Here is a 168,035-nt window from a genome sequence, read left to right on the forward strand (position 1 = left end):
CGGTCAGCGGGATGACCCGCGTGACGCCGCCGACGACGACGAAGCACTGCAGGGCCATCGAGAAGGCCAGGCCGCTGGCCAGCAGCTTGCCGAAGCCGTCCCGCACCCCGAGGGCCGTGCGCAGGCCGCGCTCGACGAGGAGCACGTAGAGGACCAGCAGCGCGAACAGGCCGACCAGCCCGAGCTCCTCGCCGAAGCTCGGGAAGATGAAGTCGGACTCCGCGAAGTAGGTCAGGTCGGGACGCCCGCGACCCAGGCCGGTGCCGAGGAGGCCACCGGCCGCCATACCCATCAGGCCTTTGGCGACCTGGTCGGACTGGTCAGGCGCGAACGGGTCGAGCCACAGGTGCACGCGCGCCTGGACGTGGCCGAAGGCGAGGTAGGCGACGTAGGCGCCGGCGCAGAACAACGTCATGCCGATGGCGATCCACGAGGTGCGCTCGGTGGCGACGTAGAGCATGGAGACGAACAGGCCGAACAGCAGCAGGGAGGAGCCGAGGTCCTTCTCGAAGACCAGCACGAGGAGGCTGAGGACCCAGGCGACGATGATCGGTCCGAGGTCGCGTCCGCGGGGGAAGGTGAAGCCGAGGACCTTGCGGCCGGCCAGGGAGAGCGCGTCACGGGTCTGCACGAGGTAGCCGGCGAAGAAGACCGCGAGGACGATCTTGGCGACCTCGCCGGGCTGGAAGGTGAACGGGCCCAAGCCGATCCAGATGCGCGACCCGTTGACGGTGCGTCCGATGCCGGGCAGCAGCGGGAGGATGAGCAGGCCGAAACCAGCCACGGCTGCGGTGAAGGTGTAGCGCCGCAGCATCCGGTGGTCGCGCAGGAACCACAGGACCCCGGCGGCGATCGCCACGGCGAGTGCGCTCCAGGTCAGCTGGCGCAGGGCCAGGCCTTCGCTGATGTCGCGGCCCTCGGCGATGTCGAGGCGGTGGATCATCACGAGGCCGAGGCCGTTGAGCAGGGTGACGATGGGCAGCAGGAGGGGATCGGCGTAGGCCGCCTTCCAGCGCAGCAGCAGGTGGAAGGCGAGCGAGATGACGAGCAACCCGGCGCCGTGCGTGACGAGTCCCGGGGGGAACGCCCCGGAGACGGACAGCCCGACGTTGACGTAGGCCAGCACCACGATCGCGACGGCGAGCAGCAACAGCACCAGCTCGACGTTGCGGCGGGTGCGAGGGGCGACGCTGGAGACCGTCGTCATTGCGTGGTGGTGGACGACGGAGCCGGCGCCGTCGTGGTGGTGGTCGGGGTGGTGGACGTCGTGGTCGACGGGGTGGTGGAGCTGCCCGTGTCGTCACAGGTGGCGGGACTCGCGGAGCACCGCAACGCCTCGGTGCGCAGCTGGCTCACGAGCGCCTCGGCGTCCTTGCGGGTGTCGGTCGACACCCGGTCCTCGACCTTGGTGCGGTAGAAGTCCGGGAGGTCCGCGACGCGGATGTCCGACTCGGACGCGACGTGGGACAGGCTGATCGGCCCGACGTCCTGCGTCACGCCCTGGTAGATCGCGACGTTGCCGTTGTGCGCGCCGACGAAGTACTGGCGCTGCGACCAGGTGTAGGCGGCATACGAGCCACCACCGAGGACGATCAGGACGACGAGGAGGAGGGCGACGCGGCGCAGCCAGCGGCCGGCGCCCGAGGCCGGACCCTCCTCGGCCAGGGTGACGTCCTCGACATCGTCGTCTGCGTCGCCCGCGGCCTCGCGCGACAGGGCCGCCGCCTTGGCGGCCGGCGTCAGCGGGATCGGTCGGGTGCCCTTGGTGCGGGTGGCCGCGGCGCCGACGATCTGGGGCTGGGTGGGCGGAGCCGCGCCCTTGGTGAGGTCGACCACGTCCCCGATGACGATGGTGACGTTGTCGGGCGCACCGGCCTTGAGGGCGAGCTCGACCAGACGGTCGGCGGTCGTGCCGGGTGGCTGGCCGGCCAGGACGAGCTCGGCGATGGTGTCGCCGGCGACGTAGTCGGTGAGGCCGTCGGAGGCGATCAGGTAGCGGTCGCCGATGCGGGCCTCACGCACCGTGACGTCGGGTTCGTCGTCCTGCTGGCCGGTGAGGACCCGCGTCACCAGGGAGCGCTGGGGGTGGCCGATCGCCTCGTCCTCGGTGATCCGCCCCTCGTCGACGAGGCTCTGGACGAACGAGTGGTCCTTGGTGATCTGGGTCAGCTTGCCGTCCCGGGCGAGGAATGCACGGGAGTCGCCGATGTGGGCGAGGACCAGCTTGTTGTGCGATCGCAGGATGGCGATGAGCGTCGTGCCCATGCCCTGCAGCCGCGGCTCGGCCTTGGCCATGTCGGCGAGCTGGTCGTTGGCGGCCGAGATCCTCTGCAGGAGTGCGCTGCTGGCCTCGCTGCTGCCGAGGGCCTCCCCGTCGAGGTCGACCAGGGCACCGATCACGGTGGAGGACGCGATGTCACCGCCGGCGTGGCCGCCCATGCCGTCGGCCATGGCGAGCAGCCGGGGCCCGGCGTACCCGGAGTCCTGGTTCTCCGAACGGACCATGCCGACGTCGGAGCGTGCGGCGTAGTGGAAGGCGAAGGGCATCGTCGTCGCTGCCTTATCGCCGGAGCTCGATGACGGTCTTGCCGATCCGCAGCGTGCTGCCGGCCTCGACGCGCACCGGGCCGGTGAGGCGCTCGCTGCCGACGAAGGTGCCGTTGGTGGAGCCGAGGTCCTCGACGAACCAGGCGCCGTCGCGGTGGAAGATGCGCGCGTGCCGGCCACTGGCGAAGTCGTCGTCGAGGACCAGGGCGCACTCGGGGTTGCGACCGATGATCGTGCCGGCCTCGCGCAGGGGGAGGCTGGTGCCGGTGAGGGCGCCGCCGGTGACGACCAGCGTGCGGGGAGCGGTCGAGTGGGGTTGCCGCTTGGGGGGTTTGGGGGTCGCGGCGCCACGGCTCGCGGGCTGGCGGGTCGAGGGCGTCGGCTTGCGGGGCGTGCGGCTCACGACACGGGTGCCGTAGAGGTCGCCGCGGAGCACGCCGACGACGCTGAAGACGAAGATCCACAGGAGGACGAGGAGTCCGAGGCGGATGATCGTGAGGGTCAGTTCACTCATGCGTGGGGATCACCGCCGTCCGGCGCGGTAGATGACGGAGGTGCGCCCCACCGTGATCCGGTCCCCGTCGGACAGGCGCTGACTGGTGATGCGTTCGCTGTTGACGAACGTGCCGTTGGTCGACCCCATGTCGCGGATGCTCGCGACCAGGTGGGGGCCGTCGTTGGTCACCCGGATCTCGCTGTGCCGCCTGGAGATGCCCGGGTCGTCGAGGATGATGTCGGCGCTGTCGTCGCGGCCCAGCACCGTCATGGCGCCCATCAGCGGGTAGCGCTCGCCGTCGACGTCCAGCCACGGGCGGTCGGCCGGGTTGACCCTGCGCGGCTGGGCGGGCGGCGCGACCGGGGCCTGGCGCTGGGTCGCCTCGAGGCCGTCGTCGACCGGCTGCGGCCGGGGGGCGACCGGGGGTGCGGGGCTGGGGGCCGGCGCGGCGGCATACCCCTCCTCGCCCCGGGAGGGCGCCGTGCCGGGACGCCGCACGGTGGAGGTGCGCAGGCGGAAGACACCGGTCTCGAGGTCGTTCGCGCTGGCGAAGGTCACCTGCAGGGGGCCGCCCGGCTGGTAGCGCTGCGACTCGGCGTGCTCCTGGGCGGCCGCGATGAGCTCGACCTCGAGCTCCTCGTCGTAGCCGCCGAGGCGTTCGTAGTCGGTGTCGGAGAGCTCCACGGTGAACAGGTTGGGGACGATCGTGCGGCCCTGCCCCAGGACGGCGGCGCGGTCGTCCATGGCGCGGCGGATCGCGGAGGCGATCTCCACCGGCTGCACCTCGGACTTGAAGGCGCGCGCGAAGGCACCGTTGACGGCACGCTCGAGTCGCTGCTCAACGCGGTCGAACAGGCCCATCGGTGCCACCTCCTCACGTGTTGCCCGGTCCTTGTCTGGTCCACGATCGTAACGGGCTGATCTGGGCAGGTTCGTCATGCGCGCCGGGGAGAAGCCCGCAGCCGGAGGCTGGTCAGGCCGATTGCACCCCGGTTTGGTGAATTCGGGGGGTGTCCGCCACAATTGGCCGGTCCCACGCGCGAGTGGCGGAACGGCAGACGCGCTGCGTTCAGGTCGCAGTGTCCGAAAGGGCGTGGGGGTTCAAATCCCCCCTCGCGCACGTGAAATTGAAGGCCCCCGATCACAACGGTCGGGGGCCTTCACTCGTGAGGTGAGGGGGCCTTCAGTTTCACGTCTGGGAAGCACGGTGGGGTTTGGGAGGAGCGAGGTCGCTCGGCGACCGAGTGACGGCGTCCCCCCTCGCGCACGTGACCGGGGACCCTCGACGAGATCGTCGTCGAGGGGTCCTGCTGCTGGTCCGGCACACCTCGCCGATATCGTCGGCGCATGCAGTCCAGCAGCTTCACCCTGGCCACCCCCGACGGCACCCAGCTGCACGTGAACCGGTGGCTGCCCGACGGGCCACCGAAGGCCGTCGTCCAGATCGCCCACGGGATGGCGGAGCACAGCGACCGCTACGCCCGGTTCGCGGAGCGGCTCACCGCCGCTGGGTATGCCGTGTACGCCAGCGACCACCGCGGCCACGGGTCCACTGCCCGCTCGGCGCAGGACGCCGGGTACTTCTCCGACGACCACGGCTTCGACACGGTCGTCGACGACCTGCACCTGGTGGGCGACCACGCGCGGGAGGAGAATCCGGGCCTGCCCTTCTTCCTCTTCGGCCACAGCATGGGGTCGTTCCTCAGCCGGTCGTACGCCACCCGCTTCGGTGCGGACCTCGACGGGCTGGTGCTGTCCGGCACCGCGGGTGACCCGGGCGCGCTCGGCAAGGTCGGGCTCGCGCTGGCCACGGCCCAGGCGCGACTGCGCGGTCGGCGGCACGTCAGCGGCCTGATGGACCAGCTCACGTTCGGTCAGTACAACGCGGCGTTCAAGCCCAACCGCACGAAGTTCGACTGGCTCTCTCGTGACGAGGCCGAGGTCGACAAGTACGTCGCGGACCAGCGCTGCGGCAACGTCTTCACGAGCGGGTTCTTCGCCGACCTGCTCGGCGGGCTGGGCGCGATCAACTCCGACCAGGTCGTGGCGCAGGTGCCCAAGGACCTGCCGATCTTCGTCTTCTCGGGCGACCAGGACCCGGTGGGCGCCCAGGGCAAGGGCCCGACGGCTGTCGCCGACCAGCTCCGCCGCCTGGGTGTCGCTGACGTCACGCTCAAGCTCTGGCCGCAGGGCCGGCACGAGATGCTGAACGAGACCAACCGCGACGAGGTCATGGACTCTGTCGTGGAGTGGCTGGACGCCCACCTCCCCGCGCGGGGCTGAACCACGCGGCATACCCGAGGGTTTTCGGCCCATCGCCCAAAATTCTGGGGCTCGGCGCGGTGGTGGGTCCGGGGAATCGGGCGATGGGCCGAAAGTTGTTGCGCGGCGGATGTCGAGAACCGGCTGACGGCTCCGTCCTCGGGGTGATGGCGGCCAGAATGGCCGTCACGGACCGAGGAGGAACCATGGCGAAGTACCTGTTGCTCAAGCACTACCAGGGTGGACCCGAGCGCACGGCCGAGGGCTGCATCCCGATGGACCAGTGGACGCCCCAGGAGATCAACGACCACATCGCGTTCATGCAGCACGTGGCCGACACCTTCGCCGAGCGCGGGGAGTTCGTCAGTGCCGACGCGCTGTCGCCCGAGGGGACGTTCGTCCGGTTCGACGGCGAGGGCAGGCCGCCGGTGACGGACGGCCCGTTCGCCGAGACCAAGGACCTCATCGCCGGCTGGATGATCATCGACGTCGACTCGCAGGAGCGGGCCCACGAGGCCGCCGCCTTCCTGTCCTCGGCGCCGGGCCCCGGAGGGGTGCCGCTGCACGAGTGGATCGAGGTCCGGCCGTTCATGTCCGAGCTGCCCACCGTCACGGAGTGACCGGGTCCCGGCCGGCCGAGCTCGAGGACCTGCTCAAGCACCTCGGCCCCCAGGTGCTCGGCGTCCTCGTCCGCCGCGGAGACGACTTCGCAGCGGCCGAGGACGCCGTGCAGGAGGCCCTGGTCGAGGCGTTCCGGCGGTGGCCCGACGACGGTCTCCCCGACCAGCCCAAGGGGTGGCTGGTGACGGTCGCCTCGCGCAAGTACCTCGACATCGTGCGCTCCGAGGTCGCGCGCAGGCGCAGGGAGGAGCGCTTCCACGACGAGCCCGGGGCCGGCGCCACCGAGCAGGCCGACGACACCTTGCTCCTGCTCTTCCTCTCCTGCCACCCCGCGCTGTCCCCCTCATCCGCGGTCGCGCTGACGCTGCGGGCGGTGGGCGGCCTCACCACACGGCAGGTCGCGGAGGCGTACCTCGTGCCCGAGGCGACGATGGCCCAGCGGATCAGCCGGGCCAAGCGGGCGCTCTCGGGAGAGCGGCTCACCCAGCCCGGCGACCTGCGCACGGTCCTGCACGTGCTCTACCTGATCTTCAACGAGGGCTACGGCGGCGAGGTCGACCTGGCGGCCGAGGCGATCCGGCTGACCCGACAGCTCGCCGCCGCCAGCGACGAACCAGAGGTGCAGGGCCTGCTGGCATTGATGCTCCTGCACCACGCCCGCCGCGCCTCCCGCCGGACGGCCACCGGGGAGCTGGTGCCGCTGGCCGAGCAGGACCGCTCCTTGTGGGACACCGGGCTCATCGCCGAGGGCGTCGACCTCCTCCAGTTCGCGCTCGCCCGCGACCGGCTCGGCGAGTACCAGGCGCAGGCGGCCATCGCGGCGCTGCACGCCGACGCGCGGTCCGCCGAGGAGACCGACTGGACCCAGGTCCTCGAGTGGTACGACGAGCTCGCCCGCCTCACCGACAGCCCGGTGGTGGCCCTCAACCGTGCTGTCGCCGTCGGTGAGGTGGACGGACCGCTGGCCGGCCTGCGCGCCCTCGCGGCCGTGGACGCGAGCGTGCCCCGGCACACCGCCGTCGCGGCATACCTGCACGAACGTGCCGGCGACCTCGCCGAGGCGAGGGACCTGTATGCCGCGGCCGCCCGGGCGGCGACGAATGCTGCGGAACGCGACCACCTCACCCGGCAAGCCGCCCGCCTCCGCGGAGGAGGAGCAGCGACCGGCTGAGGCGCGGGCTGCCTCTCTGACAGACTCGGAACATGGACCACGGGGCAACACCCTCGACCTTCGCGTCGGCCTACCGACACGGCTTCGCCCGCGTCGCCGCCTGCACCTTCCCGGTCGCGGCCGCCGACCCCGCGCGCAACGCCGAGGCCATCGTCGAGCAGGTGCGGGGCCTGCACGACGACGGCGTGGCGGTCGCGCTGTTCCCCGAGCTGAGCCTGTCTGGCTACGCCATCGACGACCTGCTGCTCCAGGACGTGCTGCTCGACGAGGTCGAGCGCGCGGTCCTCACCCTGGCCGAGGCGACCATCGACCTGCTGCCGGTCGTCGTCGTGGGTGCGCCCCTCTTGAAGCACAACCGGCTCTACAACTGTGCCGTCGTGATCCACCGCGGCGAGGTGCTCGGCGTCGTGCCGAAGTCGAACCTGCCCAACTACCGCGAGTTCTACGAGAAGCGACACTTCGCGGCTGGCGACGACCAGTTCGGCGAGTACCTCGACCGACCGGGCTGGCCGGGCTCCGATGAGGACGGGGAGATTCCGTTCGGCGCCGACCTGATCTTCGACGCGACCGACGTCCCGGGTCTGGCCGTCCACGTCGAGATCTGCGAGGACATGTGGGTGCCGATCCCGCCGAGCGCCGCGGCTGCGCTCGCGGGCGCCACGATGCTGCTCAACCTCTCGGCGTCGCCCATCACCGTCGGTCGGGCCGAGGACCGCCACCTGCTCGCCCGCTCCGCGAGCTCACGGTGCAACGCCGCCTACCTGTATGCCGCCGCGTCGGCCGGGGAGTCGACCACCGACCTGTCGTGGGACGGCATGACCATGGTCTACGAGATGGGTGACCTGCTCGGCGAGAGCGAGCGGTTCCCCGACGGCCCGCGCGCCACCGTCGTGGACGTCGACCTCGACCGGCTGCGCCAGGAACGGATGCGGCAGGGGTCCTTCGACGACAACCGAAAGACCGAGGGCGTCAACGACGGCCAGGTGTTCCGACGCATCGAGCTCACCCTCGAGCCGCCGACCGGCGACCTCGGGCTGCGCCGCAAGGTCGACCGGTTCCCGTTCGTGCCCGACGACGAGGCCCGGCTCGCGCTCGACTGCTACGAGGCCTACAACATCCAGGTCTCCGGGCTCGAGCAGCGGCTGCGCGCGATCGCGACCGACCGCTGGCAGCCGACGATCGTCATCGGCGTGAGCGGCGGCCTCGACTCGACCCACGCGCTGATCGTCGCGGCCAAGGCGATGGACCGGCTCGGCCGTCCCCGCACCGACATCATCGGCTTCACCATGCCGGGGTTCGCCACGACGGAGGGCACCAAGAGCAACGCCGTGCACCTGATGGAGTCGCTCGGGATCACGTGGGAGGAGCTCGACATCCGGCCTGCCGCCACCCAGATGCTCAAGGACCTCGGGCACCCGTTCGGTCGCGGCGAGGAGGTCTACGACGTCACCTTCGAAAACGTCCAGGCCGGGCTGCGCACCGACTACCTCTTCCGCGCCGCCAACCAGCGCGGTGGCATCGTCCTCGGCACCGGCGACCTCTCGGAGCTCGCGCTCGGCTGGTGCACCTACGGCGTGGGCGACCAGATGTCGCACTACGGCGTCAACAGCGGCGTGCCGAAGACGTTGATGCAGCACCTGATCCGCTGGGTCGTCAGCAGTGGCCAGTTCGACGACACCAGCGGCGGCGACGTCAACGAGACCCTCACCGAGATCCTCGACCAGGAGATCAGCCCCGAGCTGGTGCCGGCCAAGGCGGGCGAGAAGCTCCAGTCCACCGAGGACTCCGTCGGCCCCTACGCGCTGCAGGACTTCACGCTCTACCACGTGCTGCGGCGCGGCTACCGACCCAGCAAGATCGCCTTCCTCGCGCACCACGCGTGGTCCGACGTGGAGGCGGGCGACTGGCCGGCGGGCTACCCCGAGAGCCGGCGCGCGGCATACGACCTCGCGACCATCCGGCACTGGATGGAGGTCTTCGTGCAGCGCTTCTTCGGCAACCAGTTCAAGCGCTCCGCGCTGCCCAACGGCCCGAAAGTCGTTGCGGGAGGGTCGCTCTCGCCTCGCGGCGACTGGCGTATGCCGTCTGACGTCACCGGCCGCGCGTGGCTCGAGGAGCTGCGCGCCAACGTTCCCGAGGGCTGACGCGGTCTAGCACTCCTGCATGAATGCGGTGTCGTCGGCTGGTGCGACAGTGGAGGGGTGGCAGTCACGGTCGAGGACGTGCGCCGGATCGCGGCGCCGCTGCCGCGCGCCTACGAGGTGCTGGTCCGCGACCGGGTGAAGTGGCGGGTCGGCAGCATCGTCTGGCTGGCGTTCTCCCGTGACGAGACCGAGATGGGCTTCGCGTTTCCTCGGGAGGAGCGGGCCGCGCTGGTGGAGTCGGAGCCCGACGTGTTCTTCCTGCCGAGCCAGGTCGACCTGCGCTATCAGTGGGTCGAGGCCTGGACCGACGCCCTCGACCTCGACCGACTGCCCGAGCTGGTGCTCGACGCCTGGGCGATGGTGGTGCCGAAGTCGGTCTCGGCGCCCTGGTTCGCCGGACTGACGACGGGAGCGAGGAAGGAACAGGGAGCGAGGAAGGAAATCAGAGCCGACCGCTGACGATCCACTCGCAGGCCTGGTGGAAGGCGTCCCACGGGTCCGTGCCGAGGGTGGTGCTGAAGGAGTCGTGCTGCCGCGACTGGGGATCGTGGAACTGGCCGGACCACATCTCGCCGCGGCCGCTGGCGGTCAGCGAGGCGCGCCGCAGGAGGGTGCAGGACGAGATCTCGACGGCCATGGCCCCGGAGGAGTGCAGGTGGCGCTTCACGGTGAACGCGTGGCCGAGCACGATGTCGGTGCAGCGGGCAGCCTCGGCGGCCCGGGAGCGGGCACGGTCGTAGCCGGCCTGGCTGGAGTTGCCCAGTGACAGCGCGAGCGCCGAGCGGGCCGGGGAGAGGCTGGCGACGGTCCGGGCCCGCTCTGCGTCCTCGCGGGCCGCCTCCCGCTCCATCCAGGCGCGGGTCACGTCGGCGGCGAGCAGGTCGCGGGCGCTCGGCGAGGCGTTCGCGACATACCACGCGTTGTCGTAGAGCCGTTCGATGACCGTCATGGCGGACCCCCTTGCACGAGCCAGATGGTTGGTCCGGGAGGGGGCTGCGGTCGTCCTCTCCCGGTAGTCACCAGCGTGGGGCCAGATGTCCTACGCCACATCAGGCAGTGGAGGGCAGACGTTCTCCACCACGTGCACGAGAAGAGCCTTGCGAATGCCGTGGTTTGGTTGCGGCAACCCTGCTCGACGCCCGTCGGCATGCCCCGATTCCTGGACGGAGGGACTACGCCGAACCATGGCGGGACCGGAGCCCGGGGCGGTAATGGGCACGCGGGCGGGGGTGGCGCCGGCTCGGGACGCGGCGCATAGTGGAAGTCGGGCTGGTGACGCGAGCAGCGCGTGGCCGCGAAGGCCCTTCGGGAGGTGCCATGAGCCGCACGACGACCCTGCCAGAGCTGGTGCCGGTGCTGTCCGCCGGACGGCACCGCAACCCCCGCAAGGGTGCCTGCTTCATGGAGATGGCCTCGTTCCTCGCCGGTGAGCGGTGGAGCGACCATCCCGCGTGCACCCACCCGCTGCTGGCATCACTGGCCAGGCTGGTGAACGACGCGCTGGGTGACGCGGACCGCGGGCGACTCGTCACGTTCATCCCCGATGTCGTGGGGCTGACCGGGTCCGACCTCGACCTCGACCTCGTGATCGCCACCCGGGCGGCCGCAGCGGCGCTGCCCGTGGCTCCGGCCACCCGCCAGAACGTGCTCGCCGTCGGGTTGCTGACGGCGCAGCGGCTGGCGTCGGGGCGCCCCGGCGTGCGCGACCTCGTCGACGACCTGTGTGTGTCCGCCTTCGCCGCAGCGCCGGAGGCCCGTGCCTGGGCCGTGCGGTACGCCCGCGATGCCGTGGTCAGTGAGCGCACCTACCGCCGGCAGACCGCTCCCCACACCGTCGCGTATGCCGTCGAGGGCATCTCGGTGGCCTGCGTCCCCGACGTGGCGGACCGCCTCGTCACCCTCCTCGGCCAGGTCGTGGCCGACGTCTCCGGCCGGGTCGACCGCCCGCAGCACGAGCCCACTCCGGACGTGTTGCCCTCGGGGTCGGTGACGACCGCGCACCACGCACTCTGAGACCGACCCCAAGTCGGCACCAAGTGGTGCCCAAGCGGGTGGCTGCACCGTGTTCCGCACACCAACTGACAGCGGAACAAGGAGTCACCCCGATGACCAGCACGACCAGCCAGACCACCCCCACCAGCCTCCGCGCCGAATCCCTGCGCGGACTCTGCGACGGTGCGGTCCACCTTCCCGGCGACCCCGGGTACGACGCGGCCCGCCTCCCCTGGAACGCCGCCCTCGACCAGCGCCCTGCCGCCGTGGCCCAGCCGCGGACCGTCGCGCAGGTGCAGCAGGTGGTCCGTGCCGCCGCCGCGGCCGACCTCCGCGTCGCGCCACAGAGCACCGGCCACAACGCCGGTCCCCTCGTCGCCCAGGGGCTCGACGACGTCGTCGTGCTCCGCACCTCGGCGATGACCGGGGTCACCATCGACCCGGTGCGCCGGATCGCCCGGGTCGAGGGCGGGGCGCTGTGGATGCACGCGACCGAGCCGGCCGGCGACCACGGCCTGGCCGCACTCCACGGCAGCTCCCCCGACGTCGGCATCGCCGGGTACTCCCTCGGCGGTGGCATCGGCTGGTACGCCCGACGGCTCGGCCTCGCCACCAACAGCCTCACGGCGGTCGAGCTCGTGACCGCAGACGGCGAGCACCTGCGCGCCGACGCCCACCGCAACGCCGAGCTCTTCTGGGCGCTGCGCGGTGGTGGGGGCAGCTTCGGTGTCGTCACGGCGCTCGAGTTCCGCCTCTACCCCATCGAGTCGGCCTACGCAGGCATGCTCATCTGGGACCGCGAGCTGGCCGAGCCGGTGCTGCGCCGCTGGGCGCAGTGGGCTCCCGGCGCACCGGACGACGTCACCACCTCCTTCCGGATCCTCAACCTGCCCCCGGTCCCGGACATCCCCGAGATGCTCCGTGGTCGCTCCGTCGTCGTGATCGACGGCGCGGTGCTGGGCTCGGACGAGGCAGGAGCGGCCGCCATCGCCGACCTGCGTGCCCTCTCGCCGGAGATCGACACGTTCGGGCGGGTGCCGGCGCGGTCGCTGGTGCGGCTGCACATGGACCCCGAAGGCCCCACGCCCGCCGTCTCCGACTCCGCGATGCTCGGAGGGCTGCCCGACGACGCGGTCGACGCGTTCCTGTCCGAGGTCGGCCCGGGCTCCACGTCGTCGTTGCTCCTGGCCGAGCTGCGGCAGCTCGGCGGCGCCCTGGGTCGCGACCACGACGGCGGCGGTGCGCTGAAGAAGCTCGACGCCGAGTTCCTCACCTTCGCCTGTGCGATGGCGCTGACGCCCGAGATGGCGGCCCAGGGTGAGCACGACGCGCACCGCCTCACCAAGGTGCTGGCGCCGTGGGCCAACGGTCGCAGCTACCTCAACTTCGCGGAGAACGCCGTCGACGCCCGCACCGGCTACGACGAGCGGACCTGGTTGCAGCTCAAGGGAATCCGGTCTGCGGTCGACCCGCAAGGCCTGTTCGTGGGCAACCACCGCATCCCGCGCCTGGTCGAGAACGGCCGGGTCACCGACTGACCAGGAGTCCCTCTGACCGGTATGCCGCGTGGTGACCCACGCGGCATACCGGTCTCTCGGGCGTGCTGCGCCCGCGTGGCCGAATCACCTGAAAGCACGAGGGTGAACCGCCTTCTCCCGCGTACTCTCGGGCGGGTGAGAGTGGGTGTCCTCGGTGCCGTGCAGGCGTCCCTGGGCGACGGTCCCGTCGACCTCGGCACGCGCAAGCAGCGTGCGCTGGTGGCTGCCCTCGCGATGAACCACGGGCGACCGGTCTCCGTGGACGCGCTGGTCGACATGCTGTGGCCCGACGGCGCGCCTCCAGGGGTGAACGGCACCCTGCAGGCGTATGTCGCGGGGTTGCGTCGTTCCCTCGAGCCGGGGCGGGCGGCCCGCGCGCCCTCCACCGTGCTGGTGACGGTCGCGCCGGGGTACGCCCTCCGCGTGGCCGACGACGCCCTCGACGCGGCGCGCTTCGACCGCGCGGTCAGCCGGGCGCACCGCCGGATCGGGCAGCTGGCCGGGCTCCACCAGCCGAGCGGTCTCTCCACCGAGGAGCTCTCGGCGGTGGTCGCCGAGCTGGACGAAGCCCTGGCGCTCTGGCGTGGCACCCCGTACCTCGAGCTGGACGACGCCCCATCGGCGGTCGCCGAGCGGGCCCGGCTGGAGGAGCTGCGCGTCGTCGCGCTGGAGGACCGCGCGGTGGCCTCCCTCGAGCTGGGGCAGCACGCGACGGTGGCCGGCGAGCTCGAGTCGCTCACCACGGCATACCCGCTGCGGGAACGGTTGTGGGGCCTGCGGGCCCTCGCCCTCACCCGTGCCGGCCGACAGGCCGAGGCGCTCGACGCGCTGCGTGAGGTGCGCGACGTCCTCGCCGACGAGCTCGGCCTCGAACCGGGCCAGGAGCTGCGCGACCTCCAGTCGGCCGTGCTGCGCCAGGACCCCACGCTCGAATGGCGGCCGGCGAGCGCACCCCCAGCTCCCCCACCCGGCGCTCCCCCGGAGCCGGACGGTGCGGAGCCGTTCCGCGCGACGACCACGGCCCGGATCCAGTCGTTCGTCCCGACCTTGCCGCCGTGGCCGCTCGTCGGCAGGGACGAGCAGCTGGCCGAGCTCGTGGGCGCCCTGGACCAGGCCGAGTCGGGGTCGGTCGCCCTGGCGGCGCTGGTCGGGGAGCCGGGCATCGGGAAGAGCCGGCTGGCCGGCGAGCTGGCCAAGGTGGCCGGTGAACGCGGTGCCACCGTGCTCCTGGGCAGGTGCTCGCAGGACGACGGCGCCCCGCCCCTGTGGCCCTGGCAACAGGTGTTGCGGGCGCTGGGTCGCGACCTGCCGGAGGAGACCGAGGGCGACGAGGACGGCGGTGGCCGGTTCCGGACCTGGGAGGCCATTGCCGGAGCGGTGGCCGAGGCGGCCTCGGAGCGCACCATCGTCGTGCTGCTCGACGACCTGCACTGGGCCGACGTCGCGTCGTTGCGGGTGCTGCGGCTGCTGGGCGAGACCGTCCAGCAGGGGCGGCTGCTCGTGCTCGGCACCTGGCGCAGCCACCCCGAGCCCACCGATGCGCTGCTCGACGCCGTGGAGACCTTTGCCCGCAGGCACGCCGTGCGCCTCGACCTGCAGGGCCTCAGCGCCCCTGACGCGTCGCGGGTCGTGGAGGCAGTCAGCGAGTCGACACCGTCCGACGGTGAGGCCGCGGCGCTGCGGGAGCGCACCGACGGCAACCCGTTCTTCCTCGTCGAGTACGCCCGGCTGGCCCGCGAGGGCGGCGACCTGTCGGGACTGGTCGCCGAGGCGCACCCGCCGGCGGCGGTCCACGACGTCCTCGCGCGGCGCCTCCAGCGCCTGCCCGAGGAGACGGTCTCGACGCTGCGGTGGGCCGCGCTGGTGGGGCGGCAGTTCGACCTCGCGACGCTGGCCGCCGTGTCACGTCTCGACGAGGACGACCTGCTCGACCACCTCGACCCTGCCCTCGAGGCCGGACTGGTGCGTGACGACGGCATCGACCGGTTCCTGTTCGGGCACGCGCTCGTGCGCGACACCATCTACGCGGCGATCCCGACGACCCGCCGGGCCCGGGCGCACGCACGCGTCGCGGAGGCCCTGTCGGGCACCGCGGGGCGCGAGAACGAGGTGGCCAGGCACTGGCTGGCGGCGGGTCCGGCCCACGCGGCGCGGGCGTGGCTGGCCTGTGTGCGGGCGGCCACCGTGGCCCGTCGGCTGCACGCCTACGAGGAGTCTGCCGACCTGCTCCGCTCGGCCCTCGACGCCCTGCCCGGTGACCCTGACGCCACCCTGGGCGAGCGCTACGACGTGCTGATGGACCTCGCGGATGCAMAGCGGTGGTCGGGTGACTGGGAAGGGCTGGTCAGCACCGCCGAGCAGGCCATCGCCGTGGCCGACGACATCGGTGACGTCGTGCTCCTCGGCCGGGCGGCCACCGCCACCTCCGTGGGCGCGCTGTGGCAGTCCGGTCCGCACGGGTCGGTCAACGAGGTGGTGGTCGGTGCCCTGCGCCGCGTCCTCGACGGGCTGCCGACCGAGGACAGCGCGCTGCGGTGCCGGGTGATGCTCGCGCTCGCGCTCGAGATCTACTACGGCTCCACGTTCGAGGAGCGCAGCGCCCTCGTGGAGGAGGGCATCGCGATGGCCCGGCGGATCGGCGACGAGGCGCTCCTGCTCGACGCCTGCCAGCTCGCCTACGTCGCCCTGTGGCGGCAGTCCACCGCGGAGCTGCGGCGTGACCTCGTCACCGAGGGGATGGAGCTGGCCCACCGCCTCGGCGACGAACGCGCCTACGTCGTGACCACGACGCTGCGGGCGGTCGTCGCCGGTGAGCTCGGCCTCGTCGAGGAGATGTGGGAGCACGCCGTCGTGGCGCGCGACTGGGCCCAGCGGTTGCGGCTGCCCTACGGCCTGATCGTCCTCGACAGCCTCGAGCTGCCGTGGCTGGCGATGGCCGGCCGGTTCGAGGACTGCGAGCGGCGGATGGCCGACATCGTGCGGCTCGACCAGGAGATGGCGCTGGGCCAGACGGAGGACGCCACGGCCGGGGCGCTGATGTCGCTGCGGCTGTGGCAGGGGCGATCGACCGAGGTGACGGCGATCCTGGAACAGTTCGCCGAGCAGAGCGTGCTGCCCGTGACGTCGACGATCATCGTGTTCTGGCTGCGGGCGGGCGAGGTCGACAAGGCCAGGGCGTATGCCGCGACGCACCCCGTGCGGGTCGACGACGACGACTGGTTCTCGATGCTCAACTGGTGTGCGGCAGCCGAGGCGGCGCTCGGGCTGGACGACCACGCGCTGGCCTCCGCGGCATACGACCGGCTGGCGCCGTTCGCCGGGCACTCGTGCACGGCGGGGTCCGGCAACGCGATGGGTCCGGCCGACGCGTTCCTCGCCCTGGCGGCGGTGGCGGTCGGCGAACGGGAGCTGGCCGGCACGCACGCCGACCGGGCGCTCGAGCTGTGCGAGCAGTGGCAGATCCCGCTGGCCGCGCAGTGGTTGCGCGACCAGCGGGACCGGTACTCCTTCTGACCCAAAACGGTGGTTGCTCGGCGAAACGGGACCCACAGACCACGTCTTGTCGAGCAACCACCGTTTTGCGGGGAGCGGCGTGACGGCCAGGGCCGGGGCCAGGGCCAGGGCCACGGTCGGGGTCAGCGCCGGTCAGCCTCAGTCGAGGTAGCGGAAGGCCAGCGCCTCCCGGCGCTCGAAGCCGCGCCGGGTGAGCAGCCACAGGATGTGGTTGGGCCGGCCGGTCTTCGCGAACACCTGGCGCCGCAGGGGCCCCGGCACGTCGTGGGCGGCCCACGGCACGAGCGCGAGGACCTTCGCGAAGGTCACGTCCTTGCGGAAGTGCTCCTCCTCGACCTGCTCCCACTCCTGGTTCGTCATCACCCGCTGGATGATGGCGATGGCCTCTGTCTCCTCGTGCCGCAGGTGACGACCGAGGCTCTCCCGGGCGGCGCAGAGCCGCACGGCCAGCGCCGCCCGCGCGTCCTCGTCAGCGTGGTGGGCCAGCCGTTCGAACCCAGCGGCACACGCCACCAGGATCGGGTCGATCTCGGCGTGCTCGGCCTCCATCGCCTCGAGGACGCTGCGCTCCTCCTCGTCGGCCCGGTCGAGGAGCGTGGGCCAGAGCCCGGCGTCCTCGCCCGAGTGGTGGTGGTGCAGCACCTCGGCGAACAGCCCCCAGCGGGCCGCGAGCGCACGCCAGGTGCTCCGGGCCTCGACGGGGGTGGCGCTCGCCGCGGCGGCGAAGGCCGCCAGGTCGCGGCGGAAACCGTGGTGCATCACATACATCATCGTCATGTCGACCGGGCCCGGGTGGGCCGCGGTCTGGCCGGGGAAGGTGAGCTGCTCCGGCCAGGGCGTTGCAGTGGTGGTGGTCATGGTGAGACGCCTTTCAGGTCAGTGGTGTTCGGGTGATGGGAATCAGCGGGTGCCGACGGTCTCGAGCTCGTCCTCCCGCAGCTCCTCGTCCCAGAGCTCGACGTCGTCGTCCTCGACCTCGGCACGGACGTGCGGCAGGAGGCGGTCGAGCCAGCGCGGCACCCACCAGTTCAGGTCGCCGAGCAGCGACATGGTGGCCGGGACGAGGACCATGCGGACCACCGTGGCGTCGAGCAGGATCGCGACGGCCATGCCGACGCCGAGCTGCTTGACGACGACGTCCACCTCGCTGGCGAACCCGAGGAACACCGCGACCATGATCGCCGCCGCACTCGAGATCACCCGGCCGGTGGCCGACAGCCCGCGCACGACGCTGCCGTGCGAGTCGCCGGTGCGCGCCCAGTCCTCGCGGATGCGGGACAGGAGGAACACCTCGTAGTCCATCGACAGGCCGAACAGGATGGCGAACATGAGGATCGGCACCCAGCTCGACACGGCCAGCGGGTGGTCGAGGCCGAGCAGGTCGGTGGCCCACCCCCACTGGAACACCGCAGTCAGCACGCCGTAGGCGGCACCGATGCTCAGCAGGTTCATGACCGCGGCCTTGACCGGGATCACGACCGACCGGAACACCATCGCCAGCAGCAGCACGGAGACCGCGACGACGAAGGCGATGACGACCCACAGCCGTCCGGCCAGCATCTCGGCGATGTCGGCGAAGAAGGCGGTGCCGCCGGTGAGCTCCGCCCCTGCGGGGAGCTGCGCCCGCACGTCGCGGACCAGGCCCGGCGTGCGCTCGTCGGTCGGCCCGAACGCCGGGATGGCGTCGAACACCGTGATCGCCGAGTCCAGCGAGGTGACGGCCGGCGTGACGGCCACGATGTCGGCGCGCGCCTCGAGGCCACGGGCCAGGTCGGCCACGGCCGTCTCGCCCAGCTTGGTGCGGTCGACGACGACCGTGAGGGGACCGTTGGTGCCGGCCCCGAACTCGGCGCTGACGAGGTCGTAGGCGCGACGGGTGGTGAGCTCGGTCGACTGGCTGCTCGGGTCCTGCGGCCAGGTGCGCATGTCGAGCGCCGGCACCGCCAGCGTGAGCATGACGATCGCGGCGGCCATCGCCCACAGCAGCGGGCGCTTGGCGACCTTGGCCGCCCAGCGGGCCGTGAGCGGCATACGGGAGGGTGTGGCGGTGGCGCCGCCCTCGGAGGCGCGATCCGCCCGACGGACGGCGCGGGGCAGCAGGCGCCGACCCGCGAACCGGCACAGCACGGGCACCAGGGTCAGCGAGGYGGCCATCACGCTCAGCACGGCGATGCCGGTCGAGAAGCCGAAGGAGCTGTAGACCGGGAGACCGGCCAGGCGCAGCCCCATGAGGGAGACCAGCACCGTGCTCGCCGCGAACACGACCGACCGGCCGGCGGTGGCGGCGGCGCGGCCGGCCGACTCCGTGACGCTGAACCCCTGGGCGAGGTACTCGGCGTGCCGGGTGACGAGCAGGAGCGCGTAGTCGATGCCCACGCCGAGACCCACCATGGTGGCGACCATCGGAGCGGCCGTGCTGACGTCGGTGGCAGCAGCGAGCAGGGTGATGCCGGCGCTGCCGACCCCGAGCCCGACCAGCGCGGTGCCGATCGGCAGGCCTGCGCTGACCACGGAGCCGAAGGCGAAGACGAGGATGACCAAGGCGGCGACGATGCCGATGATCTCCCCGCGCCCCGCCATGGGTGCGGCCGCGCTCTCGGGCAGCTCGCCGCCCAGCTCGACCTGCAGGCCGGTGGCCCGCAGGGGGGCGACGGCCGCCTCGAGCGGGTCGAGGTTGGCCATCAGGTCGGGGTCGGTGACCGGCGCGTCGTAGCTGACGTTGATGACGGCGGTGTCGCCGTCGGCCGAGCGCTGGGCCGGGAAGACCTGGACCACGTGGGGCATCGCCTGCAGCCGGGTGGTCAGCTCGCCCAGCGCGGAGTCGGCGGGTCGGCCGCCCGTGCGGTCGTGCACGACGACGCGGGCGGCGGTGTTGCCGGCGCCGGGCAGGTGGGCGCGCAGCTGGTCGATGCCGACCTGGGAGCGCGCGCCCGGGACGTTGTAGTCGTCCTGGGGGGTGCCGCCGAAGGTGGCTGCGAGGCCGACGACGACGAGCACGAGGACGACCCAGGCACTGAGGGTGCGCCACGGGTGGGCGGCGGCACCGTGGCCGAGGCGGTAGAGGAGGGGTCGGCGCGGGGTGGGCCGGTGGAGCAGGGCGGGCATGGTGGTCCTTCGAGGTGCGGAGGTGAACTGGTCGGACCAGCGTCGGCTCACCTGCTTGTGCGCCACTTGGGGCTGACTTGGGATGCCTCCCCGACCTCCACCGCAGGACGGTCAGTGGGCGGGGCGGCGCAGGAGGGGTGGGAGGTAGGCCGCGCCGGGCGCGTCGTCGGTGGCCGCCGCCTTGTCGGCCGGGTTGCTGATGCCGCACTGCTTGAGCGACAGGCACCCACACCCGATGCACGAGTCGAGCTTGTCGCGCAGCGCCTCGAGGGCCGCGACCTGCTCGTCGAGGCGGGTGCGCCAGTGGGCCGAGATGCGGTGCCAGTCGGACTTGGTGGGGGTCCGGTTGGCGGGAAGTGACCCCAGCTCGCGACGGATCTCCTCCAGCGTCAGCCCCACGTTGCTCGCTGCGCGGATGAAGGCGAGGCGACGCAGCACGCTGCGCTGGTAGCGCCGCTGGCCCCCGGCAGTCCGCGACGCCTCCACCAGGCCCTCGCGCTCGTAGTAGCGCAGCGCCGAGGGGGCGAAGCCGCTTCGGGCCGCCACCTCCGACACCGTGAGCACGTCGGTGCTGTCCATCCCCGTCCTCCGTCCCGCAGACCTCATGTTGACTTCAGGTTCCACGATGTCCGTGGTGTCTGCGGCCCGCAACCGGTCGGGGCGCGCCGTGCGGCCGAACTGCCTAGGATCCGCACATGACCCTGGGTGAGCTGCTCGTCGACGCCTTCGACCGGATCCGCGACGGCGCGGGAGCCGCGGTCCACGGCCTGACGCCGGAACAGCTCGCCGAGCGCCCCGCCCCCGGGGCCAACTCGATCGGCTGGCTGGTGTGGCACCTCGCCCGCGTGCAGGACGACCACGTCGCGACGCTCGCCGACCGCGAGCAGGTGTGGACGAGCGAGGGTTGGTCCGAGAGGTTCGGGCTGCCGTTCGACCCCGAGGACACCGGCTACGGTCACACCAGCGACCAGGTGGCCCAGGTCAGGGGGCTGGCGGCCGACGACCTGGTCGCCTACCTCGGCGCCGTGCACGCCGCGACCGCCGAGTTCGTCCGACCGCTCACGCCCGACGACCTCGGCCGCGTGGTCGACGAGCGCTGGGACCCCCCGGTGACCCTCGGGGTGCGGCTCGTGAGCATCGTGAACGACGACCAGCAGCACGTCGGGCAGGCCGCCTTCGTGCGCGGGCTGCTGGCCGACCGACCCTGAACGCAACCTGAGCACCCTCTGGGGCGCTCAGGTTGCGGGCTGAGGGTGCTGGCTCAGCGGTAGCGGCGGGCCAGCTCCAGCGCCCGGCGCGGGTAGTCCGCACCGAAGAGCACGGCGTGCACCAACAGCGGGTGCAGCTGGTGCAGCGCGACGCGTTCCGGCCAGTGCGCGTCCAGCCGGTGCTGGCCCAGGTAGCCGCCGACGACGAAGTCCCAGTGCGGGCAGCCGAAGAGAGCCAGCATCGCGAGGTCGGTCTCGCGGTGCCCGCCGTGGGCTGCGGGGTCGATGAGCACCGCGCCGGTCGGGGTCCAGGCGATGTTGCCCGACCACAGGTCGCCGTGGAGGCGGGCCGGCGCTGATCCGTCATCGAACTCCCCGTCGTGCAACCGCCGCGCGACCCGCTCGAAGACGGCCCGGTCGTGGCGATGGAACAGCCCCCGGTCGACCGCGGCGGCCAGCATCGGCAGGAGCCGCTGCTCGGCGTAGAACACGCCCCAGGACCGTTCCGGGGTCAGGCTGAGCGGCAGCAGCTCGGTCGCGGGCCCCAGGAACCCATCGCCCTCCCAGCCCTGCGGAGGGCTGCCGAAGGCCGGTGCGCCGGCGTCGTGGGTCCTGGCCAGGGCCGCCCCGAACGCCTCGGCCATCGCCGGGTCCGGGTTGGCGAACGACAGCCGCTCCAGATCGAGGTGCTGGTCGGCGACCGAGAGCACCTTGACCACGTCCACCCCGCGTGGTGCGTCGGCCAGCCAGGCGAGCCCGGCCGCCTCCCACTCGAAGTAGCCGGCCGGAGCCGAGCGGCTGCCCTTGCGGAAGACGCCCGCGGGCAGCTGCTCGCTCACCAGGAGGCCCTGGTTCGGGACCGCACGCCTGCCATCCCGACATCTAACCGCGTGGGCCCGCCGAGCCGCCTGCGCGGCATACCAGAGGACTCGGAAAAGCATCGAAAACGGGTCATCCGAGACACCTGACGGCACCGTTGGCGAGAACGCTGTCGACCCCCTGACCTGCCGGTATACCGTGGTCCGGTGAGCATCGGGACAACCGACGAGGACGCGCGGGAGGCGGCGGCGTTGTACGAGGACGCCGGGCAGCGCGGACTCGGCGCGGCAGCCCGCCTGATGGACGACCTCGCCGGCAACCTGGAAGGGCTCGACGACCTCACCCCCTACCTCGAACGACTGGTCCAGTCGGTCAACGCCAACATCGACGGGTGCGACTCGGTCGGCGTGACCGTGGTCATGGAGGACCGACCGCGGACCGCCGCCTACACGACGGCCACGACCCTCGAGATCGACGCCGTGCAGTATGCCGTCGGTGACGGACCGTGCCTCGACGCCTTCCGCAACGGCCGCGAGAACCTCGTCGACCTCGCCGGTGGCGAGCAGCGCTGGCCGGCCTTCATCGAGGGGTGCGACCCGGGCGAGGTGCAGACCCTGCTGGCTCTCCCGCTCGAGTCCGGTGGTCGTCGCTTCGGTGCGCTCAACCTCTACGGACATGCACGAAACGCCTTTGACCACACCGATCTCGCGCTCGTGCGGATGGCGGCGCAGCGGGCTGCGGACGCCCTGGCCGCCGCCGTCCACCTCGCCGGCGCGCGCGAGGTGGCCGGGCAGATGGAGCAGGCGATGGCCAGCCGCGCGGTCATCGAACAGGCCAAGGGACTGCTCATGGGGCGGCACCAGATCGACGAGATGGTGGCTTTCGAGCTGCTTCGACGCCAGTCGCAGGAGCAGAACCTCAAGCTGCGCGTCCTGGCTTCCCAGCTGGTTGCCGAGGCGCGATCTTCCCGTTCGGAGGCGATGTGAGCTAGTCTCGCAAGCACCTGAAGCAACCGGGTCGGCCACTTGGCCACTCGGTTGCTTTTTTGTTGCCCAGGAGGATTCGACATGCGAGGTGCCCCCCGTGGCTGTCGTGCCGGTGTGATCGGCTGCGACAGACGGTCCTCTCCGGGCCTCGGCGCCCGGTGCATCCATGAGCCCCGCAAGCTGCGCTCGCCGCGTACCTTCGGCGGCACGGCGGCTGAACCGTTGGCGTCCACCGCCGACCCGTCGACGCTGCTGGTCTACGTCATGGACATCTACGACCCGGCATCGTGGGACTACCTCCCGTCGGTGAGTGCGGTACTCAGCGCGGCCTGTTCGCTCGTCGACGTCGAGGTGGTCCAGTCAGGTCGCTTCGCCGCCGGCTCGCCCGCTGCGTGCCTGATCGCCCTGCTGGCTGCCGCCGACCTCCCGGTGTCGACCGTGCTGGGCGCGGTGCAGCACCAGTACTTCGTCGGCGGTCTCCCCCTCGACGCGCCGGGGGTCCTCGGCACGATCGCGCACGACCTCGGGCTGGACGGTCCGGCCATCGAGATCTTCGCCAACAGCCCGAGGGCCAGGGAGCTCGCCTCGGAGGACTTCGAGCTGGCCCACGACCTCGCGCTGGGTGGTGGCCCCCTGCTGCTGGCGAGTCGTGGGGAGCACATCTTCGAGTTCGACGGCCCAGGGGCGACCGGGGACCGGCTGGTCGACCAGTTCAGGACCGTGCTCACGAGGCCGTAGGGTCTGGGCATGGCCCGACCGCACGCCGCCTCCATCGTCGAGGACGCCTGGCACCGACAGGTCGACTCGCTGTTGCGCAGCCGCGGGTGGCAGACCCGCATCGTGGCCCACACCGGTTACGGCTCGGAGGAGTTCGCCCGGGTCCTCGGGCGCGTGCTGCTCACCCGTCGTGCCGACCGGAGCGAAGGTGGCGAGCGCGCCGACGCCGGTGCCTCGACCGCCGAGCTGAGGTCGGCCGAGGACGAGCGCCGCGGTTGGCGGGCGTTCATCACCGCGCCCGCGATGAACGTCCCGGTGACGATCACAGTCGGCAGCAAGACCGTCCACACCCGCACCGACCGCAGCGGCTACATCGACACCAAGGTGCGCGACCACCGGCTCGCACCGGGGTGGCACGAGGCGACCCTGACGTCGGTCGACGCCGAGGACACCACCGCTGCAGTGCTGATCGTCGGGTCCGACGAGACGTTCGGACTGATCAGCGACATCGACGACACGGTCATCTCGACGTCGCTGCCACGCCCGATGATCGCGGCCTGGAACACCTTCGTGAAGAGCGAGAACGCCCGCCACGTCGTGCCGGGCATGGCGACGATGTACCGCGAGCTCCTGGCCGAGCACCCCAACGCCCCGATGGTCTACCTGTCCACCGGCGCGTGGAACACCGCGCCGACCCTGACCCGCTTCCTGCGGCGCCACGGCTACCCGCTGGGTCCGCTCCTGTTGACCGACTGGGGCCCGACCAACACCGGGTGGTTCCGCTCGGGCCAGGACCACAAGCGCGCCTGCCTGCACCGGCTCGCGAACGAGTTCCCCCAGATCCGGTGGGTCCTCGTCGGTGACGACGGCCAGCACGACCCGAAGATCTACGGCGACTTCGTCGAACAGCGCCCGGGCACCGTCGCCGCCATCGCCATCCGCGAGCTGACGCCGAGCGAGCAGGTGCTGTCGCACGGCATACCGGTGTCGTTGGAGGAGTTCGCGCCGGCCCGCGGCCGCCACGAGAGGGAAGTGCCGGTATGCCGCGCCGGCGACGGCTACGGGCTGGTGCGCCTCCTGCGGGTGGCCCTGGGTCAGGCGACCGCGCCGGACGCCTGACCCGCGTCAGCGGGCCGCGACGTCGAGGTGGGGCGCGTCGGCGCAGGGCGTGCGTTCACGCGAGGGCAGGCCCACGGCGGTGAGGGCCGCACCGCCGACCAGCAGGCCGGCGCACACGATCATGGCGACGCGGTAGGACGGTGCGAGGGCGTCTGCGGAGGCGTAGTCGGCTCCACGGAGGCCGACCAGCGGCGGCAGCGCCGCGACCGCCAGGAGGCCGGCCGTCCGTGCCACGGCGTTGTTGACCCCGCTGGCGGTGCCCGCCAGCTCGTCGGGCGCCGCGGCCAGCACCGTGCCGGTCAGGGGTGCGACCGTCAGCGACAGCCCGAGCCCCACCAGCGAGATGCCCGGCAGCACGTGCAGGACGAACGAAGGGTCGCGCGGGGAGAGCGCGAGGATGGCGAATCCCGTTGCGGCGACGAGGGTTCCGCCGATCATGAATGGTCGCGGGCTCGACCGGGCCGCCATCGTGCCGAACCGGCGGGCGAGCAAGAGCATGAGGAGGCTGAGCGGCAGGGTCGAGGCCCCGGCCTCCAGCGCCGACCAGCCGGCGACGGTCTGCAGGAACAGCACGAGGAAGAGCAGGGCCGCCGACAGCCCGGCGTAGACGAGCAGGGTGACCAGGTTGATCGTCGTGAACACGCGGTTGGCGAAGAGCGAGGGCGGCATCATGGGCGCCCGCGCGCGGACCTCGGCCCATCCGAAGCCGGCCAGTGCGAGCACCCCGATCACGCCCACGACCAGGGCCCGCGCGCTCACACCACCCGAGAGGGACGTGAGCCCGTAGGTGAGCGCGGCCAGGCCGACGACGGCGAGCGCGATGCCGGTGACGTCGATGTGCTTGCTGGCCAACGGATTTCGTGACTCAGGGACGAACTTGAGGGCGAGCGCGACCACCAGCGCCGCGAGCGGCACGTTGAGCCAGAACGCCCATCGCCAGTCGTGCTCGACGAGCCACCCGCCGACCACCGGCCCGGAGGCCGACGCCACGCCGAGCAGGCCGGTCCAGGCGCCGATCGCGGCCATCCGGTCGTCGCGGTGGAACGACGCCTGGAGGATCGCGAGGCTGCCCGGCACGAGGAGGGCGGCACACAGTCCTTGGACGGCGCGAGCGGCGACGAGCACCTCCACCGTCGGGGACAGTGCGCACCAGGCAGAGGCGACCCCGAAACCGGCCACGCCGACGGCATACATCGCCCGCCGCCCGAAGCGGTCACCCAGTGAACCGCCGAGCAGGATGAACGCGGCCAGGGTCAGGGCGTAGGCGTTCACGACCCACTGGAGTCCTGCGAGGTCGGCGTCGAGGTCGCGCCCGATGGTCGGGAGGGCGACGTTGACGATGGTGCCGTCGAGCAGGGCGATCCCGCTGCCGAGCACCGTGGTCGCCAGGGCGAGTCGGCCGCTGTGCGACGTCAGCCGCAGCAGCTCGTGCGGGGCCGCCTGCGTCGTCATGCTGCCCTCGTCGTCATGCGCCCCATCGTCGCACCGTCGCGGACGTCGGACCCCTTGACGGGCGCGTCTGCCAGACTTGGCCGGGTGCCGGAGCTGCCCGAGGTCCAGGCGCTCGTCGACTTCCTCGCCGAGCGCACCGTCGGGTTGGCCGTGACCGGGGTCGAGCTCGGGTCGTTCTCGGTGCTCAAGACCTTCGACCCCCCGCCGCAGGCGCTGACCGGCGCTCCGGTCGATGGCGTCTCCCGCCACGGCAAGTTCATCGACCTCGACTGCGACGGCGTGCACCTGATCTTCCACCTGGCCCGCGCCGGCTGGCTGCGCTGGTCCGACGCCGTGCCCAACACCGTGCTGCGCCCCGGCAAGTCACCCATCGCGCTGCGCACCCGGTTCTCCGACGGCTCGGGCTTCGACCTCACCGAGGCCGGCACCAAGAAACGGCTGGCCGCCTACCTCGTGCGTGACCCGCAGGAGGTGCCCGGCATCGCCTCGCTCGGCCCCGACCCGCTGGCCCCCGAGTTCACCCGCGAGACCTTCGGAGCCCTCCTCGCCGGTCGCCGCTCCCAGATCAAGGGTCTGTTGCGCGACCAGGGGTTCATCGCCGGCGTCGGCAACGCCTACTCCGACGAGATCCTGCACGTCGCGAAGATGTCGCCGTTCGCGATGGCCGCCAGCCTCGACGACGAGGCCACCGACCGCCTGTATGCCGCGTTGCGCGACACGCTCGCGGCCGCCGTCGCGACCGCGTCGGGCAAACCGGCCAAGGAGCTCAAGGACGCCAAGCGCGCAGGGATGCGCGTCCACGGGCGGACCGGCGAGCCCTGCCCGGTCTGTGGTGACATCGTGCGCGAGGTGTCGTTCGCCGACTCGTCGCTGCAGTACTGCGCGACCTGCCAGACCGGTGGCAAGCCGCTGGCCGACCGCCGGATGTCGCGCCTGCTCAAGTGACCTCCCCTCCCGCCGCCCCGCGGTCGAGGTGATATCCGACCGGAATCCGGTCCCCCATCACCTCGATCCGGCTCGTCAGTCCGGGAGCAGCACCGTTGCGGCATCGAGGAAGGACTCTGCCGCCTCGTCGTCCCGGAACCAGCGCAGGTAGAGGCCGGTCGTGACGCGCTCGACAAACGCCCACTGGCGCACCCGCTCGCCATCGGTGCCGGTGAGGTCGGCGGCCCGGTCGCAGAGGGCGTCGTGCCACGCGCGGGCCGTGCTGTGGTCGCGACCCGCGAGGACCTCCCGGCTGAAGTCACGCACCGTCACCCCGACGTCGTACTCGGGCTCGCAGCGGAAACCGTCCGGGTCGACGAGCTTGTAGCGCGGGATCCCGTTGGCCTGCAATGCATTCCCCGGGTGTGGGTCGCCGTGGCACAACACGTCGCGAGCGGGGTCGCGGGTGGCCGACAGGTGTCGCGCGAGCTCGTGCGCGCGGTCGAGTGCAGGCCCCCAGCGGTCGACGTCGTCACCCCGCCGAAACCGGCGCACGATCCCCGCGAGCTGGGCCGCCTTGTCGTCCCCCGGCGCGACAGCGGGCGCCAGGTCCACCGGCAGCTCCCAGGCCAGGCGCACTGCGGCAACCAGGTGGTCGACCTGCGCCGACGGCGCGAGCCGTGACGCCGCGAGGCTGGGGCCGAGCCGCTCCAGGAGGACCGCGCCGCGGGCGACGTCGGAGGCCAGCACCGCGGCATACCCCCGGCCCTGCGCCGCTTCGAGGGTGGCGACCTGCGCCGCGAACGACGGCCCGGCCCGGTCCACCTTGAGGACCGCAGGGGTGCCGTCGGCGTCGACGGCCACCACGGGCACCCCCAGGCCCTCGCCGTAGACCTCGCCGAGGGTGAGCGACCACCGCTGCACCAGGTCGTGGAGCAGGTCGGACAGGCCGTCGAGCACCGGCGCGAGCGCAGGGTGGTCACCCACTGCGGCACGCGCGGTGGCCACCACCCGTGCGATCTGCTCGACCTCACCCGTCATGGCGCCACTGTGCCCTGCGGGGGCTCTCGTTCCCACTGGATTTCCCCTCAGTGGTTACATGGGCACATGAGCATTCCCGAGGTCCCGGTCCAGGACGTCAACGACCACGCCGTCGTGCTCGACGTGCGTGAGCAGGACGAGTGGGACGCCGGGCACGCCCCGGGCGCCGTGCACATCCCGCTGGGTGAGCTCCCGTCCCGCCTCGACGAGCTGCCCGACCCCGACGACGGAGTGCTCGCGGTGGTCTGCCGCGGGGGTGGCCGCTCCTCGCGCGCCGTCGCGTGGCTCTCCCAGCAGGGTTTCGACGTCGCCAACCTGCTCGGCGGCATGAAGGCCTGGGAGGGCGCGGGCAAGCCGCTCGTCGCCGAGTCCGGCTCCGCCACGGTCAAGTAGGGCTGTCGACATGGCGTGGTTCGGTCGGCGCCGTGACGACGACGACGCGATCCCGGAGCCAGAGGCCGAGGAACGCACCCTCCCCGACGCCGGCGACTCCCTCGACCCGAACGCCTCCCTGCGCCCCCTCGTCGACCCGCTCGGCGACGAGGAGCGAGCGCGGATCCGCGCCGCCCTCGAGTCCCTGACCGAGGACGGCGTCGACGTCGACGACCTCGACTCCCTCGGCGCCGGCCTCGACCGGGCGTATGCCGCGTGGGCGGATGCGCCCGAGCACGACCGTCCCGACCACGCCGCCATCGTGGAGCGCTACGCCGTCGGCATCGGCGAGTACCTCGACCGCAAGACCGACCTCGACTGGCAGGTGGTCACCGACGTCTTCGGGACCGACCTGTCGCTGACTGAGGGCTTCAAGGGCTCGTTCGTGGTCGTGCCGCACAACCTGGTGGCGGGGCGGTGGATGCGAGGGGAGACGGGCTGGATCCCTGCGGTGGTCGGCCACATCGTCAAGCGACGCAGCCGCCGCTGAGCCGCTTCTCACGCTCTCTACGACTTTCTCGGAGCTTTCCTAGAAAGCCCCAGACAGCACGATCCACCGGCAGCGACACGGTCGCGGCGTATCGCCGCATCTCAGGGAAACGCTAGAGACGGCCATACGCTGCGATCGTGGACCCGATACGCAACCCGTACGCCCCCGGTGCCGGGCAGCGACCGCCGGAGCTGGCCGGCCGCGACGAGCAGCTGAACGCCTTCGACGTGGTGCTCGAACGCATCGCGCGGGGTCGGCCGGAGCGCTCCATCGTCCTCACCGGCCTCCGTGGCGTGGGGAAGACCGTGCTGCTCAACGCCCTGCGCTCAGCGGCGGTGCGCGCGCACTGGGGCACGGGCAAGCTGGAGGCCCGACCCGACCAGCGCCTGCGTCGTCCCCTGTCGGCCGCCCTCCACGTGGCGGTGCGCGAGCTCGGGCACCCGGCGGGCGACCAGGTCGACCACGTCCTCGGCGTGATCAAGGCGTTCGCGCAGCGTGATGCCGCCCCCGGAGCCAAGCTGCGCGAGAGGTGGAACCCCGGCATCGACGCCCCGGCCGCGGTCGGCCGCGCCGACTCCGGCGACATCGAGATCGACCTCGTGGAGCTGCTCACCGACGTGGGCGGGCTCGCCGCAGACGTCGGTCGCGGCGTCGCCGTCTTCATCGACGAGATGCAGGACCTCACGGCCGACGACATCTCGGCGATCTGCGCCGCCTGTCACGAGATCTCGCAGTCCGGCCTGCCGGTCATCGTCGTGGGCGCGGGCCTGCCCCACCTCCCGGCCGTCCTCTCGGCGTCCAAGTCCTACTCCGAGAGGCTGTTCCGCTACCAGCGCATCGACCGCCTCGACCGTGCCGCCGCTGACCTCGCGCTCGTGGCCCCGGCCAGTGACGAGGACGCCGCCTTCGAGCCCGAGGCGCTCGATGCCCTGTATGCCGCGACGGCCGGCTACCCGTACTTCGTCCAGGCCTACGGCAAGGTCGCGTGGGACGTCGCCCCGCGCTCGCCGATCACCCTCGAGGACATCTCCGTCGCAGCCCCCGAGGCGGAGGCCGAGCTGGCGGTGGGGTTCTTCGGGTCGCGGTTCGAGCGCGCGACGCCGGCCGAGCGTGAGTACCTGCGGGCGATGGCCGACGCCGCCCAGAGCCTCGTCGACGGCGGCGAGGAGGTCGACGAGACCGAGTCGGTGCCCACCTCGGCCGTGGCGCAGGTGCTGGACCGCAAGCCGCAGTCCCTTTCTCCTGCCAGGGATGCGCTGCTCAAGAAGGGGTTGATCTACTCGGGCGAGCGTGGCCGGATCGCGTTCACCGTTCCCCACTTCGGTCGCTACCTGCGCACCCAGGGCTGATCCGTAGGTAGCGTGCCGGGCATGCCCATCAAGCTCGAGAACGTCGGCATCGCCGTCCGCGACCTCGACGCGACCATTGCGTTCTTCACCGACCTCGGCCTGACCGTCCTCGGCCGCGACACCGTCAGTGGGGAGTGGACCGACACAGCGGTGGGCCTCGACGGCAACCACGCGAAGATCGCGATGCTCCAGACGCCGGACGGCGCGGGGCGGCTCGAGCTCTTCGAGTACCTCCATCCCGACGCGATCGAGACCGAGCCCACACTGCCCAACGAGATCGGGATGCACCGGGTGGCCTTCTCGGTCGACGACCTCGACGCGGCTCTGGAGATCGCTGCGCGGCACGGCTGCCACCCGCTGCGCGGCGTCGCGACCTACCAGGACGTCTACAAGCTCACCTACCTGCGCGGCCCCAGCGGCATCCTCGTCATGCTGGCGCAGGAGCTGAGGAAGGGCTGAGGTGGGCTGACTCGCCGCCACGTCTGCGCAGGTCAGACCGATCCGTTGCCGGTCTGCGGGGGCGGGTGTAGCGTCCACAAGTCCGGACAATTCGTCCGCGGAATCGGACGTAACGGTCCTGGCCACCCAGGCGACGCCACCTGGCGTCGCTCCCCCTTCTGGGTCGGAGGACGACGATGTCTCGATCTCACGTGGCCGGTGCCACGGCACTGCTGCTCGGCACGGCCGTCATGGCGGCACAGCTGCCCGCCAACGCCACCGCGGGGGGAGGGGGCCCAGCGGCCGCCGTCGCAGGGACCGGCAACGAGCTGTCGGTGAGCACGCGGCTCGCCGACCGACGGGAGGTCTCGGCCGGGAGCCGGGCCTACTCGATCGGCTTCGAGGACGGCCGCTTCTACGCGAACGGCTGGCACATCACCGGGGAGATGGGTGGCGTCTGGACCCCGCCCATGAAGCTGGTCGACGGCGTGTGGTTCGGTCTGGACGACCAGTGGGTCGGCCCGGCCACGAAGTTCACCAGTGGGTGGGGCTACAGCCGGTACGACCTCCCCGACACCGCGGGCCTCCAGGTGTCCCGTACCGACTTCGTCCCCGACGGCGTCCGGGGGGCGCTCTTCGGCCTGACCGTGACCAACCCCGGCGCAGCCCGGACGGCACAGCTCTCGGTGGATGCGCACTCCGAGCTGATGGGCCAGTACCCGTGGGGGTTCGGCGGGGTGACCCCGAACGCGAGCGACAACCTTCCTGACACCGGCACCTACGACGGCAAGAACCTCGTGTTCACCGACGACGGCGCGCTCCCCGGAGCACCCGTCCACCACTACGCCGCCGTGGTCGGTACCGCCGCGACCCCGGCCACCGGCGAGATCGGGCCCCAGTTCTACGGAGCGCAGCCCGGCCACCGGTGCGACGGCACCGAGCCCGGTGCCCCGGCCGACCCCAAGCCCTCGGCCTGTGACGACGGACCCTTCGGCAAGGGCACGGGCGGCCGGCTGACCTACAGCCTCGACCTGCCCGCGGGCGGCTCGAAGACCATCTGGCTGGCGGTCGCCGGCTCCGACCAGGGGCTGTCCTCGGCCCGTGGCGAGCTCGCCAAGGCGCTGGCCGACCCGGCTGCCGCGCTGGCCGCTAAGAAGGCCTCGCGCCAGGCGCTGGCGCAGATGACCCAGCTCTCGCTGCCCGGTGACCCGTTGGTGCAGGACGCGGTGCAGTGGGGCAAGCAGAACATCGCCGACCTCACCCAGACGGCCACGCACCTCCAGATCCGCTGGACCAACCAGGGCAAGCAGTTCCCCGCCCCGGCCGGCACCGTCGCCAAGGCGACCTGGATCGGGGCCGGCTTCCCGGACTACCCCTGGCTGTTCGGCACCGATGCCGAGTACACCGCGTTCGCGTCGGTCTCGGTCGGCCAGTTCGAGGCCATCGAGGACCACCTCCGGGCCCTGCGTGACGTGTCCGACATCCTCAACAACCGCTCGGGCGTCGTGACCCACGAGGTCATCTCCGACGGCTCGATCTGGTACGGCCAGGACTCCCGGAGCACCAACCCGGACGGCACCACGACGTACAACTTCAACACCGACGAGACGGTGAAGTTCCCGAGCACCGTCGCCCTGCTGTGGCGCTGGACCGGGGACGACCGGTTCCGCGACGAGATGTACGACTTCTCGGTGCGCAACCTGCGCTACGTCACGAGCAGCCTCGATGCCGACCACGACGGCTTCCCCGAGGGGCTCGGCAACGTCGAGCGCGGCGGGATGGGCACGGAGAAGCTCGACAACACCGTCTACTACATCCGCGGGCTCTACGACCTGGCCGCCATGGCGAAGGCCAAGCACGACGGCACCACGTTTGCGTGGGCCAGCAGCCTCGCCCGTCAGGTCCACGACCGCTTCGACGGGGCGTGGTGGTATGCCGCGGCGTCCCAGTACGCCGACTCGCTCGCCGACCCCGGTGACGTGCAGTCGTTCCAGAAGCACTGGATCGGCCAGACCCCGATGGAGGCCGAGCTGCAGGTCAACGGTCGCACCGTGCCCGGGCTCGCGCCCTTCGCCCACGGCAACGCGGCGCTCGCCGGCCGGGAGGACCCGTGCTACAGCGGCACCGCGCCGTTGTCGACCGGCCTCTTCCACACCGGCTGCGGCGGCGGCGCGAACGGCCAGGGTGAGAAGGTCATCTTCGGCCTGACGACGTCCATCCAGTCGATCGGCGAGGGCAACTACGGTCGACTCGGCGCCGGCCAGCAGCAGCGTTACACCCACGCGCTGGCCGACCCGATGTTCGCCGAGCCGGCCACCGGCGGCACGCCGGACGAGCAGCCGGGCGCGATGCCGGAGATCTTCCCCTCCCCCGACCAGGGCGCCAACATCGACCGCTGCTGGACCTGCCGCTCGATGTTCATGCAGGCGTGGGGCAACTACGGCACCGCCTGGGCGGTCGTGCACCAGTGGCTCGGCCTCCAGCCCGACCTCGGCAACGGCCAGCTGATCGTGGTGCCGCAGGTGCCGGCCGGTCAGCCGTCTGCCTCGGGTGAGCACATCCGGCTGGGTGGCGGCTTCGTCGACGTGTCGGCCTCGGTCGCAGGGGCGATCTTCACGACGACCGTCAAGGTCGACTCGGCCGTCGGCGCGGACAAGGTCTGGATCGGGCACACCGTCCCGCGGGGCAGCACCGTGACCCGGGTCGTGCTCGACGGACAGGTGCTGTCCGCCTGGACCAGCCGCACGACGAACCGTGGCCTCGAGGTGACCGTCCCGACCAAGGCGGGCTCGCACACCCTGGTGGTGACCGCCTCCTGACCGAGGCGCGGCCCCGCGGCATACTCTCGGCCCATTGGCCGTTTGTATGGCGCGGGGTCGGGTTTCGGGGCTGAAGTATCGGCCCATTGGCCTCTTTCACGAGACAGCAACGGAAGGGCACCCCATGGGCCGCATCGCAGTGCACGAGTTCATCTCCCTCGACGGCGTCTTCGAGTCGCCGACCTGGACCTTCGAGTTCGGCTTCGACCCCGCGATGGGCGAGACCCTCGCGGGGGTGACCGGTGGCGCCACCGCGATCCTGCTGGGGCGCAGGACGTTCGACATGTTCGCGCCCGCCTGGCGGGACCGCACGGTGGAGCAGGACCCGGGTGCACCGTTCTTCAACGAGACGACCAAGTACGTGGTCGGAGAGCAGGCACCGGCCGAGGAGTGGGGGCCCACTGAGCGCCTCGGCCGGTACGACGCCGACGCCATCCGGCGGCTGAAGGACGAGACCGACGGCACGATCTACATCTCGGGCAGCGGCCAGCTCGTGCGTGGCCTGCTGGCCGACGGGCTCGTCGACGAGCTCCACCTGTTCGTCTACCCGATCGCCCTCGGCGCCGGGGAGCGGCTGTTCACCGACGGCAGCGGCCCCACCACGCTGGCCCTGCTCGCCAGCGACGTGTACTCCAACGGCGTGGTCCACCTGTGCTACGGCCCTGCGGCCCCGGCGACGCCGGCGGAGCAGGCATGAGCACCGGCAGGGAGCGGGTCGACCTCGGGCACGGCCTGGAGGTCAGCCGGCTCGGGTTCGGCGGCATGGCGATCACCCACGTCTACGGCGAGACCGATCCCGCCGAGGGGCTGCGCACCCTCCACCACGCCGTGGATGCCGGGGTCACGTTCATCGACACCGCCGACGTCTACGGCCGGCCCCGCGAGGGCGTCGAGGGTCCGGCGGGTACCAACGAGGAGCTCGTGGCCCAGCTGTTGCGCGAGCGGCGCGACGAGGTGCAGCTCGCCACGAAGTTCGGCATCACCGGCGTCCCCAACGAAGGACCCGGGGCGACCGCGGTCCGGGGCGACGCGGCCTACGTGCGCAGTGCTGCTGAGGCGTCGCTGCGGCGACTCGGCACCGACGTCATCGACCTCTACTACCTGCACCGCCGCGACGTCAGCGTGCCGATCGAGGAGACCGTCGGCGCGATGGCCGAGCTCGTCAGCGCGGGCAAGGTGCGTCACCTCGGGCTCTCCGAGGTGACCGCGGCCGAGCTGCGTGCCGCGGCAGCGGTGCACCCGATCAGCGCCGTGCAGAGCGAGTGGAGCATCTGGTCGCGGGACGTCGAGGCGCAGGTCGTGTCGGCCGCCGTGGAGGTGGGTGCGGGTTTCGTGCCCTACTCGCCACTGGGTCGGGGGTTCCTCACGGGGGCGATGACGAAGGAGGCCGTGGCCGGGTCGATGCTCAAGGGCCACCCGCGGTTCGACGCCGGGTTCGACGCCAACCAGCGCGTCGTCGCGGTGGTGACCGAGGTGGGCACCGAGGTCGGGGCCACGCCCGCCCAGGTGGCGCTCGCGTGGCTCTACGCGCAGGGTGAGCGGCTCGGCCTCCCCGTCGTGCCGATCCCCGGCACCCGCCGCCCCGAACGGATCGACGAGAACCTCGGCGCCCTGGACGTCCGGCTGACCCCCGACCACCTCGCTCGGCTCGACCAGGCAGCGGCGCTCGCCGAGGGCGACCGCAACCTCAGCCCGGACCCCGCCTGGATCTCTTCCGGTCGCGAATAGCGGACTCCGGGCTAGCGTGGCGCCGACAGCGTCGCCCAGCCCGAGGAGCCACCCATGTTCGAGCACGTCGTCGCCGCAGCACCGCAGGGAATGGTCGACGACCTCCTCCACCTGCAGATGCCCGCCGCCGAGAAGGTCATCCGCACCGTCGCGGTCTACCTGGGGATCCTCATGGTCATCAGGGTCGCGGGCAAGCGCCTGATGGGGCAGATGAACAGCCAGGACCTCGTCGTGGTCCTGCTGCTGTCCAACGTCGTCCAGAACGCCATCATCGGCGAGGACAACTCGCTCATCGGCGGGCTGATCGGCGCCGTGGTGCTCGTCCTCGTCAACTCCGGTCTCGACCACCTGACCTTCCGCAGCCCTCGCCTGTCGTGGCTGCTCGACGGTAGGCCCACCGTCGTGGTCACGGACGGGCTGGCGAACCACCGCGCCCTGATGCGCCTCGGCATGACGCCCGAGGAGCTGGACAACGCCATCCAGGCGCAGGGCGCCGACTCGCTGAGCCAGGTCCGCCGGGTGGCGGTCCAGCCCGGGGGCTCGGTCACGGTCGACCTCCAGCCCGACGCGCGCACCGCCACGATCGGCGACCTGCGTCGCGCGGTCGACGCCCTCACCGCGCGCCTCGAGGCGCAGGGCGGCGGCCACCCGGGCTGACGCGCTCCCGGGCTACCGACCCTCGGGTATGCCGTGCAGTCGCCGGTGCAGCTCGCGCACCTCCTGCTCGAGATCCGGGGCGGGACCGTCCACGGCCAGCCCGGGGGCGACGGCCTGCACCGGCAGCGGGTTCACCGGCCCCGGCGGCACGTCCCACCCGCGCAGCCACCCGACGAGCTGCTCGGTCGACACGGCATACACGATGCGGCCCAGGCCGACCCAGGCGTGGGCCGCGGAGCACATCGCGCAGTGCTCGCCGGAGGTGTAGACGGTGCAGGTGCCCCGCTCGGCGGCCGGCAGGTGCTGGGCGGCCCACTTGGCCGCCTCGAACTCCGGGTGGCGGGTCTGGTCGCCGCCCTGCACGCGGTTGCGGTCGGCGAAGCGCACCTGCCCGGCGCCGTCGACGAGCACCGAACCGAACGGTTCGTCGCCGGCGTCAAGCCCTTCGCGAGCGAGCTCGACGCAGTGCCGCAGGTGGGTCAGGTCGACGTCCGAGAGAGCCATGCCCCGATGCTCGCACGACCTAGCGGTGGCTCGCCTCGAGGTCGAGGAGGTAGCGCTTGGCCGCCAGCCCCCCGGCATAGCCGGTGAGCGCGCCACTCGACGCCACGATGCGGTGACAAGGCAGCACGACGCACAACGGGTTCGCGCCGAGCGCCGCCCCCACCGCGCGGGCTGCCTTCGGACGGTCGACCCGCGCCGCGAGCTCCCCGTAGGTCGCGCGGTCGCCGTACCCGACGGTGGCCGCGAGGCGGGGGAGCACCGACCGCTGGAAGTCGGACGCCAGGGCGAGGTCGGTGCGCAACGAGAACCCTCGGGTGCGACCGGCGAGGTACGCCTCGAGCTCGGTGCGGGCCTCGTCGAGCTCGCGGGGCTGTCGCAGGACGCGAGGGGAGACGCGTTCGCTGATCCGGGTCAGCACGTGGTCCTCGTCGTCCGTCGTCGCCACGAAGGAGGTGGCCACCATGGCGCCGGACTCGGTGCGGGCCAACAGCATCCGGCCGATCGCGGTGTCCTCCACGACGTAGGAGACGTCGCTCGGGGCGAGCACCGGAGGGCGCAGGGACGAGGTGTCGCGCCCGAAGGCGGCCAGTCGGGTGGTGGGGTCGGTCATGAGATGTCCTTGCGCAGGGTCGCGAGCGCGTCGCTCACGAGGCGCCGGCTCATCGCGGGCGAGGTGCCCAGGGCGGCGGCGATGGTGGGGTGGTCGAGGTCGGCCACGTACTTGAGGACGACGGCCTCGCGTTGCCGGGGGGGCAGGGCGGCGACCGACGCCCACAAGGGACCGTCGCTGAGCTCCGCGTCGGCGGCGGGTGCCGCCGGTCCCTCGGCGAGCGAGGCGGGGTCGTCGTGGGGCACCGCGCGGCGGGCCCGTCCCCGGTGCACGTCCATGGCGCACCGGTGCGTGATCGTGAGCAGCCAGCCGCGCAGGTTCGTGGCGGAGCGCAGCGACGGGTATGCCGCGAGCGCCTGGGTCCACGCCTGCTGGGCCACGTCGTCCCCGTCGACCGGGCCGGCGAGAGCATGGGCGAGGCGGGCGACGTCGCGCCAGTGGGCGTCGACCAGGGTCTGGAAGGCGGGCAGCTTCACGCTCATGGAACGCCACACCTCCCGGTCGTGTGAGCCCGGGCCGCGTGCCGACGGGCGGGTGCCATCGTGCCGCATCGCGGCAGGGCGCCGGGTGCATCGCCCGCTCGTGTGGAACCATGGTCGTGTGCTCGACGACGGCGTCCACACGCCTGCGGCCGGCCATGCTCGCCCTGACCCCGCGCGGCATGGTCCGCTCGTCATCGCGCACCGCGGGTCCAGCCTCGCCGAACCCGAGCACACGCTGCGCGCCTACATGCGCGCCATCGAGGAGGGGGCCGACGCCCTCGAGTGCGACGTGCGCCTCACCGCCGACTCCCACCTGGTCTGCGTGCACGACCGCCGGGTCAACCGCACCTCCAACGGCCAAGGCATCGTCTCCACCTTGGAGCTGGCCGAGCTCGAAGGTCTCGACTGGGGCTCGTGGAAGCACGACCACCCGCGCGACCTCGAGCTGCCCGACCGCGACCGCAACCGGCTGCTCACGCTGCGCAACCTGCTCACCACGGTGCTGGAGTCGGAACGCCCGGTCGGCCTGGTGATCGAGACCAAGCATCCCACCCGGTACGCCGGGCTGGTCGAGCGCCAGCTGGCCCGGCTGCTGGGGGAGTTCGACCTCACCGGCCCACGGCACCCGGGCCAGCACTGGGTGCGGGTGATGTCCTTCTCCCAGCTCGCGGTCCAGCGGATGCGCCAGCTGTGCCCGGACGTGCCGGCGGTCTACCTCATCGAGGACTCGGTGCCGCTGCGGTTCCGTGACGGGTCGCTGCCCAAGGGGATCCACACGGTCGGCCTCGACATCAAGATCGTCCGCCGGTACCCCCAGACGGTGGCCCGGCAGCACCGGCGCGGGCACGAGGTCTACGTCTGGACGGTCGACGAGCAGGCCGACATCGAGCTCTGCCTGGAGCTCGGAGTGGACGCCATCATCAGCAACCGTCCCCGCGCGGTCCTCGACGCTGTGGAAGTCAGTCGGTAGTCTCCGAGCGAACTCGCACAGATCGGACACGGGCACGCGCATGGCAGCAGCACCGCTGGGGGAACGCTCCCCCCGCTCCGAACCGCCGTCAGGCGGTCGGCTCAGGGACTCCTCGCGCACGGTCCGCGTGCCGTGGCGGGCGACGTCGGTGGCGCTGGTCCGCAAGGCGCTGGTCGACGACCTCGAGGCCCGTGACGTGTCGGCCGCCGTGGTCGACGAGGCCGAGATCGTCGTCTCCGAGCTGGTCAGCAACTCCATCCGCCACGCCCGGCCCCTCGCCGACGGCAACCTCCGCGTGCACTGGAAGGTCAAGGCCGGCGTCGTCGAGGTCGAGGTGACCGACGGCGGCAGCGAGAGCACCCCGCGCCCGGCGCCCCGCACCATCTGGGCGCCCTCGGGCCGTGGCCTGCGCATCGTGCGCAGCCTGGCCCACGAGTGGGGCGTGAGCGAGGACCGCAGCGGCTCGACCGTCTGGGCCTCCCTCGGCGGCCCCTCCCGCCGCCGCAGCCACTGAAGCTCCTCGCTCCGCCGAGGCAATAGGGTTCGTGTCATGGGTAAGGCTTCACGGCGTCGCAAGGGCGCAGACCACGGCTCCGCGACCGCTCGCGTCGAGCCCGCACCGTTCGTCGCGCGTCCCTTCGAGGGGCTGCCGGGCGAGACCGACTGGGTCGCGATGCGCGAGATCCTGCCGTCGGCCACCGCCACGGTGACCTTCGCCGCGGGCCAGGCCCCCGAGGGTGCGCCGAGCGAGGTCACCATCGCGACCGTGCTGCCGCTCGCCTGGCCCGGCCTGCACCGCGCCGACGGCACCGTCCTGATCGGCACGCAGTCCGGGTCGATCTCCGGTGACGCCTCCCGCGACCTGGCCACCTCGCTGCTGGCCGCCGCCGGCGCGGAGCAGGGCACGCCCATCACCGCCACCCCCGCGGCCACCGCTGACACCCCCCGCCTGCAGGACCTGCTCGACACCTCCGCGCCGTTCGACGTCACCGTCCACGAGGGCTTCGACTTCTGGGTCGGCGCGACCGAGCTCGACGACGAGGCCAAGGCCTCGCTCGACCGCGCGAACGAGTCCGTCATCCCGACGGTCAAGCTGGCCGCCACCCCGTCTGCCTACTGGTGCCGCATCGGCGAGCGCACCCACATCCGCCTGGTGCTGCCCGAGGACGAGGACGTCGCCACCGACGCGCTGGCGCGGCTCCACGCGGCGGGCGACAGCGGGCTCGGCGGGCAGACCCGCCTGCTCGGGGCCTTCCGCGCCTGCGGGCTGCTGGTCCCCGTCTGGGACCTCGACCCCGCCAAGGCCGCCGACGACTACGAGGCGCCACTCGGCGAGTTCATGACCCGGTATGCCGCCGCCTCGGCGGCCGAGGCGCCCCTCACCGCGGAGGAGCGCCGGGCCCGGTCCGGGCTGCTCMGCCGCCAGGTGACGTTGCGCTGACCGGACGACCCTGACATGACACCGTCTCCCGCCTCGACCGTTGCCGCGGTGATCCCGGCCAAGGACGAGGCCGACCGGATCGCCGCGACGGTCCGTGCCGTGCGCGGCATACCGGGGGTGGACCTGGTCGTCGTCGTCGACGACGGGAGCTCGGACGGCACCGCCGAGATCGCCCGCGAGGCGGGCGCGGAGGTGGTGCGGCACTCCCGCAACCGCGGCAAGGCGGCCGCGATGACGACCGGCGCGGGCTACGTCGCCCGCCACGAAGGGGTCGAGGGCCGGGTCGGGGGCTCCGACGACCGGCGCCCGCTGCTCTTCGTCGACGGCGACCTCGAGGACACCGCCGCCAACCTGGGCGTCCTGGTGCCGCCGGTCCTCGAGGGTCGGGCCGACATGACGATCGCGACGTTGCCACCCCAGAAGACGGCAGGCGGTGGCCACGGGTTCGTGGTGCGCCTGGCCCGCAAGGGGATCGAGGACCTCACCGGGTTCGTCGCGCACCAGCCGCTGTCGGGGATGCGCTGCATCTCCCGCCCCGCGTTCGACGCCGCCAGCCCCCTCGCCCGGGGGTGGGGGGTGGAGGTCGGCCTCACCATCGACGTGCTGATGTCCGGGCTGCGCGTCGAGGAGGTGCCCTGCGAGCTCCACCACCGGGTCAGCGGTGCCGACTGGCGCGGGCAGCTGCACCGCGCCAAGCAGTACCGCGACGTCGCCTTCGCCCTGGCCCGCCGTCGGGCCCGCCGTGGGCTGCGCTAACCCGCTGACATGACGACGGGGGCCGCGGTGACGTCGCACGGTGCCCGGCTCGTCGCCGCCCGCAACCAGGTGGCGACGCCCCTGCTGGTGCTGTCGTTCGGGGTGCTGCTCCTCGTCGGGGTGGCGGGGGAGAGCGCCGCCAAGCCGGGGCTCGGGCCGCGTGGCTGGGCCCCGGGCGACCTCGGGTGGTCGCCCTCGCCGGCCCTGGTGACGGGGCTGCTGTGGGCCGCCTACGTCCTCGGCGCCCTCGCGGTCTGGCTCCGCCTGAAAGGTGAGCCGTCGGTCGTGTCGGGCGCCGGGATGCTCGGCGCGGTGGCGGCCAGGGCGAGGCGCCGGCTCGCCCCGGGGGGCTGGGCCGGGCCCGTCACCCTCGGCGTGCTGGCCCTCCTCACCGGCCCGTTCGGATCGGCCGACCACACCAACTACGCCGCGTACGGCCGCATCTCCGCGCTCGGTGGCGATCCCTACCTCACGCCCCCGAGCGCCTGGTCGCCCGCCGATCCGGTGGTCTCGGCGGTCGAGCCGCCGTGGACCGACACGGCGAGCGTGTACGGCCCCTTCGCGACGTTGCTGCAGACGCTGACCTCGCACCTCGGGGGGGCGAACGTGCGCGAGACCGTCTGGTGCTGGCAGGTCCTCGTCGTCCTGGCCTGGCTGGGCGTCCGGTTCCTCCTGCTGCGCGCGGGCGCGACCCCGCGACGCGTCGACACCCTGTGGACCCTGAACCCGCTGGTGTTCGGGATCGGGGTGCTGGGCACCCACGTCGACCTTGTGGCCGCGGCCCTGGGCCTGGCCGCCCTCGTGCTGGCGGCCCGCAACCCCCTCGCAGCCGGTCTCGTCGCGGGGCTGGCGGTCTCGTGCAAGATCACCTACGGCGTGGTCGGCGTGGCGGTCCTCGTGGGGTGGTGGGTCCACGAGCGCGCGCGGTTCGGCCGTCGCGCGGCGTGGTTCGGGGCCGCCGCCCTCGTCGTGGTGGTGCCCCTGCACCTCTGGGCGGGCCCCCACGTCTTCGACCAGCTCGACCGCGCGCGCCGGTCGATCTCCCTCGCCACCCCGTGGCGGCTCCTCTACGAGCTCGTCAGCGGACCGCTGACGTCGGGTCACGCGCGGACCGTCGTCACGTGGCTGGCCGTCGTCGTCGTGGTGGTGCTCGTCGTGCTGTTCGCCCGGCTGACCCGCGGCCTCGCGCCGGAGACCTCGACGGGCGCGGCCGCACGGTGGGCGCTGGTCCTCAGCGCCGCCTACTCGCTCGCGGCGCCCTACTCGCTGCCGTGGTACGACCTGCTGGTCTGGGCGGCGCTGCCCCTGATGGCGGGCAGCGTGCTCGACACGATCCTCCTGGTGCGCCTCGCGGCGATGGCGGTGGCCTACGTGCCGGGTCGGGTGGTCGGCATGACGCCGACGGTCGAGCGGGTCTCGCTGTGGGTGCGTCGCACCCCCGTCCCGTATGCCGGGTTGCTGGTCTGGGGGTGGGTCACCCTCGCCGCGACGCGCGGGTCGTCGCGGACGCCCGAGCCTCGTCCTCCAGCACCCTGACGCTGACGGCGATGATCAGCGGCACGGCGATGATGGCGCCGTTGGCCGGGATCGCGACGCCGGAGTCGTTGATGGCAAAGCCGATCGTGAGCGTGACCAGGAGGGCGATGAGCCCCGGGCGCAGGGTCGGGCACGCCTCGTAGGACCGCTGGAGCGACCGCGAGCCCCACGACGTCGGGCGGGCCAGGATGTAGATCACGAACACCAGGGCGATCGGCACGAGCAGCGACAGCCGGTAGTTGCCGAACAGGATGTCGATGTTCTGCTGGAGCTTGCGCGTGATGATGTCGAGCGCGCCGCCGTCGAAGATCGAGCGGAAGAACCGGCCCAGGTGCGACTGGTTCTCCTTGCCGCGCAACGAGTCGAGGAACCCGACCAGCAGGAAGAGCCCCACCGTCGCGCCAGCGAGGATCGCACCGCGCTTCCACGTCATGCGGATCCCGAGGATCGCGAGCACGAGGTAGGCCAGACCCGGCAGCAGGGCGGGCGGGCCGCCGCCGTCGGCGCCCCAGCCGGGGTAGCCGTCCACGACGACCGCCGCCAGCCCGATCGCGAGGGCCGCCGCCGCGGCGACCCTGGGCCGGCCCTTCCTGACGTAGTAGCTCGACACCGCGATGCACAACAGCAGGGCGGCGGTCGCGAACAGGGCGAAGGTGACGTTGCCCATGCCGTAGAACCGACCACCCACGACGGGCTGCAGACCCATCAGCGAGGAGATCTGCAGGTGCGACCCGAGCATGACGTCGCTGCCCAGCACGAGGAGCGTCGTCAGCGCGACGACGGCGAGCGGCCCGGTCAGCCGCCGGCTCCACGGCCCCAGCAGGGCGATGGCCGAGATGATGGCCACGAAGAGCCCGACACTCAGCACGACGGCCACCATCGGGATGGGGAAGCGCCACCACGGGATGAGGTTGGCGAGGAACGTCGATGCCGGCACGGTCGCGGCCACGACGGCGACGCGCCGCGTGATCCGCAGCAGGCGCAGGCGCAGGTCGGTCGACCCGAAGTCGCGCCGCCACACCACGGCCGCCAGCAGGTAGATCGCGATCTGCGTGTAGACGACGCCGTTGAAGAACGGTGGCACCAGCGGGTGGACCTCGTGGCTGGCCTCGTCGAAGTCGAGCAGCTGCCGGAGCCGGTCCTGCGCGGCCGCCTCGGAGTTGCTGCCCTCAGCGCCCCGACGCAGTGCCGTGCCGCCGAGCGAGTCGGGGATCGGCACGCCCGCCGAGCTCAGGGCCGTGACGGTCAGGTCGGCGGACTGGACCAGGCCGTCCTGACGGGTCGACGGGGAGTAGAGGGTGCCCGAGCCGAAGCCCGGACCCTTGGCGGCGACCAGCCGCAGCCGCTCGCTGCTCCCGGCGTCGGACAGGCTGGCCACGACGAGGTCCGACCCGCTCGGCGCGGCGGCCAGCACCTCGCCGATGCGCCGGTCGATCGCCGCGGCCTGTTCCGCGCGGCTGCCCGGGGTGGTGCCCGCCTCGGCGGGCGGCAGGTCGGCCGGATCGCGCAGCGACCCCACGTCGACCAGCGTCACCCGGCACCCCGTGAGCAGGCTGGTGAGCGAGGAGGCGTCGTACGCGGCATACCGGGGAACCGCTCCGGACCGGTAGGCCGCGCCGACCCCGGCTCCCGGCCCCACGGCCTGGACGCACTGGCTGTGGCTGGCGAGCTGCTCGCCCAGCGTGCCGAGGGTCGAGTCGAACTTGAGCGCGTCAGCGGCCTTGACGTAGCCGTCCCAGCCGGGCACGGCCCCGCTGTCGACGACGGGGACGGGCGGGCACGGGTCGGTGGTCGCGCGGGATCCGTTCTTGCCGGGCCCCGGGGCGGCGGCGCGGTTGCCGGCGGAGAGGCTCAGCCAGCCGTCCACGGGACAGGTGTTGGTGAACACCGAGCGCACCGAGACCGCCGCCGTCGACCCGTCACGCAGGAAGGTCCACAACGCCGGGGTGTCCTTGGCGCTGACATCGCTCCAGGTGAGCCCGCCGGTGCCGATCAGGACGATCGGGTTGGGTGCGTCGGCCGTCGGCGCGGCTGCTGCACTGCCACCCGGCAGGACTGCCGCCGCGAGGGTCACGACGAGGATTGCGAACAGGCCGACGAGGGAGTGCTGGGCGCGGCGGGTCACCCGTACAGGCTACGGGTCGCCGCGCACGACAGAATGGAGGCGTGACCTCCGCGCCCCTCGCCACCACCTCACCCCGCGTCAGGTGGGCGCTCGCGGTCGTCATCATCCTCGCCGGTGCCGCCATCCCGGTGCTGCGCTACCTCGTCTTCTGGCCGCTCGACCAGTGGCAGGTCGACGTCGAGGTCTACCGCGAGGCGGGGGTCTCCATCCTCACGGGACGACCGATCTACTCGGCCATGACCGAGGCGCCGCAGCTCCTCCCGTTCACGTACCCGCCGTTCGCGGCCGTCATCGCGGTCCCCTTGGCGTTGTTGCCGTTCGGCGCCGTCGGCTGGCTGTGGACGCTCGCCCAGATCGCGGCCACGGCCGCGATCGTCTGGTATGCCGGGTGGCGGCTCATCCACCGCACCGGCCCGCTCGCGCCGCTCACCCTGGCCCTCCTCACGGTGCCGATGCTGTGGCTGCACCCCGTGTCGGACGGCATCCGGTTCGGTCAGGTGAACGCGTTCATGGTGCTGGCCTGCCTCATGGACCTGCGCCGTCCCCGGCCCGGTGTGCTGCGCCGCATCCCACCCGGTGTGCTGGTCGGGCTGGCGATGTCGATCAAGCTGACCCCGGGTGTCTTCGTCGTCCACTACCTCCTGAACCGTCGGTGGAAGGAGGCCCTGACCGCGGTCGGCACCGCCGTCGCCGTCACGGTGGGGTCGTGGGTGCTGCTCCCGGAGGCGTCGTTCGCGTTCTGGGGCGGCGCCTTGCAGGACCCGACCCGCCTGGGCCCCAACGCCGGCACCTCCAACCAGAGCATCCGCGGGTTCCTCCTTCGGGTCGGACCCGACGGGGTGCTCGGCGACGCGGTGTGGCTGCTGCTGGTCGCGGTGGTCGGCTTCGTCGGGTTCCAGCTCGCGCGACGCGCCTACCTGGCGGGTGACTCGATCAGCGAGGTCGCCGCGGTCGGCCTGATGGCGGTGCTGTTGTCGCCGGTGGCGTGGATCCACCATCTGCACTGGATGGTGGTGGTGATCTTCGCGGTGCTCGGCGCCGACCCGCTGCGCGACCGTCGACGGCTGGTGGCCGCCGGCGTCGTCACGGCCTTCTTCCTCTGCCGCATGCCCTGGTGGGGCATCACCTGGCTCAACCACCCGGAGTGGCCGCGCTGGATCGGGCGCGTGCTGCAGAACGCCGACACCTTCGGTTCGCTGCTTGCCCTCGCCCTGCTCTGGTGGGCGCTCCACGCCACGCCGCCCACGCGGCATACCCCGTTGTCCGACCGGGACGAGGCGGAGGTCACCGCGTGAGGGTCGCGGTGCTCGACGACTACGCCGACGCGTTCCGCGCGCTGCCGTGCGCGAAGCGGCTGGCGGGGCACGAGGTGGTCGCGTTCACCGACACCGTGAGGGGAGACGCGCTCGTGGAGCGCCTGGACGGCTTCGACGCAGTGGTGCTGCTGCAGCAGCGGACGGCACTCCCGCGCGAGGTGGTCGAGCGGCTGACGACGCTGCGGTTGGTCAGCCAGACCGGTCGCAACACGAGCCACCTCGCCCTCGACGCGCTGGCGTCGCGAGGCATCGTGGTGAGCGCCGGCGGAGCAGGTGGGCCGAACGCGACGGCCGAGCTGACCTGGGCGCTCATCCTCGCCGCCCAGCGACACCTCCCGGACGAGGTGGCGGCGCTGCGCGAGGGCCGGTGGCAGTCCACCGTCGGCACCGGGCTGCACGCGAAAACCCTTGGGGTCTATGGCCTCGGACGGATCGGCGGACTCGTCGCCGAGGTCGGGCGGGCGTTCGGGATGCGGGTCGTGGTGTGGGGGCGCGCGGGCTCGCTCAGCCGCGCCACCGAGCTCGGGTATGCCGCCGCGGCCAGTCGCGAGGAGTTCTTCCGTGAGTGCGACGTGCTGAGCGTGCACCTGCCGCTCAACGCCGACACCACGGGAGTCATCACCGCCGAGGACCTCGCCCTGATGAAGCCCGACGCGTTGTTCGTCAACACCTCCCGCGCGGGCATCGTCGCCCCGGGGGCGCTCGTGGCCGCCCTCGAAGCCGGTCGCCCCGGCCGCGCCGCGGTCGACGTGTTCGAGAACGAGCCGGTGCTCGACGCCGCCGACCCGCTGCTGGCGCTGCCGACCGTCACGGCCACCCCGCACCTCGGCTACGTCGAGCGCGACGTCCTCGCGGGGCTCTACGACGCCGCCGTCGACCAGGTCCTGGCCTTCGCGACCGGCGCACCCATCAACGTCGTGCCCGGCTGAGCGCGTGGTCGCCTGCGGCGAGCGCTGGGGAATCCGCGGCCGGCGCGATCCATCCGCGGCTCGCGCGCTGGGCGCGCTCCCCGCTCCCGCCAGACCCAGCCAGCGCCGGCCGCGGACCCCAGCGCCCACCGCTGGCTCGCACCCAGCCGGACCATGGCGCAGGTCCATGGGTCGCGGGTAGCCTCCGAACGTGGCGAAGCCGACCATCCTGGCCGTCGACGACGACCCTGTGGTGTCGAAGGCGATCACCCGAGACCTGCGCGACCGGTTCGGCGCGGACTTCCGGGTCGCCGGTGCCACGTCGGGTCCGGGCGCACTCGAGCTGTTGACCGAGTTCACCCTGCGGGGACGGCCGGTGGCGCTCGTGGTGTCCGACCAGCGGATGCCGGGGATGACCGGGATCGAGCTGCTCGAGCGCGTGCGCAGCGTCAGCCCGGACACCAAGCTGCTGCTGCTGACGGCCTACGCCGACACCGACGTGGCCATCCGGGCGATCAACGACATCGGCCTCGACTACTACATGCTCAAGCCCTGGGACCCCCCGGAGGAGAAGCTCTACCCCGTCGTGGAGGACCTGCTCGGCGACTGGCAGGACGGCCACCGCGACACCGCCGACCAGGTGCGCGTGGTCGGCCACCGCTGGTCAGACCGCAGTCAGGAGGTCAAGACGTTCCTCGCGCGCAACCACGTCCCCTACGCGTGGCTCGACGTCGAACGTGACGACGGCGCCGATGAGCTGGTGGAGCTGGCGGGGGCCCAGCCGGCCGACCTGCCGCTCGTGCTCGTGCCGGAGGGTGAGCCGCTGAGGAGCCCGAGCAACCGTGAGCTGGCTGCTGCCCTCGGTCTGCACACCCTCGCCGATGCCCCCCTCTACGACCTGTGCATCGTGGGCGGGGGTCCGGCCGGCCTCGCGGCTGCCGTCTACGCCTCGTCGGAGGGGCTGCGGACCGTGGTGGTCGAACGCGACGCACCGGGTGGGCAGGCCGGGCAGAGCGCCTCGATCGAGAACTACCTCGGCTTCCCGAAGGGGCTCTCCGGGGCCGACCTCACCCACCGGGCGGTGGCGCAGGTGGCACGGTTCGGCGCGGAGATGGTCGTGGCCCGGGAAGCCGTGGGGCTGCGACTCAAGGGACCGGTGCGCTCGATCGTCATCGACGACGCCGACGAGCTCGAGGCGCGGTCGGTGCTCATCGCCACGGGCGTCTCCTACCGGCGGCTCGACGCGGAGGGGATCGAGGAGCTGGGTGCCCGTGGCGTCCACTACGGGGCTTCGGCGAGTGAGGCGGCCCAGTGCGAGGGCGAGGAGGTCTACCTGGTCGGGGCCGCGAACTCCGCGGGCCAGGCGGCGCTCAACCTGGCGCGGTACGCCAAACGGGTCGTCATGCTCGTCCGGGGTGCCGGGCTCGAGCTCACCATGTCGCAGTACCTCGTCGAGCGGATCACGGCCTGCACGAACATCGAGGTGCGGGTCGGCTGCGAGGTGGTCGCCGCCAGGGGCGAGGAGCACCTCGAGTCGTTGACCCTGCGCGACCGCGGCACCGGCGAGACCGAAGAGGTCGACACCTCGTGGCTGTTCGTCTTCATCGGCGCGATGCCGCGCACCGACTGGCTCGGCGACGACGTGCTGCGTGACGACCACGGCTTCGTCGTGACCGGACCGGAGCTGCTGCAGCGTTCTGGCCGGTCGGCCTGGCCCGAGGAGCGGGCTCCCTACGCGCTGGAGACGAGCGTGCCCGGAGTGTTCGCCGCCGGCGACGTGCGGCTCGACTCGATGAAGCGGGTCGCGTCCGCCGTGGGCGAGGGTGGCATGGCCGTCCACCTCGTGCACCGGTTCCTGGCCACGACATGAGTGCCACCAGGTGAGCGCGGAGGAGCTGGCGCACATCGCGCTGTTCGACGGCCTCACGGCCGAGCAGCGCGACCGGCTCTGGACGGCCGGGACCGAGTGGTCGTTCGACGTCGGCGACGAGGCCTTCCGTGAGGGCACGCCGGCCGACTTCTGGTGGGTGCTGCTCGAGGGGTCGCTCACCCTCGTGCGCCGGGTCGGCCACCAGGAGACCGAGCTCGGGATGATGACCAACCCCGGCCAGTGGGCCGGGGGCTTCCGGGCGTGGGACGCCCATGGTGTCTACATGGCGACGGCCCGCGCCGCGACCCCCGGACGCATGTTGCGGGTGCCGGCGGAGTCCCTCGGCGAGGTGGCCCGGGAGTGGTTCCCGTTCGGGGTCCACCTGATCGGCGGCCTCGTCAACACGGTGCGCAGCATCGAGGCCAAGGCCCGCCAGCGCGAGTCGCTGGTCGCGCTCGGCACGCTGGCCGCGGGTCTGGCCCACGAGATCAACAACCCTGCCTCGGCGGCGACCCGCTCCGTCGACGCCCTCGACCGAGCCACCGCGGCGCTCGCCTCGTCGCTGCGCCGACTGGCCGAGAGCGCGGCCACGCCCCAGCAGTTCGTCGCGCTCGACACCCTGCGCCGTTCGGTCAGGGCGATCGGTGGCGAGCAGGACGCGGTGGCCGCCGCCGACCGCGAGGAGGAGCTGTCGGCCTGGCTGGTGCGCCACGACGTGGACCGCGACTGGGTGATCGCCCCACCCTTCGCGGCAGCCGGCGCCGACGTGGGCGTGCTCGACCAGGTCGCCGAGGCCCTCGAGCCCGCGCAGCTGGCCCCTGCTCTCGAGTGGATGGCCAGCTCCCTGACCGTCGACGCCCTACTCGGCGAGATCCGCGAGGCGACGCACCGCGTCTCCGAGCTGGTCGGGGCCGTGCGGTCGTACTCCCAACTCGACCGCGCCCTGGTGCAGCAGACCGACGTCACCGAAGGTCTCGAGAGCACCCTCGTCATGCTGGGGCACAAGCTGCGCGGGGGCGTGACGGTGGTGCGTGACTACGCGGCGGACCTCCCGCGGGTCGAGGCCATCCCGGGTGAGCTCAACCAGGTGTGGACGAACCTCATCGACAACGCGGTCGACGCGATGGAGGGCGCTGGCACCCTGTGGCTCACCGTCCGGGACGCCGAGCCGGGCGTCGTCGTGGAGGTCGCCGACGACGGACCCGGCGTGCCGGACGACGTGGTGGCCCACGCGTTCGAGCCGTTCTTCACCACCAAGGAGGTGGGCAAGGGCACCGGGCTGGGCCTGGACATCTCGCGACGGATCGTCGTGGAGCGGCACGGCGGCGAGATCTCGCTCGGGGCACGGGCCGGCGGCGGCGCGCTCGTCCGGGTGCGGCTCCCGCTGCGGGCCGCCGAGGGCTGACCGGTCTCGGCGGCCGGAGGGGATTCCGCGACCGGCGCGATCCATCCGCGGCTCGCGCGCTGGGCGCGCTCCCCGCTCCCGCCAGACCCAGCCAGCGCCGGCCGCGGCTCACTGGAACAGGATGGCTCCGGCTGCGGCTGAGGCGAGCATCGACCGGGCGTCGTGGCCGACTCCCGGCACCACGGACAGGGTGTGGGCCGAGGGGCTGAAGCCGAGCTGGGCGGCGAGGTGGTCGTGGAAGTGCTGACCGCGCTCGAGCCGGTTCCAGCCCTGGGCGTCGGCTTCGCAGCCGGTGTCCAGGTCGGGGTCGCGCTCGGTGTCGGAGCCGCCGAGGAGGATGGCGACGCGGTGGGCGGCATACCGCTGGGGGATCGCGCCGTGGGCGCTCATGTAGGTGTTGAGGCCGTCGAGCCCGTACTTCCAGGTGTTGTAGCCGGGGCACCCGGTCACGGTCTGGAGGGTGCCGTCGGCCGCCCAGCGTCGCCCGTCGAGGTAGGCGTAGCTCGACGGGTTCATCGGCACGAACGCCGCGAACGGGGCGTCGCTCCCTTCCGCGTAACGCTGCACGAGCTGGCCGCCCGCGGAGTGGCCGACGACCACGAGCCGCACGCTGGCGCCATACGTCTGGCGGGCCGCCGCGGCGAGCTGGTCCAGGGCGGTGAAGCTCGACACGCGGGGCCCCTCGGCGTTGGTGCTGAGGTTGCCTTCGCGCCACCCCGAGCCCCACGTCAGGTGGGGTTCGCCGCTCGGTGCCGGGTCGGTCCGGAAGGAGGGGGCGACGACGAGGGTCGTGCCGAGGACACCGGCGGCGCTGGCGGCGTCCATCGCGTACCGGGCGTAGTCGCAGTAGTTGCCCGAACTGCCGTGGATGACGAAGACGACGCGTCGCACCGAGCCGACCTTGTGGGTGAGCGAGCCGTTGCCGCAGTAGTCCAGGATCGCCGTGCCGACGGTGAAGGGCCGGCTCGACGGTGCGGCCGTGGTGCTGGCGTCCGCTCGCGACGCGCAGAGGCAGGCTCCGACGACGAGGCAGAGGGCGGCCGTCGCGCGTCCGGTGCGCGCGGTCGCGGTGCCGTGGACTGTGGATTTCTGGGGGATGCTCATGACGACCGCCTGCCTTGACATCGGGGGATGCCGGGAAGACGGTCCGGGAGCCTGGCGCGTTACGCGGTGCGGCGCCGGGCTACCGGGCGAAGACGTCCGCCGCCGCGGCCGCCATGGCGGCGTGGTCGTGGGCAACGCCGGGGACGACCTGGAGGGTCCAGTGGAAGGGGGTGTCGAGGTCGCGAGCCTGTGCGCTGGCCACCTGGTAGAAGCGCTGGCCCCTGTCGATGCGGGTGGGGCCCTGGCGGCTCGCCCCGTCGTCCTGCCGGAGGTTCTCCTCCTCGACGTCGTCACTCCCGAGCAGGACGGTCAGGTCGCGGTTCAGGAGCGTCGGCAGGTCGACCGGACGCGGCGCGTCCGCCAAGCCGTAGGGGAAGGTGACGTCGGGGTCGGGCTCGGTGTACCACCCGGCGTTGGCCGCGACGGCCCGTCGCACCGGTGCGTGCGGGACGAACTCGAGGTAGCGGTGGACGAACTGGGCGCCGGCCGAGTGGCCGAAGAGGTCGAAGGACGCGTCATGGACCCCGCTCCTCGCCCTCGCCTCCTCGACCAGCGGCTCGAGGTAGGAGAAGGTCCAGGCCGAGGGTGACACCGGGTCACCGGAGTCGTCGACCACTCCGCCGAGGTTGTATGCCGCCACTCCCGGGAAGTCCGCACGGTCGAACTCGGGCGCGACCACCACCCACGGGTGGTGCGCGATGAGGGGCACCCACGAGTCGCGGTACTCGGCGGCGTTGCGGTTGGTGCCGTGCATCACCACGACGATGCGGCCACCGGCCACGTCGCCGGAGCCCACGGCATAGAAGACCTTGATGGGGGTGCGCCCGGGTGGTGCGAACTCGAACGATCCCGTGTCGTGCGGCCCCCAGGGCTCGTCGGTCGGGTGGCCACAGGCCGCACTCACGGCGATCGTCACGAGGAGCACCATCCAGGTCAGTCGGGGGCGTCGCATCAGAAGGAGATCGATGCGGTGTTCTGGGTCCACGTCACCGGGGTGCCGAGCACCCGCTGTGCGGCGGCGCGGGTGACGGCGGGGCACGGTCGGGCGACGTAGCCGTCGAGCAGGTTGTCGGTCTGCACGCAGTCGAGCCGCAGCGTCCCGCGTCCGGTCGCGTCCCAGCGGAGGTGGGCCACCGCGCCGACACCGACCTTGCCGTAGCTCGCGAAACGGCCCGGCGCACCGAAGGCGAGGTTGCCCAGGCCGTAGGCGACGGGGGTGCCACGCAGCAGCTCGACCGGCTGGAGGACGTGCGCGCCCGTGCCGATGACCGCGTCGTAGCCGGCGTCGACGAGCACGCCGGCCCAGTACCGCTGTTGGGCGTTGACGTCGGCGTAGTTGTCGCCCCAGTGGACGAACGCGACGATCTTCGTGGCCCCGGCCGCCCGGGCCGTGAGCACTCCGCGCTCGACCCGGTCGAGGCTCAGCGGCACCATGCCCGCAGTGGTCTCGGTGCTGCGGTGCATGGGCCCGAAGTTCTCGCCGAAGGCGACCACCGCGATGGTCTCCTGCGGGGAGCTCAGGACCAGCGGCCGCATGGCCTCGGCGCGGTTGGCCCCGGCGCCGAAGGTCGCCATTCCCGCTGCCTGCGCGAGCTGCTGCGTCTGGGTGAGCCCGGTCGCACCCCGGTCCATCGCGTGGTTGTTGCCCAGGCCCAGGACGTCGACGCCCGCGCGGGCCAGGGCGGCGGCTCCCCGGGGGTCCACGGCATACGAGTACTTCGCTCCGGGGTTCGCCGGGCTGGCGACGGTGGTGATGGGTCCCTCGGCATTGACGATGGTGACGTCACCACCGAGGAGCGGCTTCACCCCGCCGAGCAGGGCGTCGTGGCCGTTGGTGTCGATGAGGTGCTGGGCCCCGTCACCGAGCATGGTGTCGCCGGCGAAGGTGAGGTCGAGGTGGCCGTCCGGGCCTGCCGAGACGGGGCGCGAGACCACCTCGGGGGCGGCGGGAGCAGCCACGGCGAGCTGCCACCCGACCGAGGCGAGGCACACCGACGTCACGGCGGTCAGGGCGGCCATCAGCCGCCGGTCACGGGTCAGGTGGTGGCGGGCCATCGGCTCTCCTGGTGGTTTCGACCGGTCCATTGCTCTGCGCGGTAGGTCCCGCCGTCCGTGACCTCGGTGAGACGGCCCCGCTCGACCACCCAGATCACGTCGGCCTCGGCAAGGTCCTCCGGGTCGTCCGTGCACCACAGCACGGTGCCGCGGTGGCGCAGCACCATGGCACGGGCGAGGATGCGGCTCGCGGGGTCGAGCCCCTCGAACGGACGGTTGAGCAGCAGGATCGGCGGGTTGCCCATCAGGGCGCGGCCGACGGCGATGAGCTGTCGGTCGGCGGGGGAGACGTTCTGCCCGCCCTCGACGAGCCACTCGTCCACCCCCGCGCCACCCAGTCGGGGGAGGGTCTGGTGCAGGCCCAGCCCGAAGGCGACCCGCTGAACCTCCTCGGGCGTCGACGACCGGGCCGAGTAGGTGAGGTTGCGGGTGACCGTCCCGCGCATCAGCGGGAGGTCGGGAGCCACCATCCCGACCGCGCGCCCGATGGAGCTGGGGGCCGTCTCGACGAGGTCCTGGTCGTCGACGATCACGACGCCGCCGTCGGGGTCCACGAGGCGGGCCACCAGGTCGAGCACGGTCGCGGCCCCCGAGTCGGCGCCGCCGGCGATCGCCACGACCGTGCCCGGCTCGACCAGGGCGGTCAGCCCGTCGAGCGAGTCGTCCACGGTGACGTCGTTGAACCGGATCTCGCCACGTCGCACGCGCAGCGGCGGGAGCAGTGCGCTGTCCACGGCCCGGCTCGAGCTGGCGAGGAAGTCGAGGATCTTCTGGCGCGAGACGGTGCCGCGGTGCCAGTAGTCGTGCATCAGCCCCAGGGTGCGCACCGAGCGGGTGAGGAAGCGGGCGACCAGGACCTCGAGCAGCACGGTTGCCGGGAGCACGTCGCCCCGCCGGGCCTGGACGACCCCGGTGGCCACGACGGCGGCGGTGCCGACCATGCTCGTGCCGGTCGCCAGGCCCCGGAGCCTTCCCCGGAGGCCAGCCACCCGTACGAGGGCCCGGTTGAGCGAGTCGTTCTGGCGCGACAGTCGCGCGAACTCACCCCCGGTCCGGCCGGCCACCTGCGTCACGGCCAGGGCGTTGATCTGCTCGGTGATGTTGCCGATGACCAGCGACCGCCGGCGCCGCATCGTGCGGGTCGCCGACCGCATCGCCTGGCCGCTGTAGAGCGAGGCCACCGCGCCCAGGCAGATGACGGCCAGGAGCGCGCAGGCCATCGGCCAGTTGAGGACGAAGGCGGCGGTCAGCCCCGCCACCAACGTGATCGCGGCCGAGGTGCCCTGCAGCTGGCCGCGGCTCAGCCACATCCGCAGCATGCTCAGGTCGCCGGTCAGGCGCAGCAGCAGGCCACCCCGGGCGCGGTGCAGGAGGTGGGCCGGCAGCATCCGCTGCAGGTGGGCGTACATCTCCATCCGCAGGCGCCGGACCACGGCGTAGCCCGCGCGCTCGGTCACCGTGAACTCGATCGCGCGCAGGATGCCCAGGGCGGCACCGAGGCCGGCGAGGACCGCGCAGGCCACCAGCGAGTGGCGGTACTCGCGCTCGGCAGCGAATCCCACCCCGGTCGGCTCGAGCACCTCGACGACCTTCGACAGGATCAGGATGAAGGCGAGCAGGCACGCACCCTGGGCCAGGCCCAGCACGACGACGGCCCAGATCGCCGCTCGTGAGACGCGGAAGCGCTCGCGCTCGGCCGTCGGACCGCCCTGGACCCTGAGGTCCGCGCGACGAGGGCTCTCCGAGGACAGCCGGTGGGGCGGTGGTGCGTCCACGGTCAGCCGGCCTGGTGGAGCACGTCGCTCGAGCGCACCAGCTCGGTGTGGGGCAGGTGGGCGTCTGCCAGCGCGATGAGCTCGGGGTCGAGACCCTCCAGCTCGATCGGCCAGGCCGCGGGGGGTGCCGGCTCGGGCTGCCGGGCCAGGGTGGGATCGATGCCCAGGACGGGCATGACCAGCTCGGGCGCCTGCAGCTCGGGGATCCCCCAGACCGGGAGCCCGGTGGCCTCCTGGGTCTCCCGGATCGCCAGGGGCGACCGCGTGAGCATGCCGGACACCGCGGCCACCTCGAACCCGCGCTCGCGCAGGTAGTCGACCCCGTGCGCTGCCCCCATGGCGTCGGAGGCGGCCAGCACGACGACGTCCAGCAGGTCGTGGACGACCGGCGACGTCAGCAGGAGGCGGTTCTCCTGCTGGAAGACACCGTCGGCGATCTCCACGAAGCTGACCCCGCAACCGGCCGTCGTCAGCTGCGCCACGAGCTGGGTCATCGCGGTCTCGAGGACGGGGATGGGCTGGCGGAACGTCGAGGCGAGCCCGGCGTCGGTGAAGTCGAACATGCGGTGCGCACCGGCATCCAACATGACCCAGTAGTCGTTGCCCGACCCCGTGCCGGTGACCTTGACCGAGCCTGGGCTCACCCCGACCTTGCTCAGCCCGTGCAGCAGGTAGTGCATGGTGGTCGTCTTGCCGGCGTTCATCGACGTGCCGAGGACGGCGACGGTCCGTGGGCGCTCGGCGGGCGGCACGACCTCGGGCATCCGGAAGTCCCAGACATTGAGCGGTCGCCCCAGCTCGTCGCCCACCAGCCCCAGGGGCACAATGTCGGTGGCGCGGCGCACCGACCGGCTCTGCGAGAGGGCCTGCGAGGCGATCCCGCCGGAGGCCACCAGCTGCACCCGCCCCAGCGAGCGGGGCACGTGCGACTCGAACTGGTCGGTGGCGTAGCGGTCGGCGTACGCCACGACCACCAGGTCGCCGTGGTGCAGGGCGCTGCGCCGGCCGTTCGGCTGCTCGATCCGTCGGTGGTGCCCCAACCGCTCGACCTGTGCCAGGACGACGTCACCCGACCGGGGCCGCACGGCCCCGCCGACGAGCGTCTGCATCGCCGACGCGGGCACCCGTCGGGTGGCAAAGCTCTGCCGCGCCCGCCCACTGGTCGCCGCGTCCAACGGCCGCACCCACACGTCCTGTCGAGACATGACCCCTCCTCCAAACCTCGCGAGAACCCAAGGTGTAGAGAGCGGGGGTGGGAGAAAGCGTGACGCGAGCGGCCGGCGCCGGTCAGTGCCTCAGATGGAGATGACCTCGAGGATCTGCAGGACGGTCAGCATCGCCAGGAGGAGGCAGACGCCTCCGCCGACCCGGCGGATCGTGGCCAGCCGGACCCGGGCCAGCAGCGCCCGACCGAGCACGGCCGCCAGGGCCGACACCGCGGCGAGGGCGAGGAAGGCGCCGATGAAGACCGACACGGGTTCCTTGAACTGCAGCACCATCGACGCGGTCAACAGCTGCGAGAGGTCACCCCACTCGGCGAGGAAGAGCACCCCGAACGAGACGCCGACCGCCTTGAGCCCGACCGCGGTCGCCGCACCCTTGTGGGAGAACTCCTCCTCGGTCTCGGCCTCCTCCTCGTCGGCCTTGCCCGCCCCCCGGAGCAGGATGACGCCGCCCACGAGGAACATCAGGGCGGCGAAGATCTCGACCGGCCGCTTCGGGAGCTGGGCCAGGAGGCCACCGACGGTCACGGCGACCAGGGTCTGGACGGCGAACGCGAGGCACACGCCGATCCACACGAAGAGCGGTCGGAACCGGGTGGCCAGCACCAGGGTCGCGATGAACGTCTTGTCCGGCAGCTCGACGAGGAAGATCGCGCCGAAGACGATGGCCATGGTGGCGAGGTGGAAATCCATATCGCGTCGACTCTATCCGCGGCACCCCAATACGCTGACGGGGTGTCCGACTCCCAGACCCTCGCCGTCGCCGCCCTCGCGGTGGCCGGCGTCGCACTGGTGGTCGCACTCGTCGCCGTCGTGCGGGTCGGACGGCTCCGGACCCAGCTGCGCGCGGTCGAGGGGCAGCGCCCGGTCGGCACGGGTGACCTCGCCGCGCTCCGCGCCGACATCGCCCAGGCGTTGCGGCACGTCGCAGTCGTACGCTACGACGCCTTCGGTGACATGGGCGGTCGGCTCTCGTTCAGTGCCGCCGTCGTCGACGACCGCGGCGACGGGCTGGTGTTCTCCTCGATCCACGCCCGCGGCGAGTCCCGCACCTACGCCAAGGGGATCGTGGGTGGCGGCTCCGACGCGACCCTGAGCCCCGAGGAGCAGCAGGCGCTCGCCGCTGCCCGCACCGGATCCCCAGGAGCAGGGACATGACCTCCGTGACCAGACACGGCTACTTCGGCCCGGCAGGCACCTTCACCCAGATGGCGTTGCAGGCGTGGGCGCCGGCGCAGGGGCAGGAGCACGTGCCCCTGCCGTCGGTCGAGGCAGCCCTCAACGCCCTGCGCGCCGGCGAGGTCGACGCCGCCATGGTGYCGATCGAGAACTCTGTCGAGGGGGGCGTGAGCGCCACCCTCGATGCCCTCGCCAGCGGCGACCCCCTGGTCGTGGTGGGGGAGGTGCTGGTGCCCATCACCTTCGTGCTCGCCGCACCGCCCGGTATGCCGCTCGGCCGCGTCCGCGCCGTCGGCACCCACAGCCATGCCTGGGCGCAGGTCCGCGGCTGGATGGGCACCCACCTGCCCGACGCGGCCTACGTCCCGACGTTGTCGACGGCCGCCGCGGCGGCCGGGCTCGCGGGCCCGGATGGCGCGCACGCGGCATACCAGGCAGCGGTGTGCGCGCCCGTCGCTGCGCTGAACCACGGGCTCGACGTGCTCGCGGAGGGCATCGGTGACAACGCCGCCGCGGTGACGCGCTTCGTCTCGGTGGCCCGGCCCGGTCAGCTCCCCGAGCGCACCGGCGCCGACAAGACAACGCTGGTGCTCTTCCAGCGCGACGACCACGCGGGTGGGCTGCTCGAGCTGCTGGAGCAGTTCGCGGTGCGCGGGATCAACATGTCGCGGCTCGAGTCACGCCCGACCAAGTCGTCGATGGGTGACTACTGCTTCTCGATCGACATCGAGGGGCACGTCCTCGACGAGCGGGTCGGCGAGGCGTTGCTCGGCCTCAAGCGGGTGTGCGCCGACGTGCGGTTCCTCGGCAGCTACCCCGCCGCCCACGGCACCGCGGTGCGGGTCACGCCGCACACCAGCGACGCGGCGTTCGGTGAGGCGCGGGCCTGGCTGCACTCCCTCCGCGGCACCTGACCCCAGGGCTACTTCTTCTCGCGCCAGACTCGCTCGAAGGGCAGCCGCCACGCGTGCGGCGCGATGAGCTGGTGGATGGCGTTCGGGCCCCACGAGCCGGCCGGGTAGGGCTTGGCCTCCGGCGGGTTGTCGAGCAGGGGCTGCGACCGCTCCCAGAGTGACTCGATGCCGTCCGCCGTCGTGAACAGCGTGTGGTCGCCACGCATGGCGTCGAGGATGAGTCGCTCGTACGCCTCGAGGACGTCGCCGACCCGCTCGGTCTCGCGGGTGGAGAACTGCATCGAGAGCTTCTCCAGGCGCATGCCGGGGCCGGGGCGCTTGCCGTAGAACGACAGCGACACCTTCGACTCGTCGGCGAGGTCGAAGGTGAGGTGGTCGGGGCCGGCGTTGCCCACGCCCGAGTGCGTCGGGAACATCGACCGCGGCGCCTCCTTGAAGGCGATCGAGATGATCCGCGCGCCCTCGGCCATCCGCTTGCCGGTGCGCAAGTAGAAGGGCACGCCGGCCCAGCGCCAGTTGTCGAGCCCCACCTTGAGCGCGATGAAGGTCTCGGTGTCGGAGTCGCCCGGCACGCCGTCGAGGTCGGTGTAGCCCGCGAACTGACCACGGACGACGTCGGACGGGTCGATCGGGAGCAGCGACCGGAAGACCTTGTTCTTCTCCTCGGAGATGGCCCGCGGCTCGAGGGCGGTCGGCGGCTCCATCGCCACGAACGCGAGCACCTGGAACAGGTGGGTGACGACCATGTCCTTGTAGGCGCCGGTGGCCTCGTAGAAGCTGGCCCGCTCGTCCAGGCCCAGCGTCTCGGGGATGTCGATCTGGATGTGGTCGATGAAGTTGCGGTTCCAGATCGGCTCGAACAGCCCGTTGGCGAACCGGAAGGCCAGGATGTTCTGGGCCGCTTCCTTCCCGAGGAAGTGGTCGATGCGGAAGACCTGGCTCTCGTCGAAGGTCTCGTGCACCGTGTTGTTGAGCGCGATGGCGCTGGTGAGGTCGGTGCCGAAGGGCTTCTCCATGACCACCCGCGAGCGCGCCACGAGGTCGGCGTCGCGCAGCATCTGGATCACGGCGACCGCGGCCTTGGGTGGCACCGAGAGGTAGTGCAGCCGAAGGGTGTCCGGTCCGAGGGACTCCTCGGCGTTCTTCACGGTGGTCGCGAGCGCCTCGGGTCCGGCCGACTGCGGCACGTAGACGAGGTTGTCGTCGAACTTGTCCCACTGCTCCGGGGTCAGCGGGTGGGTGCCGAACTCGTCGACCGCGCGGCGCGCGAACTCGCGGAACTCCTCGTTGCTCATCTCCTCCAGCGAGGTGCCGACGACGCGGATCGCGGGCGCGAGCTCCGACGACACGAGGTGGGCCATCCCCGGCAGCAGCTTGCGTCGCGCGAGGTCACCGGTGGCGCCGAAGAGCACGATGACGTGCGGGTCGGCCTTCTCCAGCGCGGTGCGGGAGCTGCGGGCGTCCGCCGCGGGATACGAGATCGTCTGGGCGGCGCGGTTCGGGGTGGCTTCGGACACGTCCAGATCATGGCACCGGCCGTGCCCACCCGCACCTGTGTGTCCAGCCGGTATGCCGCGCAGCGAGCGGGACTTGACGGGGAGGGTTAGGTGAGGCTTACCTTGGTCTCAATACGCAACATCCGTGTGACGGAAATCAGGTCATCGTGCTCGTCAGCAATGCACTCATCGGACTCCGTGAGGGTCTCGAAGCCGCCCTCGTAGTGGTCATCCTCGTCGCGTTCCTCGTCAAGACGGAGCGCCGTTGGGCCCTGCGGCAGGTCTGGACCGGGGTGGTGGCAGCCGTCGGGCTCTCGGTCGCGATCGGCGCGGTGCTCACCTTCGGCACGCGCCAGCTGTCGTTCGAGACCCAGGAGCTGATCGGCGGGAGCGCCTCGGTCCTCGCCGTCGCGTTCGTCACCGCGATGGTCTTCTGGATGCGCACCGCGGCCCGGACCATCTCCGGTGAGCTCAAGGGCCGGCTCGACCAGGCGCTCTCCGTCGGCGGCTGGGCCGTCGCCCTCGTCGGGTTCCTCGGCGTCGGGCGTGAGGGCCTGGAGACGGCGTTGTTCTTCTATGCGAGCGTCCAGACGGCCGGCGCCGGCACCTCGCAACCGCTGGTCGGGTTCGTGCTGGGGATCGCCGTGGCCGTCGTGCTCGGTGTCCTGATCTATCGCGGGGCGGTGCGGATCAACCTCTCGAAGTTCTTCCGTTACACCGGGATCGCGCTCATCGTGGTCGCGGCCGGGATCCTGTCCTACGGCATCCACGACCTCCAGGAGGCCGCCCTCCTGCCGGGCCTGAACACCCTCGCGTTCGACGTCAGCAGCGTGGTCCCGCCCGACTCCTGGTACGGCACGCTCCTCAAGGGCACGGTGAACTTCACGCCCAGCACGACCTGGCTGCAGGCGGTCGCCTGGACGCTCTACCTCGTCGTGGTCATGACCTTCTTCCTCCGGCCGACACGGACCGCACCCGCCCCGGCCAGCCCTGCGACCGCCGCAGTCGGCACGCCCCACTGAGCTCGAGGAGCACCATGCGCATCACGCCCGTCCCTGCCGGTCTCGGCCTGGTCGTCCTGCTCGCCACGACTGCGTGCACGAGCGCGGGCGACACCGCCGCCACCAGCGCCAAGGGCCCCATCGCGGTCGAGGCCACCGACGCGGCGTGCAAGGTCGAACGCACCGAGGATGCCGCGGGGACGATCGAGTTCACCGTCCGCAACACCGGCTCCAAGGTCAACGAGTTCTACGTCTACGGCGAGGGCGACCAGGTCATCGGTGAGGTCGAGAACATCACCCCGGGCCTGACCCGCACCGTCCACGTCGACGGTGTGAAGCCCGGCACCTACCAGACCGCCTGCAAGCCGGGCATGAAGGGCAACGGCATCCGCGCCGACTTCACCGTCACCGACGCGGCGACCAGCTAGGCGCCCGACGCGCCCGACGCGTCAGGCGCTCTTCAGCTGAGCCGCCCCTGCGCGCGCCCGGTGGCGGTACCACTGGTAGGCGAGGATCGCGCAGACGACGCCGTTGAGCAGGCCGGCGATGACGTCGGAGATGTGGTGGGCGCCGCGGTAGAGCCGCGCCATCCCGACGAGGAACGGGATGGCGCCGCACACCGTCATCAGCACGCGGCGCAGCCACGGGCGTTCGATGCGGGTCGCCGCCATGAGCAGCAGGGAGAAGTACAACGCCGTGGACGCGCCGGTGTGACCACTCGGATAGCTGGTCGTGGGCGGCGAGGTGTCCATGGGGTTGGCCGGTGGTCGGGCTCGTCCGACCGCCAGGGTCAGGAACAGGAAGATCGTCGCCTGCAACGAGATCGAGACCAGCGGGACCAGCGACCACCGCCACTCGCGCGTGCGCCACCAGATGAGGGCGACCGCGAGGAGGCACACGCCGATGACGATCTCGGTGTTGCCCAGCCTCGAGAAGACCCAGCTGATCGGGTTCCAGAAGTCGGTCCGGTCGCGGCTGAGCGCCCGCGCCGTCCGGTCTTCGGCCCGGTCGATCGCGGAGAACGGTCCGGTGATGAGCAGGCCAATGCCGAGGAGCACCCCGAAGAGGACTACACCGGGTGCGACAGCCCTCGTGAGGAGGTCGCGGCCGTCTTGCCAATGAATCCGAGCCATGAGGAGAACGTAATGCCCACACCGAGGACATAGCCCGCCAACACGTCGGACGGGAAGTGCACGCCGAGAAATATCCGGTCCAGACCCACGACCAGCGAGAACACCACCGCGAGCACGATCGCGACGCGGTGACCCGCCGGCGACAGCAGCGGCCAGAGCAGGAAGACGACCACGGTCGTCACGACGGCGACGTTGAACGCGTGGCCCGACGGGAACGAGAAGCCGGGCGAGTGCGAGATCGGGTCCTCGACCACCGGCCGAGCCCGCCCGACGAGGGCCTTGGCGAGGAGGCCGATGTTCCAGCCGACCATCATCGTGACGAACGCCCACAGCGCGCGGCCGCGCAGGCCCTTGGCCAGCCAGGCCCACAGGCACAGCCCGCTGGCCAGGAGGTAGAGCAGGAAGGGCTGGCTGATGCTCTGGAGGGCGATGAGCGAGTCGGCGATGCCGTGCTCACGGGTGAAGCCGGTCGCGCTGCGGATGAGGTCGTTGTCGAGCCGGATCAACGGGTCGAACTTCTGCCGCACCGCGAAGCCGAGCAGCAGCACCGGCACCACGAACAGCACCATCGCCACCGCACCGCGCACCAGGCGCGCACCGCGCCCCATCAGTCGACGGAGCCCACGCGCACGACGAGGGCGCCGGGGACGATCTCGGCGGAGATCCCGCGCGCCTTGCCGAGGGTGTCGCCGTCGATCTGCACCTCCTGGGGGCGGTCGGCGCGGATCTTCATCGACGGGCTGGTGTAGTGGTCGACGATCTGGTGCCCCTTGCGCTTGCGCGTGGCGAGGCGAGCCGCGACAGCGGCCCACCCGGCGATGCCCTTGGGGGAGAGGACCACCATGTCGAGCTGGCCGTCGTCGATCTCGGCCTCGGGCATGAGCACCAGCCCACCGAGCAGCTTGCCGCAGTTGCCGATGATCACCGTGCGCGCGCGGCGGGTGAACTCCTCCTGGTCCTCCACCTTGACCCGCACCTTGAACTGCGGTCCGCGCAGGTTGCGGGTGCCGGAGACGACGTAGGCCGCGGGGCCGACCTTGGCCTTCAGCTTCTCCGGGGCGTCGGCCATGATCGCGGCGTCGAAGCCGAGGCCCGCCATGACGAGGAAGACGTGCTCTGCGGGCGACTGGTCCTCACCAGAGGTGTCCATGGTGAGGCGCCCGACGTCGATGCGCTTGTTCTGGCCGGTGAGCGCCACGCGCAGGGCGTCGTCGAGGTCGTCGACCGGGAGGTCGAGGTTGCGGGCCAGCAGGTTGCCGGTGCCACCGGGCAGCAGTCCCATCGGCACCTCGCTGCCGACCAGGGCCTCGGCGACGGCGCGCACCGTGCCGTCGCCCCCGAGGGGACAGACGAGGTCGACCTTCTTGTCGAGGGCCTCCTTGGCCTGGCCGGTGCCGGGGTCGCGCTCGGTGGTGAGGATGAACAGCGGCTCGGACCACCCGAGGTTGACCGACTGCTCGGTGATCCTGCGACGGACCGCCGCCACGTCGTCGAACTTGGTGGGGTTGACGATGATGGCGGCACGACGAGTGGGGGATTCGGACACGGTGCCCTCCGGGCGGAAGTCGTTGCGGTGCGGGCGGCGCCCCCACCGGCGGCCACGGTGGGCACCACCGACACTGCGCACGCGCATCCCGGCCCACCCGGCGATGCCGAGGGCGAGCAGGACGACGAGCACGATCGCCCCGAGGGCGACCCAGCCGGAATGTTCGCGAAGCACGGGCCGACGCTACCCCACGGCGAGGTCGCATCCGCACAGGTCAGAGCGTCCGTGGAACGGCAGGATCGGTGCGGGAGTTGGCGCCCGCGGCCCTTCGCGGCGACCGGTCCGCCGCCTACCGTGGTCGCCATGGCCGACCAGCATGCCGACCCTCGTGACCAGAGCCTGGCCGACGGGATCGTCCCGGACACCAAGGACTGGACCTGGACCCTTCAGCGCCCCTGCCCCGACTGCGGGTTCGACGCCCGTTCGGTGGCCGCGGCCGAGATCGCACCGACCACCCTCGCGTCGACCGCGCCGTGGACCGCCGTGCTGCAGCGACCCGATGCGGCCCAGCGCCCGGCGCCCGGCGTCTGGTCGGCCTTGGAGTACGCCTGCCACGTGCGGGACGTCTGCCGCGTGTTCGACGGGCGGCTCACCCTGATGCTTGCCGAGGACGGGCCGCGGTTCGCCAACTGGGACCAGGACGAGACGGCGCTGGCCGAGCGGTACGGCGAGCAGGACCCGGCCGTCGTCGACACCCAGCTGCAGGAGGCGGCGGCGACCGTGTCGGGGACGTTCGCGGGGGTCCGCGACGACCAGTGGGACCGCTCGGGTCTGCGCAGCGACGGGTCGCAGTTCACCGTGCTGACGCTGGGGCGGTACTTCCTGCACGACCTCGCGCACCACCTGGTGGACGTCCGCGCCTGAGCCGCGCCCGCGGCATACCCGTCAGGCCTTCTGCGGATGTCCCGTCAGTGCCGCCGCGCCGCCCATGACGAGGAAGATGCTCCCCGACACGTACTTCTGCCGCTCGACCGCGCGGGGGTGGCGGTGCAACCACGCGCCGATGGAGCCCGCGCTCAACGCGTAGAGGCTGTCGAAGACCGCACCGATCGCGACGAAGATCGCGCCGAGCACCAGCACCTGCGACCAGATCGGCCCGGACTCGCGGTGCAGGAACTGCGGGAAGAACGCGACGAAGAAGACCGCCGTCTTGGGGTTGGAGATGCCCACGAGGAAGGCGTCGCCGAACGCGCGTCGTGAGTGCGTGACGGGCGCGCGGTCGAGGGCGAAGTGCCCCTTGCTGCGGAACTCCTTGACGGCCAGCCAGAGCAGGTATGCCGCGCCGACGTACTTCACGACGGAGAAGGCCAGCACCGACGAGCTGATCACCGCGGAGAGGCCGAACGCCGTCGCCACCACCATCACCGCGGTCGCAGACTCGATGCCGGCCATCGAGGCCACGGCCAGCCGTCGGCTCCCCTGGCCGATCCCGCGCGAGATGAGGAACAGCATCGCCGGGCCGGGCAGCAGGATGAGGGCGGTCGCCGCGAGGGCGAACGACGCGAGGGTGGGCGTGGACGGCATACCGCAAGGATCGCGCCCGGCCACGCGCCCGGGCAACGGGTTTCAGACCGCGAGACGGACCTGCGATGGGCGCTCGTGCGCGATCGCTAGGCTGACCCGGTGATCGACATCAAGCTCTTGCGTGAGGACCCGGACCGCGTCCGCGCCAGCCAGCGCGCCCGCGGTGAGGACGAGGGGATCGTCGACGCGATCCTCACCGCCGAGCAGGCGCACCGCTCCTCCCTCACCGAGTTCGAGCAGCTGCGCGCACAGCAGAAGTCGATGGGCAAGCAGGTCGCGCAGGCCCAGGGTGACGAGAAGCAGGCCCTGCTCGCCCAGACCAAGGACCTCTCCGCGCGGGTCAAGCAGCTGCAGGCCGATGCCGACGCCGCGCAGGCCGAGCTCGGCCGGCTGATCCGCCAGATCGGCAACATCGTCGAGGACGGCGTCCCGGTCGGGGGCGAGGATGACTACACCGTGCTCGAGCAGGTCGGCACGATCCCGTCGTTCGACTTCGAGCCCCGCGACCACCTCGCCCTCGGGGAGTCGCTCGCGGCCATCGACATGGAGCGCGGCGCCAAGGTCGGCGGCTCGCGCTTCTACTTCCTCACCGGGGTCGGCGCGCGGCTCGAGCTCGCCTTGCTGAACATGGGCATCGCGCAGGCCGTCGAGCACGGCTTCACGCCGATGATCACGCCCACGCTGGTGAAGACCGACGTCATGGCCGGCGCCGGCTTCATCGACAAGCACGCCGACGAGGTCTACCGCCTCGAGGCCGACGACCTGTTCCTCACCGGCACCTCCGAGGTCGCGCTGGCCGGCTACCACGCCGACGAGATCCTCGACCTGTCGGCGGGGCCCAAGCGGTATGCCGGGTGGTCCGCCTGCTACCGCCGCGAGGCCGGGTCGCACGGCAAGGACACCCGCGGGATCATCCGGGTCCACCAGTTCCACAAGGTCGAGATGTTCACCTACTGCCGCGTCGAGGACGCGGCCGCCGAGCACCAGCGGCTGCTGGGCTGGGAGAAGGAGATGCTCGCCAAGATCGAGGTGCCCTACCGCGTCATCGACACGGCCGCGGGCGACCTCGGTGGTCCGGCCGCGCGCAAGTTCGACTGCGAGGCCTGGGTGCCGACCCAGGGTCGCTACCGCGAGCTGACCTCGACCTCGAACTGCACGACATACCAAGCGCGCCGACTCAACACGCGCGAGCGTGACCCGAACGGCCAGGGCACCCGTGCGGTGGCCACCCTCAACGGCACCCTCGCGACGACCCGGTGGATGGTGGCGATCCTCGAGAACCACCAGCAGGCCGACGGGTCGGTCGTCGTGCCGAAGGCGCTGCAGCCCTTCCTCGGCCTCGAGGTCCTCCAGCCGGTCTGACCGCCCCCGCACCCCCGCAAAACGGTGGTTGCTCGACGAAACGGCKSCCACAGACCMCGTTTCGTCGAGCAATCACCGTTGTGTTGAGGCGGTAGCGTCGGCGAGGTGAGCGATCGCCAGTTGCCGAAGTGGTCCGAGCTCAAGCCGCTGCTGCGACCCAAGCCGGTCGAGCTCAACGCGAAGAAGCGCCGGCTGGCGGGCGCGCTGACGATCGCCGACCTGCGTGAGGTGGCCAAGCGGCGCACTCCGCGGTCGGTGTTCGACTACACCGACGGGGCGGCCGAGTCGGAGCTGAGCCTCGCGCGGGCCCGGGCGACCTTTCGCGACCTGACCTTCCAGCCGTCGGTGCTGCAGGACGTGGGCGACATCGACACCACGACGACGGTCCTCGGCACGCCGTCCGCGCAGCCCTTCGGCTTCGGTCCGACGGGGTTCACCCGGATGATGCAGCACGAGGGCGAGCGTGCCGTGGTCCGCGTCGCGGAGCGGGTCGGCATCCCCTACTGCCTCTCGACCCTGGGCACCACCGACGTCGAAGGCGTGGCGCAGGCGTCGCCCGGCGCCCGCAAGTGGTTCCAGCTCTATGTCTGGCGCGACCACGCGCCGGCCGAGGACCTGATGGCCCGGGCGAAGGCGGCCGGGTTCGAGGCGCTGGTCCTCACCGTCGACGTGCCGGTCGCGGGGGTGCGGCTGCGCGACGTCCGCAACGGTTTCAACATCCCGCCGGCGTTGTCGGCGAAGACCGTGCTCGACGGGGCGATGCACCCGAACTGGTGGGTCAACTTCCTCACCACTGAGCCGCTGCGGTTCGCCAGCCTCGACCGGTGGGACGGCACCGTCGCGGAGATGATGAACGCGCTGTTCGACCCCACCATGACGCTCAAGGACCTCGACTGGGTGCGCTCCACCTGGGACGGCCCGCTCATCGTCAAGGGGCATCCAGACCGTCGAGGACGCCCGCCGGATGTTCGGCGCCGGGGCCGATGCCATCGTGCTGTCGAACCACGGCGGTCGGCAGCTCGACAAGGCGCCGGTGCCGGTGCGCCTGGTGCCCGACGTGCGCGATGCCCTGGGCGACGGCCCCGAGGTGATGGTCGACACCGGGGTGATGTCCGGCTCCGACGTCGTCGCAGCGGTGGCGCTCGGCGCGAGCTCGGTGCTCGTGGGCCGTGCGTACCTCTACGGCCTCATGGCCGGTGGCGAAGCGGGGGTCGAGCGGGCTGCCCAGATCCTCAGCACCGAGGTGCGCCGCACCATGGCGCTCCTCGGCGCGCGTCGAATCGCCGACCTCGGTCCCCAGCACGTCCGCCTTCCGTAGGCTCCGCACATGACCGTTTCCCCGCAGGCGGGCCCGCCCCGCCTCGTCGCACTCGACGTCGACGGCACGACGATCAACCACGCCGGTGAGCTGTCACCGGCCGTGCGCGACGCCGTCCACGACGTCATCGCCGCTGGGCACCACGTGATCATCGCGACCGGCCGGTCGATCGTGGCGACGACCACCGTCATGGCCGAGCTGGGCATCGAGACCGGGTATGCCGTGTGCTCCAACGGGGCGGTGACGATCGAGCTGGACGCCCGGGAGGACAGCGGCTTCCGGATCATCGACGCGATCACCTTCGACCCGGCACCGGCCCTCAACCTGCTCCGCCACGAGTGGCCGGACGCGGTCGTCGCCGTCGAGGAGCTGGGGGTGGGCTTCAAGCTCAGCGCGCCCTTCCCCGACGGTGAGCTGCAGGGCGAGCTGCGGGTCGTGCCGTGGGACGAGCTCGTCGCCGACCCCGTGACCCGTGTGACGTTCCGGTCGCCGAACGGCACGGCCGAGGACTTCCTCGCCCTCACCGAACGGATCGGCCTGCACGGCGTCAACTACGCCGTCGGCTTCTCCGCCTGGCTCGACCTGAACCCCGAAGGGGTCTCGAAGGGCTCGGCCCTCGAGCTCCTGCGGCGGCGCCTCGAGGTCGAACCGCAGGACACCGTGGCTGTCGGCGACCAGCGCAACGACGTGGAGATGTTGCACTGGGCCGCCCGCGGGGTGGCGATGGGCAACGCCCCCGACTCGGTCAAGGAGATCGCCGACGAGGTGACCCTCACAGTCGACGAGGACGGCCTGGTCCCGGTGCTGCGCTCGCTGCTCTGACCGCCCTGCCCTGCGGGGACTCGCTGACCCGGTAGCCGGTGATCCAGTCCTGGGCCTTGTCGGTCACGAGGTGGCGGAAGACCACCCGCATGATGGCCTCCTGCGGCACGCGGCCGATCCGGCCCGGGAGCTTCGAGCTGCTCGACCGCGCACCGACCGCGACCACCTTCTCGACACGCTTGCGGCGCGCGGTGACGAATCGCTCGAACCCGGGCGTGACGTCGGAGGTGTCGGCGAGGCACCCGGCCAGCACGACGGCGTCCTCCATCGCGAGGGACACGCCCTGCCCCGAGCTCGGGGACGGCGCGTGCGCGGCGTCGCCGACCAGGACGAGGCGTCCGCGGTGCCAGGTCGCCACGTGGCCGAGGTCGTAGGTGTTGTCACCGGCCAGCTCGAGCTCGCCCGACTCGATCAGCGCCCGGGCAGGTCCCGCGTCGTCGGCGACCAGCGCCGCGAGCAGGGTCTGCCACTGGTCGTGGGTGGTGGCCGTCCGCCGCTCCCGGTTGATCTCCGGCTCGGGGACGTTGACGAACCAGACGACGTCGTCCGCGGGGGTGCGGTGCAGTCCGACGAAGGCGTGCCGCCCGAAGGTGAACTGCCAGCCGTCACCGGGCAGGTCCTCGGCGAGCGGGGTCTGGCGGGTGATGCCGCCGAAGTTGGTCAGGCCCACGTACCGCGCAGCAGGGGCGCCGGGATCGACTGCGGTCCGGACGGCCGAGTGCACGCCCGAGGCGCCCACGAGCAGGTCCCCGTCGACGGTGCTCCCGTCCTCGAGGACGGCGACCGCCGTGGTTCCCTCCGTGCCCACGGAGGCGACCTTGGCGGCATACCTGACCTCGATGCCGCGACGCGTGGCCTCGTCCATCAGCGCGTGGGTGAGGTGGGGACGCTTCATCGTGAGGGCCGGTGTGCCGTCGGCCAGGGGGGTGCCCAGCGTGATCGACCCGAGCAGGCGGCCAGTGGCGCCCAGCATGATGTTGCGGCGCGAGGGGAAACCGAGGTCGCGCACGAGGTCGAGGCAGCCGATGGCGGCGAGCGCGTCGAGGCCGTTCGGTGCGATGGTGAGGTAGGAGCCCTCCTCCTGGGTGGCGGCCCGGTCACGGGCCTCGAGGACGACGGCCTCGATGCCCACCCGCTGGAGGGCCATGGCGGTGGCGGGGCCGGCCACTCCTCCCCCGACGACGACAGCCTTCACAGTGGTAGCCTTTCTTACGACAATCGGATAGTTCGATAATCGAAAGGATTGCACGCGTGGCACGGACCCGTCAAGCAGCCATCGAGCAGGCCGGGAGGGCGATGCAGCGCTACCAGCGCAGCGTCCAGGCGTTCGACGACGCCGTCGGCCGGTCGCTGGGGCTCGGCCCGGCCGACATGCGGTGCCTCGACATCCTCAGCGAGGGTCCCCGGACGGCCGGCGAGCTGAGCGCCGCGACCGGGCTGCGGCCGGCTGCGACCACGGCGCTCATCGACCGCCTCGTCGTGAAGGGTTTCGTGGCGCGGCAGCCGAGCGAGACCGACCGGCGCCAGGTGCTGGTGGCCATGAAGGAGGAGGGGGCCCGACGCACGTGGGCGGCCTACGGCCCCATGGTCACCGAGGGTCAGCAGGCCTTCGGGTCATTCACGATCGCCGAGCTCGAGCGGATGGGCGAGCTGCTCGACGGCATCACCGAGCTGACCGAGCGGCACCGCACGAGGATCGAGCGCGGCTCAGCGTGACTGAAGCGCGTCCAGCGCCACCGCCATGCCGAGACCGACCCGCCAGTCGAGCTGCCAGCCGTTGCTGGCCTGCGGCATGCGGATGTCGTAGCGGTCGCGCAGGCTCCGCTTGCGCTCCGACGACAGCACGAGGCTCCCGTCCGGGGCGGTGAAGTCGAAGTGGAAGAGGAACGGCAGCGGGATGTCGCCCACGACCGGGAGGAAGTCCCAGACCCGACGGAGGATCGCGATGTTCTGGTTGCGCTCGGTGCCGAACGCCTCGAGCCCGTCGGGGGTGCCGAGGTGCCACGACGACCGCAGCAGCGACTTGCCGAAGTCCTTGCGGAACCAGCCGATCGGCGCACCGGACGCGTCGAAGACGTCGTACGTGGCACCGAGGTCCATCCGGGTGCGGGCCTTGAACGAGAAGACCGGCTGGGTGCGCGCCTCGTCGGAGTAGAAGGTCACCTGCTCCTTGAACGCCATCCGCTTCTGCTGCGCGACCGCGATCACCGGCCCCTCGACCCCGGCGGCGTCAACCGACCGGATCTCGTAGCGGTTGACCATCATCGTGATCTTCTGGCGCAGGGAGTATCGCTCCGTGGCAGCGGGTTGGCTCATGGCGCACAGTGTGCCGCATCGCTGACAGACTGGGTCTGCCATGGCAGACCTGATCATCACCTCGCCGTCGAACCCGCGCCTCAAGGCGCTCGCGGCGCTGCGCCGTCGGCGCACCCGCGAGGAGACCGGGCGCACCCTCGTCGAGGGGTTCGAGGAGCTCAGCCTCGCGCTCGCCGCCGGGGTGTTCCCGGAGGCGCTCTACTACTGCCCTGAGCTGATGCTCGACCCGGCCAGCCAGGAGCGCGTCGTCGACGAGGTCCGTCGCGACGGCGTGGAGACCGTGCAGGTGTCGCGCACCGCCTTCGAGCGGGCTGCGTACCGCGAGGGACCCGACGGCTTCCTGGCGGTGGTGCCCTCGGTGGTGCGGTCGTGCAGCGAGCTCTCCGTCGGGCCGCGCGCCCTCACCGTGCTGTGCCAGGGCGTCGAGAAGCCGGGCAACCTCGGGGCGATGCTGCGCACCGCAGATGCGGCCGGCGCGGAGGCTGTCGTGGCTGCCGATCCCGTCACCGACTGGGGCAACCCCAACCTGGTGCGCGCCTCCAAGGGCACCGTCTTCAGCGTGCCGGTCGCCAGCGACTCGACCGCCGACACCCTCGCGTGGCTGGACGCGCACGGCATCGCGCTCGTCGCCACGACGCCGGACACCGACCTGCTCCACACCGATGTCGACTACACCGGACCGGTGGCCATCGCGGTGGGAGCCGAGAAGTACGGTCTCACCGACGAGGTGCTGGCGCACGCGGCATACAAGGTCCGGATCCCCATGGTGGGCAAGGCGAACTCGCTGAACGTCGCGACCTCCGCCGCCATCGTCATCTACGAGGCGGTCCGCCAGCGGGGTGCCGCGGCGGCCGGCTCGTCCCACTGAAGTCGCCCTGAAGCCTCACTGACCACACCCGTGTCAGGAGCACTCCCTGACGTATGTCACGATGTCGGGTATGCGAGTTGACCACGTTTCGTATGCGGCAGAGCACGACGGACTGCAGGCGACCGCGGAGCGCCTCGCCAAGCTGATCGGGGTCGACCCGGTCGATGGGGGGATCCACCCGCGGTTCGGTACGCGCAACGTGATCCTCCCGCTGGCGCACGAGCGTTACGTCGAGGTCGTCGAGGTCCTCGACCACCCGGCCTCCGACAAGGCGCCGTTCGGCCAGGCCGTGCGCGCCAGGTCAGAGGCCGGCGGCGGGTGGCTGGGGTGGTGCATCGCCGTCGACGACCTCGCTCCCCTCGAGACCCGCATCGGCCGTGAGGCAGTGCCCGGCAACCGCTACCGCCCCGACGGCGTGGAGCTGCGCTGGCGCCAGCTCGGCATCAAGGGCCTGATGTCCGACCCGCAGCTGCCCTACTTCGTGCAGTGGGAGGACGTGGCGCTGCACCCGTCGGTCGGCGCGCACACGACGGTCACCATCGACAACCTGCAGATCGCGGGCGACCCCGACCGCGTGCGCGACTGGCTCGGCCTGCCGCCCGACGAGACCTCCTCGGTCATCGACTTCACCTTCGTCGCCCCGCGCGGCACCCCCGGGCTGCTCGCAGTCACCTTCGACACCCCTGAGGGCAAGGTCACCGTCTGACCCAGGTCGCCGCGGGGCGTCGACCGGCCGTCACGTGGATGCGCGCTCGTCCTCGACGCGTGCGGCCGGAGCGGCCGCCGTGGCTGCACCCCGGTTGGCCCTCAGTCCGAACTGCAGGTCCGTGCGCCGGGGCGCGTGGCCGAACTCTCCCTCGGCCGTCCGCCACTCCTGGCCGGCCATCAGCGTGCCCAGCACCTCCGCCAGCAGGTGTTGACCCGCCTGGAGCGCGTCGTCGGGCGTGCTGTAGGCGCGGATGGTGCGGTATGCCTCGAAGTCGCCCACGGACAGGACCCCCACGAACCCCCAGCTGTCAGAGGCCGGGGACGAGGTGATCGTGACGTGCAGCCCATCGGCGCTGATCATGAGGAGACCTTCACAGTTGACGTGAGAGGAGGCGACGGCCCGTGCCGGCGCGGAACGACGCCGTGTCTGCTCGCCTTCGACTATAACCCCGGCTGCCGGGCGTCTCCCGCGTCGTCTGACAGTCGGCACGGGCCTGCTCGGCCGCAGGCGTCGACAAGGACCGGGCGCTGCCGAGCTAGCTGCTCCAGATGCGGTAGCTCTTCGGGACCAGCTCATCGTCCTCATCAGTCGACGGCCACGCAGTGTCGTCGGCTTCGTCACCGGCGGAGTCGGGCGGCTTGACGACGTGCAGCCGCCGCCGGTGCGCGTCGTCGTCCGGGAGGACCTCGATGTCGTTCCAGCGGGCGCGTTCGCCGCTCGGCGGTTGGTATGCCGCCACGCCGGGTGGCGCGGGTGGGTCACCTCCGGGTGGGGCGGCCAGCTCGGCGGCGGTCGGGGGTCGCACGGGCAGTCCGTAGCGGTTGGTGACGACCAACCCGTCGAGCCGGGTCGGGTCACCGGAGATGGTGAAGTCACCCCGGTCGATGGCGTCGTGGTGGAACGGGCACAGGCTCACCTGGTTGTCCTCGTCGGTCGCGCCGCCAGCAGCCCACTCGTGCAGGTGGTGCACCTCGACGAACCGGGTTGCTGTGCACCCGGGGAACCGGCAACCGCGGTCACGGTCCTCGATCAGCCGCCGCGACCGGCGAGGCAGGATCCGCATGGCGCGCCCCACGCTGACCGGCCGCCCGTCGGTCTCCCACACCGGCTGCACGACGCCGTCGGAGACGAACCGTCCGAGCAAGCGCTGCGGGATCGCCCCTCCGCCGTTGACCCATGCGCCGTCGGTGGAGAGGTGCAGGTAGACCCGGTAGTGACTGGCCCGACCCGTCGAGGCGACCGACGACAGCGAGCGCTGGGCGAGCTCCTCGAGCGCGTCGGCGTACGTCGGGCGGTCCGTGGCCGCGATCCCGCCCACCTCGGACTGGGTCGCCGCGCCCTCGCGCGACCCTGACGCCGCGAGGAAGAGCGCGTCCTTGGCCTCCTTGAGCGCCTGCTCGACCAGTGCCCCCACCGGAGCAGGTGCGCTGTAGCGCAGCTGGAACCGGCCGTCCGCGTCGTAGTGCATCGACAGGTCGGGACGCGCGCAGGCCCGGCGCTCCGAGTCCGCTTGTCCCGGCAAGTCGGCCGGGGGAACAGCTGGTGGGGTCTCATCTCCGGAGGGCTGGGCCTCCGCGACCGGGGCGGGTGCGAACGCGTGGCGGCTCAGGGCGCGACGCAGCTGGGGCACACTGGCGTGCTTGGCGAACTCGGTGGCCGACCGCTGGTGGGTCGCGGGCGCGTGGTGGGCCACGACGGCGGTCTGGTCGAGAGAGAGGAGCCCGTCGCGCAGCGCCTCGGAGGCCGCGGGCAGCTCGTCTCGCCGCTTGGCGATCGCCACCACGTCCCGCGCATGCGACGGTGACAGGCCGGCGCGCACGACGAGGTAGTGCTCCGGCGAGCGGAACCCGCCGTCACCCCAGTGCTTGCCCTCGATGACCTCGGCGGCCAGGTCGACGAGCTCGCCCTGCACCCGGTTGAGCCGCCCCGCGACCTCGGCCGTACGCGTCCAGAGGTCGCGTTGGACCTCATTGCGCTGGGCGACCAAGGGGGTAATCGACATAGCCCAATCGTACACCTGTTCGAACCCCCACGTCCAGCAATCCACAACCAAAATCATTGCTGCACAACACTTTTCGAGCACCTGCCGACTCACGCCTCCCCGAAGTACTCCTCCACCAGCTTCGTGGGGGCCGAAGCCGCCCACGCATCCGTGATGACCTCGGCGAGTTCGGCCCGCGTGACCCGTCCGAGGTCGCGCTGCCGGAGCAGCACCGCGTTGTAGCCGTCGAAGTGCGGGGTCGTGAACCACGGTCCGTCACTGCCAACCAGCGCCTCCTTGTCGCCCTGGTCCGCGACCGAGATGACGATGACGTCCTGCATCCGCTCGCCGGTGTCGGGATCGATCGCGTCGGGCCGCGGCTCACGGAAGTGCAGGAAAGACTTCTTGCGCACGACGTAGGCCGGGTTGCCCCACGACCTGCCCTCCTCCACCTCAGGCAGTGACAGCGCGATCTCGGCCAGGTCCGACAGCTTCGCTTTGCGTGCAGCCATGACGGCGACGCTACGCCGTGGGCCGGCCACCCACCTCCGCATCGATGACCAGCGCTTGGATCGGGGGCAGCAGGGCCAGGCCGTTCACCACGACGGAGAACCCGACGAACGCCACCGCCCACCCGTGGTGTCCTGCAGCCCACAGGCCGAGACCGGCCAGCCCGAAGACGAGCACCTTCGTGACCGGACGGATCACTGGACCCCCGAGCGGCGCCTTCGGTGACGCGAACACCCACCAGACCGCGATGACCACCAGCACCATGCCGATGGCCAGCAGCACCCCGCTCTCGTGGTTGCCCCACACCGCTGCCGCCGCTGCGGCAAGCACTTCGTCGACGAACACCAAGGCCAACACCAGCCAGCCGAACGCCACCATGCGCCCAGCGTCGCACGGGGGTCACCCGCGGGGCCACCGGTATGCCGCGTGGTCACCACGCGGCATACCGGTCAGCGCAAGGACTCAGTCGCGGCGGTCACTCCCCAGGAAATCGACCAGCTCGGGGGCCACGCCGATGTAGGTCTGGGGGGTCAGCTCGGACAGGCGCTTCGCGACGTCGTCGGGCAGGCCGAGCCCGGCCACGAACTCGCGCAGGTCGTCGCCGGTGATGCGACGTCCACGGGTGAGCTCCTTGAGCCGCTCGTAGGGGTTCTCCATGCCGGCCACACCCTGGGCGCCGAGCGCGCGCATCGCGGACTGCACCGGTTCGCCCAGCACCTCCCAGTTGGCGTCGAGGTCGGCTGCCATCGCGGCGGGCACGGCGTCGAGCCCGGCGAGACCACGGGCGGCGTTGTCGATGGCCAGCAACGAGTGGCCGAACGCGACGCCGATGTTGCGCTGCATCGAGGAGTCGGTGAGGTCGCGCTGGAGCCGGCTGTTGACCAGCGTCGAGGAGAGCACGTCGAACAGCGCGTTGCTGACCTCGAGGTTCGCCTCGGCGTTCTCGAAGCGGATCGGGTTCACCTTGTGGGGCATCGTCGACGACCCCACGGTGCCCTGGCCGCGCACCTGGGCGAAGTAGCCGAGCGAGATGTAGGTCCAGACATCGGTGCACAGGTTGTGCAGGATCCGGTTGAACCGCGCGAGGTCGGCGTAGAGCTCGGCCTGCCAGTCATGGGACTCGATCTGGGTCGTGAGCGGGTTCCATTGCAGCCCAAGGGATTCCACGAACTCTCGGCTCAGCGCGGGCCAGTCGGCGCCGGGCACGGCTGCGAGGTGCGCGCCATACGTGCCGGTGGCGCCGTTGAGCTTGCCGAGGAACTCGGCCGCCCCGATGCGGCGCAGCTGGCGCCCGAGCCGGTGGGCCAGCACCGCCAGCTCCTTGCCCATGGTGGTCGGGGTCGCCGGCTGTCCGTGGGTGTGCGCCAGCAGCGGCACCTCACGCAGGTCCGACGCCATCGTCGCCACCGTCTCCACGAGGGCACGCGCGCGCGGCAGCCACACGTCGTGGACCGCGCCCTTCACCATCAGCGCGTAGGAGAGGTTGTTGATGTCCTCACTGGTGCAGCAGAAGTGGATCAGCTCGGCCAGCCCGCGGTCCTGGTCGCCGGGCGCGATCGCGGTGAGCCGACGCTTGAGGAAGTACTCGACCGCCTTCACGTCGTGCTGAGTCTCGCGCTCGATCGTCGCGAGCTCCTCGATCTCGTCGGCGCCGAAGTCGTCGACGACCCGGCGCAGCCGCTGCTGCTCGTCGTCGGTGAGCGCACGAACCCCCGGCACGACCTGGTGGGTCGTGAGGAAGATCAGCCACTCCACCTCGACCCGGATGCGCTCGCGGTTGAGCGCCGGCTCGGACAGGTGGTCGACGAGGGGAGCCACCGCACCGCGGTAGCGCCCGTCGAGGGCGCCCAGCGCGATGGGAGGGGTCGCGTCAGCAAGCGAAGCCATGGCCCACAGTCTCCCAGAGTGCGGGGCCACCGCAGGACACCGGTATGCCGCGTGGGACGCCGCGCGCGGGCGTCGCGCGCGGGCGTCGCACCGGCGGCATACGGTGGGGAGCATGCGATACACCACCCTCGGCTCCAGCGGCACCGTCGTCTCCACCCAGTGCCTCGGCACGATGACCTTCGGCGCGGAGGCCGATGAAGCGACGTCAGGCGCCATCCTCGAAGCGTTCGTCGAGGCCGGCGGTACCTTCCTCGACACCGCCGACGTCTACTCCAAGGGGGTCTCGGAGGAGATCATCGGCCGCTGGCTGAAGGCCCACCCCGAGGACGCGAGGGACCTGGTGATCACGACCAAGGGTCGCTTCCCGATGGGTGACGGTGCGAACGACCTCGGTCTCTCGCGTCGCCACCTGCGGCGCGCGCTCGACGACTCGTTGCGGCGGCTGGACGTCGAGCACATCGACCTCTACCAGATGCACGCCTGGGACGGCGTGACGCCGCTGGAGGAGACGCTGCGGTTCCTCGACGACGCCGTCACCGCCGGCAAGATCTCGTACTACGGCTTCTCGAACTACCTGGGCTGGCAGGTCACCAAGGCGGTGCACACCGCTCGCGCGCACGGCTGGACGCCGCCCGTGACACTCCAGCCGCAGTACAACCTGCTGGTCCGCGACATCGAGCACGAGGTCGTGCCGGCCTGCCTCGACGGCGGCCTCGGACTCCTCCCGTGGTCGCCGCTCGCCGGGGGCTGGCTCACCGGCAAGTACCAGCGCGACACCACCCCCACCGGCCAGTCCCGGCTGGGCGAGGACCCCGAGCGCGGCATGGAGGCCTGGGGCCCGCGCAACAAGCAGGAGCGCACCTGGGCGGTCATCGACGCCGTCGGCGAGGTCGCGAGCCAGAGCGGCGTGACGTCGGCGCAGGTCGCGCTGGCCTGGGTCGGCGCCCAGCCCGCCGTCACGTCGGTCATCCTCGGTGCCCGCAACGTCGAGCAGCTCACCGACAACCTCGCCGCCGCGGACCTGGACCTCCCTGCCGACCAGCTCGATCGCCTGACCGCGGTGAGCGCGCCACAGGCTGACGACTACCCCTACGGCCCCGGCGGGGTGGACCAGCGGCACCGAGCCCTCAGCCCGACGGAGTGAGCAGCTGCTCGACCCGGTCGAAAGCCGCCTGGTCGCGGTACTGGGCGCGGTGTGCCCGGCAGAGATCCAGGGCGGTCGCGCCGTCGTCGTCCGTGGCCAGCGGATCGGCACCGAGCGCCAGCAGGTGAGCCACCGACCGGTCGCGGCCACCCTGGGCGGCGACTCGCAGCGCCTGGCGTCCCCAGACGGCGTCCACGGCGTCCACGGGAGTCCCCGCGGCGACGAGGACGTCGAGCACGCCCAGCCGCTGGTGGTCCGCGGCCATGACGAGGGCGCGTAGTCGGGCCTGCTCGTCGGCGTCCTCGACGAACCCGCTGACGTCGCCGACGGCTGCAGCCTCCTCGACCGACGCCGGGGTCGCACCGGCTGCCACGAGGACGTCGACGACGTCGGTCATGCCGAAGACCGCGGCATGGAGCAGTGCCGTCGCCCCGGGCACGCCACCCGCCGTCGCGGAGGAGCGAGCCCCGAGGTCGGCGCCCGCCGCCACGAGCTCCGTGGCCACCGCGGCATCGCCATAGCTCGCCGCCGTGATCAGCGGTGTCTCGGAGTCACCCTCCTCGCCTTCGACCGGGGCCCCGGCCTCGAGCAGCGCCCTCGCGAGGTCTCCTGTCCCCGGCACATCGCCCCACACGCCCGTCGCGGTGTCGTACCGGAGCATCGCGACGTACCCGAGCGGAGAGGCGCCCCGCGGGTGGCCCGGCACGGGACCCATCGAGGTCGCAGCCCGCCGCGGCTCCGCAGCCAACAGCGAGCGCAGCGCCACGACGTCGCCGGCCCGGAGGACGGCGAGCAGGCGCTGGTCGGACTCTCTGTCCACGGGCAGTCCTCAGTAGAAGCCGTGGCGGTCGAGCGCGGGCACGAGCTCGACCTCCCCGTAGGCCAGGTGGTCCAACAGGGTCTGCGACAGCTGGTCGACGACCCTCTGCAGCTCGGCCGTGCCGGAGGCGCCCGACACCAGACCCACGAGCGCCTCGTCGAGCTGTTCGAGCACGTCGTGGATCACGAGGTGCTCCGACTCCAGCCGGTCCAGCACCGGCGTGAGCGCGGGGTCGCTGCGCCGCAGGTGCGGGAACACCGAGCGGTCCTCGAGGCCGTGGTGGCCCGTGACGAAGCGGCAGTACTGCGCGCAGTAGGCACCGAGCGTCCAGTTGTTCTGTCGCATCGTGAGCTCGTTGATGGCGTTGCGCGCCCGATGGGCCTGCTCCTCGCCGGCCACCACCTGCTCGACGATGTCGCGCAGCCGGGTCAGCTCGGCCCGCAGGCCGTCGTGCACCTCGACGAGGTGGGCCCCCGCGCCCGGATGTGCTTGCGCCGCAACAGGTGCAGCCTCGGGCAGCGGGGTATGCCGTGTGGTCACCTCCACCGCCTCCGTCGCCTCCGGCGGTTGCCCGGCTCGTCGGGCGCGCTCCTGGTCGACCAGCTCGCGCACCGCGGGGGCGACCTCGTGGGCGAACCGCTCGACCTGCTCGAGCGCATTCACGGCGAGGATGTACGTGCTCATCCCCTCGGTGAGGGTGAGCTCGGCGAGCTGCTCGGCCCACTCCCGCGGGGAGCCCTGGAGGAATCCCCCGCCGGACCCGAACCGCCCGTGGATGTTGTAGAGCCGCCGGACCGAGGCGGGGTCGCGCCCCGCTGTGGTGGCCGCGTCGTCGATGGTCTGGTTGAGGTCGCGCAAGGCATCCGGCGCGGCATACCCCATGCTCGGGAGCCAGCCGTCCGCGGACCGGCCGGTGAGGCGCAGCATCCGCGGCTTGTAGGCGCCCAGCCAGATCTCGACCGGGTGCGCGGGAGCCGGGCCCGGGTGCAGCCCGACGACGCGGTGGTGCTTGCCCTCGACCCGCACGGTCGGTCCGCCCCCGCCGGCCCAGACCGCGCGGATCACCTCCATCGCCTCGGCCAGCGACTCGATCGACTCGCCGGGGGTCAGGCGGGTGCCGCCCGCGGCGACGATCGCGTCGAAGAACGCGCCGGTGCCGAGGCCGAGCTCCACCCGGCCACCGCTGAGCAGGTCGAGCGTGGCGACGCTGCGGGCCAGGACGACTGGCGGACGCAGGGGGAGGTTCGCGACGTTCGGCGCCACCCGCACCGACGTCGTGCGGGCCGCGATGACCGACAGCAGGGTCCAGGTGTCGAGGTGCTTGGCCTGGTAGGGGTGGTCCTGGATCGTGACGAGGTCCAGACCGGCCACGTCGGCCGCCTCGCTGAGCTCGAGGACGAGGTCGGCGGAGGCGGCGTCCGGGCTCGGGAAGATGCCGAACTGCAGGGTTTGTCCGTAGTCGGTCATCGTCCTGGTCTCCTCGGCACCGTCTCAGCTCGCCGGCAGGGGGGTGGGTCCACCGTAGGCCGCGGGACGCTCGTAGTCGCCGAGGACCTCCGCCAGCGCGAGGTGGCGCTGCGCGTCGACGTGCCGGCTCTGGCGCTGGAGGGTGCGACCGAGCAGCAGGTGCAGGTAGCCGTCGTCGGGGTGCTGCTCGACCAGCGATCGCAGCTCGGTCTCGGCTCGCCCCAGCTGGGCCGACCCGAAGTAGGCCCGGGCCAGCAGCAGCCGCAGGTCGGTGGTGCCGTGCAGGTGCTCGGCGGCCGCCGACTCGTCGACGAGCTCGCGCAGCGCGGTGGCGGCAGCGCTGAAGTCGCCGTGGTCGAAGAGGCTCTGGGCCCAGTCGAGCCGCAGGGCGAAGGGGGTGCTGTTCGTCGTCATGCCCGCTCAACAATAGTTCGATATTCAACTATTCCGGTCGCTGAGCAGGCGGCGCACGTGGTCGACGACGCCGTCGGCCGCGGCCACGACCTCCGCGTAGGTCTGGTCGAAGGCGGTGTCGTCGCCGTAGTAGGGGTCATCCATGTCGAGGTCCCCGCTGCGGTGGGCGGCGGGGTCGAAGGACCGGAACATCCGCAGCTTGGCGCGCTGGTCCTCGGTGCGGGCGAGCTTGGTCAGCTCACGCAGGTGACCGGCATCGGCGGCGAGCACGAGGTCGACCTCGGCGAGCCAGGACTCCTCGAACTTCCGGGCCACGTGGTCGCGCCCGGCCAGGTCGTCGTGCCCGTTGCGCGCCAGCACCGCGAGGGTGCGCGGGTCGGCGGGGCTGCCGACCTCCCACGAGTGGGTGCCCGCCGAGTCCACGACCACCCGGTCGCCGAGCCCCGCCTCCTCGAACCGCTCGCGGAGGACGAGCTCGCCCATCGGCGAACGGCAGATGTTGCCGGTGCACACGACGGTCACGCGGTAAGGACGTTCGTTGGCCATGACCCCATTCAACCCACCGCGACCACGAGCAGCGCGACGGGGGCCGCGAGCACACCGACGGCGAACGCCACCATCGCCGCGCGCAACCACGGCGGCGCGACGGGTTCGGCGAGCAACCGCATCCGCGCCGCGGTGGTCGCCCGGTCCTCGGTGGCCCCGAGCGCCGTGTCGGGGTGGCTCCCCGCGGCGAGCGCGACGAGGGCGCGCGCCAGCGCCACCGGGCCGGCGGTGCGCCGGGCGGCGCGGTCGGCCAGCACCTCGATGAGCAGGTGCACCTCGCGCAGCGCCTCGGCAGCCCGCAGCCTCGCGGGGACGGCCCGGTGCAGCACGGTGAAGAACTCGAGCACCAGGTCGTGCCGGGCCCGCAGGTGCGCGCGCTCGTGCGCCATCACGGCCGAGAGCTCCTCGGGTGGGAGGGCTGCCAACGCGCCCTCGGTGAGGACCACCCGTCGTCGCCACCCGGGCAGGCAGTATGCCGTCGGCGTGGGGTGCGCGAGCACGCGCACGTGGTGGCCGGTGTCGGTGCCCAACGCGTCGACGAGGATGCGGTGCTCCCGGCGTTGGGCGCGCAGTCGGGTGCCGACCGTGTGCCCCGACCACAGCAGGCGGGCGACCATGGCCGTGCTGAACAGGACGGTGAGGAGGAGCGCCCACCGGGGGAGCGTGGTCGACAGGGCGCCCGCTGGTGCCACGGCCAGCGCGGCGACCACCCCGGCGAGCGAGACGGCCTGCCACACCAGCAGCGCCTCCCGGGGCGCCCGGCGAAACCCGTCCAGCCGGGCCATGACCCGCGGCGCCGGCCCAGTCAGGCCCAGCGCCAGGACCGCCAGCCCCGCTGTCGCGAAGGCGCTGCTCAGGGCGCCTTCGCCCCGGGGCCGTCGAGGTGCCGCGCCTCCACCTCGGCCAGCGCGGCCTTGAGGTCGGCGATCTCCTCGGGTGAGGCATCGCCCAGGAAGTGCAGCATCGCCGACCGGCGGTCGGTCGTCCCCATACCGTGCAGCTGGTCGAGCATGGTCGAGGCGGTCAGCTCCTCCCGGGAGCCGGCGGCGGCGTAGCGGTAGGCGCGTCCGCTGCGCTCCTGGGTGAGCAGCCCGGCCCCGGCCAGGCGGCCCATCACGGTCATCACGGTGGTGTACGCGAGGTGGCGGCTGGGCCCCAGGGCGTCGTGGACCTCGCGCACCGACACGGGCGCGCGGTCCTCCTCGGCGGCCCGCCAGACCTGCTCCATCACGGCGCGCTCGAGGTCGCCGAGCGTGTTCATCGCCTTGCGGTGCATCGTCACCTCATTCCGCTCACTGCAGGGTCGGCACGGCGTCGAGGACCGTGGTGGACCGGGTCAGGTCCATGATGCCGTGTGCCTCGGCCAGGCCTTCGGGTCGGTGGCTCACCACGACGACGCTGCGCGAGCCGCGGGCCGCCAGCAGGTCGCGCATGACGGCCAGCGCCGTGGGGTGGTCGAGGTGGGCCACCGGTTCGTCGAGCAGCAGCACGGGGCGCCCCGAGAGGAGGGCCCGGGCGATGGACAGTCGCGCTCGTTCCCCGCCGCTCAGCCCACGCCCACCGGCACCCAGCCGGGTGTCCAAGCCGTCGGGCAGACCGGCGAACCATGGCTCCAGACCGGCCGAGCGCAGGGCTTCGACGAGGTCGGGGTCGAGGGCGTCGGGCTGGGCCAGCCGCAGGTTCTCACGCACCGTGGTGGCGAAGACGTGGGGCTCGTCGTCGACGACCGCGAAGAGCCCGCGCACCCGGTCGAGCCGCAGCCGCAGCGCGTCCTGCCCCTCGACGAGGTAGCTGCCCGCGTGGGGGTCGAGCTGCCGGGCGAGCACGGCGAGCAAGGTCGACTTGCCGCAGCCGCTCGGCCCGGTGACGGCGACCACCGCCCCGGGTGCGATCTCGAGGTCGGCCCCGGCGAGCGCAGCGTGGCGCCCGTCCCAGGTCGCGCCCACGCCGCGGAGCCGAAGGTGCGGGACGCCGTCGGCGGTGGAGTCGTCACCGGCCAGCTGCGGGGCCGCGACCGCGGGCCGCTCGTCCAGCAGCTCCGTCAGCCGACGCCCTGCGGCGCCGGCTCGCGCCCAGGCCCGGGCGGACTCCGGAAGGGCGCTGAACACCTCCGAGAGCGCGAACGGCGCGAGCACGAGCAGCGCCGAGACCGGTGCGCCGTGGTCGGTCCGCAAGGCCACGCCCGCACACCCCACCGTCGCGAGCGCGGTCGCGAGCGGCAGGGCCGCCGTGGCCATCGAGCGTCCGCGGCTCTGGGCGCGGGTGGCGCGAGCCACCTGACGCTGGGCGTCCTGCACCCACCCGACCGCCTCGTCCCGGGCACCGACGGCCTGGAGCTCGAGCGACTGGCTGGCGACGAGCTCGGTGACCCGGGCCACCTCGTCGCGCGCGGCCACGAGCTCGTCCATCGACCGGGTCTCGAGACGCCACGCGAGCAGCGTCGTCAGCGCGGCGACGAGCAGGAGTCCTGCCACGACGAGCCCCGCCGCAGGTTCGATCCACGCGCACAGCACCACGGTCGCGAGCGCGGCGAGCGCCGTCGTCACGAACGGCACGGTGACCCGCACCTGCGCCTCCACCCGCTCGGTCAGGTCGTCGACCACCCCGGCGAGCATGGCCGCCCGGCCGCGGCGCGGCAGCCGGGCGGGCGTGAGGGGCACGAGCGCGGCATACAGCTCCGTGCGGGCGGTCGCGAGGTCGTCCAGGGCGGCGTCGTGCGAGCGCAACCGCTCCCAATAGCGGAACACCGGCCGGGCCATGCCGAACGTGCGCACGGCCACGATCGCGGTCAGCAGGGTGAGGATGGCCGGGCGCTCGCTGGCGCGGACGATGAGCCATCCCGACGTCGCGGTGAGCGCGACACCAGAGCCGAGCGCGGTCGCGCCGAGGGCGCCGGCGGCGAGGATGCGGGGCGAGACCCGGGTCATGCCGGCACCCCCGGGGTCGCGGTGGCGCGCAGGGCCACGTGGTGGTCGGCCAGTGCCAGCAGCTCGTGGCGGTGGGTGACGGCGACGACGCAGCGGTGCCGCGCCAGGCCGAGGATCACGCGGTGGGCCACGGCTGCCGACTCGTCGTCGAGGTGGGCGGTGGGCTCGTCGAGCAGCAGCACCTCAGCTCGCGAGAGGCAGGCCCGGGCGAGGACGAGCCTGGCGCGCTGCCCGGCCGAGAACCCGCGGCCGTCGTCACCGAGCGGGGTCTGCAGGCCCGCGGGCTGGGCGGCGACCACGCCGTCGAGGCCGACGTCGCGCAGCACCTCCCAGATCGCGGCGTCGGGCACCGGTCCGGTCCCCAGCGTGAGGTTCTCGCGCAGGCTGCCGACGGTGAGGAACGGGCGCTGGGTCACGAGGTGGGTCGTCCCGGTGCGGACCGTGCCGCTCGCCGGCGTGCGCAGCCCGGCGACGAGCTCGAGGAGGGTGGACTTGCCGCAGCCCGACGGCCCGGTGACGACCGTCAGCCCGGTGCGTGCCGCGAGGTCGACGTCGGCGAGCACCGGTGCGTCCGACCCCGGGTAGGTGTAGGAGAGCCCGCGCACGACGACAGCTTCCGGGCCATCGGCCGCTGGTCCGGGCTGCGGCGGCTCGGTCGGGTCGGAAGCCGGGCGATGGTCCCCACGCTGAGGGGTGGACAGCTGCGGAAGCGCCGAGGCCAGCGCGGCCGCGCCGTCCGCGGCGCTGTGGAACTCCGCCCCCACCCGACGGATCGGCCAGTACGCCTCCGGCGCGAGCAGGATCGCGAGCAGCCCCGTCCCGAGCCCCACCGACCCGTGCGACAGGCGCAGCCCGACGGTCACCGCCACGATGGCCACGCAGATGGTGGCGAGCAGTTCGAGGGCCGCCGAGCTGAGGAAGGCCAGTCGCAGGGTCGCCATCGTCGCGCGACGGTGCCGCTGGCTGACGGAGCCGATGGTCTCCACCTGGCGCTCGCCACGGCCGTACGCCACGAGGGTCGGCAGCCCGCGCACGACGTCGAGGAAGTGCCCGGACAGGTCGGCCAGGGCACCCCACCGGCGGTCCGTGGCGTCGCGGGTGGTCGCCCCGATGAGTGCCGCGAACAGCGGCAGCAGCGGCAGCGTCAGCACGACGACGAGCGCACTCAGCCAGTCGACGAAGGCCAGCGTCACGACCGCCAGCGCCGGCACCACGGAGGCGGTGACGAGGGCAGGGAGGAAGCGCGCGACATACGGCTCCACGCTGGCGGCACCCTGGGAGGCGAGCGTGACGGCTTCCGCCGGTGCGGGGCGGGCGTCGGCCGGGGCGGTGAGCCACCGGGTCAGCAGCTGCTCCCGCAGCGCACTGCTCACCGTCGTGCCCGCCGACGCCGCGACCGTCTCCCCGACGAACGACAGCACCGCGCGCACCACGAGGACGACGACCAGGTATGCCGCGGGGGGTGTCACCGGCTCGCCCCGCACCACCGCGACCACGAGCGCCGAGAGCGCGAAGGCGGTCGCGATCGTCGCGACGCCCTGCGCCACGCCGACCGCTGCGAGGACCCCGAGCGGTCGGCGGGCCTGCGGGACCGCGCGCAGCAGGGCGGGGTCGAACGGACGCATCAGTGGCTCGCGGCAACCGGGATGTGCTGGGTGCCGATGCGCTTGCGGAAGACCCAGTAGGTCCACGACTGGTAGAGCAGGACGATCGGCGTGAAGACCAGGGCGACCCAGGTCATGATCTTCAGCGTGTAGGGAGTGCTCGAGGCGTTCGCGGTGGTGAGTGACCACGCCGCATCGGTGCTGCTCGGCATGACGTCGGGGAAGAGCAGGAGGAAGTACGTCGCGACCGCCATGGCGATCGTGACGAACGTGCCGACGAACGCCCAGCCCTCGCGCCCGCGGAGGTTGGCGGCCAGGGCGCCCACCAGGGCGAGCGCGGCCACCACGGTCGTCACCCACGAGGCGGCGCCACCGTCGGCGGCACCGAGGATCCCCAGCAGGGCCACGGCCAGGACCGCGGTCACCACCCCGGTGCGGGTGGCGATGGCCCGCGCGTCCGCCCGGATCGGCCCTTCGGTCTTCAGTGCCACGAACAACGCGCCGTGGGTGAGGAACAGGCCCAGCGTCACGAGTCCGCCCAACAGGGACACCGGGTTGAGGAGGGTGAAGAGGTTGCCGGTGAACTCCTTGTTGCCGTCGATCGGCAGGCCCCGGACGACGTTGGTCAGCGCGACCCCCCACAGCAGCGCGGGCACCAGCGACCCGACGACGATGGCCGTGTCCCACCGCGCCCGCCACCGCACGTCGTCGCGCTTGCCGCGGTAGTCGAACCCGAGGTTCCGCACGATGAGGGCGACGAGGATCAGCAGGAGTGGCAGGTAGAACGCGCTGAACATCGTGGCGTACCAGTGGGGGAAGGCGGCGAAGGTCGCGCCGCCAGCGGTCAGCACCCACACCTCGTTGCCGTCCCAGACGGGGCCGATGGTGTTGATGAGCACCCGCCGGCGCTTCTCGGTGGTCTCGGCGTCCCCACCACGGCCCAGGACGGGCAACAGCATGCCGACGCCGAAGTCGAACCCCTCCAGGACGAAGTAGCCCGTCCACAGGATGGCGATGATGACGAACCAGACGGTGCTGAGTTCCATGGCGGTGCAGGTCCTCTCGGAAAGTGACGGGGAACGGTTCGGTCAGTACGCGAAGGCGAGGGGTGCTTCGTCGTCCTGGGTGGCCTGGGTCGCGGGCTCCTCGAAGGGGAGCGCGCCTGCCCGCAGGTAGGTGAGGAAGAGCTTGACCTCGACGACGGCCAGCAGGCCGTAGAGCAGGGTGTAGACGACCATCGAGGTCACCACCTCGCCCGCGGCCACCGAGGGGGACACCCCGGTCTTGGTGGCCATCACCCCGAAGACCAGCCAGGGCTGTCGACCGACCTCGGTGAAGATCCACCCGAAGCTGTTGCCCAGGATGGGCAGCAGCGGCGCGGCCAGGATCGCCCAGTGCCACCAGCGCGCCCGGGGGATGCGCTCACCACGGGTGGTCCACAGCGTCAGCAGCGCGATGAGGGCGGCCAGCACGCCGACCCCGATCATCAGCCGGAAGCTCCAGTACGACAGCGGGATGTTCGGCGTGTACGTCGCATCGGCGGTGAGCGGGCTTCCGGTGCCGTACTTCTGCGCGTACTCGGCCTTGAGCTCGTTGATCCCCTGCACGCTGCCGTCGAAGTGGCCGGTCGCGAGGAAGCTCAGCACGCCCGGCACGGTGATGGCGAACTTCTCCTCGGAGCCGTCCAGCGACCCGACGGTGAGCAGGCTGAACGGCGCGTTGCCGTCCGAGCTCTCGTAGAGCGCCTCGGCCGCGGCCATCTTCATCGGCTGGACCTCGGTCATGATCTTGCCCTGCACGTCGCCCGTGACGGCCACACCGAGTCCGGCGACGAGCACCACGACGGCGCCCAGCCGGGTGGCCCGGCGGTACATCCCGGCGTCGGCGCCCACGTCGCGACGACGCAGGTGCCACAGTGCCACGGCCATGACCATCGCCCCACCGACCATGTATGCCGCGATGACGACGTGCGGGAACGTGACCAGCTGGACCTTGTTGGTCAGGACCGCCACGAAGTCGGTCAGCTCGGCCCGCTTGGTCTCGGGGTTGTAGCGGTAGCCGACCGGGTTCTGCATGAAGGAGTTGGCGGCGAGGATGAAGTAGGCCGACAGCAGGGTGCCGATGTGGACGATCCACATGCACGCGGCGTGCAGCTTCTCGGGGATCCGGCCCCAGCCGAAGATCCAGAGGCCGAGGAAGGTCGACTCGAGGAAGAACGCGAGCAGCGCCTCGATGGCCAGGGGTGCGCCGAAGATGTCGCCCACGAACCGGCTGTAGTCGGACCAGTTCATCCCGAACTGGAACTCCTGGACGATGCCGGTCACCAGCCCGAGGGCGAAGTTGATGGTGAAGAGCTTGCCGAAGAACTTGGCCAGGCGCAGGTCGTCCTCACGCCGGCGCCGCACCCACGCGGTGTGGTACCACGCGACGAGCGCCGACATCCCGATCGTCACGGGCACGAACAGGAAGTGGTAGACGGTGGTGATGGCGAACTGCCATCGAGCGAGGTCGAGGTTGTCCATCCGGGCTCCGCGGTCGACTGGGCTACTACATGACGTAGTAGATACTACGCCATGTAGTAGGCAGGTCGACAGGGCCGAAGGTCCCGACCTGGATCCAGTCGGGGGGGGCGTCAGTCCGGGTAGCCCAAGGGGTTGGCGCGCTGCCAGCGCCACTGGTCGACGCACATGTCCTCGATGGTGCGCGTCGCCTTCCACCCCAGCTCGCGCTCGGCCCGGGACGGATCGGCATACGACGCGGCGATGTCACCGGCACGGCGACCCACCACCTCGTGCGGGAGGTCGTGGCCACAGGCCTTCTCGAAGGCGTGCAGCACCTCGAGCACCGAGGTGCCGTGCCCGGTGCCGAGGTTCCAGGTCGACACCCGGTCATCGGTCGCGGCGAGCTTGGTCAGCGCGGCGAGGTGGCCCGCCGCCAGGTCCTCCACGTGGATGTAGTCGCGCAGGCAGGTGCCGTCCGGGGTGTCGTAGTCGTCTCCGAAGATCTCGAGCTTCTCGAGCGTGCCGACCGCCACCTGGGCGATGAAGGGCATGAGGTTGTTGGGGATCCCCGACGGGTCCTCGCCGATCGTGCCCGAGGCGTGCGCACCCACCGGGTTGAAGTAGCGCAGCAGGGCGATGCGCCACCGCTCGTCGGTGCGGGCGACGTCGCGCAGGACCTGCTCGATCATCACCTTGGTCCAGCCGTACGGGTTGGTCGCCGAGGTCGGCAGGTCCTCGGTGAACGGGGGCGTGGCGCTCTCGCCGTAGACGGTCGCCGACGACGAGAACACCAGCCGGAAGCACCCGTGCCGCTGCATCGCCCGCACCAGCGCGAAGGTCGCGTCGAGGTTGGTCTGGTAGTACTCCAGCGGCACGTCGACGCTCTCGCCGACGGCCTTGAGCCCCGCGAAGTGCACGACCGCGTCGAACTTGCGTTCGGCGAAGAGCGACTCGATCTTGTCGCGGTCGGTGAGGTCGAACGCGTGGACCTCCACGGGACCGCCGGTGAGTGCCTCCAGCCGCGGCACCACGGTGGGCTTGGCGTTGGAGAAGTTGTCGACCACGACGACCTCGTGGCCGGCAGCCCTCAGCTGGACGACGGTGTGGGACCCGATGTACCCGGCGCCGCCGGTGACCAAGACGCGCATGGCCCCACCGTATGCCGCCAGCCCGGGTCCCAGCCACGCGTCGCCACCTCGTGGGCACCGGCGCCGTCAGCGACCGTTCCTGGCCCGCTGCACTGTCGGTGCCACGTCCAGTCAGGTGTGGTCGTCTCGTACGGATGGCGGGTGTGGAACCACGTGCGTCCGGTCCACCGCACGGGGTTGACGGCTGCGGGGAACCTGCGCCCGTCTCGGAACCGCGCCACCAGCTCGGTCGGGTACCACTCGAAGGGCTCGACGAGCCGACCATCGTCATCGCTCCGCAGCTCGAGGTGGTAGGCAGTGCCCTCGAGGGCCGTCAGGACGTCCGCGAGCTTGAGCCGCCCCGGCTCGCTCTCCAATCGCGCTTGGTGGGACTTGCTCCACCCCGACAGCACGGCCTGCTCACGCTGGTTCGTGCCGGCAGCGTTGCGCTGGCGGCGCAGGGCCAGGCCGATGCAGTCCAGCAGGGTGAGCGAGTCCTGGACCTCCTTCCACTGGGCGAGGAGCCGGAGTCGACGTGCGGACGCTATGCCGTGCCCCTCAGCGTGGGGCAGGGTGAGGCTGCACCCTGCCCCTCAGGGTGGGGCACGGCATAGCGTCGAAAGATCTACGTTCCGGCTCCTGCTGCCCGGGTCGAGAGGCTGCGCGACCGACCGCGGAACTCGGCGACCAGCGCGCCGTCGGACTCGCGCGTCACCGTCACGTCGGTGATGCCGCTGCGCCCGTAGGCCGCCCGGACCCGGCCCTCCGCGACCAGCACGTCACCGCGGTGCGCCGAGGTGACGAAGGTGATGTCGGCTCCGGCCGCGACCGTCAGGCGTCCGCGAGAGTTGCAGGCCAGCGCGAAGGTCGAGTCGGCCAGGGTGAAGATGAACCCGCCGTGCGCGATGTCGTGCCCGTTGACCATCGAGTCCGTCACGGTCATCCGCACGACTGCGTGGTCCAGCTCGATGACCGTCGCCTCCATCCCCAGCGCACGCGATGCCTCGTCGTCGGCCCACATCGCCCGGACGTGCGTCAGGTCTGCGGGCAACGCGCCGTCCTCGTCCATGGGTCGGAGTCTGGCAGAGACGGTCGGCGCGCCACAGCGGAAGGTGCGCCGTGGTGGTGGACCACGGCGCACCCCCCCAGGGCTCCCTGCTGGGTCAGGTCAGGGGCGTCACGGCCTGCACGAACTCGTTCGTGAAGGTCTTGGCCAGGTCGATCGACTTGCCCTTGACCTTCGGGTTGAACTCACTGAGCACCGCGAGGCAGGTGGGCGGACCGTCCGCGGGCATCAGGCCGGTCGGGTTGAAGATCCCGCGCTCGCTGTCCAGCGCCTTGACGTACGCGGCCTTCCCGACGCCCTTGTAGTAGTCAGCCGGCATCTGGTCGGCGATCTGGGCCCCGGTGTGGCCCTGGATCCAGGTCAGGGTCGCGACGTAGGCGTTGACCAGCTTCTGCACGGTGGCCTTGTTGGCGTTCACCCAGTCGGTCGGCATGTAGAGCGACGTCGCCGGGTAGGTCCCGCCGAGGGCGGCCTTGGAGCCCTCCGCCGTACGCATGTCGAGCAGGATGAAGGCGGTGCCGTCGGACAGCGCCTGGGAGACCGTCGGCTCGGTGGTCATGCCGCAGTCGATGGCCTTCTGCTTCATCGCCGCGAGGAACGTCTGGCCCGCACCCACGCCACGACGGGTCTCCTGGCTCGGGTCGACGCCGTTCTTCTTGCTGAGGTACTGGGTGAGGAAGTCGGTCGAGGACCCCGTGTCCGTGATGCCGAGCTGGCGACCCTTGAAGTCGGCCGGGCTGGTCACCTTGCCCTTGAGGTCACTACGGCACAGTTCCACCTCGCCCGGGATCTGGAGCATCGACACGACGGCCTCGGAGGACTTGCCCTGCGCCTGGAGGGCGATGTTGTGGTCGTAGAAGCCGCCCACGCCCTGGACCTGCCCGGCGAGCATGTTCTGGGTGGCGTCGCCGCCGGCCGGCTCGTCGATGAGGTTCACGTTGACGCCGGCCTTGTCGTAGTAGCCCAGCCGCTTGGCGAGCATGAACGGCAGGTAGATCTGCTTGCTCATGCCGCCGACCATGATCGTGACAGCCGGACCGGTGGCCTTCGAGCTGCTGCTGCTGCTGGCGCCGCCGGCCGCTGCGGCCCCGGACGAGCCCGAGGCGTTGTTGGCACACGCGGCCATGGTGGTGGCGGCGAGGAGTGCCGTGGCTGCGGCACCGATTCGCTTGGTGTTCATGAACTCTCCTTTGAGTGAACGGGGGAACTGCTGTGCTGTGGTGTCGTGGTGCGGATTGCCGGAGCGCGGTCGGCGCAGGGGTCACTCGATGGCCGCACCTCCGTGCATCTGCGGCGGACGCCACCTCAGGAGGCGACGCTCGAGGAGCGTGATGAGTCCTTCGGCGGTCAGCGCGATCACGGCGACCAGGACCATGCCGGCGAGCACGCCGTTCATGTCGAAGTTGTTCTGCGACGAGCGGATCAGCAGGCCCAGGCCCTGGTTGGCGCCGAGGATCTCCCCGACCAGCGCACCGATGAGGGCGAACCCGAAGCTGATGTGCAGGCTGGCGAGGATCCAGGTGAAGGCCGAAGGCAGGACGACGTCCTTGGTCACCTGCCAGCGCGAGGCGCCGAGGAGCCGGGCGTTGGCGATCAGGTTGCGGTCCACCTCGCGGGCCCCTTGGAAGGCGTTGAAGAACACGCCGAAGAAGACCAGGACGACGGCGAGCATGACCTTGGACTGGATCCCGAAGCCGAAGGCGACGGTGAAGATCGAGCCCAGGATGATGCGCGGGATGGAGTTGGCCGCCTTGAGGAACGGCGCGAACAGCTCGGAGAGCAGCCTGACCCGGCCGAGGGCGATGCCGCACACCACGCCCAGAACCGACCCGATCGCGAAGCCGAGGACGGCCTCCTCGAGGGTGACGAGGATCTGGTCCAGCAGCGAGCCCTGCGCCGTGCCGACGGTGACCCAGTCGTGCAGCGTCGTCCAGACGCCGGTCGGCTCGCCCCAGAAGAAGGGATCCACGATCTTCGCGTTGACGCACAGCTGCCAGGTGACGAGCAGCGTCGCCAGGATCGCGACGCGGACGACCGCCAGCGTCAGCCTCCGACGCAGCGCACGCTGCCGGGGCGAGACGCTGCCGGTGGGGACCTCGGTGGGAGGGAGCTGCGCCGCGAGGGCGTCCAGGTCCCCGGAGGTGGACGTGTCGATGGTGCCCATCACGACGCCACCTCCGCCATCCGGGTGGTGCGGGCGTAGGCCTCGGCCACCTCGGCCCGCAGGGCCTCCCAGATCTGCTCGTACAACCGGGTGAACCTCGGGTCGAACCGGATCTCCTGGACGACCCTCGGGCGGGGCAGGTCGATCTCGAACTCGGCCTTGACCGTCCCCGGTCCGGCGGTGAGGACCACCACCTTGTCAGCGAGCGCGATGGCTTCCTCGAGGTCGTGGGTCACGAACACGACTGCGGGCTTGGTCTGGTCCCACAGCTGGAGCAGCTCGGTCGACATGATCGCCCGGGTCTGCACGTCCAAGGCACTGAACGGCTCGTCCATCAACAGGATTCGCGGCTGGTTGATCAGGGACTGCGCGAGGGCGACGCGCTTGCGCATACCGCCGGACAGCTGGTGGGGATACCGGTCCTCGAACCCGCTGAGCCCGACTCGGCGCAGCCAGTCGCGGGCCAGGGCAGTGGCCTCGGCTCGGCTTGCCCCCCGGTAGGCCGGTCCGGCGGCGACGTTGTCGAGCACCGACCGCCACGGGAAGACGGCGTCCTGCTGGAAGACGAATCCGGTGTGGGTGTCGATCCCCTTGACCGGGGCCCCGTCGACCAGCGCCTCCCCGCGAGACGGGCGCTCGAGCCCGGAGACCAGGGTCAGGGTGGTCGACTTGCCGCACCCGGTGGGACCGACGACGGCACAGAACTGGCCCTCCTCGACGGTCAGGGACAAGTCCTTCAGGGCGGTGTACGTGCCCCCGTCCGCGGTCGCGAACTTCTTCGTGACGTTGCGCAGTTCGATGGCCGCCATTGGCCCGACCTTCTTTCCTCGACGATGAGTTGCGTCACCGTAGGAGCGGGCCGTCACGACCCGGAAGCCTTGTGTGCGTTGGCTCCGTATGCCGCGATACACATGGTTTTGTGCGTTCTGCTCAGCCATGCTGGGGCGGGCGTCGCAGACGGCGTCCGACCCGGGTCGAGAACCCCTGCGCGAGAGGGTGAGGTATGCCGCGACTGGGTCGCACCCTGGCTTCCCGGATCCTCTTTGCGGTCCTCGGGATCATTGCCGTGACGATGGCGCTCGGGCTGGGCCTGTTCAGCCGGGCCGCGAGCCGGGCGACCGATGCCCAGGCCAAGGAACAGGCCCGCAGCATCGCCGTGTCGCTGGGCCACGTCCCCGAGGTGGCCCGGGCCGTCGTGTCGGGCGACCCGGGGCAGACCCTGCGCGGCCTGGCGGAGGCGGTGCGGCGGGACTCCGGAGCGTCCTACGTCGTCATCATCGGCAGCGACGGCGTGCGGTACTCCCACCCCAACCCGGACCTGATCGGCCGCCGGATCGAGGAGCCGGTCGTCGCCCTGGACGGCCACGTGCACACCGGGATCGACAACGGCAGCCTGGGCCGCTCGGCGAACGCCCGCGCGCCCATCCTCGATGCCGCCGGCACACCGGTCGGCGAGGTGTCAGTGGGGTTGCTGGAGTCCGAGGTCGGGGTCCGCTTCAGCCACGAGATGGCCGACATCGTGCTGTACAGCGGTGCCGCGCTGGCCCTGGGCGTGGTCGCCTCCCTCCTGTTGGCCCGGGCCATCAAACGGGTGACCTTCGGGCTCGAGCCGTCTGAGATCGTGGCGCTGGTGCAGGAGCGCGAGGCCATGTTGCACGGCATCCGCGAAGGGGTGCTCGGCGTGGACGCGACCGGCCGGATCAACGTCCTCAACGAGGAGGCGAGACAGCTCCTCGACATCTCGACGGCGGTGATCGGACAACGGGTGGTCGACGTTCTGCCTGCCGGGAGGCTGCGCCGGATCATCCTGGGCGAGGTGGAGGGCCCCGACCTGGTCGCCGTGACCGACGAGCACCTGCTCGTGCTCAACCGGATGCCCGTCGTCGTCGGCGAGCGACGCGCCGGGTGGGTGGTGACGATCCGCGACCGGACCGAGCTCGAGGCCCTGCTCCGGCAGCTCGACTCCGTCGAGGGCCTCACTACGGCGCTCCGGGCCCAGGAGCACGAGTTCTCCAACCGGCTGCACGTCCTGTCGGTGCTCCTCGAGCTCGGCGAGGTCGAGGAGGCCACCCGCTACAGCCACCAGCTGCAGGTCGACACCCACCTGGTCGGCGAGGAGGTGCGGTCCCGGATCGGGTCTCCGGTGGTCACGGCACTCCTGATCGCCAAGACCACGGTCGCGGCCGAACGCGACGTCGTCGTGCGTCTCGACCCGGCCAGCCGGCTGACCACCCGTGCGGTGGACGAGATCCCGATCGTGACGGTGTTGGGCAATCTCATCGACAACGCCGTCGACGCCGTCGCCGACGACGCGACGAGCACGGCATCCCACCCCCGCGGGGTGGTGACCGTGAGCCTCGGCTGCCAGGGCGCGGAGGTGCGGATGTCGGTCCGCGACACCGGACCCGGGATCGCGCCGGAGCGGCTCGGCGACGTGTTCCTCGACGGGTTCTCGACCAAGGAGCCGCGCCGCGGCATGCGCCGGGGCGTGGGGCTGGCCCTGGTGCACCGGCTGGTCACCCGCGAGGGAGGCACGATCACCGCCACGAGCCCGGGTGGCGCCCAGTTCGACGTGACCTTGCCCCTGCGCACCGGTCGGGGAACGCCATGATCCGTGTCCTCGTCGTGGACGACGACTACCACGTGGCCCGGGCCCACGCGCTCAGCGTCGGTCGGCTCGACGGGTTCACCGTCGTGGGGGAGGCCCACACGGGAGCCGAGGCCGCGGACCTCGTGGCGTCGACGCAGCCAGACCTGCTCCTGCTCGACATGTACCTGCCTGACTTCAACGGTCTCGAGCTGGTGCGTCGCCTCTCCGCACAGGAGGGCAGCCAGCCCGACTTCCTGCTCGTCACGGCCGCGCGCGACATCGACTCGGTCCGCGCTGCCATGCAGCTGGGGGCCTTCTACTACCTCGTCAAGCCGTTCAGCTTCGTCGCCCTGCGCGAGCAGCTGGAGGCCTACCGCACCTGGACCGAACGCCTCGGACGGGAGGACGAGGCGGACCAGGAGGTCGTCGACACGTTGTTCAGCCTCCGGGGCACGGCCCCGCGTCGCGCGGCCGTGACCCGCTCGATGCCGCCGACGATGGCGCGGGTGCTTGAGATCGTCACCTCGGCCCAGACCTCCGTCGGTGCGTCCGAGGTGGCCGAGGAGCTCGGAGCCAGTCGGCCCACGGCGCAGCGCTACCTCGCCGCCCTGGTGAGCAAGCAGCTGCTCGACCTCGACCTCAGCTACGGCAGCACCGGTCGACCGGAGCACCGCTACCTGCCCCGGCGGCGCTGAGCCCGGCTGCCGGGAGCGACGGTCAGGGCGCGCTTCGGTGGCGTTTACGATGACCGCATGACCACGGCAACGGCGCCCAGCACCCACCCGCTCGTCGACAAGCACGCGGAGCTGCTCGCCCAGGCGACCACGGCCCTTGCGGAGCGGTCGTACTTCAGCCGCTTCCCCGAGTCGCCGTCGCCGCGCGTCTACGGCGAGGGCGCTGCGGAGGCCGGCCAGGCGGCATACGAGGCGTTGCGGGACAACGCGTTCGGCGGTCTCGGCGACGTGCGCACCGATGGTGACTGGGTCGGCGAGGAGGTCTCGCCGTACGGCCCGGCGCTGGGGATCACCTACCCGCACCTCGACGTCGACGCGGCGCTGCTGGCCGCGACCGAGGCGATGCCGGCCTGGCGCGACGCGGGGGCCCGCACCCGCGCTGCGGTGTGCGTCGAGATCGTGGAGCAGATCAACGCGCGGTCGTTCGAGATCGCCCACTCGGTGATGCACACCACCGGCCAGCCGTTCGTCATGGCGTTCCAGGCCGCAGGACCACACGCCCAGGACCGTGCGCTCGAGTCGATCGTCGCCGGGCTCGTCGAGCAGGAGCGGGTGCCGAGCTCGGTCGTCTGGGAGAAGCCCGGTCGCGACAAGGAGGGCAACCCGGCCCCGCTGCGGATGCAGAAGGACTACCGCGTCGTGCCGCGTGGCGTCGCCCTCGTCATCGGCTGCAACACCTTCCCGACGTGGAACGGCTACCCGGGACTGTTCGCCTCGCTGGTCACCGGCAACCCCGTCATCGTCAAGCCACACCCGCGGGCCATCCTCCCCCTCGCCATCTCCGTGGCGGTGTGCCGCGAGGTGCTCTCCGCCGCAGGCTTCAGCGCCGACCTCGTGCAGCTCGCACCGGAGGCTGACGGCGAAGGGCTGGCCAAGGTGCTCGCCGAACGCGACGAGGTGCGGATCATCGACTACACCGGCGGCCCGACCTTCGGCGCGTGGCTCGAGGAGAACGGCGCCGTGCGTGGCCAGCTGGTCTACACCGAGAAGGCCGGCGTCAACACGGTCGTCGTCGACTCCACGGACAACCTGCGCGGCGTGCTGGGCAACCTCGCCTTCTCGCTCACGCTCTACTCCGGCCAGATGTGCACCACCCCGCAGAACCTGTACGTGCCGCGCGATGGCATCGCGACCGACGAGGGCCACGTGTCGTTCGAGGACTTCGGTGGCCGCCTGGCCGCCGCCGTCGGCAAGCTCACCGGTGACGACGCCCGCGCCGTCGAGCTGCTCGGCGCGACGGTCAACGACGGGGTGCGCGCCAACGCCGCGGGCCTCGCCGCGCTCGCCGAGGAGGCCGGCGGCGCGGTCGTGCTGGACTCGCGCGAGGTCAGCCACCCGGCATACCCCGACGCCATCGTGCGCGCCCCGGGCCTCGTGAGCATGGACGCCAGCCGCGAGGACGTGTACACCCAGGAGTGCTTCGGCCCGGTCACCTTCCTCATCGCGACGAGCGGCACCGACCAGTCGCTCGCGCAGTTCCGCGACACGGTGCGCGAGCACGGGGCGATGACGGCCGCGGTCTACTCCACCTCCGAGGACGTCCTCGACGCCGCCCGGGACGCCGCCGCCGATGCGGGGGTCGCGTTGTCCGAGAACCTCACCGGGCCGGTGTTCGTCAACCAGACCGCGGCGTTCTCCGACTTCCACGGCACCGGCGCCAACCCCGCGGCCAACGCGGCCTACGTCGACGCGGCATTCGTGGCGAACCGGTTCCGGGTCGTCACCTCGCGCCGCCACGTCTAGTTCGGTAAACCCCGCGCGTCTGGCACGATCGGCACATGAACTTCGTCATCAAGGTCGCGGTCAACGCCGTCGCACTGTGGGTCGCAGCGTGGTTGCTGCCCGGGATCAGCTTCGGGGACGGCAAGTTCGGCTCGAAGTTCGCGACCATCCTGCTCGTCGCGCTCGTCTTCGGTCTGGTCAACGCCATCGTCAAGCCGATCGCGAAGTTCCTCAGCTTCCCGGTGATCATCCTGACGCTGGGCCTGTTCACCTTCATCGTCAACGCCTTCATGCTGCAGCTGACGGAGTGGATCGCTGACCCGCTCGGCCTGAGCTTCACGATCAACCACTTCTTCTGGGACGCCGTCCTCGGTGCCATCGTCATCACGATCGTGTCGATGGTCCTCGGCTGGGTGCTCCCCGACGGCGACGACGACTGACATGGGTGACAGTGAGGTCGGCCTGCGCGCGGCCCTCGACCAGGTGCCCGCCTACGTGCCCGGCAAGCCCGCGGGCGCGCCCGACGGAGTGACCGCCTACAAGGTCTCCTCGAACGAGAACCCGTACCCGCCGCTGCCCTCGGTGCTCGAGGTCGTCCGCGAGGCAGCGGGCAGCATCAACCGCTACCCCGACATGGCGGTCACCGAGCTCACCCAGGCGCTCGCCGAGTCCCTCGGGGTGCCGGCCGAGCACGTCGCCACCGGCACCGGTTCGGTCGGGGTCCTCGGTCAGGTCATCGCCGCCACCTGCGACCCCGGCGACGAGGTGGTCTACGCCTGGCGCTCCTTCGAGGCCTACCCGATCGTCACCGCGCTCGCCGGTGCGCAGTCGGTGCAGGTCGGGCTCGACGACCACGCGCGCCACCGCCTCGACGCCATGGCCGCGGCGATCACCGACCGCACCAAGGTCGTCATCGTGTGCACCCCGAACAACCCCACCGGGCCGATGGTCACCCACACCGAGCTGGAGCGCTTCCTCGAGGCGGTGCCGAGCCGGGTGCTCGTGGTCATCGACGAGGCGTACCTCGAGTTCGTCACCGACCCCGAGGCGCCCCGCAGCCTCGAGCTCTACCGCGACCGCCCCAACGTCATGGTGCTGCGCACCTTCTCCAAGGCCTACGGTCTGGCCGGCCTGCGCGTCGGGTATGCCGTGGCGCACCCCCAGGTCGCGGCCGCCCTGCGCAAGACGGCCACGCCGTTCGGGGTGAACTCGATCGCCCAGGCGGCGGCGGTGGCGTCGCTCAAGGCGTTCGACGAGCTCAAGGAGCGGGTCGACGCCCTGGTCGCCGAACGCACCCGGGTGGTCGAGGCCCTGCGTGGCCAGGGCTGGTTCATCCCCGAGACCCAGGCGAACTTCGTCTGGTTCGGGCTCGGCGAGCGTTCCGCTGACTTCGCCGCGGCGGCCCAGGAAGCCGGGCTCACCCTGCGCCAGTACGGCACCGACGGGGTGCGCGCCACCATCGGCGAGACCGGGGCGAACGACGTGCTCATCAAGGTCGCCGGCGACTTCCTCGCGGAGCACCCGGTCGACTCAGCCTGACCGTCGTCCCTTTGGGGGAGGTGCAGCGGCCGGGCCCGGGAGGACAGTCGGGTGAACACTCCCGGAGGGCCTGCCATGACCGATGTGACCGACGTCCGCCCCGTCATCCCCGACTTCTCGGGACCCCAGCTGGCCCCGGGCGATGACGGGTTCGACCACGCCCGTCAGGTGTTCAACGCCATGGTCGACCGGACCCCCGCGCTGATCGCGACCTGCCGGACGCCGCGGGACGTGGCCTCCGCGATCGCCTACGCGCGCTCGTCCGGCCTGCCGCTCTCCGTCTACGGAGGTGGCCATTCGGTCAACGGCTCGGCGGTGCTCGACGGCGGCGTGTGCGTCGACCTGCGCGGGCTCCGCGACGTCGTGGTCGACCCCGAGGCGGCGACGGCGCAGGTGGGCGGCGGATGCACGTGGGGCGAGGTCGACGCCGCCACCCAGGCGCACGGCCTGGCGGTGACCGGGGGACGGGTGTCGACGACGGGAGTCGGTGGTCTCGCCCTCGGGAGCGGGAGCGGCTGGATCGAGCGCAGGCTGGGGTTCACCTGCGACAACCTCATCGAGGCACAGGTCGTGACTGCGGACAGCCGGATCGTGACCGCCTCGGAGACCGAGAACCCCGACCTCTTCTGGGCCCTGCGCGGCGGAGGGGGGAACTTCGGGGTCGTGACCCGCTTCACGCTGCGGTTGCACCCGATCGGCCCGATCATCTTCGGCGGCATGCTCATGTACCCGGCGGCGATGGGAGCCGCCGTGCTGCGCAACTTCCGTGACTTCATCGCCGACGCCCCCGACGAGGTGGGCGGAGGGGTCGCCTTCGTCACCGCACCGCCGATCGAGATGGTGCCCGAGCCGGCCCGCGGGAAGCCGGCGGTGGGCGTGATCGTGGCCTACACCGGGCCGCTCCCCGATGCCGAGTCGGTGCTGGCCCCGCTGCTGGGGTTCGGGGCGCCCGTGTTCGCCCAGGTGGGGYCGATGCCCTACGTGGCCCTCCAGCAGATGCTCGACGACGCCAACCCGCACGGCATGCAGAACTACTGGACGGCCGACTTCCTCGACGAGCTGCCCGACGAGGCGGTCGACACGCTCGCGTCCCTGGCAACAGCTCCGGTGTCGCCCCTCAGCCAGGTCATCATCGTGCCCGGCGGTGGGGCCGTCGCCCGCGTGCCCGAGGACCAGACCGCCTTCGGGGAGCGCCAGGCGCCGTTCAACATCCACTACCTGTCGATGTGGCCGGACCCGGCCGACACGGAGGCCAACATCGCCCACACCCGCGCCCTGGCGTCGGCGCTGAAACCGTGGACGTCGGGCCGGGTCTACCTCAACTTCATCGGTGACGAGGGCACGGAGCGGGTCCAGAGCGCCTTCGGCAAGGACAAGCTCGCCCGCCTCCAGGGGATCAAGGCGGTGTGGGACCCCGACAACGTGTTCCGGCACAACCAGAACATCGCTCCGGCCGTCTGAGCGACCACCCCCCCAAGTAGTCGGAGACGCCCCGGCGCGACAGACTGGGCGCATGGTCGACACCTGGCTCCCGCCCTATCTCGCCCGTCCCGACCGCTACGGTCCGATGCCCTACCGGAAGGTCGGGCAGAGCGGTCTGCGGTTGCCGGCCGTCAGCCTCGGCATGTGGCACAACTTCGGTGACGACAAGCCGTTCGACGTACAGCGCGCGATCCTGCGGCGGGCCTTCGACATCGGCATCACGCACTTCGACCTCGCCAACAACTACGGGCCGCCCTACGGCAGCGCGGAGGTCAACTTCGGCCGCCACTTCGCCGCCGACTTCCGGCCCTACCGCGACGAGCTCATCATCAGCTCCAAGGCCGGCTGGGACATGTGGCCCGGCCCCTACGGCGACGGCGGCTCGCGCAAGTACCTCATCGCCAGCCTCGACCAGACGCTGCGGCGCACCGGGCTCGACTACGTCGACATCTTCTACTCCCACCGTCCCGACCCCGACACCCCGCTCGAGGAGACGATGGGTGCGCTGGCGAGCATCGTGAAGCAGGGCAAGGCGCTGTATGCCGGCATCTCCAGCTACGGTCCCGAGCTCACCGCCCGGGCGGCGGACCTCCTCGACGAGATGGGCGTGCCGCTGCTCATCCACCAGCCGTCCTACTCGATGCTCAACCGGTGGGTCGAGGGCGGCCTGCTCGACACCCTCGGGGAGCGCGGCATCGGCTGCATCGCGTTCAGCCCGCTCGCGCAGGGGATGCTGACCGACAAGTACCTCGGCGGCATCCCGGAGGGGTCGCGGGCGAGCCAGGGCAAGTCGCTGTCGCCCGACCTGCTCAGCGAGGAGACCTTGACGCACGTCCGCAAGCTCAACGACCTCGCGTCCGAGCGCGGGCAGTCGCTCGCCCAGCTGGCGCTGGCCTGGGCGCTGCGCGACGACCGCGTGACCTCCGTGCTGATCGGGGCCTCGTCGGTCGGCCAGCTCGAGGACTCGGCTGCGGCGGTGGGCAACCTGAAGTTCAGCGACGCGGAGCTCGAGGAGATCGACCGCGACGCAGTCGAGGCGGGCATCGACCTCTGGCGCACCCAGTCCCGCCTCACCTGACCGCCGCTCCACCAGCACAGGAGTCCGGATTCTGAGATTTTCCGTCGTCCCGATATCTTGGCCCTGCAAGGCCAACCTGTGAGCGCCGCCACAAGCGTGCGCCCACATCAGCCGCCACAGGCCGGCGGAGACCCCGCCCGGGTGAAGAAGGAGTTCCAGTGAGCGACAACGCAGTCGCCGGCGCCACGAGCGTCGACCATGAGGACGAGGTGCTCGCCGAGCTGACCGCCCCGGTCCCGGAGGTCGGTGACGGCGGACCCGAGATGGTCCAGCTGCTGACCCCCGAGGGGCAGCGCGTCGAGAACACCGAGTACGACGAGTACGTCAAGGACCTCACCGACGAGGACCTGCGCGGCTTCTACCGCGACCTCGTGCTGATCCGTCGCGTCGACGCCGAGGCCACCGCGCTCCAGCGCCAGGGCGAGCTCGGCATCTGGGCCAGCCTGCTGGGCCAGGAGGCGGCGCAGGTCGGCTCCGGTCGCGCGATGCGCCCGCAGGACTACGCCTTCCCGACCTACCGCGAGCACGGTGTCGCCTGGTGCCGCGGGGTCAACCCGCTCAACCTGCTCGGCCTGTTCCGTGGCGTCAACCACGGCGGCTGGGACCCGAACGAGAAGAACTTCCACCTCTACACGATCGTCATCGGCGCCCAGACGCTGCACGCCACCGGCTACGCGATGGGCATCCAGCGCGACGGCGACGTCGGCACCGGCGACGACGAGCGCGACGCCGCCGTGATCGCCTACTTCGGTGACGGCGCCACCGCCCAGGGCGACGTCAACGAGTCCTTCGTCTACGCCGCGGTCAACAACGCCCCGGTCGTCTTCTTCTGCCAGAACAACCAGTGGGCCATCTCCGAGCCCAACGAGCGCCAGACCCGCATCCCGCTCTACCAGCGCGCTCGCGGCTTCGGCTTCCCGGGCGTGCGGGTCGACGGCAACGACGTCCTGGCCGTCTACGCGGTGACGCAGCAGGCCCTCAACGCGGCTCGCTCGGGCAACGGCCCCACGTTCATCGAGGCCTACACCTACCGCATGGGTGCCCACACCACCTCGGACGACCCCACCAAGTACCGCGTCTCCGCCGAGGTCGAGGTGTGGAAGCACCGTGACCCGATCGAGCGGCTGAAGTCCTACCTCGTGCACACCCAGAAAGCCGACCAGGCCTTCTTCGACGCTATCGAGGTCGAGGCCGACGCCCTGGCCGTCGAGGTCCGCGAGGGCTGCCTCTCGATGCCCGACCCGACCCCCGACTCGATGTTCGACCACATCTACGTCGAGGAGCACCCGGTCGTCGAGGCCGAGCGCAAGGAGTTCGCTGCCTACCACGCCGGCTTCGAGGGCGAGGGGAGCCACTGATGAGCACCATGACGATCGCCAAGGGCATCAACAACGGCCTGCGCGCCGCCATGGAGCGCGACCCCAAGGTCGTGCTCATGGGTGAGGACATCGGCAAGCTCGGTGGCGTCTTCCGCGTCACCGACGGCCTCCAGAAGGACTTCGGCGAGGACCGCGTCATCGACACCCCGCTCGCGGAGGCCGGCATCGTCGGCACCGCGATCGGTATGGCGCTGCGTGGCTACCGACCCGTCGTGGAGATCCAGTTCGACGGGTTCATCTACCCGGCGTTCGACCACATCGTCAGCCAGGTCGCCAAGATGCGCGCCCGTTCGCTCGGCAAGGTCAAGCTGCCGATGGTCATCCGCATCCCGGTCGGCGGTGGCATCGGGGCGGTCGAGCACCACTCCGAGTCCAACGAGGCCTACTTCGCGCACACGGCGGGCCTCAAGGTCGTCTGCTGCTCGAACGCCGAGGACGCCTACTGGATGATCCAGCAGGCCATCGAGTCCGACGACCCGGTGCTCTTCTACGAACCCAAGCGTCGTTACTGGGACAAGGGCGAGGTCGACGAGTCGGCCGCTCCGCGTGAGCTGCTCAAGGCGCAGGTATGCCGCGAGGGCGGCGCCGCGACGCTCGTCGCCTACGGCCCGATGGTCAAGACCTGCCTGCAGGCTGCCGAAGCCGCCGCCGCCGAGGGCAAGGACCTCGAGGTCATCGACCTGCGGTCGCTCAGCCCGCTCGACCTCGACACGGTCGCCGCGTCGGTGGAGAAGACCGGGCGCGCCGTCATCGTCCACGAGGCCTCCACGTTCCTCGGGATGGGTGCCGAGATCGCCGCGGCCCTGCAGCAGCGCTGCTTCTACCACCTCGAGGCACCCGTGCTCCGGGTCGGCGGCTACAACCTGCCGTACCCGCCGAGCAAGCTCGAGGAGGAGTTCCTCCCCGACCTCGACAGGGTGCTCGACGCCGTCGACCGCTCGCTGGCCTTCTGAGAGGGGCGCGAAAACCCATGGCAGTCAAAGAGTTCAAGCTTCCCGACCCGGGTGAGGGCCTGACCGAGGCCGAGATCGTCACCTGGAACGTCAAGGTCGGCGACACGGTCAAGGTCAACGACATCATCGTCGAGATCGAGACCGCGAAGTCGCTGGTCGAGCTGCCGGTGCCGTTCGCCGGCACCGTCACCGCGCTGCACGTCTCCGAGGGCGACACGGTCGAGGTCGGCACGCCGATCATCTCGGTCGACACCGCCGGCGGGGCAGCGCCCGTGCAGGACGCCCCCGCGACCGACGCCGTGGAGCCCGGCATCGAGGCGAGTGAGGAGGAGCCCGAGATCGAGGAGGGCAAGATCGGCGGCACCACGTCGACCGGTCGCACCGCCGTCCTCGTCGGTTACGGCGTCAAGCAGACCGAGGCCAAGCGTCGTCCGCGCAAGACCGCGCCGGGCGGGAGCCTCCCGGCCAAGGTCGAGGCACCCGAGCTCTCCGGCAAGGGCACCGACGTCGCCATCGAGCCCGTCGAGATCCCGGTCGCCCGCGAGGGTGGGGTCCGCGCCCTGGCCAAGCCGCCGGTCCGCAAGTACGCCAAGGACCTCGGCATCGACCTGGCCGCCGTCGTCGGGTCCGGTGAGGGCGGCATCATCAGCCGGTCGGACGTCGACGCCCACGCGAGCGGTGCCGGCGCGGCCGGCAACGCCGCCATCGGCATCGCCCCGGTCGCTCCGGCTGGCGGCGCGGCTCCCGGCCAGCCGGCATACGTGCCTCCGGTGTTCACCCGGGGCGGGGAGCGCGAGACGCGCATCCCGATCAAGGGCGTGCGCAAGATGACGGCACAGGCGATGGTGGGCAGCGCGTTCACCGCGCCGCACGTCACCGAGTGGGTCACCATCGACGCCACGGCGACCATGGAGCTCGTCGAACGGCTCAAGAAGGACCGTGAGTTCAAGGACGTCAAGGTCACGCCGCTGCTGGTGCTGGCCAAGGCGATGACCGTGGCGCTGCGCCGCCACCCGGAGATCAACGCCACCTGGGACGAGGCCGCCCAGGAGATCGTGGTCAAGAACTACGTGAACCTCGGCATCGCTGCCGCCACCCCGCGCGGGCTGATCGTCCCGAACATCAAGGACGCCGACCAGATGTCGATGCGGCAGCTGGCCGAGGCCATCGGTGCGCTGACGGCCACGGCGCGCGAGGGTCGCACCCAGCCGGCCGAGATGTCGGGTGGCACGATCACGATCACCAACGTGGGCGTCTTCGGCGTCGACACCGGCACGCCGATCATCAACCCCGGTGAGGCGGCGATCCTCGCGTTCGGCGCGATCCGCCGCCAGCCCTGGGTGGTCACGGCCGCCGACGGCAGCGAGACGATCGAGCCCCGCTGGGTCACCCAGCTGGCCCTGTCGTTCGACCACCGGCTGGTCGACGGCGAGCTCGGCAGCAAGTTCATCGCTGACGTCGGCGCGATCCTGGCCGACCCCGCGCGGGGCCTCGTCTGGGGCTGACCCCACGACGCTGGCTCACCCTGCATCCGCGACGACGCTCCGGGACTCCCGGCGCGTCGTCGCGTGGTCGGGCCACGAGGCCGAGTGGGTCAGGTGATGAGCCGCCAGCCCGACCAGCCGGTGCTGACCAGGCTTGCCGTGCTGAGCCGTCCGCCCGGCAGGCCACGGTAGAGCCACATGGCTCCGTCAGTACTGCGCGCGAGCAGGTCGGAGAGGCCGTCACCGGTGAGGTCGCCCAGGCTGCCGACCCAGTTCATGACCCCCCACCCACACGAGAGCGTGCGGCTGGTGCCCAGCCCCGCCGCCGCAGTGCCGGGGTAGAAGCGGATGCACCCGTCGGAGAGCACGCCGAGCGCATCCGGGCGGCGGTCGCCGTTGAGGTCGCCGATCCCGACCAGCTTCTGAGCCGCCCAGCCGGCCCCGACCTGCTTGACCAGGCGCAGGGTCGTGGGGCCGGTGAAGCGGTAGAGATAGAGCTTGCCGTTCTGCCGTATGGACCACAGGTCGGGGCGGCCGTCGCCCGTGGTGTCCCCGGGGGTGGCGAGCACGTCGCCGCCCCAGCCGGTGCCGATCTCGATCCGGGAGCCGAAGGTGCCCGCACCCCGGCCCGGGTAGAGGAAGAGCTTGATGCCGCTCAGGGCCAGGAGGTCGGTGCGTCGGTCGCCGGTCAGGTCTCCCGGTGAAGCCAGCTGGCTGACGAAGTTCCACCCCTTCCCCGAGACCCAGGGGCCGAGGAAGCTCCCGCGTCCCGTGCCGGGGAAGCTGTAGAGCTTCGTGTCGCCGGACACCGCGATCAGGCCGGTCCGGCCGTTGCTCACCCAGTCACCGCGCACCCCGGTGGCGGGCGGGGTTGCGCAGCCATAGACCTCGACGTCATCGAGGTCGAGCGTGCTCAGAGTGCCACTCTCCTCGATGTCCCACGTGTGGTCGAGCGTGACCGCGAGGCGCCGAGGGGACCCGCTCACGAGCGCCGTGACATCCAGGTGGAAGGACGTCCACGACTGCGTCAGGGGTACCTCGAACCAGTCCCACTGGCGCTGGACCGCCACGTTGAGGCCGGCCGGTGCCGTCGGGGCAGACCGCGCCTTGAAGGCGAGCACGACCGGTCCCGTTCCGCTGACCTGGACCTCGCCCGACTGGTAGATGGTCCCTCTGTCGGGACCCAAGGCGACCGACCGGGTGTAGAAGCCGCCATTCTCGGGATCGTAGATCCCTGCGCGGTTGAAGTCGTCGAGATAGTACGTGGGGCCGCGCACGAACCCGGGCGGGCAGACGGTGCTGAGCTGGACGGCGGGCGGGACGACGTCAGCCGTCAGGGCGCTGCTCGGTGGTGCCAGCGCCCCGATCGCCGCCAGCGCGGTCATGCTGACCAGCGCGGCCCGAACCCGTCCCCATCGCACAGGAGTCATGGCGATCCCTTCGACCCGCGCAGCGTACTCCCGAGGAGCGGGGGTGGTTACTCGTCGCCGCGGAGGGTGAACGACCGCAGCCGGTCGCCGGTGAACCACAGCGAGCCGACGCTGAGGACGGTGGCCGCCACGAGGGCGTAGGTCAGGCCGGTGCCGGGTCCTGACACCTGCGGGCTGATCGCCTCGGCGACGCCGCGCCCCCACGGCCCGATGGACACCCACCGGATCCCGCCGAGGAGGGAGCCGAGCAGCCCCTCCCACAGGAGTGCGAAGAGCAGCCCGATGACCACGGCGTGCCGCGTGAAGGCGGCGAGCGCCAGGAACACCGCGGTGTATGCCGTGCCGGCCACCACGCCGGCGACCCCCCACGCCACGGCCTGGCGTACGTCCGCGCCGTCGAGGACGAGCCCGGCGACGAGCAGGGGCAGCGCCCCCAGGACCAGGGTGGCGGCCCAGGCGACGACGAACTTGCTGGCGGCGACGACGTGGCGGCTCACCGGTTTGGCGATCAGGTAGACGATCGAGCCGTCGTCGACCTCCGGGCCGAGCACCGCGGTCGCCGCGAGGAGGGCGACCAGCGGCAGGGCGAGGGTGAAGCCGAGGCCCAGCACCGCGTCATACCCGACGGCGTCGTTGGTCAGGGCCGCGACCACCACGGCCAGCACGATGAGGACCGCGGGGATCAGCATGAGCACCAGGCCGCGGCGACGGCCGAGGAGGGCTTGGCGTGACAGGCGCAGGATCGTGGGGTTCACCGGCTCATCCCCCCACCAGGTAGGCGAAGACGCTCTCGAGCGACTCGTCGGTCGGCGTCAGCTCGAGGATCCGTATGCCGTGCTGCCGGGCCACCTGCGGCAGGCGGACCGTGAAGGAGCCGAAGTCCGAGACCGAGACGTCCACCCCGCCCTTGCGGCGCAGCGAGACGGCCACGACCGAGGGCTCCGCGATCAGCGCACTGGCCAGGCCGCGGTCGTCGTCCCCGACGACGACGTACTGCACCGGGCGGTCGGTCATCAGTCGGCGGATCTGCCCGAAGTCGCCGGACGCCGCGTGCCGTCCGGAGACGACGACCTCGATCTGCCGGGCGACCTGCTCGACCTCCTCGAGGATGTGCGAGCTGAAGAGCACGGTGCGGCCCTCGGCACCCATCCGCCGCAGCAGGGTCATCAGGTGCAGCCGCTGACGGGGGTCGACGCCGTTGAACGGTTCGTCGAGCAGGAGCACGGCCGGGTCGTGCACGAGGGCCGACGCGAGCTTCACCCGCTGCCGCATGCCCTTGGAGTACGTGCCGATCCGGCGGGCGGCCGGTTCGGTCATCTCGACGACGTCGAGGGCCCGCTCGGTCGCCGCCCCCGGGTCGGGGAGCCCGTGCAGCTCGGCGTTGGCCTGCACGAACTCACGACCGGTGAGGTAGCCGAAGCTGAGCTCACGCTCCGGCACCAGGCCGATGGTGCGGTAGGCCTCGGTGTGCCGCCAGATCGCGGTGCCGTCGAGGGTCACCGAGCCTGCCGACGGGGCCAGGAAGCCGGACATCATCGCGATGAGGGTGGTCTTGCCCGCACCGTTGGGCCCGAGCAGGCCGGTGACGCCGGGCCGCACGGTCATCGAGATGCCGTTGACGGCCACGACGTTGCCGTACCACCGGGAGGCCTGGTCGAGCCGGATCTCACTCATCGGCGCAGCTCGCTCATCGGCGCAGCTCACTCATGCGGTGGCCACCCTCCGGTAGCGCCAGACCAGGCCGCCGAGGCACGCCGCCGACAGGCCGACGAACACCACGACGTAGGCGGCCTGCATCGGCAGCCCGGTGGGGGGCGTCGCGATGTCGACGTCGGCCCACATCGCCATCAGCCCGCGGTAGAGCGAGTAGGGCGAGAACAGCCCGGCGACCTCCCCGACGCGGGGGTGGTGCTCCTCGCCCGCGATGGCCTGGATCGCCGTGACGATGCCGTTGCCCAGCAACAGCAGCGCGATCGTCGCGACCACGGCGAAACCCCGCCGGGTCGACCACGACGCGATGAGCCCGGCGACCCCGGCCAACGACAGGGCGAGGAGCACCGCGAGCCCCGCGGCCACGGCAGCCCGGTGCGACTGGTCGGAGACGTCGAGCTCACCCAGCAACGCCACTGCATACAGGATGAGGATCGGCAGGAGAAGGAAGACGAGGGTGGCGCCGAGGAGCGCGCCCCAGCGGGCGATCGCATAGGTGGCAGACGGCAGCGGACGCGCGAGGTAGAGCGAGATGGTGCCGTGCCGCAGGTCACGCGAGAAGAGCACCGGCGCCTGCGAGGCGACGAAGATGCCCAGCAGCACCTGGGTCGTGGAGGCGTACCGCGCGTAGCCGATCGGCAGCTCCTTGAGACCCACCAGCACCATCACCCCGCCGACGATGAGCGCCGGCAGGACGTTGAGCACGAGCAGGAGGAACGGCAGCACCTTCGAGCGGCCCGAGCGACCGAGCCCGAAGGTGTTGCGGAAACCGGTGACGAGCAGGGCGCGGGCGATCGCGGCCGGGCCGAGCCGGGGTCCGGTATAGGGGCGGTAGCCGAGATCGTGGATGACGCTGCGGCCCTCGGGGGTCGCGGACGAGGGGTCACGGGAAAGGGGGTCAGACGAAAGGGGGTCAGACGAAATGGGGTCAGGCGAAATGGGGTCAGGCGAAATGGGGTCAGGCGTCGGTTCAGACATCGCTGAACACGTCCTCGATGCGGCGGTGGTCGACCTGCAGGCGCACCAGGCCGAGCCCCAGGTCGCTCGCGGTGTCGCGGATCAGGTCGTGCACATCACGCTGACCGGCGGTGGCGTCGACGGTCAGGAGGGCGCCGCGCGGGACGGTGGGCACCCCTGCCGCGGCGAGCGCCTGCGCCATCCGCGCTGTCGCGTCGTCGCCGTGGACCTCGACGAGCAGGATCCCCGTGGCGTTGAGGAACTCGTCGGTGCGCGAGGCCCGCAGCAGGTGGCCACCGTCGAGGACGACGACGTGGTCGCTCACCCGCTCGAGCTCACCCAGCAGGTGGGAGGTCACGATGACCGCGATCCCGAAGTCGTGTCCGATCCGCTGCACCAGCCCCAGCATCTCCTCGCGGGCGGCGGGGTCGAGGCCGTTGGTCGGCTCGTCGAGCAGCACCAGCCGGGGGTCGTGCGCCAGGGCCTGGGCGAGCTTGGCCTTCTGCTTCATGCCGGTGGAGTAGCCCCCCATCGGCCGGTAGCGCTCCTCGGCCAGCCCGACGTGGCGCAGCACCTCGGCCGCGCGCTCGCGGGCTGCGACCCGGGGGAGCCCCGACATCATCGCCAGGTGGACGACGAAGTCGCTGGCGCTCACGTCGGGAGGGAGGCAGTCGTGCTCGGGCAGGTAGCCCACCGCGGCTCGGATGCTCGACCCCTCCGTGGCGATGTCGTGCCCCAACACCTGCGCGCGCCCGCCCGTCGCCGGCACCAGCCCGAGCAGGATCTTGAGCAGCGTCGACTTGCCGGCGCCGTTGGCCCCCACGAGCCCGGTGATCCCCGACCCGATCTCGAGGTCGAGCGAGTCCAGCGCCAGGACCGGACCGTAGTCCTTGGTCAGGCGCTCGGTCTGCACCACCGCTCCCGAGTGAACTGCTTCCACGCGAGTCACAGTAGCCGCGCGACCCGGTCGGTCGACCGAGGCGGGCCGAACGTCAGGGGCAGCTCAGGGTTGACCCCCAGGCGAATGACTTCAGAAGAGCGACCCTCAGAAGACCGACCCTCAGAAGAGACGGGTGAGGAGTGCGCCCGACCTGCCGGTGTCCCACCACGACCCCAGTGTGCCGCCCGTGCGTCCCGGGTAGACCCGCAGCGCGTTCGTCGTGGTGAGCGCCACGACGTCGTCGATCCCGTCGCCGGTGAGGTCTCCCGGCACCGCCACCTCCCGGATCGTCTGCCAGCCGTTCCCGACGACCCCGACGAGGCGCAGGCTGGTGCCGGTGGACGCGTACGCGCGCAGCGACCCGTCGACCCCGACGGCCAGGAGGTCGCCGCGTCCGTCGCCGGTGAAGTCCCGGCTGCCGAGGATGGTTCGCATGGTCTGCCACCCGTTGCCGAAGACGCGCACCTTGGTGAGCAGGCCGGTCGGCGCGATGGAGTACTGGCCGAGGCTCCCGTCGGGGTACCGGGCCAGGAGGTCGAGGGTGCCGTTGCCGTCGAAGTCCTGCGGGGTGGCGATCACGGTGATCGCGCCCCACCCCTTGCCGACCTGCACGGGGGAGTGGAAGGTCAACGGCCCACTGCCGCGGTAGAGCTGCAGCAGTCCGCCCGCGTCCACCGCGAGCAGGTCGCTGTGGCCGTCGCGGTCGATGTCGCCGGGTGAACCGACCCAGGTCATCGTGGCCCAGCCGCTGCCGAAGGTGGTGGGGGCGCCGAGCCCGCCGCTCCCGGACCCGGGGTGGAAGAGCAGCCGCCCGTCCTGGGCCGTGGCCAGCAGGTCGGTGGTGCGGGTCTGGTCCCAGTCGCCGCGCACGGGGCTCAGCGACGCGGCATGCCGCCAGATGATGCGGCTCGCGCCCTCGATGGTGTCCACCTGCGTGTCCATCGACCCGCTGGTGCTGTGGGTGAGGATTGCGATGGAGTAGGGCGTGGGGCCGCTGGAGCTGAACCCGATGCTGTTCACGTGCCACCCGTCGGTGCGGGGCAGCCAGCCGTTCTTGAGCTGCACGGTGCCCGCCGGGGGCCCCGCGGAGACCCCCCAGTCCTGCGAGGGCGTGATGGAGTCCATCAGCGACAGCCCGTACGCGCGGTTGCGGTTCGAGATGACCGTGTTGGCGTAGGCGAACCGGTTCATCAAGGTCACGTTGTCGGGGGCGGTGGTGACGGTCAGGCCCCAGCTGCCCGTCGAGCTGACGCTGGTGGCGGTCAGGCCCATCAGCCGGTCGACCCGCGCGACCTCCCTGCCCCCACCGACGTAGCTCCACAGGGCGCTCGTCGCCGCGTTGTCGCTGACGCGGATCATCGGGACGATCTTGCTCTTCTCCCACTCGGTCAGGCCACGTCCGCGCTCCTGGGCGCGGCGCATCACCGTGGCCATCACCTGCACCTTCACGATGCTGGCCGTGACGTTCGTGGCCTCGCCCTTGGTGTAGACCATCCGTGGCCCGCCGAGTCCCTGCGCCGAGACGGTGACCGATCCCGGCCGCCCCGCGAGGTATGCCGCGAGCTCGGCCTGGAACGGGAACCGCGCCGTGGCCTCGGCTTGTGCCGTGACGGCACCGGAGTCAGCGGTCGCTGGGTCATCCGTGGTCGGGACCGACTCGACCGCCGTGCTCGCCCCGCTGGACGAGGTGCAGACCAGGCGCAACGAGCCGGTGGTCGCCGCCCGCACCGACCCGCGCTCCGGGGCGCCCGGCTCGTCGAGGGTGACGCTGCCGAGGTCAGGGCACTCGAGGGCACCTTGGGGAGTGGGTTGGTCGGCGACCGCGACGGTCGCCGACCAGAGCCCCGCGACCAGGGCCAGCGCGATGGCCGCGCCCGCGAAGACCTTGCTGTGCGCGGCCATCGGCCACCACCCCCGGCACCGTCCCGCAGGAGCCCTTCACCCCTGCTGACCTGAGGGTATGCCGCGAAGGGCTTCCGCGGGCGGGTTCCGCTGGTGGGCTCCGCGGGTGGACTCCGCGGGTGGGCTCAGTGCCCCGCGACGGGGGGAGTCACGGCTGCGGCCTCCGCGTCGGCCTTGTCTGCGTTGGCCTTGTCTGCGTTGGCCTTGTCTGCGTTGGCCTTGTCTGCGTCGGCCTTGTCTGCCGCCGCCTTGTCGGAGGCGCCCCGCTCGGAGTAGGCCGACCCGCCGCGCAGCTCGATGTGCGGCAGCAGCAGCATGACGAGGAAGCCGACCACCATCACGCCGGAGCCGACGAGGAACACCAGGTCCATCGAGTCCGAGAAGCCCTGGAGGAACGGCTTGGCCAGCCGTGGGTCGAGGTGGTTGAGGAACGAGCTGTCCTTGAGCACCCCGCCGGCGGTGCCGCCGGCCTGACCGGTCGCGGACTGCAGGCCCTTGGCGAACTCGGCGTTGGCCGGGTCGGCCAGCGCGGCCTGGAAGTCCTTGGTGCCGGACGAGGCCTTGAGCGCCGTGGCGATCTTGTCGGGCACCGTGGAGAACAGGATCGACAGGAAGACGGCGGTGCCGAGCGTGCCGCCGATCTGCCGGGTGAAGGTCGCCGACGACGTGGCCACCCCGATCAGGCGCGGCGACACGGCGTTCTGCACGGCGAGGGTGAGTGGCTGGAAGTTGAAGCCCAGTCCCAACCCGAACGCGACCATGACGACGCTGGTCTGCCACAGCGGGGTGTCAGCCTTGATGTAGTGGAAGACGAAGAGCGCGATCGCCAGCAGGGCCGAGCCGATGATCGGGAAGCGGCGGTAGCGGCCGGTGCGGCTGATGATCTGGCCGGAGACGATCGAGCCGGCCATGATGCCCAGCGTCAGGGGCAGCAGGAGCAGGCCGGCCTTGGTCGGCGACGCGCCCTTGACGATCTGCAGGTAGAGCGGCAGCGAGGCGAGCCCACCGAACATGGCCATGCCGATCAGCACCGAGGCGCCGGACGCCACGGCGACGGTCCGCTCCTGGAACAGCGTGAGCGGCAGCAGGGCCTCGTCCTTCATGGCCCGCTCGACGAGCAGGAAGGCGATCACCCCGACGACGCCGATGAGGTAGCAGGCGATCGCGCGGCCTGAGCCCCAGCCCCAGTCACGGCCCTGTTCTGCGACGAGCAGCAGCGGCACGAGGCCGAGGGTCAGGGTGGCGGCGCCCCACCAGTCGATGCGGTGGTCGAGCCGGGTGTGCCGCAGGTGCAGGGTGCGCGAGACGACGAAGAGGGCGGCGATCCCGATCGGCACGTTGACGAGGAAGACCCAGCGCCAGCCGGCGACGCCGAGGATGCTCGACTGTCCCGCGAGGAACCCACCGATGACCGGGCCGAGCACGCTCGACGTGCCGAACACGGCGAGGAAGTAGCCCTGGTACTTGGCCCGCTCGCGCGGCGGCACGATGTCGCCGATGATGGCCAGCGCCAGGGAGAACAGCCCGCCGGCGCCGAGCCCCTGGACGGCGCGGTAGAACGCCAGCTGGAGCATCGACTGCGACAGCGTGCAGAGCACCGAGCCGAGGACGAAGATCGTGATCGCGGTCGAGAAGAACTTCTTGCGGCCGTAGATGTCGGAGAGCTTGCCGTACAGCGGCGTCACGATCGTCGAGGTGATGAGGTAGGCCGTGGTGGCCCAGGCCTGCTGGTCGAGGCCCTTGAGGTCGTCGGCGATGGTGCGGATGGCCGTGGCCACGATGGTCTGGTCGAGGGCGGCGAGGAACATGCCCATCATCAGGCCGACGAGGATCGTGATGATCTGCCGGTGGGTCAGCGGCCCGTCGGGACGGGCGGGGGCGGCGGCTGCCATGTCAGTTCTCCGGGTGACGAGTAGGAAGGTTCTTGCGGTGTCGTTCGAGGTCGGCGCCGAACCGCTCGAGGTGCCCGGCGAAGTCGCTGGCCTCCTCGGGGGTCCAGTCGCCCATCAGCTCGCGGAACCACTCGGTCCGCTGTTGCTGGATGCCGGCGACCAGCCTCCGGCCTTCGGCGCTGAGCTGGACCACCTGGGCCCGGCCGTCGTCCGGGTCGCTCACCTTGTCGACGAACCCGTGCCCCTCGAGGGTGCTCACCTGACGGCTCACGGTGGAGACGTCGGAGTGGACGACCTCGGCGAGCACCGAGACCCGGCGCGGTTCGGCGGCCAGGTTGAACAGGATCGGGTACGCGGTGGCGTCGACCGCCGGGTGGATCCGTGGTGCGTGCTGGCGCATGGCCTGCAGGAGCTTCATCAACCGGATCAGGCCGACGCTGACGCGTTCCGCCGTCTCTCGGTCGAGGTGGTGCTGCGACATGAAGGGGCCTCGGGACGAGAAGTTGTTTGCGACATACAAGTATCACGAGATGGTTGCATGCAGCAAGCAAGCAAGCAAGCGACGACCAAGCAAACAAACCAGCGGGGCTCGGCTAGGGCACGAACACCAGGTTCTCGAGCACCTGGTGCGCGACCGCCTCGTCGCCCTGCACGGTGAAGTGGATGTCCTCGAGGCTGCCGCGCCCCGCCGCGCGCCGCGTCAGCGCGTCCGTCGACAGGGTGATGGTGGTGAACACGTCCTCGGGGTCGCCGTCGTGGGCGATCCCCGAGAACAGCGGAATGCCGCGCGGCTTGCCGTCGTCGGAGTCCTCGACCCACACGCCGGCCCGGCCCACCACCGGGCCGGTGCTCTCGATGATGACGACGTTGCCCGGGGGGATCTGGGCGTTGCGGGCGATGAGCTTCGGCAAGGAGGCAAACAGCAGGTGCATGAAGACGACTGCGCCACCGGAGTCGAGGTCGCCGGGGCGCCCCAGGGCCTGCCGGATGTCCTGTTCGTGGGTCCAGATGTCGAGGATCCGGGTGGGCAGGTTCTCGCCGAGCGGCGCCGGACCCCAGGCCCCCCGCACCACGGTGTCGAGCGTCACGCCGGGGGCGCTGAACTGCTCGACCCGTTCGGCGGCAATGGTCTCCAGCTCGGCGACCACCTTGGCGCCGACCATCGACCGCCTGATCTCGACGGCCCGCTCGATGAACTTCCCCTCCTCGTTGAGGACGTGCTCGTAGTCGGGCAGCTCGACCCGTGGGACGTCACCGGTGTGCAGCCAGGACTCCAGGCCGACGACGTGCGAGATCTGGTCCTTGACGGTCCACCCCGGGCACGCGGTCGGCAGGTCGAAGTCGGCGGCCGAGCAGGAGTGGCCGAGGTCGACCACCGCCTGGGTGGTCTGCTGGTAGGCCGCGACGAGGCCGGGCAGGTCTTCGGGTGCTGCCGGGTGGAGGGGCATGCCCCCACCCTACGAGGTGTCCGCGCTACCTAGGCTGTGTGCATGACCTCCTCCGTCGCGTCCCCGGCGGCCCCCGGGACGGGACAGACCACCGACCCTGCGCCGGCCCGGCTGCCACTCCTGGCGCTCGGTGTCGCCGCCGTGCTGGCGCTGCCGCTCGCCGCGGTGGTCGGAGCGGCCGCGACGGCACCGGTCGTGGCCGACCCCGGCGCGTTCGTCCGCTGGGGCGTCCTCTACGCCCGGGTGGTCCACGACCTGGCCGCGGCGGTGACGATCGGGCTGCTGGTGCACGCGGCATACCTCGTGCCGGAGACCACCCGCACGAACCGCCGCCTCGTCGCCACCCGGCTGGCCGGGATCGCCGCAGGCCTGTGGGCGCTCGCGGGCGCTGCGGGCGCCGCCCTCACGATGGCGGCCTCCATCGGCATCCCCCTCACCGACCCGGCCTTCGGGCAGCAGTTCACGACGTTCGCGTGGACCTACGAGCCCACCCGCGTCGCCCTCATCACGGCGGGCGTCGCCGCCGTGATCTCGCTCGGGGCGCTCGTCGCGAACGGTCGCCCCGCGATGGCTTGGCTGTCGGTCCTCGCCGTGCTGGGGGTCCTCCCGCTCGCCCTCGCCGGGCACGCCGCCGGAGCCACCGACCACGGCACCGCCGTCAACGCCCTCGCCCTCCACCTGGTCGGGGTGACGGTCTGGGTCGGCGGCCTGCTGGCGCTCGCCCTCCTGCGACCCCTGCTCGGGGGTGACCTCGCCGCCACGGCGTCCCGCTACTCCACCCTCGCCGGCTGGTGCTACGGCGCGGTGGCCCTGTCGGGCCTGCAGAGCGCGCTGATCCGGATCGGTCCGTGGAGCGACCTCGGCAGCCGCTACGGCGTGCTGCTGCTGGTCAAGACCGCGGCGCTCCTCCTCCTCGGGTATGCCGGGTGGCGGCACCGCCGCTCGCTGCTCGCCGGCCTGCGTGACGGTCGGACGGCCGCCTTCCACCGCCTCGTCGTCGCCGAGCTGGTGGTCATGGGCATCGCGATCGGCACCGCGGTGGCGCTGGCGCGCAGCGCCCCGCCCGTGCCGGTCACCGCAGTCGAGGACCCTTCCCCCGCATTCGCGCTCACCGGCTACCCCGACCCGGGCCCCCTCACGGGCGACTCGTGGCTGACGGCCTGGATGACCGACTGGCTCTGGCTGGCCCTGGCGGTCGTCGCGGTGGGGCTCTACCTCGCCGGGGTGCGCAAGCTCCGGCGCCGGGGCGACGCGTGGCCGGTCCACCGCACCATCGTCTGGGTGCTCGGCTGGGTGGTGTTCGTCTACGCGACCTCGGGTGCGCCGGGCGTCTACGGCCGGGTGCTCTTCTCCATGCACATGGTCATGCACATGGTCGTCGCCATGCTCGTGCCGCTGCTGCTCGTGCCGGCCGCGCCGCTCCTGCTCGCCCTGCGTGCCCTCCCGTCCCGTCCCGACAAGACCTGGGGCCCGCGCGAGCTGGTGCTCCAGGTCGTCCACTCGCGCCTGCTCAAGGTGGTCGCCAACCCGGTCGTCGCGGCCGCCCTGTTCTTCTTCAGCCTCGCGATCTTCTACTACTCGCCGCTGTTCGAGCTCGCGCTGCGCACCCACACCGGGCACGTCCTGATGGTGGTGCACTTCCTGCTCACCGGGTACCTCTTCACCTGGGTCCTCATCGGGATCGACCCCGGACCCACGAAGTGGCCGCCGCTCATGCTGCTCGTCGTGCTCTTCGCGACGATGTCGTTCCACGCGTTCTTCGGGGTCGTCATGACCGGCAGCTCCACGCTGCTCGCGCCCGACTTCTTCGAGTTCGTGCGGCTCCCGTGGATGACCGACCCGCTCGGCAACCAGCACGAGGCCGGCGCGATCGCGTGGGGCATCGGCGAGGGGCCGACCGTCATCCTCACGCTCCTCGTCGCGGTGGCCTGGGTGCGCAGCGACCGCGCCGAGACGACCCGCAAGGACCGGCAGGCCGACCGGGACGGGGATGCGGAGCTGGCGGCCTACAACGCACACTTGCAGCGGCTCAAGAAGCAGGGCGTGCAGCGGGAGGCAGATCGACCGCGGGGCTTCGAGGGCGACGGCGACGGCAACGACGGAGGAGGGCGGACGTGAGCGTGCGGGTGGCAGTGCTGCAGGTGGCCTACGGCGACGACGAGTCGATGGACGAGCGCGTCGAGCGGGTGGCCGAGCTCGTCCGCCGTCAGGCGGGTCACGACCTCGTCGTGCTGCCCGAGCTCTGGGCCCCCGGGGGCTTCTCCTACCGCGACTGGGCCGAGCGGGCCCAGCCGGTCGAGGGCTCGATCGGGTCGGCCATGGCTGCCGCCGCCCGCGACGCCGGGGTGCTGCTGCACGCCGGCTCGATCATCGAACGGCCCTCCACGGGCGAGACCGGCTCCGACGGCCACGGGCTCTGGAACACCTCGCTCGTCTACGGTCCGGACGGCGGTCTCGTCGCGGCATACCGGAAGATCCACCGGTTCGGCTTCGGGTCGGGTGAGCCGAAGCTCCTCGACGCCGGTGCGGACATCGTCCTCGTCGACCTGCCGGGCGGACCCCCTGCGCACCGCGCGGGGCTGTCGACCTGTTACGACCTGCGGTTCCCCGAGCTCTACCGGCGCCAGCTCGACGCCGGCGCCACGGTGTTCATCGTCCCCGCGGCCTGGCCCGCGGCCCGCGTGCGGCACTGGACGTTGCTGGCCCACGCGCGCGCGATCGAGGACCAGTGCGTCGTCATCGCCTGCAACACGGCCGGCACCCATGCGGGCACCGAGATGGGCGGCCACTCGCAGGTCGTCTCCGCGAAGGGTGAGGCGCTCGCGATGGCCGGGTCCGCCGAAGAGGTGCTGAGCGTCGAGGTCGACCTCGACGCCGTGACCGCCTGGCGCGAGCAGTTCCCGGTCCTGCAGGACCGGCGCCTGTAAGACCTCTCGAAACCGCCGAGCTGCGCCCTCTTAGGCTTGGGGCCATGCGCGCGCGTCACCGCCTCAAGGCCCCGCCCCTGGTGGGTCGGGGCTGGCTCAACACCGGGGGAAAGAGCACCAGCCTGGACGAGCTGCGGGGGCGGATCGTCATCCTCGACTTCTGGACGTTCTGCTGCGTCAACTGTCTCCACGTGCTCGACGAGCTGCGGCCACTCGAGGAGAAGTACGCCGACTCCCTCGTGCTCATCGGCGTGCACTCGCCCAAGTTCGAGCACGAGGCCGACCCCGCCGCCCTGGCCGCCGCGGTGGAGCGCTACTCCGTGCACCACCCCGTGCTCGACGACCCCGAGCTCGTCACCTGGCAGGCCTACACCGCCCGCGCGTGGCCGACCCTCGTCGTCATCGACCCGGAGGGCTACATCGTCGCGTCCATGTCGGGTGAGGGCCACGCGCACGGTCTGTCGGTGCTCATCGAGGAGCTCGTGGCCGAGCACTCCGCGAAGGGCACCTTGCGTCGCGGCGACTCCCCGTATGCCGCCCCGCCTCCTCCGGAGACCGCGTTGCGGTTCCCGGGCAAGGCCGCGGTCCTCGGCGACGGGTCGTTCCTCGTGTCGGACACCGCGCACCACGAGCTGGTCTGGCTCGAGCTCGACCTGGTGACCGAGCGCAGGCGGTTCGGCGGTGCGAATGCGGCCGGCGAGGCCCAGCTGGCCGAGCCACAGGGGGTGCTGGTGCTGCCTGCCGCCACGGCCGAGCGCGTCGGGTACGACGTCGTCGTGGCCGACTCGGTGCACCACCAGGTCAAGGGACTGCGGCTGGCCGACGGTTCGTGGACCCTGCTCGCCGGCACCGGCCGGCAGCTGCGTGAGCGCTCGGGCAGCGGTCCCGCCCGCAAGCAGGACCTCTCCACGCCGTGGGACCTCGCGTGGTTCATCGACCGGGTCGTCATCGCCATGGCGGGCACCCACCAGCTGTGGGCGCTGCACCTGGCCACCGACCCGGCCGACAACACGGTCGCCGTGCTGGGTGGCACTTCCGCGGAAGGCATCCGCGACGGAGCGGCCGACGAGGCGTGGTTCGCGCAGCCGTCGGGACTGGCCGTCTCGCCGGACGGCCAGCGGCTGTGGGTGGCCGACTCCGAGACCTCGGCGCTGCGGTCGCTCGACCTCACCGACGACGGCTTCGTCGTCACCACGCACGTCGGCCAGGGGCTGTTCGACTTCGGTCACCGCGACGGGCCGGCCGACCAGGCGCTGCTCCAGCACCCCCTCGGGGTCACCGTGCTGCCGGACGGGTCGGTGGCCATCAGTGACACCTACAACGGCGCGATCCGCCGGTTCGACCCGGCCACCTCCGAGGTCAGCACGCTCGCGACCGGTTTGCTCGAGCCGTCGGACGCCACGATCGAGCGAACCGACGAGCTGACCGACCAGCGAACCGACGAGCTGACCGACGAGCTGACCGACGAGCGCACCGACGAGCCGGCCGGGCACCGCAGCCAGCTGGTCGTGGTCGAGTCGGCGGCCCACCGACTCGTGCGGATCCCCTTGCCCGACAAGGCCCAGCGCGTCGACGGTCTCGCGCACCAGACCCAGCGGCCGCGCACCGAGGTCGCCCCCGGCCCGCTCGCCCTGACGGTGAACTTCACGCCGCCGACCGGCCAGAAGCTCGACCACCGCTACGGCGACCCCACCCGGCTGGTGGTCTCGGCCACGCCCGAGGGGCTGCTGCGCGATGGCGCCGGCAGTGCGCAGGGGCTCACCCGCACCCTGGTCCTCGACCCAGCCGCCGGTGACGGGGTGCTGCACATCTCGGTGCAGGCAGCGTCCTGCGACGGTGACCCGGTCACCGGTGAGGTGCCCGAGCACGCGGCCTGCCATCTCTACCAACAGGACTGGGGCATTCCGGTCGTCCTGGTCGAGGGCGCGACAGATCGCCTCGACCTCGACCTGCGCGGCACGTGACTCGTCCAGACCGGGTCAGCGCGACGTCCACCCGGCCACGGTGCCCGTGCGCTCCAGCGTGGCGACGAGGGCTTGGGTGAGCAGGGTGTGGCCCGCCTGGTTCGGGTGGTCACCGTCGGCGAGGAGCTCCCCGGTCGGGTCGCGGGAGCCGTCCACGCCCTTGAGTGGTGTGTAGAAGTCCACGTAGAGGGAGCCCGTGTTCTGCGCCGCGTCCTCGATGGTGGTGTTGACCAGTCGCGTGAGGACGGCGCTGCCGGTCTCGAAGTGCTGGCCCCGGGCGCGGCCCACCTCGCCATCCACCGTGACGTTCCAGTACCCGGCCAGGGCGACCCGCAGGTCGGGGTTGGCGTCGAGCTCTCGGATGGCCGGGACGATCCGCAGCAGGTGGGCCCGCATCGCCCGGACGGCGTCGGCCCAGCACGGGGCTGAGGGGTCCTGGAAGCAGGCCGGGTCGTCGACGTCGCCGAAGTCGAAGTCATTGGCGCCGATCTCGATGACCACCAGGTCGGCGCCGGCCAGGTCGGTCCGGGTCGCCCGGGAGCGCAGGGACTCCTCGACGTCGGCCGACGTCCAGCCGTCGACGGCGTCGTTGTGGACCTCGGTCGGCCGGTGCGTCGTGTGCTGCAGCCACGTGCCGAGCTGCTCGACGTAGCCGTTGCAGGCGCAGGTCGACGCAGAGGGGACCGAGTCCCCGAGGGCCACGATCGTGAGTGGGGAGGGGGGCACCGCGGTGACGGACGGCGACGAGGGCACCGGGCTCGGCGTGGGACCCGCGGACGTCGTGGCCGTGGCAGCCGACCGCACGGCCGTGCCAGCTCCGGTGGACGGGTGGCCGCCCCCATGGCGCAGGACGGCCGCGGCCCCGAGCCCCAGGACGACGACGCTGACGGCGGCCCCCACGGCTCGAACGAGGCGCTCAGCCATGGAACCCCGGCAGGGTCTGCCCCAGCCACGCCAGCGCCTGCGGCACGAAGGGCCGGAACACGCTGTCGCGGTGGCCGCCGTGCGCGAGCACGACCGCGGTCACGTTCGTCGGCGGATGCGCGACGCTGAGGAACTTGGAGGTGGAGGGATATGACAAGGGGTCCTCCCGGGTCGTGAGCACCCACAGTGACACGGGCGGCGGGGTGGCCTGCTCGATCCTGACCAGGTCGTAGGCCCGGGACGAGGCAGCGGTGAGCGGGTCGTAGGAGAGGCTGAAGTCCGGTCGGAAGTATCCCAGCAGGATGATCGCCGCCCCGAAGACGTCGGGGTGGCGGATGCTCAGCGACGCCGCGCACCAGGCCCCGTAGGAGTAGCCGACCGCGGCCCAGGACGTGCGCTTGGTCTGCACGTGGAAGTGGCCGGCCACCCACTGGGGCAGGTCGTGGGAGAGCCAGGTGTCGGTCTGGGACTCCCCGGGAGCACCGTTGGCACACTCGGTGTCGAGGCTCGCGGGCGTGTCGATGCGGGGGATGACGACGATCGACGGGGCGAGCCGGTGTCCGGCCGTCAGGGTGTCGATCGAGCTGAGGAAGTTCAGCGCCACGAAGCTGCGCGGTCCGCTGGGGAAGCCGTGGAGCCCGAGGATCACGGGGTAGGCCCGGGTCGACGCCGGGTTGTAGCCGGCCGGGAGGTAGACCAGGACCTGGCCGTGCGCGTGGGAGCGCTGGTCGGACACCAGGTAGCTCTGGAGGCGGTTGCCGGGCGACGGCAGCGCAGGCAGGACCGCGGGCTGGGCCAGGCCGGTCAACCCTCCGCCGAGCCGGGCCGCGAAGGCCTGGTGTGCGGTGCCGCCGTGGTGCAGCTCGACCTGCGTGGACCGGGCACCGAACAGGTCGGACCAGCTCGAGTAGAACAGGTACTTGTCGTTGAGCAACGCGCCGCACAGCGAGACGACGAGGAGGTTGAGCGTGATGACACTGGCCGCGCGCGAGACCACCTTGACGGCGCGGCGTCGCCAGGACGGGCGGTCGCTGATGACCAGCGCGAACACCACGACCGTCAGGGCCGCGATGAGAACCACCAGCCCGGTGCCGGTCAGGGACACCCGTGGTCCGATGGTGTGCGGGCGTGCTCTGCAACGCCTCCCAGTGAGGTCCGCATGGTCCGGACGCTAGTCGCGCCTCCTGAACGCTTGCTGGGTGCCCACGCCAGCTGCTCGGCGTCGGGCTGGAGTCACCCGTCGGTCAGCAGCGGACGGAGTAGCTGACCGACTTCTTCCCGCGGTCGTCGGTGTCGACTCGGTGCCAGTAGCGCGGGTCGTGGGCTCTGCGGTGATGGTGCCCGCACAGGGGCACCGCGAGGTGGAGGTCGGTGTCGCCCCCCGCTGCCCACGGGTCCTCGTGGTGGAGCTCGGACCACGCGTAGGGCCGATCGCACCCCTCGGCGGCGCAGGTGTCGTAGACGGTCGCGAGCGCGACCCGCTGGGCTTCGGTGAAGAAGCGCTCCTGCCGACCGAGGTCGAGCGGCACGGAACGACCACCCAGCACCGCCGGGACGATGCCGGCGTTGCAGGCCAGCCGGCGCGCCTCGCTGGCCGAGAGGTCGTGCCCGGTGTCGAGGTGTGCCGACCCGAGTGATGCCTTGAGCTGCTCGTGGTCAACCGTGACGACCACCGTCGCCGCGACCTTCCCCGAGAGCGTGTCGGTGGGTAGGTGCTCGAGGAGCTCGACGAATGCCGAGCCGTAGCGGTGGGCCCAGTCGCCGTCTGCCACACGGAAGGCGTCCCAGGTGGCGTCTGACACCTCGGCGGCCGTCGTGGCGCCGGCTTCCCTCGCCGCCTTGGCGGCCTGCTGGGCGAACCGTCGGGGCGAGGCGATCTGCTGGACGGTCTTGACGAGGATCGACGCCGCCAGCGTGGGCAGCGTGAAGTGGCCGCTGGTGGTGCCGTCGTCGTTGTGGTGCCAGGTCAGTCGCGACGCGGCCAGCGCCGCCTCCTCCTGGGTGCGCAGCACCGAGTCCTCGTGGGCGTCGACCTCGGCCCGGGACCGCTCGACGGCGGCGAGGGCACGCCGGCCGTCACGGCGCAGGGTGCCCGGGTCGACCAGCTTCGCGCGCCGCACGAGGGCCGTCTCGATGGCGGCCCGCTCGTCGACGCCGAGCCCGTCGGGCAGCTGGCTCGTCGCCGTCGCGATCACTTGGGCGTGCTCCTTGGAGACCTCTCCGGCCGCGAGCGCCTCGCGCGTCGCGGGGAGCCCGGTGTCGAGCGCGGTGGCAAGGCGGACGTCGCGCTGGGCCTCGCCGCCCTCGCGCCGCGTGCGGGCGGCGAGCCAGGCCCCGGTGCCGGTCATGCCCGACTCGGACGCCACCGCCGATCGGTCGGCCTCGGCGACCAGAGCCAGCCGCACCGCCTGGAGCCGGGTGATCGCCCGGTCCACGGCGCCCAGGGCCGCGGTCGCCGCGGCCGAGCCGACCACGTCGCCGCGGTCGACCCGGTCGAGCAGCCGGTCGATCTCGCGCAGCACCTCGACCGTCGCCAGCGGGGCGGGGCGAAGGGAGGCGACTGTGGACATGTAGCCAACTCTAGTCGAACATCTGTTCGAACACAAGCACTCACCCCAGGATAATGACCAGAAAGCTGGTCACGACCCGGGTCGGCCGGTCACCGCGTCGCCCGGACTGCCCCATTGCCCGCCAGACGCGGCCACGGGTTCCGGTATGCGAAGAATGCGCCGCGTTGACGCAGGTCAGGGGCTTTCGGCCGATAGAGTCGAGGCAACGGGCGACCAGTGCCCGCAATCCCCCAGGAGTGAGCATGTACATCGGACTCGGCATCTTCCTGATCGTCGTCGGCGCGATCCTCACCTTCGCCATCGACGCGTCCTCGGTCGGCGGGGTCGACCTCCAGACGATCGGCTGGATCTGCATGATCGCCGGCGTTCTCGCGATCCTGCTGTCGCTCGTCATGACGAACCGTCGTGGCGTCGCCGGCGGTGGCTACTCGGCCCGCCGCGTCAGCCACACCGACCCGGCCACGGGCACCCGCGTCGACGAGGTCGACGTCGACCGTGACGGTCGCATCTGACCCACCCAGCTCGGCGCGCAGCGCCGCGCAGTTCACCGCCACAGGGCGGCCCGGGACCACCCGGCCCGCCCTGTCGCACGTCCGGCGCAGGGGAGAGCTCCCCTGCGGTGCCGGGTGCGTGACGCGCCCCTACGGGTAGTCCTCCCCATCGACGGCCCCGCCCCACGTTCATACCTTCGTCGTCAGCAGCCGGTTCCACCAAGGGGACGGGCGGATCCGAACCACGATGCAGGAGAACGCAATGCGCACACTCAACCTCAGCCAGAAGCCGGTCCGGATGGCCCTCGCCGGCGCCCTCGGCCTCTCGGTCGTCGCTGGCGGCGCGGCCATCGCCGACGCGGCCACGGGCACCATCCGGACCACGGGCGCCACCCTCACGGTGCGCTCCGGACCCGGCACCGGCTACCAGGCCGTGACCGCCCTGCCGAAGGGCACGAAGGTCACCATCAGCTGCCAGACCTACGGCTCGACCGTGAAGGGCACCTACGGCACCTCGAACCTCTGGGACAGGATCGGCACCGGACGCTACGTCTCCGACGCCTACGTCTACACCGGGCGGGACGGCTTCGTCGCCCCGAAGTGCGGCGGCAGCACGCCGGCCCCGACCGGCGCCATCAAGGACGACTACCCCTACCGCGGCGCCACCTCTGGCGTCGACCCGTGGAACTTCTACAAGGGCCAGTGCACCTCCTTCGCCGCCTGGCGGGTCCGCCACAACCTCGGGGTCGCGTTCTCCAACTCCTACAAGGGTCAGCACTGGGGCAACGCCGAGCACTGGGACGACGCCGCCCGTGCTGCCGGCATCCCGGTCCACAAGTCCCCGAAGGTCGGCGACATCGCGGTCCGCAGCAGCGGCACCTGGGGCCACGTCGCCTACGTCGCCAAGGTCAACAGCGACGGCAGCTTCATGGTGGAGGAGTACAACCACGTGCGCTCCGACACCTACAGCTACCGCACGGCCACCCGCGGCACCGGCAGCGAGCAGTTCAGCGACTTCATCCGCTTCCAGGGCTGAGGCGAACCTGCGGCTCAGCGGTGACCAATCCGTTCGGCTCGCTGATCCGAAGTGAGAGAGTGTGCTCGCCCCGGAGGGGAGGGTGGGACCACAGCAACCTGACGGACGCAGAGCAGGTATGCCGAGGGGCTGGCTTCCGGGGGGAAGCCAGCCCCTCGGTGCTGTCGGGTCACACCACCGGCGGGTCGATCCCCGGGGTCCGGGCGGTGGCGGCGGGCCGGGCGATCTCTGCCGGCAGGGCACCGCCGAAGACGCGGTCCCAGCCGAGCGCGACGGCTGCGACGAGCGCGGCGATGATCACGGCGCTGGCACCCAGGCTCTCCTGGGCGACCTCGTGGGGCGTCGTCTGGATGAGCAGACCGCTGGAGATCGAGCTGGCCAGGCCGCCCGCGACCGTCGCGGCCAGGATCACGTCCGCCCCCCACGAGGTGCCACGCCACAGCCGCCGCGTGGCCGCCAGGATCGCGAGGATCGCGGCGACGGCGGCCCACAGGATCAGTGGCTGGACGCGATACGTGCGGTTCGCGTGGGCGTCCTGACGCATCGCGGGCGTCCCCAGGAACAGGCTGGCCACCCCCGGAGGCGTCGCGGCGATGACCTCGCCCCAGATGGATGGAGCCAGCGAATGGGGCAGCTGTGAGTCGATGATGCGCATCGTGTCCGTGGGGTGGGTGAGCAACCAGCCGGCCCACCACCGTTGCCAGTGCGCTGTGGCCCACGCGTCCATCCCCGGACAGGCGGCACTGGTGCGACCGGCCCAGCGCGTGGGCCCGGGGCGGGTGACCACAGCCGGGCTGGCAGGGATCATGCAGGACGGTGCATCGCTCCTGCGCAGGTCGGCGATGACTCGCGAGGCGACGGGGTCGTGGATGCCCAGCGGGTAGGCCATGCCGACGGTCGAGCGTGAGTAACCGAAGGTCTGCGACCAGGTGGGGTCGGCTCGCATGTTGTAGACGTAGCTGTAGCCCGACAACAGCACGAGGATGGCGGCCACTGCGCCGAACAGGATGACCTTCTTGGTGAGTGCCGCGATGAGGGCAAGCCCAAGAGCCCAGGCGAGCAGCACCACGAAGAGGTTCGGCCGGGTCATGGTGTACCAGAGCGCCGCCGCCAGGAAGACCAGCCCGTGACCCCAGGTGGGCTCGCGGGTCAGCTGGACCACAGCCGCGAGGGCGAGGATGCCCGTGGTCATGGCCACCGAGTCGCCGAGGATGACGGTGTCCCAGTTGGCGATCTGAGCAGAGCAGGGGATGAGCACCAGCATGGCGGCGAACAGGCGCCTCGGTCCGGGACGCCGGATGCCTTGCGCCACAACGAGGGCCAAGGCACCCCAGGCAACGGCGGACAGCAGCGCCTGGGCCAGGACGATGACGCGGTCGTTCGGCCACAGTGCCATCCACGCGGTCACGCCGACGGGCCGGATCGAGCGGCCGTCCAGGCTGGTCAGCGAGAAGTCGAACCAGTGGTCGACGTGGCGGTAGGTGCGGGTGTCGGGGTAGGTCGTGGGGCTGACCGACACGACGCCGAGCAGCTTGACCAGGGGGAGGGCGAGAACCATGGCCCGTACGACGGGGTCGTTGCCCAGGACGCGTTCCACGACCCGGCGGGTCGGGGAACGTCCCTGCGGCAACGGAGCCGACGTCCCCCTGTCTGCCATGCGCGAAACGATAGACGTGTGCGGGGGCGCCGGGAAGAGCACGAAGACGGAGGGGCCATTGACCCCCTTCGAGGGCGGGGTAATCATCAAGAGGTCAATCCGAGGGACTGAGGGCGCGATGGCCGAGTCATGGCAACGGACACCACGAGTGGGAATCGTCGTGGTCGCCTACAACGCTGCCTCGACCCTGGTGGACACGCTGGACCGGATCCCCGACGAGATCCTGCCCCAGCTCTCGGAGATCATCATCTCCGACGACGCGAGCCATGACGACACCTTCGTGCTCGCGCGCGAGTGGGGGCGCCGCTCCCAAGCCGTCAGGACGACAGTCGTGCGGCACACCAAGAACCTGGGCTACGGAGGCAACCAGAAGGCCGCCTACGCCATCGCGATCGAGCACGGCCTCGATGTCGTCGTCATGCTCCACGGCGACGGCCAGTACGCCCCGGAAAGTCTCGGCGCCATGTTGGCGCCGTTCAGGACAGGATCTGCCGACGCCGTCTTCGGCTCGCGGATGTTGGTGCCCGGAGCGGCCCGAGCCGGCGGCATGCCCTTCTACAAGCGCATCGGCAACCGCATCCTGACCACCTTCGAGAACGACGTCCTCGGCACGCACCTGAGCGAGTTCCACTCTGGGTACCGCGCGTACTCGACGGCCCTGTTGAAGCGGATTCCCTTTGAGGCCAACAGCGATGGCTTCGACTTCGACACGCAGATCATCGCCCAGATCGTGCATGTCGGCGGCACCATCGTCGAGGTCCCGATCCCCACCTACTACGGCGACGAGATCTGCTACGTCAACGGCCTGCAGTACGCCCGCGACGTCGTCCGAGACGTGGTCGAGTTCAAGCTGGCCACCAAGGGCTTCGGCACCCAGGAGTGGGTGCCCACCCCGGATGAGTACGACTTCAAGGAAGGCGACGGCTCCTCCCACGCGGCGATGCTGGCGATGCTGGACAGGCTGCCGCCGTCGAGGATCCTCGACCTGGGCTGCTCCGGCGGCCTCTTCGCCGAGCGAGCCCGGGCTGCCGGGCACCACGTCGTCGGCGTCGACTACATGGAGATCCCGGGAGTTCGCGAGCGGACCGACGAGTTCCACGTCGCCGACCTCGAGCAGGGTCTCCCCCCGGAGGTCGGCACCGGTTACGACGTGGTGGTTGCCGGCGACGTGATCGAGCACCTGACGAAGCCCGTCGAGGTGCTGAAGAGCATCCGCGAGGTCCTGCGTCCCGGCGGCCAGTTGCTCCTCTCGGTGCCCAACTTCGGTCACTGGTACCCCCGGTTCCGGGTGGTGACCGGCACGTTCGGCTACGACCGCAGGGGAATCCTCGACAACACCCACCTGCGCTTCTTCACGCGGGCGACCCTTCGCCGCGCGGTACGGTCAGCCGGCTTCGACATCCTCGAGGAGTCGGCGACCGGGCTGCCCCTCGGCGCCATCGACGCCGAGGGGTCGTCGCGCCTCCTCGATGTCGTGCGGCGCGTGGATGCGCGGCTCACGCGGGTGCGGCCGACCGTCTTCGGCTACCAGTACGTGCTCCGGCTGACTCCGCACGCCGAGGACGCCATCTACGCGGTGGACCTCGATGCCCAGGGTGCGCATGTGTCGGGCGGAGCAGGGGAGCGATCCGAGGGGATCCCCCGCACTGCGTGACCAACCCGCCCCAGGTATGCCGAAGGGCTGGCTCCCGGTGGGAAGCCAGCCCTTCGGTCGTGCCGGGACCACCCGGCATACCCCGTGGGGGAGCGGAGCCGGCGTCAGAAGGCGGACTCGGGGACGTCCATGAGGGCGTTGTCGGTGGACTCGGCGATCTGGCGCTCGGCCGCGAGCTTCGGCAGGACGTTGCGCGCGAAGAAGGACGCCGCCGCGATCTTGCCCTCGTAGAAGTCGCGGTCCTTGGCGGAGACCTCGCCCTCCAGCGCCTTCACGGCCACGGACGCCTGGCGCAGGAGCAGCCAACCGATGACGAGGTCGCCGGCGGACAGCAGGAGGCGGGAGGTGTTCTGGCCGACCTTGTAGAGGTTGGTGACGTCGCCACCCTCCTGCCGCGGGTCGGACTTCATCAGCTCGCCGACCATGTAGCCGAGGATGCCCTGCACGTCCTCCAGCCCCTTGCCGAGCAGCTCGCGCTCGGTGTCGAGGCGGCCGCCGTCGGCGCCGAGGTCCTTGGCGAACTCCTGCACCTGCATCGCCACGTGCGACAGCGCCTGCGCCTTGTCGCGGATGATCTTGCGGAAGAAGAAGTCGAGGCCCTGGATGGCCGTGGTGCCCTCGTACAGGGTGTCGATCTTGGCGTCGCGGATGTACTGCTCGATCGGGTACTCCTGCAGGAAGCCGGAGCCACCGAGGGTCTGGAGCGACTCGGTGCCGAGCAGCACCCAGGCGCGCTCGGAGCCGACGCCCTTGACGATGGGCAGCAGCAGGTCGTTGACCCGGTTGGCCATCTCCGCGGGGGTGTCAGCGGCGATCTCCTCCGAGCCCGACTCGAGGAACGCCTGGTGGACGGTGTCCTGCTGGGTGGCGGTGTACATCACCAGCGCGCGCAGGCCCTCGGCATACGCCTTCTGCGTCATGAGTGAGCGACGCACGTCCGGGTGGTGCGTGATCGTGACTCGGGGCGCGGCCTTGTCGGTCTGCTGGGTGAGGTCGGCGCCCTGGACGCGCTCCTTGGCGTAGCCGAGTGCGTTGAGGTAGGCCGTCGAGAGGGTCGAGATCGCCTTGGTCCCCACCAGCATCCGCGCGTGCTCGATGACGCGGAACATCTGCGCGATGCCGTCATGGGTGTCGCCGAGCAGCGTGCCGACGGCCGGCTGCTTGTCGCCGAAGGTGATCTCACAGGTGGTGGAGACCTTGAGGCCCATCTTGTGTTCGAGGTTGGTGACGTTGGCGCCGTTGCGCTCGCCGAGCTCACCGGTCTCGAGGTCGATCTGGAACTTCGGGACGATGAAGAGCGACAGCCCCTTGGTGCCCGGGCCGGCGCCCTCGGGACGGGCCAGCACGAAGTGGATGACGTTGTCGGTCATGTCGGACTCACCGGAGGTGATGAACCGCTTGACGCCGGTGACGTTCCACGTGCCGTCGGCGTTCTCGGTGGCCTTGGTGCGACCAGCGCCCACGTCGGAGCCGGCGTCGGGCTCGGTGAGCACCATCGTGCAGTGCCAGCCCTTCTCGACGATCCAGTGGGCGAGCTTCTTCTGCTCGTCGTTGCCGAGGATGTAGAGGAGGTTCGCGAAGGAGTAGGAGGCGGCGAACATCGCGATCGCCGGGTTGGCGCCGAGCACCATCTCGTTCATGGCCCACTTGAGGCTGGGCGGGGCGACGGTGCCGTCGAGCTGGGCGGGGACGTCGACGCTCCAGAAACCGGAGTCGACATAGGCCTGGTAGCTCTTCTTGAACGACTCGGGTATGGTCACCGAGTAGGTCTCGGGGTCGTAGACCGGCGGGTTGCGGTCCGCGTCGGCGAAGGACGCGGCCAGCTCGTTCTCGGCGAGCCTCGACACCTCCTTGAGCATCTCGCGGGCGGTGTCCTGGTCCACCTCCGCGTAGTGGCCCTGGCCCAGCACCTCGCCGCGTCCGAAGACCTCGAAGAGGTTGAACTCCAGGTCGCGCAGGTTGCTCTTGTAGTGGCCCATCGTGGGCACCTCCACGTCTTGAAACGTCGTTGTCGTCGTGCCCGGCCAGTACGTACTGGCCGGTAACTTCCATGGTGCTACTGACCAGTAACGAATGCAAGCCCGTTGTGAGATCCGCCACCCAACGGCCCACCCGGCCCTGCACGATCGGGTATGCCGCGGCGGCACCCGAGGTGGCCGGGCCCGGTCGGGAGCCACCCGGCATACTCACGAGGGTGAGCGAGGAACCGCAGGAGCAGCCCGCGAACCCGTCCAGTGGCGCCGTCCAGCGCGCCCGAGCCGACCTGGCGGACGGTCGCGAGTGGAAGGCGCGGGAGCGGCTGGTCGGGCACCTCGCCGGCGAGTACGACGCCGAGGCGCTCGAGCTGCTCGGCGAGGTGAACTACCTGATGCGCGACCTGCCCGCGGCGGGTGCGGCGTGGTTCGGCACGTCGCGCCGCGGCACGGACGTCGACGAGGCGGTCGAGGCCTGGCGCGAGCGGTACGGCGACCACTTCGCCCAGATGTGGAGCAGCCTGCCGCGGTCGGTGCGCGAGCTCGAGGGCAACAAGCGGGTGGATGCCCTGCGCCGCCGGGCTGAGCAGGTGGGCAGCGGGTCGGGCGCGACCGGTGGGTCCACAGGGGCCGCTCAGGCGCCCGCCGCCGAGGAGACCGGTGACGGTGGTCCGGACGCCGCCACGATCATCGCTCTGGCCCTCGCGGTCCTGTTCGTCGTCTGCGCCGTGGTCGGGCTCGTCACGGTGCTCCGCTGGCTGGTGCCCGGGTGAGCGGCGACGCCCCGGTCGGGGTCGGCGGTCCGCCACTGGTGCGCCCGGTCGTGCTCGCCCAGGTGGCCGACTCGGTGCCGGAGCCGCTGGGCGAGGACTGTGTGCGCGTGGCGGTCGACGGGGTCGACGGGTCGGGCAAGACCGTGTTCGCGGACGAGCTGGCAGCCGAGCTGACCTCCCGTGGCCGGGCCGTGGTGAGGGTCAGCGCCGACGACTGGCACCAGGTGCGCGAGCTGCGCTACGCCCGGGGCCGCGCCTCAGCGCAGGGCTTCTGGCTCGACTCCTACGACTACGCGCGGCTGAGGGCGGAGGTGCTCGACCCGCTCGGGTCGGGTGGGTCACGGGCGTACCGCGCGCGGGGCCACGACCTCGAGACCGACGAGGTGATCGAGGGTCCGGTGTCGCACGCCCCGGTGGGCGCGGTGGTGGTCGTCGACGGACTGTTCCTCCAGCGGGCCGAGCTCGAGGGGTGCTTCGAGTTCGCGATCTGGCTCGACGTGCCGTTCGAGGAGACCGCGGCGCGGATGGCCGAGCGCGACGGGACGCCGCCCGACCCCGAGGACCCGTCGATGCAGCGCTACATCGGGGCACAGCGCACCTACTTCGAGCAGCGCTCGCCGTGGACGCGGGCCGACCTCGTCGTCGACAACACCGACCTCGCCGCGCCATTCGTGGTCACCGGCGGGTTCGACTGACGCGAACGGCACGGCGTGGGTGCTTCGCCCTGTCGGTGCCCCGTGTCACCCTCGGGTCATGGAGAACCTCTCGGACGTGCTGCTCCTCCACGCCGTCCAGGCGTGGTGCGACGTGTGCCTGGACGAGCGCATCCTCGTGCCCGTCGTCGACGACCTGCCGGGCGGTTTCTGCTGCACGGTGTGTGACACGGCGGTCTTCTCGGCTCTCGACGACCTGCCCGCCGTCGCCGCCCTGCGCCGCTCGGCCTGAGGCGGCCGCGCCCCCGCCGATCCGGCGCCGGCGCCCTGTCAGGTGGGGCGGCCGAAGCGGGCCCCGTGGTGCCAGACCTTCTTGAGGTCCTGCGGGTCGTGGTCGCCGCGCGCGACGGCGGCGCCGATCACCGCAGGGTCGAGAGAGCCGTCGGTGGCGACCTCGGCCGCGACGTCGACGATGCGCGCCCCGCGGTAGTCGGGGTGCTCGCGCACCGTGGCGAGGTCGAGCCGGAAGCCGTCGTGCCTGCCCGCCGGGATGCCGGCTGCGGGAGGATCCGGCCCATTGGCCGTCTTCGTGGCGGCTGGTGCCCAGATGCGGCGGAGAACCGGCCCATGGGCCGAGAATCCTGGCCGAGGATCTGGTCGTCAGGCGCGCTGAGGTGGTCGGGGGCGCGCCGACGGCGGCCTCGAGAGGAGACTGACGTCATGTACGTGCCGCACTTCAACGCCTGGGACGACGAGCCGGAGATCCGCGCGATGGTCGCCGACGTCGGCTCGGCGCAGCTCGTCACGACCGGCCCGGATGGCTACCCGCTCGCGACCCTGCTGCCGGTGGTCTGGCGCGGCGACACCGTCATCGCCCACCTCGCCCGCGCCAACGAGCACTGTAAGGCGATCGGCCCCGACCAGCCGACGCTGCTGGTGGTCACCGGGCCGCAGGCCTACATCTCGCCCAGCTGGTACGCGGCCAAGGCCGAGCACGGCAAGGTGGTGCCGACGTGGAACTACTCCGTCGTGCAGCTGGCCGGGAGGGCCACGGTGCACGACGACGTCGACTGGCTGCAGGGGGCGGTCGACGAGCTGGTCGAGCACCACGAAGGTGGTCGTGAGTCGCCGTGGCGGAGCACCGACGCCCCAGAGAAGTACCTCCGGGGGCAGCTGCGGGCCATCGTGGGGTTGGAGGTCGCGGTGGAACGGGTGGAGGCCAAGGCGAAGCTGAGCCAGAACCGGTCTGACGCCGACCGGGCCGGGGTAGTGGCCGGGCTGCTGGCCGAGGAGTCGCCGGACGCGCACGCCGTCGCCGAGCAGATGAGCCCACCGACCGACGGTCACGCGTGGCGTGCGCGCCACTCGTCTGCCAACAGCGCGTAGAGGTAGCCGTCCATCCACTGCCCGGACGGGTGCAGGCCGTCCTGCACGGCGTGCTGTTCGCGACGCATGCCCACCCGCTCCATCAGTCGGTAGGAGGGGGCGTTGCCGGCGAAGCACTCCGCAGTCACGCGGCGGAGGCCCAGGTCCTCGAAACAGATCCGCAGCACCTCCTCGACGGCCTCGGTGGCGAAGCCCTTCCCCGTCTCCTCCGGTCGCAGGACCCACCCGAGCTCGGCCTGGATGCCCTTGGCCTCCGCAGACAGTTGCGGAGGTGCCCACGCGTCGCCGATCTTGATCATGAGGTCGCCGATGACGATGCCATCCCGTTCGACGACCACCAGGAGGTCGAGTCGCTCGGGGGCGACGAACCGCTCGTGGAAGTCGTCCGGCGGGGCGCCGAGCCACTCGGTCGCCAGCGACGAGCTGCGGTAGGAGAGAACGGCATCCGCGTCGTCAACGGTGGCCCGTCGGAGCGTGAGTCGCGCTGTGGTCACGGGCCATACGATGTCGGCGAGCTCTCTGGGCACGGTCCATTGTGCGTCATCGAGCGAGTCGGAGCGGTCTCCAGCGGGGCCGGTCAGCGCCAGAAGTCGCCCAACTGCGCGCCGAGTGCACGACCCTGCTCGTACCCCCCTCGCGCGGCTGGTGGACGCGTGGCGGGGTCGAGGGCGTTCGCGTCGAAGACGTCACCGGCCCGGGCGTCGGGAAAGACGGACTCGACGCGGCTACCGCTGGCCCGCAGGTCATCGACCTGGCTCGCGAGATCCATGCGCCACTCGAGCGGCATGCGCGTCCGTCCGCTGAAGGGGGACAGCACCAGCACTCGTGCGTAGCCCGTTGCCAGGTCGGCGTTCTCGCTGCGGCGGTAGCCACCGTTGATGTACGACTGCTCGCCGATCGGGTAGCCGTTGCCGGTGCTGGCGGAGACGGCGTCCACCAGGTCGATGCCGCTGTGGCGGTCGAACACGACGGGTTCACCGGTGCGTGCGTCGACCGCCGTGATCCAGAGGTCGCGATCCGGCCAGTCGTGCTGGGGGAGTCGGGCTGTGACGACGTCGCGCCACCGCGCCCGGACGGCGCGGTCGCCTGTCTCCAGGGCCGCCGCGCCCATCCGGCGACGCAGGTCGACCGCGTCACTGGATGCAGCGATGACTCCGTCCGACCACTCCACGTAGCGCCGACCGGCGGCACCCGGACCGCCACCCGGGCCGCCACCCGGACCGCCACCCCGCCCAGGCCGTCCGCCCGGGGGAGTGGGGCGCGGCACTTCGGCCAGCACGGCGGCATACAGGTCGGAGGGGTGGGTGCCACTGGTGACCTGGGCCGCCACGGTCGAGCCTGCCGAGGTGCCGACGATCAGGTCGGCGTCGAGCAGGTCGACGCCGACCTCGGCGAGTCCTGCGATGAGCCCGAGCTCCCAGGCGTTGCCGGCCGCACCGCCGCCGGCGAGGACGAGAGCTCGTCTCCTCGAGGTGCCCACGCGCTACATCAGCTCCGCGAGCCGGGCGAGTCCGGGAGCGGTGTGCTTCGCCAGCCGCTCGTTGACGTCGTCCAGCGCCGCCGAGGGGAGGTAGCCGGGTGGGACGCGGGCCGGGTTGGTCGCCACGCCGGTGGACCACTCCTTGATGTCGGGTTCGGCGGAGTAGGACTGGGAGTTCCGGATGCCGAGGACGATCATCTGGGCCCAGTCCTGCAACGAGTTCCCGTAGATCGACGGGGCGCAGATGCGGTTCTTCTCGTCGTCGTCGCGACGGGTCGCCTCCACATAGCCGGTGACCGCCGCGCCGAACGACGGGAAGCCGGCCCGCACGGTCTGCAGGGTGATCGCGTCCGGGCTCCAGATGGGCACTCGCCCGGGGTTCCGCAGGCCGTCCGCCGCGCAGTGCACGACGACGGCGTCGGGCGCGACTGACACGGAACCATCCGCGAAGGTGAGCCGGCCGCGATCGACGGCCTGGATGTGCCCCCTGCGCACGACGTTCTCGAGGGTGCGCAGCTGGTCGAGCTCCCAGGTGGCCAGGGTCGGGGTCCTGGCCATCGTCGGGGTGACGGTGCGGTCGACGCGCAGCATGACGCCTCGCTCCTCGAGCCGCACGAACACCTCGTCGAGCGAGGCCGCGCCGCTGCCCGCCTCCACCATGTCGGCGATCGCGCCGAGGAAGATCGCGGGGTCGGGCTGGATCACGGCCCGGTTGAGCATCCAGGGGTCGCGAGGTCGCACCCAGCAGATCGCGTCGGGGTCGACCCCGCGCGCCAGCAGCCAGACGCACGCGTCGGTCGCCGTCTTGCCCGACCCCACGACGACGTACTGGCTGGGTGCCTCGTCCAGCACCGCCAGGGCGTTGACGGGGATGACCTTGGCGCCGTCGGCGACGTCGAACGGCGGCGGCTCCTCCGCGGGGATGTTGGGTGCCAGGTAGTGGGCGTTGACCACCCGACACCTCTGGCCGACCTCGAACGTCTCGCCCGAGATCCGCGAGACGAAGGTCCGGTCACCCAGGTAGTCGCTGTTGGGGAAGAACTCGACGCGCCCGGTGTCGACGAGGCGCTCGAGCACCGAGGCGAAGTACGCGCAGATCTCGGGCTGGGTAGCCCGCTCCTGCAGGCCCTTCTCGGGTCCGCTCTGCTGCAGCTGGCCTCCGCCGAGCAAGGTCGACGCGACGCCGTAGAAGGAAGAGGACTGGTGCAGCCGCACGAACGGGTATGCCGCGAGCCAGTGCCCGCTCACGCCGTGCCGGCGGTCCACCAGCGCGACTCGCGCGTCGGAGTGGTCGACGAGCGCGTCCGTGAAGGCCATGCCCATGGCGCCGGCACCCACCACGAGGTAGTCGGCTGCGACAGTGCGAGTCACGGGACCACGCTGTCACCACCGGGGCTGCTCGTCCATCGGATTGAGGGGAGCGACGTCTGGGGAGCCCGCGGCTGCTCGCCGTCAGCGCATGTTGCCGGTGTGACCCAGGCTGAACGACCCGGGCTGGGGCCAGACGCACAACCCGTGCGGGCCGGAGTCGACGCGGATCGAGTGGAGGAGCTTGCCTGTCGCGGTGTCGAAGACGTAGACGACGTCGTCGTAGCGTCCTGCGAGCCACAGCTGCGAACCGTCGGCTGTCACCCCACCCATGTCCGGCGACCCGCCTCCCGGAATCCTCCACACGGCTGCGGTCGCGAGCGTGGCGGCATCGAGCACCGTGATCGTGCCCGCGTCGCGGTTGGAGACGAACATCTGACGTCCGTCGCGCGAGGGGTACAGACCGTGCGCGCCCAGCCCCGTGTGGATGAACCGGGCGACCTCCAGCGTGTGCGCATCGATCACCCACACGCCGTTGCGCAGCATGTCGGCCACGAGGAAGTGCTGGCCGTCCGGGACGATTCGCACGTCCTGGGGCATGGAGCTCGCACCGGCCCGCAACCCGTTCTTGGGGCTGCCTGGCATGGACATCGCCTCCCTCGGTGAGGTGGCTCCGGGCGTCTTCAGGGTGTTGAGGTCGATGACCTTCATGACCTTGGTCGCCTCCCGGTCGATGACGAGGAGCTTGCCGCTGAACTCGCAGCTCGCGACGAGGAACGAGAGGTCCGCCGAGTAGTCGGCGTGGTTGATCCCGGCGCACGGGACCGCCAGCGACCGCTGCAGCTTCATGGTGTGGGCGTCGCGCACGTCGATGCGGTGCAGGCGTTCCGCCATGACCAGGGCGTGTTTGCCGTCCGGGGTGAAGTACAGGTTGTAGGGGTCTGCGACCTGCACCGGTCGACCCGGCCGGCCGGTCACGGGGCTGACCGGGGTCAGGGAGTTGCCCTGGTCGGCGTTGACCCACAGCGTCTTCAGGTCCCACGAGGGGACGACGTGCTGCGGCTCCCGCGGGGTGCGGAACCGTCCGACGACCTTGTACGTGCGCGGGTCGATCAGCTGCACCGTGTTGCTCAGGGTGTTGGGCACGTAGACCATCGGCCGCGCCGCCAGTGCGACGGGGCTGAGCGCGTTGGCGCCCGCCGCGGCATACACGGAGGGTGTGGGTGTCGTGGAGGGCGCTGTGGTGTTGGCGTCCGCGGCATCCGTGCCGCCGGAGCCTGGTCGGCGTGCGGACGACGACGCGCTCGCCCCCACCGACGCTGAGGGGCTGTGCCCGTCGCCCTGGAGGGCAGCGCAGGCCGCCAGCCCGGTGGCTGCGACGAAGGCCACGGTGAGGAGGCTGGTGACCGCCGTGACGCGCTGGGTCAGCGAGCGAGCGGCCCGAGGGCCGTCTCCCGACCTGCGGTGGGGGCGCATCAGGCGGCCCGCAGGAGGGTGGACAGCGTGACTGCCTCGAGGCCCTTTGATCGCAGCCCGGCGAGGATGGCCGGGAGCGCGAGCACGGTGCCGCGATGGCCGAAGTGCAGGCTCACGATGGAGCCCGGTCGCACGGACCCCAGCGTGCGGTCACGAACCGCGGTGGCGCCGGGGTCGCGGAAGTCCTCGGGGTCGACGTCGTAGGAGACGCAGCGCTGGTACCCGGCGGCGGCAGCGGCCGCACGGATGGTCGCCGTGCTGTGCTGCGTCCCGGACGGCCGGAACCACCAACCGGCGCTTCCCACGGAGGCCTCCAGTGCCCGGGCGCCGCGCACCGCCTCGTCGATGGCCTGCGCGCGGGTCAGCTGCTTCATCTGCTGGTGGCTCCAGGTGTGGTTGCCGAGCTCGTGCCCGGCCCCCACGATCTGGGGGCCGACGTGCGGGTTCTGGTGCAGCCAAGTGCCCACGGCGAACACCGTGATGGAGGCCTGGGCGCTGGCGCAGGCGTCGAGGATCTCGCGCGCCATGGTGACCGGACCCTGTCCGTGGAACGTGAGGGCCACCTGGTGGCCGCTGTCGGGTCCGTGGGAGATGTCAGGTCCGGGTGCCAGAGCCACGGGCGGTGGCCCTGAGGCGGCGCCGGCCGAGGTGGCCGCAGGTGATGGGCCACTGGTGCTCGACCCGGTCGGCGAGGAGTCGCGAGTCGTGCTGGCGGAGGCCTCGCCCGGACGGGTGGGGGCGGGTGAGCTGGGGTCGGAGGTGCCACTGCACCCCGCCAGCGCGGCGCCGGAGAGTCCGGTCAGGGCCGCCGAGAGGACGGTGCGTCGGGTGAGGTCTGCCGTGCGGGCACGCGCCGCGTCGGGGTCTGTGCCATGGTCCACAGGAGACAACGCTACGTCCATGGCCTAAGTAGTCCCTGAGAACGACACAGCCTTCTCTCAGCGCGGGTGATTGACACTCGAGGCGTGGTAACCCCCCGCTTCGCTCCCGGCAGCGGCCGGGCCACGCTGACCACGCTCCGCAGCCGGGCGACCTGGTCGTCGGCAGGGTTGGTCGCCCTGGTCCTGTGGTCGGTCGGGTGGTTCGTCATCCAGGCCCCCCACGGTGGAGGCTCCTGGCACTTCTTCGCGACCGGCGCGGGGGTCCTCTCCGACCTGGACGACGGGACGCGTGCTGGGTTGCACCTCTATGCCGAGCACCCGGTGCTGCAGATCGGCCCCCTTGCGYTGGGCACCGCCTGGGCGCTGGGAAGGGTGTCCGACGGACATGGCCTGCTCGCCGCCCAGCTCGTGGGGGCCGGACTCGGAGCAGCGGTCGTGGCCCTCGTGCGGCGCATCGCGCGGCAGCTCCGGGCGCTGCACGGAGCCGTCCGACCACGTGGCCTGGACGCCATGCTGCTCGCCGCGGGTGCCTGCTTCGCGCCCGTCTGGATGTATGCCGCGGTGAGCTCCACCCACCTCGACGACGTCCTGGCGATCGCGTTCGGCGTTGCGGCGCTGGCCCTGGTCCTGTCTGGGAGGCCGGTGTGGGCCGGGCTGGCCATCGCCGTGGCCGTCGACTCCAAACCGTGGGCGCTGCCGTTCGCCTTGGTGCTGTTCGCCCTGCCCTCACTGCGATCTCGGACCGTCGCCCTCACGGTCGCCGCGTTGTGCACCGCCGCCGCGTGGCTCCCGTTCTTCATCGCGGACCCGCACACCACGCGGGCCCTGCACTTCACGATTGCGAACGGGCCCCTGTCGGGTCTGCGCCTGCTCGGGGTCATGTCGGCCCGGACCCCACCCTGGGACCGACCGCTGCAGACCCTCCTCGGGACCGCCCTCGCCGGAGCAGCGGTGTGGCGCGGCCGGCCGACGGGCGCGCTCCTGGTCGTCATGGCGAGCCGCCTCGCCCTCGACCCGGGCACCAACCGGTACTACACGGCAGGGCTCGCTGCCGGAGCATTGCTGTGGGACGTGACAGGGTCACGTCGGCGCTGGCCCTGGTGGAGCCTGACGGTGCTGCTGGGCCTGCACGCCGCGCGGTGGGTCCCGGCACTCAACCCTCTGCACGGGCTCGCGCTCGTCGCGTTCGCGGTTGCAGCGGTGGTGTCGGTGCTGGGCCCGGGCCGGCCCAGGCCCCGGGGTGCAGCGCGAGCCGACCCGGCGCCTGGTGCGCTTCGGCTCTCCCATCACCGACCTCTCCTGACGTCACGCGGCGAGGGGCACCGGAGTGCGTTGGCCAGTGAGCACCCCTCAGAGGGCGGCGACGCCCGCGGTCACGGCCAGGGCGAGCCCGAACGCGTAGGTGCCCATCGCCCCGGTCATGCGGGGCGCGGACTCGGCGGCCAAGGTCTCGGACCTCAGCATCGCGACAGCGTGCAGGAGCCGTGACGCGGTCGCGGCGATGATGAGCCCCTGCGCCCAGGGCTCCGGCGACTTCCAGCCCACGAGCAGGAAGAGCGCAATGAGCGTCGGGACGTACTCGGTGGCGTTCCCGTGGGCCCGCTGCGCGATCAGCAGCGGGTCGGCAGGGTCCACGGGCATCTGGCTGCCTCCGCGCTGGGCAGCGCGACCCCGGTTGAGCGAGACGTTGAAGCCGAGGATGAAGATCGAGGCGGCCAGGACGGCCGAGCAGATGATGGCTGTGGTCATGACGGTTCCTTCCACGTGGTGTGGGTGAGTACGTGCGAGACGAGGTCGGCGCAGTACGTCGTGCCGAGCAGGGCGTCGGCCTTGCGCAGTGCGCCTGGAGAGGTCACGTTGACCTCGATGAGGTGGTCGCCGATGACGTCGAGGCCTACGCAGCGCAGGCCGTAGGCCCGCAGCGTCGGCGCCAGCCGCCAGACGATGTGGAGGTCGCGGTCGGTGAGCTCGGCCGGCCCGTCGGGGCTGACGATGCGGAAGTCGCCCGGCACCGGGTGCCGGAGGCTGGCGCCGACGGCGACACCGTCGAGGACGTAGATCCGCTTGTTGCCGGCCTCGACCTCGGGCAGGTAGGGCTGCGCGACCACTGCCCGCCTACCGGCACTTGTGGCGGTCTCGATGATCGACCCGAGGTTCGGGTCGTGCTGTGCCAGGAGGAAGACACCGCGTCCGCTGAAGCCGTCGACCGGCTTGACGACGATGCGTCCGTGCTCGGCCAGGAAGGCCCGCAGCGTCTCGCCACTGGCGGTGACCACGGTCGGTGGCACCAGGTCGGGGAACGACAGGCCCAGCAGGTGCTCGCTGCAGGCACGGAGCCCGCCGGGGGAGTTGACCATCGCAGTGGTCGGGCGGTCGTGAGCGTTGTCGTGGTCGGTGTCGTGGTCGGCCCGGCCCACGAGGTCGAGCACGTAGGTCGCGGCCAGGAAGTCCTGGTCGACCGGGGGCTCGAGCCTCAGGAACACGGCGTCCACGTCGTCGAGCCGCAGTGCCTCCTCGGGGCCAGCGTCGTACCAAGGGTCCGGCACGGTCCACCGGCATCCCTCCACGGGCGTGGAGGGCGCCAGCTTCACGGCTCGGGCGCGCGCCACGGCTCGCCGGTCGACGACCTCGAGGTGCCGGGCCTCGGCGGCCCACACCTCGACGCCGAGCTCCTGAGCCGCGTGCATCAGGCCGATGCTCGTGTCGAGGGAGGCGTCGAGCCCGTCCAGCGGGTCGACAACGAAGAGCGTTCTCATGCCGCCACCCCGTTCGAGGGGATGGCGCCGAGCAGCTCGCGGAGCGGGGAGGCGTCTGCGGCCTGCCACTGGTCCCAGTACGTCGGGAGGGTGGGCAACAGGAGGTCCAGGGCGCGGCGTCGCTGGCGCGCGTCATACATCAACGTCCAGATGGTGCCGAGGAGCTCGGCGGTGGGTCGCTGGGAGTCGAGGAAGCGCAGCTCGAGGTAGCCGCCACGCGGTCGGACCGGGGGGAAGAGGGTGTTGAGGTGGTACCCCTCGTCCTCGGCCTCCGCGATCGGAAGTCGTTCTGCGGCAAGGGCGAACGCGGCATACGCGCCGATCGGGTCGCGGACATCGAGGTGGCGCCCGTCGTAGCCCGTCCTCGCCGGGTCGATCCCCTGCCAGATGCGGGTGCGTTCGCGCGAGCCCTGGTGTGCCGCCACGAGACTCGGGCCGGCGAGGTTGGCGACCAGCCACTGCTCGACCCCGGCCGGGCCCGGGAGCAGGTCGACACACACCTGCAGCGACGCGGTGAGGCGCATCATCCGGCGCCCGGCGTCGCCAGCGCGGTCGAACAGCGCTTGCATAGCGAGGTAACGCGGCGTCTGGAGCGTGAGGGGCACCTCGTCGAGGGATCGCCACGGGTCGACACCCGTCAGGGCGACCTCCGTGGTGCTCTCGACCGCGTCGAGGCACCAGTCGACCTCGCGCAGCAGTGCGGCGATGGTGGGCTGCGGCGGGAGGCTGAGCTCCAGCTGACCTCCGGGTTCGCGAGTGGGGTGCCCGCGAGCTGCGAGCTCCGCCCCCAGGACCGGTATGCCGCATGGCGGCTCGCCGCCGATCGACGTCCCGGTGCGCACATGCATCTCGAGCTCGACGCCGATCCTGCGGCGGCCCTTCGCGGGGCTGAACGCTCGCTGGACCGCGTGTCTCAGCTGGCGTGTTCCACTCATCGATCCTTCTCCATTTCACCGCAGTTAAACTGCGGTCAATTACCGATAGAGTGATCCTCGTGGACGAAGGTGTCAAGAGGCAGTACCGCTCGGCCGCTCGGTCGGCGGCCGCCGAGGAGACGCGCGCGCGCATCCGTGAGGCCGCGCTGGAGCTGTTCGTCACGCGGGGCTTCCAGGGCACGACCCTCAAGGACGTGGCGGAGCGGGCCGGGGTGGGGGAGCGCACGCTCTACGACAGCTTCGGCAACAAGCTGGGCCTGCTGCGCCACACGATCGCGATGCTGACGATGGGCGACGAGTCGCGGGTGCGCGCTGCAGACCGACCCGAAGCCGTCGCCACCCGCGCCATGGACGACCCGCACGAGGCGCTGGCGTCCCACCTCAGGCTCGCCACCGACCTGATGAACCGGGCGGGCGACCTGATCCTGGTCAGCGACGCGATCCCCGCTGCCGATCCCGACCTGCGACGCACGGTGACCCGTGGCACCGAGGCGGCCTACGAGCTGAATCTCAAGCTGGCGCAACGGTTTCACTCGCGCGGGGAGCTCCGCCCCGGCCTATCCGCCGCGACGGCCGCGGACATCATGTTCACGTTGAGCTCGCCGGGCGTCTTCCACACCCTGCGACGGACCAGGCGGTGGGGCCAACAGCGCTACCAGGACTGGGTCATCGCCAGCGCCACCCAACAGCTCCTGGCCTGACTCGGGCGGCCCTCCTGACCCGGCGGCAGGCCCTGGCCTGGTCGGTGCGCCGACCACAACCGTGCAGGTCAGGGGGCCTACCGCCCAGTCTTTGGGCGTAGGGTCGCGCACATGCGCACTGCTCGAACCACGAACCTGGCCGCTGCACCCGAGGGCTCGACATGGCTTTCCTGACGCGGTTCGCAGACGACCGCTCCAAGCCCTCGATCGGCTCCGCCCTGCGCGATCTCGCGGTGCGCGCGGTCGCCCCGGCGATCATCCTGTGGGTCGCGATCGTGCTCGGCGGCCTGTTCATCAAGGGTCCCCTCAAGGGGCTGAACTCCGAGGACGCGATCAGCAAGGACGCGCAGGGCCTCCGCACGCCGACGTGGGACAGCATCACGATGGTCTGGTCGCACATCGGCAACACCGAGATCGTCATCGGTGTCTGCGTCGTCGCCGTCGCCCTGCTGTGGTGGCGCACCCGCGAGTGGTGGCGTGCCGTGGTGCCTGCGATCGCCATCGCCCTCCAGGCAACGGTGTTCGTCATCGCGACCGCCGTCGTGGGGCGGCCTCGCCCGCACGTGCCCCACCTCGACCCGGCGCCGCCCACCTCGAGCTACCCCAGCGGCCACGTCGGGGCGTCAACCGCCCTGTACGTGTCCTTCGCCCTGCTCGCCCAGTCGATCGAGCGCCCTGCCCTGCGACGAGTCGTCACGACGATCTGCCTGGTGATCCCGGTGCTCGTGGCGTGGGCCCGGCTCTACCGAGGCATGCACCACCTCAGCGACATCCTGATCGGGGCGCTGAACGGCCTCGTCTGCGCGCTCCTCGCCTGGGCCTACCTCCGACGCAAGAACGCCTGACGTCGATCAGGACGATGCGGGCTCCACGTCGGTCTCCGCCACGAGCTTGCTCACGACTTCTTGCGGCACATCCTGCTGTTCCGCCGCCTTGGCGTCCTCGGCTTGCTGGACCTCCACCCGGGCCGCCTGCCAGGCCGACCAGTGGCCGGAGACCAGCGCCCACAACGACAGAGCCGACACGTAGACGACGGAGTTGAGCCAGCCCATCATCATCGAGATCGGGATCATGATGATCCAGAAGACCGCCAACCAGCCGTTCACGCGCCGCATGAACACGGGGTCGCCCTGAACGCTCGCCCACAACGACTTCACTACACTCACAGGGTCCTCCTGGCACAGTCCGCGCAGGTGCGCACGGACGTCAAGTCCATCACCGCAAGTCTGAGTGTTTCCTGAGGACTGCGAAGCTCCAGCCCCGGTCACGGCCCCAGCGCAGACCCGGCGACCTGCCTGCCAAGATTGCGCCATGAACCCGCTCCCGGACCTGCCCCACGCCGTGCGCTACGCCGCCCTGGCCCGGTTGCTCGTGCGGCACGGACGGTCCGACCTGGTCAGTGGAGCGGGGTTCGACGAGTTCCTCGTCGAGGACGAGCGGCCCGCCGGCGACGTCGCGGCGGCGGAGTCCCTGGCGAATGACCTGGAGGCGATGGGTCCCACGTACGTCAAGCTCGGCCAGCTCCTCTCGACCCGCGTGGACCTCCTGCCACCGGCCTACACGGAGGCCTTGACCCGCTTGCAGGACAAGGTCGAGCCGTTCCCGTACGCACAGGTGCAACAGATCGTCGAGGACGAGCTGGGCGTCTCGATCCGGCACGCCTTCGCCTCCTTCGACCAGGTGCCCCTTGCGGCCGCGTCCCTCGGGCAGGTGCACCGTGCGGTCCTGCCCAGCGGCAGGGAGGTCGTCGTCAAGGTGCAGCGGCCGGGGGTGCGCGAAGTGGTGCGGGACGACATGGAGGCACTGACCAAGATCGCAGCCTTCGCCGACGACCACACCGAGGTCGGTCGTCGCTACGGCTTCGGCCAGCTGCTGACGCAGTTCCGGCGTTCGCTGGCGGGCGAGCTGGACTACCAGCGGGAAGCCGCCAACCTGGTGCGCCTCGGCGCTCTCACTGCCGACTACCCGTTGCTCGTGGTGCCGCAGCCCGTTCCCGACTACACCAGCAGCAGGGTGCTCACGATGGACTGGGTGCCCGGTCGCAAGGTCACCGACATCAGCCCGTTGGGCCTGACCGACCTCGATGGTGAGCCGCTCGTGCGCGAGCTCTTCGCGGCATACCTGCGGATGATCCTCGTGGACGGCTTCCTGCACGCTGACCCCCACCCCGGCAACGTCCTGCTCACGCCGGATGGCCGCCTCGGTCTCATCGACCTCGGCATGGTGGCGACGGTCCCCCCTCGCGTCCAGGACCAGATCGTGAAGCTGCTGCTCGCGATCGCCGAGTCGGACGGCGAGGAGGCCGCAATGGTCTTGGCCTCGATGGGCCAACGGCTGGAGGGGTATGACGCGGCGCAGTTCCGCGACGAGGTCGCGGCCCTCGTGTCCCGGGCGGTGTCACTCGGGGAGCAGGCCCAGGCAGGGGCCGTCCTGGTGGAGCTGAGTCGCCTCTCGGGCGTCCACGGATTGCGGCCGCCGCCCGAGATGACCATGGTGGGCAAGGCGTTGCTCAACCTCGACCAGGTCACCCAGCACCTCGACCCCGGCTTCGCCCCCGCCGAGGCGATCCGCGAGAACATCACCGACATCATGGGAAGCGGCCTCTCCGTGTCAGCCTCAGGGCTGATGGCGGCAGCGATCGACGCCAAGGAGTTCACGGCGAACTTCCCCCGCCGCGCCAACGCCATCATGGACCACCTCGCCGACGGGAAGTTCTCGCTCCGGGTGGATGCCCTCGACGAGGCCAGGTTCCTGCACGTGCTCCAGCGGCTGGCCAACCGGCTCACGATGGGGATCGTGATGGCGGCGCTGGTGGTGGGTGCGGCCTTGATGATGCAGGTGCCGACGCGCAACCGCGTCCTGGGTTACCCCGCCATCGCCATGGTGTTCTTCCTCCTCGCTGCCCTGGGTGGCGCGGCGTTGATCATCTCGATCGTGCGGACGGACAGCCGGATCGCGCGGCGCGAGAACTCCGACCGCGACCCCAGACCCTGATCTCACCCGGCGAGGGTCTTTCTCACCGCCCCGGTGCCGCGCCGCCGCGCCGGTGCCGCGCCGCCGGCGCACTCACGGGCCTCGGGTTGCGCGACCTTGCGGTCAACTGCGGTGGGAGGGCCCTTTGGCCCTGTGCCCCCGGGTGGGGTGCTGCAACTCTCGCTGCATGGGTACACCCGTGATCCGGTGCGAGGCGGTCGTCAAGCGGTTCGGTCGGACCGAGGCGCTCCGCGGGGTGGACCTCGCCGTCGAACCGGGTGAGCTCTTCGGCTACCTCGGGCCCAACGGGGCCGGCAAGACGACGACGCTGCGCCTCCTGCTGGGGTTGACGCGACCGACCTCCGGACGGGTCGAGGTCCTTGGCCTGGATGCGTGGCGCCATCGTGACGAGTTGCACCGCCGCATGGGGTACCTGCCCGGTGACATCTCCCTCTACCCGCGCCTGACGGGTCAGGAGCACGTGGACTTCCTGGGCCACCTCCACGGGCAAGGGCGACCGCCGGCAGCGCGCGCGCTCGCTGACCGGCTGGACCTGGCCCTGGATCGACCGGTGCGCCAGCTGTCGCGAGGGAACCGACAGAAGCTCGGCCTGGTCCTGGCCATGATGACCTCCCCAGAGCTCCTCGTGCTCGATGAACCCTCCAGTGGGCTCGACCCGCTCGTGCAGCGCGAGTTCCACGCCCTCCTCGCCGAGCACGCCGCGAACGGGGGCACGGTGCTGCTCAGCTCGCACGTGCTCAGCGAGGTGCAGCGGCTCGCCACCCGGATCGGCGTCCTGAGCCGAGGACGGGTCATCGCCGTCGAGCGGCTCGACGATCTGCGAGCCAAGTCGTTGCACCACGTGGAAGCACAGTTCACGTCGAGCGTGCCGCTGGCACCCTTCGCGGCGGTCGATGGGGTGCGCAACGCGCGCGTCGAGGATGAGGTCCTCAGGTGCGACGCACCGCAGGCGGCCCTCGACTCCTTGACCAAGCAGATCGCGCGCTACCCCCTCGTCGACCTCACCGTCGTCGAGGCCGAGCTCGAGGAGACCTTCCTCGCCTACTACGCGACAGGAGCCGACGATGCTGCGTGATGTGGTGCTCAAGTCGATGCGTGATCAGCGACGGTCGTATGCCGGTTGGTGTGCGGGCGTCGTCCTGTTGGTCGCCATGTACGTGGCGCTGTGGCCCAGCATCAAGGGACAGCCTTCGATGCAGGACTTCCTCGACCAGATGCCGGCTGCCTTCCGCAACCTGTTCGCCATGTCCGGAGCCGACATGTCCACCCCGGTCGGCTACATCCAGATCGAGCTGCTGTCGTTCATGGGGCCCTTGCTCGTGCTCTTGTATGCGGTGGGGATCGGCTCGTCGGCGGTCGCCGGCGAGGAGGACAGGCACACGCTCGAGCTGCTCCTGACGTCCCCGGTTTCTCGTCGACGGGTCCTGGTCGACAAGGCCGTGGCGATGAGCGTGGGGACCTTGGGCCTGGCGGCCCTGCTGGGGGTGGCTCTCGTGGCCGAAGGGGCTCTGGTGGACATGCGGCTTCCTGCCGCCAAGGTCGGCGCAGCCATGCTCCACCTGGGGCTGCTGGGCCTGGTCTTCGGTGCCCTCGCGCTCGCCATCGGGGCCGGGAGTGGACGGCTTGGCCTGAGTCGTGCGATCCCCGTCGCCCTGGCCGTCCTCGGCTATGTCGTCAACGGACTCGCGGGGCTCGTGGACTGGCTCAGGCCGTTCCAGAAGCTGTCGCCGTTCTAYCAGTACAGCGCCCACGACCCCCTGCGCACCGGGGTCTCGTGGAGCGCCATCGGTGTCGCAGTCGTCACCGTCGTGGTCCTGGTCGCGATAGCGGCGTGGTCCTTCGACCGTCGTGACATCGCCTCCTGAGCGCAGTCATTGAGCGGCGGCTCCCGTGCGGCTCAGGTCCCTGACGTCGTGCGGACGACGGACTGCCCTTGCTCGGGGCCCAGGTCCTGGCCAGCGGCAACCAGAGCCGGAGCTGGCGTGAGCCACTCGCGTGCGGGCAGCATCGGGTCAGGCCGACGCCACGAGTCGACGACGCGTCTGGTCCCGAGAAGCACCAGCACGGCGAGGATCGCCCAGAGCACGCCAGCGGCGATGGCCTCGATCGGCCTGAACGGCTGCCCCTTGGCGATGCCGCTCCAGTCCAGCCCGTGATTCCAGTCTGCATACAGGGCGAAGAGGAACAGGCCGCCGAGGAGGTTGTAGGCGAGAGCAAGCCTGGGGGCGAGAAGCACGGAGGCCAACGCAGCCCAGGCCAGGTACTGGACGCCGAAAGCCGGCGAGAGGACCAGGAACGCGATGAGGCTGACCGCAACGCACTCCATGGCGGCTCGGGGCCGGAGCCACGCGAGGGCGGCCGGCGCCACCGCGCAGATGAGGAGGACCGCGTAGCGCCCGGGACCGATGAGCCAGGCCGAGACCATCGGAAGGTCCAGCGAGTCCATCAGCTTCACCAGGCCCCAAGGCCGGTCATCGACGCCGGCATAACCGAGCACATTGCTCCGTATGCCGTTCCGGTCCAGGACGAGCGCCGGCCCCCAGACCGTGGCGATGACCACACCGAACCCGACTGTGGCGCGAAGCAGTGCGCGCAGATCCCGGCGACCAATGAGCCAGGCGGCCAGGGTGGGGAGCGCGACGATGGGGGCGAGCTTCACGCTGACGGCAAGCGCGATGGCCATGCCCGCCAGCACTGCCCTGCGGCGATCGATCAGCAGGTGGGCCCCCAACCACAGCAACATCATCGTCACCGGGTCGGTGTTTCCGTGGTACCCGGACACGAGAAGGAGGATGGGACTCGCCGCGAGGGTGACCCCGCCGAAGGTCGCGACGCCCATAGTTCTACGACGCCGGAGGATCTCGAACACGAGGAGGGCCGCCACGACGTCGCTGRGGGCGGCCGCAGCGCGGAGCGAGAACTCGATGGGCACACCCCACCCGTGCAGGGCTGACAGGGCTTCGAGAAGGTAACCCACCAGCGGCGGGTGGTTGTACTGCGTGGCGCCGCGGCTGACGAAGTCGAGGGTGTACACCCCCACCGGTCCCTGCTGACGCACGCCGGCCGCGAAGGCGACCCAGGCACCCATGTCCTGCGTGCCACCCGTGGTCGCAGCGAGCGCCAGCTTCACGAGGAGTGCCGCGAGGGCTGCCATCAGGACAGCGAGCCTCCCCTTGGCGGGCGACAGGGCTGCGCGGCTCCCCCCGAGGTGCGTCACGCAGGGATCCTAGGCAAAGCGAACCACGGGAGAGGGCGGTCTGGACGAATCCCGTCCTGATGGCAGCCAAAGGGACGAGGTTCGTGCGGCCGGGCTCGCTGGTCCCGATTCTTGGCTGTGGAGCCGGTGTCGAGAATCGAACTCGCGTGTCCAGCTTGGGAATCAGACGATGGGCGTTGTTGTCAGGTGTGGGCGGAGCACGATTTGTGCTCACACCAGGTGGCATAGAATGCCGACGTTGGTGGTGGGTAGGGGTTGGTGGGGCCCCACATCTGGCACGTTCTGGCACGCCTCGGTCCACTTCACATGCCGTTCTCTCTGCCCATGGTCCTTCGTCGTTCTGGCTTGCCACCCCAAGGGAACCGCTCGTCCTGGCTAGCGGCCGACGGTGCGTCCCGAGAGCCGGTGCCGCCGTTCGCGCGCCTCCTCACAGCCCAAAAGCCAGCCGCCTGGTTGCGACATTCGGCAGAGCATTGTCGGGGCTAAGGCGCCAGAGGCCGGATGACGTTTCGCACTACGGTCCAGCCCACCAGCAGGACGGTCCACGCCCGTGGGTCGATTCGTAGGAGCCAAGAGTCCACAGTGACTTTGAGAGAACGCCCACCAGTGACTCGGAGGGCAACTCTCACCAAAATAAATGCCAGCAGAATCACCACCGTCGCGTTGTCCCTAAGGGCGAGACTGGCGTTCCCCTGGAGGAGTGACTCAACAGCTCGAGTCCCACCGCAGAATGGGCAATACCAGCCGGTGATGACAAGGAAGGGGCAACCCCAACCTGTTAGGTGGTTGACCGCCGCCGAGGCTGCGGCGCACAGTGCGCCGGCGCTCAGAACTGCATCGACAGACCGCATCGGTGTTGGTCCGGTGGCGGTCGGCATGCGGGGAGCATAGGCCGACAACCCTGTGCAGTTGTGTGCGCACTCCGACCGGGGATGCGGGGCCGGCTCGGCGCTGGGAGTCATATCTCAGGCGCCAATCGTCCGCATGTTGGCATTTCTTCCGTTTCCGCTGACAGCACCAGTGGGCACGCATTAGTTTCAGTGCGCTGCGCGACTATGGGACTTGGTCCGCGGGGGGACAGTAAACGGCTGTTAGCTGGGCGCATGACAAGGCGACCAGCGCAGGTCGTCTCTCGTGGGGGCAAGGACAGGGTCGTTTGGCGCGCAAGTGTGCTGGACATCCCCCGACGTTCTTGCCCTACGAAAGGGAGCTCGCGTGGCCGTTGACGTTGACTACTACGCCGTCCTTGGTGTTGCCCGTGACGCTGATACCGAGGTCGTTGAGGCAGCGGTCAAAAAGGCGATGCGCGAGTGGCGCAAGCGAACCGAAGCCCCTGATCTGGGTGTTCGCCAAGAGGCGGAAGTGAAGGTCAAGCAGATCGAGGAGGCTCGCACTATCCTGCTCGGCGCCAAACGAGCCGCCTACGACCGGGACCTCGCGGGCGGCGTGAAGCAAGCCGCTACACCCGGAGCGCAGGCGGACAGCGGCAATGGTCAGAGTTGGCTGGAACGGGCCGAGGACTACCTGGCGATCGCTGACTACCACTCGGCTGCGTATGCGGCTCGTGAGGCGACGCATGTCGAGGGCACCAACGCAAAGACCTGGTGGATTCGCTCGCGCGCGAACGCCGGGCTGTCCCTCTGGCAGGACGCCCTGTACGAAGCGCGGCAGGCTGTCCAGCTGGAGGACAACAATGCCGAGTACCACTTCAGTCTCGGCCTCATCCACGAGCAGATGAGCGCCTACGTCGAGGCGATCAGCGAGTACCGCCGCGCGGGCACCTGTGACCCGCAGAACCCCCTGTATGAACTGGCGGTCGGAGGTGTCTACGCCTCGACCGGGAAGCCCGACCAGGCGTTGCCGATCATCGAGGCGGTATACAAGAAGCATCCCCAGGACCCGAACGCCAACTACTACCTCGGCTCGGTCCTGATCGACCTTGCGGAGTCAATTCCCAAGTCGAGGACACACGACTCCTATGTGGTCACGTCGCAGGACGAGATCAACAGGATGCGCGCGCTGGCAACCCGGGCCAAGGGTCTGAAGATCGTCGACAAGGAGGTCCGCGAGGGGGCGGATCACATCCTCAACTACCTCGATGCCATGGACAAGAAGTCGTTCCGGCCACCATGGGCGCTGGTGGCAGGTGCCGGAGCCCTGGGGGCTGACGCCGGGTGCCTCGGTGCGGTGTTGATGACCTCGTGTGCGGGGGCTGTGCTGTTCCTTCCCTTCATCCTGATCTTCGTCGGCTTTGGGCAGATGGGCGACAACCCCGGCGGAGGCCTTCTCTGGCTGCTGGTCGGTGCGGGGCTTTGCTGGGTCTGGTGGAAGTTCATGTACGTCCCCAAGTGGAAGCAGAACAAGAGGGGCCTCTGATGGCAAAGGCAATCGGGATCGATCTCGGAACCACGTACTGTGCCGTTGCCGCCATCAACGGGTCTGGTCAACCGGAGATGGTGCGCAACAGCGACGGACAGACCATCACGCCATCCGTGGTGCTGTTTGACAACGGCGAAGCCATCGTGGGTCAGCAGGCCAAGCTTCAGCGAGCAGCGTTCCCGGCGGATGTTGTGGAGTTCGTCAAGCGCCAGATGGGCAGCGATTCCTGGCGCTTCTATCCGACGGTGGGCGACGCCTACACGCCGGAGGGGGTCTCGGCAGTCATCCTGAAGCGACTGGCTTCCGATGCGGGTCAAGCCCTCGGCGAGCCCGTGACCGAGGTCGTCATCACCGTCCCGGCGTACTTCGACGACGCCCAGCGCAAGGCGACCAAGGACGCGGGGGAGATCGCTGGACTAGAGGTGCTTTCGGTCATCAATGAGCCCACCGCAGCGGCCGTGAGTTTCGGCGTCGAGCACGAGTTCAATGGCACTGTGCTCGTCTACGACCTCGGCGGGGGCACGTTCGACGTGACGCTGCTCAAGGCAGCCGATGGGAACTTCGACATCGTGCGCACGGATGGCGATCGCAACCTCGGTGGATTCGACTTCGACAACGTCGTCATCCAGTGGATCAAGGCCGAATTCGCTGCCTTGACAGGAGAAGTCATCGAAGGCGACGACATGGACGCACAGCTGCGTGATCGCGCCGAGCAGGCCAAACACCGCCTCAGCGTCTCCGACCAGGCCCCTGTCTTCGTTTCCGCAGGGGGCCGCAACGAGAAGCTGATCCTGACTCGCGACAGGTTCGAGGAGATCACCAGCAGTCTTCTCGCCCGCACCGAGATGCTTGTCGAAGATGTCGTGGACGGCGCAGGCCTCGGCTTCAAGGACGTCGACAAGGTGCTTCTCGTTGGGGGTTCTACCCGGATGCCTATGGTGGCCAAGATGCTGGCCAGGCTGACCACGCAGACCCCGGACCAGTCCATCCATCCTGATGAGGCGGTGGCAAAGGGCGCCGCCATCGTGGCCGCCATGCGCCGTGGCGCGGCCTCGAACAGTGGCACGGGTCCGATGCCCCTCACGCCGAGCGGCCATACTCTCGCGATCAGTGATGTGGTGTCGCACGGCCTCGGCGTCGTGACAGTCAATGACCATGGGCGAGAGGTCAACTCGCTCATCGTCGCGGCCAACTCGAAGATCCCGATCAAGAAGTCGGAGACCTTCTACACGGTGGTTGCGAACCAGACTGAGTTGAACGTGCGGGTCACCGAGGGTGACGAGGAGGACCTGAAGTACGTCAAGATCCTCGGTTCATCACTCCTGCAGGTGCCGCCGCACCCGGAACAGGGCTCGCCGATCCAAGTGGTCTTCTCGTGCGACATCGACGGCATCCTGCACATCGAGGTCACGGATCTGGTTGACGGTCAGAGTCTTGGAGAATTCGAGATCGACCGCGCGAAGAACCTCGATCGAGATGAGATCGACCGCATGCGTGACGCGTTGTCGAACCTGGACGTTCAGTGAGCGTGGCCGACGAGGAGATCACGCTCGCATCCATATGGGGGCGTCTTGACGAGCTGACTGACCTCTTCCGACGGCGCCTTCTGGACGACCGTGCGAAGCAGGCTGTGATCGAGGATCTGCAGGCGCGCCTCACCCGTGCCGAAGAGGCTGCGTCGGCGGCCTCGCTGAAGCCTCTCGTCGAGGGGCTGTCCTTGGTCATCGAGCGCCTCCACGCCTCCGACCAGGCTGCGGAGCTACGTACCTCGATCACGGACGAGCTCGAGTACGTCCTGGAGACGCTGGGCGTGTGGGTGATCTCGGCGAAGGCAGGAGAGCCCGTTGATCGACTGCGGCACCATGTGGCGTCGGCAACAGGCGACGGTCCTGAGCTGCGGGTCGCCGAGTTGGTTCGAGCGGGATATGAGAAGGACGGCATAGTGCTGCGGCCGGCCACGGTCACGGCCGTGCGTGCCGTTTCGGGCACTTCATCACTTGATGACCCTTCTGAGTGACCACGCATGAGCTCCCCCACAGCCGCTGACGTCGACGCACACATCAAGTCGCTCATCAACGCCCTCGAGAGGAAGTCCCAAGACCTGGCCGATGCACGAACCAGTCTGAGGAGCTCAGAGAATCGCTGGCGCCACATGGCCGAAGGTGACTTGGCCCATGCAGTCGACACCGCGGACAAGGCTCTGACTCGAGACCGCAAGAGCATCGCGGCGAACATCGACGAGTTGCATAGCAGCGCCTTGGGCGTCGCCATGACGGCACTTGAACGACGGGCCCCCGGATTCCTGTCCGCCGACTGGAACGAGAGGGTGTGGACCGAGCTGCCCACCGCTCGGGCTGGTGAGTGGGTGCGGGTCGGTACCGCACGGCTCGGCTCCGACACCGTTCCGATCGCCCTCCCCCTCTCGGCTGGGGCTTGGAGCGTTGTCAGCGCCGATGCCGACGCGTTCAAGGTGTTCGTTCACAACGTCATCGCCCGCGTCGTCACAGCTTTCGACCCATCCCGCGTCCGGGTCCTGGCCTATGACCCCGACTTGACCCTCGACCTTGCCTGCTTTGCCGGGCTCCGGGCCATCTCGGCCACCAGTGTGCCTCCGGCAATCACCTCGGAGGACGACTTCGATCGAGCGATCGAGATGCTGAGGACGGACCTTGCCGCCGTCGATGACCGACTGACTGCCGCGGGACAAGGGGACTATTGGAGTGCCCTGACTGGGGGGCATTCGCTTGCCTCCACCACACCGCTGCGGCTGCTGATCATCGGGTCGAGCACGGACCAGTTGTCCGACCGCGCACGTGCCCGTTTGCTCCAGGTCCGCAAACTGGCGGCTGACCGCGGCCTGCTCGTCATCGAGTCCGTGGAGGCGGCCCCTCGGGATGAGGCCGGGCCAGACATCAGCATCGTCCTCGCGCGGGACTCCGCCACCACTTCCGCTCTGCCAAGTATTCGCTGGACGCCGGACGCGGGAGCCAGCGAGCGCATGACGCGTGCTCTCAGTGCCAACCTCGTTGGTCGTCCCCGCCCCAGCCTCGCCCCGAAGGTCGAGTTCAAGAACATCGTGGCAGCGATCGATGACCCGTGGATGGTTCAGGCCGACGAGGGCCTGGAGGGTGTCATAGGCACCGTGGACGGCGGTGAGTTGGTGCTGCGCCTTCGTTCTGAGAATCCGCCCATGCCCAACGTCCTCATCGGCGGTGCGGTGGGTCAGGGCAAGTCAAACCTGTTGCTCGTGCTCATTCACAGCCTCGCCGCCAAATACTCGCCCGCCGAGATGGAGATGGTCCTGGTCGACCTGCGTGACGGCGTCGAGTTCGCCCGCCTCGGACCGCGTAAGGCGAATCCGACCTGGCTCCCCCACGTCCGCGCCCTTGGGCTCGAGTTCGATCCCGACTTCTCCATCGCGGTACTCCGTTGGGTCACGGAGCAGATGATCCAACGGTCCGGGATGCTCAAGGACAGCTCGGCGTCGACCCTGCGCCAGTACCACCTCAACACGGGACGGGTGATTCCTCGGCTTGTCGTCGTCATTGACGAGTTCCAGCGGCTGTTCGAGGGTGACAGCGACCAGGCTGCCGAGGCCGCAACGCTTCTGGAGAACATCGCCCGCACAGGGAGAGGCTTCGGGGTCCACCTCGTCCTCGCGTCACAAGCCATCTCTGGAATCCAGGCGCTAGGCACCAGGGGCGACGCCATCTTCGGTCAGTTCCACAACCGCCTCACGCTGCGTAACACCGCGGCCGAATCACAAGCCTTCCTCGCAGCCCAGAACCTGGCCGCGACGACGTTGGAACACCGCGGTCAAGTGGTCTTGAATGACTCGCTGGGCGCGCCTGACGCCAACACCATCGGCACCGTCGCATTTGCCGACGCCGAATACCTGGAGCAGCTCCAGCTGCAGCTCTTCCAGCAGGGACATGGCTCGGCCCCCGCGGTCTTCCGGGCGTCGTCCTTCGCGGCTTGGCCCTCCGCCGCGGCTGTGCCACTCGCTCCGCAGGGAGTCTCGACGGCTGTCGGCCTCCCGATCGCGATCGAATCCGCACCGCGCCGCCTGGTCATGATGCGTTCGCCGAACCAAGCGCTTGTTGTCGTGGGGTCCGATCGTGAGATCGCCATCGCGGTGCTCGTCCGCGCAGTGACGTGTGCCCTCGACAGCCTCGGCGCCGGCGCCCGCATCACGATCCTCGACGGCGACAGTCCGGGCGAGGCCGGGAGGGAGTGGATCAGCGCACTCGTGGACTACATCGTGCAGCGCGGCATGCTTGTCGAGCGCGTGGGACGTCAGCGTGTTGCAGCCCGCATCGTGGAGCTGGCGCAAGGCGGCGGTGCAGTCGACCTTGTCGTTGCCATCGCTCTCGACTCTGTGGACCTGTCGACCCCGATCGAGCCGGACTACCTGCTGCCCAACGAATCCTTGCGCGATCTCCTTCGGAACGGGCCACTCGCCGGCACGTGGACCATTGGTTGGTGGCAAGCGTTGTCAGTGCTCGAGGAGCACCTTGGGTTGCGGGCCCCGGGGGTCCGCGCGTGGGCTTTTGCGGGCGTGTCCCACGACGACCTGACGAGCGTCGCTGGGCACGCGGTCAGGGCACCCACTACCCGACCCCGCTTCATTTGGTTTGACCGCACTGCAGGTGTGCCAGCAGAGCGTCTCGTACCGTTCGCGGCGGACGACATCGTCGGGGCGGTGGACCTTGCCTGACGATACCGCTTTCGACGTCTACGCCGAGGCCCTCAGAGCCCTCGACTCCATGGATTCCCGCCAGCGGGATGCCGTGCGCCGGTCGGTGGAGGCGGTTGCGGAAGCCAAGAACGCAGCCAAGAAACGTCTGGCCGACCAACAGCGGATGTTTGACCGGGCTGCCGCCGACGCGGGCGATGCCGAGCGCCTGCTCCTCGCGCTCCACGCGACGCTTGGCGTGAGCCCACGCAGCTCGGCGCCAACGCCGACAACGCAGTCGGGAACGGCGCCAACACTCGTCGAGGTGCGCGCCCAGATTCGCGACGTGGCTCAATGGGCCAGCGACACCAAGCCGATCGCCGAGTCGCTCCTTCGCACCAGAGCACGCCTTGAGAAGGCCAGTAAGCGTTCCCAAGCTGTCCAGCCAGCCGCACCGCCCACCCCAGTTCCAGCCGCTCCCAAGCGGTCCATCGGAGTTCCACTCGTTATCGCAGCACTCATCGTCGTAACCATCGTCGTCATCCTCATCACGCACTAGGAGAGTTCGAATGTCACAGCTAGGTCAGCTCAAGGGTCAGATTGAGGGCATTGCCCAACAGGCCAAGTCCAGCGCGGGCCAGCTCTCGGCCTTCAAGTCGAAGTTCTCGCAGGCTGCCAACCAAGTGCAGAGCACGATCGGAGGCAGCGCCCAGAGCAAGGACAAGGAGGTTGTCCAGGCGATTCAGAACGCCCAGGGCAAGGTCGATGCAGCGGTTGAGGCCCTCACCGAGGCCGCCCGCATCGCGACGCGGTACGGGCAGTCCCTCTAGTGCCGGAGAGTCCCCAGAACGCGGTCGCACTCCGGGTCCTGCATGCGGCACTCGAGGCCGCATCCAGGGAAGCGGCTGCTTCCCGAGCAGTGCTTGACGCCGCTGCAGGGCGTTTCACGGCGGTCAGCTACGAAGTGATCGCGGTGGTGGGCGGAAGTGCTCAGCAGGTCGATCAGCAGATGGTTCAAGCTCTGCGCGAAGCCGCCCATCACACCAACAGGGCCAGCGCTGCCCTGGTCATGGCGGAGTCGTCCGCTCGCATCATCCGCTGACACAAGCCAAGATCACGCCGATGCCCGAAGTCGACCACCGACCGAGTCCGCGGGATGAGGCCGAACCAGCGCCAGCCACAGATCGACGAAATACCCACCCAAGCAGGACCCAAGGAACCTCGGAGGTCATGAGAGATGCCTGATTTCAGCATGAGTGGGGGAGGTCTCTTGGCGAAGTTGAGGGCTCGGCTCATGGCGATGGACCCGGTCGAGCGCATCTTCGTCCTTGGCCTCGGCGCCGTCGTCGGCGTGGGCGTGATCATGGCGATCGTCTCGGGACTCGCTCACGCAGGTGGCGGGGGTGGTACCGAGCAGGCAGTCATGAGCCAGCAGGAGTCACCCACCGTCGCCAGCGATGGGGGGAACACTCCCGTCGACACGGCAGCGCCTACGGCGAGCGAGGATGCGGCAACCTCCAGTACGACTGCTGCTCCTGGCCCGCTGTCTCCGAGCGACGTGGGGCAGACAGTCCTCACCAAGGACGGCGCCGACGCCGTGTGCCAGTCCAATGTGGCATCCGGGGGCAGCCAGGCCTCAGAGCAGTCGATCAATCTCTTGCCGGGTGGTCAGGCCCTGATCGGTTGCACCGCAGACGCGACGGACGACACGGGCGCCACACAGACACAGACGACCGTCGTCAGGTACGACTTCTTCAGCCGCACGGCGCAGTGGTCCCATGCCTTGACGATCGGTTCCTCGTACGCCATCGGAACACAGCACCTGGTCGAACTCGACCAGGTCAACCATCCGGCCGTTGGGCTCAAGGACGCCTTTACGACGTACTCGATCTCGGCGATCGACATCGGCACGGGTCAGACGGTCTGGTCCGCTCCCATCGACACCTGGATCAAGACCGCCGACCTCACCAACAGCGAGCAGCTGGGGGTGTCAGAAGACACCTCCGCAGTCTCAGCGGGGCGCCGGCAGATTGTCGTATCGCTGCACGACAGCAGCTCATTCGACGCAGCAACCGGCAAGTTGCTGTGGCACGTCCCGACTGTCTACGGCTCACAAGCATCCGGGTGGTACCAAGATGCGGGGGTAGTGGTTGTCGATGGCGGTATGGAGCCCGGCGGGTTCACTGACGGCGAGTACGGCAGCCACTGGACCGGCATCAACGCCCGCACTGGCAAGATCATCTGGGATCTCAGGGCGCCCGACTGGCTGCAGGGTGAGGAGCACTTCGTCGGCGACACCCTTCTCGTGTACGGAAGCAACGGCTACCTTGCTGCAAACCTGGTGACTGGCAAGACCCTTGGCAAGGCTCAGTTTCCGGCCGGCTGGGAGAACGTCACCGTGAATCTGCCCTACGTCGTGGCGAAGGTGGACAGTCACTTGAAGCTCTTCAGGCTGAAGAACCTGAAGAAGCCGACCTGGTCGATTCCCGCCGACGGAGACGTTTCCATCTACGCCGCCACTCCGGGACACCTGGTCGTAGGAGGCCCCTCCGGCACGTTGTTGCTTTCCACGGCAGACGGTTCCACGACAACGACTTTCGACAGCGGACAGTCCTTCGCGGCCCCCAGCAACGGGGTACCCATCACTGTGGATGGGTTGGCGCCGGACAGCAACGGCGGCGTGGTCGAGTTCGACCCACCCACGGGTCGTTAGTGTCAGGCGGCCTACACCTTGTCTGACCTTGAAGCCCTGTGCCGCGCGCTCGAGGCATCCGTTCAGCCGTTGCCCGCCCTGTCCGAGGACCTGCGACACCGTGCCGTTCGTCTGCGCGCGCTAGCGTCGGAAGTGGACCGGGCCGCTCGTCTAGTGGAACACGGTCCCGACGTGAGGCACGTCGTACAAGGACTCCATCAAGCCGCCGAAGCGATGGACACCAGCGGCCAGGCGCTCTCAGGGGCAGTGCAACATTGCCGCAGTTTCGTCAGTCGGACGATCGGACAGAATGGCACTGCGCTAGCCCCTAGTGGACAGAGTTCGTCGGGCACCCCCTCGGGCGACGGGCTAGATCGTCGTCTTCAGCGAATCTATGTGAACGAGTCATTCACCTTCACGAAGGGAGCTGGACGCTTCTTCTTGGCGGAAGGCGACGACTTCACTCGAGTGGTTGACACCATGCCGGCACCGAGCGACGGAAGCTATTTGGCAATGATTCATGGCGCACCGGACCGGGTTGCCGTTGGGAATGACACCTTGAGTGCGCTGGAGCTGGCGGCTTTGATCGGCAACGACCCGAACTACCAAGAGGGGCAATCGGTCACGCTATTCTCCTGTAGCACGGGTCAGGATCCGCTGGGTTTCGCCAAACAGCTGGCAAGAGCCCTCAACTGCTCCGTCACTGCACCGTCTAGCCTCGCTTGGCTGCCGCCCGAGCCAGACGGGAGCATATTGATTACACCCATGAACCCTACAACTCGTGGTCCAGTTCTTGACCGGAACGGAAAGGGGCTAGGGGAGTGGCGACGATTCGAGCCGACTGGCAATTGAGCGAAGTAGAAATGGAGGCACTACCAATGCCCTCGTTTGTCAATAGGGGTGCTCCGAGATGGTAAGCATAGTTCGGCGGGGGGGTCGCCTAGCGGCGGTGCGCCCCAGCGAGGCCATCAGCCTCGCTGAGTATCTGGGCGCAGCAGTCCCTGTCTTCGTCGCGGCCTCAAAGCAAGCGGATACACGTGACCCCTCCAAGGGACTTGTTGTTCCGATCGGGCTGGTCACTGACGGCACCGTGGTCTGGCCGATGGAGGATCAATATTACTTCACGAACTATGGAGGCGAGGTCGACGCACGTATTCTCGAAAGTGCGAGACGTAATCACTTTCGCGTGCCGGATATCGACTCAGTTTCGATGCAGTCAATTCGCGCTCAAGTCGGCGAGGAATCTCGCCTTTCCAGAGATGCGGCTCCCGCGCCCAAAGGTGGAATCAATCCATTTGGTTGATCTGTTCGATTGCATCCCCACGGGTCGACCTGGCGACGGATGCGCTCGTGAACTTCTGTGGGTCGGCCAACCCCGATCCGAGCGACTCGGCGCAGTTGCGACCTCGTCGTGACCTCCGGCCGTCCACGAGCAATGGCAGGTGCCGAGGATAGTCTTGTGGGCCCTGAGGACGGCCGTCGCCGCAAGTCCTCTTTGTTCTTGCGTATTGACGGGTCACGTGCAGCGCCGGACCCGTCGGTGCTCGGTGACTCCGGTTCGTAAATACAGCCTCGTCTATGTGGTGGCGTCCAGGGTGCGCCTCGAGGGCCGGAGATCGCTTCGGTCGGGGGAGCCACGCAAGCGTGTAGTTTCGTAAATCATGGATCCAAGCGCAGGGTCCCCCCAGTCGTGGCGGATCAGATTTGCGTCCTGTAGGCAACCAGGCGCTGGCCTGCGCCTTGGTGGTGCACGTGGTCGCGGCCCTCACGTGCGTGCCGTCTGGCGCCGTGAATCTGGCTTGCCACTGCCGTAAGGAAGCTGCGGGATGTTGCCGAAGGTGCGTTTGGCGGGCACGTGCCCTCCTGCGTAGGTCGTGTCTGACCCGCGCATTGGCACGATCTGGATCGTCAGTGTCGGGTGCTCGCATTCCTATGGATCTAGCTCTCATGGAACGGCCCCTGACCTACGGGGTTTGTGGGGTCGGTGATGAGAGCCGTCGCGCCCTGAGCTCGCTTCGCTCGCGGCGGCTCTCCGCCCACGCGGACCGTGGGACTTGCCGATTCTCGGCGCCTTTCCAAATTCCACAGCCAAGAAGGCCCCGACGGAAAAGCGTGTCGGGGCCTTCTTGGCTGTGGAGCCGGTGACGAGAATCGAACTCGCGTGTCCAGCTTGGGAATCTCAGGAGGGCTGCAGTATCGGCCCGCGTTGTGCTCGCCGACGTGACCCTGAGAGCCCGTTGATGCCCCCTGGCGTCCCGCGGCTGTTGCCCGTTAATGGCCCGAAGCCCGGCGGACCAGTCTGGTGCACTGCCCCCGGCCGACCCTCCCCGTCTCACCGTCTGGGGGTTGCTGTGCCGTGCTGCGTGGCTGTCGTGGGTCGATGGCATGATCCTGTGAGTCAGCAAGGAGTAGGTGTGACACGGATGGACCTATCTAAGCTCCGCCCTTCGGTGCGGGCTGATGTCGAGCGCCGCCTAGGGATTCGTTACCGCCTGGACGATGGCTCCAGGCCAAGCGAGACCCTGCGCGAGATGATCCACGCGGACCGCTTTGTCGCGAAGACATACCGTCAGGGGTCGCGGAACACGTCATACGGTCTTTTGATGGTCTGGCCGCAGCGAGACGAGCCCTACTTTCTGCAGGTGCCAAAGTCGCTATGGGCTGTTGTCGACCTTCCGGTGCAGGCCTCCGAGGAGAAGGCATCAGGCTGATCGCGGACTCGACCGCCCGCTCCCCACGATGCAACGGCAGCCTGGTCGGCGCTCAAGCCACCGGGATGTCCGGGCTGCGGCCACAGATGCGTGGCAACTCCCGCCTTGGCTGGATGCCGTGGCACCTCGTACTTTGACGGTGTGGTTGAAGAATGGGTTCGGACGAAGGAGGGCGCTCATCTCGCGGGTCGCCGGAGGGAGAGCACAGCCCCGGAGGTCATCCTCCGCCAGGCAGTCCACGCCGCCGGTGGTCGCTTCCGGCTTCACCGACGCATTGCGAAGGGCTGCACACCCGACTTCGTACTTCCGGGGCGCCGCGTGGCGGTCTTCGTCGACGGCTGTTTTTGGCACAGCTGCCCAGTGCATGGCCGCAAGAAGGCGTGGACTGGTCCCAACGCTGCGCTCTGGGCCGAGAAGATGCGCCGCAATGTCGAGCGTGATCTCCGATCGACCGAGCTCGCCCAAGCCTCTGGTTGGCGCGTCGTACGCGTGTGGGAGTGCCAGGTCAGGAACGATCCGCCCGCTGTCGCTCAACGCCTGCTGGACTGACGAAACGTCTTCGGCATCCGTGGTCATTGCCTCTGTGTGCTGGCGTCGGCGCTCTACCGTGAGTTTGGACAACCTACCGCTCCGGAGTGTTGCTAAGCCTAAGCTTGATTTCGAACACCAGCTCGAGCTAAGCTCGCGTCATGACTAAGCCTGCCTTCCGCTTCATAGACCTGTTCGCGGGCATAGGCGGCTTTCACGCGGTCATGAAGGCCTTCGGCGGTGAGTGCGTGTATGCCGTTGAGATCGACAAGAAGGCCGCGCACGTCTACAAGGCGAACTGGGGACACGCGGCCCTTGGGGACATCACGAAGGACGCCGACGACGATCTTGACGTGATGAATGTGCCGCCACATGACGTGCTTTGTGCCGGATTCCCATGCCAGCCGTTCAGCAAGTCTGGCGCACAGAGGGGGATGGATGAGGCGCGCGGGACGCTGTTCTTCAACATCGCCTCGATCATCAAGGCACATCACCCCAAGATCGTCCTACTGGAAAACGTGCGCAACCTCATCGGGCCGCGGCACGATCATGAGTGGGAGGTGATCATCCGGACTCTTCGCGAGGAGGGTTACAACGTCTCTGCCCAACCTGCGATCTTCTCTCCCCATCTGCTTCCACAACATCTCGGTGGCACGCCCCAAGTCCGCGAGCGAGTGTTCATCACGGCCACCCACGCGCCGGCCACGGTGCCCAAACTCGCCGACGGGCGCGTGGATGTCGGGGCTCTGGGTCCCAATCCTGTCGCCACGATGGCTGACCGTTTCCCTGGTACCGCCGAGAGCAACGCACCCCTGTTCGATCCTGGAGCAAAGGACGGTGGTTGGAGGCTGCTGGATGGTGGGTTGCTCGACCAGACCCACATCGTGCCTGGCTGCGAGCTCGCGCCGGCCGAGCGACTTTGGATCGACGCTTGGGATGATTTCGCACAGATCATCCGCGAGCGGACCGGTGAGCCCCTAAAGGGGTTCCCGTACTGGGCGGACTCATGGCTGGACTTCCCCGAGGCCGCTGCGTGGGTTCGCAGATGCGCCCCGAGGCCGCTACGCAGCCCTGAGACCGGATGCTACGAACCTGTCGAACGCCCAACGAGACTCGTACTCCCGAAGAGAGTCACCCGCCCCGATATCGACCCGGACCTGCCGTCGTGGAAGCAATCGCACCTGCGACGCAACTACGACGCGTTCGAGGCCCACTGGCCAGACATCCTCACGTGGGCCCACCGCTGGGGCATCTACACCGACCTCTTCCCCGTGTCTCGGAGGAAGTTGGAGTGGCAGGCACAAGATGCCAAGGGACTGTGGGACACCGTGATGCACTTCCGGCCCTCGGGTATCCGCGCGAAACGGCCAACCTATCTACCTGCGCTCGTCGCAATCACCCAGACCTCGATCGTGGGCCCACTCGAACGACGTCTATCACCGCGTGAGACGGCTCGCCTCCAGGGACTGCCAGACACGTTTGTCTTTCCAAACCAGCCGGCTGCGGCAATCTACAAGCAGATGGGCAATGGCGTCGCGGTCGGGGCCGTGCAGCACGTCTTCCGCGAGCACGTGCTACGTGACCGAAAACTACTCGCCGCAGATCCGGACGGGATCGGCCAGCGCATCCTCAAGTCAGCTAGAACCACATCCCCAGGAAGGGTGCGGGAGAGGCTCGCCAAGCACATCCCCGCGCACGGCTAGTAGTCGCTCCAGCGTTTCTTCAGCCAGGGACGTTCCGGGATGACTAGCCTGCCCGAGTGCGCGTAGGTCCCGGTGATCGTCCCTTTTTTCTGCCAGCTGCTTCTGCTGCAGAGGCGATCTCGCGCATCTATTCGCTAACTGGTGCGAAGGACGCCGGCACCCGAGGCGAGAAGCGGGCGATCGTCGCTCTCCGCGATGCACTCGATCTTGACATCCCATTGGCACGGCCGAACGCGCTTATGGCAGAACGGATCGCGGAAGCGCTTCGCATCGAGTGGCGCACAACATATGTCGACCTCAACAAGGTCACGCTCGAGGGACTCAACGCTCTTCTCGAGGGAGCCTCCGAGGCCTACTACGAGGGTTCATTGCGACGCCTCGCAGCGCAGCAGCCGCCGGGGCTCGAAGGTCCGCGATGGGCCGCCTTTGAACCAGCTCCATCGAAGATTGAGGCAGTCAATCGGATCAGCGCGCTGACAAATTCGGGACCGGAGTGGCTCGGCCCTGGCAGCAAGGAACACAAGTCGGTGCTCATCAACCTGGCGAGACGCCTGGCGCCGCACCTCGACACGCGGCTCAGTAAGACGAAGCTCAGCGCTCGGCTTGCCGCCGAGTTCGGGGCGCCTTGGTCGGCCGTGTGTGAATCTACCGGCGAGACCATCTCCCTTGTTGGCCTCAACACGCTCCTCGCTGGAGCTGAGGTTCGACTCGGCCAGTTGGGCGCTCCCCGTATTGGCCTTTTCGGGACCCCAGAACAGGAGGGACAGGCACTTGCCGCGGCCCTCCTCGATGCATGGGGAGCCCAGAAGCAGCGAGACGGAGGCAAGCGGGTCTCTTGGGATGCGAAGGCATCGATCGCATGGATGCTCGACGAGGGCGTAACAGACGGCCCAAACCAGAATGAGTGGCAGGGCTTCTACTGGGAGGCCCGCGGGCGTGCGGTCCTAAACGCAGCGTTCACGCCCAACCCCACACCGCCCCGCATTCTGTATGGCGGCACCACATTCGACTACTCCCTGCGTTATGTCTGGGACCTTAAGGCGCACACGGAGTCTTGGCTCTCGCCCACTGACGGCTCGACCAAGCGGGGGAGGTCGTCAGCACCTCTCAACGATCAGGCGGCAATGCAGGAGTGCATCGAGGACCAGGGCTTGGGATTTCTGATGGTTGGTGGCCTCGCCATCGCTGACGACGACGGCTCTTTTGTCGCGTGGCATCGGAAGTTCAAAGCGGAGCATGGGGTGAAATCCAAGCTTTCCAACTCAGGCAAGTCGCGGCTTCGGAAGTCTGCATTCGAGCCTCTGCACGTCGAGGCGTTCTGGTTCCGCGACACGCAGGCGTTCGACGCCGCCAAGTCGGCCGGACAGATCACGGGTTTCGCACAGGGCAAGCAGGCCCCGGACGAGGAGGGCGGGGAGGGACGCGCACGCGGACCGAAGTACCACCTCTCCGTGGCAAAGGCCCGAGGAACCGAAGTAGCGGTCGCCCGCTATGACTGGCCACGATCCGTGGCTTTGGAATAGGGCACGCCAAACGGGCCGCGGAGCATCGGGCCTTCAATGCGGACGGGCGTCCGTAGCGAACTGATGCCCGGGACGCGTTCCATGGACTGGAATTGTCCGCCTGCCATTGACTGGGGTCCGCCTCGACCCAGCGCGACTGCGGCAGTTTGCAAACGTTTGGCCGTCAATGGGTGCCTCCAGGGCCTTGGGCTCGGCTTGCAGGTTCGCGGGGGATGTCGCGTCGTCCACTTCGGCGGAGTGCAGGATTGCTGTACCCGTCGTGACGCTCTTCGTCCCCAACTTCAGGCATCGGCGTCGGGGAGCTGTGATCGTGCTTGCGACCCGCCATCAGCCTGCGTAGAGCGGCAAGCTCCGTCGCACCGACTGCCGTACTTCCGTGCTGTACCGCACGTGCCCTTGATCTTCCGATTTTCAGACGTAGACGAACGCGCAGGTCAGAGGCGCACTTCGGCGTGGCGTGCGACATATCGTGCAACATCTCGTCGCTTCCGACACTTCCTTGGAGCGCCCCAGCCCGGAGGCGGGTGACCTCTTCGCTGACTCCCTTGATGTAAGCGGGAAGGGGTGCTGCATGTGGAGGACTGCACTGGGATTCGCGGGTTGCGGTGGGCCGAAGTGATGCCGACCATGCGATCGCTCGGGCGACGGGCTTTTCGAAGGACACCGTAAGGCCGCGCTGGCACCAACCCCGGGAATGCCTCATGGGCCGCGCCAGCGCTGGTTTGAATCACACCTCCGCCGTCCCTTCACCCGACCGCGCTTGTGAGGGGACGGCGCACGCCCCGGAGACCCGGGTCGTGCGCCTTCACCCGCTGTGGCAGAGATGCTGCAATCTCTCGAGCGTGTCCAAGACCCGTAAAGAATCCCGAGACACCTCTCCTTGACCCTTACCGAGCGGGTCGTCCGGGTGGTTCCTGGTTCCTGGTTCCTGGTTCCACGTGATGAAACCGCGAGAGGCCCGGAGCCCGCTGCCCGCAAACCGCACCGGTTTGACGCGGCGATAAGGTCACGAGCTAGTGGATGTGCCCTGACTTGCGACGATGTCCACGCTCAGCCCAGCTCGGGAGCCTATGTAGTCTCGCGTCTCTTGCGCAAGGCGACGAACGTTGTTTATGTCCTGGTCGACCAGGACGCCATTCCACTTCCGCGCCATACCGGCGACGAAGACGGCGTTGATGTTCTGTGAATCCGTGCCGAGCACGATTGTGCCGATCGCGTTGTTGAGGGGCAGGTTGTTGATGTCCTCTGCCTGGATCATGATCAGGTCGGCCTGCTTGCCAGGGGTCAGGGAACCGATCTGGTCCTCAAGTCCGACCGCCCTAGCGCCTTGGACCGTTGCGAATTCCAGGACGTCTCGAGTTTCGATCATCGGGAATCCGGTGTCGCCGGCGTACCGACGAGTCGCTGCGCCCGCGCGTTGAGTAGCAAGCACCGCCCGCATCTGGCTGAACATGTCGCTCGCGAGCGACATCTCGACATCGACGCTCAGGCTCGGTCGGATCTCGAAGTCGAGACATTTCTGGATGGGGAACTGTCCGTCCAGAATCCCAAGCTGGGCGTCCGAGGTTGGGGCCAGCGTTACGCATGTTCCGGACGTCGCAATGTGACCCCATGCTTCGTCAGTCAGGTCAGTGCAGTGGATGAATGCCAGGTCAGGGCCGAGGAGACCGCGTTCAGCGAGGTCGGCAACAGTTGCGGAGCCGTATGGGCCGAGGACCACATCGAGGGTCATTCCCAAGCCTCGGGACCGGGCGTCCTGGATCAGTTCATGAATCGGCTTCACGAGGCGGGTGACGGTGGCCATCCGAAGGGTGCTGAGGGAACCTGGCGAGGAGCAGTGCTCCTCGTACAGACGGGACAAGTCATTGGGCCACTGTTCGTCCCACTCGCCAGCTTCGGGTACGGCGGACGCGTGGACGGCTCGGATTCCCGAGTCCCGATATGCGGCGAAGACCGCGTCCGAGTGAGCTGATGATCGCGAATTGTGCGAGAAGTCGAGTACGCATGTGACGCCGCTGTCGAGCGCACCCAGCATGGTCGCGAGGTCGCCGGCGTACATGTCTTGGGGTCGGTAGCTCGATGCCATGACGCTGTGGGTGGTCGCCATGTAGCCGTCGAGGTCAACATCGGGGATCAGCCGCCGGAGGCTGTTCCCCCAGCAGTGCCGATGAGCGTCAACTAGGCCTGGAGCCAAGATGGTACCGGCCGCCTCGATGACAACGGTTCCCTCCCGGCGAGCCTCCTCCGAGAGGTCGGGTGCGATCTTGCTGATCAGCTGGCCTTCGACAAGGAGATCCCCTTGGGCGAGATCGGGGACGTTTGGATCCATTGTCACGATGGTGGCTCCCCGGAACAGCACGCGGGGCGAGAACTGGCTCTGGAGCTCGAGCAGCTTCGCTCGCCAGTCGCTATCGGAGAGTTCGTAGTACGGGCGGACTCGGTTGATGTCAGGGGCGTTCATTGGTGGCCTCCAATTCTGGGTGGATGTGCGGCGCCCAGAGCCCCGACGGGTCCGGCGTGAGCGCTAGTGAAAGGCCCAGGGTTCGCCGCTGTCAACGTCTTGACGAGCCGTGCGACGCTCGCTACGGTTTCGACGAGCAGAATATACATTTCACTATTCGGATGGAAGACCACGGGAATGAAGATGAGCCACAGGCAGGGGTCGAGGTTGGGGCTGGCGTGTGCCGTTGTTGCCGTGCTGGCTCTGTCGGCGTGTGCGTCGACTGGCAGTGCAGACAGCCCCGGCGCAGGCGGTAGCAGCAAGGGCGGGCCGATCAAGATCGGTGCGGCGGTGGGGCTGACGGGCATCCTGAAGGACTATGACGGGCCGGTTC

Annotated in this window: 155 protein-coding genes, 1 tRNA gene and 1 pseudogene (1 of these 157 cut by a window edge); 82 read left to right on the top strand and 75 right to left on the bottom strand. The window is 70.7% G+C overall.

Features of this window, described 5'->3' with window-relative positions; all coding sequences use genetic code 11:
• The 4 genes in view from AC1DX8_RS08410 to AC1DX8_RS08425 are tightly spaced (at most 13 nt apart) and all read right to left on the bottom strand, a layout consistent with a single transcriptional unit that may run on beyond the window.
• Window positions 1-1,207, bottom strand: partial view of an FtsW/RodA/SpoVE family cell cycle protein gene (locus AC1DX8_RS08410; RefSeq protein WP_477629462.1) — the 5' portion only. It extends 170 nt beyond the left edge of the window; only the first 1,207 of its 1,377 coding nucleotides appear in the window; the start codon lies at window positions 1,205-1,207; its stop codon lies off the left edge, out of view.
• Window positions 1,204-2,547, bottom strand: coding sequence for a PP2C family protein-serine/threonine phosphatase (locus AC1DX8_RS08415; protein ID WP_477629463.1), 1,344 nt, complete (start codon window positions 2,545-2,547; stop codon window positions 1,204-1,206). The genes AC1DX8_RS08410 and AC1DX8_RS08415 overlap by 4 nt, the downstream gene beginning before the upstream one ends.
• Window positions 2,548-2,560: 13 nt before the next feature.
• Window positions 2,561-3,061, bottom strand: coding sequence for an FHA domain-containing protein FhaB/FipA (locus tag AC1DX8_RS08420; protein ID WP_477629464.1), 501 nt, complete (start codon window positions 3,059-3,061; stop codon window positions 2,561-2,563).
• Between the two features lie 9 nt (window positions 3,062-3,070).
• Entirely contained in the window at window positions 3,071-3,904 is an 834-nt protein-coding gene (locus AC1DX8_RS08425; RefSeq protein WP_477629465.1) for an FhaA domain-containing protein, read from the bottom strand.
• Window positions 3,905-4,080: 176 nt separating this feature from the next.
• Between AC1DX8_RS08425 and AC1DX8_RS08430 the strand changes: the two genes are divergently transcribed.
• The 6 genes from AC1DX8_RS08430 (at window position 4,081) to AC1DX8_RS08455 (ending at window position 9,700) form a co-directional block, all read left to right on the top strand.
• Window positions 4,081-4,163: transfer RNA gene (locus AC1DX8_RS08430), tRNA-Leu, on the top strand.
• Between the two features lie 227 nt (window positions 4,164-4,390).
• A complete protein-coding gene (locus AC1DX8_RS08435; protein ID WP_477629466.1) occupies window positions 4,391-5,326 on the top strand; it encodes a lysophospholipase in 936 nt (311 codons plus the stop codon).
• Window positions 5,327-5,511: 185 nt separating this feature from the next.
• A complete protein-coding gene (locus AC1DX8_RS08440) occupies window positions 5,512-5,925 on the top strand; it encodes a YciI family protein (protein ID WP_477629467.1) in 414 nt (137 codons plus the stop codon).
• Window positions 5,922-7,097, top strand: a complete 1,176-nt coding sequence (locus AC1DX8_RS08445; RefSeq protein ID WP_477629468.1) for an RNA polymerase sigma factor — start codon at window positions 5,922-5,924, stop codon at window positions 7,095-7,097. Before AC1DX8_RS08440 ends, AC1DX8_RS08445 begins: the two co-directional genes overlap by 4 nt.
• A gap of 32 nt (window positions 7,098-7,129) precedes the next feature.
• Window positions 7,130-9,241, top strand: coding sequence for an NAD(+) synthase (locus AC1DX8_RS08450; RefSeq protein ID WP_477629469.1), 2,112 nt, complete (start codon window positions 7,130-7,132; stop codon window positions 9,239-9,241).
• A gap of 57 nt (window positions 9,242-9,298) precedes the next feature.
• On the top strand, window positions 9,299-9,700 hold the full coding sequence (locus AC1DX8_RS08455) for an MmcQ/YjbR family DNA-binding protein (RefSeq protein ID WP_477629470.1): 402 nt from the start codon (window positions 9,299-9,301) through the stop codon (window positions 9,698-9,700).
• On the opposite strand, the gene AC1DX8_RS08460 is transcribed toward AC1DX8_RS08455, so the two are convergent.
• Entirely contained in the window at window positions 9,684-10,190 is a 507-nt protein-coding gene (locus AC1DX8_RS08460) for a hypothetical protein (RefSeq protein WP_477629471.1), read from the bottom strand. The genes AC1DX8_RS08455 and AC1DX8_RS08460 overlap by 17 nt on opposite strands.
• A gap of 368 nt (window positions 10,191-10,558) precedes the next feature.
• Here AC1DX8_RS08460 and AC1DX8_RS08465 point away from each other — a divergent pair, with 368 nt between their 5' ends.
• The 3 genes from AC1DX8_RS08465 to AC1DX8_RS08475 all read left to right on the top strand — a co-directional run bounded on the left by AC1DX8_RS08465 (window position 10,559) and on the right by AC1DX8_RS08475 (window position 16,284).
• Window positions 10,559-11,254, top strand: a complete 696-nt coding sequence (locus tag AC1DX8_RS08465) for a hypothetical protein (protein WP_477629472.1) — start codon at window positions 10,559-10,561, stop codon at window positions 11,252-11,254.
• 92 nt (window positions 11,255-11,346) lie between these two features.
• Complete coding sequence (locus tag AC1DX8_RS08470) at window positions 11,347-12,771, top strand: FAD-binding oxidoreductase (protein ID WP_477629473.1); 1,425 nt, start codon at window positions 11,347-11,349, stop codon at window positions 12,769-12,771.
• Between the two features lie 135 nt (window positions 12,772-12,906).
• Window positions 12,907-16,284 carry a BTAD domain-containing putative transcriptional regulator gene (locus AC1DX8_RS08475; RefSeq protein WP_477629474.1) on the top strand — a complete coding sequence of 1,126 codons (3,378 nt, stop codon included), beginning with the start codon at window positions 12,907-12,909 and terminating at the stop codon, window positions 16,282-16,284.
• A gap of 138 nt (window positions 16,285-16,422) precedes the next feature.
• Here the strand turns inward: AC1DX8_RS08475 and AC1DX8_RS08480 are convergent, their stop codons facing one another.
• From AC1DX8_RS08480 to soxR, 3 genes are all read right to left on the bottom strand, one after another.
• Window positions 16,423-17,142 carry a hemerythrin domain-containing protein gene (locus AC1DX8_RS08480; protein ID WP_477629475.1) on the bottom strand — a complete coding sequence of 240 codons (720 nt, stop codon included), beginning with the start codon at window positions 17,140-17,142 and terminating at the stop codon, window positions 16,423-16,425.
• Between the two features lie 42 nt (window positions 17,143-17,184).
• Window positions 17,185-19,389 carry an MMPL family transporter gene (locus AC1DX8_RS08485; protein WP_477629476.1) on the bottom strand — a complete coding sequence of 735 codons (2,205 nt, stop codon included), beginning with the start codon at window positions 19,387-19,389 and terminating at the stop codon, window positions 17,185-17,187.
• A gap of 111 nt (window positions 19,390-19,500) precedes the next feature.
• On the bottom strand, window positions 19,501-19,968 hold the full coding sequence (gene soxR / locus AC1DX8_RS08490) for a redox-sensitive transcriptional activator SoxR (protein ID WP_477629477.1): 468 nt from the start codon (window positions 19,966-19,968) through the stop codon (window positions 19,501-19,503).
• A 116-nt stretch (window positions 19,969-20,084) separates the two neighbouring features.
• Here soxR and AC1DX8_RS08495 point away from each other — a divergent pair, with 116 nt between their 5' ends.
• Entirely contained in the window at window positions 20,085-20,597 is a 513-nt protein-coding gene (locus AC1DX8_RS08495) for a mycothiol transferase (RefSeq protein WP_477629478.1), read from the top strand.
• Window positions 20,598-20,650: 53 nt separating this feature from the next.
• On the opposite strand, the gene AC1DX8_RS08500 is transcribed toward AC1DX8_RS08495, so the two are convergent.
• Window positions 20,651-21,436, bottom strand: coding sequence for a fructosamine kinase family protein (locus AC1DX8_RS08500; RefSeq protein ID WP_477629479.1), 786 nt, complete (start codon window positions 21,434-21,436; stop codon window positions 20,651-20,653).
• Between the two features lie 186 nt (window positions 21,437-21,622).
• On the opposite strand from AC1DX8_RS08500, the gene AC1DX8_RS08505 reads away from it, so the two are divergent.
• From AC1DX8_RS08505 to AC1DX8_RS08515, 3 genes are all read left to right on the top strand, one after another.
• Entirely contained in the window at window positions 21,623-22,402 is a 780-nt protein-coding gene (locus tag AC1DX8_RS08505; protein ID WP_477629480.1) for a GAF and ANTAR domain-containing protein, read from the top strand.
• 222 nt (window positions 22,403-22,624) lie between these two features.
• Entirely contained in the window at window positions 22,625-23,140 is a 516-nt protein-coding gene (locus AC1DX8_RS08510) for a hypothetical protein (protein WP_477629481.1), read from the top strand.
• Between the two features lie 9 nt (window positions 23,141-23,149).
• Window positions 23,150-24,238 carry an App1 family protein gene (locus AC1DX8_RS08515; RefSeq protein WP_477629482.1) on the top strand — a complete coding sequence of 363 codons (1,089 nt, stop codon included), beginning with the start codon at window positions 23,150-23,152 and terminating at the stop codon, window positions 24,236-24,238.
• A gap of 6 nt (window positions 24,239-24,244) precedes the next feature.
• Here AC1DX8_RS08515 and AC1DX8_RS08520 read toward each other — a convergent pair whose 3' ends face one another.
• Window positions 24,245-25,690: an MFS transporter gene (locus tag AC1DX8_RS08520; RefSeq protein WP_477629483.1), complete on the bottom strand. Its 1,446-nt coding sequence runs from the start codon at window positions 25,688-25,690 to the stop codon at window positions 24,245-24,247.
• Window positions 25,691-25,774: 84 nt separating this feature from the next.
• Between AC1DX8_RS08520 and AC1DX8_RS08525 the strand changes: the two genes are divergently transcribed.
• On the top strand, window positions 25,775-26,635 hold the full coding sequence (locus AC1DX8_RS08525; RefSeq protein WP_477629484.1) for an Fpg/Nei family DNA glycosylase: 861 nt from the start codon (window positions 25,775-25,777) through the stop codon (window positions 26,633-26,635).
• Window positions 26,636-26,710: 75 nt separating this feature from the next.
• Here the strand turns inward: AC1DX8_RS08525 and AC1DX8_RS08530 are convergent, their stop codons facing one another.
• Window positions 26,711-27,655 (bottom strand): aminoglycoside phosphotransferase family protein, encoded by a 945-nt coding sequence (locus tag AC1DX8_RS08530; RefSeq protein WP_477629485.1) that lies wholly within the window; start codon window positions 27,653-27,655, stop codon window positions 26,711-26,713.
• 66 nt (window positions 27,656-27,721) lie between these two features.
• Between AC1DX8_RS08530 and AC1DX8_RS08535 the strand changes: the two genes are divergently transcribed.
• The 8 genes from AC1DX8_RS08535 (at window position 27,722) to AC1DX8_RS08570 (ending at window position 35,568) form a co-directional block, all read left to right on the top strand.
• Window positions 27,722-28,048, top strand: coding sequence for a rhodanese-like domain-containing protein (locus AC1DX8_RS08535; protein WP_477629486.1), 327 nt, complete (start codon window positions 27,722-27,724; stop codon window positions 28,046-28,048).
• Window positions 28,049-28,058: 10 nt separating this feature from the next.
• A complete protein-coding gene (locus AC1DX8_RS08540; RefSeq protein ID WP_477629487.1) occupies window positions 28,059-28,577 on the top strand; it encodes a DUF3806 domain-containing protein in 519 nt (172 codons plus the stop codon).
• 137 nt (window positions 28,578-28,714) lie between these two features.
• A complete protein-coding gene (locus AC1DX8_RS08545; protein WP_477629488.1) occupies window positions 28,715-29,926 on the top strand; it encodes an ATP-binding protein in 1,212 nt (403 codons plus the stop codon).
• A 21-nt stretch (window positions 29,927-29,947) separates the two neighbouring features.
• Window positions 29,948-30,385: a VOC family protein gene (locus AC1DX8_RS08550; protein WP_477629489.1), complete on the top strand. Its 438-nt coding sequence runs from the start codon at window positions 29,948-29,950 to the stop codon at window positions 30,383-30,385.
• A gap of 176 nt (window positions 30,386-30,561) precedes the next feature.
• On the top strand, window positions 30,562-33,183 hold the full coding sequence (locus AC1DX8_RS08555; protein ID WP_477629490.1) for a glucosidase family protein: 2,622 nt from the start codon (window positions 30,562-30,564) through the stop codon (window positions 33,181-33,183).
• A gap of 124 nt (window positions 33,184-33,307) precedes the next feature.
• On the top strand, window positions 33,308-33,880 hold the full coding sequence (locus AC1DX8_RS08560) for a dihydrofolate reductase family protein (RefSeq protein WP_477629491.1): 573 nt from the start codon (window positions 33,308-33,310) through the stop codon (window positions 33,878-33,880).
• Window positions 33,877-34,911: an aldo/keto reductase gene (locus tag AC1DX8_RS08565; protein ID WP_477629492.1), complete on the top strand. Its 1,035-nt coding sequence runs from the start codon at window positions 33,877-33,879 to the stop codon at window positions 34,909-34,911. The genes AC1DX8_RS08560 and AC1DX8_RS08565 overlap by 4 nt, the downstream gene beginning before the upstream one ends.
• A 54-nt stretch (window positions 34,912-34,965) precedes the next feature.
• Window positions 34,966-35,568, top strand: a complete 603-nt coding sequence (locus AC1DX8_RS08570) for a DUF421 domain-containing protein (RefSeq protein WP_477629493.1) — start codon at window positions 34,966-34,968, stop codon at window positions 35,566-35,568.
• Between the two features lie 12 nt (window positions 35,569-35,580).
• Here AC1DX8_RS08570 and AC1DX8_RS08575 read toward each other — a convergent pair whose 3' ends face one another.
• From AC1DX8_RS08575 to AC1DX8_RS08585, 3 genes are read right to left on the bottom strand one after another with little or no spacing between them, the layout of a single operon-like run.
• The gene (locus tag AC1DX8_RS08575) at window positions 35,581-36,072 is read right to left on the bottom strand and encodes a nucleoside deaminase (RefSeq protein WP_477629494.1); all 492 of its coding nucleotides are present in this window, start codon (window positions 36,070-36,072) and stop codon (window positions 35,581-35,583) included.
• Window positions 36,073-36,091: 19 nt separating this feature from the next.
• Entirely contained in the window at window positions 36,092-36,682 is a 591-nt protein-coding gene (locus tag AC1DX8_RS08580) for a methylated-DNA--[protein]-cysteine S-methyltransferase (RefSeq protein WP_477629495.1), read from the bottom strand.
• On the bottom strand, window positions 36,679-37,164 hold the full coding sequence (locus AC1DX8_RS08585) for an RNA polymerase sigma factor (protein ID WP_477629496.1): 486 nt from the start codon (window positions 37,162-37,164) through the stop codon (window positions 36,679-36,681). Before AC1DX8_RS08585 ends, AC1DX8_RS08580 begins: the two co-directional genes overlap by 4 nt.
• A gap of 118 nt (window positions 37,165-37,282) precedes the next feature.
• On the opposite strand from AC1DX8_RS08585, the gene AC1DX8_RS08590 reads away from it, so the two are divergent.
• Genes AC1DX8_RS08590 through AC1DX8_RS08610 form a run of 5 tightly spaced genes read left to right on the top strand, consistent with a single transcriptional unit; the run spans window position 37,283 to window position 41,867 of the window.
• The gene (locus AC1DX8_RS08590; protein WP_477629497.1) at window positions 37,283-38,134 is read left to right on the top strand and encodes a glycerophosphodiester phosphodiesterase family protein; all 852 of its coding nucleotides are present in this window, start codon (window positions 37,283-37,285) and stop codon (window positions 38,132-38,134) included.
• 40 nt (window positions 38,135-38,174) lie between these two features.
• A complete protein-coding gene (locus AC1DX8_RS08595) occupies window positions 38,175-38,648 on the top strand; it encodes an ATP-binding protein (protein WP_477629498.1) in 474 nt (157 codons plus the stop codon).
• A 36-nt stretch (window positions 38,649-38,684) separates the two neighbouring features.
• Window positions 38,685-39,575: a DUF5926 family protein gene (locus AC1DX8_RS08600; protein WP_477629499.1), complete on the top strand. Its 891-nt coding sequence runs from the start codon at window positions 38,685-38,687 to the stop codon at window positions 39,573-39,575.
• A gap of 15 nt (window positions 39,576-39,590) precedes the next feature.
• Window positions 39,591-40,331: a glycosyltransferase gene (locus AC1DX8_RS08605; RefSeq protein WP_477629500.1), complete on the top strand. Its 741-nt coding sequence runs from the start codon at window positions 39,591-39,593 to the stop codon at window positions 40,329-40,331.
• Between the two features lie 9 nt (window positions 40,332-40,340).
• Window positions 40,341-41,867 (top strand): MptA/MptB family glycosyltransferase, encoded by a 1,527-nt coding sequence (locus tag AC1DX8_RS08610; RefSeq protein ID WP_477629501.1) that lies wholly within the window; start codon window positions 40,341-40,343, stop codon window positions 41,865-41,867.
• Here AC1DX8_RS08610 and AC1DX8_RS08615 read toward each other — a convergent pair.
• A complete protein-coding gene (locus AC1DX8_RS08615; RefSeq protein ID WP_477629502.1) occupies window positions 41,806-43,992 on the bottom strand; it encodes a hypothetical protein in 2,187 nt (728 codons plus the stop codon). The genes AC1DX8_RS08610 and AC1DX8_RS08615 overlap by 62 nt on opposite strands.
• 41 nt (window positions 43,993-44,033) lie before the next feature.
• Here AC1DX8_RS08615 and AC1DX8_RS08620 point away from each other — a divergent pair, with 41 nt between their 5' ends.
• The 4 genes from AC1DX8_RS08620 to AC1DX8_RS08635 all read left to right on the top strand — a co-directional run bounded on the left by AC1DX8_RS08620 (window position 44,034) and on the right by AC1DX8_RS08635 (window position 49,491).
• Window positions 44,034-45,287: a glycosyltransferase 87 family protein gene (locus AC1DX8_RS08620; RefSeq protein WP_477629503.1), complete on the top strand. Its 1,254-nt coding sequence runs from the start codon at window positions 44,034-44,036 to the stop codon at window positions 45,285-45,287.
• Complete coding sequence (locus tag AC1DX8_RS08625) at window positions 45,284-46,237, top strand: D-2-hydroxyacid dehydrogenase family protein (RefSeq protein WP_477629504.1); 954 nt, start codon at window positions 45,284-45,286, stop codon at window positions 46,235-46,237. Before AC1DX8_RS08620 ends, AC1DX8_RS08625 begins: the two co-directional genes overlap by 4 nt.
• A gap of 190 nt (window positions 46,238-46,427) precedes the next feature.
• On the top strand, window positions 46,428-48,086 hold the full coding sequence (locus AC1DX8_RS08630) for an FAD-dependent oxidoreductase (protein ID WP_477629505.1): 1,659 nt from the start codon (window positions 46,428-46,430) through the stop codon (window positions 48,084-48,086).
• 10 nt (window positions 48,087-48,096) lie between these two features.
• On the top strand, window positions 48,097-49,491 hold the full coding sequence (locus AC1DX8_RS08635; protein WP_477629506.1) for an ATP-binding protein: 1,395 nt from the start codon (window positions 48,097-48,099) through the stop codon (window positions 49,489-49,491).
• Between the two features lie 108 nt (window positions 49,492-49,599).
• Here the strand turns inward: AC1DX8_RS08635 and AC1DX8_RS08640 are convergent, their stop codons facing one another.
• From AC1DX8_RS08640 to AC1DX8_RS08665, 6 genes are all read right to left on the bottom strand, one after another.
• Window positions 49,600-50,595 carry an alpha/beta fold hydrolase gene (locus AC1DX8_RS08640; RefSeq protein WP_477629507.1) on the bottom strand — a complete coding sequence of 332 codons (996 nt, stop codon included), beginning with the start codon at window positions 50,593-50,595 and terminating at the stop codon, window positions 49,600-49,602.
• A 79-nt stretch (window positions 50,596-50,674) separates the two neighbouring features.
• Window positions 50,675-51,547, bottom strand: a complete 873-nt coding sequence (locus AC1DX8_RS08645) for an alpha/beta fold hydrolase (RefSeq protein WP_477629508.1) — start codon at window positions 51,545-51,547, stop codon at window positions 50,675-50,677.
• Window positions 51,547-52,650 (bottom strand): CapA family protein, encoded by a 1,104-nt coding sequence (locus AC1DX8_RS08650; RefSeq protein ID WP_477629509.1) that lies wholly within the window; start codon window positions 52,648-52,650, stop codon window positions 51,547-51,549. Before AC1DX8_RS08650 ends, AC1DX8_RS08645 begins: the two co-directional genes overlap by 1 nt.
• Window positions 52,632-54,425 carry an ABC transporter transmembrane domain-containing protein gene (locus tag AC1DX8_RS08655; RefSeq protein WP_477629510.1) on the bottom strand — a complete coding sequence of 598 codons (1,794 nt, stop codon included), beginning with the start codon at window positions 54,423-54,425 and terminating at the stop codon, window positions 52,632-52,634. The genes AC1DX8_RS08650 and AC1DX8_RS08655 overlap by 19 nt, the downstream gene beginning before the upstream one ends.
• Before the next feature lie 2 nt (window positions 54,426-54,427).
• Complete coding sequence (locus AC1DX8_RS08660; RefSeq protein ID WP_477629511.1) at window positions 54,428-55,630, bottom strand: DUF1611 domain-containing protein; 1,203 nt, start codon at window positions 55,628-55,630, stop codon at window positions 54,428-54,430.
• Between the two features lie 90 nt (window positions 55,631-55,720).
• Complete coding sequence (locus AC1DX8_RS08665) at window positions 55,721-56,341, bottom strand: TMEM165/GDT1 family protein (RefSeq protein ID WP_477629512.1); 621 nt, start codon at window positions 56,339-56,341, stop codon at window positions 55,721-55,723.
• Between the two features lie 42 nt (window positions 56,342-56,383).
• On the opposite strand from AC1DX8_RS08665, the gene AC1DX8_RS08670 reads away from it, so the two are divergent.
• Window positions 56,384-56,806: a DUF4446 family protein gene (locus tag AC1DX8_RS08670; protein WP_477629513.1), complete on the top strand. Its 423-nt coding sequence runs from the start codon at window positions 56,384-56,386 to the stop codon at window positions 56,804-56,806.
• The gene (pheA, locus tag AC1DX8_RS08675; RefSeq protein WP_477629514.1) at window positions 56,803-57,741 is read left to right on the top strand and encodes a prephenate dehydratase; all 939 of its coding nucleotides are present in this window, start codon (window positions 56,803-56,805) and stop codon (window positions 57,739-57,741) included. The genes AC1DX8_RS08670 and pheA overlap by 4 nt, the downstream gene beginning before the upstream one ends.
• 8 nt (window positions 57,742-57,749) lie before the next feature.
• Here pheA and zwf read toward each other — a convergent pair whose 3' ends face one another.
• Entirely contained in the window at window positions 57,750-59,258 is a 1,509-nt protein-coding gene (zwf, locus tag AC1DX8_RS08680; RefSeq protein WP_477629515.1) for a glucose-6-phosphate dehydrogenase, read from the bottom strand.
• Between the two features lie 146 nt (window positions 59,259-59,404).
• Here zwf and efeU point away from each other — a divergent pair, with 146 nt between their 5' ends.
• A complete protein-coding gene (efeU, locus tag AC1DX8_RS08685) occupies window positions 59,405-60,259 on the top strand; it encodes an iron uptake transporter permease EfeU (protein ID WP_477629516.1) in 855 nt (284 codons plus the stop codon).
• Window positions 60,260-60,273: 14 nt separating this feature from the next.
• A complete protein-coding gene (locus AC1DX8_RS08690) occupies window positions 60,274-60,666 on the top strand; it encodes a cupredoxin domain-containing protein (RefSeq protein WP_477629517.1) in 393 nt (130 codons plus the stop codon).
• A gap of 21 nt (window positions 60,667-60,687) precedes the next feature.
• On the opposite strand, the gene AC1DX8_RS08695 is transcribed toward AC1DX8_RS08690, so the two are convergent.
• From AC1DX8_RS08695 to AC1DX8_RS08705, 3 genes are read right to left on the bottom strand one after another with little or no spacing between them, the layout of a single operon-like run.
• Window positions 60,688-61,371 (bottom strand): phosphatase PAP2 family protein, encoded by a 684-nt coding sequence (locus AC1DX8_RS08695; RefSeq protein WP_477629518.1) that lies wholly within the window; start codon window positions 61,369-61,371, stop codon window positions 60,688-60,690.
• Complete coding sequence (locus tag AC1DX8_RS08700) at window positions 61,308-61,979, bottom strand: phosphatase PAP2 family protein (protein WP_477629519.1); 672 nt, start codon at window positions 61,977-61,979, stop codon at window positions 61,308-61,310. Before AC1DX8_RS08700 ends, AC1DX8_RS08695 begins: the two co-directional genes overlap by 64 nt.
• Entirely contained in the window at window positions 61,979-63,091 is a 1,113-nt protein-coding gene (locus AC1DX8_RS08705; RefSeq protein WP_477629520.1) for a diacylglycerol/lipid kinase family protein, read from the bottom strand. Before AC1DX8_RS08705 ends, AC1DX8_RS08700 begins: the two co-directional genes overlap by 1 nt.
• Window positions 63,092-63,220: 129 nt before the next feature.
• Here AC1DX8_RS08705 and AC1DX8_RS08710 point away from each other — a divergent pair, with 129 nt between their 5' ends.
• Window positions 63,221-63,781, top strand: a complete 561-nt coding sequence (locus tag AC1DX8_RS08710; RefSeq protein ID WP_477629521.1) for a DinB family protein — start codon at window positions 63,221-63,223, stop codon at window positions 63,779-63,781.
• Between the two features lie 21 nt (window positions 63,782-63,802).
• Here the strand turns inward: AC1DX8_RS08710 and AC1DX8_RS08715 are convergent, their stop codons facing one another.
• On the bottom strand, window positions 63,803-64,441 hold the full coding sequence (locus AC1DX8_RS08715) for a LysE family translocator (protein ID WP_477629522.1): 639 nt from the start codon (window positions 64,439-64,441) through the stop codon (window positions 63,803-63,805).
• 99 nt (window positions 64,442-64,540) lie between these two features.
• Here AC1DX8_RS08715 and serS point away from each other — a divergent pair, with 99 nt between their 5' ends.
• The 4 genes and pseudogenes from serS to AC1DX8_RS08735 all read left to right on the top strand — a co-directional run bounded on the left by serS (window position 64,541) and on the right by AC1DX8_RS08735 (window position 67,943).
• Window positions 64,541-65,803: a serine--tRNA ligase gene (gene serS / locus AC1DX8_RS08720; protein ID WP_477629523.1), complete on the top strand. Its 1,263-nt coding sequence runs from the start codon at window positions 64,541-64,543 to the stop codon at window positions 65,801-65,803.
• A 255-nt stretch (window positions 65,804-66,058) separates the two neighbouring features.
• Window positions 66,059-66,676, top strand: a pseudogene (locus tag AC1DX8_RS08725) (alpha-hydroxy acid oxidase); the annotation flags it as partial.
• A 91-nt stretch (window positions 66,677-66,767) separates the two neighbouring features.
• On the top strand, window positions 66,768-67,121 hold the full coding sequence (locus tag AC1DX8_RS08730) for an alpha-hydroxy acid oxidase (RefSeq protein ID WP_477629524.1): 354 nt from the start codon (window positions 66,768-66,770) through the stop codon (window positions 67,119-67,121).
• Between the two features lie 9 nt (window positions 67,122-67,130).
• Entirely contained in the window at window positions 67,131-67,943 is an 813-nt protein-coding gene (locus AC1DX8_RS08735; protein WP_477629525.1) for an HAD family hydrolase, read from the top strand.
• Here the strand turns inward: AC1DX8_RS08735 and AC1DX8_RS08740 are convergent.
• The gene (locus tag AC1DX8_RS08740; protein WP_477629526.1) at window positions 67,894-69,138 is read right to left on the bottom strand and encodes an FAD-dependent oxidoreductase; all 1,245 of its coding nucleotides are present in this window, start codon (window positions 69,136-69,138) and stop codon (window positions 67,894-67,896) included. The genes AC1DX8_RS08735 and AC1DX8_RS08740 overlap by 50 nt on opposite strands.
• Before the next feature lie 56 nt (window positions 69,139-69,194).
• Here AC1DX8_RS08740 and AC1DX8_RS08745 point away from each other — a divergent pair, with 56 nt between their 5' ends.
• Window positions 69,195-69,659: a MarR family winged helix-turn-helix transcriptional regulator gene (locus AC1DX8_RS08745; RefSeq protein ID WP_477629527.1), complete on the top strand. Its 465-nt coding sequence runs from the start codon at window positions 69,195-69,197 to the stop codon at window positions 69,657-69,659.
• On the opposite strand, the gene AC1DX8_RS08750 is transcribed toward AC1DX8_RS08745, so the two are convergent.
• Window positions 69,651-70,259 (bottom strand): LURP-one-related family protein, encoded by a 609-nt coding sequence (locus tag AC1DX8_RS08750; RefSeq protein ID WP_477629528.1) that lies wholly within the window; start codon window positions 70,257-70,259, stop codon window positions 69,651-69,653. The genes AC1DX8_RS08745 and AC1DX8_RS08750 overlap by 9 nt on opposite strands.
• 40 nt (window positions 70,260-70,299) lie before the next feature.
• Between AC1DX8_RS08750 and AC1DX8_RS08755 the strand changes: the two genes are divergently transcribed.
• Complete coding sequence (locus AC1DX8_RS08755; protein ID WP_477629529.1) at window positions 70,300-71,127, top strand: TrmH family RNA methyltransferase; 828 nt, start codon at window positions 70,300-70,302, stop codon at window positions 71,125-71,127.
• Window positions 71,128-71,197: 70 nt separating this feature from the next.
• Window positions 71,198-71,833: a VOC family protein gene (locus AC1DX8_RS08760; protein WP_477629530.1), complete on the top strand. Its 636-nt coding sequence runs from the start codon at window positions 71,198-71,200 to the stop codon at window positions 71,831-71,833.
• Window positions 71,834-71,863: 30 nt separating this feature from the next.
• On the opposite strand, the gene AC1DX8_RS08765 is transcribed toward AC1DX8_RS08760, so the two are convergent.
• The 5 genes from AC1DX8_RS08765 to purB all read right to left on the bottom strand — a co-directional run bounded on the left by AC1DX8_RS08765 (window position 71,864) and on the right by purB (window position 76,214).
• Window positions 71,864-72,196 carry a hypothetical protein gene (locus AC1DX8_RS08765; protein WP_477629531.1) on the bottom strand — a complete coding sequence of 111 codons (333 nt, stop codon included), beginning with the start codon at window positions 72,194-72,196 and terminating at the stop codon, window positions 71,864-71,866.
• 175 nt (window positions 72,197-72,371) lie between these two features.
• Window positions 72,372-73,838 (bottom strand): HNH endonuclease signature motif containing protein, encoded by a 1,467-nt coding sequence (locus AC1DX8_RS08770; protein ID WP_477629532.1) that lies wholly within the window; start codon window positions 73,836-73,838, stop codon window positions 72,372-72,374.
• Window positions 73,839-73,927: 89 nt separating this feature from the next.
• Window positions 73,928-74,329 carry an MmcQ/YjbR family DNA-binding protein gene (locus AC1DX8_RS08775; protein ID WP_477629533.1) on the bottom strand — a complete coding sequence of 134 codons (402 nt, stop codon included), beginning with the start codon at window positions 74,327-74,329 and terminating at the stop codon, window positions 73,928-73,930.
• A gap of 10 nt (window positions 74,330-74,339) precedes the next feature.
• Entirely contained in the window at window positions 74,340-74,705 is a 366-nt protein-coding gene (locus AC1DX8_RS08780) for a DUF2568 domain-containing protein (protein ID WP_477629534.1), read from the bottom strand.
• Between the two features lie 84 nt (window positions 74,706-74,789).
• On the bottom strand, window positions 74,790-76,214 hold the full coding sequence (gene purB / locus AC1DX8_RS08785; RefSeq protein ID WP_477629535.1) for an adenylosuccinate lyase: 1,425 nt from the start codon (window positions 76,212-76,214) through the stop codon (window positions 74,790-74,792).
• Between the two features lie 112 nt (window positions 76,215-76,326).
• Between purB and AC1DX8_RS08790 the strand changes: the two genes are divergently transcribed.
• The gene (locus AC1DX8_RS08790; RefSeq protein ID WP_477629536.1) at window positions 76,327-77,358 is read left to right on the top strand and encodes an aldo/keto reductase; all 1,032 of its coding nucleotides are present in this window, start codon (window positions 76,327-76,329) and stop codon (window positions 77,356-77,358) included.
• On the opposite strand, the gene AC1DX8_RS08795 is transcribed toward AC1DX8_RS08790, so the two are convergent.
• The 15 genes from AC1DX8_RS08795 to AC1DX8_RS08865 form a co-directional block, all read right to left on the bottom strand.
• Entirely contained in the window at window positions 77,342-78,178 is an 837-nt protein-coding gene (locus AC1DX8_RS08795) for an ankyrin repeat domain-containing protein (RefSeq protein ID WP_477629537.1), read from the bottom strand. The genes AC1DX8_RS08790 and AC1DX8_RS08795 overlap by 17 nt on opposite strands.
• Before the next feature lie 9 nt (window positions 78,179-78,187).
• Window positions 78,188-79,645: an LLM class flavin-dependent oxidoreductase gene (locus AC1DX8_RS08800; protein ID WP_477629538.1), complete on the bottom strand. Its 1,458-nt coding sequence runs from the start codon at window positions 79,643-79,645 to the stop codon at window positions 78,188-78,190.
• 24 nt (window positions 79,646-79,669) lie between these two features.
• Window positions 79,670-80,059: a tetratricopeptide repeat protein gene (locus tag AC1DX8_RS08805; RefSeq protein ID WP_477629539.1), complete on the bottom strand. Its 390-nt coding sequence runs from the start codon at window positions 80,057-80,059 to the stop codon at window positions 79,670-79,672.
• A gap of 24 nt (window positions 80,060-80,083) precedes the next feature.
• Entirely contained in the window at window positions 80,084-80,605 is a 522-nt protein-coding gene (locus AC1DX8_RS08810) for a low molecular weight protein-tyrosine-phosphatase (protein WP_477629540.1), read from the bottom strand.
• Between the two features lie 8 nt (window positions 80,606-80,613).
• The gene (locus AC1DX8_RS08815; protein ID WP_477629541.1) at window positions 80,614-81,390 is read right to left on the bottom strand and encodes a M56 family metallopeptidase; all 777 of its coding nucleotides are present in this window, start codon (window positions 81,388-81,390) and stop codon (window positions 80,614-80,616) included.
• Window positions 81,391-81,458: 68 nt separating this feature from the next.
• The gene (locus AC1DX8_RS08820; protein ID WP_477629542.1) at window positions 81,459-81,881 is read right to left on the bottom strand and encodes a BlaI/MecI/CopY family transcriptional regulator; all 423 of its coding nucleotides are present in this window, start codon (window positions 81,879-81,881) and stop codon (window positions 81,459-81,461) included.
• Between the two features lie 16 nt (window positions 81,882-81,897).
• Window positions 81,898-83,532 (bottom strand): thiol reductant ABC exporter subunit CydC, encoded by a 1,635-nt coding sequence (cydC, locus tag AC1DX8_RS08825; RefSeq protein ID WP_477629543.1) that lies wholly within the window; start codon window positions 83,530-83,532, stop codon window positions 81,898-81,900.
• Window positions 83,529-85,157, bottom strand: a complete 1,629-nt coding sequence (gene cydD / locus AC1DX8_RS08830) for a thiol reductant ABC exporter subunit CydD (RefSeq protein WP_477629544.1) — start codon at window positions 85,155-85,157, stop codon at window positions 83,529-83,531. Before cydD ends, cydC begins: the two co-directional genes overlap by 4 nt.
• The gene (gene cydB / locus AC1DX8_RS08835) at window positions 85,157-86,182 is read right to left on the bottom strand and encodes a cytochrome d ubiquinol oxidase subunit II (RefSeq protein WP_477629545.1); all 1,026 of its coding nucleotides are present in this window, start codon (window positions 86,180-86,182) and stop codon (window positions 85,157-85,159) included. Before cydB ends, cydD begins: the two co-directional genes overlap by 1 nt.
• A gap of 42 nt (window positions 86,183-86,224) precedes the next feature.
• The gene (locus AC1DX8_RS08840) at window positions 86,225-87,658 is read right to left on the bottom strand and encodes a cytochrome ubiquinol oxidase subunit I (RefSeq protein WP_477629546.1); all 1,434 of its coding nucleotides are present in this window, start codon (window positions 87,656-87,658) and stop codon (window positions 86,225-86,227) included.
• 110 nt (window positions 87,659-87,768) lie between these two features.
• Window positions 87,769-88,785, bottom strand: coding sequence for a UDP-glucose 4-epimerase GalE (gene galE, locus AC1DX8_RS08845; protein ID WP_477629547.1), 1,017 nt, complete (start codon window positions 88,783-88,785; stop codon window positions 87,769-87,771).
• A 604-nt stretch (window positions 88,786-89,389) separates the two neighbouring features.
• Entirely contained in the window at window positions 89,390-89,833 is a 444-nt protein-coding gene (paaI, locus tag AC1DX8_RS08850; protein WP_477629548.1) for a hydroxyphenylacetyl-CoA thioesterase PaaI, read from the bottom strand.
• A 94-nt stretch (window positions 89,834-89,927) separates the two neighbouring features.
• The gene (locus AC1DX8_RS08855; RefSeq protein ID WP_477629549.1) at window positions 89,928-91,010 is read right to left on the bottom strand and encodes an ABC transporter substrate-binding protein; all 1,083 of its coding nucleotides are present in this window, start codon (window positions 91,008-91,010) and stop codon (window positions 89,928-89,930) included.
• Between the two features lie 81 nt (window positions 91,011-91,091).
• Complete coding sequence (locus AC1DX8_RS08860; RefSeq protein ID WP_477629550.1) at window positions 91,092-91,994, bottom strand: ABC transporter permease; 903 nt, start codon at window positions 91,992-91,994, stop codon at window positions 91,092-91,094.
• Window positions 91,994-92,803, bottom strand: coding sequence for an ABC transporter ATP-binding protein (locus AC1DX8_RS08865; RefSeq protein ID WP_477629551.1), 810 nt, complete (start codon window positions 92,801-92,803; stop codon window positions 91,994-91,996). Before AC1DX8_RS08865 ends, AC1DX8_RS08860 begins: the two co-directional genes overlap by 1 nt.
• A 194-nt stretch (window positions 92,804-92,997) precedes the next feature.
• Between AC1DX8_RS08865 and AC1DX8_RS08870 the strand changes: the two genes are divergently transcribed.
• The 10 genes from AC1DX8_RS08870 (at window position 92,998) to AC1DX8_RS08915 (ending at window position 104,976) form a co-directional block, all read left to right on the top strand.
• Window positions 92,998-94,605, top strand: a complete 1,608-nt coding sequence (locus AC1DX8_RS08870; RefSeq protein WP_477629552.1) for an ATP-binding protein — start codon at window positions 92,998-93,000, stop codon at window positions 94,603-94,605.
• Window positions 94,602-95,279, top strand: coding sequence for a response regulator (locus AC1DX8_RS08875; protein ID WP_477629553.1), 678 nt, complete (start codon window positions 94,602-94,604; stop codon window positions 95,277-95,279). Before AC1DX8_RS08870 ends, AC1DX8_RS08875 begins: the two co-directional genes overlap by 4 nt.
• 57 nt (window positions 95,280-95,336) lie before the next feature.
• Window positions 95,337-97,061 (top strand): phenylacetic acid degradation protein PaaN, encoded by a 1,725-nt coding sequence (paaN, locus tag AC1DX8_RS08880; RefSeq protein WP_477629554.1) that lies wholly within the window; start codon window positions 95,337-95,339, stop codon window positions 97,059-97,061.
• Between the two features lie 35 nt (window positions 97,062-97,096).
• Window positions 97,097-97,480, top strand: a complete 384-nt coding sequence (locus tag AC1DX8_RS08885) for a phage holin family protein (RefSeq protein ID WP_477629555.1) — start codon at window positions 97,097-97,099, stop codon at window positions 97,478-97,480.
• 1 nt (window position 97,481) lies between these two features.
• A complete protein-coding gene (hisC, locus tag AC1DX8_RS08890; RefSeq protein WP_477629556.1) occupies window positions 97,482-98,579 on the top strand; it encodes a histidinol-phosphate transaminase in 1,098 nt (365 codons plus the stop codon).
• A gap of 75 nt (window positions 98,580-98,654) precedes the next feature.
• Complete coding sequence (locus tag AC1DX8_RS08895; protein ID WP_477629557.1) at window positions 98,655-100,040, top strand: FAD-binding oxidoreductase; 1,386 nt, start codon at window positions 98,655-98,657, stop codon at window positions 100,038-100,040.
• Between the two features lie 52 nt (window positions 100,041-100,092).
• Window positions 100,093-101,139: an L-glyceraldehyde 3-phosphate reductase gene (gene mgrA, locus AC1DX8_RS08900; RefSeq protein WP_477629558.1), complete on the top strand. Its 1,047-nt coding sequence runs from the start codon at window positions 100,093-100,095 to the stop codon at window positions 101,137-101,139.
• Window positions 101,140-101,297: 158 nt separating this feature from the next.
• Window positions 101,298-102,497, top strand: a complete 1,200-nt coding sequence (gene pdhA, locus AC1DX8_RS08905; RefSeq protein ID WP_477629559.1) for a pyruvate dehydrogenase (acetyl-transferring) E1 component subunit alpha — start codon at window positions 101,298-101,300, stop codon at window positions 102,495-102,497.
• Window positions 102,497-103,471 (top strand): alpha-ketoacid dehydrogenase subunit beta, encoded by a 975-nt coding sequence (locus AC1DX8_RS08910; RefSeq protein ID WP_477629560.1) that lies wholly within the window; start codon window positions 102,497-102,499, stop codon window positions 103,469-103,471. The genes pdhA and AC1DX8_RS08910 overlap by 1 nt, the downstream gene beginning before the upstream one ends.
• Before the next feature lie 17 nt (window positions 103,472-103,488).
• Complete coding sequence (locus AC1DX8_RS08915) at window positions 103,489-104,976, top strand: dihydrolipoamide acetyltransferase family protein (RefSeq protein ID WP_477629561.1); 1,488 nt, start codon at window positions 103,489-103,491, stop codon at window positions 104,974-104,976.
• An 89-nt stretch (window positions 104,977-105,065) separates the two neighbouring features.
• Here AC1DX8_RS08915 and AC1DX8_RS08920 read toward each other — a convergent pair whose 3' ends face one another.
• The 9 genes from AC1DX8_RS08920 to AC1DX8_RS08960 form a co-directional block, all read right to left on the bottom strand.
• On the bottom strand, window positions 105,066-106,385 hold the full coding sequence (locus AC1DX8_RS08920; protein WP_477629562.1) for an FG-GAP repeat domain-containing protein: 1,320 nt from the start codon (window positions 106,383-106,385) through the stop codon (window positions 105,066-105,068).
• 47 nt (window positions 106,386-106,432) lie between these two features.
• Window positions 106,433-107,140 carry an ABC transporter permease gene (locus AC1DX8_RS08925; protein ID WP_477629563.1) on the bottom strand — a complete coding sequence of 236 codons (708 nt, stop codon included), beginning with the start codon at window positions 107,138-107,140 and terminating at the stop codon, window positions 106,433-106,435.
• 4 nt (window positions 107,141-107,144) lie between these two features.
• The gene (locus AC1DX8_RS08930; protein WP_477629564.1) at window positions 107,145-108,059 is read right to left on the bottom strand and encodes an ABC transporter ATP-binding protein; all 915 of its coding nucleotides are present in this window, start codon (window positions 108,057-108,059) and stop codon (window positions 107,145-107,147) included.
• A gap of 30 nt (window positions 108,060-108,089) precedes the next feature.
• A complete protein-coding gene (locus AC1DX8_RS08935) occupies window positions 108,090-109,073 on the bottom strand; it encodes a hypothetical protein (RefSeq protein ID WP_477629565.1) in 984 nt (327 codons plus the stop codon).
• Window positions 109,066-109,992, bottom strand: coding sequence for an ABC transporter ATP-binding protein (locus AC1DX8_RS08940; protein WP_477629566.1), 927 nt, complete (start codon window positions 109,990-109,992; stop codon window positions 109,066-109,068). Before AC1DX8_RS08940 ends, AC1DX8_RS08935 begins: the two co-directional genes overlap by 8 nt.
• A 120-nt stretch (window positions 109,993-110,112) precedes the next feature.
• On the bottom strand, window positions 110,113-111,894 hold the full coding sequence (locus AC1DX8_RS08945; protein WP_477629567.1) for an FG-GAP-like repeat-containing protein: 1,782 nt from the start codon (window positions 111,892-111,894) through the stop codon (window positions 110,113-110,115).
• 125 nt (window positions 111,895-112,019) lie between these two features.
• Window positions 112,020-113,786: an MDR family MFS transporter gene (locus tag AC1DX8_RS08950; protein WP_477629568.1), complete on the bottom strand. Its 1,767-nt coding sequence runs from the start codon at window positions 113,784-113,786 to the stop codon at window positions 112,020-112,022.
• Between the two features lies 1 nt (window position 113,787).
• Window positions 113,788-114,267, bottom strand: coding sequence for a MarR family winged helix-turn-helix transcriptional regulator (locus AC1DX8_RS08955; RefSeq protein ID WP_477629569.1), 480 nt, complete (start codon window positions 114,265-114,267; stop codon window positions 113,788-113,790).
• A gap of 112 nt (window positions 114,268-114,379) precedes the next feature.
• Entirely contained in the window at window positions 114,380-115,234 is an 855-nt protein-coding gene (locus tag AC1DX8_RS08960) for a maleylpyruvate isomerase family mycothiol-dependent enzyme (RefSeq protein ID WP_477629570.1), read from the bottom strand.
• A gap of 42 nt (window positions 115,235-115,276) precedes the next feature.
• On the opposite strand from AC1DX8_RS08960, the gene AC1DX8_RS08965 reads away from it, so the two are divergent.
• From AC1DX8_RS08965 to AC1DX8_RS08975, 3 genes are read left to right on the top strand one after another with little or no spacing between them, the layout of a single operon-like run.
• On the top strand, window positions 115,277-117,352 hold the full coding sequence (locus tag AC1DX8_RS08965; protein ID WP_477629571.1) for a bifunctional copper resistance protein CopD/cytochrome c oxidase assembly protein: 2,076 nt from the start codon (window positions 115,277-115,279) through the stop codon (window positions 117,350-117,352).
• On the top strand, window positions 117,349-118,161 hold the full coding sequence (locus AC1DX8_RS08970) for a carbon-nitrogen family hydrolase (RefSeq protein ID WP_477629572.1): 813 nt from the start codon (window positions 117,349-117,351) through the stop codon (window positions 118,159-118,161). The genes AC1DX8_RS08965 and AC1DX8_RS08970 overlap by 4 nt, the downstream gene beginning before the upstream one ends.
• Before the next feature lie 44 nt (window positions 118,162-118,205).
• Window positions 118,206-120,125 carry an NHL domain-containing thioredoxin family protein gene (locus AC1DX8_RS08975; RefSeq protein WP_477629573.1) on the top strand — a complete coding sequence of 640 codons (1,920 nt, stop codon included), beginning with the start codon at window positions 118,206-118,208 and terminating at the stop codon, window positions 120,123-120,125.
• A gap of 15 nt (window positions 120,126-120,140) precedes the next feature.
• On the opposite strand, the gene AC1DX8_RS08980 is transcribed toward AC1DX8_RS08975, so the two are convergent.
• From AC1DX8_RS08980 to AC1DX8_RS08990, 3 genes are all read right to left on the bottom strand, one after another.
• Window positions 120,141-121,049, bottom strand: coding sequence for an SGNH/GDSL hydrolase family protein (locus tag AC1DX8_RS08980; RefSeq protein WP_477629574.1), 909 nt, complete (start codon window positions 121,047-121,049; stop codon window positions 120,141-120,143).
• Window positions 121,042-122,154, bottom strand: coding sequence for an alpha/beta hydrolase (locus AC1DX8_RS08985; protein WP_477629575.1), 1,113 nt, complete (start codon window positions 122,152-122,154; stop codon window positions 121,042-121,044). The genes AC1DX8_RS08980 and AC1DX8_RS08985 overlap by 8 nt, the downstream gene beginning before the upstream one ends.
• A 139-nt stretch (window positions 122,155-122,293) precedes the next feature.
• Window positions 122,294-123,619, bottom strand: coding sequence for an HNH endonuclease signature motif containing protein (locus tag AC1DX8_RS08990; protein ID WP_477629576.1), 1,326 nt, complete (start codon window positions 123,617-123,619; stop codon window positions 122,294-122,296).
• 242 nt (window positions 123,620-123,861) lie between these two features.
• Here AC1DX8_RS08990 and AC1DX8_RS08995 point away from each other — a divergent pair, with 242 nt between their 5' ends.
• Together AC1DX8_RS08995 and AC1DX8_RS09000 are read left to right on the top strand one after the other, a co-directional pair.
• Window positions 123,862-124,131 (top strand): DUF6458 family protein, encoded by a 270-nt coding sequence (locus AC1DX8_RS08995; RefSeq protein ID WP_477629577.1) that lies wholly within the window; start codon window positions 123,862-123,864, stop codon window positions 124,129-124,131.
• Between the two features lie 241 nt (window positions 124,132-124,372).
• Window positions 124,373-125,146, top strand: coding sequence for a CHAP domain-containing protein (locus AC1DX8_RS09000; protein WP_477629578.1), 774 nt, complete (start codon window positions 124,373-124,375; stop codon window positions 125,144-125,146).
• A 169-nt stretch (window positions 125,147-125,315) separates the two neighbouring features.
• On the opposite strand, the gene AC1DX8_RS09005 is transcribed toward AC1DX8_RS09000, so the two are convergent.
• Window positions 125,316-126,803, bottom strand: a complete 1,488-nt coding sequence (locus AC1DX8_RS09005; protein WP_477629579.1) for a hypothetical protein — start codon at window positions 126,801-126,803, stop codon at window positions 125,316-125,318.
• A gap of 148 nt (window positions 126,804-126,951) precedes the next feature.
• Between AC1DX8_RS09005 and AC1DX8_RS09010 the strand changes: the two genes are divergently transcribed.
• Window positions 126,952-128,457, top strand: coding sequence for a methyltransferase domain-containing protein (locus AC1DX8_RS09010; RefSeq protein ID WP_477629580.1), 1,506 nt, complete (start codon window positions 126,952-126,954; stop codon window positions 128,455-128,457).
• 104 nt (window positions 128,458-128,561) lie between these two features.
• On the opposite strand, the gene AC1DX8_RS09015 is transcribed toward AC1DX8_RS09010, so the two are convergent.
• Window positions 128,562-130,436, bottom strand: a complete 1,875-nt coding sequence (locus AC1DX8_RS09015; protein WP_477629617.1) for an acyl-CoA dehydrogenase — start codon at window positions 130,434-130,436, stop codon at window positions 128,562-128,564.
• Window positions 130,437-130,651: 215 nt separating this feature from the next.
• Here AC1DX8_RS09015 and AC1DX8_RS09020 point away from each other — a divergent pair, with 215 nt between their 5' ends.
• The 3 genes from AC1DX8_RS09020 to AC1DX8_RS09030 are packed head-to-tail and all read left to right on the top strand — an operon-like array spanning window position 130,652 to window position 132,148.
• The gene (locus AC1DX8_RS09020) at window positions 130,652-131,203 is read left to right on the top strand and encodes a DUF6584 family protein (RefSeq protein WP_477629581.1); all 552 of its coding nucleotides are present in this window, start codon (window positions 130,652-130,654) and stop codon (window positions 131,201-131,203) included.
• On the top strand, window positions 131,200-131,898 hold the full coding sequence (locus AC1DX8_RS09025; RefSeq protein WP_477629582.1) for a nucleoside/nucleotide kinase family protein: 699 nt from the start codon (window positions 131,200-131,202) through the stop codon (window positions 131,896-131,898). The genes AC1DX8_RS09020 and AC1DX8_RS09025 overlap by 4 nt, the downstream gene beginning before the upstream one ends.
• A 58-nt stretch (window positions 131,899-131,956) precedes the next feature.
• A complete protein-coding gene (locus AC1DX8_RS09030; RefSeq protein WP_477629583.1) occupies window positions 131,957-132,148 on the top strand; it encodes a hypothetical protein in 192 nt (63 codons plus the stop codon).
• A gap of 38 nt (window positions 132,149-132,186) precedes the next feature.
• On the opposite strand, the gene AC1DX8_RS09035 is transcribed toward AC1DX8_RS09030, so the two are convergent.
• Window positions 132,187-132,363 (bottom strand): hypothetical protein, encoded by a 177-nt coding sequence (locus AC1DX8_RS09035; RefSeq protein WP_477629584.1) that lies wholly within the window; start codon window positions 132,361-132,363, stop codon window positions 132,187-132,189.
• Between the two features lie 213 nt (window positions 132,364-132,576).
• Between AC1DX8_RS09035 and AC1DX8_RS09040 the strand changes: the two genes are divergently transcribed.
• On the top strand, window positions 132,577-133,242 hold the full coding sequence (locus tag AC1DX8_RS09040) for an FMN-binding negative transcriptional regulator (protein ID WP_477629585.1): 666 nt from the start codon (window positions 132,577-132,579) through the stop codon (window positions 133,240-133,242).
• Here the strand turns inward: AC1DX8_RS09040 and AC1DX8_RS09045 are convergent.
• From AC1DX8_RS09045 to AC1DX8_RS09080, 8 genes are all read right to left on the bottom strand, one after another.
• Window positions 133,200-133,736, bottom strand: a complete 537-nt coding sequence (locus tag AC1DX8_RS09045) for a GNAT family N-acetyltransferase (protein ID WP_477629586.1) — start codon at window positions 133,734-133,736, stop codon at window positions 133,200-133,202. The genes AC1DX8_RS09040 and AC1DX8_RS09045 overlap by 43 nt on opposite strands.
• Before the next feature lie 83 nt (window positions 133,737-133,819).
• On the bottom strand, window positions 133,820-134,722 hold the full coding sequence (locus AC1DX8_RS09050) for a patatin-like phospholipase family protein (protein ID WP_477629587.1): 903 nt from the start codon (window positions 134,720-134,722) through the stop codon (window positions 133,820-133,822).
• Between the two features lie 3 nt (window positions 134,723-134,725).
• Window positions 134,726-136,093, bottom strand: coding sequence for an NAD(P)-binding protein (locus tag AC1DX8_RS09055; RefSeq protein WP_477629588.1), 1,368 nt, complete (start codon window positions 136,091-136,093; stop codon window positions 134,726-134,728).
• Between the two features lie 81 nt (window positions 136,094-136,174).
• The gene (locus AC1DX8_RS09060; RefSeq protein ID WP_477629589.1) at window positions 136,175-137,419 is read right to left on the bottom strand and encodes a YncE family protein; all 1,245 of its coding nucleotides are present in this window, start codon (window positions 137,417-137,419) and stop codon (window positions 136,175-136,177) included.
• 86 nt (window positions 137,420-137,505) lie between these two features.
• Window positions 137,506-138,387 (bottom strand): polysaccharide deacetylase family protein, encoded by an 882-nt coding sequence (locus tag AC1DX8_RS09065; protein ID WP_477629590.1) that lies wholly within the window; start codon window positions 138,385-138,387, stop codon window positions 137,506-137,508.
• A 1,350-nt stretch (window positions 138,388-139,737) separates the two neighbouring features.
• On the bottom strand, window positions 139,738-140,136 hold the full coding sequence (locus AC1DX8_RS09070) for an MAPEG family protein (RefSeq protein WP_477629591.1): 399 nt from the start codon (window positions 140,134-140,136) through the stop codon (window positions 139,738-139,740).
• Complete coding sequence (locus AC1DX8_RS09075) at window positions 140,133-141,143, bottom strand: ATP-grasp domain-containing protein (RefSeq protein ID WP_477629592.1); 1,011 nt, start codon at window positions 141,141-141,143, stop codon at window positions 140,133-140,135. Before AC1DX8_RS09075 ends, AC1DX8_RS09070 begins: the two co-directional genes overlap by 4 nt.
• On the bottom strand, window positions 141,140-142,078 hold the full coding sequence (locus AC1DX8_RS09080; RefSeq protein WP_477629593.1) for a glutamate-cysteine ligase family protein: 939 nt from the start codon (window positions 142,076-142,078) through the stop codon (window positions 141,140-141,142). Before AC1DX8_RS09080 ends, AC1DX8_RS09075 begins: the two co-directional genes overlap by 4 nt.
• A 59-nt stretch (window positions 142,079-142,137) precedes the next feature.
• On the opposite strand from AC1DX8_RS09080, the gene AC1DX8_RS09085 reads away from it, so the two are divergent.
• Window positions 142,138-142,779, top strand: coding sequence for a TetR/AcrR family transcriptional regulator (locus AC1DX8_RS09085; protein WP_477629594.1), 642 nt, complete (start codon window positions 142,138-142,140; stop codon window positions 142,777-142,779).
• 161 nt (window positions 142,780-142,940) lie between these two features.
• Entirely contained in the window at window positions 142,941-143,624 is a 684-nt protein-coding gene (locus AC1DX8_RS09090) for a phosphatase PAP2 family protein (protein WP_477629595.1), read from the top strand.
• A 6-nt stretch (window positions 143,625-143,630) separates the two neighbouring features.
• Here the strand turns inward: AC1DX8_RS09090 and AC1DX8_RS09095 are convergent, their stop codons facing one another.
• Window positions 143,631-143,945 carry a hypothetical protein gene (locus AC1DX8_RS09095; RefSeq protein WP_477629596.1) on the bottom strand — a complete coding sequence of 105 codons (315 nt, stop codon included), beginning with the start codon at window positions 143,943-143,945 and terminating at the stop codon, window positions 143,631-143,633.
• A gap of 145 nt (window positions 143,946-144,090) precedes the next feature.
• Here AC1DX8_RS09095 and AC1DX8_RS09100 point away from each other — a divergent pair, with 145 nt between their 5' ends.
• The 3 genes from AC1DX8_RS09100 to AC1DX8_RS09110 all read left to right on the top strand — a co-directional run bounded on the left by AC1DX8_RS09100 (window position 144,091) and on the right by AC1DX8_RS09110 (window position 147,638).
• On the top strand, window positions 144,091-145,773 hold the full coding sequence (locus AC1DX8_RS09100) for an ABC1 kinase family protein (RefSeq protein WP_477629597.1): 1,683 nt from the start codon (window positions 144,091-144,093) through the stop codon (window positions 145,771-145,773).
• 166 nt (window positions 145,774-145,939) lie between these two features.
• Window positions 145,940-146,848 (top strand): ABC transporter ATP-binding protein, encoded by a 909-nt coding sequence (locus AC1DX8_RS09105; protein ID WP_477629598.1) that lies wholly within the window; start codon window positions 145,940-145,942, stop codon window positions 146,846-146,848.
• Window positions 146,838-147,638: an ABC transporter permease subunit gene (locus AC1DX8_RS09110; protein ID WP_477629599.1), complete on the top strand. Its 801-nt coding sequence runs from the start codon at window positions 146,838-146,840 to the stop codon at window positions 147,636-147,638. The genes AC1DX8_RS09105 and AC1DX8_RS09110 overlap by 11 nt, the downstream gene beginning before the upstream one ends.
• Before the next feature lie 32 nt (window positions 147,639-147,670).
• Here the strand turns inward: AC1DX8_RS09110 and AC1DX8_RS09115 are convergent, their stop codons facing one another.
• A complete protein-coding gene (locus AC1DX8_RS09115; protein ID WP_477629600.1) occupies window positions 147,671-148,990 on the bottom strand; it encodes a glycosyltransferase 87 family protein in 1,320 nt (439 codons plus the stop codon).
• Between the two features lie 482 nt (window positions 148,991-149,472).
• The gene (locus AC1DX8_RS09120; RefSeq protein WP_477629601.1) at window positions 149,473-149,952 is read right to left on the bottom strand and encodes a DUF2752 domain-containing protein; all 480 of its coding nucleotides are present in this window, start codon (window positions 149,950-149,952) and stop codon (window positions 149,473-149,475) included.
• 253 nt (window positions 149,953-150,205) lie between these two features.
• Here AC1DX8_RS09120 and AC1DX8_RS09125 point away from each other — a divergent pair, with 253 nt between their 5' ends.
• The 13 genes from AC1DX8_RS09125 (at window position 150,206) to AC1DX8_RS09185 (ending at window position 165,201) form a co-directional block, all read left to right on the top strand.
• Window positions 150,206-151,366, top strand: a complete 1,161-nt coding sequence (locus AC1DX8_RS09125; RefSeq protein ID WP_477629602.1) for a J domain-containing protein — start codon at window positions 150,206-150,208, stop codon at window positions 151,364-151,366.
• Window positions 151,366-152,895, top strand: coding sequence for an Hsp70 family protein (locus AC1DX8_RS09130; RefSeq protein WP_477629603.1), 1,530 nt, complete (start codon window positions 151,366-151,368; stop codon window positions 152,893-152,895). The genes AC1DX8_RS09125 and AC1DX8_RS09130 overlap by 1 nt, the downstream gene beginning before the upstream one ends.
• A 2-nt stretch (window positions 152,896-152,897) precedes the next feature.
• A complete protein-coding gene (grpE, locus tag AC1DX8_RS09135; protein WP_477629604.1) occupies window positions 152,898-153,386 on the top strand; it encodes a nucleotide exchange factor GrpE in 489 nt (162 codons plus the stop codon).
• 135 nt (window positions 153,387-153,521) lie between these two features.
• Window positions 153,522-156,086 carry an FtsK/SpoIIIE domain-containing protein gene (locus AC1DX8_RS09140; RefSeq protein ID WP_477629605.1) on the top strand — a complete coding sequence of 855 codons (2,565 nt, stop codon included), beginning with the start codon at window positions 153,522-153,524 and terminating at the stop codon, window positions 156,084-156,086.
• A gap of 49 nt (window positions 156,087-156,135) precedes the next feature.
• Window positions 156,136-156,603 carry a hypothetical protein gene (locus AC1DX8_RS09145; protein WP_477629606.1) on the top strand — a complete coding sequence of 156 codons (468 nt, stop codon included), beginning with the start codon at window positions 156,136-156,138 and terminating at the stop codon, window positions 156,601-156,603.
• Between the two features lie 10 nt (window positions 156,604-156,613).
• Window positions 156,614-156,874 carry a hypothetical protein gene (locus tag AC1DX8_RS09150; protein ID WP_477629607.1) on the top strand — a complete coding sequence of 87 codons (261 nt, stop codon included), beginning with the start codon at window positions 156,614-156,616 and terminating at the stop codon, window positions 156,872-156,874.
• 89 nt (window positions 156,875-156,963) lie between these two features.
• Window positions 156,964-157,146: a hypothetical protein gene (locus tag AC1DX8_RS09155; protein ID WP_477629608.1), complete on the top strand. Its 183-nt coding sequence runs from the start codon at window positions 156,964-156,966 to the stop codon at window positions 157,144-157,146.
• Between the two features lie 192 nt (window positions 157,147-157,338).
• The gene (locus tag AC1DX8_RS09160; RefSeq protein ID WP_477629609.1) at window positions 157,339-158,757 is read left to right on the top strand and encodes an outer membrane protein assembly factor BamB family protein; all 1,419 of its coding nucleotides are present in this window, start codon (window positions 157,339-157,341) and stop codon (window positions 158,755-158,757) included.
• A 375-nt stretch (window positions 158,758-159,132) separates the two neighbouring features.
• A complete protein-coding gene (locus AC1DX8_RS09165; protein WP_477629610.1) occupies window positions 159,133-159,588 on the top strand; it encodes a hypothetical protein in 456 nt (151 codons plus the stop codon).
• 97 nt (window positions 159,589-159,685) lie between these two features.
• The gene (locus AC1DX8_RS09170; RefSeq protein ID WP_477629611.1) at window positions 159,686-160,039 is read left to right on the top strand and encodes a hypothetical protein; all 354 of its coding nucleotides are present in this window, start codon (window positions 159,686-159,688) and stop codon (window positions 160,037-160,039) included.
• A gap of 1,549 nt (window positions 160,040-161,588) precedes the next feature.
• The gene (locus tag AC1DX8_RS09175; RefSeq protein WP_477629612.1) at window positions 161,589-161,996 is read left to right on the top strand and encodes a very short patch repair endonuclease; all 408 of its coding nucleotides are present in this window, start codon (window positions 161,589-161,591) and stop codon (window positions 161,994-161,996) included.
• A gap of 140 nt (window positions 161,997-162,136) precedes the next feature.
• Window positions 162,137-163,678, top strand: coding sequence for a DNA cytosine methyltransferase (locus AC1DX8_RS09180; protein WP_477629613.1), 1,542 nt, complete (start codon window positions 162,137-162,139; stop codon window positions 163,676-163,678).
• 56 nt (window positions 163,679-163,734) lie between these two features.
• Window positions 163,735-165,201 carry a hypothetical protein gene (locus AC1DX8_RS09185; protein ID WP_477629614.1) on the top strand — a complete coding sequence of 489 codons (1,467 nt, stop codon included), beginning with the start codon at window positions 163,735-163,737 and terminating at the stop codon, window positions 165,199-165,201.
• A gap of 1,006 nt (window positions 165,202-166,207) precedes the next feature.
• Here the strand turns inward: AC1DX8_RS09185 and AC1DX8_RS09190 are convergent.
• The gene (locus AC1DX8_RS09190) at window positions 166,208-167,662 is read right to left on the bottom strand and encodes an amidohydrolase family protein (RefSeq protein ID WP_477629615.1); all 1,455 of its coding nucleotides are present in this window, start codon (window positions 167,660-167,662) and stop codon (window positions 166,208-166,210) included.
• Window positions 167,663-168,035 lie beyond the last annotated feature (373 nt).

The sequence above is a fragment of the Pedococcus sp. P2_A3 genome (genome assembly GCF_056405035.1).

Bases quoted from the DNA above. Each gene is read 5' to 3' on its own strand.
- AC1DX8_RS08575 (WP_477629494.1), bottom strand. From the start codon at position 36,072: ATGGCTCTCTCGGACGTCGACCTGACCCACCTGCGGCACTGCGTCGAG.
- AC1DX8_RS08755 (WP_477629529.1), top strand. From the start codon at position 70,300: ATGGCAGACCTGATCATCACCTCGCCGTCGAACCCGCGCCTCAAGGCG.
- AC1DX8_RS08860 (WP_477629550.1), bottom strand. From the start codon at position 91,994: ATGGGCACCATCGACACGTCCACCTCCGGGGACCTGGACGCCCTCGCG.
- AC1DX8_RS08695 (WP_477629518.1), bottom strand. From the start codon at position 61,371: ATGGCTCGGATTCATTGGCAAGACGGCCGCGACCTCCTCACGAGGGCT.
- AC1DX8_RS08760 (WP_477629530.1), top strand. From the start codon at position 71,198: ATGCGAGTTGACCACGTTTCGTATGCGGCAGAGCACGACGGACTGCAG.
- AC1DX8_RS08645 (WP_477629508.1), bottom strand. From the start codon at position 51,547: ATGCGACGCCCCCGACTGACCTGGATGGTGCTCCTCGTGACGATCGCC.
- AC1DX8_RS08975 (WP_477629573.1), top strand. From the start codon at position 118,206: ATGCGCGCGCGTCACCGCCTCAAGGCCCCGCCCCTGGTGGGTCGGGGC.
- AC1DX8_RS09105 (WP_477629598.1), top strand. From the start codon at position 145,940: ATGGGTACACCCGTGATCCGGTGCGAGGCGGTCGTCAAGCGGTTCGGT.
- hisC (WP_477629556.1), top strand. From the start codon at position 97,482: ATGGGTGACAGTGAGGTCGGCCTGCGCGCGGCCCTCGACCAGGTGCCC.
- AC1DX8_RS09070 (WP_477629591.1), bottom strand. From the start codon at position 140,136: ATGACCACAGCCATCATCTGCTCGGCCGTCCTGGCCGCCTCGATCTTC.
- AC1DX8_RS08440 (WP_477629467.1), top strand. From the start codon at position 5,512: ATGGCGAAGTACCTGTTGCTCAAGCACTACCAGGGTGGACCCGAGCGC.
- AC1DX8_RS08780 (WP_477629534.1), bottom strand. From the start codon at position 74,705: ATGGTGGCGTTCGGCTGGCTGGTGTTGGCCTTGGTGTTCGTCGACGAA.
- AC1DX8_RS08465 (WP_477629472.1), top strand. From the start codon at position 10,559: ATGAGCCGCACGACGACCCTGCCAGAGCTGGTGCCGGTGCTGTCCGCC.
- AC1DX8_RS08810 (WP_477629540.1), bottom strand. From the start codon at position 80,605: ATGGCCAACGAACGTCCTTACCGCGTGACCGTCGTGTGCACCGGCAAC.
- galE (WP_477629547.1), bottom strand. From the start codon at position 88,785: ATGCGCGTCTTGGTCACCGGCGGCGCCGGGTACATCGGGTCCCACACC.
- AC1DX8_RS09160 (WP_477629609.1), top strand. From the start codon at position 157,339: ATGGCGATGGACCCGGTCGAGCGCATCTTCGTCCTTGGCCTCGGCGCC.
- AC1DX8_RS09030 (WP_477629583.1), top strand. From the start codon at position 131,957: ATGGAGAACCTCTCGGACGTGCTGCTCCTCCACGCCGTCCAGGCGTGG.
- AC1DX8_RS08815 (WP_477629541.1), bottom strand. From the start codon at position 81,390: ATGGCCCGGCTGGACGGGTTTCGCCGGGCGCCCCGGGAGGCGCTGCTG.
- AC1DX8_RS08450 (WP_477629469.1), top strand. From the start codon at position 7,130: ATGGACCACGGGGCAACACCCTCGACCTTCGCGTCGGCCTACCGACAC.
- AC1DX8_RS08435 (WP_477629466.1), top strand. From the start codon at position 4,391: ATGCAGTCCAGCAGCTTCACCCTGGCCACCCCCGACGGCACCCAGCTG.
- AC1DX8_RS08565 (WP_477629492.1), top strand. From the start codon at position 33,877: ATGAGCACCGGCAGGGAGCGGGTCGACCTCGGGCACGGCCTGGAGGTC.
- AC1DX8_RS08790 (WP_477629536.1), top strand. From the start codon at position 76,327: ATGCGATACACCACCCTCGGCTCCAGCGGCACCGTCGTCTCCACCCAG.
- AC1DX8_RS08570 (WP_477629493.1), top strand. From the start codon at position 34,966: ATGTTCGAGCACGTCGTCGCCGCAGCACCGCAGGGAATGGTCGACGAC.
- purB (WP_477629535.1), bottom strand. From the start codon at position 76,214: ATGGCTTCGCTTGCTGACGCGACCCCTCCCATCGCGCTGGGCGCCCTC.
- AC1DX8_RS08710 (WP_477629521.1), top strand. From the start codon at position 63,221: ATGGCCGACCAGCATGCCGACCCTCGTGACCAGAGCCTGGCCGACGGG.
- cydB (WP_477629545.1), bottom strand. From the start codon at position 86,182: ATGGAACTCAGCACCGTCTGGTTCGTCATCATCGCCATCCTGTGGACG.
- AC1DX8_RS08550 (WP_477629489.1), top strand. From the start codon at position 29,948: ATGCCCATCAAGCTCGAGAACGTCGGCATCGCCGTCCGCGACCTCGAC.
- AC1DX8_RS08610 (WP_477629501.1), top strand. From the start codon at position 40,341: ATGACGACGGGGGCCGCGGTGACGTCGCACGGTGCCCGGCTCGTCGCC.
- AC1DX8_RS08955 (WP_477629569.1), bottom strand. From the start codon at position 114,267: ATGTCGCAGCACCACCTCGACCGAGAGACGGCGGAACGCGTCAGCGTC.
- AC1DX8_RS08640 (WP_477629507.1), bottom strand. From the start codon at position 50,595: ATGAGCATCCCCCAGAAATCCACAGTCCACGGCACCGCGACCGCGCGC.
- AC1DX8_RS08415 (WP_477629463.1), bottom strand. From the start codon at position 2,547: ATGCCCTTCGCCTTCCACTACGCCGCACGCTCCGACGTCGGCATGGTC.
- AC1DX8_RS08735 (WP_477629525.1), top strand. From the start codon at position 67,131: ATGACCGTTTCCCCGCAGGCGGGCCCGCCCCGCCTCGTCGCACTCGAC.
- AC1DX8_RS09190 (WP_477629615.1), bottom strand. From the start codon at position 167,662: ATGAACGCCCCTGACATCAACCGAGTCCGCCCGTACTACGAACTCTCC.
- AC1DX8_RS08910 (WP_477629560.1), top strand. From the start codon at position 102,497: ATGAGCACCATGACGATCGCCAAGGGCATCAACAACGGCCTGCGCGCC.
- AC1DX8_RS08535 (WP_477629486.1), top strand. From the start codon at position 27,722: ATGAGCATTCCCGAGGTCCCGGTCCAGGACGTCAACGACCACGCCGTC.
- AC1DX8_RS08805 (WP_477629539.1), bottom strand. From the start codon at position 80,059: ATGACGACGAACAGCACCCCCTTCGCCCTGCGGCTCGACTGGGCCCAG.
- AC1DX8_RS08605 (WP_477629500.1), top strand. From the start codon at position 39,591: ATGACACCGTCTCCCGCCTCGACCGTTGCCGCGGTGATCCCGGCCAAG.
- cydD (WP_477629544.1), bottom strand. From the start codon at position 85,157: ATGCGTCCGTTCGACCCCGCCCTGCTGCGCGCGGTCCCGCAGGCCCGC.
- AC1DX8_RS08865 (WP_477629551.1), bottom strand. From the start codon at position 92,803: ATGGCGGCCATCGAACTGCGCAACGTCACGAAGAAGTTCGCGACCGCG.
- AC1DX8_RS08870 (WP_477629552.1), top strand. From the start codon at position 92,998: ATGCCGCGACTGGGTCGCACCCTGGCTTCCCGGATCCTCTTTGCGGTC.
- AC1DX8_RS08765 (WP_477629531.1), bottom strand. From the start codon at position 72,196: ATGATCAGCGCCGATGGGCTGCACGTCACGATCACCTCGTCCCCGGCC.
- AC1DX8_RS09040 (WP_477629585.1), top strand. From the start codon at position 132,577: ATGTACGTGCCGCACTTCAACGCCTGGGACGACGAGCCGGAGATCCGC.
- AC1DX8_RS09120 (WP_477629601.1), bottom strand. From the start codon at position 149,952: ATGACTCCCAGCGCCGAGCCGGCCCCGCATCCCCGGTCGGAGTGCGCA.
- AC1DX8_RS09075 (WP_477629592.1), bottom strand. From the start codon at position 141,143: ATGAGAACGCTCTTCGTTGTCGACCCGCTGGACGGGCTCGACGCCTCC.
- AC1DX8_RS08800 (WP_477629538.1), bottom strand. From the start codon at position 79,645: ATGACCGACTACGGACAAACCCTGCAGTTCGGCATCTTCCCGAGCCCG.
- AC1DX8_RS09015 (WP_477629617.1), bottom strand. From the start codon at position 130,436: ATGGGCCACTACAAGAGCAACCTGCGCGACCTGGAGTTCAACCTCTTC.
- AC1DX8_RS09000 (WP_477629578.1), top strand. From the start codon at position 124,373: ATGCGCACACTCAACCTCAGCCAGAAGCCGGTCCGGATGGCCCTCGCC.
- AC1DX8_RS08420 (WP_477629464.1), bottom strand. From the start codon at position 3,061: ATGAGTGAACTGACCCTCACGATCATCCGCCTCGGACTCCTCGTCCTC.
- AC1DX8_RS08995 (WP_477629577.1), top strand. From the start codon at position 123,862: ATGTACATCGGACTCGGCATCTTCCTGATCGTCGTCGGCGCGATCCTC.
- AC1DX8_RS08700 (WP_477629519.1), bottom strand. From the start codon at position 61,979: ATGGGGCGCGGTGCGCGCCTGGTGCGCGGTGCGGTGGCGATGGTGCTG.
- AC1DX8_RS09130 (WP_477629603.1), top strand. From the start codon at position 151,366: ATGGCAAAGGCAATCGGGATCGATCTCGGAACCACGTACTGTGCCGTT.
- AC1DX8_RS08530 (WP_477629485.1), bottom strand. From the start codon at position 27,655: ATGACGGGTGAGGTCGAGCAGATCGCACGGGTGGTGGCCACCGCGCGT.
- AC1DX8_RS08840 (WP_477629546.1), bottom strand. From the start codon at position 87,658: ATGGACAACCTCGACCTCGCTCGATGGCAGTTCGCCATCACCACCGTC.
- AC1DX8_RS08855 (WP_477629549.1), bottom strand. From the start codon at position 91,010: ATGAACACCAAGCGAATCGGTGCCGCAGCCACGGCACTCCTCGCCGCC.
- AC1DX8_RS08480 (WP_477629475.1), bottom strand. From the start codon at position 17,142: ATGACCACCACCACTGCAACGCCCTGGCCGGAGCAGCTCACCTTCCCC.
- AC1DX8_RS08540 (WP_477629487.1), top strand. From the start codon at position 28,059: ATGGCGTGGTTCGGTCGGCGCCGTGACGACGACGACGCGATCCCGGAG.
- AC1DX8_RS08560 (WP_477629491.1), top strand. From the start codon at position 33,308: ATGGGCCGCATCGCAGTGCACGAGTTCATCTCCCTCGACGGCGTCTTC.
- AC1DX8_RS08580 (WP_477629495.1), bottom strand. From the start codon at position 36,682: ATGACCGACCCCACCACCCGACTGGCCGCCTTCGGGCGCGACACCTCG.
- AC1DX8_RS08950 (WP_477629568.1), bottom strand. From the start codon at position 113,786: ATGGCAGCCGCCGCCCCCGCCCGTCCCGACGGGCCGCTGACCCACCGG.
- AC1DX8_RS08885 (WP_477629555.1), top strand. From the start codon at position 97,097: ATGAACTTCGTCATCAAGGTCGCGGTCAACGCCGTCGCACTGTGGGTC.
- AC1DX8_RS08770 (WP_477629532.1), bottom strand. From the start codon at position 73,838: ATGTCGATTACCCCCTTGGTCGCCCAGCGCAATGAGGTCCAACGCGAC.
- paaI (WP_477629548.1), bottom strand. From the start codon at position 89,833: ATGGACGAGGACGGCGCGTTGCCCGCAGACCTGACGCACGTCCGGGCG.
- AC1DX8_RS08470 (WP_477629473.1), top strand. From the start codon at position 11,347: ATGACCAGCACGACCAGCCAGACCACCCCCACCAGCCTCCGCGCCGAA.
- AC1DX8_RS08980 (WP_477629574.1), bottom strand. From the start codon at position 121,049: ATGGCTGAGCGCCTCGTTCGAGCCGTGGGGGCCGCCGTCAGCGTCGTC.
- AC1DX8_RS08555 (WP_477629490.1), top strand. From the start codon at position 30,562: ATGTCTCGATCTCACGTGGCCGGTGCCACGGCACTGCTGCTCGGCACG.
- AC1DX8_RS08965 (WP_477629571.1), top strand. From the start codon at position 115,277: ATGACCTCCTCCGTCGCGTCCCCGGCGGCCCCCGGGACGGGACAGACC.
- AC1DX8_RS08920 (WP_477629562.1), bottom strand. From the start codon at position 106,385: ATGACTCCTGTGCGATGGGGACGGGTTCGGGCCGCGCTGGTCAGCATG.
- AC1DX8_RS08945 (WP_477629567.1), bottom strand. From the start codon at position 111,894: ATGGCCGCGCACAGCAAGGTCTTCGCGGGCGCGGCCATCGCGCTGGCC.
- AC1DX8_RS08930 (WP_477629564.1), bottom strand. From the start codon at position 108,059: ATGAGTGAGATCCGGCTCGACCAGGCCTCCCGGTGGTACGGCAACGTC.
- AC1DX8_RS08650 (WP_477629509.1), bottom strand. From the start codon at position 52,650: ATGGCCCGCCACCACCTGACCCGTGACCGGCGGCTGATGGCCGCCCTG.
- cydC (WP_477629543.1), bottom strand. From the start codon at position 83,532: ATGACCCGGGTCTCGCCCCGCATCCTCGCCGCCGGCGCCCTCGGCGCG.
- AC1DX8_RS09005 (WP_477629579.1), bottom strand. From the start codon at position 126,803: ATGGCAGACAGGGGGACGTCGGCTCCGTTGCCGCAGGGACGTTCCCCG.
- AC1DX8_RS08915 (WP_477629561.1), top strand. From the start codon at position 103,489: ATGGCAGTCAAAGAGTTCAAGCTTCCCGACCCGGGTGAGGGCCTGACC.
- AC1DX8_RS08515 (WP_477629482.1), top strand. From the start codon at position 23,150: ATGGCCCGACCGCACGCCGCCTCCATCGTCGAGGACGCCTGGCACCGA.
- AC1DX8_RS08935 (WP_477629565.1), bottom strand. From the start codon at position 109,073: ATGTCTGAACCGACGCCTGACCCCATTTCGCCTGACCCCATTTCGCCT.
- AC1DX8_RS08715 (WP_477629522.1), bottom strand. From the start codon at position 64,441: ATGCCGTCCACGCCCACCCTCGCGTCGTTCGCCCTCGCGGCGACCGCC.
- AC1DX8_RS08750 (WP_477629528.1), bottom strand. From the start codon at position 70,259: ATGAGCCAACCCGCTGCCACGGAGCGATACTCCCTGCGCCAGAAGATC.
- soxR (WP_477629477.1), bottom strand. From the start codon at position 19,968: ATGGACAGCACCGACGTGCTCACGGTGTCGGAGGTGGCGGCCCGAAGC.
- AC1DX8_RS08960 (WP_477629570.1), bottom strand. From the start codon at position 115,234: ATGCCCCTCCACCCGGCAGCACCCGAAGACCTGCCCGGCCTCGTCGCG.
- AC1DX8_RS08425 (WP_477629465.1), bottom strand. From the start codon at position 3,904: ATGGGCCTGTTCGACCGCGTTGAGCAGCGACTCGAGCGTGCCGTCAAC.
- mgrA (WP_477629558.1), top strand. From the start codon at position 100,093: ATGGTCGACACCTGGCTCCCGCCCTATCTCGCCCGTCCCGACCGCTAC.
- AC1DX8_RS08495 (WP_477629478.1), top strand. From the start codon at position 20,085: ATGACCCTGGGTGAGCTGCTCGTCGACGCCTTCGACCGGATCCGCGAC.
- AC1DX8_RS08730 (WP_477629524.1), top strand. From the start codon at position 66,768: ATGTTCGGCGCCGGGGCCGATGCCATCGTGCTGTCGAACCACGGCGGT.
- AC1DX8_RS08820 (WP_477629542.1), bottom strand. From the start codon at position 81,881: ATGCACCGCAAGGCGATGAACACGCTCGGCGACCTCGAGCGCGCCGTG.
- AC1DX8_RS08665 (WP_477629512.1), bottom strand. From the start codon at position 56,341: ATGGATTTCCACCTCGCCACCATGGCCATCGTCTTCGGCGCGATCTTC.
- AC1DX8_RS09150 (WP_477629607.1), top strand. From the start codon at position 156,614: ATGTCACAGCTAGGTCAGCTCAAGGGTCAGATTGAGGGCATTGCCCAA.
- AC1DX8_RS08520 (WP_477629483.1), bottom strand. From the start codon at position 25,690: ATGACGACGCAGGCGGCCCCGCACGAGCTGCTGCGGCTGACGTCGCAC.
- AC1DX8_RS09090 (WP_477629595.1), top strand. From the start codon at position 142,941: ATGGCTTTCCTGACGCGGTTCGCAGACGACCGCTCCAAGCCCTCGATC.
- AC1DX8_RS09145 (WP_477629606.1), top strand. From the start codon at position 156,136: ATGGATTCCCGCCAGCGGGATGCCGTGCGCCGGTCGGTGGAGGCGGTT.
- AC1DX8_RS08775 (WP_477629533.1), bottom strand. From the start codon at position 74,329: ATGGCTGCACGCAAAGCGAAGCTGTCGGACCTGGCCGAGATCGCGCTG.
- AC1DX8_RS09180 (WP_477629613.1), top strand. From the start codon at position 162,137: ATGACTAAGCCTGCCTTCCGCTTCATAGACCTGTTCGCGGGCATAGGC.
- AC1DX8_RS08585 (WP_477629496.1), bottom strand. From the start codon at position 37,164: ATGAGCGTGAAGCTGCCCGCCTTCCAGACCCTGGTCGACGCCCACTGG.
- paaN (WP_477629554.1), top strand. From the start codon at position 95,337: ATGACCACGGCAACGGCGCCCAGCACCCACCCGCTCGTCGACAAGCAC.
- AC1DX8_RS09140 (WP_477629605.1), top strand. From the start codon at position 153,522: ATGGCCGAAGGTGACTTGGCCCATGCAGTCGACACCGCGGACAAGGCT.
- AC1DX8_RS08990 (WP_477629576.1), bottom strand. From the start codon at position 123,619: ATGTCCACAGTCGCCTCCCTTCGCCCCGCCCCGCTGGCGACGGTCGAG.
- AC1DX8_RS08460 (WP_477629471.1), bottom strand. From the start codon at position 10,190: ATGACGGTCATCGAACGGCTCTACGACAACGCGTGGTATGTCGCGAAC.
- AC1DX8_RS09080 (WP_477629593.1), bottom strand. From the start codon at position 142,078: ATGAGTGGAACACGCCAGCTGAGACACGCGGTCCAGCGAGCGTTCAGC.
- AC1DX8_RS08660 (WP_477629511.1), bottom strand. From the start codon at position 55,630: ATGTCTCGACAGGACGTGTGGGTGCGGCCGTTGGACGCGGCGACCAGT.
- AC1DX8_RS08875 (WP_477629553.1), top strand. From the start codon at position 94,602: ATGATCCGTGTCCTCGTCGTGGACGACGACTACCACGTGGCCCGGGCC.
- AC1DX8_RS08690 (WP_477629517.1), top strand. From the start codon at position 60,274: ATGCGCATCACGCCCGTCCCTGCCGGTCTCGGCCTGGTCGTCCTGCTC.
- AC1DX8_RS09100 (WP_477629597.1), top strand. From the start codon at position 144,091: ATGAACCCGCTCCCGGACCTGCCCCACGCCGTGCGCTACGCCGCCCTG.
- AC1DX8_RS08595 (WP_477629498.1), top strand. From the start codon at position 38,175: ATGGCAGCAGCACCGCTGGGGGAACGCTCCCCCCGCTCCGAACCGCCG.